Annotated in this window: 135 protein-coding genes and 8 pseudogenes; 55 read left to right on the forward strand and 88 right to left on the reverse strand. The window is 67.9% G+C overall.

Annotation, left to right across the window (positions count from 1 at the left end; genetic code table 11):
• The 6 genes and pseudogenes from BLR05_RS11465 to BLR05_RS11490 all read right to left on the reverse strand — a co-directional run.
• A pseudogene (locus BLR05_RS11465) lies at nt 1-522 on the reverse strand (peptidoglycan-binding protein); the annotation flags it as partial.
• A 177-nt stretch (nt 523-699) separates the two neighbouring features.
• Entirely contained in the window at nt 700-1,962 is a 1,263-nt protein-coding gene (locus BLR05_RS11470) for a Zn-dependent hydrolase (RefSeq protein ID WP_092834617.1), read from the reverse strand.
• 19 nt (nt 1,963-1,981) lie between these two features.
• Nucleotides 1,982-3,445 (reverse strand): dihydropyrimidinase, encoded by a 1,464-nt coding sequence (gene hydA / locus BLR05_RS11475; RefSeq protein WP_092834618.1) that lies wholly within the window; start codon nt 3,443-3,445, stop codon nt 1,982-1,984.
• Nucleotides 3,446-3,480: 35 nt separating this feature from the next.
• Nucleotides 3,481-4,983 (reverse strand): NCS1 family nucleobase:cation symporter-1, encoded by a 1,503-nt coding sequence (locus BLR05_RS11480; protein WP_092834730.1) that lies wholly within the window; start codon nt 4,981-4,983, stop codon nt 3,481-3,483.
• Between the two features lie 17 nt (nt 4,984-5,000).
• Nucleotides 5,001-6,353 (reverse strand): NAD-dependent dihydropyrimidine dehydrogenase subunit PreA, encoded by a 1,353-nt coding sequence (gene preA, locus BLR05_RS11485; RefSeq protein ID WP_092834619.1) that lies wholly within the window; start codon nt 6,351-6,353, stop codon nt 5,001-5,003.
• A gap of 48 nt (nt 6,354-6,401) precedes the next feature.
• On the reverse strand, nt 6,402-7,757 hold the full coding sequence (locus BLR05_RS11490) for an NAD(P)-dependent oxidoreductase (RefSeq protein WP_092834620.1): 1,356 nt from the start codon (nt 7,755-7,757) through the stop codon (nt 6,402-6,404).
• 345 nt (nt 7,758-8,102) lie between these two features.
• Here BLR05_RS11490 and BLR05_RS11495 point away from each other — a divergent pair, with 345 nt between their 5' ends.
• The 3 genes from BLR05_RS11495 (at nt 8,103) to BLR05_RS11505 (ending at nt 12,770) form a co-directional block, all read left to right on the forward strand.
• Nucleotides 8,103-8,783 carry a TetR/AcrR family transcriptional regulator gene (locus BLR05_RS11495; RefSeq protein ID WP_092834621.1) on the forward strand — a complete coding sequence of 227 codons (681 nt, stop codon included), beginning with the start codon at nt 8,103-8,105 and terminating at the stop codon, nt 8,781-8,783.
• 130 nt (nt 8,784-8,913) lie between these two features.
• Nucleotides 8,914-10,917: a tetratricopeptide repeat protein gene (locus BLR05_RS11500; RefSeq protein ID WP_092834622.1), complete on the forward strand. Its 2,004-nt coding sequence runs from the start codon at nt 8,914-8,916 to the stop codon at nt 10,915-10,917.
• 29 nt (nt 10,918-10,946) lie between these two features.
• Nucleotides 10,947-12,770 (forward strand): glycosyltransferase, encoded by a 1,824-nt coding sequence (locus tag BLR05_RS11505; protein ID WP_092834623.1) that lies wholly within the window; start codon nt 10,947-10,949, stop codon nt 12,768-12,770.
• A gap of 13 nt (nt 12,771-12,783) precedes the next feature.
• Here BLR05_RS11505 and BLR05_RS11510 read toward each other — a convergent pair whose 3' ends face one another.
• The 17 genes from BLR05_RS11510 to BLR05_RS11590 form a co-directional block, all read right to left on the reverse strand.
• Nucleotides 12,784-13,875 carry a glycosyltransferase gene (locus tag BLR05_RS11510; RefSeq protein WP_092834624.1) on the reverse strand — a complete coding sequence of 364 codons (1,092 nt, stop codon included), beginning with the start codon at nt 13,873-13,875 and terminating at the stop codon, nt 12,784-12,786.
• Nucleotides 13,866-15,041: an oligosaccharide flippase family protein gene (locus BLR05_RS11515; RefSeq protein ID WP_092834625.1), complete on the reverse strand. Its 1,176-nt coding sequence runs from the start codon at nt 15,039-15,041 to the stop codon at nt 13,866-13,868. Before BLR05_RS11515 ends, BLR05_RS11510 begins: the two co-directional genes overlap by 10 nt.
• Nucleotides 15,042-18,404: a hypothetical protein gene (locus BLR05_RS11520; RefSeq protein WP_143015900.1), complete on the reverse strand. Its 3,363-nt coding sequence runs from the start codon at nt 18,402-18,404 to the stop codon at nt 15,042-15,044.
• Nucleotides 18,401-19,948: a DUF2079 domain-containing protein gene (locus BLR05_RS11525; protein ID WP_143015901.1), complete on the reverse strand. Its 1,548-nt coding sequence runs from the start codon at nt 19,946-19,948 to the stop codon at nt 18,401-18,403. Before BLR05_RS11525 ends, BLR05_RS11520 begins: the two co-directional genes overlap by 4 nt.
• Nucleotides 19,949-19,956: 8 nt before the next feature.
• Nucleotides 19,957-21,144 carry a DegT/DnrJ/EryC1/StrS family aminotransferase gene (locus BLR05_RS11530; protein WP_092834628.1) on the reverse strand — a complete coding sequence of 396 codons (1,188 nt, stop codon included), beginning with the start codon at nt 21,142-21,144 and terminating at the stop codon, nt 19,957-19,959.
• 58 nt (nt 21,145-21,202) lie between these two features.
• On the reverse strand, nt 21,203-22,120 hold the full coding sequence (locus tag BLR05_RS11535; RefSeq protein WP_092834629.1) for a GDP-L-fucose synthase family protein: 918 nt from the start codon (nt 22,118-22,120) through the stop codon (nt 21,203-21,205).
• Nucleotides 22,121-22,141: 21 nt separating this feature from the next.
• Complete coding sequence (gene gmd, locus BLR05_RS11540; RefSeq protein ID WP_092834630.1) at nt 22,142-23,221, reverse strand: GDP-mannose 4,6-dehydratase; 1,080 nt, start codon at nt 23,219-23,221, stop codon at nt 22,142-22,144.
• A 31-nt stretch (nt 23,222-23,252) separates the two neighbouring features.
• Entirely contained in the window at nt 23,253-24,032 is a 780-nt protein-coding gene (locus tag BLR05_RS11545) for a hypothetical protein (RefSeq protein WP_092834631.1), read from the reverse strand.
• Nucleotides 24,025-25,329: an oligosaccharide flippase family protein gene (locus tag BLR05_RS11550; RefSeq protein ID WP_092834632.1), complete on the reverse strand. Its 1,305-nt coding sequence runs from the start codon at nt 25,327-25,329 to the stop codon at nt 24,025-24,027. The genes BLR05_RS11545 and BLR05_RS11550 overlap by 8 nt, the downstream gene beginning before the upstream one ends.
• Nucleotides 25,329-26,465: a UDP-N-acetylglucosamine 2-epimerase gene (locus BLR05_RS11555; protein WP_167361246.1), complete on the reverse strand. Its 1,137-nt coding sequence runs from the start codon at nt 26,463-26,465 to the stop codon at nt 25,329-25,331. Before BLR05_RS11555 ends, BLR05_RS11550 begins: the two co-directional genes overlap by 1 nt.
• A gap of 10 nt (nt 26,466-26,475) precedes the next feature.
• Nucleotides 26,476-27,606: a dTDP-4-amino-4,6-dideoxygalactose transaminase gene (gene rffA / locus BLR05_RS11560; RefSeq protein WP_092834634.1), complete on the reverse strand. Its 1,131-nt coding sequence runs from the start codon at nt 27,604-27,606 to the stop codon at nt 26,476-26,478.
• Complete coding sequence (locus BLR05_RS11565; protein WP_092834635.1) at nt 27,607-28,329, reverse strand: GNAT family N-acetyltransferase; 723 nt, start codon at nt 28,327-28,329, stop codon at nt 27,607-27,609. It lies immediately after the preceding gene.
• A gap of 4 nt (nt 28,330-28,333) precedes the next feature.
• Nucleotides 28,334-29,398, reverse strand: coding sequence for a glycosyltransferase family 2 protein (locus tag BLR05_RS11570; RefSeq protein ID WP_092834636.1), 1,065 nt, complete (start codon nt 29,396-29,398; stop codon nt 28,334-28,336).
• Complete coding sequence (locus BLR05_RS11575; protein WP_208606008.1) at nt 29,391-31,223, reverse strand: hypothetical protein; 1,833 nt, start codon at nt 31,221-31,223, stop codon at nt 29,391-29,393. Before BLR05_RS11575 ends, BLR05_RS11570 begins: the two co-directional genes overlap by 8 nt.
• Nucleotides 31,207-32,172, reverse strand: a complete 966-nt coding sequence (locus BLR05_RS11580; protein ID WP_208606009.1) for a glycosyltransferase family 2 protein — start codon at nt 32,170-32,172, stop codon at nt 31,207-31,209. The genes BLR05_RS11575 and BLR05_RS11580 overlap by 17 nt, the downstream gene beginning before the upstream one ends.
• 84 nt (nt 32,173-32,256) lie before the next feature.
• The gene (locus BLR05_RS11585; RefSeq protein ID WP_092834638.1) at nt 32,257-33,705 is read right to left on the reverse strand and encodes a mannose-1-phosphate guanylyltransferase/mannose-6-phosphate isomerase; all 1,449 of its coding nucleotides are present in this window, start codon (nt 33,703-33,705) and stop codon (nt 32,257-32,259) included.
• Complete coding sequence (locus tag BLR05_RS11590; RefSeq protein ID WP_092834639.1) at nt 33,698-34,072, reverse strand: DUF2304 domain-containing protein; 375 nt, start codon at nt 34,070-34,072, stop codon at nt 33,698-33,700. The genes BLR05_RS11585 and BLR05_RS11590 overlap by 8 nt, the downstream gene beginning before the upstream one ends.
• A 326-nt stretch (nt 34,073-34,398) precedes the next feature.
• Here BLR05_RS11590 and BLR05_RS11595 point away from each other — a divergent pair, with 326 nt between their 5' ends.
• The 3 genes from BLR05_RS11595 to BLR05_RS11605 all read left to right on the forward strand — a co-directional run bounded on the left by BLR05_RS11595 (nt 34,399) and on the right by BLR05_RS11605 (nt 41,374).
• Nucleotides 34,399-36,168 (forward strand): glycosyltransferase family protein, encoded by a 1,770-nt coding sequence (locus BLR05_RS11595; RefSeq protein ID WP_225979121.1) that lies wholly within the window; start codon nt 34,399-34,401, stop codon nt 36,166-36,168.
• Between the two features lie 19 nt (nt 36,169-36,187).
• The gene (locus tag BLR05_RS11600) at nt 36,188-37,966 is read left to right on the forward strand and encodes a carbamoyltransferase family protein (protein WP_092834640.1); all 1,779 of its coding nucleotides are present in this window, start codon (nt 36,188-36,190) and stop codon (nt 37,964-37,966) included.
• 348 nt (nt 37,967-38,314) lie between these two features.
• Entirely contained in the window at nt 38,315-41,374 is a 3,060-nt protein-coding gene (locus BLR05_RS11605) for a hypothetical protein (RefSeq protein ID WP_143015902.1), read from the forward strand.
• 200 nt (nt 41,375-41,574) lie between these two features.
• On the opposite strand, the pseudogene fusA reads toward BLR05_RS11605, so the two are convergent.
• Nucleotides 41,575-43,619, reverse strand: a pseudogene (gene fusA / locus BLR05_RS11610) (elongation factor G).
• 592 nt (nt 43,620-44,211) lie between these two features.
• On the opposite strand from fusA, the gene BLR05_RS11615 reads away from it, so the two are divergent.
• Together BLR05_RS11615 and groL are read left to right on the forward strand one after the other, a co-directional pair.
• Nucleotides 44,212-44,502 (forward strand): co-chaperone GroES, encoded by a 291-nt coding sequence (locus tag BLR05_RS11615; protein ID WP_013593381.1) that lies wholly within the window; start codon nt 44,212-44,214, stop codon nt 44,500-44,502.
• A gap of 58 nt (nt 44,503-44,560) precedes the next feature.
• Nucleotides 44,561-46,198 (forward strand): chaperonin GroEL, encoded by a 1,638-nt coding sequence (gene groL, locus BLR05_RS11620; protein ID WP_092834642.1) that lies wholly within the window; start codon nt 44,561-44,563, stop codon nt 46,196-46,198.
• Nucleotides 46,199-46,300: 102 nt separating this feature from the next.
• On the opposite strand, the gene xylB is transcribed toward groL, so the two are convergent.
• The 13 genes from xylB to tal form a co-directional block, all read right to left on the reverse strand.
• A complete protein-coding gene (gene xylB / locus BLR05_RS11625) occupies nt 46,301-47,758 on the reverse strand; it encodes a xylulokinase (protein ID WP_092834643.1) in 1,458 nt (485 codons plus the stop codon).
• Between the two features lie 26 nt (nt 47,759-47,784).
• Nucleotides 47,785-48,738 (reverse strand): AraC family transcriptional regulator, encoded by a 954-nt coding sequence (locus BLR05_RS11630; RefSeq protein ID WP_092834732.1) that lies wholly within the window; start codon nt 48,736-48,738, stop codon nt 47,785-47,787.
• Nucleotides 48,735-49,730, reverse strand: coding sequence for a carbohydrate kinase family protein (locus BLR05_RS11635; protein ID WP_092834644.1), 996 nt, complete (start codon nt 49,728-49,730; stop codon nt 48,735-48,737). The genes BLR05_RS11630 and BLR05_RS11635 overlap by 4 nt, the downstream gene beginning before the upstream one ends.
• A 19-nt stretch (nt 49,731-49,749) precedes the next feature.
• Nucleotides 49,750-50,436 carry a transaldolase family protein gene (locus tag BLR05_RS11640; protein WP_092834645.1) on the reverse strand — a complete coding sequence of 229 codons (687 nt, stop codon included), beginning with the start codon at nt 50,434-50,436 and terminating at the stop codon, nt 49,750-49,752.
• Between the two features lie 9 nt (nt 50,437-50,445).
• Complete coding sequence (locus tag BLR05_RS11645; protein WP_092834646.1) at nt 50,446-51,240, reverse strand: L-iditol 2-dehydrogenase; 795 nt, start codon at nt 51,238-51,240, stop codon at nt 50,446-50,448.
• 6 nt (nt 51,241-51,246) lie between these two features.
• A complete protein-coding gene (gene dalD / locus BLR05_RS11650) occupies nt 51,247-52,641 on the reverse strand; it encodes a D-arabinitol 4-dehydrogenase (RefSeq protein WP_092834647.1) in 1,395 nt (464 codons plus the stop codon).
• Between the two features lie 99 nt (nt 52,642-52,740).
• On the reverse strand, nt 52,741-53,784 hold the full coding sequence (locus tag BLR05_RS11655) for an ABC transporter ATP-binding protein (RefSeq protein WP_092834648.1): 1,044 nt from the start codon (nt 53,782-53,784) through the stop codon (nt 52,741-52,743).
• Between the two features lie 45 nt (nt 53,785-53,829).
• On the reverse strand, nt 53,830-54,666 hold the full coding sequence (locus BLR05_RS11660) for a carbohydrate ABC transporter permease (protein ID WP_092834649.1): 837 nt from the start codon (nt 54,664-54,666) through the stop codon (nt 53,830-53,832).
• 17 nt (nt 54,667-54,683) lie between these two features.
• A complete protein-coding gene (locus BLR05_RS11665) occupies nt 54,684-55,541 on the reverse strand; it encodes a carbohydrate ABC transporter permease (RefSeq protein ID WP_092834733.1) in 858 nt (285 codons plus the stop codon).
• Nucleotides 55,542-55,610: 69 nt separating this feature from the next.
• Nucleotides 55,611-56,921, reverse strand: a complete 1,311-nt coding sequence (locus BLR05_RS11670) for an ABC transporter substrate-binding protein (RefSeq protein WP_092834650.1) — start codon at nt 56,919-56,921, stop codon at nt 55,611-55,613.
• A gap of 268 nt (nt 56,922-57,189) precedes the next feature.
• A complete protein-coding gene (locus tag BLR05_RS11675) occupies nt 57,190-59,100 on the reverse strand; it encodes a methyl-accepting chemotaxis protein (protein WP_092834651.1) in 1,911 nt (636 codons plus the stop codon).
• A 223-nt stretch (nt 59,101-59,323) separates the two neighbouring features.
• A complete protein-coding gene (pgi, locus tag BLR05_RS11680) occupies nt 59,324-60,910 on the reverse strand; it encodes a glucose-6-phosphate isomerase (RefSeq protein WP_092834652.1) in 1,587 nt (528 codons plus the stop codon).
• A gap of 14 nt (nt 60,911-60,924) precedes the next feature.
• Nucleotides 60,925-61,872, reverse strand: a complete 948-nt coding sequence (tal, locus tag BLR05_RS11685; RefSeq protein WP_092834653.1) for a transaldolase — start codon at nt 61,870-61,872, stop codon at nt 60,925-60,927.
• A gap of 196 nt (nt 61,873-62,068) precedes the next feature.
• Here tal and zwf point away from each other — a divergent pair, with 196 nt between their 5' ends.
• The 3 genes from zwf to BLR05_RS11700 all read left to right on the forward strand — a co-directional run bounded on the left by zwf (nt 62,069) and on the right by BLR05_RS11700 (nt 65,404).
• A complete protein-coding gene (gene zwf / locus BLR05_RS11690; RefSeq protein ID WP_092834654.1) occupies nt 62,069-63,535 on the forward strand; it encodes a glucose-6-phosphate dehydrogenase in 1,467 nt (488 codons plus the stop codon).
• A 324-nt stretch (nt 63,536-63,859) separates the two neighbouring features.
• Nucleotides 63,860-64,705 (forward strand): MurR/RpiR family transcriptional regulator, encoded by an 846-nt coding sequence (locus tag BLR05_RS11695; protein WP_092834655.1) that lies wholly within the window; start codon nt 63,860-63,862, stop codon nt 64,703-64,705.
• 30 nt (nt 64,706-64,735) lie between these two features.
• Nucleotides 64,736-65,404 (forward strand): DUF2268 domain-containing putative Zn-dependent protease, encoded by a 669-nt coding sequence (locus BLR05_RS11700; RefSeq protein WP_092834656.1) that lies wholly within the window; start codon nt 64,736-64,738, stop codon nt 65,402-65,404.
• A gap of 50 nt (nt 65,405-65,454) precedes the next feature.
• Here the strand turns inward: BLR05_RS11700 and BLR05_RS11705 are convergent.
• From BLR05_RS11705 to BLR05_RS11715, 3 pseudogenes are all read right to left on the reverse strand, one after another.
• Nucleotides 65,455-65,892, reverse strand: a pseudogene (locus BLR05_RS11705) (beta-ketoacyl-[acyl-carrier-protein] synthase II); the annotation flags it as partial.
• Between the two features lie 17 nt (nt 65,893-65,909).
• Nucleotides 65,910-66,023, reverse strand: a pseudogene (locus BLR05_RS27605) (IS3 family transposase); the annotation flags it as partial.
• Nucleotides 66,023-66,303, reverse strand: a pseudogene (locus BLR05_RS11715) (transposase); the annotation flags it as partial. The pseudogenes BLR05_RS27605 and BLR05_RS11715, both read right to left, overlap by 1 nt.
• 71 nt (nt 66,304-66,374) lie before the next feature.
• Between BLR05_RS11715 and BLR05_RS11720 the strand changes: the two are divergent.
• A pseudogene (locus tag BLR05_RS11720) lies at nt 66,375-66,962 on the forward strand (IS630 family transposase); the annotation flags it as partial.
• Between the two features lie 278 nt (nt 66,963-67,240).
• Here BLR05_RS11720 and BLR05_RS25850 read toward each other — a convergent pair.
• Entirely contained in the window at nt 67,241-67,567 is a 327-nt protein-coding gene (locus tag BLR05_RS25850; RefSeq protein ID WP_143015903.1) for a hypothetical protein, read from the reverse strand.
• 2 nt (nt 67,568-67,569) lie between these two features.
• Nucleotides 67,570-68,352 (reverse strand): lipid II-degrading bacteriocin, encoded by a 783-nt coding sequence (locus BLR05_RS25855; RefSeq protein WP_107204697.1) that lies wholly within the window; start codon nt 68,350-68,352, stop codon nt 67,570-67,572.
• An 825-nt stretch (nt 68,353-69,177) separates the two neighbouring features.
• Between BLR05_RS25855 and BLR05_RS11725 the strand changes: the two genes are divergently transcribed.
• Complete coding sequence (locus BLR05_RS11725) at nt 69,178-70,803, forward strand: methyl-accepting chemotaxis protein (RefSeq protein WP_279616007.1); 1,626 nt, start codon at nt 69,178-69,180, stop codon at nt 70,801-70,803.
• A gap of 230 nt (nt 70,804-71,033) precedes the next feature.
• The gene (locus BLR05_RS11730) at nt 71,034-71,480 is read left to right on the forward strand and encodes a DoxX family protein (RefSeq protein ID WP_192883925.1); all 447 of its coding nucleotides are present in this window, start codon (nt 71,034-71,036) and stop codon (nt 71,478-71,480) included.
• A 40-nt stretch (nt 71,481-71,520) separates the two neighbouring features.
• On the opposite strand, the gene BLR05_RS11735 is transcribed toward BLR05_RS11730, so the two are convergent.
• From BLR05_RS11735 to BLR05_RS11770, 8 genes are all read right to left on the reverse strand, one after another.
• Nucleotides 71,521-72,591 carry an ABC transporter ATP-binding protein gene (locus BLR05_RS11735; protein WP_092834661.1) on the reverse strand — a complete coding sequence of 357 codons (1,071 nt, stop codon included), beginning with the start codon at nt 72,589-72,591 and terminating at the stop codon, nt 71,521-71,523.
• Nucleotides 72,588-73,586: an ABC transporter ATP-binding protein gene (locus tag BLR05_RS11740; RefSeq protein ID WP_092834662.1), complete on the reverse strand. Its 999-nt coding sequence runs from the start codon at nt 73,584-73,586 to the stop codon at nt 72,588-72,590. Before BLR05_RS11740 ends, BLR05_RS11735 begins: the two co-directional genes overlap by 4 nt.
• A gap of 178 nt (nt 73,587-73,764) precedes the next feature.
• On the reverse strand, nt 73,765-74,676 hold the full coding sequence (locus BLR05_RS11745) for an ABC transporter permease (protein ID WP_092834663.1): 912 nt from the start codon (nt 74,674-74,676) through the stop codon (nt 73,765-73,767).
• 64 nt (nt 74,677-74,740) lie between these two features.
• A complete protein-coding gene (locus tag BLR05_RS11750) occupies nt 74,741-76,321 on the reverse strand; it encodes an ABC transporter substrate-binding protein (protein ID WP_092834734.1) in 1,581 nt (526 codons plus the stop codon).
• Between the two features lie 10 nt (nt 76,322-76,331).
• Complete coding sequence (locus BLR05_RS11755) at nt 76,332-77,579, reverse strand: M20 aminoacylase family protein (RefSeq protein WP_092834664.1); 1,248 nt, start codon at nt 77,577-77,579, stop codon at nt 76,332-76,334.
• 1 nt (nt 77,580) lies between these two features.
• Nucleotides 77,581-78,561: an ABC transporter permease gene (locus BLR05_RS11760; protein WP_092834665.1), complete on the reverse strand. Its 981-nt coding sequence runs from the start codon at nt 78,559-78,561 to the stop codon at nt 77,581-77,583.
• Between the two features lie 259 nt (nt 78,562-78,820).
• Complete coding sequence (locus tag BLR05_RS11765; protein ID WP_092834666.1) at nt 78,821-79,945, reverse strand: porin; 1,125 nt, start codon at nt 79,943-79,945, stop codon at nt 78,821-78,823.
• A 194-nt stretch (nt 79,946-80,139) separates the two neighbouring features.
• On the reverse strand, nt 80,140-81,213 hold the full coding sequence (locus BLR05_RS11770; RefSeq protein WP_092834667.1) for a porin: 1,074 nt from the start codon (nt 81,211-81,213) through the stop codon (nt 80,140-80,142).
• Nucleotides 81,214-81,507: 294 nt separating this feature from the next.
• On the opposite strand from BLR05_RS11770, the gene coq7 reads away from it, so the two are divergent.
• Entirely contained in the window at nt 81,508-82,125 is a 618-nt protein-coding gene (gene coq7 / locus BLR05_RS11775) for a 2-polyprenyl-3-methyl-6-methoxy-1,4-benzoquinone monooxygenase (protein ID WP_092834668.1), read from the forward strand.
• Nucleotides 82,126-82,140: 15 nt separating this feature from the next.
• Here the strand turns inward: coq7 and BLR05_RS11780 are convergent, their stop codons facing one another.
• Nucleotides 82,141-82,590 carry an OsmC family protein gene (locus BLR05_RS11780; RefSeq protein WP_092834735.1) on the reverse strand — a complete coding sequence of 150 codons (450 nt, stop codon included), beginning with the start codon at nt 82,588-82,590 and terminating at the stop codon, nt 82,141-82,143.
• Nucleotides 82,591-82,868: 278 nt separating this feature from the next.
• On the opposite strand from BLR05_RS11780, the gene ilvA reads away from it, so the two are divergent.
• From ilvA to BLR05_RS11795, 3 genes are read left to right on the forward strand one after another with little or no spacing between them, the layout of a single operon-like run.
• Nucleotides 82,869-84,455 (forward strand): threonine ammonia-lyase, biosynthetic, encoded by a 1,587-nt coding sequence (gene ilvA, locus BLR05_RS11785; protein ID WP_092834669.1) that lies wholly within the window; start codon nt 82,869-82,871, stop codon nt 84,453-84,455.
• Between the two features lie 38 nt (nt 84,456-84,493).
• Nucleotides 84,494-85,309, forward strand: coding sequence for an adenosylcobinamide-GDP ribazoletransferase (locus BLR05_RS11790; RefSeq protein WP_092834670.1), 816 nt, complete (start codon nt 84,494-84,496; stop codon nt 85,307-85,309).
• The gene (locus tag BLR05_RS11795) at nt 85,306-85,890 is read left to right on the forward strand and encodes a histidine phosphatase family protein (RefSeq protein WP_092834736.1); all 585 of its coding nucleotides are present in this window, start codon (nt 85,306-85,308) and stop codon (nt 85,888-85,890) included. The genes BLR05_RS11790 and BLR05_RS11795 overlap by 4 nt, the downstream gene beginning before the upstream one ends.
• 25 nt (nt 85,891-85,915) lie before the next feature.
• Here BLR05_RS11795 and BLR05_RS11800 read toward each other — a convergent pair whose 3' ends face one another.
• Nucleotides 85,916-86,392 carry a general secretion pathway protein C gene (locus BLR05_RS11800; protein ID WP_092834671.1) on the reverse strand — a complete coding sequence of 159 codons (477 nt, stop codon included), beginning with the start codon at nt 86,390-86,392 and terminating at the stop codon, nt 85,916-85,918.
• A 23-nt stretch (nt 86,393-86,415) separates the two neighbouring features.
• Between BLR05_RS11800 and gspG the strand changes: the two genes are divergently transcribed.
• The 10 genes from gspG to BLR05_RS11850 all read left to right on the forward strand — a co-directional run bounded on the left by gspG (nt 86,416) and on the right by BLR05_RS11850 (nt 96,302).
• Nucleotides 86,416-86,904, forward strand: coding sequence for a type II secretion system major pseudopilin GspG (gene gspG / locus BLR05_RS11805; protein WP_092834672.1), 489 nt, complete (start codon nt 86,416-86,418; stop codon nt 86,902-86,904).
• A gap of 28 nt (nt 86,905-86,932) precedes the next feature.
• Entirely contained in the window at nt 86,933-87,379 is a 447-nt protein-coding gene (locus tag BLR05_RS11810; protein ID WP_192883864.1) for a pilus assembly FimT family protein, read from the forward strand.
• Entirely contained in the window at nt 87,376-87,771 is a 396-nt protein-coding gene (gene gspI / locus BLR05_RS11815; protein WP_092834674.1) for a type II secretion system minor pseudopilin GspI, read from the forward strand. Before BLR05_RS11810 ends, gspI begins: the two co-directional genes overlap by 4 nt.
• A 173-nt stretch (nt 87,772-87,944) precedes the next feature.
• Nucleotides 87,945-88,634, forward strand: a complete 690-nt coding sequence (locus tag BLR05_RS11820; protein WP_092834675.1) for a PulJ/GspJ family protein — start codon at nt 87,945-87,947, stop codon at nt 88,632-88,634.
• A 20-nt stretch (nt 88,635-88,654) separates the two neighbouring features.
• On the forward strand, nt 88,655-89,674 hold the full coding sequence (gene gspK, locus BLR05_RS11825; RefSeq protein WP_092834737.1) for a type II secretion system minor pseudopilin GspK: 1,020 nt from the start codon (nt 88,655-88,657) through the stop codon (nt 89,672-89,674).
• A gap of 63 nt (nt 89,675-89,737) precedes the next feature.
• Nucleotides 89,738-90,988 carry a type II secretion system protein GspL gene (gene gspL, locus BLR05_RS11830; RefSeq protein ID WP_092834676.1) on the forward strand — a complete coding sequence of 417 codons (1,251 nt, stop codon included), beginning with the start codon at nt 89,738-89,740 and terminating at the stop codon, nt 90,986-90,988.
• Nucleotides 90,985-91,629 (forward strand): type II secretion system protein M, encoded by a 645-nt coding sequence (locus BLR05_RS11835; RefSeq protein ID WP_092834677.1) that lies wholly within the window; start codon nt 90,985-90,987, stop codon nt 91,627-91,629. Before gspL ends, BLR05_RS11835 begins: the two co-directional genes overlap by 4 nt.
• A 99-nt stretch (nt 91,630-91,728) precedes the next feature.
• Nucleotides 91,729-92,472, forward strand: coding sequence for a type II secretion system protein N (gene gspN / locus BLR05_RS11840; protein WP_208606011.1), 744 nt, complete (start codon nt 91,729-91,731; stop codon nt 92,470-92,472).
• A gap of 5 nt (nt 92,473-92,477) precedes the next feature.
• Nucleotides 92,478-94,904, forward strand: coding sequence for a type II secretion system secretin GspD (gspD, locus tag BLR05_RS11845; protein WP_092834678.1), 2,427 nt, complete (start codon nt 92,478-92,480; stop codon nt 94,902-94,904).
• Nucleotides 94,905-94,940: 36 nt separating this feature from the next.
• On the forward strand, nt 94,941-96,302 hold the full coding sequence (locus tag BLR05_RS11850) for a GspE/PulE family protein (protein ID WP_092834679.1): 1,362 nt from the start codon (nt 94,941-94,943) through the stop codon (nt 96,300-96,302).
• 24 nt (nt 96,303-96,326) lie between these two features.
• Here the strand turns inward: BLR05_RS11850 and arsC are convergent, their stop codons facing one another.
• Together arsC and BLR05_RS11860 are read right to left on the reverse strand one after the other, a co-directional pair.
• A complete protein-coding gene (gene arsC, locus BLR05_RS11855; protein WP_092834680.1) occupies nt 96,327-96,707 on the reverse strand; it encodes an arsenate reductase (glutaredoxin) in 381 nt (126 codons plus the stop codon).
• A gap of 40 nt (nt 96,708-96,747) precedes the next feature.
• Complete coding sequence (locus BLR05_RS11860) at nt 96,748-98,379, reverse strand: ABC transporter permease (protein ID WP_092834681.1); 1,632 nt, start codon at nt 98,377-98,379, stop codon at nt 96,748-96,750.
• Nucleotides 98,380-98,505: 126 nt separating this feature from the next.
• On the opposite strand from BLR05_RS11860, the pseudogene BLR05_RS11865 reads away from it, so the two are divergent.
• Nucleotides 98,506-99,571, forward strand: a pseudogene (locus tag BLR05_RS11865) (ABC transporter ATP-binding protein).
• A gap of 37 nt (nt 99,572-99,608) precedes the next feature.
• Here the strand turns inward: BLR05_RS11865 and BLR05_RS11870 are convergent.
• Both BLR05_RS11870 and BLR05_RS11875 read right to left on the reverse strand, forming a co-directional pair.
• Entirely contained in the window at nt 99,609-100,532 is a 924-nt protein-coding gene (locus BLR05_RS11870) for a LysO family transporter (protein WP_092834682.1), read from the reverse strand.
• 3 nt (nt 100,533-100,535) lie between these two features.
• Nucleotides 100,536-101,300, reverse strand: a complete 765-nt coding sequence (locus BLR05_RS11875; protein WP_092834683.1) for a 2OG-Fe dioxygenase family protein — start codon at nt 101,298-101,300, stop codon at nt 100,536-100,538.
• Nucleotides 101,301-101,569: 269 nt separating this feature from the next.
• Between BLR05_RS11875 and BLR05_RS11880 the strand changes: the two genes are divergently transcribed.
• A complete protein-coding gene (locus BLR05_RS11880) occupies nt 101,570-102,022 on the forward strand; it encodes an Lrp/AsnC family transcriptional regulator (protein WP_092834684.1) in 453 nt (150 codons plus the stop codon).
• A gap of 24 nt (nt 102,023-102,046) precedes the next feature.
• On the opposite strand, the gene BLR05_RS11885 is transcribed toward BLR05_RS11880, so the two are convergent.
• From BLR05_RS11885 to BLR05_RS11910, 6 genes are read right to left on the reverse strand one after another with little or no spacing between them, the layout of a single operon-like run.
• Nucleotides 102,047-102,784: a lysophospholipid acyltransferase family protein gene (locus BLR05_RS11885; protein WP_092834685.1), complete on the reverse strand. Its 738-nt coding sequence runs from the start codon at nt 102,782-102,784 to the stop codon at nt 102,047-102,049.
• Nucleotides 102,784-104,079: a dihydroorotase gene (locus BLR05_RS11890; protein WP_092834686.1), complete on the reverse strand. Its 1,296-nt coding sequence runs from the start codon at nt 104,077-104,079 to the stop codon at nt 102,784-102,786. The genes BLR05_RS11885 and BLR05_RS11890 overlap by 1 nt, the downstream gene beginning before the upstream one ends.
• 3 nt (nt 104,080-104,082) lie before the next feature.
• Nucleotides 104,083-105,045 (reverse strand): aspartate carbamoyltransferase catalytic subunit, encoded by a 963-nt coding sequence (locus tag BLR05_RS11895; protein WP_092834739.1) that lies wholly within the window; start codon nt 105,043-105,045, stop codon nt 104,083-104,085.
• Between the two features lie 4 nt (nt 105,046-105,049).
• Nucleotides 105,050-105,574 (reverse strand): bifunctional pyr operon transcriptional regulator/uracil phosphoribosyltransferase PyrR, encoded by a 525-nt coding sequence (gene pyrR, locus BLR05_RS11900; protein ID WP_092834687.1) that lies wholly within the window; start codon nt 105,572-105,574, stop codon nt 105,050-105,052.
• Nucleotides 105,571-106,023 carry a Holliday junction resolvase RuvX gene (gene ruvX, locus BLR05_RS11905; RefSeq protein WP_092834688.1) on the reverse strand — a complete coding sequence of 151 codons (453 nt, stop codon included), beginning with the start codon at nt 106,021-106,023 and terminating at the stop codon, nt 105,571-105,573. The genes pyrR and ruvX overlap by 4 nt, the downstream gene beginning before the upstream one ends.
• Nucleotides 106,020-106,667 carry a YqgE/AlgH family protein gene (locus BLR05_RS11910; RefSeq protein ID WP_092834689.1) on the reverse strand — a complete coding sequence of 216 codons (648 nt, stop codon included), beginning with the start codon at nt 106,665-106,667 and terminating at the stop codon, nt 106,020-106,022. The genes ruvX and BLR05_RS11910 overlap by 4 nt, the downstream gene beginning before the upstream one ends.
• A 21-nt stretch (nt 106,668-106,688) precedes the next feature.
• On the opposite strand from BLR05_RS11910, the gene BLR05_RS11915 reads away from it, so the two are divergent.
• Nucleotides 106,689-108,170 carry a cryptochrome/photolyase family protein gene (locus BLR05_RS11915; protein ID WP_092834690.1) on the forward strand — a complete coding sequence of 494 codons (1,482 nt, stop codon included), beginning with the start codon at nt 106,689-106,691 and terminating at the stop codon, nt 108,168-108,170.
• 14 nt (nt 108,171-108,184) lie between these two features.
• Here BLR05_RS11915 and BLR05_RS11920 read toward each other — a convergent pair whose 3' ends face one another.
• The 6 genes from BLR05_RS11920 to BLR05_RS11945 are packed head-to-tail and all read right to left on the reverse strand — an operon-like array spanning nt 108,185 to nt 118,547.
• Nucleotides 108,185-114,682, reverse strand: a complete 6,498-nt coding sequence (locus BLR05_RS11920) for a FimL-related protein (RefSeq protein ID WP_092834691.1) — start codon at nt 114,680-114,682, stop codon at nt 108,185-108,187.
• 60 nt (nt 114,683-114,742) lie between these two features.
• Nucleotides 114,743-116,980, reverse strand: a complete 2,238-nt coding sequence (locus BLR05_RS11925) for a methyl-accepting chemotaxis protein (RefSeq protein WP_092834692.1) — start codon at nt 116,978-116,980, stop codon at nt 114,743-114,745.
• Between the two features lie 30 nt (nt 116,981-117,010).
• A complete protein-coding gene (locus tag BLR05_RS11930; protein ID WP_092834693.1) occupies nt 117,011-117,538 on the reverse strand; it encodes a chemotaxis protein CheW in 528 nt (175 codons plus the stop codon).
• Between the two features lie 16 nt (nt 117,539-117,554).
• On the reverse strand, nt 117,555-117,920 hold the full coding sequence (locus BLR05_RS11935) for a response regulator (RefSeq protein ID WP_011794058.1): 366 nt from the start codon (nt 117,918-117,920) through the stop codon (nt 117,555-117,557).
• Entirely contained in the window at nt 117,920-118,330 is a 411-nt protein-coding gene (locus BLR05_RS11940) for a response regulator (protein ID WP_011794057.1), read from the reverse strand. The genes BLR05_RS11935 and BLR05_RS11940 overlap by 1 nt, the downstream gene beginning before the upstream one ends.
• A 43-nt stretch (nt 118,331-118,373) precedes the next feature.
• A complete protein-coding gene (locus BLR05_RS11945; protein WP_011794056.1) occupies nt 118,374-118,547 on the reverse strand; it encodes a rubredoxin in 174 nt (57 codons plus the stop codon).
• A gap of 94 nt (nt 118,548-118,641) precedes the next feature.
• Between BLR05_RS11945 and thiD the strand changes: the two genes are divergently transcribed.
• The 3 genes from thiD (at nt 118,642) to BLR05_RS11960 (ending at nt 122,083) form a co-directional block, all read left to right on the forward strand.
• Complete coding sequence (gene thiD, locus BLR05_RS11950; RefSeq protein WP_092834694.1) at nt 118,642-119,598, forward strand: bifunctional hydroxymethylpyrimidine kinase/phosphomethylpyrimidine kinase; 957 nt, start codon at nt 118,642-118,644, stop codon at nt 119,596-119,598.
• Nucleotides 119,582-120,895 (forward strand): glutamate-1-semialdehyde 2,1-aminomutase, encoded by a 1,314-nt coding sequence (gene hemL, locus BLR05_RS11955; protein WP_092834695.1) that lies wholly within the window; start codon nt 119,582-119,584, stop codon nt 120,893-120,895. Before thiD ends, hemL begins: the two co-directional genes overlap by 17 nt.
• 165 nt (nt 120,896-121,060) lie before the next feature.
• A complete protein-coding gene (locus BLR05_RS11960) occupies nt 121,061-122,083 on the forward strand; it encodes a pectate lyase (protein ID WP_092834696.1) in 1,023 nt (340 codons plus the stop codon).
• A gap of 33 nt (nt 122,084-122,116) precedes the next feature.
• Here BLR05_RS11960 and purH read toward each other — a convergent pair whose 3' ends face one another.
• The 4 genes from purH to BLR05_RS11980 all read right to left on the reverse strand — a co-directional run bounded on the left by purH (nt 122,117) and on the right by BLR05_RS11980 (nt 126,429).
• A complete protein-coding gene (gene purH, locus BLR05_RS11965; RefSeq protein WP_092834697.1) occupies nt 122,117-123,718 on the reverse strand; it encodes a bifunctional phosphoribosylaminoimidazolecarboxamide formyltransferase/IMP cyclohydrolase in 1,602 nt (533 codons plus the stop codon).
• Between the two features lie 29 nt (nt 123,719-123,747).
• Nucleotides 123,748-123,981: a Fis family transcriptional regulator gene (locus BLR05_RS11970; protein ID WP_011794051.1), complete on the reverse strand. Its 234-nt coding sequence runs from the start codon at nt 123,979-123,981 to the stop codon at nt 123,748-123,750.
• Entirely contained in the window at nt 123,978-125,039 is a 1,062-nt protein-coding gene (gene dusB / locus BLR05_RS11975) for a tRNA dihydrouridine synthase DusB (RefSeq protein WP_092834698.1), read from the reverse strand. The genes BLR05_RS11970 and dusB overlap by 4 nt, the downstream gene beginning before the upstream one ends.
• 115 nt (nt 125,040-125,154) lie before the next feature.
• Nucleotides 125,155-126,429: a GGDEF domain-containing protein gene (locus BLR05_RS11980; protein WP_092834699.1), complete on the reverse strand. Its 1,275-nt coding sequence runs from the start codon at nt 126,427-126,429 to the stop codon at nt 125,155-125,157.
• Between the two features lie 280 nt (nt 126,430-126,709).
• On the opposite strand from BLR05_RS11980, the gene BLR05_RS11985 reads away from it, so the two are divergent.
• Nucleotides 126,710-127,192: a YqaA family protein gene (locus BLR05_RS11985; RefSeq protein ID WP_092834700.1), complete on the forward strand. Its 483-nt coding sequence runs from the start codon at nt 126,710-126,712 to the stop codon at nt 127,190-127,192.
• Between the two features lie 30 nt (nt 127,193-127,222).
• Here BLR05_RS11985 and rarD read toward each other — a convergent pair whose 3' ends face one another.
• From rarD to BLR05_RS12015, 6 genes are all read right to left on the reverse strand, one after another.
• Nucleotides 127,223-128,101: an EamA family transporter RarD gene (rarD, locus tag BLR05_RS11990; RefSeq protein ID WP_092834701.1), complete on the reverse strand. Its 879-nt coding sequence runs from the start codon at nt 128,099-128,101 to the stop codon at nt 127,223-127,225.
• A gap of 9 nt (nt 128,102-128,110) precedes the next feature.
• Nucleotides 128,111-128,725 carry an HPP family protein gene (locus BLR05_RS11995; RefSeq protein WP_225978933.1) on the reverse strand — a complete coding sequence of 205 codons (615 nt, stop codon included), beginning with the start codon at nt 128,723-128,725 and terminating at the stop codon, nt 128,111-128,113.
• A gap of 194 nt (nt 128,726-128,919) precedes the next feature.
• Nucleotides 128,920-129,513, reverse strand: coding sequence for a DUF4276 family protein (locus BLR05_RS12000; protein ID WP_092834702.1), 594 nt, complete (start codon nt 129,511-129,513; stop codon nt 128,920-128,922).
• The gene (locus tag BLR05_RS12005) at nt 129,510-130,715 is read right to left on the reverse strand and encodes an AAA family ATPase (protein ID WP_092834703.1); all 1,206 of its coding nucleotides are present in this window, start codon (nt 130,713-130,715) and stop codon (nt 129,510-129,512) included. Before BLR05_RS12005 ends, BLR05_RS12000 begins: the two co-directional genes overlap by 4 nt.
• A 19-nt stretch (nt 130,716-130,734) precedes the next feature.
• On the reverse strand, nt 130,735-131,829 hold the full coding sequence (ychF, locus tag BLR05_RS12010; protein WP_092834704.1) for a redox-regulated ATPase YchF: 1,095 nt from the start codon (nt 131,827-131,829) through the stop codon (nt 130,735-130,737).
• 82 nt (nt 131,830-131,911) lie between these two features.
• Nucleotides 131,912-132,781, reverse strand: a complete 870-nt coding sequence (locus BLR05_RS12015; RefSeq protein WP_092834705.1) for an MOSC domain-containing protein — start codon at nt 132,779-132,781, stop codon at nt 131,912-131,914.
• A 91-nt stretch (nt 132,782-132,872) separates the two neighbouring features.
• Here BLR05_RS12015 and BLR05_RS12020 point away from each other — a divergent pair, with 91 nt between their 5' ends.
• The 4 genes from BLR05_RS12020 (at nt 132,873) to BLR05_RS12035 (ending at nt 137,517) form a co-directional block, all read left to right on the forward strand.
• Nucleotides 132,873-134,024 carry an FAD-dependent monooxygenase gene (locus tag BLR05_RS12020; RefSeq protein WP_092834706.1) on the forward strand — a complete coding sequence of 384 codons (1,152 nt, stop codon included), beginning with the start codon at nt 132,873-132,875 and terminating at the stop codon, nt 134,022-134,024.
• 77 nt (nt 134,025-134,101) lie between these two features.
• The gene (locus tag BLR05_RS12025) at nt 134,102-134,842 is read left to right on the forward strand and encodes a DsbC family protein (protein ID WP_092834707.1); all 741 of its coding nucleotides are present in this window, start codon (nt 134,102-134,104) and stop codon (nt 134,840-134,842) included.
• A 28-nt stretch (nt 134,843-134,870) separates the two neighbouring features.
• Nucleotides 134,871-136,664 carry a M61 family metallopeptidase gene (locus tag BLR05_RS12030; RefSeq protein WP_092834708.1) on the forward strand — a complete coding sequence of 598 codons (1,794 nt, stop codon included), beginning with the start codon at nt 134,871-134,873 and terminating at the stop codon, nt 136,662-136,664.
• Nucleotides 136,665-136,737: 73 nt separating this feature from the next.
• On the forward strand, nt 136,738-137,517 hold the full coding sequence (locus BLR05_RS12035) for an enoyl-CoA hydratase (protein ID WP_092834709.1): 780 nt from the start codon (nt 136,738-136,740) through the stop codon (nt 137,515-137,517).
• A gap of 100 nt (nt 137,518-137,617) precedes the next feature.
• Here the strand turns inward: BLR05_RS12035 and BLR05_RS12040 are convergent, their stop codons facing one another.
• On the reverse strand, nt 137,618-138,739 hold the full coding sequence (locus BLR05_RS12040) for a sigma-54 interaction domain-containing protein (protein WP_092834710.1): 1,122 nt from the start codon (nt 138,737-138,739) through the stop codon (nt 137,618-137,620).
• 5 nt (nt 138,740-138,744) lie between these two features.
• Entirely contained in the window at nt 138,745-140,001 is a 1,257-nt protein-coding gene (locus BLR05_RS12045) for an acyl-CoA dehydrogenase family protein (protein ID WP_092834711.1), read from the reverse strand.
• A 424-nt stretch (nt 140,002-140,425) separates the two neighbouring features.
• Here BLR05_RS12045 and BLR05_RS12050 point away from each other — a divergent pair, with 424 nt between their 5' ends.
• The 10 genes from BLR05_RS12050 (at nt 140,426) to BLR05_RS12095 (ending at nt 151,302) form a co-directional block, all read left to right on the forward strand.
• Entirely contained in the window at nt 140,426-141,610 is a 1,185-nt protein-coding gene (locus tag BLR05_RS12050; RefSeq protein WP_092834712.1) for an acyl-CoA dehydrogenase family protein, read from the forward strand.
• A gap of 221 nt (nt 141,611-141,831) precedes the next feature.
• Complete coding sequence (gene msuE / locus BLR05_RS12055) at nt 141,832-142,416, forward strand: FMN reductase (protein ID WP_092834713.1); 585 nt, start codon at nt 141,832-141,834, stop codon at nt 142,414-142,416.
• 75 nt (nt 142,417-142,491) lie between these two features.
• A complete protein-coding gene (sfnG, locus tag BLR05_RS12060) occupies nt 142,492-143,622 on the forward strand; it encodes a dimethylsulfone monooxygenase SfnG (protein WP_092834714.1) in 1,131 nt (376 codons plus the stop codon).
• Nucleotides 143,623-143,664: 42 nt separating this feature from the next.
• Nucleotides 143,665-144,474: an ABC transporter ATP-binding protein gene (locus tag BLR05_RS12065; RefSeq protein WP_092834715.1), complete on the forward strand. Its 810-nt coding sequence runs from the start codon at nt 143,665-143,667 to the stop codon at nt 144,472-144,474.
• Nucleotides 144,474-145,367 carry a branched-chain amino acid ABC transporter permease gene (locus tag BLR05_RS12070; RefSeq protein WP_092834716.1) on the forward strand — a complete coding sequence of 298 codons (894 nt, stop codon included), beginning with the start codon at nt 144,474-144,476 and terminating at the stop codon, nt 145,365-145,367. The genes BLR05_RS12065 and BLR05_RS12070 overlap by 1 nt, the downstream gene beginning before the upstream one ends.
• Complete coding sequence (locus tag BLR05_RS12075; protein WP_092834740.1) at nt 145,364-146,482, forward strand: branched-chain amino acid ABC transporter permease; 1,119 nt, start codon at nt 145,364-145,366, stop codon at nt 146,480-146,482. The genes BLR05_RS12070 and BLR05_RS12075 overlap by 4 nt, the downstream gene beginning before the upstream one ends.
• 54 nt (nt 146,483-146,536) lie before the next feature.
• On the forward strand, nt 146,537-147,856 hold the full coding sequence (locus BLR05_RS12080) for an ABC transporter substrate-binding protein (protein ID WP_092834717.1): 1,320 nt from the start codon (nt 146,537-146,539) through the stop codon (nt 147,854-147,856).
• A 40-nt stretch (nt 147,857-147,896) separates the two neighbouring features.
• Nucleotides 147,897-149,186, forward strand: a complete 1,290-nt coding sequence (locus BLR05_RS12085) for an SfnB family sulfur acquisition oxidoreductase (RefSeq protein ID WP_092834718.1) — start codon at nt 147,897-147,899, stop codon at nt 149,184-149,186.
• A 5-nt stretch (nt 149,187-149,191) separates the two neighbouring features.
• On the forward strand, nt 149,192-149,980 hold the full coding sequence (locus BLR05_RS12090; RefSeq protein ID WP_192883858.1) for an ABC transporter ATP-binding protein: 789 nt from the start codon (nt 149,192-149,194) through the stop codon (nt 149,978-149,980).
• A 110-nt stretch (nt 149,981-150,090) separates the two neighbouring features.
• On the forward strand, nt 150,091-151,302 hold the full coding sequence (locus tag BLR05_RS12095) for a DUF2252 domain-containing protein (RefSeq protein ID WP_092834719.1): 1,212 nt from the start codon (nt 150,091-150,093) through the stop codon (nt 151,300-151,302).
• 19 nt (nt 151,303-151,321) lie between these two features.
• Here BLR05_RS12095 and BLR05_RS12100 read toward each other — a convergent pair whose 3' ends face one another.
• The 5 genes from BLR05_RS12100 to BLR05_RS12120 form a co-directional block, all read right to left on the reverse strand.
• Complete coding sequence (locus BLR05_RS12100; protein WP_225979113.1) at nt 151,322-152,722, reverse strand: efflux transporter outer membrane subunit; 1,401 nt, start codon at nt 152,720-152,722, stop codon at nt 151,322-151,324.
• Between the two features lie 45 nt (nt 152,723-152,767).
• Entirely contained in the window at nt 152,768-155,950 is a 3,183-nt protein-coding gene (locus BLR05_RS12105) for an efflux RND transporter permease subunit (RefSeq protein WP_092834721.1), read from the reverse strand.
• 69 nt (nt 155,951-156,019) lie between these two features.
• Complete coding sequence (locus tag BLR05_RS12110; protein WP_092834722.1) at nt 156,020-157,261, reverse strand: efflux RND transporter periplasmic adaptor subunit; 1,242 nt, start codon at nt 157,259-157,261, stop codon at nt 156,020-156,022.
• 110 nt (nt 157,262-157,371) lie between these two features.
• Nucleotides 157,372-158,805, reverse strand: a complete 1,434-nt coding sequence (locus BLR05_RS12115; RefSeq protein ID WP_092834723.1) for a sensor histidine kinase — start codon at nt 158,803-158,805, stop codon at nt 157,372-157,374.
• Nucleotides 158,802-159,473: a response regulator transcription factor gene (locus tag BLR05_RS12120; protein WP_092834724.1), complete on the reverse strand. Its 672-nt coding sequence runs from the start codon at nt 159,471-159,473 to the stop codon at nt 158,802-158,804. Before BLR05_RS12120 ends, BLR05_RS12115 begins: the two co-directional genes overlap by 4 nt.
• 308 nt (nt 159,474-159,781) lie before the next feature.
• Here BLR05_RS12120 and BLR05_RS12125 point away from each other — a divergent pair, with 308 nt between their 5' ends.
• From BLR05_RS12125 to BLR05_RS25860, 6 genes are all read left to right on the forward strand, one after another.
• Nucleotides 159,782-160,297: a sigma-70 family RNA polymerase sigma factor gene (locus BLR05_RS12125; protein ID WP_092834725.1), complete on the forward strand. Its 516-nt coding sequence runs from the start codon at nt 159,782-159,784 to the stop codon at nt 160,295-160,297.
• Nucleotides 160,294-161,328, forward strand: coding sequence for a FecR family protein (locus BLR05_RS12130; RefSeq protein ID WP_092834726.1), 1,035 nt, complete (start codon nt 160,294-160,296; stop codon nt 161,326-161,328). Before BLR05_RS12125 ends, BLR05_RS12130 begins: the two co-directional genes overlap by 4 nt.
• 87 nt (nt 161,329-161,415) lie before the next feature.
• Nucleotides 161,416-163,926 carry a TonB-dependent receptor gene (locus tag BLR05_RS12135; RefSeq protein WP_092834727.1) on the forward strand — a complete coding sequence of 837 codons (2,511 nt, stop codon included), beginning with the start codon at nt 161,416-161,418 and terminating at the stop codon, nt 163,924-163,926.
• Nucleotides 163,926-164,225 carry a hypothetical protein gene (locus tag BLR05_RS12140; protein WP_092834728.1) on the forward strand — a complete coding sequence of 100 codons (300 nt, stop codon included), beginning with the start codon at nt 163,926-163,928 and terminating at the stop codon, nt 164,223-164,225. Before BLR05_RS12135 ends, BLR05_RS12140 begins: the two co-directional genes overlap by 1 nt.
• Nucleotides 164,222-165,763 carry a PepSY-associated TM helix domain-containing protein gene (locus BLR05_RS12145; RefSeq protein ID WP_092834729.1) on the forward strand — a complete coding sequence of 514 codons (1,542 nt, stop codon included), beginning with the start codon at nt 164,222-164,224 and terminating at the stop codon, nt 165,761-165,763. The genes BLR05_RS12140 and BLR05_RS12145 overlap by 4 nt, the downstream gene beginning before the upstream one ends.
• Nucleotides 165,760-166,440, forward strand: a complete 681-nt coding sequence (locus tag BLR05_RS25860; protein ID WP_167361249.1) for a DUF3325 domain-containing protein — start codon at nt 165,760-165,762, stop codon at nt 166,438-166,440. Before BLR05_RS12145 ends, BLR05_RS25860 begins: the two co-directional genes overlap by 4 nt.
• A 283-nt stretch (nt 166,441-166,723) precedes the next feature.
• Here BLR05_RS25860 and BLR05_RS25865 read toward each other — a convergent pair whose 3' ends face one another.
• From BLR05_RS25865 to BLR05_RS12150, 3 genes and pseudogenes are all read right to left on the reverse strand, one after another.
• A complete protein-coding gene (locus tag BLR05_RS25865; protein WP_143015905.1) occupies nt 166,724-167,626 on the reverse strand; it encodes a hypothetical protein in 903 nt (300 codons plus the stop codon).
• A 3-nt stretch (nt 167,627-167,629) separates the two neighbouring features.
• Nucleotides 167,630-168,343 carry a hypothetical protein gene (locus BLR05_RS25870; protein WP_143015906.1) on the reverse strand — a complete coding sequence of 238 codons (714 nt, stop codon included), beginning with the start codon at nt 168,341-168,343 and terminating at the stop codon, nt 167,630-167,632.
• 108 nt (nt 168,344-168,451) lie between these two features.
• Nucleotides 168,452-168,888 (reverse strand): annotated as a pseudogene (locus BLR05_RS12150) (transposase); the annotation flags it as partial.

A 168,888-nucleotide genomic window follows, 5' to 3' on the forward strand; every position in this document is an offset into this window, starting at 1 on the left:
GAGCGCGCCCAGCGCACCGCCGATGCCGCCCGAGTCGCTGTTGGAGAAGACGATCTCCGGCGACAGGCCGTAGTCCGACGCCACCATCTGCCCCTGGCCGAAACTGCTGCCGCCGCGCATCTCCCCCGATTGCATCAGTGCCCGCTCACGGTTCATCGCGCCCATGCCGGTCACGCTGCGCTCCACCACCACGAAGCAGTTGGACTGCTGGATCAGCAGCCGCAGCAGGTTGGACGTGGGCGGCAGGCGGTATTCATTGCGCAGGATGGTGTACCAGCCCGCATCCTGGTTTTCCACCAGCGACACCGTACCCAGCGGCGAGGCGCAATGCTCCAGCTGCGTGTTGGCATTGGCCGAGGATTCACCGGCGGCCGCGCCCGTGGCTACCGTCTTGGATTCCGCGCTGCCCATGCGCATGCCCGTGGTTTCGCAGCCCGCCAGCAGGGCGGCGGACAGGGTCGCGGCCAGCAGGGTGCCAGCGCGCAGGAAAGAGAAGGACGACGGAGTCGAGGACCGATTCATGATGGACAAGGAAAAAGGAAATGGCAAAGGGTCGGACGTTATGCGAGCACCCCGCCTCCGCCAACCCGACCACGGCGGGATATATGCAACAAATTGCATATTTCGCGACCAACATCCAAACCAACCGGGCCGGGTTCGAAGCCGGCCCAGCCAGCGCACCGGCCCCCGATCACCGATCTAGGTACCGGCCCGCTCCAGCATCGCGTGCAGCAGCACGTTGCAGCCGGCGGTGATGTGCTCGGGCTGGGCATCCTCGATCTCGTTGTGGCTGATGCCGTCCTTGCAGGGAATGAAGACCATGCCCGCCGGCGCCAGGCGCGCCATGTACACGGCATCGTGGCCTGCGCCGGACACCGCGGGCATGTGGGAATAGCCCAGTTGCTCCGCCGCGCGGCCCACGGCTTCCACGCACTCGGCATGGAAAGGCTGGGCGGGGTAATTGGAAACCAGATCGATCTGGATGGGCAGCCCCGTTTCCTGCGAGAGCCGGGCAGCCACCGCGCGGATGTCCTGGTCCATGCTGTCGCACTCGGCGTCGGTGGCGTTGCGCAGGTCGATGCTGAACTTCACCTGCCCCGGGATCACGTTGCGGCTGTTGGGGTGCACATGCACCATGCCCACCGTGCCGCGGCCATGCGGCGGATGGCGGTGCGCGCAGGCCACCACCTCCTGCATCAATCGCGTGGCCACCTGAAGGGCATCCTTGCGCAGGGCCATGGGCGTCGGGCCGGCATGCGCCTCCATGCCCGTCACGGTGCAGTCGTACCAGCGAATGCCCAGCACACCCGTCACCACGCCGATGGTCTTGCCGTGGTCTTCCAGCACCGGGCCCTGCTCGATGTGGGTCTCGAAATACGCGCCGATGGGATGGTCGCCGGGCTCCTGGTCACCGATGTAGCCGATGCGTTCCAGCTCGCCCTTCACGGTCTTGCCTTCGGTATCGGTGGCGGCATAGGCATGCTCCAGCGTGAAGGCCCTGGCGAACACGCCCGAGCCCATCATCACGGGCACGAAGCGGCTGCCTTCCTCGTTGGTCCAGAACGCCACCTCGATGGGCGCCTCGGTCTCGATGCCATGATCGTTGAGCGTGCGCACCACCTCGATGCCGGCGAGCACGCCGTAGTTGCCGTCGAACTTGCCGCCCGTGGGCTGGGTGTCGATGTGGCTGCCGGTCATGATGGGCGGCAGGCTGTCGTCGCGGCCCGGGCGGCGCATGAAGACGTTGCCGATCCTGTCGATCGTGACGGACATGCCCGCCTCGCGCGCCCAGCGCGTGACGAGGTCGCGGCCCTGCTTGTCCAGGTCGGTGAGCGTGAGCCGGCACACACCGCCCTTGGGCGTGGCGCCGATCTTCGCCAGCTCCATGAGCGAATCCCAGAGTCGCTCGCCGTTCACGCGCAGCTGGCGGATGTCGGTCTTCTCGGTGGTCGCCGTGTCCATGGGTTGTCCTTGTCCGTTCTCAGGCGCGCGCGACGGCGCTGGGGGCCAGGTCCTGCGCACGCTTGTGCACGGCCTGGAAGTTGGCACCGAAGGCCGGGCGGTGTACGTAGCGGCCTGCGCCCTGCTCGGCGCGCAGATCGCCCTGCGCGAACACCACGCGGCCCTGGCTGACAGTATGGCTGGGGATGCCGCGCACGGTGCGGCCTTCGAAGATGTTGAAGTCGCCCTTGCTGTGCTGTGTCCTGGCCGAGAAGGTCTTGGTGCCCTCCGGGTCCCACAGCACCAGGTCGGCGTCCGCGCCCGGGCCCACGAAGCCCTTGCGCGGATAGACGTTGAACAGCTTCGCGGCATTGGCGGAGGTGATCGCCACGAACTCGCTGGGTGTGAGGCGGCCGGTGTTCACGCCGCCATCCCAGATCGCGGCCATGCGCTCCTCCACGCCGCCCGTGCCGTTGGGGATCTTGGCGAAATTGTCGCGCCCCATGGCCTTCTGCGCGGCGCAGAAAGTGCAGTGGTCGGTGGCCGTGGTGTGCAACTGGCCCGACTGCAGGCCGCGCCACAGCGCCTCCTGGTGGCCGCCCGAGCGCGGCCGGAACGGCGGGCTCATGACGTGGGCCGCGGCAGTGGCGAAGTCCGGATCGCGATACACGCTGTCGTCCACCAGCAGATGGCCCGCCAGCACCTCGCCGAACACGCGCTGGCCGCGCGCGCGGGCCCGGGCGATCGCCTCTGCCGCTTCGGCGCAGCTCACGTGCACCACATAGATCGGCACGCCCAGCACATCGGCGATGGCGATGGCGCGGTTGGCGGCCTCGGCCTCCACCATGGGCGGGCGGGCCAGCGGATGGCCTTCGGGGCCGGTGATGCCCATCCTGGCCACCTCCTGCTGCAGCAGGTAAACCAGCTCGCCGTTCTCGGCATGCACGGTGGGCATGGCACCCAGCTCCAGCGCGCGCTTGAAGCTGTTCACCAGCGTTTCGTCGTCGCACATGATGGCGTTCTTGTAGGCCATGAAGTGCTTGAAGCTGTTCACGCCCTCCTCGCGCACCAGGGTGCCCATGTCCGCATGCACCTGCTCGCTCCACCAGGTCACGGCGACGTGGAAGGAATAGTCGGCGGCGGACTTCTCGGCCCAGCCGCGCCACTTGCGATAGGCATCCATCAGCGGCTCCTTCGGATCGGGGATCACGAAGTCGATGATGGTGGTCGTGCCGCCGGCCAGCCCCGCGGCCGTGCCGGTGTAGAAATCGTCCATGGTCACCGTGCCCATGAAGGGCAGCTGCATGTGCGTGTGCGGGTCGATGCCGCCCGGCAGCACATACTGGCCGCCGGCATCCAGGGTCTGGGTGCCTGCCGGGGCCTGGCCGGCAGCATCGCCGCCCACCGCCGCGATGCGGCCGTCCACGCAGAGCACGTCGGCGCGCTCCTCGCGGTCGGCATTCACCACGGTGCCGCCGCGGATCAGAAGGGGTGCACTGCTCATCGTCTCTCTCCTTGCAAAATGGGTTGTGGCTGCGCTCAGGCGCGGCGCAGCGGCGCCGCGGCCGACGCGGCGGCGGCATGGCCGGACATGCCGATGCGGTACACCACTCCGGCAATGGCCAGGCCGATGAACCACGCATAGTCGTAGATGTGCCGGAACACCGCGCCTACGTTCGGGAAGCCCGTGGGGAAGGCGGCGTGCAGGAAGCCAGGGATGTTGGGCGCCACGCCGAGCGCGAATGCCGCCACCGCCACCCGGTTCCAGCCCCGGGTATAGGCATAGGGGCCGGTGTCGGCGTAGAGCGCCGGCACGTCCAGCCGCGTGCGCCGCACGAGGTAGTAGTCCACCATCAGGATGCCCGCCACCGGCCCGAGCAGCGCGGAATAGCCGATGAGCCAGGTGAAGATGTAGCCCTGGGTGGATTCGAGAATCTTCCACGGCATCATCGCAATGGCGATGCCCACGGTGATGTAGCCGCCCACGCGGTAGCTGATGCGCGCCGGGTTCAGCGCCGAGAAGTCATAGGCCGGACCGACCAGGTTGGCGGCCAGGTTCACGCTCACGGTGTCGATCAGCAGGATGATGAGTGCGATCAGCACCGCCGCGCCGGTCATGCGGCTGGCCATGTCCACCGGGTCCCACAGCGCCTTGCCGTAGATCACCACCGTGGCGGACGTGACGAAGACCGCCAGCGCCGCCAGCAGGCCCATGGGCACCGGCAGGCCGATGGCCTGGCCCATCACCTGGTCGCGCTGCGATTTCGCGAAGCGCGTGAAGTCGGGGATGTTGAGCGCCAGGGTAGCCCAGAAGCCCACCATCGCCGTGAGAGACGGCCAGAACACGGCATGGAACTGCCCGGCCTTCGGCCCGCCCGGCGCGAACTGCGAAGGCTGGTGCAGGATCGGGCCGAAGCCGCCGGCCTTCTCATAGGCCCACCAGAGCAGCACGAAGCAGATCACGATCTTGATGGGCGCCGTCCAGGTCTCCAGCTGGCGGATCGATTCGATGCCGTGCACCACGAAGTAGAACTGGATCGCCCAGAAAACCAGGAAGCACACCAGCTGGCCGAGGTTGATCCCCAGACCCGCGATCTTCTCGCCTTCCAGCGGATGGCCGATGAGCACACCGGCCAGCGTGTAGATCATCATGCCGCCGAACCAGGTCTGGATGCCGTACCAGCCGCAGGCCACCAGGGCCCGCAGCAGCGCGGGCAGCTTGGCGCCGCGCGTGCCGAACGAAGCCCGCGCCAGCACGGCGTAAGGAATGCCGTATTTCGCGCCCGCATGCCCGATGAGCAGCATGGGCACCAGCACGATCAGGTTGCCGAGGAACACCGTGCCCACCGCCTGACTCCACGACATGCCGCCTTCGATCAGGCTCGCTGCCAGGGTGTAGGCGGGAATGCACATCACCATCCCGATCCACAGGGCAGCGAAGTGGTGCCAGCGCCAGGTGCGCTGGTGCGGCTGCGTGGGCGCGAGGTCGTCGTTCCAGAGGTCCTGCACGGCCCCGGAGGCGGCAGAGGATGATGGCGTCATGGCGGCCTCCCCTGCGGTCATGCAGTGACCGCCGCGCCGGCGGGCGCCTGCTCCGCCGTGGCCAGGGGGGCCACGCAGTTCGGATTGTTCGGGTGCGTGGTCCAGTTGGCGTATTCGCCGGTCACCGTGCGCCCCGTGCGCGCGTCCACTTCGCCGGGTGCGAGACTGCGCAGGGTGATGCACTCGGGCACCGGGCAGATCGAGACGCACAGGTTGCAGCCCACGCACTCGGATTCGTCCACCTCGAACCTGCGCACTCCACCCTCCTGGGTGAAGGTGATCGCCTGGTGCGAGGTGTCTTCGCACACCACGTGGCAGCGGCCGCACTGGATGCACGCATCCTGGTTGATCACGGCCTTGTCCACGTGGTTGAGGTCCAGCTCCTTCCAGTCCTTCACCGTGGGCACGGCGCCTCCGCGGAAGTCCTCGATCGTGCGGTAGCCGTGCGCATCCATGAAGTTGGAGAGCCCGTCGCACATGTCCTGCACGATCTTGAAGCCATACACCATCGCGGCCGTGCACACCTGCACGGTGCCGCAGCCGAGGGCGATGAACTCCGCCGCGTCGCGCCAGGTGCTCACGCCGCCGATGCCGCTGATGGGCAGGCCCGCCGTCTGCGCATCGCGCGCGATCTCGGCCACCATGTTGAGCGCGATGGGCTTGACGGCCGGCCCGCAGTAGCCGCCGTGCGAACCCTGCCCGCCGGTGTTCGGGCTCATCGCCATGCGCTCCAGGTCCACGCCCATGATGGAGTTGATGGTGTTGATGAGCGACACCGCATCCGCGCCGCCGGCCCGGGCCGCGCGGGCCGGCTGCCGCACGTCGGTGATGTTGGGCGTGAGCTTCACGATCACCGGCAGGTGCGTGTAGTGCTTGCACCATTGCGTGACCATCTGGATGTACTCGGGCACCTGCCCCACGGCCGCGCCCATGCCGCGCTCGCTCATGCCGTGCGGGCAGCCGAAGTTCAGCTCGATGCCGTCCGCGCCCGTGTCCTCCACCATCGGCAGGATGCGCTTCCAGCTCTCCTCCACGCAGGGCACCATGATCGAGACGATCATCGCGCGGTCCGGCCAGGCGCGCTTCACTCGCCGGATTTCCTCCAGGTTCACGGCCAGGGGCCGGTCGGTGATCAGCTCGATGTTGTTGAGGCCGATCACGCGCCGGTCCTGCGACATGAGGGTGGAATAGCGCGGTCCGTTCACGTTGACGACGTGCGGGTCCTCGCCCAGGGTCTTCCAGACCACGCCACCCCAGCCCGCCTCGAAGGCGCGGGTGACGTTCACTTCCTTGTCCGTCGGGGGCGCGGAGGCCAGCCAGAAGGGGTTCGGGCTGCGGATGCCGAGGAAATTGCTGCGGATGTCTGCCATGTGCTTCTCCGTTGTCTTTCTCTGGGGTCGTGGGGTCGGCGGCGGCTTTCAGCCGGCCAGCAGCGCTTCGTGGATGGACACCGCGGCCACCTTGCCGTGCTCCACGGCCTCCACGGTGAGATCGCGCCCGCCGGCGCGGCAGTCACCGCCCGCCCAGACGCGCGGCACGCTGGTGCGGCCATCGGCATCGGTGGCGATGCGGCCCTGGCTCAGCGCCACCCCGGCGCCCGCATATTCGGAGAGATAGCTTTGCCCGATGGCCTTGAGCACCATGTCCGCTTCGAGGGTGAACACTTCGCCGGTTTCCACCAGGCGCCCGCCCTGCACCGCCGTGGCCGCGAACCGCATGCCGCGCACCGCGCCGCCTTCGCAGAGCAGCTCCTTCGGCGCGGCCCAGTACCGCACGGTGACGCCATGGGTCTGCGCCCACTGCTGCTCCACGAGCGAGGCGGACATGCTCTCCTGACCGCGGCGATAGACCATGGTCACCTCCTCCGCGCCGAGCTTGGCGGCCTGCACGGCCGCATCCACCGCCGTCATGCCGCCGCCCACCACCACCACGCGGCGGCCCACGGGCAGCGTGGACAGGTCCTGCGCCTGCCGCAGGTCGGCAATGAAGTCCACGGCGTTGCGCAGGCCTTCCGCCTGCGGCTCGGCGATGCCCAGCGCGTTCACGCCCGCCAGCCCGAGACCCAGGAACACCGCGTCATAGGCCTGCAGCAGCCCCGCGAGGGTGATGTCGCGCCCCAGCACCTGCCCGCAGCGCGGCTCGATCCCGCCGATCGAGAGCAGCCACTCGATCTCCTTCTGCGCGAAGCCTCCCGTGGTCTTGTAGCTCGCGAGGCCGTATTCGTTGAGCCCACCGAGCTTGGGGCGTGCGTCGAACAGCACCACATCGTGGCCCCGCCGCGCCAGTCCGTGCGCGCAGGCCAGGCCCGCAGGGCCGGCGCCCACCACGGCCGCTCGCCGGCCCGTCGGTGCAGCCCGCGTGAAGAGCGGCGCGCCCGGCTGCGAGAAATGCGCGTCCGTGGCGTAGCGTTGCAATGCACCGATCTCCACCGGTTTGTCCTCGTTCACGTTGCGCACGCAGGCCTGCTCGCACAGCACTTCCGTGGGGCAGACACGGGCGCACATGCCGCCCAGCGGGTTGGCCTCCAGGATCGCCCGCGCAGCGCCGCGCTCGTTGCCCTGCGCGATGCGGTGGATGAAGGACGGCACATCGATGCCCGTCGGGCAGGCCGTGGCGCAGGGTGCCTCGTAGCAGTAGTAGCAGCGCTCGGCCTCGATCAATGCCTGGGCGCGGGTGAGCGGCGGGTGGGCATCGCCGAAATTCCTGGCGTACTGGGCCAGCTCGAGGCGTGCACCATGCACGCCGCAGCCGGTGACGGCGGTCGTCGTTTCCATCGGAGGCTCCTGTGGTGTATGAATCCCTGAGAACCGGGATCAGGAAGGCAGGGAGAAGGCATCCGCGTGCGCGGGCAGCGCGCGGGGTTCCAGGGCACCCGGACGGAATCCGGGCCGCGGTGCCGGTGCGGCGGCGCGCCCGGCGCACCGGGTCGGCAGGAAAGGCGAAGGGGTCATCGTGGTCCTCGCTCGTGGTGGCGGATGCATGGCCCGCCGTTGTGGTTTGCAATTTACCAACCGGTAAAAACTTACCTATTGGTAAAATCCCGGACAGCAAACGCCGTGCCAGAAGCGCCGCCGGGGAACACCATTTCCGGCCCTCCGCTTCGGCCCACAATGGTGCATATGAGCTCCCGCCTGCCGCCGTCCCGCCCAGCCCCCGTGCGTCCACGCACCACCAGCGCTCCGTCCGCCGCGCGCCTGCGCAAGGAGCAGGCCATCCTGGCGGAGGCGGAAAGCCAGTTCGCCCAGTTCGGCTTCGAAGGAGCATCGCTGGAGGGCATCGCGGCCTCGGCCGGCATCAGCCGGCACAACCTGCTCTACTATTTCCCGAACAAGGAAGCCCTCTACCGCCGGGTGCTGGACGACGTGCTCACCCAGTGGCTGGACGGCATGGAGGAGATGTCGCACGGCGAAGACCCCTCCGAAGCCCTGCGCCGCTACATCGGCGCCAAGCTCCGGTCGTCGCTGGAGCGCCCGAATGCCGCCAAGGTGTTCGCCAAGGAGGTCATCGCCGGCGCGCCGCGGTACGGCGACGTCATCGCCGAACGCGTGGGCCCGGTCCTGCGCAACGACGTGCGCACCTTCGAGCGCTGGGCACGCGAAGGCCGCATCGCCCGCGTGAACTTCACGCACCTGATGTTCATCATCTGGTCGGTCACCCAGGCTTACGCCGACCAGCAGGCGCAGTTCGCCCTGCTGCTGGACAAGCCGGCCCTTACCGAGCGGGACTATGCACATGCCGAGGCGCTGATCTGCCACATGGTGCTCGCGGGCCTGGCGCCGGACAGCGCGCCGCCGGCCTGACGCGCCCGCAGGGCGGAGCGCCCCACGGCAGCGCTCCCGGCCCCATCGCTTAGACTTCCGCGTCCCGCGGGCACGCAGTGCGCCCGCCCGCCCTGCGCCGCCCGCCCACCGCCGTCACGCACCCACCGCCATGGCCACCAAACCATCCGTCTCGCTCATCGTCTTCGGTATCGCCGTCGTGGCAGCCGTCCTGGCCATCTACCTGCCCGGCTGGGACCACGCGCTGCTGTTCGACGATCTGGCCCTGACCGACGGCACCATCTTCGGCAGCTATGGAAACCTGCTCGCCTTCAAGCAGCGCCTGCTGTCCTACGGCAGCTTCGTCTGGGTGGACGGCCTGGCCGGCGCCGGATGGTGGAAGCAGCGCCTGGTGAACATCGTCCTGCACCTGGGCACCGTGGCGGCGCTCCATGCCCTCGTGCGAGACCTGCTCACGCACACGCGATTCCCCGAGGAATTCGAGGCACAACCCCATTTCGCCGCATCGCGGATCGCCGCCGTGCGCGTGGGTGTCGCGCTCTTCGCCGTCAACCCCATGGCGGTCTATGCGGTGGCCTACCTCGTGCAGCGCTCCATCGTCATGGCCACGTTCTTCGCGGTGCTGGCATGCTGGTGCTTCGTGCGCGGCCTCTCGGGCCGCGGAGCTGCCTGGTATGCAGGCGCCGTGGTGGCCTATGCGGCTGCGGTGCTGTCGAAGGAGCATGCGGTGATGGTGGCCGCCATGGCGGTGCCGCTGTACGTCCACGTCAGGCGCCCGGCCTGGCGCACCGTCGCAGGCATCGCAGGCATCTCGGCGTTGCTGGTCGCCGTGGCCGCTGCCGTCCTGTTCGGCGTATACGGAGAATTCATCGGCAAGGTGTTCGACCAGCGTTCCATCGACCTCACGCGGCAGCTGGAACTGCTCGGCCCGGGCATCACCCAGCGCATGTACCCGCTCAGCATCCTGAACGAGGCCGCCCTGTTCTTCGCCTACGGTTTCCTGTGGTTCGTGCCGAACGTGATGTGGATGTCCGTGGATTTGCGCCCACCCTTCCCTCTCTCTTTCATCGCGTTCCCGCAGGTACTGGGCCTGCTGGGCTACGCGGCGCTGTGGGTGGCAGCGGCATGGGCCGTACTGCGCCGCCGCGGTGTGCTCAGCCTTGCAGGCGTCGCGCTGCTCTTCCCGCTGCTGCTCTACGTGACCGAATTCGCCACCGTCTGGGTGCAGGACCCCTTCGTTCTCTACCGCAGCTATCTCTGGGCCGTCGGCGTGCCCATCCTGATCGCCATCGCGCTCACCGGCTTCAAGCCGCGCGCCATCTACATGCTGGGCGCCATGGTCGGACTGGTATTCGCCCTGCTGGCTTTCGAGCGCTCGGCCTCGCTGCGCGACGACTACACCGCCTGGAGCGATGCAGCAGAGAAAATCGACCTGCAGGCGCCCGCCAATGCAGTCGGCCGGTGGCGCCCGTTCCTCAACCTTGGCGCTTACCATCTGGACCGTGGATCCGTGGCGGAAGCCCAGAAGGCCTTTGCCACGGCAGAGGCGCTGGGCGCGCTGCGCGGCGCTGCCCGATTCAACATGGGCGTGGCCCTGCAGCAGCAGAAGAAGCACACTGAAGCCATCTCAGCCTTCGACGATGCGGAGAAGCAGGGCTTCAAGGATCTGCAGCTCTACTACCACCGCGGCGAATCGGAATTCGCCCTCGGACGGTATGCAGAGGCCTATGCACAGTTCGACCAGGGTCTGCGCACCGAGCTCCCGGGCCTCAGTTCCGCCGAAATGGACCGCATCCGCCAGCTCATGCATCTTCGCCGTGCGGAGAGCGCGATCGGCGCGAACCGGTTCAACGACGCGATCAAGGACTTCAATGCCCTGCTTACAGCCAGCCCTTCCAACCCCCGCCTGCTGCTGGGCCTGGGCATGGCGCATGTCGGCAGGGGCGATATGCGGGAGGCCGTCGCGCTGTTCGACCAGTTGATCGCACGCGCGCCCAATGCCGCGGCCTATTACGGGCGCGCCATGGCCTACCGCGGCGCCCGCCAATATGCGGCCAGCCTGAAGGACCTCGACCAGGCCATCCGGCTCGACCCGCGCAACCCGCAATACGCGCAGATCAGGGCCGAGGTGGCTGCTGCCGCCGCCAAGCCATAGGCCGCAGACAGGCACGACGACGACTCCCCGTGGCCCTGCGCGTTTTGCATGTAGGAAAGTTCTATCCGCCCTACCGCGGCGGCATGGAGGTGTTCCTTTTCGACCTGATCGCCGCCCAGCACGCCCAGGGTATCGAGGCGCACGCGCTCGTCCATGGCGCGCCCCAGCCCGACGATCCGTACTGGCTGGAACGGGTACCGGTGCAGTTCCAACTGGTGTATGCACCGTTCGCTCTCGGCTTCCGCGCGGCGCTGGCACGGGCGATACGCCGATGGCGACCCGATGTGCTGCACCTGCACATGCCCAACAACTCCGCGCTGTGGGCCCTCACGCTGCCCGGCGCACGTCGCATTCCCTGGGTGGTCCACTGGCACTCCGATGTCGTGGTGTCGGAAATCAAGCTTTCTGTCGCACTGGCTTACGCCCTGTACCGCCCCTTCGAGCATGCGCTGCTGGACGGTGCGGAACGCATCATCGCGACGTCTCCGCCCTATCTGGAGGCCAGCAAGGCCCTGCAGTACTGGAGAAGCAAGTGCGTGACGGTCCCGCTGGGCATCGACCTCGGCAGCCTGCCCACCGCCACGTCCAGCAACGCATGGTCTCCGGGAACGGCCTTGAAATTGCTGTCCATCGGGCGCCTCACCTACTACAAGGGCTTCGAGACCCTCATCCAGGCCGTTGCAGCGCTGCCGGGCGTGGAGTTGCTGATTGTCGGCGACGGCGAGCTGCGGGACAGCCTGCAGGCGCGTATCCAGGCGGCGCAGTCGCGTCCGGGCAGAGGGAACATCCGGCTGCTGGGCGATGTGGACGACGCACGCAAGCACGCGCTGCTCGCCACCTGCGACATTTTCTGCCTCGCATCCAGGGAACGCACGGAAGCATTCGGCATCGTGCTCCTGGAAGCGATGTTCCATGCGAAGCCGTGCATCGTCACCGACCTGCCCGGCTCCGGAATGCCCTGGCTCGTCTCCCACGCCAGGGCGGGCCTGCGCGTTCCCATCGAGGACGTGGACGGATGGAGGAACGCCATCACGCGCCTTCGCCACGATGTCCCGCTGCGCCAGCGTCTGGGCGCCGCGGGCAGGCAGGCCCTGCTCCGATCCTTCACCATCCACAGCGGCGCCCTCGCGATCGAGCGGGAGTACCGGCATGTCACGTCCAAGCGCCGGCCGGCAGCAGGCACCCGGGGCCCGCTCGTGGTCATTCCGGCATGCAACGATGCGGACTCCATCGCGTCACTGGTGCGCGCCGTGCGCGAAGCCGGGCTGGGCATTCCCCTGGTGATCGACAACCGGAGCGCAGATGGCACCTGCCTTTTCGCGCAAGAGGCCGGCGCCAGGGTGCTGCGCCCCCTGATCCCGATGAGCCGCTGGGGCGCCATCCAGACCGGAATGCGCCTCGCCCTGGCCGAGGGCCATCGCGGCATCCTCACGATCGCCGCCAGCCAGCGGCCGGCACCCCGGCTGTGGCAGGAGCTTCTCGAGCAGACCCCGCACGCGGATGCCGCGGTATTGCGTGCTCCAGAAAACGACGCGCCATGGTGGCGACGTGTCCTGCAGGCCTCGCCCGTCCTTGCACACCCCGCGTACTACAGCCGCGCCGCGATGGAGTCCTTCACCTCCACGGAGGCCGCACTGCTGGATGATGCGGAACTCGGACTGCTGTGGCTCACGCGGCACGCGGGAATGCGCATCGTGCGCATCGGCCCCGCAGTGCATGCGCCGGAGCCGGTTGCAACCGCGGAAGCAACGCACCATCCGTGGTGGAGCGGAATCCGCCGTCTCGCTACCACCGCACTCTTCCGGTTCGCCACGGCACGCCCCAGGCCCCTGCTGCGTCGCACGGAGTCCTGAGGCCGGCGACCTCTCACCCTGACACCAGTTCCCGCATGCGCCGCAGGAAGCGGTCCTTGCTGAATTCCCTGGCGCGGCTCTCGCACGCGGGCCGCATGGCTTCCGCCACGTCACCCGACAGCGCCGACACCGCTTCGACGATCTGCTCCACGGAAGGCTCCGCAGACAGAAGCCAACCGGTTTCCCCATGCACGATGGTCTCGAGCAACCCGCCCTCGGCCACACCGATCACGGGCTTGCCTGCCGCCATGCTCTCCACGGGCGACATGCCGAAATCCTCGTCGCGGGGAATGTAGATCGAGGCCCGGGCCCCGCCCATCATTTCCGCGAGCGCATCGTCCCCGAGCCACGAAGTGAACCGTATGTTGGGGGCCTGGGCCGCTTTCGCGCGCAGGGCCTCGAACTGCGAACCGCCGGACACCACGACCAGTTGCTGAGACGGCATGCGCAGAAAGGCATCCACGATCCGGTCCACCCGCTTGAAGTCTTCCAGCCGCGCAAGCGAGAGGAAGTAATCCCCCCGATGCCGCCAGCGGAACCGCTCCACATCGATGGGCGGGTGCACCACCGTGGCGTCCACACCGAGATACTGGCGCAGCCGGCCGCGCACGTTCTCCGAATTCGCGATCACCATGTCCATCTCGGCCACCGACGACTCGTAGCGCCGCTTCAGGTAGGCCGCGAGCACTGCAAGCGCCGGCCTCAGCGGCGGTGCGAATTTCTGCTGGTAATAGGCGCGCAGGTCATACACGAAGCGCGGCGGCGTATGGCAATAGTAGAGATTGCGCTGCCCCCTGCGATGCCGGACCGCCACCGGGGCGAGCACTCCGCTGAAGATCGCCCAGTCGTATTGGTCCAGGAACTGTGCCTGTCGGCCCGAGAATGCACGCAACACCTTGAGCGTGCGCCAGCCGGGCACGGGTGTGGTGGCCTCCAGGTCATGGCAGGCGATGTCCGCCAGTTCGCTGGCGGGAAAGACGTCCTGCTGCCGGTACCCGAAGCACAGTTCGGCCCCTTCCAGGCCCCGCACCAGATCCAGCGTGAGGCGCTCGGCACCGCCCTTCGCATGCAGAAAGTCATAGAGCACCACGCCCTTCACAGCCATGAACGCACCCCTCTGTACAAAAGCACCATCAAGACGGCTTCGGTCGCGATGCTGGCCCACGCCGCACCCAATGCACCGAAACGCGGAAGCAGCCAGAAATTCAACCCCACATTGACGGCCGCTGCGATGCAGACGGTAGCCGCATACCAGCGCTCCCGCCCCAGGGCCACCGCCGCTTGCGTCAGTACATAGTTGGGTGCCAGGAAGAGGAAAGCGACCAGCAGCCAGGACAGCAGCGGCGCTGCGGCAGCATAGGAATCCCCGTATGCCAGCACGAGCAAAGGCTCGGCGAACCAGTGCACCACCGCCGATCCGGCGGCAGCCAGCAGCAGCACGCCGCCGAGGGCGCGGCGCAGCAATGCCCGGGCCGCATCCTGGTCCTGCCACCGCAGGCGCAGCTCCCGGAAGAAGACTGTGGCAGCGGGCGCCAGCAGCAGCACGCCCCCCTCGAAGAGCCGGTAAGCGGCGGCATACCGGCCGATGTCCGCAGGCGCGACGCCCAGCTGCTCCATCAGGACGATGTCGATGCGGAAATAGACGGTGGTCGCCAGATCGATCAGCATGAAGGCTGCCGCCGTCCGATAGACGCGTCCCGGAGGATTCCAGTGCGGAAAGACGGTGAAGCGCACCGCGGCAAGTGCCAGTGCCAGACCGCAGGCCCAGCCCACGAAAACCGCCGTACTGTCCGGCCTCCACAGCATCACGCAGCCGAGGATGAGCATCGCCGTGATGCTGCGCACGCCTGCCTGCCACAAGGCGTCCCTGGCATATTCCCCCACCCCCCGCCACCGCGCGGACAGGATGTTGGCCACCGCAAGCAAAGCCATCGCCACGATGGCCCAGGCCATCGCGACCCGCCGGTCCGCGCCCAGCACTGCGGCCAGGCACACCGCCACCAAGCTCACCAACAGGATGTGCCCGAGGGCATAGCGCGTCAGCCTGTCCGCCTCCAGATCCATGCTGCGGTGGGCAGACTCACGTTGCAGAAGGGTCTTGAAACCACCGTCCTGGAGAATGGCGATCAGGGAGGCCAGGGTCAGCACATAGTTGTACTCCCCGAACCGTTCCGGTCCGAGCAGGCGGCCCAGCGCGAACACCAGGACCATGGAAACCGCCGCCACCCACAGGCTGGCGGCGGTCTGGTTGATCCATCCACGCAGCCACATCTACGGCGATCTCCGCCGCCAGTGGGCGGACGCCTGCAGCGCCACACCAATGCACAGCTGGTAGAAGCAGAGCGTCACCACATGGGCCGCCATCTGGCTCATGCCGAGCATCAGCAGCACCATCGAGGCCGCGAGCGCCAGCAGGGAACCGATGAGAAAGGGGCCTCCGCGCTCACCGTAGATCCACCGCCCAAGGCGGGGCTGGCGCCGGACCAGGGTATCCCGTGCACTGACTGCAGCGAACCACCACGCAGCGATCATCCAGAGCCCGCCCAGCGTGATGAACACGTTCTCGCCCCAGCCTACCGTGCTCATGAAGCCGAACCCATAGCACGCAACCCCGAGCAGCAGCATCAGGCCCAGCCACAGGCCCGCTCCCCGACGCATCCATCCCAGCGACCGGTGCAGCACGGATGCGACAGGCCACAGGCATCCCACCAGAACCGCCAGCGAAGAAAGCGGCGAAGAAGGCGCCGGATACGCGCCCAGGGCCCAGGCCAGCCATGCGAACCACATGCAGGGCCAGAGATAGATGGCGAAGAATCGGCCCCAGGCCGGCAGCCCGCGCCACAGGTGCAGGGCAGACGTCATCCACAGCGCGACGCCCGCACCCAGCAGCCAGGGCGCCCCTTCGTCGCCCCTCCCGGCCCACAAGAACCACGGCAACGCGGCCACCATGCTGGCCAGATGAAACACCCGGCGATGGCGGCCGACACCCACCGCTACGCGCTCACCCAGCCCCCATGCGGTCTCGGCCGCGAGGCGCCCCCGTACGAACCAGGCCCGCAAACGGGCCTGGCCATTGCGCCAGTGCGGAGAAAGCCACCGCCACGCGAGCCAGGCCCCGGCGCCGGCGGCGAATGCCAGCACCAGCTTCTTGAGCTTTCCCATTCCGGGAGGGGGTGCTGGCGGCCTCAGCATGTCGCGCCACTCCACCACAGCCTCGGATTTTGCGTCCTGGTCGCTCACCAGCGTGACATGCCTCAATTCGAAGAGGCCGTCATCCTGCAACAGCACCGGGGTCATCTCCTGTTTTTGTCCCACCTCCAGAACCCCATAGTCGAGCCACACCGCGCGACGCCCCTGCACCAGGGCATCCTGAAGCGAACCGGGCAGCGACTCGGGCATGCGGAGTGATCCTTCCACGAGGAGTCCAGCGCCTCGGGACAGCGAGTCCACCACGGAGGGACGCGCACCCACGCCAGCCTCGGCCATGAAGCTCAACTGCACGGGCCTGTCCATGTAGAGTGCGGCTGTCCAGCGAATCTCCGTCACGCGTTCGTTCTCGCCGAACCGCTCCCGCAGCTCCGCGGACATCCCCTCGCGGACATGACCGTCGCGTGGACAGAGCCGCCGCTCCAGCCGATGCCCATCGCTGCCGAGGATTTCCGCCTGCAGCCAGCAACTGTCCATCTCGGCGCCCCGGACGTCGTATTCCAAACGCAATTCGAGCAGGTCCCTGGCAGGCAGCCCGACGGGCGTGGACCAGCGCAGCGTCGTGGCGCCTGCCGCTTCCGGACGCGCCCGCAGGATGCCCATCAGGCGCACGCCGTCACTGCGCCACGCATCACCCGGATCGGTCGCGTCGGCCCGAGGGACCAAGGGCACCACGCCCCAGCCGAACCGGGGCGCCGTGGCGGCTTGGGTGGCGTCCAGGCGGTAAGGGCGGAACACCGAGATGTCCTTGACCGTCCAGGGCGCAGCCACTTCCACGGCATCGAAACGCAGGGACAGGCTTCGCACCCTCACGCCTTCAGGGATCCTGCGATCCAGCAGCACGGGCTGGCCAGGCATCGCCCTGAAGCGATAGTCGCGGCCGTCGCCCGTTACGGCGCGCACCTCCACCTCCGGCTGGCGGCGGCCCGGGGTATGGATGCCCACGTAAAGGCGCTGCCCGGGCCGCACCCGGAAATCGACCTGCCAGTCCATATCCACCATGGCGCCCGAAGGCAACAACATGCCTTCAGCCACGCCGCGCTCCTGGACCGCGCCGCCGCTGGACGCCACGCGCAGTCCCCAGCCCGGAAACTCCACTTCCCCCCCCTGCCCGCGCGGCAATCTGGCATGCACCCGCGCCTCGGCCAGCGGCAACTGGGCCGCGAAATCCAGCCACTCCACGCCATTGCGGTCCTCAGGCCGGACCAGGAAGGGGCCTCCCAGGGACCGGACGCGGGAGGCGGCTTCGTCCAGGAACGCAGGTGTGCTGGAGCGCCGCAGCTTTACCAGATGGGCCGATACCAGGTCGGTCTTGCAGCCGGTGTCCCCGGAGACCTGCCATTCGGCAGACCGCAACGGCATGCGGGCCACCCAGCGACCGGTGACGTCTTTGAGATCCAGCTTGGTGCGCCAGACGGTGGCCGTCAACGGAGCAGTTGTCATGGGAACCTGCAATACGCGCTCTCCATCCAGGGCCCTGCCCGTCCCTGCCAGGCTGTAGATCGTCAGCCGGCGCAAAGGCTGGTCGGCCACCGTCCGCTCCTTCGCCCCGCGGTAGAACACCAGCAGTTCCGCAAGCGACACGGTCTGCCCGCGCTGCCGATACTCCGCCAGGACGCGGTCCAGGCGGATGCGCAAGCGGGTCTGCTGGCCGTCGTCCTGCACCTCGCTGGTGAAATCCCCGGACGTCAGCAGACGGCTGGGGCGGTGGTGATTGCCCACGCTGATGAACAGATTCACGCCATTGAGCCTGGCTCCGGAGGGAAAATCCATCTCGATGATCTGCGCCCGGTCCAGGGACACCTGCAAGCGCCGCTGAAGCACCGTGGCATCCCCGTCCTGGGCATATCGCCATTTGCCATCGTCGCGGCTGCCCCACTGGCGAGCAAGCAGGTAGAACATGTCCTTGGCGACCCAGGGCATGCGCGCGGGCTGCTCGGAAAAGAGCACGCTGCGGCCTTCCTCCATGCCGATGATGGTGGTGCTGCTCGAACGCCCCTCGCGCAATCCCTCGTCGGTCTGCAGCGTCAGTTGTGCAGAACACTGCCCGAGCGCGGCATGGTCGATCCAGAGCTCGTCATAGGCGGAAAGATCCGTGCCGGCAGAGGCATTCAGCCGGATGCCGTGTTCCGACGCCGCGGCACGGCTGGGTGCCGTTTCAGGCTCCAGCGGCGCGCTCGATTCCAGCTCCATTGCGGGAACCTGCTTCAATCCCAGCTGGGCCTTCACCTGGAATGCCCCAGGCAACAGTGGATCGCCCACAGACAGCGGCTGCAATACCTTGCCCAGATAGCCGGGAACGGGCGCAGGACCGAAAGCGACATCAGTCGCCGCATCGGCAGCATGTACCGCCATCGGAATGCACAGCGCGGCTGCCAGCAAGGCAGACCAGCGGGATTGCGCAAGGCGGGAGCACCACCGCTTCATGGGTTGTTCCTCCGCCGGAGAATGGAGAAGCCGTCATCCTCGTAAACGACGCTGTAGAGCCTTCTGGTCTCCTCCACCGCGTTTCGGTAGCGCGTGGCGGCAGCCTCATCGGAACACCGTGCATGCAGCCAGAGGCAGCCCTGGTCGAGCAGGAACCAGGGGCGGCGCTCGTCCAGCACCACATAGTCGGCATGGCGCGCACGCGGCGGTGCTCCGGCAATGCCCCCCGAAGTCCACGCAGGCACGGCCTTGGCGGAGAACACGCCATCGGGAAACGCGAAATACGCCTCGCGCAGGGGCAGGTGGCCCCAGTTCACCGTGTTCTGGGTCGCAACGCTCACGCTCTCGTCCCTGGGAACCCACCGCTCCAGAGCCACCTGGATACGCCGGGTACGCTCATCCGGCCAATAGGCCCGCCAGCTGTAGCTCCAGACCTTGTCGCTCCAGAAAAGGCGCCCCAGCGGAGACGGTGCGAGCAGGACATGGCCGGCCAGGAGCGCGGCGCCCAGCGCGAGGGCAGCCGCTTGCCGAGGCACCCCGACGCGCCCGCATAGCCGCCAGAACGCAGGCATTCCATGGGCGAACGCGACGATCGCAGGAGCAATGAGCCCAGCGGTGTAGTGGTTGCCATAGCTGTAGTAGTTTTCGGACCGTGCCAGCATCGCGATCAGCAAGGGAGGAAGGACGGGAATGAGCCACGCGGGGCTCAGCAGGGGAACGAAGGCCAGCATGCCGAAACAGACGAACAGATAAAGCAGTTTCCCAGGCGTCGCCAGCGCCTCGGTGACCGGCAGCCACGGGTGCCACAGCAGATTACGCAACATGCCTCCGATGCCGTGGCCCAGCCAGGTGAACGCATCCGCATCCAGCCCTCCGCTCGTTCCGGTGAACCGCGGAATGAGCCACTGGGTGGCCACATAGAACCATGCCACCCCGGCGCAGGCCAGCACCAGACCGGCCGCAGCCCAGCGGCGTGGCAGGGCGTCCGCCCCGCGCAGCCTCCAGGCCTGCCACAGCAGGAACAGGCCACAGGCCGTGGTCTGCAATGCGAAAGGCTCCTTCACGCCGGCCAGCAGCAGTGCGCAGGCCATGGCCCAGGCCATGCTCCGACGCTCGAACGCCACGTAAAAGCCCGCCAGCAACGGTACGGCAAGATGGTCGAAGTGGAAGTCGAACAGGGCGTTGGCCCAGAGCGGGTAGTACAGCAGCAGCGCCACCGCGGGCCAGGCACCGTACTGGCGCCAGACCAGCCAGGCCGGAGCGGTCAGCGCCAGGCCCTGCAGCGCCAGCAGGCCGAGCGGACCGGTCCACCGGTACAGATAGGCATACGCGCCCATGAAGGGCTGGGCATGGCCGAAGAACGCATGCCCCGCACCGCCCTCCTGCCCGACGTAGGCATGGAAGACATTCTCGAACAGCCCCAGGTCGAACCAGTTGCTGGACAGCGCCTGGTACTTGAGCAGCGACATGCCGACCAGCGTCGCCGCCAGGCCCCAAAGGAGTGCCCCGACCCGCCGGTCCGTCACCTCGGCCGACCCCGACACGGCACGCCTCAGCGCACCAGCGTGCGCAGTGCGTCACGCAGCAGCTGGAACTCCGCATCCAGCGCGTAGTGGTGGTTGCCAATGAACAGCCCCTGCTGGTCGATCCAGTCGGCATTGACCAGCCGGCCGTGGATCTCATGGTCGAACCACGACATCACCTCATTCTTGGCGAAGTTGCCCGCGACGATGGGGCGGCAGTCGATGCTGTGCGATTGCAATGCCGCCACCAGTTGCTCGCGCCCGAACGGCGCATCTTCCGCAAGCACCATGCTGAAGCCGAACCAACTGCTGTCCCCGATCTCCTGCTGCGTCCCCAGCATCGGGAACTCCGCCATCAGGGCCTGGAACTTGCGCGCGTTCTCGCGGCGGACCTGCACCATGCCGGGCAGCTTGCGCAGTTGTGCGGAGCCCAGCGCACCGCTCATCTCCAGCGGCCGGACGTTGTAGCCGGGCAGCACGAAACGGAAGGACTCCTGGAAGGGATCATCCGACTTCTCGCCGCAGACATGGTTGAACTTCGGAAGATTGCGCGTCCAGCCATGGGCTCGCAAGCAGATGAGCAGGTGGTGCAACTCCTCGTCGTCCGTCACCACCAGTCCGCCCTCCATCGTGGAGATGTGGTGGCTGAAGAACGAGCTGAACGTGCCCATCAGGCCATGTGTGCCCGCCTGGCGCCCCTGGAACACGGCGCCCATCGACTCGCAGTTGTCCTCGATCAGGTCGATGTCCCGCCCCTCCAGCATCTCGGCGATCCGGTCGAAGGCATTGGGATTGCCGAGCAGGTTCACGGCCATCACCAGACGCGTGGCGGGCGTGATGGCGGCTTCCAGCTGCTCCAGGTCGTAGTTCAGCGTCTTCCTGTCGATATCCACGAACTTGAGCCTGAGCCCGTATTGGTAGAGCGGATAGTAGGTCGTGCTCCACGACACGGCCGGAACGATGACCTCGTCACCCCGGGACAGCCGCCGTCCCTGCTTGCGGTAGAACAGCGCCGCCACCATGATCAGATTGGCCGCGGATCCGGAGCTCACCATCACGGCATGCCGGCTGCCGACGTACTCAGCGAACTCCCGCTCGAAGGCCGCCACGCGGGGGCCCATCGTGAACATGCCGGACGCGATCACATCCTGCAGGGAGGCGTATTCCTCTTCGTCCCAGGTCGTGCTCGCCAGGGGATAGGTTTTTGCTGCTGTCATTGCTTGGTACTCGTCTGCTTGTGCCGCACCCGGGCACAGGACCCGGGGCAACGCTGTTCTAGGAAAGGCCGAGATGGTAGTCGTAGGCCTTGCGCATTCCCTCTTGCAGGGATGTGGACGCATGCCAGCCCCACTGCCCGGCCAGGGAGGTATCGACGAGCTTGCGCTTCATGCCCACGGGCTTGGTCAGATCGTGCCGGAAGCCGCCCGCATAGCCCACCACCTCCGCGCCCACGCGGTAATAGTCGTTGATGGTGAGATCGTCTCCCAGCCCCACGTTCATCACCGGGGGCAGGCTGTCGAAGCGACGGAGCGCCTCCACCATGCAGTCCGCCAGGTCGCCCGCGTACATGAATTCCCGGCGCGCATTGCCGTCGCCCCATATTTCCACTTCCGGTGCCCCCTCGGACTTGGCCTGGTGGATCTTCTGGAGGATGGCAGGCACCAGGTGGGACACCTCGGGCGAGAACTTGTCGTGGCGGCCGTAGAGGTTGCAGGGAATCAGCGTCTTGTAGGCAAGGCCGCCCGGCTCCCGGCTGACGTAGTCGCACAACCGGGCGACCATGATCTTCGCCAGCGCGTAACCCTCGTTGGTGGGCTCGAGCTCGCCGGTCAGCACCATGTCCTCGCGCAGCGGCGTATCCCATCCGCGGGGGAACATGCAGGAGCTCCCGAGATTGAGCAGCCGCGGCACCCCGGCAGCCCGGGCTGCCATCACGATATTGCGCCCCATGTCCAGGTTGCCCAGCAGGAAGCGCACCGGATCGGCCATGTTGGCCTGGATGCCTCCAACGATGCCCGCCGCATGCACGACGGCGTCCGGCCGGTGCTCGGCGACGAAGCGCTCGACACTTACGTAGTCCAGCAGGTCCAGCGCATCACGCCCGGGCGCGATGACTTCGAACTCGTGGATGGCGGGATGCTCCAGGAAATTGCGACCCACCATGCCGGTGGATCCGGTCAGAAGAATACGCATGGCGATATCTGGCCGGCCGCCTCAAGCCCTGCGGCCGCGCAGGAAACCCTGGTCCCGGCACAGCTGGTCGCGCTCGGCCATCTTGAGATCCGCCTGGGCCATCTCGCGCACCAGGTCTCCGAACGAAGTGCGTGGCACCCAGCCCAGCGCATCGCGGGCCTTGGACGGATCGCCCAGCAGCGTCTCCACCTCGGTGGGCCGGAAATACCGCGGATCCACGCTCACGCGCAGCCGGCCGGCCTCGTCGTAGCCCTTTTCATCGATGCCTTCGCCCTGCCAGGACAAAGACATGCCCATTTCCTTCGCAGCGGCATCCACGAAATCGCGCACGCTGTACTGGATGCCGCTGGCGATCACGAAATCCTCCGGACGGTCCTGCTGCAGCATCAGCCACTGGGCTTCCACGTAGTCCCGGGCATGGCCCCAGTCGCGCTTGGCGTCGAGGTTGCCCAGGAAGAGCTGGTCCTGCATCCCGAGCTTGATGCGGGCCAGAGCCCGGGTAATCTTGCGTGTGACGAACGTTTCGCCCCGGATGGGCGACTCGTGGTTGAAAAGGATGCCATTGCAGGCATAGATGCCATACGCTTCCCGGTAATTCACCGTGATCCAGTAAGCGTAGAGCTTCGCTGCGGCGTAGGGAGAGCGCGGATAGAACGGCGTGCTCTCGCGTTGGGGAATTTCCTGCACCAGGCCGTACAGCTCGGAGGTGGATGCCTGGTAGAAGCGGCAGGTCTTCTCCAGCCCCAGGATGCGGATGGCCTCGAGGATCCGCAGCGGGCCGAGTGCATCGGAATTCGCCGTGTATTCGGGCTCCTCGAAAGACACCGCCACGTGGCTCTGCGCCGCGAGGTTGTAGATCTCGTCGGGCTGGATCTTCTGGATGATGCGCACCAGCGACAGCGAATCCGTCATGTCGCCGTAATGCAGGATGAACCTCGGATCGGGTGTGTGCGGGTCCTGGAAGAGGTGGTCGATCCGCTCCGTGTTGATGAGCGAGGTCCTGCGCTTGATCCCGTGGACCGTATATCCCTTGTCGAGCAGCAGCTCCGCCAGGTAGGCCCCGTCCTGGCCGGTGATTCCGGTGATGAGTGCAGTTTTCATTGGCAATCCATTGGTTTTCTAGAAATACGATTCAGTAGCAGATCAGGGCCCGGCGCAGTTTCTGCATCCATCCCAGGCGCTTCTGCCAGGGCACACGGATCATCCAGCCGAAATACGCCATCTGGAGGGAAGCCAGTGCGCCACGCTTGCCGGCAAGTGCCGGACGCCGAGAAACCTCCAGCGCCACCCCCTCTCTCTGCGCCCAGCGCAGCGAGTCGGCGATCCAGTGCCCCTTTTCCACGAGGTTCACGAACTCGAAAAGGGGCTGCTTCATTCCATAGAAGCCGTCGCTGTAGGAGGTCCGGTAAGAACCCATGATTTCGAAATTCCAGGGATTCTCGCCGTCCAGCAGCAATCGGAGCAGATATTCGCGGTCCCAGAATGCCGCGACGGTGGCGCGGTAGGGTGCGCCGCGCCGCAACACGCCGAACAATGGATCGTCCGCGTCGGCATCCGTCCTGATGTGGTTCCAGTATTTCAGGTGCATGGCATCGTGGCGCTCCACGAAATCCAGGCAGTTCTGGAACAGCGCCGGGTCGACCGGCGTGGCCATCATCAGGTCTTCGAGCAGCACCATGACCTTGCGGGCAGGCACCTGCTGCAGGATGGCGCGGAAGCTGGAAGACCAGTCATGGTCCTTGCCGGAAAGCACGGGAATCACCCCCTCTTCCCGGCAGGCAACTTCGTTGCTCCCGAAATACACGGGATGGCCGGTCGCGGAAGGAAACTGGCGCCGCAATTGCGACATGAAGGGCGCCCACAGATCGCTGTATTTGTCGCACGACAGGACCACTATGGCGAAATCATGCATCCGATGAACCCTTGAACATTGAGACCACGGCCCGACCGATCCCGGAGCGGCCTGCAGCCACCCAGAACCCCGCCGCCAGCACCAGGATCGCCACGCCGGTCACGAGCATCACCCACACCAGGTGGATGGGATCGTTCCTGAAATGCCACGCCGCGCAGGCGAGAAAAGGCGCAGCGGAAAACACCAGGTAGGCAAAGAGCAGCCGCCCCTGGGCGAGCAGGTAATGCTCCAAGACCATGATCAGCGCCACCGGCACCATCGCCCATCCATACCAGCGCAGAATGCCCGATGCGCTCCGATAGGCTTCGCCGAAAAGCAGCACAGTGACCTGCTCCGCGAACAGCCAGTAGAAGACGGCCCCGGCTACCGTCATGAACAACGTCATTCCGATCGCCTTCACCAGCAGGTGGCCCGTCGCGTTCTTCAGGGCCGTCCCGGCCGCAGCCATGGGCAGCAGAGGCACCACCACCGCGGAAGGCAGATACATCACGGCCTTGCCCAGGGTGGCCGCGGCCGCATAGTACCCGGCTCTTTCCGCATCGAAGAAGGCCTTCGCCAGCAGCACGTCCACCTGGAACAGGAAATTGAAGGACAGGGTTGCCAGCAGCACGGGGAACAACTCCCCGAGCCCCACCCGGTCCACGGGATTGGACAGGCTCAGGGGCACGTCGAGCCTCCGCCAGCAATAGGCGATGCTGTAGGCGGCGAGGAATCCGCTGGCCAGCGCAAGGCCCAGTGTCGCACCCTGCACGCCCCAGCCGATCGCCACCAGGGCTGCGCTGCCGATCAGCTTGGCGAGCGGCCCCAGCACATTCAGCAGCGCGATGAACCCGAAATGGTGGCGCGCCTGGGCCAGCGCGTTGGCCACGGGCAGCAGCAGCATCAGGAACAGGTTCAGCCCGACAAAGACCACGGGCAGCAGGCTCGGAGAGCGAAGCGTTTTCTGCAGGGGCAGCGCCATCAATGCGAAGGCGCCGATGCCACACAGTCCCAGTCCGAGCAGCCACAACTGGTTCCTCCAGAAGATCGCGCGCACCTCACCGCCCCCATGGAGCGCCAGATGCCGGGAGAAAAACCGGGCCATGGCGATGTTCATCGTGGAGACCGGCACACTGAGAATGGGGACCAGCGCCATCAGCGCACCGAGCAGGCCATACTCCTGCGGCCCCAGCATTCGCCCCATGGCAACGGAATAGGCATACCCGAGAACCCCGCCCAGGATGGACGTGATGAAGAGATAACCGGAAGAACTCAGCAGCTTCCGCCCGAGAGGCGCCTGCTCCGGCGAATCGGCCATCAGTTTGTCTTCCCGAACCCAGCGCCCGCACCGGCTCCCTGGAATGACAGTCGATTGACGATCACCTCGCTCGCGCTGACCAGCACCGGCGTGGGTACGCGCTTGTGGGTTGCGGGATTCTCGAGGAACCGATCGATGGTGGATTCATCGAGCTTGCTGAGGACAGCGTTCTCCCCCAGGCCTTCGGTCCTCTCGGTCACGTTTCTCAGTATGAGGCACGGCTTTCCGAGGTAATAGCACTCCTCCTGGTTCGAGCCGCCATCGGTCACCACATATTCCGCGCCGCCCAGCACCTTCATGAAGTCCATGTAGGGCATGCGCTTGGCGAGCCGGATGCGGGGCTGCGCCTTCAACCGGTCGAGAAGCCCCAGGCGTACCAAAGCCACCTCGGTGAGGTGATGCAGGATGAAGACGCAGGGAGTTTTCTGCGATTGCCGGATGGCCTTCTCGACAAGGCTCCTGACCAGGCGCTCGTTGAACAGGTTCTCCTGCCGATGCAGCACGAAGACGAAGTACGGCCCTTCCAGCCCCTGGACGGGATTATCCTGGGAGCCGCCGCCGGACGACTGAGCGATCGCCAGTGCATCGCGCAGCGTGTTGTCGCCCGTGTCGATCTTCTCTCCACCCAGCCGGCCGAGGTTGCGCAGCGACCACTCGTTGGGGCAGAAATGGATGTCCGCCAGCCGCGACGTGATCACCCGGTCGATCTCTTCCGGAAAAGGATGGAGATAGTTGAAGGAGCGCAGGCCGGCCTCCACGTGAGCGACGTCCGTCCTGAGCACCTTCGCGAGCAATGCGCCCATGACCGTCGATACCGTGTCTCCATGCACAACGACGACGTTCGCTCCGGGCAATTGCCGCATATGGCGCCGAAGTCGCCCCACCGACCGAAGGAGCGTGCGGAAGAACCACATCAGCAGCGAAACCGCGCTCTTGCGGATCTCACCCTCGAAAAGGACGAGATCCGGCGCCTGCTTGCCGACGAGCGCCAGCAGCTCGCTGTGCCGTATGTCGTTCTGGCCCGAAGCCACCAGCTGGAACGGAATGCCGCGCCGCCAGCACACCTGCATGACGGGCATCATCTTGATCAGCTCAGCCGTGGTTCCGATGAAGAAATAGATGTTCTTGTAATGCACGTGCGGGGCTTCAAAGATAGAAATCGCGGATCGCGGAAGTGATCCGGGCCACCTGCGCATCTTCCAGTTCGTAGAACAGAGGAAGCCTCAGCAGGGCATCGGTGTAGCGATCGCAATTCGGCAGCGGCCGTCCATCGTGCAGGCCTGCGTAGTAGGGACTGCTGTGCAGGCTCTGGTAGTGGAAGACGGCGTGGATGCCGGCCGACTTCAGGTGCTCGATCAGCCGTGAGCGCTCTTCCAGGCTGCCGCACACGACGTAGAACATGTGGGCATTGTTGGTGGCATACCCGGGCACGAAAGGCAACGACAGGATGCCCCGCTCCGCCAGGCCCTGCAACTGGTCATGGTACTGGGCCCAGATCGCGAGACGGCGGTCCTGGATCGTGCGCAATTGCTCGAGCTGCGCAAAAAGGAATGCAGCAGTGACGTCCGACGGAAGAAACGACGAACCGATGTCCACCCACCCGTATTTATCCACTTCGCCCCGCCAGAAGGCCGAGCGGTTGGTACCCTTTTCCCACACGATCTCCGCGCGCAACTCCAGCTCGGGATTGTTCACGCACAGCATGCCGCCTTCGCCCGAGATGATGTTCTTCGTTTCGTGGAAGGAAAACGCCCCCAGGTCCCCGATCCCCCCCAGCGGCCGCCCCTTGTAGTACGAATCGATGGCCTGAGCGGCATCTTCCACGATCACCAGATCGTGCCTGCGGGCGAGTTCCAGCAACGGGTCCATGTCGCAGGCGGCCCCCGCATAGTGGACGGGAACGATCGCCTTGGTCCGGGGGGTGATCAGCGCCTCGACGGTCGCGCAGTCCATGTTGGGCTCCCGCGAGCCGCTGTCGGCGAAGACGACACGCGCCCCCCGGAGGACGAACGCATTGGCCGTGGACACGAAGGTGAACGACGGCATGATGACTTCGTCGCCCGGCTCGATGTCGCTGAGCAGCGCGGACATCTCCAGGGCGTCGGTGCAGGACGATGTCAGCAGGGTGCTGCGGAAGCCGAACCGCTCCCTCATGAATGCGTGACACTGGCGCGTGAATCCGCCATTGCCGGATATCTTGCCGGACGCGACTGCCTGCTGGATGTAATCCAGTTCACGCCCGGTCATGAACGGCTTGTTGAAGGGGATCGATTCCATTTACTGCGCCTTGATCCAGCAGTGGAACGTGTGCACTGCCTTGTAGATATAGAACCCGTGTCCTGCCACGCCCCGCAATGCACCGGCATTGCGCAGATGGGTGGAATATTCCATCTGTGCGCAGCCGTTTGCGGCTGTCCATGAGAGAGACGCCCGAAGCAAGGCCCCGAAGATTCCGCGCTTCTGGAAACCAGGATCCACTGCGAAAAGCATTCCATCGCAACGCGCGTCATCCAGGCGACGCAAGGCCGCGAATCCGCAGATGCGGGAAGCCTCGTCCTCGTACACGAGGACGCTGTCGGCGACCCCAGGCTCCTCGACGGCCCTGCGGGCCCAGTCCGGATAGATCTGGTCGGCAGCATGCCCGTCCAGCCGGGCATCGGAATGATAATGTCCCACGTACCCGCGGAACGCCGCGCATGCAACACCTTCGACGGCTGCAGCATCCGCAGCAACGGCCTGCCGCACGGGCCCGGGCGGATCGTCCAGGTTGCCTGCATCGACAGACCGGCGAAGATAGACCAGGGTGTCCATCAATCGGAAGCCCCGCTCTTCCATGGCATGCAATGCGCGGACCGCATCGGCGGAGCACCTCGCGATGAGGAGTTCGAGCTTTTCCGCCTCGGCCGCCTCCAGCGCCGCGCCCACCTCCTGAACATCGGAGATACTGGTTTTCCCGATCCTTCTGGAAAACCGGTGGCTGTCGAGCGGGGAGAACAGCATGGCCTCACTTCCTCCCGATGACGGATTTTTCATCGTAGCTCCTCATGGCAGGAATATGGCCAGCGACTTTCAGGGCCATGTAGAAGCATATCTTCCAGGCCGTGTAGAGCGTCAGCAACGGATGGGAGAGATAGAGGACCTGGCGGCGGGTGATGGCCAGCCATATACCGTCGGCCAGCGGCAGCACGACGGAAAACGCATAAGGCAGGAACAGGTACTTGCGCAGCGCAAGGCCACGCGGCTGGAATGACTGCCGCCCCGTGAAGCCGGCGGCACCCACGCCGTCCGTGTGGAAGATGTTGTTCTTGATCCTCCAGCGTATCTTGGCCAGGAACTTGGACCAGGTGTCGCCGGAATAGTGGCGCAGCGGATTGTTCCTGGCGACGGCGAAGGACTCGCCCCTGCCATTCAGCAGGAAGAACAGGTGGCAAAGATCCTGCGGCCGCTCGATCAGGCGATGGGCTTTGACGTATTCGATGTCCGTCACCACGCCCGCAGCCAGGTTCTCGATGAAAAGGTCCCTGTTGGCCTCTCCTGCCACAAATACGCAGGCATGCTCGGTCTCCGCGACCATGCGGGCTTTCCTGCGGACCGCCGGCAGGTGAAACCCCATTCCCCTCGACTGCCGGTACATGAAGAACGAGAAGGGTTCCCCGAACTCGTTGATGTACTCGTTGACGAGGGGATATCCGGGCGGATTGATATATCCCGAGCTGTCGATGGTCCGCACCTGAGGAAACTCCCGAAAGGTCGCCACGATATGCTCGAACGCCTCCGGGTTGACGATTTCCTCGTCATGGTCCAGGTACACCAGATACTTGCCCCGGGCCGCCTGGAATCCCAGGAACTTCGCATGCACGGGTTCCGTCAGCGGATTGTCGATGACCCTGCACCCGAGGTTCTGCGCCAATTCCCTGGTCGCGTCCGTCGATCCGCCATCCACGGCCAGGATCTCGATGCGATCGCCGGGATAGGTCTGCTTGCGCAGCGCCCCGATCACCATGGGCAGGAGCCTGGTGGAATTGAACGTGGCGATGACCACCGTAATAAGCGGCAGGTTGTCAGTCATGGTGCAGATCCGGTTCGGCAGTATTCACGGCGGCTTCAGCCTTTCCAGGCAGCACTCGGGCATGAACACCCTTGATGGCATATACGCTGATGTCCAGGGACCGGCAGAGCAGCGAGCTGCCGCACTCCCGTTCAGGCACGCGGTGCGCGCCCAGGAACTGCAGCCGGGGATCCGCGGCCAGCCCTTCGTTGATGGCGGCGGCATCCTCCAGGATGCGGTTGTATATGACGATCCGGTTGATGCCGTTCGCTGCCAGGTTTCCCACGGTTTCAGGATCCCCGATATTTCCAAAAATGGGACGGGCTTCAGAATCCCGGGAAAACAGGCGAAGGTCCTTACCCCCTGCGATGGGCTTGCCGTGCACCACCTGCCCCAGCGCCTCGAAGAGCGGAGCCGTTCCCCAGTTGAGGTTCGAATACACCATGGGGTAGCTTGCCACCGCGCTCGCATCCTCATCCAACTCCAGCGACTTGTAGACGCTGGCCACCTGGCTGAAGTCGGTCTTCTGCGTGACGGTGGGCGACCCGGGGAACACCTCCCAGACATAGAACACGCAGAAAAGAGCCACCACGGCCGGGGAATGCCATGAAGGCTTCCAGCGCCATCCCGCGCACAGGATCGCGAGCAGCAAGCCTGCAAAGAAGGAAGCCAGCTGGACGATGCGGGACACGCCGCGGAACATGTCGAAGAAGAAGAAATACGCGTGATTGATGAAGCGCAGCGCGGGAAAGTCCGACGAGAGCACTACGGCCAGCAGGAAGCACAGCAGGAACGGCGCCCAGTACCGGTGCCTCCAGCTGTGCCTGGACAGGCAGGCGATGATCAGCACGGACACCAGGGAATATCCGAGGAAGGCTCCCACGTCCACCGGCGCGGAGAACGGATAGAGCTTGGAAGCCACTCCCGGCACGAGAGGCACGCCCTGCTGGAAGACGGCGCTCTCGAGCCCGCCTGCGGGACGGACGAGATTGGACTGCACCGGGTTCGTCACGAGGAACCACTGCTGCTGTAAGAACTGGATATTCAGTCCGAACAGGCAGACTCCACTGAGCAGGCAGTAAAGCGCCAGGCGGGATGCGATCTGCCGCAGCGGCCAGGGCTGCATCAGCAGGATGAGGGGCGTGAACAGCCAGCCGTAGAACGCCCAGTAGGGATTGATGCGGAACTGGACGGCGTTCAGCACGCAAGACACCAGGAGGTACTTCAGGGCACCGCCTTCCAGGTATTTCAGGAAGAACAGGTACACCAGCGGCAGCAACCAGAAATGGTTGTTCGACATCGATCCCCGCGACAGCATGAGGAAGTACCCCGAGAACGCGAAGACGACGGCGCCGGCGAAGGCCGCGGCATGCCTGCGGGTCACATGCCAGCACAGCAGGTACATGGCATAGGCTGACAGCGGATAGGCAAGGAGCGCCGATACGTTGATGGCGCGGATCAGGTCGCGCCAGGAACCACCCGAGGCCTGCACGATCCATGCGCGGATGTCGTCCAGCAGGTTGTCGAACGGAAAGGGCGACAGGTCGTAGCCGAACGGATAGCTCAGGTCGTGCGCGATGCCGATGCTCGAGAAGACATGCCCCGTATGCACCTTCAGCCAGATGAACCACAGCGTCCCGTCGGTGTCCACATCGGGCATCGAATACACGGCAGAAGGGTCCACCAGAACCCAGCGATGGGCGAACAGCGCAGCGGTGAAGGCGGTGAACAGCACCAGAACCGCCACATGCCATCGCCAGCCCATGGTGTCCGGGACTGGTGCCGGAGCCATGCGGGCCGCAGGCAGGACGCCTCCAGCCACGTAGCTGTCAGCCCTGGCGCTCATCAGCAGACCCGCTCTCGAAATTCAGCCGTTCCCGGATGATGTAGACAGGCCGGTGGATCGCCTCGGTATGGATGGCGCCGATGTAGAGGGACATCAACCCCATCGCCATGAGGACGAGGCCGATGAAGAAAGTGTTCGCCACCACCACGATGGCCAGCGGCGTATAGGCATGCTGCTCCGACAGGAAATAGGACGTCAGCATCCAGGCCAGCAATCCCCCGCTGAGCAGCGTGATGAAGGCGCCGATGTACCCGATCAGCCGCAGGGGAAACAGCGAAAACGACGTGATGCTGGATACTGCCATCTTCATCAGGCGCATGTACGAATAGCCAGGCACGCCAGCCTCGCGCGCGCCGGCATGGAATTCGACGTACACCTTGCGGAACCCCATCCAGTCCATGATTCCCCGGAACATCGGCTGACGGTCCGTGACGGTCCGGAATGCATCCACCACCTTGCGGTCGAACAGCCGGAAGTCGGTGGTTTGCGACACCATGTCCAGCCCGGATATCTTGGACATCAGCCAGTAGTAGCCATGCGAGCCGATCCGGCGCAACAGCGGCTGCTTGTCGATGCCGGTCCGGATCGTGGCGACGATGTCCGCCCCGCTACTCCGCCAGGTTTCCACCAGCGTGGGAATCAATTCGGGAGGGTGCTGCAGATCGGCGTCCATGCAGATCACCGCATCTGCGTCCGTGGAATGCACCCCGGCAGTGAGCGCCACTTCCTTGCCGAAATTTCGGGAGAAATCGATCACCTTGATGTTGTCGTGGGCCGCGGCCATTTCCCGAAGGACATCCATGGAACGATCGGAGCTGCCGTCGTTCACGAAGATGAATTCCACGGAAATGCCGGGAATCTTCTCCACCGCACTCGCCGTTCTTCTGTGGAGATTGGCGATGTTCTTTTCCTCGCAGAACACCGGCACCACGATCGCTATCTTTTTCATCATTGCTCCAAACCCCTTCACCCGTTTCCTGCAGGCAACTCGCCGACGCACGCGATGGCCGGGAGTCGTCCCGGAAAGAAAGCCTCAGCGGCCGTATGTGTCGTGGAGGCGGACGATGTCGTCCTCTCCCAGGTAGCTGCCCGATTGCACCTCGATGATCTCGAGAGGCACCTTGCCCGGGTTGGCGAGGCGATGCACATGGCCCAGCGGAATGTAGGTGGATTCGTTCTCGCCGAGCAGGAACGTCTCTTCGCCCTTGGTGACTTCCGCCGTCCCTTTCACCACCACCCAATGCTCCGCGCGATGGTGGTGCTTCTGCAGGCTCAGGCTGGCTCCCGGATTGACGACGATGCGCTTGACCTGGAAACGATCGCCGCTGTCGATGGCGTCGTACCAGCCCCAGGGCCGGTGCATCTTGCGATGGTTGTGCGCAAGGGCATGCCCATTCTTGCGCAGCAGGGCGACGATCTGCTTGACGTCCTGGGTGCGCCGCTTGTCGGCCACCAGAACCGCATCGGGTGTCTCGATGACCATGATGTTTTCCAGGCCCACGCCCGCCACCAGCCGGCTGCTGGACAGCAGCAGCGCACCACTGCAGTCGTGCGCGACCACATCCCCCACCCGGGCGTTGCCCGCGCCATCGCGCGACAGCGTTTCCCACACGGCATCCCATGCGCCCAGGTCCGACCATCCTGCGCTCATCGGCACCACGCAGGCGGGGATTCCAAGACCGGGCATGGAGGGAAGGCGCTCCATCACGGCATAGTCGATGGAGTCCGAAGGACAGGCATCGAACGCCTCGCCGTCGGGCCGCACGAAATCCATGTCCCGCACGGCCTGCGCCATCGCGGATTCGCAAGCCACGGCAATGTCGGGCCTGCAATGCCGCATCGCCTCGAGCCAGACACTGGCGCGCACCATGAACAGGCCGCTGTTCCACAGATGGCGCCCTCCTTCCATGTAGCGCAACGCCCGCGCAGCATCGGGTTTTTCGGCAAAGCTCTGCACCCGGTCGATGCCGGGTGCATGCGCTGCACCCCGCTCGATGTAGCCATACCCTGTCTCGGGACGACTGGGCACGATGCCGAAAGTGACCATGGCCCCGGCACATGCATGAGGGAAAGCGCAGGCCACGGCAGCCTGGAATGCGGGAAGGTCAGCGATGGCATGGTCCGCGGGCATGGCGAGCATGACCGGGTCGCCTCCGTCAGCCAGCGCTTGCAGGGCCGCCAGCGTGAGGGCGGGCGCGGTATTGCGTCCTGAGGATTCAAGAAGGATCCGGGCCTGCCCCATGCCTGAGGCCATCAGTTGGCTGGCGGCCAGGAAGCGGTGCTCCCGGTTGCACACCACGATGGGAGATGGGTCCACAGGACAGCGGGCCGGAAGCCCCGCAAGCCGCAAAGCGGTTTCCTGGAGCATCGTTCGCTCTCCGCCGAGCGAGAGGAATTGCTTGGGATAGGTTTCCCGGGACAGGGGCCACAGGCGCGTACCGGATCCGCCACACAGGATGACGGCAAGCAGTTTGTCATTCATAAAACGAAGAGTCGGATGCGGGCCCGCGACGCAGGCTCTCGTTGTCGGCTTCCAGCAGGGCAAGGCGCTGATTCAGCCGGCGCACATCCCTTTCGATCCGGGTATTCACCATGTCGGCATGCAATGCCTTCACCAGAAGGACCATGCAGGCAAGAAGCAGGAGAAGCGCCGGCGGATAGCTGATGCCCACTACCAGCGCAAGGCGGTCGATGAGTCCGGGCCAGGCCCCGAGCAGCGCTGCCGCGCAGGCGACGACGACCCAGAAAAGGCCGTGCATCAGATAGAGATGGTCTCTACGAATCAGGTAGAGAATCAGCGCTGCCAATCCGATGCCCAGCAGAGCGGTAGTTACTTGCAGTGAGGCCATCGGTTTCCATTGTTTCTTCGTGCGCGCATTCCCGGACTGGCGAGCAGGGGCCAGCGAGGAAGCGGACGGCGAGACATCCGTAACACTGCAACCGTTCTCCCGCCGCTCCTTTGGAGGCAGCGATTGTAGTCGTGCAGCACGACAGCCGAGCCACGCACTCCCTCCTTGCAGTAAACCGTGTCGGGGCATGCCGCAAACACAGGATGTTACATTGCATGCCTTGCGCCGGGCATGCCCGGGAGGGGGGTGGGGACGTCGGATTTCCGCCATGCATTTCAACACCGGCGACGCCCTGGATTCGTCTGCCACCTGAAGCACCGTCATGGGTGCACATCGATCAAGACATGGCGCCACTGGAAAATTACGGCGGGGAAGCTTCCGCATTGCGGAGGCACGGGTCCGCGCTGGTTCTTTTCACCTGCCTGACCCTCCTGCTTTTCTCGCACCGCTGGTGGAGCGTCGACCCCTTTTCGGTGTATTCGATGCCCGATGTGGACACGGACGGAACGCTGTGGTTCATCTGGCTGAAGGCCCATTCAGGCCATCTCTTCACCAGTGTCGAGCTGACACCCCTGCTCACCTACCCCTTCGGCTTCGACCTGAGCCCGTTCCCGTTCGACAACCTGATCGATGACCTGCGCTCCGCGGCTGTGCGCTGGTCGGGTGGTGGGTGGCGCTCGGCAGTATTCGTCATCAACGCTTCTGCGCTGCTCGCATACCCGCTGGCCGCGATGACCATGTATCTGCTCTGCTGGCACCTCACACAGCGGCACCTGTCGGCCCTGGCCGGAGCGGTGGTTTTTGGGTTTTCCGGCTACTTCATCATGCTGTCGCGGGGTTCCATGGCCAACAACCATTTCTGGCTGTTGCCCCTGGTATATCTTTTCTTCATCCGATACTGCGAGAGCCGCCGCTGGCACGAACTGCTGATCTCGTGCATCCTTACTGCAATACAGTTTCGTATCAATCCGTACTGGTCGTTCTACGGATGGCTTTTCACACCGGTATTCCTTGCATTCGCGCCGTTTCCCTGGAAGGCAAAATTCCTGGACATGCTCAGGTATTCCGCGCTCAGCGGCCTGTGCCTTTTCCTGCTGAATATCCAGTTCATACAGCAGCAGTGGTACCTGATCACCAATCCGGCCATGGCAGGACTGGTGCGCCCGCCAGGTGAAGTACTGTCCGCGATATTCGAGCAAGGCGCGGAATTCATGCCGGGCATTGCTCCGGCAATCTACCCCTTTTCCGCCCCGATGGACGTCGGGGCATTTCTCGGGTACTCACTGCTCCTGCTGCTCACCCTGGCTTGCTGCAGAAAGGCGGCCTGGAACCACCCGCTCTTCAAACCGGGCCTGCTGTGCTTCGCCGCTGCCGTCGTCCTCTCGAGCTACGTCCCCGCGCTCACCGCCGTGAATTTCCTGTATTTCGCCATCTTCGACATGTTCCGGGGGGTCTCCAGGGTAGTGCAGCTCGCCGCTTTCTTCGGCGGAATCATCGCGGCCATCTATCTGTCCACGTTCCGGAAGCACTCCGCGCGTCTCTGGCTGGGTGTCGCCGCCGTGCTGGCCTGGTACCTGGCCGAGGTTTACCCCGGATCGCCCACGTTGCGCCAGAAAACCGACTTCGCGCAGGTGGCCGCCGTCTATGACAGCCTGGCCAGGGACGATGGGGCGACCGCCGTGGCCAGCTATCCCATGACCTACTACAACCAGAGCTGGGGAACGGCCCCGCTCTTCGAGGTCATCGGACAGGTGGTCCATGAAAAACCCCTGGCCGGCGCCAAGGACCTGCGCCTTTTCGAGAGCGACCCCGAGGCACGCCCCCTGTTCGGAGACATATCCGATCCCCGGACCGTCGAAACGCTGGCCCGGCATGGCATCAACCGCATCGTCCTGTACAACCGGCTGATCGGTGGAGCGGAAACAGTCCACCAATTGCTGTCCTCAAACCCCAGGGTCTCCTTCATGGGCCGCCACTCCATCGATGAACACGATTGCGGCATCTCCCTCATCTGCAAATCGCTCGACATCAGCATCTACCGAATCAATGGCGTTGTCGCACCCGCAAGCATTCCCTTGCCGGTCGGACGCCATTGAAGCATCTGCTTATTGAAAAATGAACAGCAACGCACTCATCCTCGGCATTTCACCCCAGCACACGTCGTCCGTCAGCGTGACAGACATGGAAGGGAAAATCCTTTTCGCGGCATCGGAAGAGCGCTTCAACCGGATCAAATGCTACAACTCGATCCCGCTGGACGCGCTCACTCATGTGGCGTGCCATTTCGATGTCTCGCGCATCGAAGGGGTGGCGATCGCAGGCGGCCACCGCTTCCGCAAGATCGATTTCCTGCCTTCCGACCAGCAGGAAAGAAGCCTTCGCAACCCGTTGCTGCTTCCCCGCTTTCTTTCCAAGAAGGACGGGCGCAGCGAATGGCACGGCGTCCTCAAGGGATTGGGAATAGCGGCAGCCCCGAACTGGTACGACCATCACGAATGCCACGCGGCAAGTGCGTACTACGCGTGCGGCATGGATGACGCGCTGGTGGTCACCATTGATGGCGGCGGCGATGGCCTGTCGCTCACCATATCCCATGGACGCCAGGGCACCCTGCGCCGCCTGAAGGAATTCAAGGAAGACGCTTCCCTCGGATTCTTCTACGGCGCCGTCACCAGCGGCCTGGGCTTCCGCATCTTCCGCCACGAAGGCAAGCTCACCGGCCTTGCCGCTTATGGCGACCAGTCCCGGCTGTATTCCGAATTGAGCGATCTCTTCCAGATCAGCACGGAGGGCGGGGACGTGAAAATCCGTTCGGCCCTGGTGGAAGCGATGTTCAAGCCGGATTTCCCCGCAGAGCACCTGTTCCTGGCCAGGAACTATGCCAGCTTCCTGAGCGGCAAGGTCACGCTGCAGCAGTTCAGGGATGCCCTCAACAACTATCGGCCGGGCACCGCATTCCGGAAGCATTTCGGAGGCCGGCAGTACACGCAGGAGGACATGGCCGCGGCAGCGCAGGCCGTGCTCGAGGACAGCGTGCTGAAGCTCGTGCGCCACTATCTCCAGCAGACCGGCTGTACGAATCTGGTGCTGGCGGGCGGGGTGGTGGCCAACGTCAAGCTGAACCAGCGCCTGTTCAACATCGAAGGTGTGCAGAACATCTTCGTGGCTCCCTACATGGGCGATGAAGGTCTGTGCGTCGGTGCGGCCTACCTTCACCTGAAGCAGCACTCTCCGGCCTTCGCGGGCAGGACTCTCGACACCATGTACCTCGGCCCGTCCTATGGAACGGAGCGGGTGGAGCAGGCACTGCAAAAGGCAGGGGTTCAGGGAATGGAGCGCATCGACGATCCCTCGGTCCGGGCCCGCCGCATCGCGGAGCTGATCGCGCAGGACCGGGTGGTGGGATTCTTCAGCGGCGCCATGGAATTCGGGCCGCGCTCCCTGGGCGCCCGAAGCGTTCTGGCGTCCGCCAAGCAATACGAGATCAATGACACGCTCAACAAGCGCATGAAGCGCTCCGAATTCATGCCTTTCGCCCCGGTACTGCCCCATGAGCGGGCTCGGGATGTCCTGGCAGGCAAGTTGGCCGGCTCGGAATTCGCCGCGGAGTTCATGACCATCACGTATGACGTCCATGAAAAGTACCGGCAGCTCGCCCCGGCCGTGGTGCATGTCGACGGAACGGCGCGCCCCCAGTTGATCAAAAAGGAAAAGCATCCGGTCTATCACGACGTGCTGATCCACTACGAGAAGCTGACCGGCGTTCCGATCCTGGTGAACACCAGCTTCAACATGCACGAGGAGCCGATCGTGAACACGCCAGAGGATGCCATCCGGGCCTTCCGGCAAGGCTGCGTGGACACCCTTGCCATCGAGAACTTCGTCGTCTCCTGAATGGCGGCACCGCATACCCGCATGAAGAACTCCCTCAGGGCCCACGGGCAGCGGGCAGCCGCAGTACTCCGGGCAGCCTGCGCCCTCCTCGGCCTCGCGGCGGGCATGGCGTGGGCCGCCTCCGGCGAAACAACGCCTCCGCGGCGGGAAATCACGTTCGGAGAACCCCTGGTGTCCAGTTACTGGGGGCAGAAAATCCTGCGGCTCGCTCCTGCAGAGCCCCTGCCGCAAGGCAGCTACCGCGTCAGGGCGGAGATCGTTCCCAGGATGTCCGATGCGGGGAAGGCGGAGAACGGAATTCCACTCGTACCCGCCGGCGCAGCCCGGCCGGTCCAAAGCGGCGTGACCATGGAATTCGTGGCGCCCAGCGGCACCCAACTGCAGGATTTCACCGAGTTGCTGGCGGAAACCGAGGACCTGCGTGGTTGCCGGGCGGACTGGTCCGTGGAGCTCCAGTCCGCGCAGCCGGGAGAGCCACGGCGCATCATCCGGCTCGGAGATGACGGTCTGCATGCGGCAGACGCAACGGTCATCATGGCAGAGCAGCCGGATCGCCTGGAATGGGTCCGGAAGGACTTCGGCTATCTCGTCAGGCGGGAGCTCGGACTGGCGCCCGATCAGCGCTGGCGCTACGCCCAGGATGGAGGGTTCACCGTCATCCAGCGGCGCCTGGACATTCCGCTGCGGGACGCCCACACCATCGAGCTGGAGTTCCCGGGCGGCACCGTGCTGAGCGGCGTGAACCTTTCAATCTCCAGAGGCCCCGGGCGAAAGGCCCATCAGTTGCTGTCGGGTGGCGAGTTCGCCAGCCGCACCGAAGACGACGGAGCGCGCACGCGCGTATCTCTGCACCTGGGCAGCGCGCTCGCCGACGGGGCACGATGGGGCGATGCGCCCCATCTCTCGGAAATCCTCATCTCCTATCAGGGCAACGAAGCGGACGTGGCACGGAACAAGCCCCTGCGCAGCATGCGTGTCCTGGGGGAGTACACGCGCGACAGCGCCACTTCCCCATCCACGCGGATCGACCACCTGACAGACGCAGCTTCGGGCAAGCGCCTGCAACGGCGGTACTTCCCCACGGACCATATCGACAGGACGCCAGGGAATGCGGAGCAGTTCTCGGGAGTCCTCCTGCACGTACCGCAGGGCTGCGAAAACGGCATCTTCCGCGCCAGCCTGATCAGGGCGGAGAGCGCGCGACCCGAGCCCCTGTTCCTGGCGGGCGTTCGCAGGCAACTGGAAAAAATGGGTGGGCCATTCCTGCAGCCGGACGCCTCCTCGCGGGAGTGGCTGCAGCACGTTCAATGGCTGCCATTCGCAGAAGCGCAGACCGAAATGCGGCGCCTCCACGGACCGGACGCCGCAGCCGAGCTCCCGGGCTGGGGAGTGCGCCTGCAATGGAGCGGTGCCCATCCCCGCCTGACCATCGCCAGGGAAGGACTCGTTGCCTCCGGACTCCGCACGGCCCGTATGGATTGGGCCCTCCACACCATTGCCCGGCCGGATCTGCGCATCTATGCAGACATGCCATCGGGAGCCCTGCAGTTCGACTCGCTCGAGGCGGAGCTGCAGCTGGAGTCCGGGGCTGTATCCCGGTTCCAGCTCACACCGAACCGGGCTCAGGCGCTGCCGGCAGACATCCCGGCAGGCACCCGTATCCGCGGCCTGTCCATCACCTTCCAGCCATCCGGCCCACCACAGGACTGGACGCTGGCGAGCCTGGGCATCTTCCGCCCCTACCTGGTCCTGCTGGGCGACCTGGCGGGCCAGCCGCGACCCGGCTGGGCCGTACGGCCTCTGACCCTCGCTCCGGATGAGGGAATGCTCCCCGGAGGAACCTATCGGTGGACGGCCCATCCGTCCGGCCTCCGGGCAGGCGACCTGCTGCAAGCCCGCATCACGCACACCTTCGGTACCTTGCCGCAGGAAGCGTGCTGGCTGACCGTGGAAGCCGCAGGCGAACGCGGTGGCCAGGCACGCACCACCCTTTGTCCTTCCGCGGCACAGTGGCAGACCGGCCTTTCGGCACTGCTTCACAGCGGCAGCCTCGCGCCGGACGAGCCACTGAGCGCACTGGCCTGGTCAGCCCGTCTTTCCGCCCCGCCACAGGCCGACGGCCTGCAGGTTCTGCTGGGCACTGCTGCACGGCCCTCGGTGCTGGATACGCTCTCGCATGGACTTGCACTGCAACTGGAGCGCGGCGCTCCGCCTCTGCGGCCGGTCGGCGGTGCGCCGGTCGCAGTTCCCGTCCTGCCGGCCCCGACATGGCTGGACTATGGAATCTGGAAGTCCATGGCAGACCGCCCCCCGGCAGACAACCCCTGGCAGGATGAAGACCTTTTCGAGTTGCGCCGCATTACCTGGGTGGCAGATCCGTCGCTATGGCCGGCGCTGGAGGATCTCCGCAAGACCCGGCTCCGCCAATCGGTGGCAGCCTTTCCCAAGCCCGAGGCGGGGCTGCGCCTGCAAAGCGCCTTGCTGGCCCTGTTCATCATGGCAGTCGTGCTGGCCACGGCGCGCAGCCAGTGGCTGCGGTACCTGGTGGTGCGGTGGTGCCAGCCGTTGCGCACCTGGGCGGATGGCATGCGGGGCCGGATCCACACGTCCGCCATGCCACAGTCCTTTCCACCCGCGAAAGCCATGTTCACGGCAGCAGCCACAGGGCTTGCACTGCTCTGGATGTGGATGGGAGGTCGCAAGGACGCGGAAGCCCCGTGGTTCCTCGCTGCGGGCCTGCTCGCGACCCTGACGGCGTGCGTGCGGCTATGGCCCGCATCACCGGACTCTCGACTGCCCAGGCCTGCATTGCGCCCGGTCGTCTCATTGCTCTGGTTCGCGCTTCTGGCGTGGCTGCTGGGACATCTGGGGCCTCCGAAACAGCTTCTCGTCCATGCGAGCCTGGTGCTGGCCTGCGTGCTCTGGACCGGCGTTCCCGCATCCGCCGCGCCCGCGGTGAGCCTGCGGACCATCGCATGCCATCCAGGCTTCCTGCTGATGCTCTCCAGCCTGGGGCTGTATGCCCTTGGTCTGTCGTCACCCGCCTTCGTGCGGAGGGAAAACATCTGGATCACCATGGGCGCTATTGTTCTGGTGGCTGCCTGGTGGCAGGCGGCACGGGGTCTTCTCCCCATCCTGGAGGCCCGCGCTCCGCGCTGGGCGTGCGCGCTGCGGAGCGTGCCCGGAGGGGGGCTGTTTGCGGGTGCCGTGGCTGCGCTCGCCCTTTCCTGCACAGCGCTGTGGCTCGGCCAGAGCGTATTGGCCGCCCACCTGAGCACGCTGTTTTTCTATTTCTGGTGCGTGGGGGCGGCCGCTACAGCGATCGGTGCCTGGGCTGTACGCGACAGGCCGGACAACGGCACGGCTTCGGCGACGGACTCCAGAGGCCTCGAAAACCGGGGCTCGTGACGCGGACACGGTGAATTACCCGCCAAGCACCGGGCATGCGGGCACTGGGCGGATGGCCGCCGATCACGGCATCCGCACCGGCCATCAGGGCAGCCGTGGCCCATCCTTTGCCAGATGCCCCGGCGGCGATTCGCCAAGAAAAAAGGGGCGCGGACACCGTCCGCGCCCCTGCCGGGGTATCGCCCCTGGCGTGCGCCAGGTCACCGCGTCAACGCGGCCATCTCCCTCTCCGGCACCACTCCATAGTGGTCCAGCTGCATCGAATACTGCCCGCGCCCCGACGACAGTGCGCGCAGGCTGCCGATGTAGCCGAACATCTCCTTCAGCGGCACCTGTGCCTCGATGGTGGCGGCACTGCCCCGCTGCCCCTGGCCGCGGACGACGCCGCGACGGCGGTTCAGGTCGCCAATGCCGTCACCCAGGTACTCGGCCGGGATGATGACTTCGACGGCCATCACCGGCTCCAGCACCAGGGGCCCTGCCTTGGCGAAGGCCTCGCGGAACGCCGCCACGGCCGCCAGTTCGAACGCCAGCGTGGACGAATCGCGCTCGTGGTGGCTGCCATCCACCAGCGTGGCGACGAAGTCCACGGCGGGAAAACCAGCCACCACGCCGGAGCGGGCAGCCCGGCGGATGCCGGCCTCCACAGCGGGGATGAACTCGCGCGGAACGGCGCCACCGACGACGCGGCTCTCGAAGCGGATGCCCTCGCCCCTGGGCAGGGGGTCGAGCTGCAGCGTCACCTCGGCGAACTGGCCGGGGCCGCCCGACTGCTTCTTGTGCACATGGTTCACCTCCACACGGCGGGCAATGGTTTCGCGGTAGGCCACCTGGGGGCGCCCGACCGACACGTTGACACCATGGCGCGCGCGCAGCTTCTCGATCGAGACTTCGAGCTGCAGTTCGCCCATGCCGGACAGGATGGTCTGGCCGGAATCGGCGTCCTGCTGCAGGCGCAGGCTCGGATCTTCGCGCAGCAGGACCAGCAGGGCCTTCGACAGACCCTGCTGGTCGGCGCTCGCCTTGGGCTCGATGGCGACGTGGATCACCGGCTCGGGCACGCTGATCTGTTCCAGCACCACGGGATGGGCCGGATCGCTCAGGGTGTGCCCTGTGAACGTGTCCTTGAGGCCGACGACGGCGGCGATGTCACCCGCCACCAGTTCGTCCCGCTCGATGTGCTTGTCGGCATGCACTTCATACAGGCGCGCCACGCGCTCGGTCTTGCCGGTGCTGGTATTGAGCACTACATCGCCCTGGCCCAGCCGGCCGCTGTAAACCCGCACGAACACCTTGGCGCCGTGGTCGTCGGCAGAGACCTTGAACGCCAGGGCCGAGAACGGATTCGCCGCCGATGCCGGCCTGCCGTCGGCATGGCCTGCGTGCGCGACGTCTTCCGGCGAAGGCAGGTAATCCACCACGGCATCGAGCAAAGGCTCCACGCCGCGGTTCTTGAAAGCCGAGCCCGCCAGCGCGGGAACGAAGGCCCCCGACAGCACACCCCGGCGCAAGAGCGCGCGCAGCATTTCCACGGCGATGGCCTCACCGTTCACGTAGGCCTCCAGGGCAGCCTCATCCTGCTCCACTGCGGCTTCGACCAGGCGGGCGCGTGCATGCGCAGCCTGCTCGGCCAGGTCTGCGGGCACGTCGGCTTCGCGGTAGGCGGCGCTGGCATCGTCCCTGTCCCAGATGCGGGCGCGCAGGCTGAGCAGGTCACCACACCGCGGAAGTCGCCTTCCGCGCCGATGGGCATCTGCAGCGGCAGGACGCGCACGCCCAGTCGCTCACCCATCATGGCGACCACGCGGCCGAAATCGGCCCCCACGCGGTCGAGCTTGTTGATGAAGGCGATGCGCGGCACACGGTACCTGTCGGCCAGGCGCCAGTTGGTCTCGGTCTGCGGCTCCACCCCGGCCACGCCGTCGAACACGACGACCGCACCGTCGAGCACGCGCAGCGAACGGTTCACCTCGATGTTGAAGTCGATGTGGCCGGGCGTGTCGATCAGGTTGAGCTGCGTGCCTTTCCAATGCACGGTGACGGCCGCACTGTGGATGGTGATGCCGCGCTTTTGCTCCTGCGGGTCGAAGTCCATATGCGCCGTGCCGTCGTGCACTTCGCCGATGCGATGGCTTTCGCCGGTATAGAACAGGATGCGTTCGGTGGTGGTCGTCTTCCCTGCATCGACGTGGGCGATGACACCGATGTTGCGCAGACGGGCGGTATGGTTGCGGGAATTTCTCATGGCGGATCTTTCTTTGCGGCTGCACTCGGCTCTGCGAGCAGCTGCCGCCTGGTTGGCTATTCGCCAGCCCAGGCGGGAAGATCCGCCTAGGGGCTAGCTTGGAATCGGGGGTGTGCTGTCGCCGAAGCCCGGGCGCACGGAACTCAAGCTCCGGCGGTCGGGAATCGTGGCGATCAACTTGTCGTAGGTACGCATGGGGGTCGGTGGGCAAGCCTGGAAAAACAAAAAACCCCGGAGGTGCGGGCCTGCCGGGGTCTGTGGTGACCGGAAGGCGCGCAGCCCTCCGATACGCGATCAGGGGGCGCAACTAGGTGGCGAACGATGCCTTGATCACGTTGGTCAGAATGTTCATGGGGACGAATTATCCTCTCCGGCCAGCCAGGGGGCAAGCCCCGTCCGACCTGCGCGCCGATCACCTGCCATGCCCTCCGCACCCGGCCTCTTGAAACGCCAACAAATGCCCGTATCATTAGCACTCGAAGCGGACGAGTGCTAACAACCGTGTGGGATACGGCCGCTGAAGATCCCGACGCCCGCCCTTCGCGGGCGTCCTGTCGATGTCGCAATCCTTATTGAACCAGGAGAGATGCAAATGAACCTTCGCCCCCTGCACGATCGCGTGATCGTCAAGCGCATTGAAAGCGAAACCACGACCGCCTCCGGCATCGTGATCCCCGACAACGCTGCCGAGAAGCCCGATCAAGGCGAAGTCCTGGCCGTGGGCCCTGGCAAGAAGAACGACAAGGGCGAACTCAGCGTGCTGAGCGTCAAGGTCGGCGACCGCGTCCTGTTCGGCAAGTACTCGGGCCAGACCGTCAAGGTCAACGGCGACGAACTGCTGGTCATGAAGGAAGACGACCTGTTCGCAGTCGTCGAGAAGTGATCGCTTCGCGGATCACATCTTCTTCCAACTTCCTGTTGACTGAATCCGGAGAAACAAAATGGCAGCAAAAGACGTAGTTTTCGGCGGCGAAGCCCGCGCTCGCATGGTCGAAGGCGTGAACATCCTCGCCAACGCCGTCAAGGTGACCCTGGGCCCCAAGGGCCGCAACGTAGTGCTCGAGCGCTCCTTCGGCGCCCCCACCGTGACCAAGGACGGTGTGTCCGTGGCCAAGGAAATCGAACTGAAGGACAAGCTGCAGAACATGGGCGCCCAGCTCGTGAAGGAAGTGGCTTCCAAGACCAGCGACAACGCCGGTGACGGCACGACCACCGCCACGGTGCTGGCCCAGGCCATCGTCCGCGAAGGCTCCAAGTACGTGGCCGCCGGCCTGAACCCGATGGACCTCAAGCGCGGCATCGACAAGGCCGTGACGGCCCTGGTCGCCGAGCTGAAGAAGGTCTCCAAGGCCACGACGACCTCCAAGGAAATCGCCCAGGTGGGTTCGATCTCCGCCAACTCCGACGAATCCATCGGCAAGATCATCGCCGACGCCATGGACAAGGTCGGCAAGGAAGGCGTGATCACCGTGGAAGACGGCAAGAGCCTGGACAACGAACTGGACGTCGTGGAAGGCATGCAGTTCGACCGCGGCTACCTGTCGCCCTACTTCATCAACAACCCCGAAAAGCAGGCCGCCCTGCTGGACAACCCCTTCGTGCTGCTGTTCGACAAGAAGATCAGCAACATCCGTGACCTGCTGCCCACGCTGGAGCAGGTCGCCAAGGCCGGCCGTCCGCTGCTGATCATCGCCGAGGAAGTCGAGGGCGAAGCCCTGGCGACCCTGGTGGTGAATACCATCCGCGGCATCCTGAAGGTCGTGGCCGTGAAGGCACCTGGCTTCGGCGACCGCCGCAAGGCCATGCTGGAAGACATCGCCATCCTGACGGGCGGCAAGGTGATCGCCGAGGAAGTGGGCCTGACACTCGAGAAGGTGACCCTGGCCGATCTGGGCCAGGCGAAGCGCATCGAAGTGGGCAAGGAAAACACCACCATCATCGATGGCGCCGGTGCCGCTGCCGACATCGAAGCCCGTGTGAAGCAGATCCGCATCCAGATCGAGGAAGCCACGAGCGACTACGACCGCGAGAAGCTGCAGGAGCGCGTGGCCAAGCTGGCCGGCGGCGTGGCCGTGATCAAGGTCGGCGCAGCCACCGAAGTCGAGATGAAGGAAAAGAAGGCACGCGTGGAAGACGCGCTGCACGCGACCCGCGCTGCCGTGGAAGAAGGCATCGTGGCCGGCGGCGGCGTGGCGCTGCTGCGCGCCAAGCAGGCCGTGGGCGAGATCAAGGGCGACAACGCCGACCAGGACGCCGGTATCAAGCTGATCCTGAAGGCGATCGAAGCGCCCCTGCGCGAGATCGTGGCCAACGCTGGTGGCGAGCCGTCCGTGGTGGTCAATGCCGTGCTGCACGGCAAGGGCAACTACGGCTTCAACGCCGCCAACGACACGTACGGCGACATGCTCGAAATGGGTATCCTGGACCCGACGAAGGTGACCCGCACGGCCCTGCAGAACGCCGCTTCCGTGGCTTCGCTGCTGCTGACGACCGAAGCCATGGTGGCCGAGGCTCCGAAGGACGAAGCGGCTGCTCCCGCGATGCCCGACATGGGCGGCATGGGCGGCATGGGCATGTAATGCCCGGCTGAGCCTCGCTCACCCGACGAAAGGGCCGCGCAAGCGGCCCTTTTTTCATGTGCAGGCGTTATGGCACCGGCACGGCACGGCGCCGCGGATTTGTCAGAACTGATCGCGCAGCGACCGGTAGAGGGCCTGGAAGCGCGCATGGCGCGCCGCATGCCCGGCGGCATCGGCCGCGGCGGGATCGAAGCGCTGGCGGGGCTGCGGCAGTGCGCAGACCTCGGCCACGCGGCCGCCGTCGGCCAGCCAGGCCAGCCGTGCGGCGCCCAGGGCACCACCGGTTTCGCTGCCTTCGTAGAGCGTGAGCGGCACCTGCAGGATGTCGGCCAGCAACTGTCCCCACCAGGCACTGCGCGCGCCGCCGCCGACCAGCGCCATCTCGCGCAGCGGCATGCCTTCAGGCAGGCGCAGCGTGTTCAGGCCGTCTCGCAGGCCGAAACCCACTCCTTCGACGACCGCATAGGCGATCTCGGCGGGGCCATGCGCATGGGTCAGTCCGAACAGCACACCTTGCGCCCCGGCATGGTTGTGCGGCGAGCGCTCACCCGAGAGATAAGGCAGGAACAGCGGGCAGCGGTCGCGCTGCGCCACGGTGGCCGCGGCCTGGAGCAGAGCGGCCTCGCCGGCGAAGCCAAAGGCCTTGGCCGACCACTGCACGGCGCTCGCGGCCGACAGCATCACCGACATCTGGTGCCAGCGGCCGGGCAGCGCGTGGCAGAACGCGTGCATGGCCTGCGCGGGATTGGGCAGGAAGCGGTCGGTGGAGACGAACACCACGCCCGAAGTGCCCAGCGAGACGAATCCCTGCCCCGGCTCGACCAACCCCATGCCGACGGCGCTGGCCGCGTTGTCCCCTGCCCCGCCGGCGATCACGACGTTGCCGCCCAGGCCCCAGCGCGCGGCCAGCTCGGGCAGGAGCCGTGCCGACGGGTCGCTGCCTTCGACCAGGCTAGGCATGTGGGCGCGAGTGAGTCCGGTCGCCGCCAGCAGTTCATCGGACCAGTCGCGTGCGCCCACGTCGAGCCACAGCGTGCCGGCCGCGTCCGACATCTCGCCCACCGCCTCGCCACTGAGCTGCAGGCGCAGCCAGTCCTTGGGCAGCAGCACGCGGGCCGTGCGGGCGAAGACCTCGGGCTCGTGCTCGCGCACCCAGAGGAGCTTGGGCGCAGTGAAGCCCGGCATGGCGAGGTTGCCACTGATGGCGCCCAGGTGCGGCACGGCGCGGGTGAGCGCTTCGCACTGCGCGGTGCTGCGGCCGTCGTTCCACAGGATGGCCGGACGCAGCACCTTGCCGGCCGCGTCCAGCAGAATGGCGCCGTGCATCTGGCCCGACAGGCCCAGGGCGCGCACCGACGCCAGTTCCGCCGGGTGGGCGCTGCGCAGCGCCTGCATGACGGCCTCCAGCGCATCCCACCACTGCTGCGGCGATTGCTCAGACCACAGCGGCTGCGGCCGCTGCACGGTGAGCGGTGCGCGTGCCACGCCCACGATATGGTGGTCCGGGGCCAGCAGCAGCGCCTTGAGTTCGGAGGTTCCGAGATCGATGCCCAGGTACACGAAAGGCTCCCTTGTGCGGGTTTGTGTCAGTTCTGCAGCGCGCCGCCGAAGCGGGTGTCGGCCTGCCGGCGGAATTCCGTGGGCGTCATGCCCTTGATCTCCAGGAAGCGCCGGTTGAAATTGGCCACGTTGTTGAAGCCGACCTGGTGGCAGATGTCGGTCACGTAGTGGTCGGTCTGCATCAGCAGGTGACACGCGCTGTTGATGCGCACGCGGTTCACGAAGTCGGTGAAGCTGTTGCCGGTGGCACGCCGGAAGAAGCGGCTGAAGCGGCTTTCGCTCATGCCCAGCTCGGTCGCCACTTCCTGCATGGAGATGGGCTCCGCGATGTTGCGCGTGATGCGGTCCACGATGCCATTGATCTGGTCCACCTGGGCATCGCCGTCGGCTCCGTGCTGACCCTGCATCTGCACGCTCGACAGCAGGCGGTAGTCGGTGCATTCGGCCAGGTCGGCAAGGAATTCGCAGAACCGGCCCAGCCGTCGCAGGCCGCGCGCGGCCTTGACGGTGTCCCAGTGCGCCAGCGCCTTCTGCGACATGCCGAAGAACTCGATGCCGTGGCGCGCACGCTCCAGGAGGGGTATGACCTCGCGCAGTTCCGGAATGCCGGCGGCCGCGCGTTCGATGGGCTCGTGGCAGAACTGGATCACCCGGTCGCGGCCGGGCGCCCCGCCCTCGGCGACGTCCAGCGAGATCCAGTTGTGCGGCAGGCGCGGACCGCACAGCACGAGATGGCCGGGATGGAACGGCCCGATCCAGTCGCCGATGAAGGCCTTGCCCGAGGTCTCGGTGATCAGGTGCAGTTCATAGTCTTCGTGGAAGTGCCAGCGCACCAGCGGGCTCGGAAACCCGTGCGCCAGGCAGCGCACCAGGCCGGCCTCCTCGGACGTCTCGTAGCCCAGCGAGGGGGAGCGCGCGATGTCGCGCTCCAGCACCGGCTGGCGTTGCCGTGGAGCGGAGCGCTTGTGGGGTGTCGTCATGGCGTGCATCGGCTCGAGGCCTCCTCCGGGAGGACTTCAGGGACATTGTCCGCGCAGGCGAGCAGGCCCTGGACAGCGGCGAGCGACGGAGGATCGGCACCTTCCCGCATGCAGTTGAGCGCCGCGGCGGTAGCCGCGAAACGCATGGCAGTGCGCCAGCCGTCGCCGTCCAGCGCAGCCAGTTGCGCGGGCCGTCCGACGCCCTGCGACAGCAGCGCTGCCGACAGTCCTGCGGTGAAGGTGTCGCCCGCGCCGATGGTGTCCGCCACCTGTACATGGGGCGCGGCCACGGCCAGTGGGGCATGGCCCGTGCGCCAGAGCGTGGCACCGGCCGCTCCCTGGGTGACGACCACGGCGTGGGCGCCGGCGGCCAGGTAATCCGCCGCCAATGCGCCCGGCGGCTGGCCAGGCGCGAGCAGTTCCGCATCCTCGTCGCTGAGCTTGACCACATCGGAGAGGCCCGCCCACTGCACCACCTGCGCGCGGTAGTGCGCCATGTCAGCGATCAGGCTGGGCCGCACGTTGGGGTCGAGCAACACCACGCGGCGGCCGGCCGAGGCGCGCACCATGTCCAGGATGCGTGCGGAGGCAGGCTGCTGCAGCATGGCGATGGACCCGAAATGCAGGAAAGCGCATTCGGGCGGCAGTTCGGGCAGCGGATCGGGAGCCCAGGTGGCATCGGCACTGCCCGCGGCGTAGAAGGCATAGCGGTTGGTCTGCGGCGTGCGCTCGACGAAGGCCAGCGTGGAAGGGGCGGCGCTGCGCGGCACGAAGCGCGTGTCCACACCATTGCGCTGCAGGTAGTCCAGGATGCGCTCGCCGAAGAGATCGGTGGACAGCTGCGTGAGCAAGCCGGTGGACTGGCCGAGCCGGGCGCAGGCGATGGCCGCATTGAGCGGAGAGCCGCCCACATGGCCCGCGAAGCCCAGCGCGCCGTCGGCCCGGGAGGAGGTGAAGTCGATCAGGGCCTCGCCCATGAAGGCTGCGCGCATGCGGGAATCTCCTGGTGGTTCAGCAGGCCGCCGCGTCGGCCAGGAAGCCGCGCTCGGCCTCCAGCGTGGCGGGTTGGTCCATCAGTTCGGCGAAGAGCTGAGGCGGGATGGTGATGGCGCCCACGCCCAGCTCCAGCAGCGACAGATAGGCATCGCGCGAGCGCACGCTGGCCACCAGCAGGCGGGTACGCGTGCGTGGTGCGGCCGGAGCCGGGGTCTGCGCCACCAGTGCCTGCATCTGCGCGATGCGCGCCAGGCCGTCCACGCCGGAATCATTGAGACGGCCCAGGTAGGGGGCCGCATAGGCCGCGCCCAGCTGCGCCGCGAAGTGCGCCTGCTCCAGCGCATAGACGGCCGTCCAGGTGACGGGCACGCCCTGTGCGATGAGGTGGGCGCCGGCCTGCAGGCCCTGGCGCGTGGCGGGGATCTTCACCACCAGCTGGCCTTCGTCGAAGTGCCGCAGCATGCCGAGCGCGTCTTCGAGCATGCCGTCCGCCTCCGCGGAATAGACCTGCGCCTGCACCTGGCGGGCGCCCCGCTCGATGCAGCGTGCCAGCAGCCCCGCCACGTCGGCCCGGGCCACGCCGGCACGGCGCAGCAGCGTGGGGTTGGTGGTCACGCCGTGGATGACCGGGTGCGGCAGGCAGGCTTCGATCTGCGCGATGTCGGCGCTGTCGATGTAGAGATGGAAGTCGGTGGCGTTCATCGCTTGCCTTCAGCCCATGACGTTGCCGCCATCGACGTTGAGCGTCTGGGCGGTGATGTAGCGGGCCTCGTCGCTGGCGAGGAACACGGCGGCGCCGGCCACGTCGCGCGGGTCGCCCATGCGGCCCAGCGGCACGGCCAGGCCCACTTGGCGCTTCTTTTCGCCGATGGGCAGCCCTTCGGCGCGGGCGAAGAGGCTGTCCACGTGCGCCCACATGGGCGTGTCGATCACGCCGGGCGAGATGCCGTTGACGCGGATGCCGTGCGGTGCCATGGCGAGTGCCGCGCTCTGCGTATAGCTGATGACCGCCGCCTTGGTGGCGCAATAGTGCGACACCAGCGCCTCGCCGCGCCGGCCGGCCTGCGAGGCCATGTTGATGACGGACGCGCCCTGCGTGCCGGCCTCCACCATGTGGCGCAGCACGGCCTGCATCACGAAGAACATGCCCTTCACGTTGACCGCGAACAGCCGGTCGAACGAGGCCTCGTCGCTGTCCAGCAGGGGCGCCAGGTCGAACACCGCGGCGTTGTTGAACAGCGTGTGGACCGGGCCGAAGGCGGCGACGGCATCGGCCAGCAGGCACGCGATGGCGCCAGGCTCGGTGATGTCGGCTGCGATGTAGGCGACACGCCCCGGGTGGCGCTGCTGCAGCGCGGCCACTTCCGCGGGCACGGTGGCACCGCGATCGACGACGCTGCATTGCGCGCCTTCGGCCAGGCAGGCCTCTGCCACGGCCAGGCCAATGCCACCGCCGGCTCCGGTCAGCAGCACGTGGCGGTCTTGCAGGCGGGGGATGGTCGTCATGGGGGTTCAGCTCCTGGATTGAATGAATCGCGCGACGCGCTCGCTGGCGCGCCGCATCGCGTCGATGAGGCGCGGATCGCCTGCGGTGTCGCCCCACAGGCCGGCGTCGGCGCACATCGCCGCGACGGGGTCGGCCGCATCGCAGATGGCATGCGCCACGGCCTCGTCCATGCCCTGGTCCTGGTAGACGTAGGGCAGGCGGCCCTGGTGCCAGCGCTGCAGGAAGGCGAGGAACAGTGCGGGCAGCATGGCCACGCTGTCGATAGGCTGGCCGGCGGCCAGGCGCTCGCGCACGGTGGGCGCGATGAAGCCGGGAATCTTGGAGAAGCCGTCCATGGCCACGCGCTGGTTGGTGTCGCGGATGGCAGGGTTGCCGAAGCGATCGAGCACCAGGTCGCGGTAGGCGGGCAGATCGACCGGGCTGGGCTGGTCCGGGCGGTCCAGGCAGGGAATTGCGTCGTCGGTAACGTAGTCGCAGGCCATCTGCCGGATGGCGGCGTCGTGCGTGCCTTCGTGGATGAAGTCCAGCCCCGCCAGCGTAGCCGCCCAGGCGATGCAACTGTGCGTGGCGTTCAGCAGGCGGATTTTGGCTTCCTCGTAGGGCTGTACATCCTCGACCATCTCCACGCCCACGCGCTCCCAACCGGGCCGTCCGGCCACGAAGCGGTCTTCGATCACCCACTGGATGAAGCGCTCCGCGGTGATGGCGGCGGCGTCATCACGGCCGGTGGCGGCCCGCACGCGGGCGCGCAGTTCGGCCGGCGCACGCGGCGTGATGCGGTCCACCATGGCGTTGGGACAGGCGGTATGGTCCTGCACCCAGGCCAGCAGGCCGGCATCGCCCGCCCGCTCGATGAATTCGAGCAGGCCGGCGCGGAAGCGGTCGCCGTTGTGGCGCAGGTTGTCGCAGTTGAGCAGCGTGAGCGGGCCCGCGCCGGACGCGCGGCGCGCGCGCAGGATGGCGGTGACGGCCCCGTAGATCGTGCCGTTCTCGCCGCTCACCTCGCCGCGGCGGGCACGGTCGATGTCGGCCGCGAGTTCGGCGAAGCCCATGTCCAGCCGGCCCTGGGCATCGAGATAGTAGCCCGCCTCGGTCACGGTGAAGGAAACGATGCGGGTGGAAGGCGCGGCGCCGCGCGCGACCACGGCCGCGAGCGTGGGGCTCCAGGGCAGCACCTCGCGGATGGCAGCGATCTCCTCGTAGAAAGTTTCTCCTGAGGACGACACCGTCTCCAGCGTGTAGCGACCGCCCTGCGCCTGCAGCGCGGCGATGACTTCGGGCGTATCGGGCCGGATGTTGGCGCCCGAGAGCGACCAGCGCGCATCGCCTGCATCGATGAGGCGCTGCAGGTAGACGGCCTGGTGCGCCCGGTGGAACGAGCCCAGGCCCAGGTGAAGCATGGTGAACTCCGTGGGAGCCGGAGAAAGGTGCGCAGGGGTCACGGCGATGGTCCGCTGAAGGAAATGGAGATGGGACGAACGGGAACGGAGAAAAGGCACTCAGGCGCGCAGCGCGTGGCCTTCGCGGTCGAAGCAGTGCAGTACGGCCGGGTCCAGCTCCACGGCCACGCCGTCGCCCGGCTGCAGCGATGTGCGCTCGTTCTGGCGCGCCACCAGCGGCACGCCGGCCACATCGACGTGGATCAGCGTGTCTGCGCCCAGGGCCTCGATCAGCTCGACGCGGCCCGGCACGCCCGCCCCTTCGGCCGGGCCATCGATGCGATGTACGCGCAGCCCCTCGGGCCGCACGCCCAGGAAGCCGTCGGCGGGCAGCACGCCGCCCGTGGCCGCCGCGAAGGGCGCGATGGCGCGGGCCGCCACCATGTTCATCGACGGCATGCCGATGAACTGCGCGACGAAGCGGTTGGCCGGCCGGTCGTACAGTTCCAGCGGCGTGCCGACCTGCTCGATGAGTCCGTCCTTGAAGACGACGACGCGGTCGGCCAGGGTCATGGCCTCGACCTGGTCGTGCGTCACGTAGATGGTGGTGGCGCCCAGGGCACGGTGCAGCTTGTGGATCTCCACGCGGGTATTGCCGCGCAGGGCCGCATCGAGATTGGAGAGCGGCTCGTCGAAGAGGAACACCTTGGGCTCGCGCACGATGGCGCGGCCGATGGCCACGCGCTGGCGCTGGCCTCCGGACAGCTCCCGGGGCGTGCGGCCGAGGTACTGCGTGAGGTGGAGCGTGCCGGCCGCATGCTCCACCTTGGCCCGTATCTCGTCCCTGGCCACGCCCGCGAGCTTGAGCGCGAACGACATGTTGTCGTACACGCTCATGTGAGGATACAGCGCGTAGCTCTGGAACACCATGGCCAGGTCGCGCTTGCCCGAGGGCGTGTGCGTGATGTCGCGCCCATCCAGCATCAGGCTGCCGCTGGTGACGGGCTCGAGGCCGGCGATCAGCCGCAGCAGCGTGGACTTGCCGCAGCCCGACGGCCCCACGAAGACGATGAATTCGCCCTTCCGGATCTGCAGGTCCACGCCCTTGATGATTTCGGCATCGCCGAAGCGCTTGCGGATGCCCTGGAGTTCGAGGTAGGCCATGGGGGGTGTCTGCCTTTCTTGTGTCTTTTTTCTCTGCCCGTGCACTTACTTGACGGCACCGAAGGTCAGCCCCTGCACCAGTTGCTTCTGGCTGAACCAGCCGAACACCACGATGGGCGCGATGGCCAGGAGCGAGGCGGCCGAGAGCTTGGCCCAGAAGAGTCCTTCGGGGCTGGAGTAGGACGCGATGAGCGTGGCCAGCGTGCCGGCCTTGGCGGAGGTGAGGTTGAGCGCCCAGAAGGCCTCGTTCCAGCTCAGCACCAGGCACAGCAGGCCGGTGGATGCCATGCCGCCCACCGAGAGCGGCAGCACGACGTGGCGGAACTCGGCCCACAGGCCCGCGCCGTCCATGCGCGCAGCCTCCAGGATCTCGTGCGGAATGTCCTTGTAGGCGCTGTAGAGCATCCACACCATGATCGGCAGGTTCGACAGCGTGAACACGATGGTGAGCGCCGTGAGCGAATCCAGCATGCCGGCGGTCTGCGCGATCACGTAGATGGGCACGAGCGCACCCACGGCCGGCATCATCTTGGTGGAGAGCATCCACATCAGGATGTCGCGCGTCTTGCGCGTGCGGAAGAAGGCCATCGAATAGGCCGCCGGCGCCGCGATCAACAGGCCCAGCACGGTCGATCCCAGGCTGGTGATGAGCGAGTTGCGCGCATACAGCAAATAGTCGCTGCGCCGCTGCACCTCGATGAAGTTCTCCAGCGTGGGGGCGAAGACGAAGAGCGGCGGCACGTGGATGGCCTGCAGTTCGGTCTTGAAGGCCGTGAGGAACAGCCAGGCGATGGGAAAGAACAGCAGCAGCGCGGCGCTCCAGGCGGCAAGGGTGCGGATGGCGAGCGCGAACCGGCCGCCGGCGGAAGAATGGGCATGCATGGTGGTTCAGCGCCTTTTCAGTCCAGGTCCCTGCCGACGATGCGGATCAGGAAGACGGCCACGATGTTGGCCAGCACCACGGCGAACAGCGCGCCCGCGGAGGCCACGCCCACGTCGAAGTTCATGAGCGCCTGCTTGAAGATCAGGTAGGTCATGTTGGTGCTGGCGTTGCCCGGGCCGCCGCTGGTGGTGATCGCGATTTCCGCGAACACGCTCAGCAGGAAGATCATCTCGATCATGATGACCACCGCCATGGGACGGCCCAGGTGCGGGATGACCAGATAGAAGAAGCGCTGCGGCGCAGTGGCGCCGTCCATGCGCGCGGCCTCCATCTGCTCGCGGTCCAGCGACTGCAGCGAGGTGATGAAGATCAGGCAGGCGAAGGGCAGCCACTGCCAGGCCACCATGACGATCACCGACAGCAGCGGGTAGTCGGTCATCCAGTCGATGGGCGTGGCGCCGAAGAACCGCCACAGGTCGGCCAGGATGCCGTAGATCGGGTTCATCATCATGTGCTTCCACAGCAGCGCGTTGACTGCGGGCATGACGAAGAACGGCGAGATCAGCAGCACCCGGACGATGCCGCGCCCCGGGAAGGGCTCGTTCACCAGGAGAGCCAGCAGCACGCCCAGCACCACGGTGATGGCGATCACGCTGCCGATGAGCAGCAGCGTGTTCCACACCGCAGGCCAGAAGTCGGGATCGGTGATGAAGTACTGGAAATTGTCCAGGCCCGCGAAAGGATGCTCGCCCGGCTGCATCAGGTTGTAGCTGACGGCCGAGAAATACACCGTCATGGCGAGCGGCACGATCATCCACGCCAGCAGCGTGAGCACTGCGGGCGCCATCAGGGCGCGGGGCAGGAGTCTTTTCATGGCAGCGTGTCCGTTGCGGTGGGCTGGCGCGCGGCCGCGCGGCATGCCGCGGGCCGCCGGGGCAGAGGCTTACTTGTAGTAGCCGGCCTTCTTCATCTCGCGCTCGGCGATGGTCTGCGAGGTCTTGAGCGCCTGCTCCACCGTCGCCTTGCCCGAGAGCGCCGCGCTCATCTGCTGGCCCACCGCGATGCCGATGGCCTGGAACTCGGGGATCGCCACGTACTGCACGCCGGTGTAGGGCGACTTGGGCAGGGTGCTGTCGGAAAGGTTGGCCGAGTCGATGGCCTTCTTCTCGGCGGCGGCGAATCTGGCGACCTTCTGGAACTCCGGATTCGCGTAGGTGGACTTGCGCGTGCCCGTGGGCACCGCGGCCCAGCCAGCCTCTTTGGCCACCAGCGCGATGTAGTCCTTGGACGTGGCCCAGCGGATGAACTTCTGCGCCGCGTCATCCTTGGAGGAGCTGGCCGGGATGGCCAGGTTCCACGACCACAGCCAGTTCGCGCCCTTGGGCGTGACGGCAGTGGGCGCCTGCGCGAAGGCCACCTTGTCGGCCACCTTCGATTGCTTCGGGTCGCTGACGAACGAGGCCGCGATGGTGGCGTCCACCCAGGCCGCGCACTTGCCTTCGCTGAACAGCGCCAGGTTCTCGTTGAAGCTGTTGGCCGAGGCGCCCGGGGGACCGTTCTTCTTCATCAGATCGACGTAGAAGCCGATGGCGTCCTTCCAGGGCCGGGAGTCGATCTGCGGCTTCCAGGCCATGTCGAACCACTGGCCGCCGTAGGTGTTGACCAGCGTGGAGAGGAAAGCCATGTTGTCGCCCCAGCCCGGCTTGCCGCGCAGGCACATGCCGTACACGCCCGCCTTGGGGTCGTTGGCCTTGTCGGCGAAGGCCTTCACCTCGGCCCACGTGGGCTGGTCGGAGAACTTCACGCCCAGTTTGTCGGCCAGGTCCTTGCGGTACATGAGCATGGAGCTCTCGCCGTAGAACGGCGCCGCATAGAGCTTGCCGCCCTGCGACAGGCCGTCGCGGATGGCGGGCAGCAGGTCGTCCACGTCGTAGGCCGCATCGGTGGCGATCGGCTTGAGCCAGCCCTTCTTCGACCAGATCGGCGCCTCGTAGAGGCCGATGGTCATCACGTCGAACTGCCCGCCCTTGGTGGCGATGTCCGTGGTCACGCGCTGGCGCAGCGTGCCCTCTTCCAGCGTGACCCACTTGAGCTTGATGTCGGGGTAGGCCTTTTCGAAGAAAGGGGTGAGCTTCTGCATCTCGATCATGTGGCCGTTGTTGACGGTCGCGATCACGAGTTCGGTGGCGGCCTGGGACATGCCGGCTGCGCCGGCCACTGCCAGGGCGAGGCCCGCTTTCAGAAAACGCTTCATGTTGTCTCCTTGGGTGAGCGACGCCTGCCTTCATGTCGAACAGGTCGCCGTGGAGTGGAATTCTGGCCAGGGCCCGCCCTCCATGCTGGTACTCGCTTCACCCGGATTGGTACTTTTTTGCGCAGACTGACTGGGATATTCCCTAATCCATGCAATACAGCATGGAAAGTGGCCTGCGAGGGCCCAAAGCAGACAGCCCGCATGAAGCGGGCTGTGGTGCTGGAGGCCAGGGGGAAAAGGGATGGAACGGCGCCAGGCCGCCGGCGCGTCAGACCTTGAACGCGCCCACCACCTGGATCAGCAGGCTGGTCTGCTCCTGCATCGACCGCGCGGCGGCCGACACCTCTTCCACCAGCGCGGCGTTTTGCTGCGTGGTGGTGTCCAGCTGCGCGATCGCCTGGTTCGCCCGGTCGATGCCTTTGCTCTGCTCCACGCTGGCTGCCATGATCTCGCCCATGATCGCGGCCACGTTGGTGTTGGTGGCGATGATCTCCTGCATGGTCGTGCCGGCCTGCACCACGAGCGCGCTGCCGGACTCCACCTTGGCGACCGAGTCGGCGATCAGGTGCTTGATGTCCTTGGCTGCCTCCGCACTGCGCTGCGCCAGGCTGCGTACTTCGCTGGCCACCACGGCGAAGCCCCGGCCCTGCTCGCCCGCGCGGGCGGCCTCCACCGCGGCGTTCAGCGCCAGGATGTTGGTCTGGAACGCGATGCCGTCGATCACGCCGATGATGTCCACCACTTTCTTCGACGAGGCGCTGATCGAGTCCATGGTCTCGACCACGTTGCCGATCACCTCGCCGCCGCGCGTCGCCACCTGGAAGGCGTCCGTTGCCAGCCGGTTGGCCTGGTTGGCACTGTCGGCGTTCTGCTTGACGGTGCCGGTGATCTGGTCCATCGAACCAGCCGTCTCCTGCAGGAACGCGGCCTGCTCTTCGGTGCGCACGGACAGGTCCTGGTTGCCACTGGAGATCTCGCTCGACGCCGCCGCGATCGACGAGGCACCATTCACCACCTGGCCCACCACGCCCTGCAGCCGCGCGATGAAGGCATTGAAACTCTGCGCGACTTCGCTGAATTCGCTGCCGCCCGTTTCGGGCAGCCGGCGCGTCAGGTCGGCTTCGCCGGCGGACAGTGCGTCGATGTTGGTCTTCAGAACGCTCAGGCGCCGCATGAAGAGGCGGATGCCCAGCACCATCAGCGCCAGCAGCACGATCGCCATGGGCACCTGCACGGCCGCCAGCTTGGTCAGGATGCGCTGGCTGTTCACCGCCAGCAGCGAGGCCGGAATGCTGGTGGCGATCAGCCACGGGCTGCCGGGGATCGGCTTCAGGAACAGCATCTGCGCGCCGCCGTCGCCCTGGTAAGCCTGCTCCACCATGGCGCCGCCCTGCGCCTGGGGCAGCAGGCGCAGGATCTCTGCCGCCATGGGCGAGGTGGACGCGATCTCTGACAGGTTCTTCAGCACGATATTGCCCTGGATGCGGCTGCTGTTGCTGACGATCTTGCCGTCAGCTTCCACGATCAGGATCTGGCCCTGGACCTTGGCTTCCATGTCGGCCACCAGCCGGTTGAAGAAGCCCAGCGTCACATCGATGGTGGACACGCCCCACAGCGTGTCGCCCTTGTAGATAGGCATGGCGCAATTGGTGCGCGGCTGCGGGCTGGCGGCGTCCTGGTAGGCCTTGGCCCACTTGCACTGACCCTTGGGAGCCGTCTTGCCGTTCTCGTACCACGGCTGCTCCCAGTACTTCAGCGACTCGGGCGAGTTCCAGTGGGTGTTCACGACCAGCTTGTTGCTGCTGTCGCGCGCAAAGAAGGTGCTGAACTTGTCGCGACCCTGTTCTCGCTGGTTGGGCAGCGGCCAGATGCCGCCGCCGAACACGTTCGGGTCGCCGTACTGGTCCACCAGCCCGGGCTGCAGCACGTCGATCTGGTCGCTGGGCAACAGCGCCACCGTCTGGGTGATGCTGCGCGACTGGGCTTCCACCTGCCGCAGCTGCTCGCTGATGCGCACCGAAATCTGGTCGACGCTGGCAGCGGCGACCTTGCCTTCCAGCGCTGACAGGTCGGGCGTCACCGACAACTGAATCACGGCAAACGTGCCGAGCAGCAGCAGAAAGAAGAACCCGCAAATGAGGACAGTGAACCGTCGCTGGGTGGAAGCTGTGCGAAACATAGGCGCGCTTGGTGAGTTACCAGCCAAGACTAAATGTTTCAAAGGTGAAAAACCGGAACGCCCCCGATTTTTACTGTCCAGCACATGTAAAGACGGGATTTCTGTCTACTACCCGCCACGCCAGCGGGTCCGGCATTCCCCCCAGGCGTTGCAGCTGCCCAGGTCGCAGCGGGGGAGCGAACGGCTGCGCTCGGCCGTTGCCCTCCCCGTCCGCACCGTGCGGCTATCGCAGTCGCGCCAGCAACCCGGCCGTCGAGCCGTCCAGCCCTTCGCCGCCGCCCGAGGCCAGGCGGGGCTCCAGCTCCTTCGCCAGCACCTTGCCCAACTCCACGCCCCACTGGTCGAAGCTGTTGATGCCCCACAGCGCGCCGCTCACGAAGACGCGGTGCTCATAGAGCGCGATCAGCGCACCCAGCGATGGGGGATCGAGCCGGTCCAGCACCAGGAAGGTGCTCGGCCGGTTGCCCGTGAAGCGGCGATGGCCGTCGTCGCTGGCCTTGCCCTGCATCAGCGCCTTGGCCTGCGCCAGGGCATTGGCCACGAGGCGGGGATGCTGCTCCGGCAGGTCGCGGCCCGGTTCGCGCAGCACGATGAACTCCACCGGCAGGATGTCCGGCCCCTGGTGGATCATCTGGAAGAAGGCGTGCTGGCCGTTGGTTCCGGGCTCGCCCCATACCACGGGCGACGTGGCAAAGGGCAGCGTCTCCCCTTCGGCATCCACACCCTTGCCGTTGCTCTCCATCTCCAGCTGCTGCAGGTAGGCCGGCAGCCGGCGCAGCGCATGGCTGTAGGGCGCCACGCTGCGCGTCGCGAAGCCGTGGAAGTTGCGGTACCAGACATCCAGCAGGCCGAGCCGCACCGGCAGGTTGCGCTCCAGCGGCGCAGTGCGGAAGTGCTCGTCCATCGCGTGCGCGCCCGCCAGCAGGCCGCGGAAGCCGTCGGCCCCTGCGGCGATCGCGATGGGCAGCCCGATGGCGGACCAGAGCGAATAGCGCCCGCCCACCCAGTCCCAGAAACCGAACGTGGTCTGGATGCCGAAGGCGGCCGCGGCCTCCACGTTCGTGGTCAGCGCGGCGAAGTGGCGCTGCAGTCCCTCTTCGCTGCCGCCCCGGGCCAGGAACCAGGCCCGCGCGGCATGCGCGTTGGTCATCGTCTCGGCGGTGGTGAAGGTCTTGGAGGCGACCAGGAACAGAGTGCTTTCCGGGCGCAGGGTGCGCAGCACGCCGCCCAGCTCCGCGCCATCCACGTTGGAGACGAAATGCAGGCGCTTGCCCGGATGGCACAGGTCGTCCAGCGCCTTGGTCACCATCGAGGGACCCAGGTCGGAGCCGCCAATGCCGATGTTCACGATGTCGGTGATGGCATCGTCCGAGCGCACGCGCTCGGCGAAGTCCAGCATGGCCTGCAGGGTGGCATGCACGTCGCGCCGGCCGGAGGCCACCGCACCGGAGGCGTCCTGGCCCGCAGGCGGCACGGACGGAGCCGGCTCGCGCAGCAGCCAGTGCATCACCGCGCGCTGCTCCGTGTGGTTGATCGCCTCGCCTGCGAACATCGCGTCGCGCCGGCCTTCCAGGCCACATTCGCGGGCCAGTTGCAGCAGCAGGGCTTCGGCGTCTGCGCCGATGCGGTTCTTGGACAGGTCGGCAAAGACGTGCGGCGCTTCCTGGCTGAAGCGCCCGAAGCGCTGCGGGTCCGCCGCGAAGGCGTCGCGGACGTCGAAATCCCGGCCCGCGGCATCGTAGTGGGCCTGCAGCGCGGCCCAGGCGGCGGTGCGATCGCAGCGCACGCGTGCGGCAGCTTGGAGGGTCATCTCGGCGTCCCTCCTCATGCGGCGATGACCATCTGCTCTAGCTTGGCGGCGTCTGCGGCGAAGGCGCGGATGCCCTCGGCCAGCTTCTCGGTCGCCATGGCGTCGGCATTGAGCGCATAGCGGAAGCCGGGCTCGTCGTACTGCACCGGTTGCAGTTCCAGCCCACGGGCGGCGTCCGGGTCGAGAGCACGGGTGAGCGGCGCATCCGACGCGGCCAGCTGTGCGAGCAGCTCCGGGGCGATGGTCAGCAGATCGCAGCCCGCCAGCGCGGTGATCTGCCCCACGTTGCGGAAGCTGGCGCCCATGACCTCGGTGCGGATGCCGAAATGCTTGTAGTACTGGTAGATCTGGCGTACCGACTGCACGCCGGGGTCGTTGGCACCGGACATCGCCGCCTCGTCCCACTGCGCACCGGCCTGCTTCTTGTACCAGTCGTAGATGCGGCCGACGAAGGGCGAGATGAGCTGCACCTTGGCCGCGCCGCAGGCCACGGCCTGCACGGGCGAGAACAACAGCGTGAGGTTGGTGTGGATGCCGCGCTGCTCCAGGATGCGGGCTGCCTCGATACCCTCCCAGGTGGAGGCGATCTTGATCAGCACGCGGGCGGTGTCCACCCCCTCGGCCCGGTAGAGATCGATGATGCGCTCGCCGCGCGTCACCGTGGCCATCGTGTCGAACGAGAGGCGGGCGTCCACTTCGGTGGAGACGCGCCCGGGAATCAGCGACAGGATCTCGCAGCCGAAGCGCACGATCAGCCGGTCCATGATCTCGTCGAGCGGCCGTCCGCGCCAGCGCTCGACGGATTCCTGGAGCAAGGGGGCGTACTCGGCCTTCTGCACCGCCTTGAGGATCAGCGAGGGATTGGTGGTCGCATCCTGGGGCCGGTAGGCGCCGAGCTGTCGGAAATCGCCCGTGTCGGCCACCACCGTGGTGACCTGCTTGAGGGCGTCGAGTTGGTTCATGCAATCCTCCGGGTTGGGTGGGGCGGGTGCGATGTCCCCGCTGCGCCGTCCGCGAGTGTAGGCCCGTTGTAACCGGGGTTCCTGTCAGCCGCCACCTCAAGATGAAACTCGGTAACATCGCGCCATGGACCGCAGCGTGTCACGCAGTCCGGTTCCTCACCCACCAACCCCCTCAGACATCGGGAGCGCAGCAGCAATGAGTTTCGATCTGGTCCTGTTCGGCGGCACGGGCGATCTGGCATGGCGCAAGCTGTTGCCCGCCCTCTTCCAGGCGTTCCGGCATGGATCGCTGCCGGCGGAAGGCCGCATCATCGGCGTGGCGCGGGACGACCTGAGCGACGGGGCCTACCGCGAGCTCATCGCCAGCCGGTTCGCTGCGGTGGAGGGTGACAAGCGCCCCAATGCCGAGGAGTTCGAGCGCTTCGCAGCCCTGCTCCACTATCAGCGCATGGACCTTTCCAAGCCCGCCGACTACGCGGCGCTCGGAGCGCGCCTCGGCGAGCGGCAGGCCGATACCGTGGTGATGTACCTCGCGACCGCCCCGGGCCTGTTCACCACGGCCTGCGAGCAGCTCGGCGCCGCAGGCCTCGCCACGCCGCACACGCGGGTGGTGCTGGAAAAGCCCCTGGGCCACGACCTCGCCTCCAACCGCGCCATCAACGCCGCCGTGCGCAGCGTGTTCGACGAGGAGCAGATCTTCCGCATCGACCACTACCTCGGCAAGCCGTCGGTACAGAACCTGCTGGCGCTGCGCTTCGGCAACGCCCTGTTCGAGCCGCTCTGGCGCCGCGAGACCGTGGCCAGCATCGAGATCACCATGGCCGAGAAGCTCGGGGTGGAAAAGCGCGGCGCCTTCTACGACGGCACCGGCGCGCTGCGCGACATGGTGCAGAACCACGCGCTGCAGCTGCTCTGCGCCATCGGCATGGAGCCGCCCATCAACGCCCATGCCGACGCCATCCGCGACGAGAAGCTCAAGGTGCTGCGCTCGCTCGTGCCCTGGACGCCCGCCACGCTGTCGCGGGACGTGGTGCGCGGCCAATACACCGCCGGCTCGCTCGGCGGCCAGCGCGTACGTGGCTACGCCGAGGAAGACGGCGTGCCCGCGGACAGCCGCACGGAAACCTTCGTGGCGCTGCGCACCGAAATCGCCAACTGGCGCTGGGCGGGCGTGCCGTTCTACGTCCGTACGGGCAAGCGGCTGGCCTCGCACGAGGCCCACATCGCCATCAACTTCCGGCCCACGCCGCATGCGATCTACCGCACGCCGATGGGCAGCGCCAACCGCCTCGTGATCCACCTGCAGCCGCGCGACGGCGTGGCGCTGCATCTGTTCGCCGCAGGGCAGGAAAAGCGCGGCATGCGCATCTCCGAGGTGCAGGCCCTGGCGCCCGTCCACCTGGACCTGGATTTCGAACAGCGCTTCGGCACCGAGCGGGTGGGCGCCTACGAACGCCTGCTGCTCGATGTGATCGCGGGCAGGCTGAACCTTTTCGTGCGCGCCGACGAGCAGGAAGCGGCGTGGCGCTGGGTCGAGCCCATCATGCAATCCTGGCGGGACTCGGAAGACGGTCCCCGTCCCTACGCCGCGGGCAGCTGGGGGCCCAGTGCCGCCAGCGCCATGGTGGCGCGCGAAGGGCATAGCTGGATGGAGGAGTCTTGAAGCACCCCCCTGAGCGGCTGCGCCGCTTCCCCCCGCTCTCGCCGTGCGTCGCACGGCGGGCGGGGGGACGACGCCAGCGGCCCGGCGAAGCCGGTTCCGCGGCGTCTGCTGGTGTGGCCTGCTCCGCGGCCCTTCGACGGGTGAGGCCGTGCGAAGTTGATAGGCCCCATGTACTGGCACGCATCGTGAAAATCCGGTGCTGTGAATGGTATTCGGACGTCCGGCGCCAGCAGACGGACGAGACAGGTTCCACGGCCACCGAAATGGTGCAGATGCTGAGGTCGCGTGCCTCGGCTCCCACTGCTTTGGAACTGGGCTACTGACATGCTCGAACGCATCACCGCCTCGCTGCCTTCGCTGGCTCCCGCTGAACAGCGGGTGGGCCAGCTGGTGCTGCAGGACGCGCGTGCGTTTGCGCGGCTGCCGGTGCGGGAGCTGGCGGCGCGGGCAGGGGTGAGCAAGCCCACCGTGGTGCGCTTTTGCCGCAGCATGGGGTACGACGGGCTGGCCGACTTCAAGCTCAAGCTCGCGGGCAGCGTGAGCGAGGGCGTGCCGTTCATCCACCGCAGCGTGGACGCGGACGACAAGACCGGCGATGTGCTCGTGAAGGTCGTGGACAACGCCGTCGCCGCGTTCCTGCAGTACCGCAACGCGGCGAGCACCAAGGCGATCGAGCAGGCCGCGCAGGCCATCGCCGCCACCTGGCAGACGGGCCGGCGCATCGAGTTCTACGGCGCGGGCAATTCGGGCATCGTGGCCCAGGACGCGCAGCACAAGTTCTTCCGGCTGGGCGTGACCAGCCTCTCGACCAGCGACGGCCACATGCAGGTCATGAGCGCCACCCTGCTGGGGCCTGGCGACTGCGTGGTGATCGTCTCCAACTCCGGCCGCACACGCGACCTCATGGACGCGGCAGACATCGCCCGCAGGAACGGCGCCACCGCGATCGCCATCACTGCCAGCGGATCTCCCCTCGCCAGCGCCTGCCACATCCACCTGGCGGCCGACCATCCGGAGGGCTACGACCGCTACAGCCCGATGGTTTCGCGCCTGCTGCACCTGCTCATCATCGACGTGCTCGCCACCTGCGTGGCGCTGCGCATCGGCGAGCCGCTGCAACCCCGCCTGCAGCAGATGAAGGACAACCTCCGGGCCAAACGCTATACGTGAAGCGCTCTCGCGCACTTCCGGAACCACGCGATGCCATCAGCCCCTGTCGTTGCGATCCACCTGCTGAACGCAGGCAATGAACTGGGCATCCACGTGGACACCCTGCGGGCGGCACTGGAGCCCGTAACGGCAGCCGCGCTGCCGCGGCTGCCACTGCAGGGAGTGGATGTGCTGGTCTATCACGATCCCGCTTCCACCATTCCGGAGCTGGGGGCAGGCGGGTACACGCCTTGTGCGCACCGCGTGTTCCTGCCCATCGACGTGCATCGCCACGAAGCCGATCCCGCGGCGTTCGGCCACGCCCTGCGCAGCCTGCTGGCCCACGAGCTGCACCACTGCGCGCGCTGGGCCGGCCCCGGCTACGGCAACACCCTGGGCGAAGCCCTGGTCAGCGAAGGGCTGGCGTGCCTGTTCGAATCGGAATTCGGAAGCAGTGGTCCACCGTTCTATGCGCATTCGCTGTCGAAGGCACGGCTCGAGACGATCGCCCCACTCGCCCGGGCACAACGCGACCGGACGGACTACGGACATGCGCAGTGGTTCTACGGAACCCGACCGGACACACTTCCGCGCCATGCGGGCTATGCGCTCGGATATGCCATGGCGGTGCGGCACTCACGCCGGACCGGCCTTTCGGCCTCGGAACTGGTCCATGTCCCGGCTTCGGCGTTCTTCGCAGATCTGGATGGCGGGGAATGAGCAGCTGCCTCGCCCATGCCCGCCAGCGCCGCGGCGCGAACGCCCCCGCATCAGGAAGCGCCGGGCGCCCAGCGTCCGAGCACCAGCGAGGCGTTCACGCCGCCGAAGCCGAATCCGTTGACCAGGGCGTGCTGCAGCGGCATCGGGCGTGCGCTTCCAGCCTCCAGGTCGAGGCCCACGGCGAGCGCATCGGGTTGCACGAGATTGCGCGTCGCGGGCACCACCTGGTCGCGCAGCGCCAGCGCCGCGAAAATGGCGGCCACCGCCCCGGCAGCGCCCAGCAGGTGACCCGTGGCGGCCTTGGTCGAGCTGGTCGCGACCGCTCCTCCGGTCCCGAACAGGCTGCGGACCGCGGCCAGTTCCCCGCGATCGCCCACGTAGGTGGAGGTGGCGTGGGCGTTCAGGTACTGCACCTGTTCCGGCGCCAGCCCCGCCTGTGCCAGGGCCATGGCGCGCCGCGCTCCGTCGCCGTCCTCCGGCCCGGAGGTGAATCGCCCCGGCTTTTCTAGACACCTCTGAGCCGTTGGGAATGTCGTTGCTCGAACTCTACCGGCGATAGCCCAGCTGCTGATGAATGACGGCGCTGGGAGTTGTAGAACATCTCGATGTAGTTGAAGACACCCGGATTGCTTGGCAAAGTACGCGGCGGCCTTTTTTAGGATGTCGCGCTCCTCGGTCACTCGCTTGAGTTCGGCCTTCAGCCGCCGCAGCTCTTCTGCTTGGGAAGTCTGCAACTGTCGTTCGGACGCAGGCACTGCATAAGCCTTTATCCACTTGTACAGACTGTGCTGGCTTACGCCGATCCGGGCAGACACGTCGGCCACCCGGTGACCTCGCTCCGTGATCTGCTTGACCGCTTCAATCTTGAATTCTTCGGGGTATGGCTGCTTGCTCGTCATGGCACCTCCTATTGGGCCTCAGGTTTGAGGCTCGAAGGTGTCTAGTACAGCCGGGGCGATTCAATCTGCATCCACCCGAGCGGGCGTTGGTCCTGTGCGTGGACGAGAAACCCTCCATTGCAGCGCACAGCGACACCGCGCCAGCCGTGCCCATGCGCCCGGGGCAACCGGAGCTCCACACGCACGACTACATCCGCCACGGAACAACCGACCTCTTCGCGGCGCTCGATGTCAAGGCCGGCACGGTCATCGCAGAAGTTCACCGGCGCCATCGCAGTGTGGAGTTCCGCCACTTCTTGCAGACCGTAGAGCGAGCGACGCCCGCGCAGTTGGATCTGCACCTTGTGCTCGATAACGCAAGCACGCACAAGAGTCCCATCATCCAGCGCCGGCTGCTCAGGCACCCGCGCGTGCACCTGCACTTCACGCCCACCTCGGCCTCCTGGATCAATCTGGTCGAGTGCTGGTTTTCCATCCTCACGGCCCGCCAGATCAGGCGCGGGCGCTTGCGCTCCACCCGAGCGCTGGAGAACGCAATCCGGGCATACGTCGCTATGAACAATGCCGCACCCAAACCATTCGTCTGGATCAAAACAGCCGACGAGATTCTGCAATCCGTCGCTGAATTCTGCCTGCGGACTTCTGACTCACACCACTAGGTGAAAACATACCTGAATTTGCTGTGCTTCGCCTTCAGGAGGGTTCTGCCTCGGAACTACGAGAGAGGTCCACCGCCCATCTTCATGCCACTATGTGGAAAAAGACTGACGACAGGAAAAACTATATATCGGTCAGCACCGTAGATGTTTTTACTTCGAGGCAGATTTTTGAGGCTGAACAGCGGCAGCGAATAGAAGATCTACTGGCATCGATGACTGGACAGCCCCAAAGTATGGCCGATTGAACAGGGGCTAGAGATGCCCATAAGCTGGACGTTTTACTCTGGACGCATCAATGCAGTTAGCTCTACACTGCCATCACAGTAATACATGGCAAACAAGTGTTGTTTTGCGTGTGGCTCAGTCGTAACTATCTGGGCATGCCAAAAAGGCAGATTGTCGGCCTGATTAAAGTTAAGCTTTTCTATTTTGAAGGTGCGACCAGGATGTTTTTCGCTTAGCTTGGAAAATATTTTTTTTTCGATATCTGAAATATTCGCCTTGGTGCAGTCTGCCCTAGGAGCTTCGTCAGCTCTACTGCAACTAGCGCCGAGTAGAGCAAGTGCCAAAACTGTGAAAAATCGTCCGCGCGTGATATTCTGCATAGTTATCTGCCCGTCAGGTTGGTCGGAAGCTTTCCGTTAATAATTACTGTAAAATCTTGGCCGCCGATCGAGTTGAACACGTCGACCACGGCATCTGCCCACCACGGTCTTCCAGGACGTCTGTCCATGTTAAAGATGTCGTCATACGCGCCCGTACTTCCTGTAAAAGTGAATGATCCGTCTTCCATTCGAGTAAAGGATCCTGTCGTCCGAAGACTTATCCCCCCTACCACGAGCGCTGATACAGCGTTACCGTCACCGTATGTGCTGTATCCATAAGGGCCCGAGTCGTAATCGTACGTGCCTGGATTAGGGTGCGCTGCTGCAAAACTTTCAAATGAATTTTCAGTGCCGGCGCCAATTCGAGACGCTGTAACATTTATTGCAAGACTCTCAATGTCGATGGAGACGGGGGAACCATTGCCCCAAAGCCAGTGACCGGTGACTTTTGGAATGCTCCATATTGTTCCGTCAAGCGGATAAGGGGATGGAGTATATGGAGTGTTGGGTGGAACAACTTGATATGCTTCAATGGGATTTTTAGGCCACCCAGCAGCGCTATAGTCGTAAATTGCGCAAGCATGAAGCAGCATATTAACGACATCTGTCGGGCTGGCATGCGACATTTTCCGGTCCATGTCCCAAAAGGCATCTTCTGAAAACATGTACGATAGTGCGAATGCAAATTCCTGGCCTGGAAGGCCAATAGTATTAAAGCACGCATTCCAGTTAGTGAACTCTCCCTCGTAAGCGCCTGTGACCGTAATTTCTCCGAGTGTTGTCATAAATATAAGGATATCATCCGTCTATGGACTTAGAAAGTGGTTCGGTTGCGCATCCGCCGAAGCAACACTTTCCCTTAGAAATCCATTCATTAGAAATTTGATTGGTGAATGGACGGTAGGACTATGACCGGAATTTTGTTTGGCGCAGGTGATTTTTTGTAATATGTCGCAACTATTGATGCTTATGTCTTTGGGATGGTGAGGATTGATAATTTAATCCTATCCGATCACAGGCCTCGATGAAATTCACTAGGAACCATCTCGGTAGGCATGATGGCCGACGTGCCGTGCCGCCTTCTCTGTTCAGCATTGAGAAATTGGTCGCAGATGAATTCTGAGCAGGGGTTTTGGCTCTGTTAGATAGAGCACAGATTCCACGCCTCTAGCCAACAACCTCGTGCGCTTCCGGCTGGATGTAGCGATCCTTCACAAGGGGAAACTTGCTCTGCTTCTCTATCACGTTCATCCCTGGTTCGCGGTAGAGCAAGGCTTCACGCGCTGCTGCACGAAGTCCTGGGATGGCCCAGCGATAAGGACCGGTTCGAGATTGTGAGCATCTATCGACATAGCTTCGGATGCTGCTTCACCTGTACACCTCGAATTGATTGCACTCATCAGATCCGCTGCACATCGGTGCATGGCTCTGCAACTGCACACGATCCAATTGTCCAGCTGGGGCGCGTACTGCTCGCGTGTGATTGGCATGGCGGCGGCAATGTGCACCCAGCTGCGGTATGCACTGCCTAAGTCCCATAGCTCTGGATCCTCAGCCGAACGGCTACTCCAGCTCTTCTGTGTGTCGAAATTCCGTATGATTACTATTTATTGTTTTCATTCCTAAATATCGTTTTAGATCACACCCTCCTGCTATGCCTGGGGCTGTTCGGCATCGTCCAGATCCGGAGCATCAACTACCACGCCAACGAACTCGGCACCAACTGGCTGCCCAGCGTCCGGGTGCTCGGTGACGTGCGCGCCGTGTTGAACAACGGCCGGCGGGCCGCGCTGCGCAGCATCCTGGAGGCCACGCCGGAAGGGCGACAGCGCCAGCTCGCGCTGCAGAAATCGACCATGGACGAGCAATTGCCGAAGGTGGTCTCCAGCTACGAGCAGATCATTTCCTCCACGGAAGAGCGCAGGCTCTACGACATCTTCCGCGCACAGCTGGACAACTACCGCATCCTCGAACGCCGCTTCGTGGCGCTGCTGGACGAGGGCGGAGCTTCGACAGCCGCGGTCAATGCCCTGGCGACCGGAGACTCCGCCAAGCTGTTCGCCGACATGACCGAAACGCTGGCGCAACTGGTGAAGCTGAACGAGGATGGCGGCACGGCCGCTGCCGCCGCCGCGAGCGCCGGATACGACCGCGCCATCCTGGTCTTCAGCATCCTCATCGCCTTTTCGCTCTTCTGCGGCCTGACACTGGCCGTCGTGGTGACGCGCTCCATCACCCAGCCACTGGCCACCGGGGTTTCCGTCGCGTCGGCCGTGGCCCGGGGCGATCTCACGTCCTCGTTCCACATCCAGGGCAGGGACGAACCCGCAGCGCTTCTGCAGGCCCTGCAGCACATGAACGGCCAGCTCGTGTCCATGGTCGGCCAGGTGCGCGACAGCAGCGAAAGCATCGCCACCGGCGCGGCCGAAATCGCGATGGGCAATGCGGACCTGAGCCAGCGCACCGAACAGCAGGCCGGCAGCCTGGAGGAAACCGCGGCCTCGATGGAAGAACTGAGCAGCACCGTGAAGACCAATTCCGACACCGCCCGGGAAGCCAACCAGCTCGCGGCCCGTGCGACACAGGCGGCGGAACAGGGCGGCACCATCGTAGGGAGCGTGGTGGAGACCATGCAGGCCATCGCGGCCTCGTCGAACAAGATCGCGGACATCACTGGCGTGATCGACTCCATCGCCTTCCAGACCAACATCCTGGCGCTGAACGCGGCCGTGGAAGCGGCGCGGGCCGGCGAGCTGGGTCGCGGCTTCGCCGTTGTGGCGAGCGAAGTGCGCACGCTGGCACAGCGCTCCGCCCAGGCCGCCAAGGAGATCAAGGAGCTCATCACGGACAGCGTGGCGAAGGTGGGCAACGGCAGCCAGCGGGCCGGCGAAGCGGGCCGCAGCATGGACGACATCGTCGCGCAGGTCCGCCAGGTCGGCACCCTGATCAGCGAGATCGCCAACGCCTCGGCCGAGCAGAGCAGCGGCATCGGCCAGATAGGGGAAGCGGTGAACCATCTGGACCAGGTGACGCAGCAGAACGCCGCACTGGTGGAGCAAAGCGCCGCTGCAGCCGCCAGCCTGCGGTCGCAATCCGAACAGCTCAACACGCTGGTGGCAGTGTTCAAGCTCCAGGCCCAGGCAACCCCTGCGGCACCAGAGTGGCGTTCCCAGGGTCCGGCCAGGGTGGCGTCGGCCCTCCTGCACGCATACCACCCGGCACTGGCCGCCGCCTGACCGGCCGGCACTGCGGCAGGGGCCGGGCAGCCAGAGGGTCACCACGCTGTCGTTCACGGCAGGGCCAGTGGCGCGGCGGCCTCCGACACGCTCCGGGAGACATCGCGGGCACAGTGTGCGCAAACGCACCGACACGCCACGGCGGCGGCGTGCACACTGCGGGCATCGATCACTCACCCGCTACCGCCAGGAGCACTGCCATGACCCCCTCGACCGCATCCACCCGAACCATGAACCCCGTACGCCCCGGTTCGGCGGCCACCCAGGCCGCTGCACCGGCCCTGGACGACGCGGGCAAGCTTGTGCTGCGCCTGGCGCTGGGCGTGCTGATCCTGCTGCACGGCCTCTTCAAGCTGCAGAACGGCGCCGGATTCATCACGGGCATGCTGGAAAAGGCCGGCCTGCCGGGCGCACTGGGCTATCTCGTGTACGTCGGCGAAATCCTGGCGCCCCTGCTGGTCATCGCCGGCATCGCCACCCGCGCGGGCGCTGCCATCATCTTCGTCAACATGGTGGTGGCGATCGGCCTCGTCCACATGGGCCAGCTGTTCACGATGACGCAGCAGGGCGGCTGGGCTCTGGAGCTACAGGGCATGTACCTGTTCGGCGCCCTCGCCGTGATGCTGCTCGGGGCCGGCCGGTACGGCCTGGGCGGCGTGCACGGCCGCTTCAACTGACCGCCCGCCCCCGCTCAGGGGCATTTTGCTCGCGTGGCCCTCAGGCGGCCTGCGCAGCCGCCACCCGAGGAATCCGCCCCTCTTCGATGCCGTGGCAGGCCGCGCGCACGCCGCCGTCGTCGATGAGCTGCGGCCGCTCGGTGCGGCAGCGGTCGTTGGCATGGGGACAGCGCGGGTTGAAGGCGCAGCCGGGGGGTGGATTGAGCGGATTCGGCACTTCGCCCTGCACGGGCGTGCGCGCGCGGCCCGTGTCGTGCATTTTCGGGATGGCGTCCAGCAGCATGCGGGTATAGGGATGGCGCGGCGCGGCGAAGAGCTCGCGCTTGTCGGCCAGCTCCACCAGGCGCCCCAGGTACATCACCCCCACCTGGTCGCTCACGTGGCGCACCACGGCGAGGTTGTGGCTGATGAACAGGTACGTCAGGTGCCGCTCACGCTGCAGGTCCTTCATGATGTTGAGCACCTGCGCCTGCACGGACACGTCCAGCGCCGACGTGGGCTCGTCGCACACCAGGAACTCCGGTTCGGTCGCCAGCGCCCGTGCGATCGAGATGCGCTGCCGCTGCCCACCCGAGAACTGGTGCGGGTACTTGGCCATGTCCAGCGGCGACAGCCCCACGGACTGCAGCAGTTCGCCCACGCGCTGCCGCAGCCGGGCCTTGGCGGTGATCAGGCCATGCTCGCGCAGAGGCTCACCAATGATGTCCTCCACGATCCAGCGCGGGTTCAGGCTCGCGTACGGGTCCTGGAAGATCATCTGGATGCGCTGGCGCATGGCGCGGGCATCCCGTCCCTTGAATGCCGCATGGGCGTCCTGCCCGTCGAAGGTGAGTCCACCGCGGGTCGGCTCGTACAGTCCCACGAGCAGCCGTGCCACCGTGCTCTTGCCGCAACCGGACTCGCCCACCAGCGCAAGGGTCTTGCCCTTCTCGATGGTGAGGCTCACGCCGTCCACCGCATGCAGCAGCGTGCGTGGCTTGCGCTCCAGCACGCGGTTGAGCCACGGTGCGGAGACGTCGAAGGTCTTGGCGAGGTCGTGCGCCTGCACCAGCGGCGCGGTGGCGGTGACGGTGGTGGCGTTCTTCGGGGGGGTGTGCACGGTTTCGCTCATGACACGGCTTCCTGGATGGCGGCGGAGGCGTTCGGCACGGCGGCATGCAGCCAGCACGCGGCGCGCGTCGGCCCGGCGGGCAGCAGCTCCGGCCGCTCCGTGCGGCAGCGGTCGAAGGCATGCGGGCAGCGCGGGTTGAAGGCGCAGCCCGGTGGAATGGCATTGAGCCGCGGCATCGCACCGTCGATCTGGTTGAGGCGCTCGCGGTCCTGCTCCATGTCGGGGATCGACGCCATCAGCCCCGCCGTGTAAGGGTGCGCGGGGTGGTTGATCACTTCATGCACCGGGCCGATCTCCGCCACGCGGCCCGCGTAGAGCACGGCCACGCGGTCGCAGGTCTCGGCGATCACGCCCATGTCGTGCGTGATGAGCATCACGGCCGCACCGCGCGATTTGCAGATGTTCTTCAGCAACTGGATGATCTGCGCCTGGATCGACACGTCCAGCGCGGTGGTGGGCTCGTCGGCCACGATGAGCTGGGACTCGGCCGCCAGCGCCAGCGCGATCACCACCCGCTGGCGCATGCCGCCCGAGAACTGGTGGGGATAGTGGTCCACCCGTTGCTCCGCCGCGGGAATGCCCGTGTCCTTGAGCAGCTGGATCGCCCTGCGCCGCGCTTCCGCGGCATTCACCGGCAGGTGCGCCTGGATCGTCTCGGCCAGTTGCCGGCCGACGGTGTAGAGCGGGTTCAGCGAAGTGAGCGGATCCTGGAAGATGGCGCCGATGCGCCGCCCACGCACGTGGCGCATCTTCTGCGGCGGCAGGTCGTCGATGCGTTCGCCCTGCAGCAGGATCCGCCCGCCCGCGACGCGCCCCGGCGGCTCCAGCAGCCCGATGATGGCCGCACCGGTCAGCGACTTGCCCGCCCCCGACTCGCCCACCACGCCCAGGATCTCGCCCGGCGCGATCGAAAAGGAAATGTCGTCCAGCGCCCGCAGCGTGCCGCGGCGTCCTGGAAATTCGACGACGAGGTTCTCGACTTCAAGAAGGGACATGGCAGGCCATCCATCCGTTATCCGTTGCATTCGGCACGGCGCGTGCCATCGGCGCGGCCCAGGCCAGGGCCGCCGCGCAAGGGCCGCCCCGCCGCGCTGGCGGCGTCCACCTTCCCGTCGCGCAGCGACGAGAGAAGGGGGAAGCGGCGCAGCCGCTCAGGGGGTTGTGCTCCATTTTTTAGCGCAGGCGAGGGTTCAGCGCATCGCGCAGCCAGTCGCCCAGCAGGTTCACGGACAGCGCGATCAGCACCAGCATCACGCCCGGGAACACCGTGATCCACCACTCGCCCGAGAACAGATAGTCGTTGCCGATGCGGATCAGCGTGCCGAGCGAGGGCGACGTGGGCGGAGCCCCGACGCCCAGGAAGGACAGAGTTGCCTCGGTGATGATGGCCGTGGCCACCTGGATCGTGGCCAGCACCATGACGGGTCCGAGCACGTTGGGCAGCACGTGGCGGCGCATGATCCGCGAGGACGACACCCCCGTCACCCGGGCAGCCTGCACGTACTCCTTGTTGCGCTCCACCAGGGTGGAGCCGCGCACCGTGCGCGCGTACTGCACCCACCCCGTGAGGGAGATGGAAATGATCAGCACGCCGAAAGCCAGCGACTCGTGCGCATTGGGGAACACCGCGCGGCCCACCCCGGCGATCAGCAGCGCCACCAGGATCGCCGGAAAGGACAGCATCACGTCGCACAGGCGCATGAGCACCGCATCGATCCAGCCGCCCTTGAAGCCCGCCAGCAGCCCGAGCGCCACCCCCACCACCACCGACAGCGCGACCGATGCCAGGCCGACGACGAGCGAAATGCGCGCGCCGTAGATCAGCGCCGAGAGGATGTCGCGTCCCTGGTCGTCCGTGCCGAACGGATATTTCCAGGAACCTCCGTCGCTCCACGCCGGCGGCAGCCGGGCGTCGCTCAGTTCGAGCGTCGTGAGGTCGAACGGGTTGTGCGGCGCCACCCAGCCAGCGAACAGCGAGCAGAACACGCAGACCACCGCGATCGCCGCGGCGCCGATGGCGACGGGGGAAGTGCGGAAGCTGTAGCCGACATCGCTGTCGAGCCATCGTGAGAGCGTTTTTTTCATCGTGGGATTCGGGAAAGGCGTGGAGCGGAGCGGCATCTCCACGCGGACGGAACGGATCAACGCGTCACTTCGCGAGGCTCATCCACTTGAACGGCATGAAGTTGTCGGCCATCTGCACCAGCGCCACCTTGCGCGACACGCCCCAGGCCAGGGCCTGCTGGTGCAGCGGTATGTGGCCCACGTCAGCCGCATGGATCTCGAAGGCTTCGCGGATCATCGCGTCGCGCCGGGCCTTGTCGGTCTCCGACTGCACCTGCTGCGTGAGCTGGTCCACCCTGGGGTTGCAGTAGCCGCCCAGGTTGAACTGCCCGGCGCCCTTGTCGTCCACGCAGGCCATCAGCGCATTCATCGCGTTGTGCGCGTCGTAGGTGGCAGGCATCCAGCCCAGCATGTAGAAACTGGTATCCCGCCGCAGCACCTTGGGGAAGTAGGTGCCCTTGGTCTCCGCCTGCAGGTTCACTTTCACGCCGATGCGCGCCAGGTTGGCGGCCACGGCCTGGCAGATGCGCGCATCGTTCACGTAGCGGTCGTTCGGGCAGTTCATGCCCACCTCGAAGCCGTTCGGATAGCCGGCCTCGGCGAGCAGCCTGCGCGCTGCGTCGGCATCGTAGGGCAGCCGCTTGATGTCGGGCTGGAAGCCGTTGACGCCCGGGCCGACCAACAGCGCCGAAGGATTAGATGCGCCGCGCATCACCGTCTTGCGGATGCCGTCGATGTCGATGGCCTGGTAGAAGGCCTGGCGCACGCGCTTGTCCTTGAACGGGTTTTTGCCCTTCACGCTGGAATACAGCAATTCGTCGCGCTTCTGGTCCATGCCCAGGAAGATGGTGCGCAGCTCGGGCCCGGTCACGGCGCGCGTGAGCGGGCTCGTGTTCACGCGCTCGATGTCCTGCACCGGCACGGGCTCCATCACGTCCACCTGGCCCGAAAGCAGCGCCGCGACGCGCGTGGCGTCGTTGCCGATGGGCGTGAACACCACCTCGGCCACGTTGCCCTCGATCGCCCCCCAGTACTGCGGGTTGCGCGTGAACACCGTGCGCACGCCGGGCTGGCGCTCGCGCAGGCGGAACGGCCCCGTGCCGTTGGCCCGGAACGACGCCGCGTTCTCCACGCCCTTGCGCCGGTCCACCGGCTCGACGGCATGGTTCGCCTCGCACCACTTGCGGGACATCATGTACACGAGCGCGAGCACGTCGGGCAGGATCGGGTACGGGGACCTGGTCTCGATCTCGACCGTGTAGTCGTCCACCTTGCGCACTTCCTTGAAGTCGTTGGTGTACGTCTTCATGTCCGAGCTCCCGGCCTGCGTGCGCGCCAGCGAGAACAGCACGTCGTCGGCGGTGAACGGGCTTCCGTCGTGGAAGCGGACGCCCCGCCGCAGCTCGAACCGCCACACTGTGGGCGAAGTCTGCGTCCACCGCGTCGCCAGTGCCGGCGCCAGGCTCAGGTCCTTGTTGCGGCCCACGAGCGGCTCATAGACATTGCCGGTCACGCTGAGCTGCAGGCTCTCGTTCAGGGAATGCGGATCCATCGACAGCGCGTCGCCCTGGTTGGCGACCCGGATGGTCTGCGCTCCCGCCATGCAGGCCGCCGCGACCAGGGATGCGCCGATGGCGGCGCGCAATGCCGTGCGTGGGAAATTCATCGTCATACCCTCAGACCGCTGCCAGCGGCATCGCCTGCTCGACCAGGCCCGCATGCAGCGCGGCGCCCAGGGGCAGGATCTCGTCGTTGAAGTCGTACCGGCCGTTGTGCAGCGCGCTGTGGCCGGGCCCGGTGCCCTGCCCGATGCGCAGGTAGGCGCCCGGCTTGCTCTGCAGCATGAAGGAGAAATCCTCCGCCCCCATGCTGGGCTCGAGGTCGCGCACCACGTTCTCGGCGCCGACCAGCGACACCGCCACGTCCCCCGCGAACTGCGCGTCGCTCTCGGTATTGATGGTCGCGGGATAGATGCGCTCGTAGCGCACGGTGGCCGTGGCGCCGAAGCCCAGCGCCACCGCGCCGCACAGGTCCTTGAGGCGCTGCTCGATCATTTCCTGCACCGCGGGCGAGAACGTGCGCACCGTGCCCACCAGCGTGGCCGTGCCGGGCAGCACGCTGAACGCGCCCAGGTCGCCCGCCTGCATCGCGCACAGGCTGATCACCGCGCTGTCGAGCGGCCGCACGTTGCGCGAGACGATGCCCTGCACCGCGGTGATGATGTGGGCGGCCACCAGCACCACGTCCACCGTCTGGTAGGGGTGGGCGCCATGGCCTCCACGGCCCGTGATCTCGATGGTGATGCGGTCGGCCGAGGCCATCATCGCCCCGGAATTGAGGCCGATGGTGCCCGGCCGCATGGCCGGCCAGTTGTGCATGGCATAGACCGACTGCACGGGAAAGCGGTCGAACAGGCCGTCCTCGATCATCACGCGCGCACCGCCGAAGCCCTCCTCGCCGGGCTGGAAGATGAGCACGGCCGTGCCGTCGAAATGGCGCGTGGCGGCAAGGTAGCGCGCGGCCCCCACCAGCATGGCCGTATGGCCGTCATGGCCGCAGCCATGCATGAGCCCGGGCTTGCAGGACTTCCAGGTGAACTCGTTCTGCTCCGACATGGGCAGGGCGTCCATGTCGGCCCGCAGGCCGATCATGCTGCCGCTGGAACGGCTGCGGCCATGGATCACCGCCACGATGCCGGTGCGGCCGATGCCGTCGTGGATCTCGTCCACCCCGCAGACCTTGAGCGCCTCTTTCACGCGCGAGCCCGTGTACACCTCCTCGAAACCCAGTTCGGGATGGGCATGCAGGTCGCGGCGGAACGTGGTCAGCTCGGGATGGAACTGCGCGATGTGGGCGAAGGCGCGTCCGCCGGCCCGCAGGCGGGGGGATGCGGACGGTGCCGGCTTGGCTGCTGTGACCGCCATGTCAGTGCCCTCCTGCCTTGCCCACCCGCAGTCGCGGATCGACCGCGAAATACAGCAGGTCCACGACCAGGTTGATCACCACGAAGATCAGGGCGATCAGGCAGAGGTAGGCGGCCATCACGGGAATGTCCGCGAACGTCACCGCCTGGATGAAGAGCAGGCCCATGCCGGGCCACTGGAACACCGTCTCGGTGATGATGGCGAAGGCGATGAGGCCGCCGAGCTGCAGCCCGGTGATCGTCATCACCGGCACCAGCGTGTTCTTCAGGGCATGTCCAAAATGGATGGCCCGGTCGGACAGCCCGCGGGCGCGGGCGAACTTGATGTAGTCGGTGCGCAGTACCTCCAACATTTCGGCGCGCACGAGGCGCATGATGAGCGTGAGCTGGAAGATGGCCAGCGTCACCGCCGGCAGCGTGATGTGGTGCCAGCCCTTGGCGTTGAGCAGGCCCGTGCTCCACCAGCCGACCTGCGTCACCGGCCCGCGCCCGAAGCTCGGGAACCAGCCCAGGTGGACGGCGAACACGAGAATCAGCAGGATGCCGATCAGGAAGGTGGGCAGCGACACCCCCAGCAGCGACAGCGTCATGAACAGCTGGCTCGTGAACGTGCCGCGGCGCAGCGCCGCATAGACCCCCATGGGCACGCCGACCACCAGGGCCAGAACGGCGGCGACCAGCGCCAGCTCCAGCGTGGCCGGGAACCGCTCGGCGATGAGGCTGGACACCTTGGCGCCCTGCCGGAGGCTCAGTCCGAACTCGCCCTGCGCCGCATTCACGAGGAAGTGCCAGAACTGCACGATGAAGGGCTGGTCCAGCCCGAGTGCCGCCCGCATCTCCCGGATCTGGTCCGGCGTGGCGTCCTGCCCGAGCAGGAAGGTGACGGGATCGCCCACATACTGGAACAGCATGAAGGAGATGAAGGCCACCGCGACCATGACGATCACGGCCTGGATGAGGCGTCTCAGAATGAAGGCAAGCATCGTAGGAGCGGCAGATAAGCAGGCATGCTAGCAGGGCGCACGGCCACCGCATGCAATACCCGCGCCATCGCGGACGTTTGTCGGTTCACACCCGGCACCGGCCCGGAAACGGGCATGGGCCGGGCCGGATGGACGCATGCCCTCCGGCCAGTGAATGGCCGGAGGGCATGCAGACTTGCGCGACCACCGTACGGCAGGATTCTCACTGCGGGCAGCGTGCCCGCGGCATCGCACCGCGGGCACGCTGCCCCGGGGTGAATCAGAAACGATGCCTCAGGCCGATGGTGTAGCCGGTGCGCGACTTGGCGCCGTTGGCCTGGCCGGCGTAGTTGTTCAGGCTGACCTGGTCACCCTTGAGCTTGGTGTGGTCCACTTCGATGTAGGCGTCGGTCCGCTTGGAGAATGCGTAGTCGAGGGCCATGGTGAAGAAGTCGGCCTTCGCCTTGGCGAGGTCGGTGTTGCCCTTCTGCTCCGCACGGAAGTAGTGCGCGCCCAGGTTGATCTGCGGCGTGATCTGGTAGCCGGCCCCGATCTTGTAGATCGTGCGCTTGTTGGCTGCCAGGAAGGCCGGGCCGCCGAAGCCGCCGTTGATGCCACCCTGCCACATCGCGGAGAGCACGGCGCGGTCCACGGCGGTGAGCCCGCCGTCCACCTTGTTCTGCCCGTAGCCGCCGTTGAAGTACCAGTTGCCCATGCGGTAGGAGCCGCCCACCGTCCAGGCGTCGATCTTCTTGCCGGACGCGAATTCATAGTTCTGGTAGCCCAGGCCGGCCGCCAGGCCGCCCGACGCATAGCGGATGTAGCCGCCTGCCGTCTTGCCGCCGGTGGCGCTTCTCTCGTCGAAGGAGTATTGAAGCCCGCCACGCCATGGACCGACCTCGGCCATGTACTTGATCATGTTGTCGGCACGCGCGCCCAGCGCGAAACCGATCTCAGGCTTGTAGACGTCCATGTACGGCGAGTACGGGTAGGACGCATACGTGCTGGTCACCAGGTCGAAGAGGATGTTGTACTGCCGGCCCAGAGTCACACGGCCAAAGCCGCCCTGCAGGCCCACCCAGGATTGCTGGAAGTACGGAGTGGCAGGCGTACCCGTGTCGGCGCCGAAACGGTTTTCCAGGTTCACCAGGGCCTTCAGCCCTGCTCCCAGGTCTTCAGTCACGTTGATGCCCCAGCGGCTCTGGGACATGCCGCCCCCGACCATCTGGTCCAGCGAACCGCCCGGGCTGCCGGCGGGGCCCTCGTTGTTGGTGTGGCGATATGCCATGTCCACGATGCCGTACAGCTGGACGCTGCTGGTGCCTGCCTGCTGTGCGAAGGTGAAGGGAGCCGCTACTGCCAGGGTGGTCATGGCCACCGTTTTTTTCACAAACGAAATACGCATGTGTTGTCTCTTTCTGCGGAAGGGTGAGGGAACTTTCATTCTAGAAATCAATGACTTGCATCGGAACATGCGTTCGCGGCATACCCACAGTCGTTTTCCCTTAGTTCCTGTTACCGATGTGACAAAAAAAAACCGCTGCCCGAAAGCAGCGGTTTTCTGACTTGCTGAGTCAAGCTGGCTAAGCCAGCCATCCATCAGAAAGCGTGACGGATACCGACTTGCACGCCGGTCTGGTTGTTGCCGATGCCAGGGCCGGCAACGGTCAGGCCCTTGGTGGCCAGGCCGAGGTTGGAGTTGTCCTTGTTCTTCAGGTAAGCCAAGGTGCCGTACAGAGCGGTGCGCTTGGACAGGTTGTGGACATAGCCCAGGGACAGCTGGTGAGCCTTGGAGTCGATGGCCTTCTGGTCGTACAGGGCGTATTGCAGCTTGAATTCGCCGGCGCCGACGGGCATGGAAGCACCCAGGGCGTAGTTGTTGAACTTGGCGTCGCCGGAGAAGTTGTCGCCTTCGTACTTCGATTGTTGGGCGATGGCGATCAGCTTGGCAACGTTCAGGTCGTAGGAAGCGCCCACGGTCAGGATGTTGTGCTTGCCAGCGGTGGAGATGCCAGCCAGCGTGAAGCCGGTATTGCGCTGGTCATAGGACACGGTCACGCTCAGGGGGCCGTTGTCGTAAGCAGCGTAGCCACCGAAGTAACGGCCGGCCTTGCCCACGGTTTGCTCGTCGAAGCCATAGCCCACGCCGCCGGTGAAGCCACCGAAGTTAGGGGTGTAGTAGCTGACCATGTTGCTCGAACGGATGTTGTTCGTGTCAGCGGTCACGCCGGTTGCGCCGTTCAGGCCGAGCCACTCGTTCCAGCCTTGGAACTGGCCGATGCCGGCCTGGCCGAACAGGTCATAGCTGCTGGCCTTGTTGTACGAAGGGGTCAGTTCGCGGCCCAGGCGTACTTCACCGAAGTTGCCAGCCAGGCTCAGGGTGGAACGGCGTTGGAAGTTGAAGCCGTTGACGTTGCCGTTGTCGCCGAAGATCTCGCCTTCGAGCCAGAAGCCAGCCTTCAGGCCACCGCCCAGGTCTTCCGTACCACGGAAGCCCAGACGGCTCGTGGCGTTGCCGCTGGAGGTCAGGCCGTACACGTTCTGACCAGCGGCGTTGGCGTTGTTGATGTAGGCAACACCCGTATCGACGATACCGAACATCGTGACGGAAGATTGAGCCATTGCAGCGCCGGAAGCAGCCAGCACGGCCAGGGCAATCAGGGATTTTTTCATTGCGAGTTACTCCAAGGTTAAACGAGGGCGCCGGTTCGGGGGGCTGGTACGCACGACAGGCGCAGTCCGCCAACCCCGGGCCAACCTCCTGGTGGGGAAGTTGCCCTTATTGCAACAGAGGCCGTTCCGTTTCGCAAAGGAATTCCCGCACAATCGCCCCGAAAGGCCTATTTCGTTGCAGCATCACAACACACAAAAAGGTTCCCCAGAATTGGAATAGGACGCGATGCAACCGGGCCCTTCCGCTACGTTTTTTGCAGCAATCCAATCCTTCTACCATCGAGATTCATCGCCATGGACAAGCTCTTGATAGCCGCCGACAACGCCTTGCGCACGCTCTTCGCACGCCCCCGCGCCGCGCAGCCGTCGCCGGCCACGGGCCTGCCGGAAGGCGACCTGTCGCCCGCCCAGCGGCGCGAGGCCGGGGCGCTCATGCGGGTGAACCACGTGGGCGAAGTGTGCGCGCAGGCACTCTACATGGGACAGGCCGCCGTCACGCGCGACCCGGCGCTGCGTTCACAGTTGCTGGAGGCGGCCCGCGAGGAGACCGACCATCTGGCCTGGACGGCGGAGCGCCTCGACGCGCTGGGCAGCCGGCCCAGCCTGCTGAATCCGCTGTGGTTCGCGGGCGCATTCGCGATCGGCTGGACCGCGGCCCAGGTCAGCGACGCCGCGAGCCTGGGGTTCGTGGTGGAGACGGAGAACCAGGTGGCGCGCCACCTGCAGGGGCACCTGGACCGCATGCCGGCGCAGGACGCGCCCTCCCTGGCGGTGATCGAGCGCATGCAGGCCGACGAGCAGCGGCATGCGGACGACGCCCGCGCCGCCGGCGCAACGGACCTGCCCGCACCGGCCCGGATCCTCATGGCCGCCGCGGCCCGGGTGATGACGGCCACGGCGCACCATATATAGAGGACAGGGCCGGCCTCAGGCCTCCACGATGTCGAAGCCGGTGGTGATCTCCGCCGTCTTGCCGAGCATGATGCTCGCGGAGCAGTATTTCTCGTGGCTCATGGCGATGGCCCGCCCGACCGCGGCGGGCGGCAGGGACTTGCCCGTGACGGTGAACTGCATGTGGATGCGGGTGAACACCTTCGGGTCCGTTTCCGCGCGCTCGGAGCTGAGCTGCACGCTGCAGCCACGGACGTCGTGGCGGCCCCGCCGCAGGATGAGCACCACGTCGTAGGCCGTGCAGCCGCCAGTGCCGGCGAGGACCGTCTCCATCGGCCGGGGAGCCAGGTTCTGCCCGCCGTTGGCGGGATTGGCGGCATCGGGCGCACCGTCCATGGCCAGGATGTGGCCGCTTCCGGTTTCCGCGATGAAACCCATGCCCGAGCGTGTGCCCGAGGCACCGGTCCAGGTGACTGTGCATTCCATGTTGTTTTTTCCCATCAAATTGGCAGCCTGACAACTTTTATGGCCGCACTGCCGCAATTTTGCTGCATCGCAGCATTCCTTGCGCTACACTTGCACCATGCGTTGCCCGAAAGGGTTGGCGAATCCGAAGGATTCACCCGACGCGCCTATTGTCTCCTCCATCTCCTCAAAGGATGGATTCGGCCCCGGATCTCACGATCCGGGGCCGTTTTTTTTGCCCTGGCGGGCCGGCCGGGGCGAAGGCCTATGATGTCGGCCCTGCCGCAGCCCGCCCATCCATGACGAAGACCTCTTCCTCCCCTGCCCTGACGCCCGCCGACTACCTCAAGAAGATCCTCACGGCGCGGGTGTACGACGTGGCCGTCGAGTCGGCGCTCGAGCCTGCCCGGGCGCTGGGCCGCCGGCTGCACAACACGGTGCTGCTCAAGCGCGAGGACCAGCAGCCGGTGTTCAGCTTCAAGCTGCGGGGGGCTTACAACAAGATGGCACACCTGTCCGCAGAGCAGCTGCAGCGGGGTGTGATCTGCGCCTCGGCCGGCAACCATGCGCAGGGCGTGGCCATGAGCGCCAAGCGCCTGGGCACGCGTGCGGTGGTGGTGATGCCGACGACGACGCCGCAGCTCAAGGTGGACGCCGTGAAGACGCTCGGCGGCGAAGTGGTGCTGCACGGGGACAGCTACTCCGATGCCTACGAGCATGCCGCACGGCTGCAGCAGGAGCAGGGCCTGACCTTCGTGCATCCCTTCGACGATCCGGACGTGATCGCCGGCCAGGGCACCATCGCCATGGAAATCCTGCGCCAGTTGCAGAGCCTGGGCAGCAACCGCCTGGACGCGGTGTTCGTGGCGATCGGCGGCGGCGGCCTCGTGAGCGGGGTGGCCAACTACATCAAGGCAGTGCGGCCGGATATCCGCATCGTCGGGGTGCAGATGAACGATTCCGACGCGATGGTGCGCTCGGTCGCAGCCGGCAGCCGGGTCGCGCTCCCGGACGTGGGACTGTTCTCGGACGGCACGGCCGTGAAGCTGGTGGGCGAGGAAACCTTCCGCGTCGCGAGCGGGCTGGTGGACGAATTCATCACGGTGGACACCGACGCCGTCTGCGCGGCGATCAAGGACATCTTCGTGGACACGCGCAGCATCGTGGAGCCCGCCGGGGCGCTGGCGGTGGCGGCCATCAAGCAGTACGTGGCCCAGCGCAAGACCCGCGGAGAGACATATGCCGCCATCCTGTGCGGCGCCAACATGAATTTCGACCGCCTGCGTTTCGTGGCGGAGCGCGCCGAGGTGGGCGAAGAGCGCGAGGCGCTGCTGGCGGTGACGATTCCCGAGGAGCGCGGGAGCTTCCGGCGCTTCTGCGAAGTGGTCGGCCAGTTGCCCGGCGGCCCTCGCAACGTGACGGAGTTCAACTACCGCATCAGCGATGCGGCGCAGGCCCACGTCTTCGTCGGGCTGGCCACGCATGGCAAGGACGAGTCGGAGAAGATCGCACGCAACTTCCAGCGCCACGGGTTCGAGGCGCTGGACCTCACGCACGACGAACTGGCCAAGGAACACCTGCGGCACCTCGTGGGCGGCCGCTCCGGGCTCGCCCAGGACGAGCGGCTGCTGCGCATCATCTTCCCGGAGCGCCCGGGCGCGCTCTTCAAGTTCCTGAGCATGATGCAGCCCAGCTGGAACATCAGCCTCTTCCATTACCGCAACCAGGGCGCCGACTACGGCCGCATTCTCGTGGGCATGCAGGTGCCGGCGGGCGACGCGCAGGCCTTCGACGCCTTCCTGCAGACGCTGGGCTATCCCTACGTGGAAGAAACGCAGAACCCCGCCTACCGGCTGTTCCTGCAGGCGCCCGCGGGCCGGGGCTGACGCCTTCCACCCACGACAGGCACCCGCCGCCCGCTTCCATGCAGGCCCTTCGCCACTTCCTGCTGGCCGTGCAGTTCTTCACGCGCATTCCTGTGACGGGGCGGTGCGCCGACTGGGTGGGCTTCAGCCCGGCCATGCTGCGGGCGAGCGCCGCGCATTTTCCGGGCGTGGGCTGGATCGTGGCAGCCATGGCGGCCCTGGTGTACGGCACGTTCCATCTGCTGTTCGGACCCCAGCCCTATGCCGCATTGGCCTGCGCAGCGCTCAGCACCGCGGCCACCGTCGTGCTCACCGGAGGCTTCCACGAGGATGGCCTGGCGGATGTGGCGGACGGCCTGGGCGGCAGCGCGGACCGGGGCCGGGCCCTGGAAATCATGAAGGATTCGCGCATCGGCGCATTCGGGGCCATGGCCCTGTGCCTGGCATTGGCCAGCAAGCTGGCGCTGCTGGCGATGCTGGGGCACCGCGGACTGGCCGTGGCACTGGCGGCCCTGGCGGGCGCGCATGTGGTGTCCCGTTTCTGGCCGCTGTTGCTGGTGCGCACACTGCCGCACGTGGGCAATGAGGCCACCTCCAAGAGCAAGCCGCTGGCGGACCGGATCACGCTCGGCGCACTGCTGGCAGCCGGCTTGTGGGCCACGCCCGCGCTCGTGCTGGCGGCCTGGCTGCTGGGCCCGGCCCCGGCCCTGGCGGCGCTGGGCGCCAGCGGCCTGGCCGCCTGGACGCTGCGTGCCTGGTTCGCCCGGCGACTGCAGGGCTTCACGGGGGACTGCCTGGGGGCCGTGCAGCAGGTGGCCGAGATCGCGTTCTACCTGGGATGCGCCGCGGCGGCCGGCACCGCCGCCACCGCATGAGTGCCCGGTCCGTTCGGCTCTGGCTGGTACGGCATGCCGCGCCGTGCGTGGAGGGAGGCCTCTGCTATGGCTCGCTGGATGTGGCGGCGGACGCGCAGGCCACCGCCGACGCCGCCAGCCGCCTGGCCACCGCCCTGCCCGCCATGGCACTGCCCGTCTGGCATTCGCCGCTCACGCGCTGCGCGGAGCTGGCCCGTTCGCTGCAGACCCTGCGCTGCGACCTCTCTCCGCAGCCTGACGCGCGGCTGGTGGAAATGGATTTCGGGACCTGGGAGGGACGCTCCTGGGACGGGATCGGCCGCGCGGCCGTCGATGCGTGGATGGCCGACTTCCCGGGCCACGCGCCAGGCAATGGTGAAAGCCTGGAGCGGATGCTGGACCGCGTGCGGCCCGCACTGCGGGAGGCACGAGAGACGGGAGCGGCCGACGTCGTGTGGATCACGCATGCCGGCGTCGCGCGCTGCGTGCATTGGCTGCTGGAGCATCCGTTCCGCGCACCGCGCGCCGATGAATGGCCGCTGGAGGCACCCGGCTATGGCACCTGGAAATGCTGCGAGATCGGCGGCACGGATCCCGCGTGAGCCTGCGGCAAGAGGCGGCGAAAGCCTAGGGCGCGACGGTTGTTACACCCGTTGCCTCGCCTCCTTTTTCAGGCACTTCGAGGGTGACCGTGGCCTCGCCACCCCGGGATGGACCGAGGCGCACCTGCCTGCGGCCCAGGGACTGCACCACCAGGCCTTCGGCCACGGTGGCCCCGAGACGGAACGGACGCGCGGGCTGGTTGTCTATGGCGATGAGGGCCGCACCGCCGCCGCTGGCCGTGCCGGCGAGCACACCCTGCAGGGCGAAGCGGCTGGGCTCGCGCGCAGCGGGCGCTCTGGGTGCGGCGGGGCCCGCGCCCAGCAACCGCGCGAGCGCCTGCGCATCCGGCGCCGCCGGCGCGGGTGCCGCCACGGGGGCCGCGATGGGGGCCGGCCGGACTGCCAGCCGGAGTCCCCAGAAAACCATGCTGGCGCCTGCGAGCACCCACAGGGCGAGCGTGCCGAGCCGGACGCCCCAGGGGCCGGATGTGTTTGTCACCATGTCACGATTATCATTGACCGGATATGTCCCCCACTTTTCAGAAGACCGTGATCTCCCGCAACGCAGGCGCCATCGCACGGCGCGCCAGGAACGCCCGCAGCCGGATCGCACGCGGCTTCACGCTGATCGAGCTGATGGTCGTGCTGGTGATCATCGGGGTGCTGGCCGCCCTGATCGTGCCCAATGTGATCGACCGTGCAGACGATGCGCGGGTGACCGCGGCGCGCACCGACATCACCAACATCGTCCAGGCGCTGAAGCTCTACCGCCTGGACAACCAGCGCTACCCCACCGCCGATCAGGGCCTGCAGGCCCTGATCGCCCGGCCCGCGAACGGTCCGGTCCCGGGGAACTGGCGCCCCTATCTCGAGAAGCTGCCCAACGACCCCTGGGGCCGGCCCTACCAGTACCTCAATCCCGGCATCAAGGGCGAGGTGGACGTGATGTCCTTCGGCGCCGACGGGCAGTCGGGCGGCGAGGGCAAGAATGCCGACATCGGCAGTTGGCAGTAAGCACCAGCACCGCGGCCCGTACCGTGGCATGGCCCCTGCCCCGGGCGGCGGGCGGTGCGGCACACGGGGCTTCACGCTGCTGGAGTTGCTGGTGGTGATCTCGCTGATCGCCATCGCCACGGCCGGCGTGGGCTTCGCCCTGCGGGACGATGGCCAGACGGCCCTGCAGCGCGAAGGCGAGCGCCTCGCCGCACTGCTGGAGGCGGGCCGCGCCCAGTCCCGGGCTTCCGGCGCGCCGGTGCGCTGGCGTGCCGCGGGCGGAAGCTTCCGGTTCGAAGGCCTGCCCGGCAACCCGGCGCCGGGCGCATGGCTCGATCCCTCGACCTACGTCGCCGGCCCCGCGCTGCTGCAGTTGGGCCCCGAGCCGCTGATCGCACCGCAGCAGGTGGTGCTCGCAAGCCAGTCCCATCCCGGGCGCTCGGTGCGCGTGGCAACCGACGGCCTGCGTCCCTTCACGGCGGAGACGGTGCAATGACCCGGCGGGCGGCCCCCGCGCGCCGGTGCCGTGGCCAGGCATCGGCCGCGGGCTTCACGCTGGTCGAAGTGCTCGTGGCCCTGGCCATCGTGGCGATCGCGCTGACGGCCGGCACGCAGGCCACCTCGGCGCTGGCCCGCAATGCTGCACGGCAGGCCGACGTGATGCTCGCGCACATCTGCGCGGAGAACGAACTCGTGAAGGTGCGGCTCGCGCGCCAGATGCCCTCCATCGGGGACAGCACCGTGCCCTGCGAGCAGGCCGGTCTGCGCTATGACGTGGCGGTGGCCGTGCGGCCGACGCCCAACCCGCAGTTCCGCAGGGTCGATGCGCAGGTTTTCGATGCCGCGGGGCCGGTGCTGCGGCTGTCCACGATCGTGGGGAGGTACTGATGCCCCCCCTGAGTCGCCTTCGGCGCCTTCCCCCCGAGGGGGACGCCGCCAGTGGCCGGGCAAAGCCCGATCCACGGCGTCCGCTGGCATGGCCTGCTCCGCGGCCTTCGGACAAGGAAAGCCGTGCAGATGGCGTACGCGGTCGGCATGGCTTTGCCCTCGGGATCTTGAGGATGCGCGCTCCGCGCCGTGCCTCCGGCTTCACGCTGGTGGAGCTGCTGGTCGCGATCGCGATCATGTCGCTGCTGGCGATCATGAGCTGGCGCGGACTGGATGGCATGGCGCGGGCGCAGGAGCAGACGCGGGCGCGCGGGGACGAGTTGCTGGTGGTGGAGGCCACGCTGGCGCAGTGGGCCGCGGACCTGGATGCGCTGCAGGCCATGGACCAGACCACGCCCATCGACTGGGACGGGCAGGTGCTGCGCCTGACGCGCCGGGGCAGCGCCACGCCGGACGAGGGGGCTTTCGTGGTCGCCTGGGCGCGGCGCACGGTGAACGGTACGGACCAGTGGTTGCGCTGGCAGTCGTCCCCGCTGCACACGCTGGGGGAATGGAACACGGCATGGCAGCGCGCGGCGCTGTGGGCGCGCTCGGGCGGTGCGGGCAGCGCCGGGGCCGAGCGCGGGGAGACCGTGCTGATGCCGCTGCAGGACTGGCGCCTTTTCTACTACCGCGACGGGGCCTGGTACAACGGGCTGTCCAGCAGCGCGACGGCCCCCACCCCGCAGACCATGGGACCGACGGCCCCGACGAACATTCCCGACGGGGTGCGCCTGCAGATCGTACTGCCGCCGGGGGGCGCGCTCGCAGGCACGATCACCCGGGACTGGGTCAATCCCACCAATGGCGGAGGCAAGTCGTGATGCGGCGCGGTGGCGGCAGGATGAGCGCCGTGCGCCAGCGCGGGGCGGCGCTGCTGGCGGCGATGCTCACCGTGGCGCTGGTGGCCACCTTCGCCGCAGCGGCGATGTGGCAGCAGTGGCGTGCCGTCGAGGTGGAATCCGCGGAGCGGGCGCGCGTGCAGTCGGCCTGGCTGCTGGTCGGCGCGCTCGACTGGTCGCGGCTGATCCTGCGCGAAGACCTGTTCGCGCGCGGCGGGGACGGCACGGACCACCTCGCGGAGCCCTGGGCCGTTCCGCTGGAAGAGGCGCGGCTGTCCACCTTCCTCGCGGCGGGGCCCGAGGGCGCTGCGGCCGAGCCGGATGCCAGCACGGACACCGCCAACGCCTTCCTGTCGGGGCAGATCACGGACCTGCAGTCGCGGCTCAATGTCTTCAACCTGATCGAGGGCGGGACCGTGTCCGCGCCCGTCCTGCGCCAGTTCAGCCGCCTTTTCGGGGCCCTGGGGCTGCCGCAGCAGGAACTGCAGCGACTCGCGGAAGGGCTGCGCAAGGCGATGGCGCAGAGCAATGCCGCGGGAGCCGGCAACCCCGGCACGGGCGCCGCGGCAGCGCCGGCCGACCTCGCATCCGTTCCGCTCATGCCCCGCAGCTTCACGCAGCTCACGTGGCTGGGCCTGTCGGCGTCCACGGTCGCCGCGCTGGAGCCGTATGCGACCCTGCTGCCCCGGCGCACGCCGGTCAACCTCAATACCGCGAGCGCACAGGTGCTGCAGGCGAGCATCGACGGACTGGACATGGCGGGCGCGCAGCGGCTGGTGCAGGCTCGGGAGTCGCAGCATTTCAAGACCTCAGCGGACGCCACCCGGCAGCTGGGCGGCAATCTGCAGATCCCGTCCGAGACCCACTCGACCATGTCCTCGTACTACGAAGTGCGGGGACGCCTGCGCCTGGGCGACACCGTCGTGGAGGAGCGCTCGCTGGTGTACAAGGCCGGCTCCACGGCGCGCACGCTGTGGCGCGAACGCGGCGCATTCGTCAGGAGCCCCGCCAACGCACGGTGACCTGCGCAGCCCCCCCGACCTGCCGTCATGCAGCGCCCCTAAAATGGCCCGCGAATTCCACCCATGAGCACCCTCGTCCTTTTCCTGCCCCCGGGCAGCGCCCCCGGGCCGGCCACCGAATACGGCTACACGCTGACCACGGACGGCCACGCCGCCACCCGCCACGACAGTGCCCGCGCGTCCCTGCTTCCCGACCCGGGCCGGGCGGGCGAAGTGGTCGCCGTGGTGCCGATCCAGGCCCTGTCATGGCAGCGCGTCACGCTGCCCCAGGGCGCGCAGGCGCCGCGGCTGCGCGCGGTGCTCGAAGGGCTGCTGGAAGAGCGGCTTCTGGACGATCCCGCGCAACTGCATTTCGCGCTGGAACCGGGCGCGCGGCCGGGCGTGCCGGCCTGGGTGGCCGTGTGCGACCGGAACTGGCTGCGCGCGTCCCTGCAGGCCCTGGAGGCCGCGGGCCGGCCGGTGCAGCGGGTGGTGCCCGAGTTCGCGCCGGGCACCGGAGAACCGCCAGCGTATCACGTGATCGGCACGCCCGAGGAGGCGCTGCTGGTGGCCACCGGGCAGGGCCCGGAGGCCGTGCCGGCCGTGCTGCCGCTGTCGCCCGCCACCCTGCAGCTCGCGGGCGTGTCGCGCCCCGCCGATGCGGCCGGCGCGGACGGCAGCGAGACGCCCCCCCCCCTGCAGGCAGAGCCCGCAGTGGCACGGCTCGCGGAACAGATGACCGGCCACCCCGCGGTACTGCATACGGCCAGCCAGCGCGCGCTGGCGGCGGCGCGCGGCACCTGGGACCTGGCGCAGTTCGAGTTCGCCAGCAACCGCCGCACGCGCACGCTGCGCAAGACGGCAACGGCTTTCGGCGCCTTCGCGCGGGCGCCGCAATGGCGGGCCGCGCGCTGGGCGCTGGGCGTGTGCATGGCAGCGCAGGTGGTCGGGCTGAACGCCTGGGCCTGGCAGGAGCGCCAGGCGCTCGCCGGCAAGCAGGCCGGGGTGCGCAGTGCGCTGACCCAGACCTTTCCGCAGGTGCAGGTGGTGGTCGATGCCCCGGTCCAGATGGAACGCGAAGTGGCACGGCTGCGCCAGCAGGCGGGCGGGGTCTCGGCGCGCGACCTGGAGCCGATGCTCGCGTCCGCGGGTGGCGCGCTGCCCGCGGGGCGCCTGCCCACCGCGATCGACTACGCCTCCGGGGAACTGCGGCTGCGGGGCATCGAGCTGCAACCCGAGGAAATGGCCACCCTCAATGAACGCCTGGCAGCCGCCGGCTACCAGGCCAGCCTGCAGGACGGGGCTGTGCTGCTGCGCGAAGGAACACACCCATGAAGCCGGCACGCACTCCCTCCTCCGCCGCGCCTTCCGCATCCCGCGCCGAAGTGCTGGGCACACGCTGGAAGGCCCTGGCTCCGCGCGAGCAGTCGCTGGTGCTCGCCGCCGGCACGGTCGTGGCGGTGGCACTGCTCTGGTGGGTGGCGCTCGCGCCGGCTCTTCGCACGCTGCGCGAGGCGCCCGCGCAGCACGCCGCGCTGGACGCCCAGTTGCAGCGCATGCAGGCGCTGCAGTCGGAAGCCCTGCAATTGCAGGCCGCGCCTGCCGCGCCGGCCAGTGACGCATCGCAGGCGCTGCGCACCGCACTGACGCAGCGGCTGGGTACGCAGGCGCAGATCAACATCCTGGGCGACCGCGCGACGGTCACGCTGAAAGCCGCCCCCGCGGACGGCGTGGCAGAGTGGCTGTCGCAGGCCCGCAGCAATGCGCGCGCCGTCCCCGTCGAGGCACGGCTGGCGCGCAGTACGGCGACGCAGCAGCCCACGGGACCGGCGGTGCTCGGCCCGACCTCGCCGCAGCGCGCGGCGGTCCTGGCCGCGCCGGCCTCCGCCGGCAAACCTGGTGCTGGTGCTGCAGCGGCGGACGACGCCATGCCGCGCTGGGATGGCACGCTGGTGCTGGCCCTTCCTGCACGGTAGTCCGTGCCGTCCCGATACCTTTCGACCACCGTGTCCCGCACCACCCGATCCGTCCGTACCGGCGTGCCGCGCCCTCCCCGGTCCCCCCGCCTCTGGGCCATGGCCGGCTGCCTGCTGGGTGCCCTCCCCACCCTGCTGCTTTTCGCGCCGGCCGCGTGGCTGGCCTCGGGCGTGGAGCGTGCGAGCGGCGGGCGGGTCCTGCTCGCCCAGGCGCGCGGCACGGTCTGGACCGGCTCGGCGCAACTGGTGCTGACGGGCGGCCAGGGCAGTGCCGACCGCGCGGCGCTGCCCGGGCTGCTGCACTGGACGCTGCGGCCCGCCTGGACCGGGTTGCGCGCGCAGGTACAGGCGGACTGCTGCACAGCCTCTCCGATCGCGGCCCGCGTCGCGCTGCGCTGGGGCGGCGTGCACGTGGCCGTGGCCGACGGGCAGAGCCAGTGGCCGGCGGCCGTGCTGTCGGGACTGGGCACCCCCTTCAATACCCTGCAGCCCCAGGGCCGCCTGGCGCTGCGCACGCAGGGCCTGGCGATGGACAGCGCCGCGGGGCGCGTCGTGATCGCAGGCCAGGCGCAGCTGGATGCGCTGGGCATGTCATCGCGCCTGTCCACGCTGCGCCCGATGGGCAGCTACCGGCTCACGCTGCAGGGTGGCGAGGTGACCACGCTGTCGCTCGCGACGCTGGACGGCGCGCTGCGCCTCACCGGCAGCGGCCGCTGGATCGGCCAGCGTCTGCGCTTCGAGGGCGAGGCCACGGCCGCGCCGGAACGCGAAGCCGTGCTCTCGAACCTTCTCAACATCATCGGACGGCGCACGGGCGCCCGTTCCCTCATCACCGTGGGTTGACCCCTATGACTTCCTTGAATTCGCAGCGCCTGCGGTTTGCCCTCCACGCCATCGCCGCCGGCGCGATGCTCGCTGCCGCCGGCGGCCCGCTGAACGCCCAGACCGCCACCGGCGCGGCGCCATCCAGCGTGCGCCCCGGGGAACCCGTGACGCTGAACTTCGCGGGTGCCGACATCGAGGCCGTGGCCCGTACCATGGCCACGATCACCGGGCGCAATGTGGTGGTGGACCCGCGCGTGAAGGGCCAGCTCACCCTGGTCACGGAACGGGCGGTCCCGCCGGCCGCAGCCTTCCAGCAGTTCCTCGCCGCCCTGCGCCTGCAGGGCTTCACGGTGGTGGAATCCGCGGGGCTCTACAAGGTCGTTCCCGAAGCGGACGCCAAGCTGCAGTCGGGATCGGTGACGGTCACCCAGGGCGGCTCGGGCAGCGCACCGGGCGGCGGGCAGATCGTCACGCAGATCTTCAAGCTCAATTTCGAGAACGCGGCCAACCTGGTGCCGGTGCTGCGCCCGCTCATCAGCCCCAACAACACGATCAACGTGAACCCGGGCAACAACTCGCTGGTGGTCACCGACTATGCCGACAACCTGCAGCGCATCGCGCGCATCGTGGCGGCAATGGACGTGTCCAACGCCAGCGATGTGGAAGTGATCCCGCTGCGCAACGCGGTGGCGAGCGAACTCGCGCCGCTGGTGTCGCGCCTGGTGGAGGGCACGGGCAGCACGCCCGGCATGGCGGGCACCGCGACGGGCACGGCCGGCGCCATCCCGGGGCAGAGCGATACGGCCTACCGCACCACGCTGCTGCCCGAGCCGCGCAGCAATTCGCTGATCGTGCGCGCCGCCAATCCCGCCCGACTGGCGCTGGTGCGCACGCTGGTGGACAAGCTCGACCAGGCGCCGGTCGTCGGGAGTGCGGCAGCGTCGGGCAACATCCACGTGGTGTATCTGAAGAATGCGGACGCCACCAAGCTCGCGACCACGCTGCGCGCGGCGCTGGCGGCCTCCATGGGCAGCAGCGCCGGCGGTGCCGTGTCCTCTTCCGGCCCGTCCTCCTCCGGCGGCGGTTCGGGCACCGGCTCCACCGGGCTCTCGGGCTCGGGGCTCATGCAGACCGGCAGCAGCGGCGGGATGGGCGGAGGCACGGGCGGCAGCTCGAGCGCCGGGGGCCTGGGCAGCAACGCGGGCGGCCTGAACAACGCGAACAGCAACCAGCCCTCCACGGGCGGGCAGATCCAGGCCGACCCGTCCACCAACTCGCTCATCATCTCTGCGCCCGAGCCGCAGTTCCGGCAGCTGCGGGCGGTGATCGACCAGCTCGACGGCCGGCGCGCGCAGGTGCTGGTGGAGAGCCTGATCGTCGAAGTGTCCGCCAACAAGGTGGCAGAATTCGGCATCCAGTGGCAGGGGGTGATGGGCAACTACGGCAACGGCACCATCGGCGTCATCGGCACCAATTCCTCGGCATCCACCACCGGCGGAAACGCCAACATCCTCAGCCTCGCACTGGCTGCTGCCACCGGGAGTGCCACGAGTATCGCCAGCAGTGCGTCCGGGCTGGGGAAAGGGCTCAACGTCGCCATTGCACCGCGCATCAATGGCAACTATTACCTTGGAGCACTTGCGAATTTTCTCGAGAACACGGGGGACGCCAACGTCTTGTCCACCCCCAATTTGATGACGCTGGACAACGAGGAAGCCCAGATCATCATCGGCAACAACGTGCCGTTCGTGACCGGCTCGTACGCCAACACCACGGGCAGCAGCACCGTGAACCCGTTCACGACGGTGGAGCGCAAGGACGTGGGGTTGATGCTGCGTGTGCGTCCGCAGATCAACGAAAACGGAACGGTCAAGCTATCTCTATACCAGGAAGTGTCGCAGGTGAATGACGGCACGGCCAACGCAGTCAATGGCCCGACAACGAGCAAGCGCTCGATCGAATCCACGGTGCTGGTGAACGACGGCAACGTGATTGTCCTGGGCGGATTGCTGGAAGACCGTTATTCCATGGGCCAGGACAAGGTGCCGCTGATGGGCGATTTGCCTGTCGTGGGCGGCCTGTTCCGCAACGAGAACCGCAGGCGCCAGAAAACCAACCTGATGGTCTTCCTGCGTCCGGTGGTGATCCGGGACACGGCCACCAGCGATGCCCTGATGATGGACCGCTACGAGGCCATCCGCGCACTGCAACAGAACACCCAGCCGACACCGAGCACGGTCATGCGCGCGGTATCCGGGGCCCCGGTGCTGCCGCCGCTCGCGCCTTCGCCCGCACCGGCATCCGCGGCCACGCCGCAGGGTGAGGCGCCTGCCGTGCGCAGCGCCCCACCCGCACCGCTGATACCCCTCGTGCCACCAGCCCCAGCGCCCGCGCAGCCCCCCGCACGCGCACCGGCGCCCGCCGACGCCGGGGCCTACAACCCGCAGTAACCGGCCCCTCTCCGTTCACCGACTCCCCGCCACGCCATGCGCCACCCGCTTCCCTACGCCTTCGCGCGCAGCTCGCAACTGCTGCTGGAGGACGACGGCCACACCTGCGTGCTCTGGCACGGCCCCGCACCGGATGCCGGGGCACTGTCCGAGGTCATGCGCAAGCATGCCGTGCGGGAGCTGATGCCGCTGGACGCGCATGCCATCGCGCAGCGCATCAGCGCGGCCTATTCGCAGGGGGAGTCCAGCGCGGCCACGGTGGTGAGCGAGGTCGAGTCCGACGCCGACCTCTCGCGCATGATGCAGGAGCTGCCGGCCGTGGAGGACCTGCTGGAATCGGCCGGCGACGCACCCATCATCCGCATGCTCAACGCCCTGCTCACGCAGGCCGCGCGTGACGGCGCGAGCGACATCCACATCGAGCCCTACGAGCGCCACTCGAGCGTGCGCTTCCGCGTGGACGGCACTCTGCGCGAGGTGGTGCAGCCCAACCGCGCGCTGCATGCGGCACTGATCTCCCGCCTGAAGATCATGGCGGACCTGGACATCTCCGAGAAGCGCCTGCCGCAGGACGGCCGCATCAGCCTGCGCCTGGGCACGCGGGCGATCGACGTGCGCGTGTCCACCCTGCCGAGCGCCCATGGCGAACGGGCGGTGCTGCGCCTGCTGGACAAAAGCGAGAGCAAGCTGAGCCTGGAGGCCGTGGGCATGCAGGGCGACACGCTGCGCCGCTTCGACGGGCTGATCCACCAGCCGCACGGCATCGTGCTCGTGACCGGGCCCACGGGCTCGGGCAAGACGACCACGCTGTATGCGGCGCTGGGCCGGCTCGACGCCGCCAGCAGCAACATCATGACAGTGGAGGACCCGATCGAGTACGAGCTGCCGGGCGTGGGCCAGACCCAGGTCAACAGCAAGATCGACCTCACCTTCGCCAAGGCGCTGCGCGCCATCCTGCGCCAGGATCCGGACGTGATCATGATCGGCGAGATCCGCGACTTCGAGACCGCGCAGATCGCTATCCAGGCCTCGCTGACAGGCCACCTCGTGCTGGCCACGCTGCACACCAACGACGCGGCCAGCGCCGTCACCCGCCTGACCGACATGGGCGTGGAACCCTTCCTGCTTTCCAGTTCCCTGCTGGGCGTGCTGGCGCAGCGGCTCGTGCGCAAGCTCGACCCCACCGAGCCCAGCGGCTACCGGGGGCGCACGGGCGTGTTCGAGCTGCTGGTGGTGGACGACACGCTGCGCTCGCAGATCCACGGCCAGGCGGCGGAAGCCGACCTGCGCGCCACCGCGATCGCGGGCGGCATGACGCTCATGCGCGAGGACGGCGAGCGGCTGGTGCGTGCCGGCATCACGAGCCCCGAGGAAGTGCTGCGCGTCACGCGCGAATAGCGCTTCTTCCGGCGCGCCCGCCGCTCAGCCGGCGGCCGGCAGCAGCTCCAGCACCGTCTCCGGTGGCCGGCACAGGCGCGCGCCGCGCGGCGTGACCACGATGGGTCGGTTCATCAGTTCCGGATGGCGGGCCACGTGCGCGATCAGCGCGTCTTCGGCGATGCCCTTGTCGTCCAGGCCCAGTGCCTGCCAGGCGGGCTCCTTGATGCGCAGCAGCGCGCGCACGGGGCCGCCCACTTGCGAAAACAGCGCATGCAGCGCGGCCGCGTCCAGCGGTTCGGCGAGGTAGTCCACGATGCGCGGCTCGATGCCGTGTTCGCGCAGCAGGGCGAGCGCACCCCGCGAATTGCTGCAGCGGGCGTTGTGGTAGATCGTGACGTCGGGATGGGGCGTTGCGGCGTTCATGCCGCGAGTCTAGACCGGGCCGCGGCGGCCCTCCGGGATGTCAGCGCGGGCCGGATGCGCGGAGCGTGCGGCTCAGCAGGATGACCGGCACCAGGCCCACGGCCACCAGCGCGAGCGATGGCAGCGCCGCCTCGCCCAGGCGTTCGTCGCGCGCGAGCTGGTAGGCGACCACGGCCAGCGTGTCGCTGTTGAACGGCCGCAGCACCATGGTGGCAGGCAGTTCCTTCATCACGTCCACGAACACCAGCAGGGCCGCCGCGGCGGTGGAGCGGCGCAGCAGCGGCCAGTGCACGCGCGCGAGCAAGCCCATGCCGCCCGCGCCGAGCATGCGCGCGGAATCGTCGAGGCTGGCCGGGATGCGCGCATAGCCGCTCTGCACCGACTGCAGCGCTACCGCGCAGAAGCGCACGAGGTAGGCCCAGACGATGCCCACCGCCGTGGCAGTGACCAGTGCCGGCACGCGCCACTCCGGCACCGCGGCCTGCAGCCAGCCTACGGGCAGCAGCAGGCCGACGACGATCACCGCGCCGGGCACGGCATAGCCCACGCTCGCGAGCTGTACCACGCCGCGCGTCAGGTGCCCCGCGCGGCGCCGCACCGCGAACGCAAGCGCGAGCGCCACGCCCACGGCCAGCATGGCCGTGATGGCGCCCAGCCGCACGCTGTGGCCCGCCCACTCCACGAAGCGGTCCCACGGCAGCACGGACCAGTCCGCAGCCAGCGGCCGGAGCATGAAGGCGACGGGCGCGAAGAAGCCCATGGCCACGGGCAGCCCGCACACCAGCCACGCCGCCGTGCAGCGCCAGCCCGCGAGCCGCTGGGGCTGTGCCTCGGCAGAGCCCGCGCGGCCCACGCCGCTGGTGGCAAAGCGCATGCGCCGCTGCGCACGCTGCTCCAGCTGCAGCAGCACGACCACCAGCACCAGCAGCAGGGTGGCGAGCTGTGCTGCGGCGAGGCGGTTGTCCATCGACAGCCAGGCCTTGTAGATGCCCGTGGTGAAGGTCTGGATGCCGAAGTAGCTCGCGACGCCGAAATCCGCCAGGGTTTCCATCAGCACCAGCGCCACGCCGGCCGCGACGGCGGGACGGGCCAGCGGCAGCGCCACCATGCGCACGCGGCGCGCGAGGGGCGCGCCCAGCAGGCGTGCAGCCTCCATGAGGTGCGCAGCGCGCTCGCCCAGCGCGGTGCGCGCGAGCAGGTAGACGTAGGGATAGAGCGAGAAGATGAACACCCACACCGCGCCGCCCAGGCTGCGCACCTCGGGCAGCAGCCGGCCTTCGAGGCCGTAGGTGGCACGCAGCCAGACCTGCAGCGGGCCGCTGAACTGCAGGAAGTCGGTGTATGCATACGCAGTCACGTAGGCGGGCATGGCCAGCGGCAGCAGCAGCAGCCACTCGAGCGTGCGACGGCCGCGGAAGTCGAACAGGGTCACCGCCGCCGCGGTGGCGGTGCCCACCAGGGCCGCGCCCGCCCCCACGGCAAGCGCGAGCCAGACCGTGGTGGCGAAGTAGTCCGGCAGCACCGTGGCCGCCATCTCGCGCAGGATGGCGAGGGACTCGGCGCCGCCATGCCCCCATGGCAGCCAGGACGCGAACACGGCCAGCACCGGCAGGGTGAGGAAGAAGGCGAGCAGCAGCAGCGGCGCGGCGCGCAGGGCGGAGAGGAAACGCAAGGCGGTGCGGAAGAAAAAAAGCCGAAAGGAAAAGGCCGTTCCGGGCCCGCCCGCCCGGAACGGCCGGGTGGCACCACCCTGGATGCAAATGCGAATTCTACGCATTGCCCCTTCTAGAATCCCTGCATGTTCCTCGAAGTCAATCAACTGGACGTGCGCTACCCCGGCCGCGCGCAGGCGGCCGTGCGCGGCGCCACCCTGGGCCTGGCCGCCGGCGAGATCGGCGTGCTGATCGGACCTTCCGGCTGCGGCAAGACCACGCTGTTGCGGGCCGTGGCCGGGCTGGAGCCCGTGGCGGCCGGCGAGATCCGCCTGGAGCGCGAGAGCGTGGGCACGGCCGGCCGCAGCGTGCCCCCCCGAGCGCCGCCGCATCGGCATGGTGTTCCAGGACTACGCCCTGTTCCCCCACCTGTCCGTGGGGCGGAACGTGGCATTCGGCATCCATCGCCTGCCGAAGGCGGAGCAGGCGGCCCGGGTCGAGGAGGTGCTGCGTCTCGTGGGGCTCGAAGGCAGCGCGGCGCGCTACCCGCAGGAACTCTCCGGCGGCCAGCAGCAGCGCGTGGCACTGGCGCGCGCGCTGGCGCCCCGGCCCCGGCTCATGCTGATGGACGAGCCGTTCTCGAACCTCGACGTGGACCTGCGCGAGCGGCTCGCGCACGAGGTGCGCGGCATCCTCAAGGCGGCGGGCGCCACGGCGCTCTTCGTCACGCACGACCAACTGGAGGCGTTCGCCATCGGCGACCGCATCGGCGTGATGGAAAGCGGTACGCTGCACCAGTGGGACGACGCCTATGCGCTCTACCACCGGCCGGCCACCCGCTTCGTCGCCGATTTCATCGGGCACGGCGTGTTCGCGCCCGCGACGCTGGAGCAGCGCGGCGACACGGTGGTGGCGCGCACGCCCCTGGGCGACCTGGAGGACCTGGCCGAATGCCCCCTGCCCTCCAGCTATCCGGGCGGCGCCTGCGACGTGCTGCTGCGCGCGGACGACGTGGTGCACGACGACGGTGCACCGGTACAGGCGCGCATCGTGCGCAAGTCGTTCAGGGGATCGGAATTCCTCTACACGCTGCAACTGGAGAGCGGGCTCACCGTAATGGCCCACGTGCCGAGCCACCACAACCATGCCGTGGGAGAGTGGATCGGCATCCGCCCGCAGATGGACCACGTGGTGGCGTTTCCCCGCGCGTGAGAAGGCGCGGGCCGCGCCCGCCCCTGCGCCCGCCTCTTCACGACAGGAAGAAGGCGATGAACACCGGCGCGAGGATGGTGAGGACGAAGCCGCTGACCAGGGCCATCGGAACGGCGTCCGGATGGCAGGCCTGCTTCACGATCGGCAGCGTGGAGTCCAGTGCCGTGGCTCCGGCACTGCCGATGCCCACCGCGGGGTGGTAGCGGCCCAGCATGTAGAGGGCGATGATCGCCAGCAGTTCACGGAACAAATCGATCATGAGGGCCATGGTCCCGTAGGTCTGGCCCAGGTGGCTGCCCACCATGACGCCGGACAGTGTGAACCAGCCGAACCCGCTGGACAATGCCATGGAGGTCCTCATGGTTTCGCCGGTGAGCAGGGAGGCCGCGGCCGCGCCTGCGAAGGAGCCGGCCACCACCAGCCCGGGCACCATCAGCACCCGCCATGAGAACCACCGGGCACTGAGCTTTACCCGGGCCAGGTCGATTCCCACGAGGGCGATCAGGGCCATCAGGATGGCGGAACTGGAGGGCAGCGGGAACGCGCCCTCCAGGAAGGTCGCATTGCCAAGGAAGAACAGGCTGCCGAGCACCACCATGGAGAGCGCGAGGCAGCATTCCTTCAGGGGAGGCCAGATCGCCTGGAGATGCTTTCCGCCGCTGCGCCCTTCCCCCGCCTCTCCGGCCCCTGCGCCACGGACCCTCGTTGCAAAGATCAGCGCGCAGGGCAGCAGCGTGGTCAGCACGGCGAACACCGCCGCGGACCGGATCACCTGCCCGACCGACCGCGCGGAAAGGATCACCTCGCCGAACTCGGCACCGATCAGGAAAAGCAGCAGCCATACGAGCGGCAATATGCACCGGACCAGCATGGAGCCGATTTTCCCGGGCAGGAAACGGCCCGCGGCGAAACCGGCGGCCAGCGCCAGCACGATGGGAAGCAGGGACTGAAGGACATCCATGGTTTACAGGCTCTGCCTCATTCTGGAAAAGTCGATCAGAATAACACAGCGCTCTCCATCGCCCAAAAGCCGCTCATCCCGGCGGATGGGCGTCACATAATGGGAAACGCGGGGATCGTGCACTACGAAACTTTCGAGAAAATGGGACAACTCGAAGCTCGCGAGAATCTGCCTTTCCGCGACCTTTTCCAGCGGCAGGCCCCGGGCGTCCACGGTGCCGATGTAATTGACACCGCCGGCCGTGCTTTGCGTCCTGCGCGCCAGGTGCGCGAATGTGAACGGTTCCCCATCCTGGTGGAAGCAGTCCGGGGAACTGATGCCGAGGTCCGATGCCGCCCCCGAGCATATTTTCACGAAATGGACGCCGAAATAGATGGGCGACCTGCGGTCGGTCTCGGACCAGAAGGTGTGGGAGAAATCGTCCCTGACGAGATCGCAGAGGAAATCCGTCGATTTCATCAGCTCTCCGAGGGCATGGAAGTACCGGATGTCGGGATGTTCGGGGTTGTTGCCCCCCTGGTCATAGCCGGATCGCGGCGTGCCGGTGTCGTCGTGCACGGGCGGGATCCAGTGGATGTCCACCTCTTTGGTCCAGGGCAGGATGACGCCGTTCGCGTAGCGCCGGAACCGTTTCACTTCGGCAGGGGCATAGCAGTCATGCTCCAGCTGCTCGAATTCGCGGTAGAGGATTTTCAGTTCACCGGAATCGCAATCGATCTGCGGGACGAAATGGCAATAACCCAGTTCTTTCAGTTGATTCTTGATCATCGGATGCACGTGATTTGAATTCCTTCGGCAATTCGGATACCGCCGGAGAACCGACGGGATGCGGAGCATGCCATTCATTTTTCGCAATGCCACATTCCGGATGGGCATGGAATGCTTTGAATCGCTTTTATCGCTTATATTCCTCCCGCCTTCTGGAACGGGAGGGATTTTACGGAGGCTGACCATGCAGGGGAATGGAAAAGAAAAGCCCCGATCACGTGAATCCCTAAATAAATTAGAAATTTTTATTCTTTGCCTAATTTTTTAAAATGGACCATATCGATCGGAATCTGCTGGTGGCGCTGCACCAGAATGCCAAGACCACGGTCAAGGCACTGAGTGCGCGGGTGGGGCTGTCGCAGCCCAGTTGTGCGGAACGGATCAAGCGGCTGGTGGAACGCGGCGTGATAGAGAAATTCTCGATCCAGCTGTCGCCGAAGGCCATCGGGTTTCCCATCTCCGCCATCGTGCGGGTGCGTCCTTTTCCCGGGGAGGTCGCGCGGGTCGAGCAGGTGATCCGCGGCATCGCGGAAATCGTCCAGTGCGACAAGGTCACGGGAGAGGACGCGTTCTTCTGCCGCCTGCACCTGCGCAGCGTCGAGGAACTGGACGAGTGCCTGGGCAGAATCGCTCCCTACGCCACCACGAGCACGTCCATCGTGCGCTCCATGCCGGTGGCCAATCGCCTGCCGCCCCTCGGCGGGCCGCCCCCCGGCCCCTGACCGCGGCCATGGGCCCCGACAGCGTCAGCTCCGCCGCAGGGCATCGACGGCCTGCCGGAGATCTTCCGCCCACACGCGCCGGTCACGGCCCGCTGCATGCTCGGGCGGCCCATAGTGCACGGTGGCCGCCAGGCCGTCGGCGCACAGCACGCGCCAGAGCGAAGCCACCAGCGTGTCGTCGCCCACGTAGAGGGCGGCCGCGCTGGGCCGGCCCGTGGCACGGTCGATGAACCGCAGGCCCACGGGCTGCACCGGCGCGTCGGCGAGCACCGCCGCCTGCAGCAGGTTGGCATGGAAGGGCAGCAGTTCCGCTCCGTCGCCCGTCGTGCCCTCCGGGAACACGCCCAGCACCTCGCGGCGCGCCAGCGCATCCTGCATGAGGCGCACGATGCGCATGGCGTCGCGGCGCGTGCTGCGCTCGATATAAAGCGTGCCCGCGGCCGTGGCGAGCCGTCCGATGACGGGCCAGCGCTCCACGTCCGATTTCGAGATGAAGCGGCAGTGCCGCGCGGCGTGCATGACGGTGATGTCGAGCCAGGAGAGATGGTTCGCCACCAGCAGCACCGGCCCCGCGGCAGGCGGGGTGCCCCGTATCTCCAGTTCGATGCCGATGTGCGCGAGCAGCGCGCGTGACCAGGCCTGCACGCGCGCGTGCTGCTCGTCCGGGCCCATGCGGGGGAACCGCAGCAGCACCGTGGCCAGCCCCGCCAGGATGTGCATCAGGAGCCGCAGCAGGCGCGCCGCCGCGCGCAGCGAGCGCATCAGCCGCGCTCGAACGCGACGATGCCGCCCACCAGCGTCCAGCGCACGCGGCCCGGCAGCTCGTAGCCGGAGAACGGCGTGTGCCGCCCCTGGCTGCACAGCGCCCCGGGTTCCACGGTCCAGGCGGCCTGGGGGTCGAACACGCAGAGATCGGCCACGCCGCCCTCCACGAGCCGTCCGGCGCTGGCGGCGAAGGTGCCGAGCGCGGAGCCCAGCACGCGCGAGGGCTCGGAAGTCACCGTGGCGAACGCCCGGTCCAGCGGCACGCCATGGTCGCGGGACCACTTGAGCGCGATGCTCGCCAGCAGCTCCAGCCCCGTGGCGCCGGGCTCGGCTTCGGCGAAGGGCAGCGTCTTGGCATCCTCGTCCACCGGCGTGTGGTCGGAGACGAGCGCATCGATGGTGCCGTCGGCCAGCGCGGCCAGCAGGGCGTCGCGGTCGCGCTGCTGGCGCAGCGGCGGCGACAGGCGGGCGCGGCTGTCGAAATAGCCGATGTCGGTGTCGGTGAGCAGCAGCGAATTGATGCTCACGTCGCAGGTCACCTGCAGGCCCTCGGCCTTGGCCTGCCGCACGAGCTGAACGCCCGCCGCGCTGGAGAGGCGGCAGAGGTGTACGCGCGCGCCGATGGGCTTGAGCAGTTCGAAGATGGTGTGCAGCGCGATGGTCTCGGCGGCCACGGGCACGCCCGACAGGCCCAGCCGCGTGGCGAGCGGCCCGCTGGCGGCCACGCCCTTGCCCAGGTGCAGCTCCTGCGGCCGCAGCCAGACGGTGTAGCCGTAGGTGGCGGCGTACTGCAGCGCGCGCTGCAGCACCTGGGTGCTGGCGAGCGCCACGTCGGCCTGGCCGAAGCCCACGCAGCCGGATTCGGTGAGTTCCGCCATTTCGGTCAGCACGTCACCGGCCAGGCCGCGCGTGAGCGCGCCCAGCGGGAAGAGGCGTGCCCGGTGCAGCTTCTCGGCGCGGAACTTGAGCATCTCCACCAGGCCGGGCTCGTCGAGCACCGGATCGGTGTCGGGCGGGCACACGAGGCTGGTCACGCCGCCGGCCACGGCCGCGGCCATCTCGGATTCCAGCATGCCCTCGTGCTCGTGCCCGGGCTCGCGCAGGCGGGCGGCGAGGTCCACCAGCCCCGGCAGCACGACACAGCCCGTGGCGTCGATCGTGCGCGCCGGGTGGAAGTCCTGCGGCGCGCGGCCCATCGCGATCACGCGCCCTGCAGCGATGGCCACATCGACGTTCTTGTCGAACCCGCTGGCCGGATCGATCACCCGGCCGTTCTGGATCAGTATCTTCATCGTTTAAGCCTCATTCCCCGCGACGATGGACATCACTGCCATGCGCACGGCGATGCCAAAGGTGACCTGGGGCAGGATCACGGCCTGCGGCCCATCGACCACGGCGGAGTCGATCTCCACCCCGCGGTTGATCGGTCCGGGGTGCATGACGATGGCATCGGGCTTGGCCAGCCGCAGCTTCCCGGGCGTGAGGCCGAAGCTCTTGAAGTATTCCTGGCTGGAGGGCAGCAGTGCGCCGCTCATGCGCTCGTTCTGCAGGCGCAGCATGATGACCACGTCGGCATCCTTGATGCCTTCTTCCAGCGTGTGGCACACGCGCACGCCCATGTGGGAAAGGTCGCCGGGCACCAGGGTGCGCGGGCCCACCACGCGCACCTCGGGGCAGCCCAGGGTGGTCAGGCCGTGGATGTCCGAGCGGGCCACGCGCGAATGCAGCACGTCGCCCACGATCGCCACCGTGAGGTTGGAGAAATCCTTCTTGTAGTGGCGGATGGTGTACATGTCGAGCAGCCCCTGCGTGGGGTGCGCGTGCCGGCCGTCGCCCGCATTGATGACATGGACGTGGGGCGCCACGTGCTGCGCGATCAGGTAGGGCGCGCCCGATTCGCTGTGCCGCACCACGAACAGGTCCGCCGCCATGGCCGACAGGTTGGCGATGGTGTCCAGCAGCGACTCGCCCTTGCTGGCGGACGAGCGCGCGATGTCGAGGTTGAGCACGTCGGCCGACAGGCGCTTGGCGGCGATCTCGAAGGTCGTGCGGGTGCGCGTGCTGTTCTCGAAGAACAGGTTGAACACGCTCTTGCCGCGCAGCAGCGGCACCTTCTTGACCTCGCGGTCGTTCACCGACACGAAGTTCGCCGCCGTATCGAGGATGTGCGTGACGATGCTGCGCGGCAGGCCTTCGATGGACAGCAGGTGGATCAACTCGCCGTTGCGGTTGAGCTGGGGGTTGCGCTTGGAAAGCACGGCGTCAGGCCTCATGGACGTGGAAGTGGAAGGCGCCGCCGTCCGCGCGGGCCAGCGCCAGGGACTGGGTGCCGGGCAGCGCCACGCGCGCCGCGGCGAACTCGGCCTGCACGGGCAGTTCCCGGCCACCGCGGTCCACCAGCACGGCAAGCCGCACGCGTGCCGGGCGCCCGTAGTCGAACAGTTCGTTGAGCACCGCGCGGATGGTGCGGCCCGTGTAGAGCACGTCGTCCAGCAGCAGAATGTCGGCGCCGTTCACCTCGAAGCCCAGGCGGGTCTGGGCGCTGGCCGCCATGCCGCGCTGGAAGAAATCGTCGCGGTGCAGCGCCGACGACAGCACGCCGGCCTCGCCCGGCAGGCCCAGGTCCTGCTGCAGGCGCTCGGCCAGCCAGGCCCCGCCGGACGCGATGCCCGCCAGCTGCGTCTGCGGCGTGCGCAGCGCACGCACGCCGGACAGCAGTTCGCGGTAGAGCGCCTCGGCGTCGAGGGTGAGGGCCCCGGCCGGGGCGGAAGTTGGCGTCGGAGTCATGGAAGTTGCCTCAAGAACTGCTCCAGGATGATGCAGGCCGATGCGGCATCGGCATCTTTCGCGCCGCCCGCGCGGGCCTCGGTGGTGCTGTAGCGCTCGTCCACCTCGAACACCGGCAGGCCGAAGCGGCCGCGCAGTTGCCGCGCGAATTTCAGAGCGCGCGCGGTGTTCTCGTGCGCGGCCCCGTCGGGGTGGTATGGCACGCCGACGACGAGCGCATCGGGCTGCCACTCGCGCAATCGTTCGGCCACGGCGGCGAAGCGTGCATCGGCACCCTCGGCGCGGATCGTGGCCTGCGGGCTGGCGGTGCGCAGCAGGCGAGAGCCCACCGCGACCCCGGTGCGCCTGGCACCGAAATCGAAGGCCAGGAAGGACTGGAGATGCGCCGGAACGGCGAGGGGTGCGGCGGCTGGGGCGGCAGGCAAGGGGTCCGGCATGGGACCGCTCATGCGTGGCCCGCCTCGGGCGAGAGCATCCAGGACTGCAGCCCGAGCAGGGCGAGGGCGCGGTCGTAGCGCTGGCCCACGGGCGTATCGAAGATCACGGACAGGTCCGCCCCCACGGTGAGCCAGCTGTTCTCGGCCAGTTCCGACTCGAGCTGGCCTTCGCCCCACGAGGAATAGCCGAGAGTGACCAGCACGCGCCGGGGGCCGGCGCCGGTGGACAGGGCCTCGAGCACGTCCTTGCTCGTGGTCATCTCCAGCCCGCCGGGAATGGACATGGTGGAGGCGTAGGCGGACTCTTCCGCGCCTTCGCCGTCGCCCTTGGCCCCGCCTTCGCCCGCGGAGGGCTTGCCGCCCCCGGAAGAAGGGCCCATGGCCTCGTGCAGCACAAAGCCGCGCTCCGTCTGGACCGGGCCGCCGCGGAATACCGGTTCGAGCGACAGGTCTTCGCGCCGCAGCGACAGGTCCACCTTGTCGAACAGGCCCTTGAGGCTGAGGTCGGACGGTTTGTTGATGATGAGCCCGAGCGCGCCGCGCTCGCTGTGTTCGCACAGGTACACGACGCTGCGGGCAAACGACTCGTCTTCCAGTCCCGGCATGGCGATCAGGAAGTGGTGCGTCAGGTTCATGGGCGCAGAATCGGCAGGCATCCCGCAATTTTAACGACGATCATGGTGTCCACTTTTTCCTCAGGCCTGGTCTGGTTCCGCCGGGACCTGCGCAGCGACGACCACGCGGCGCTCTACCACGCGCTGCGCCGGTGCAGCCAGGTGCATTGCGTCTTCGTTTTCGACACGGCCATCCTGGATCCGCTGCCGCGGGCGGACCGGCGCGTGGAGTTCATCCGCGAATCGCTGGTGCAGCTCGACGCCTCCCTGCGCGCCCTCTCGGGCCACCGCCACGGCGGGCTGATCGTGCGCCACGGCGTGGCCGCGGAGGAGGTGCCCGCGCTGGCCGTGCACCTGGGCGTGCAGGCAGTGTTCGCGAACCACGACGACGAACCAGCCGCCCTGGAGCGCGACGACCGTGTCCGCCATGGGCTGGGCGCGGGCGGTGTGCAACTGCTCACTTACAAGGACCACGCCGTCTTCGAGCGCGCAGAGGTGCTGACCCGGGGCGGCACGCCCTACACGGTGTTCACGCCCTACAAGAATGCCTGGCTGCGCAAGGTGGACGCGTTCTACCTGAGCGCCTATCCCGTGGAGCGCCATGCGGGACGGCTCGCGCCCCGCCCGGAAGAGGAACGCGGCGGCGTGCCCGCGCTGGCCGACATCGGCTTCGAGCCCGCGGGACTCGACCGCCTGCCCCTGCCGCCGGGCATGGAGGGCGCGCGCACGCTGCTGGACGATTTTCTCCAGCGGATCGACCAGTACGGCGAGGCTCGCGACTTTCCGGCCGTGAAGGGGCCGAGCTACCTCAGCGTGCACCTGCGCTTCGGCACGCTGTCGCCGCGGCGGGCAGCGCGCGCCGCACACGAACGCATGCGCCAGGGCAGCACCGGCGCTGCCACGTGGCTCAGCGAGCTGATCTGGCGCGATTTCTACTTCCAGGTGCTGGCCCACCATCCGCAGGTGGCCGGTGGCGCCAGCTTCAAGCCGGCCTACGACGCCATCGCCTGGGAGGACGGCCCGGGAGCGCAGGAGCGTTTCGCCGCATGGTGCGAGGGCCGCACCGGCTACCCGCTGGTGGACGCCGCCATGGCCCAGATCAACCAGACGGGCTACATGCACAACCGGCTGCGCATGGTCGTGGCCAGTTTCCTGGTGAAGGACCTGGGCGTGGACTGGCGCCTGGGGGAACGCTACTTCGCGGAAAAGCTCAACGATTTCGACCTGTCCGCCAACAACGGCGGATGGCAGTGGGCCAGTTCCAGCGGCTGCGATGCGCAACCGTATTTCCGCATCTTCAACCCGGTGAACCAGAGCCGGAAGTTCGACCCCAAGGGCCGCTTCATCCGCCTCTACCTGCCCCAGCTGGCGGGGCTGCCCGACCGCGGTCTGCACGCCCCGTGGGAGGCCGGTCCGCTGGAGCTGGAGGCCGCCGGCGTGCGACTGGGCGACAACTATCCCCATCCCATCGTGGACCACGACGAGGCGCGCCAGCGGACGCTGGCGCGCTATGCGGTGGTGAAATCGGAGGCGGCGCCGGCCTGAGCGGCCGGCCCGCGTCAGCCGGTGGTGGCCTCCGCCAGCACGGCTTCCTCGCCCTGCCCGGCCGCGACAGCGGCTGCCGCACGGGCGTAGTGGTGCACCAGGCTCAGCAGTTCCTCGTCGGAATACGGCTTGCCCAGGTAGTGGTTGACCCCCAGCTCCGCGGCATGCTCGCGGTGCTTCTGCGCGATGCGCGAGGTGATCATGATGATCGGCAGCTCGTGCAGCTCACGGTCGGCGCGGATGTTGCGCGCGAGGTCGAAACCGTCCATGCGCGGCATCTCGATGTCCGAGAGCACCACGGCCGGCCGCTCCTCCTGCAGCCGCTCCAGGGCCTGCAAGCCGTCGGCGGCGAGCGCCACGCGGTAGCCCTCGCGCTTGAGCAGGCGCTGCGTGACGCGGCGCACGGTAATGGAATCATCCACCACCAGCACCAGCGGCACCAGGGAGGCCTGCGCGATCGGCGAATCGCTGCCGCCCACGGCGCCGGCAGCCGCCGCCGGCACGGAGCCAGGCTCCACGGATGCAGCCAGGGGCGCGGCCATCTGGGCCCGCACCTGCTCGCCGTACACGGTGGCGAGCGCCACGGGGTTGTAGATCAGCACGACGGCCCCGGAGGCCAGCACCGACATGCCGGCCAGGCCGGGCAGGCGCGAGAGCTGCGGGCCGAGGTTCTTGACCACCACTTCCTGGTTGCCCAGCACTTCGTCCACGTGCATCGCGATGCGCTGCGAGGCGCTGCGCAGGATCACGACCGGCCGGGTGCGGCCGGACGTTTCCAGGCTGCTGGCCGAGGACTGCAGCAGCGCGCCAGTCCAGAAGAAGGGCAGCGCCTCGACGCCATCCTCGAAGCTGCCGGTGCGGTAGGCCTCGTCCAGTTCGCCTGCGCCGGTGCGGCGCACGATCTCCACGAGGTTGGCCGGAACGCCCAGCGTGAGCGCACCCGCGCGCAGCATCACCACCTGCGTCACGGCCGTCGTGAGCGGCAGCACCATGCGGAACGAGGTGCCCTGGCCGGCCTCGGTGGTGGTCTCCACGCGCCCGCCCAGGGCGTTCACCTCGGAGCGCACCACGTCCATGCCGATGCCGCGCCCGGACAGGCCGGTGACTTCGGTGGCGGTGGAGAAGCCGGGCATGAAGATCAGCTGGGCGGCTTCCGCGGGGCCGACCACGGCATCCGGGGCGATCAGGCCCTGGCTGGCCGCCTTCGCGCGGATGCGCTCCAGGTCGAGGCCGGCGCCGTCGTCGCGGAACTCCACGGACACGTCGTTGCCGTCCTGTTTCAAGGCGACGGTGATGGAGCCGGTCGCGGGTTTGCCCGCGGCCGTGCGCGCCTCCGGCGGTTCGATGCCGTGCGCCACGCAGTTGCGCAGCAGGTGCTCGAACGCGGGCGTCATGCGGTCGAGCACGCCGCGGTCCATCTCGATGGAGCCGCCCGCGATGTCGAGCTTGATCTGCTTGCCCGTCTCCTTGGAGGCCTGGCGCACGACGGCGTAGAGGCGCTCGGAAATGCCCTCGAACTCCACCATGCGGGTGCGCAGCAGGTCACGCTGCAGTTCGCGCGCCTGCCGTCCCTGGGCGATCAGGTCGTCTTCCGCGCCTTCCATGGTGCGCTGCAGGTTGCGCTGCACGGTGGCCACGTCGTTCACCGACTCGGCCATCATGCGGGTCAGTTCCTGCACGCGGGTGAAGCGGTCGAATTCCAGCGGGTCGAAGTCGGCCGAGGAATCCTTCGACAGCGCCAGCCGCGACTGCATCTGCGTCTCGGCCTGCACCTCGATGTCGCGCAGCTGCTGGCGCAGGCGCTCCAGGTTGCCCGTGAGATCGGCCAGCGAATCCTTCATCTGCGCCATGCGGGCATCCAGGCGGGAGCGGGCGATCATTACCTCGCCGGCCTGGTTGACCAGGCGGTCCAGCAGTTGGGCGCGCACGCGCACCGACTGGCTCGACACCGGCCGGGCCGCCGTGAGCTGGGATGCGCCCGGCAGGGCCACGGCGCGGCGCGGCGCGGCGGCCGGAGCGGCTTCTGCCCCCATGCCGGCGGCAGCGGCAGCCAGACCTTCCGCGGCCAGCGGCTCCACCGCCACGGGCTGGGCCAGCCCCTGGGCACCGATGGTGCGCAGGGCATCGAAGCTCGCCTGCAGGCCGTCGAAGGACACCAGCAGCGGCTCGATCGCCTCGGCGCTCGGCGCTTCCGAATCCACCTGCTCCACGGCCGATTCCAGCCGATGGGCCATCTCGCCCAGCCGCATCGCGCCGGCCAGGCGGGAGCTGCCCTTGAGCGTGTGCAGCGCGCGCAGCGCCTCGTTGCGGGCGCCCAGGTTCTCCGGCCGGGCCGCCCACTGGCGCAGCGCGGCGCCCAGGGCAGGCAGCAACTCGATCGCTTCTTCCTCGAAGATCGGGAACAGGTCGGGATCGATCACGTCCAGCGCGTCGATGTCGTCGTCGATGTCCGTGGCCACGGGTTCCGGGGCGCGGATGCCGGCCTGGGCCGCATCCTGCGCGTGCAGGGGCACCGACAGCGCGGGCGCCACATGGCCGCGGATGGCGGGCACTTCCGGGGCGGCCTCCACTTCGGGCCCGGGGCCCGTCCCGGCGCGGACTTCGGCTTCCGCGTCCGCAGGGCTGCCCTGCCGGGCATCCGCCGCTTCGCCGGCAGGAACCTCCCAGGGCGCCGGCACGATCTCGGACTCGAGTATCTCGCGCAGGTCCGCCAGGATCTGGGGATGGGGCTCCTTCAGAAACCCGGCGGCGAACTGGTGCAGCAGGCGGCGGATGTCTTCCGACGCCGCCATAAAGACGTGCGCCTGCTCCGACGTGCCCTGCGGCTGCAGCTGCACGTGCTGCAGGGCATGCTCCAGCGCGCGCGCCATGTCCGACAGCGCCTGGAAGCCCACGGTGGCGGAGCTGCCGGCCAGCGAGTGGGCGAGCGCCACGGCCGTGTCCGGCAGCGGCTCGTGCAGTTCCAGCGACCACTCCTGCAGGCAGGTCACGAGGCGGCGCGACCACTCGTCCGCTTCGTTGAGATAGACGTTGTAGAGGGGGATGCCGATGCGCAGGGTCTCGATGACCTTGACGGCCTCCTCCGGCGACTCGGCGCCGAGCGCCTGGTCCGCCCCGGTCTCCGCCAGGGATTCCTGATCGGGCTCGTGCCCGGGCTCGGGTTCCGGTTCGGCAGCCACCGCATCATCGGCTTCGGCTGAAGGTACGGCTTCCGGCAGCGGCGCGGCATCCGCCGTGGCGGGCTCCTGCGCGGGCTCCGTCGGCAGGTCGGAGGCATCGGCTGCGGCTTCTTCCAGCGCGGGAAGACCCGCATCCGGGCCGCCGATCGCTTCGGCCGCCGGCAGGTCCGTTTCTTCGGCGGCGGCAGCTCCGTCCACGAGGGCGTGCCCCGGCGCAACGGCAGGTTCGTCCTCCAGCGACAGATCGGGCCAGGCATCTGCCGGCAGGTCCGCCAGCGGCTCCGAGGCATCGGATGGCACGTCGGCGTCGGGGAGAAGCTCCGCCTCCGCCAGCAGATCGGCCAGGGGCGGCATGCCCGCCGCCTGCAGAGCCGCATCGGGCGAGGAAGCGTCGGGAATGTCCGGCAGCGGCATATCGTCCTGCGCGGAAGGCAGGGCCGCTTCAGCCGGCTGGCCGGCGGCGCCCTCGGCCAGCGCCTCGGAGAATGCCGAGAAATCGATGTCTTCGGCCAGGTCTGCAGAGGGCACTTCCGCCGGGGCATCCTCGGGGAGCGCGTCCATGCCCGCATCGGGCACCGGCGGCAGGGTTTCCGCGAAATCCAGCGGCGCCTCCAGCGGCACTTCGTCCGCCGCGGCCACCCCGGAGGGGAAGTCCAGATCCAGGTCCAGATCGAACGCAGGGGCCGCATCGGCCACGGCTTCGGGCTCCGCCGCAGCATGCCCTGCCGCGTCCTGGCCCTCGGGATCCAGGGACAGGGCGGGTTCCACCGCGTCGGGTTCCACCTCGGCGGCTTCCACCGCAGGAATGCCGGCAGGCGCTGCCTCTTTCGCCGGCACGTCGGCGGCCACGGCCTCCGCGGCCGCACCCAGCCCAGCCCCAGCCGCCACGGCGGCACCGGCCAGCGGCAGGTATTCACCGCGCTCGCGCATGGCCTGAGCGGACTCCGCGAAGCTGCGGGGCGCCCAGCCCCCGGCCCGGCCCGCGGCGATGTCGTCCGCCCAGCGGCCGAAGGCGCGCAGTGCCTCTTCCGACAACTGCAGCATCGGCGGCTGGATGGGCTTTTGTTCCGCCAGCCAGGCGTTGAGCACCTGCTCCATCGACCAGGCGGCCTCGCCGAATTCGTCCAGGCCCACCATCCGCGAGCTGCCCTTGAGCGTGTGGAAGGCACGCCGCAGCGTCGTCTGGCCGCTCAGGTCGGCGCGCTCTGCGCGCAGCCTTTCGACCGCCTCCAGGCCATTGGCCACCACTTCGCGGGCTTCCTCGAGGAAGATGTCCAGCAGTTCGCCTTCGTCGTCGTCCTCGTCCAGGGCAGCCGGAGCCACGGCGGCGGGCACGGGCGCCACGGGCTCCGCACGGGGCGCCTCGGGTGCGGCAGGCCCGGCGGCGGCGAGGGCGTCCGCAGGGGCGGGCAGTTCCGCGGGCACGGCTTCCAGTTCGTCTTCGATCGGCGGCTGTACCCGGTCCGGAATCGGGGGCAGCGGGGCGGGCAGCGGCGAGCGCGCCTCGATGTGGGCTCCCTGCTCTTCGGGCAGGTCGCCGGCGCGGGTGCGCGTGCGTCCCATCAGGATGCGGAGTTCGCCCGCTTCCTCGTCATAGATGAACAGCTTGCGCGCCATGGTGCGCTGGTAGCTGAGCATGTCGATGAGGAAGCCCAGCGCGCCCAGGTTGCTGCCGAGTTTCTCGAAGACCGCCTGGCGCTCTTCCTCCGGCACGTCGCCCCGCAGCAGCCGCTCGACGGTGTCGCGCATGTGGACCACGGCCAGCGAGGCCTGGTCCAGGCCCAGCACGGACAGTACGCCGCGCATCTGCGCGAGGCGGCTGGGCACGCTGCCGAGCACCGGCAGGTCGCCGGGGCTGCGGAAATACTGGTCCAGCGACTTCTCGACCTCGCCCAGGGTCGCGCGCAGTTCGTCCACCACGCTGCCCATGGTCTGGTGGTCGCTCACGCGGCGGTAGAGCTCCTCCATCCAGGGCTCCAGCGGCGCGGATTCGCCGCCCGCGGCCACGCTGTCCAGCCGCTCCGCGAGCCGGGTGGCGCGGTCGGCCATGTGGTCCTGGGCGTTTTCCAGCTCCTCGAAGGAGGCCTGGAGGTACAGCACGGCCGTGGCGACCTCCATGGCCAGCGCAGGCAGCGGCGGCTCGCCCGAGCGGACCGTGGAATCCACCGCGCGCGACAGCGCACGGGACAGCGGCTCGCTGCCGGGCTGCAGCTTGGCCAGGGAATCGCAGACCAGGCTGAACTGGTCGGCCGCGGGCTTGAGCTTGTTGCGGTCGCCGCCGGCCAGGGCAGACCAGGTCTCGGTGGCCGCGGCGATGCGCTTGCGCGCCTGGGCCAGCAGCGCCGGATCGTAGAGCCCGAAACGCGGGGTGGAATAGTCCACCGGCCGGAAGCGCTCGAGGCCGAAGGCCTGGCGCACGGCATGCAGCACGGAACGGTCGGCGGGCGGCGCCTCTTCGTCGGCCGCGGGCCGGGCCTGTGCGCAGAAGAAGAGCAGGTCCTGCACCAGGCGGTCGGCGACCGTGGGCTCGCCCCGGGCCAGCGTGGCGTACTGCATGAGCACGCGCGAGGCCACGCGCTTGACGTACACGTCCGGCACGATGCGCCCCTGCACCAGGGCCTCGAAGAAGCCGGCGCAGATCTTCCAGAAGGCGCGCGCCTGGCGGTCGGACTGCCCGGACACGAAGCCCAGGCAGATGTCCTGCATCTCGCGCGCGGCGGCCAGGTCGCCGGAGCGCACGATGCGCAGCACGGCGGCGTCCAGCCGGCTGCGCGCCTCGACGCCGTATTCCAGGGGTGCGGCATCGACGACGAAGTCGGGTTCGCGGAACCGCCGCTCCACAGGCCACAGGTCCGCGGGATGCACCCGCTCGGCGCCGGTCAGGGCCTGTGCGTCGCGGTATTGTGGGAACAGGGCCACCGGCGACACCTGCTTGCCGGCCAGCACGCTTTCCAGGTATTCCACCAGCGCGAAGCTCGCGCGCTCGATCACGGCGGCGGCGTCGTTGCTGCACAGCTCCGGCCGCTGCACGAATTTCTGCACGGCCGCTTCCATGGAACGCAGCACGAGGGCCGGGGGCCCCATGCCCACCATCTCCAGCGCGCCGCTGGCCTGGTGCAGCTGCTGGCGCGCGATGCGCAGGGCTCCGGCGTCCAGCGAGGCGAGATCGGATTCGCGAGCGGCCTCGGCATCGCGCACGAAACGGCGCATGGCCTTGACGGCGCCATCGAGCGATTTGCGCAACTCGTCCAGCACCCAGGCCAGCGGCCCGAGATCCTGCTCTCCCTGGCTCCAATCCGCGGCCGTTGCGTTTGCGGCGTCAATAGGTGACATGAATTCGTCCCCGGCTCCGCGAGCCGTTTCGTTGATGCTAGCTGGCTGCAGGCCGGCCCGTCAGGCGATCTTGAAACGCGCGACCGACTGGCGGAGCTCCTCGGCCATGTGCGAGAGTTCGCGCACCTGCTGCGCCGTGGTGCGCGTGCCTTCGCCGGTCTGCTCGGTCACCGCGAAGATGTGCTGGATGTTGTCGGCCACGCCGTTGGCCAGCTCGGCCTCGCGGGAGGCAGAGGAGGAAATCTGCTCGATCAGCTCGGCGAGGCGCCGCGACACGCGGTCGATCTCGGTCAGGGCCGTGCCGGCGGAGTCGGACAGGCGCGCGCCTTCCACCACGCCCTGCGTGGAGCGCTCCATGGCGGCCACCGCGTCCTGCGTGTCGGTCTGAATGGCCTTCACCAGCGCCGAGATCTGGCGCGTGGCGTCGGCGGAGCGCTCGGCCAGGCGCTGCACTTCTTCCGCCACGACGGAGAAGCCGCGGCCCGCTTCGCCGGCCGACGCGGCCTGGATGGCGGCGTTCAGGGCCAGCACGTTCGTCTGCTCGGTAATGTCGGAAATCAGTTCGGTGATTTCACCGATCTCCTGCGACGATTCGCCCAGCCGCTTGATCCGCTTGGACGTGTCCTGGATCTGGTCGCGGATGGAGTTCATGCCGCCGATGGCGTTCTGCACGGCCTGCAGGCCGGAATCCGCCGCCTGCAGCGACTGGCGCGCCACTGCGGCAGATTCCTGCGCCTGCGCGGACACCTCATTGATTCGGGTCGCCATGTCGAGCACCGAGCGGCCGGTTTCGCGGATCTCGCGCAGCTGCTCGGTGGAGGCGGCCAGCAGTTCGGTGGAGGTGCTGTCCACCTGCGCCGTCGTCTGCGCCACGCGGGTGGCCGTGTTCTGCACGCTGCCCACCAGCTGGCGGAGTTCTTCCACCGTGTAGTTGACCGAGTCGGCGATGGCGCCCGTGATGTCTTCCGTCACGGTGGCCTCCTGCGTCAGGTCGCCCTCGGCGACGGACTGCAGTTCGTTCATGAGCCGCAGAATGGCGGCCTGGTTGGCGTCGTTGACGCGCTTGGCCTCCTGCTCCTGGCGGCGGGCGTCGCGCTGCTGCATTTCGGCAGAGGCCTGGCGGGTGCGGCTGTCCATCAGCTGGACGCGGGAGATGCCCACGCCGCACAGCAGCACGAACAGGCCGGCGGCCACGAGGGCGGCCAGTTGCCCGGCTCCCAGGCCCGTCTGTTCGGAGAGCTTGGTCTGCAGGCCTTCCAGCTGGCGGCGCAGCGGTTCGCTGTCGGCGATGATGGCGGACTGCGCCTCGCGGGCGGACACCAGGCCCTGCAGGTTGCCGAGGATGGCGCCGGCCTGGGTGCGGGTCTGGTCGTACACCTTGATCAGGTTCTCGAGCTGCTCGCGCGTCTGCGGATCGCGCGTGGCGGACAGGCGCAGCTCGCTGCTGCCGTCGAGCATGCCCTGGGCGATCTCGCGGAAGGAGTTCAGGTCCTTGCCCAGCAGGAACACGGCCTCGGGGCTCACGCCCTCGGTGGTCTGGAATTCGTTGGCGGACTTGCCGATGCGCTGGGTCAGCATCACGAGCTGGCCCGCGGCGGAGATGTCCGTGGAGGGGGCGTTCTGCTGCAGCTTGAGCGAGGAGATCGTCTCGGCGATTTCCAGCAGGTCGGACGATTGCCGGTTGATGGTGCGCAGCGCGTCGCCCACCTGCGTGAGGATCTTCTGCTGGCCCATCACGACGCCGGCATTGCGCTCCGCGCGCTCCATCAGCGGGGTGATCGTTTCCAGGTCGGGCTTGAACGGCTCGCCCAGGGCCTGCACGCGCAGGTCGTCGTCGCCGGACGACAGCGCGCGCACGTTGCGCACCAGCACGCCCGAGCTGTCCACCACGTCGGGGAAGGCCTGCGGGCTGCCGACCAGCGCCTGCGAGACCGACTTCGCCAGCCGCTGCGACTGCATCAGGGCCTGGCCGGTGGCGGCGAGCTGCTGGGCGGAACGGTCCGCCTGCTTCAGCACCCAGCCGGCGATCAGCGCCAGCACCACCACACCCACGGCCAGCAATGCGAGCAGCCGGCGCTGGTGCTCCGCCGCCGTCGCGCGGCCGAGCAGGGGCAGCGAGATCAGGTCCTCGTCGGCGACCTCGCCCTCCAGCGACGGCGGAAGGGCCGAGGGCTCCCCCTGCACGCTCTGCATGCCGTCCGACTGGTAGGAGGCGGCCGCGAGCGAGTCCTGGCCGGCAGAGGCATCTCCCGCGGTCTTGCGAGCGAAGAGTTTTGCAAACGGATTCACGACGGACATGATGGTTCGGCCTTCAGAGAGGGGGTGCGCTCAAGCGCTGATGCTGAGGAATGCGGGGTGTTGGGAGAGCGCCTGCAGGTTCAGTTCCTGCCACGGGGTCCCCTCGGCATCCAGGTAGGTGGTGCCGAAGTACGGGGGTGCGTCGGCACCCGGGGGCGAGGAGTCCACGAAGGCGTCGGTGCCGCGCAGGCCCGAGAGGCGGTCGACCAGCAGCGCCGCGTTCACCTCCAGCGCGGCGTTCAGGACGAGCAGGCTGGCCTCGCCGAGCGCCTGCTCGGTGCGGGCGGCGGACTGTCCCAGCAGGCCCGCGAGATCCACCACGCCGATCAGCGATCCGCGCAGGTTGGCGACCCCCAGGAACCAGCCCTGGGTGTAGGGAACGGGCTGCACGCCCGTCCAGGGGAAGATCTCTCCGGACTGGCCCAGGGGAAGCAGGAAACGGCGGCCGGCCGACTCCACGGCCAGCCAGGAGGACACGGACGAGCCCTCGACCCGGGCGGCCTGCAATCGGGCCGCCAGCCGGGTCTGGAGTTCTCGGAGCGCTTCGCGATTGGCCATGGACGGACGGCCGGGATCAGTTCAGCGCGTCGATCTTGGCCTGCAGCTCCGCGGGATCCACCGGCTTGGTGATGTACCCGCGCGCACCCTGGCGCATGCCCCACACCCGGTCGGTCTCCTGATTCTTGCTCGTACACATGATGATGGGCACGTCGGCATACTGCGGGTCGCGGCTGATGGCGCGGGTCAGCTGGAAGCCGTTCTGACCGGGCATGACCACGTCCATCAGGATGAGGTCGGGCTTTTCCTCGGCCAGGCGGCGGAAGGCTTCGTCGGCGTTCTCGGCGGTGCGCACCTGCATGCCCTTCTTCTGCAGCAGGTCGGTCAGGAACATCAGCTCGGTCTTCGAGTCGTCAACAACCAGAACTTTCTGGATGGGCATTACATCGCTCCTTGTTGGGCATTACCGAACTGCTGAACGGCTTTCAGCAGCTGGTCTTTGGTAAATGGTTTGGTGAGATATTCCTGGCAGCCCACCATGCGGCCGCGCGCCTTGTCGAATACCCCGTCTTTTGACGAGAGCATGACGACGGGCGTGTCGGCGAAACGCGCATTGCGCTTGATGATGGCGCAGGTCTGGTAGCCGTCGAGTTTCGGCATCAGGATGTCGCAGAAAATCAACTGGGGTTGATAATCATTGACCTTCGCCAGGGCGTCGAAGCCGTCGTCCGCCAGAAGAACCTCGTGGCCTCCCTGCTTCAGGAAGATCTCGGCACTACGGCGGATGGTGTTGCTGTCGTCCACGACGAGCACCTTGAAGGTTGCGCCACTGGTCTGGGTCAATTTCGTCACCGCTGATGATGGTAAAAAACGACGCTTTTTGCCGGAGGCACGCTCAGATCTGGACCATTTCGAAGTCTTCCTTGCGTGCTCCGCATTCAGGACATGTCCAATTCATGGGCACATCCTCCCAGCGGGTCTGGGGCGCTATTCCGTGCTCGGGCGAACCTGCGGCTTCGTCATATATCCAGCCGCAAATCAGGCACATCCAGGTTTTAGGGTCCGTCACAGCTTAAGGGGCCTTCACATAGAATGCAACGATTGTATCTAGACATCACCGCGGGACGCAGCTTCCGTGCCAACCGTTACGCTGGTGCGGCGCAATGACCACAGATTCCCCCTCCAAGCTCCCCTCTCCTCCCTCCCCCGGCACCGACGACGACGACGGCGCCCCGATCTGCGTGATGGCCTTCAACGCCAGCGACCCCAGCGGCGCGGGGGGCCTGACGGGCGACATCGCCACCATCGCCTCCGTGGGCGGGCACGCGGTGGCCGTCGTGACCGGCGCATATGTACGCGACACCGCGCAGGTGTTCGACCACTACGCACTGGACGACGAGGCCGTGGCCGAGCAGGCCCGCAGCGTGCTCGAGGACCTGACGGTGCAGGCGATCAAGGTCGGCTTCGCCGGAAGCCCCGAGAACCTCAGCGCCATCGCCTCCATCGCGTCCGACTACGACGACGTGCCGGTGATTGCCTACATGCCCAACCTGTCGTGGTGGCGCGACGACCTCATCGACCAGTACCTCGACGCATTCCAGGAACTGCTGCTGCCCCAGACATCCGTGCTGGTGGGCAACTACAGCACGCTCTCGCGCTGGCTGCTGCCGGACTGGTCCAGCGACCGCAAGCCCTCCGCGCGCGACCTCGCCATGGCCGCCTCCGAACTCGGGGTGCCCTACCTGCTCGTCACCGGTATTCCCGCGCCCGAGCAGCATGTCGAGAACGTGCTCACCTCCGCGCAGACCGTGCTCGGCACGACGCGCTTCGAGCTGTTCGACGCCACCTTCACCGGCGCCGGCGACACGCTGTCGGCCGCGCTCGCCGCGCTCGTGGCCAGCGGCAACGACCTCGCCGAAGCGGCCAGCGAAGCGCTCACCTACCTCGACCGCTGCCTGGACGCCGGTTTCCGGCCGGGCATGGGCCACATCCTGCCCGACCGGATGTTCTGGGCCCAGCCGGACGACGATGACGACGGCGAAGACCCCGACGACGACCCCGGGACCGATCCCACGTCCACCGACGGCTTCGTGATGCCTCCCCATGACACCCAGCACTGACCTCAACCTTCCCCTCTTCGAGCGCGCCAAGGCGCTCATCCCCGGCGGCGTCAATTCGCCCGTGCGCGCCTTCCGCGCGGTGGGCGGCACGCCCCGCTTCGTGCAGCGTGCCCAGGGCGCCTACTTCTGGGACGCCAACGGCCAGCGCTTCATCGACTACATCGGCTCCTGGGGCCCCATGATCCTGGGCCACGGCCATCCGGCCGTGCTGGAAGCGGTGCAGAAGGCCGCGCTGGACGGCTTCAGCTTCGGCGCTCCCACCGAACGCGAGGTCGAGCTGGCCGAGGAAATCCTGCGCCACGTGCCCTCCATGGAGATGATCCGCCTGGTCAGTTCGGGCACCGAGGCCGGCATGAGCGCCATCCGGCTCGCGCGCGGCGCCACCGGCCGCAGCAGGATCATCAAGTTCAACGGCTGCTACCACGGCCATGCCGACGCGCTGCTGGTCAAGGCCGGCTCCGGTCTGGCCACCTTCGGCCACGCCACCAGTGCCGGGGTGCCGGCCGAGGTGGTACAGCACACGCTGGTGCTGGAGTACAACGACATCGCCCAGCTCGAAGAGGCTTTCGCGCTGCACGGCAGCGAGATCGCCGGGCTCATGATCGAGCCGATCGCCGGCAACATGAATTTCGTGCGCGCCAGCGTGCCCTTCATGCGCCGCTGCCGCGAGCTCTGCACGCAGCACGGCGCGCTGCTGGTGTTCGACGAGGTGATGACGGGCTTCCGCGTGGCGCTGGGCAGCGCGCAGAGCGTGTACGCCCGCGACATTCCGGGCTTCAAGCCGGACATCACCGTGCTCGGCAAGGTGATCGGCGGCGGCATGCCGCTCGCGGCCTTCGGTGGACCACGCGCGATCATGGAGCAACTGGCTCCGCTCGGGCCGGTGTACCAGGCCGGTACGCTGTCGGGCAACCCGGTGGCCACCGCCTGCGGCCTCGCCACGCTGCGCGAGATCGCCAGCCCCGGCTTCTACGAGGCGCTGGGCGAGCGCACCCGGGCCCTGACCGGCGGGCTGACCGATGCCGCGCGCGCCGAAGGGGTGCCCTTCTGCGCGGACAGCGAAGGCGGCATGTTCGGCTTCTTCCTGCTGCCGGAGCTGCCCCGGAACTATCCGACGGTGATGACCACGGACGGCGCGCGGTTCAACGCGCTCTTCCACGGGCTGCTGGACCGCGGCGTGTACATCGCGCCTGCGCTCTACGAGGCCGGCTTCGTGAGCGACGCCCACAGCGCGCAGGACATCGACGACACCGTCGCCGCTGCGCGCGAGGTGTTCCGCCTGATCTCCGCAGGCTGACACGGGCCGCGGCCGAGGCCCATTTCGGTGGCGCTTCGGTTGCGCAGCCGCCGCTTCGCGCGGCGGCACGGGTGTGCCGGTTTGGAGTGCAGAGTGGATGCAACGCCATGCATCGGGCATGGCGGGCCAGGCGCCCCGGCGCCGCACCTTTTACCGCGAGCCTCCATGAACCCCATCGCCCTCCCCTCGTCCACCCTGGCCACACGGCATGCCGCGGCATCGGAGCAGGCCACCTCCGCGACCTGGCACCGCGGCAACCCGGCGCTGCAGCAATACATCGCCACCCTGCTCGAAGGCCTTCTGAAACGCATGCTCGGGGAAGCCCGTCCCTCGCCCCGCGACGGCGGTAGCGCCGCAGGCCATCCTGCCGCGGCGGCACAGCCGGCCTCGCATACCGCGCAACGGCCCGTGGCGCACACCGATGCCAACCGCGCCGGCACGGAGCGCGGCACGGGCACCCCGGCCGCCACGACCCATGCCGCGAAGCCGCCCGCGAACATGCAGGTCGGCGCACCGACGGGTACCGTGGAGGTGGACAAACCCATCGTCGTGAAGGCCGGCCAGACCTTCGACGGCCAGGGCCGGCTCTTCAGCGCCGGCCCCGGGCTCAACGGCGGCGGCACGGCAGAGACGCACTTGCCGATCTTCATCCTGGAGCCCGGCGCGTCCGTGAAGAACCTGCAGTTCAAGGGCGGCGACGGCATCCACCTGTTGGGCGACGCCAAACTCGACAACGTGCACGGTCTGCAGACGGACGACGACTTCATCACCGTGGACGGCACGGAGAACCGAGCCGTGGATGCGCAGCGCGCCGGCGATTCGGCCAAGAGCATTTCCCCGGGTCCGGCGCGCGTGGAGATCACGAACTCGTCGTTCCAGAACAGCCACGACAAGGCGATCCAGATCAACGGCGACGTGGACCTGAAGCTGCGCGGCATCTATGCGGACCAGATCGGGCAGCTGGCCGTCACGCGTGGCGGCTACCCGATCACCGCGCATGTGGACATCGCCGACTCCACCGCGCAGAACCTGAAGTCCTTCCTCTTCCGCTTCGACTCCCGGCAGTCCACCCTGCACATCGCCAACACCGACGTGGACGGAGGCCGCACGCCGGTGAACGTGATGGAGGGCAACCCCGCCAACGTGCAGGGCACGCACAGCGTGCGCCAGTCGATCCAGACGGTCTGACATCTGCGCGGCCAGGCGCCGCGGTGGCTTGCCTCAGTGGCGGAAGTGGCGCACGCCGCTGAACACCATGGCGACGCCGCGCTCATCGGCCGCGTCGATCACTTCCTGGTCGCGCATGGAGCCGCCGGGCTGGATCACGCAGGTCGCGCCAGCATCCACCACCACGTCCAGGCCGTCGCGGAACGGGAAGAAGGCGTCACTCGCCACCACGGTGCCTTGCAGCGACAGCCTGGCGTGCTCGGCCTTGATGCTGGCGATGCGCGCGGAGTCGAGGCGGCTCATCTGGCCGGCGCCCACGCCCATGGTCATGCCGCCCTTGCAGAAGACGATGGCGTTGCTCTTGACATACTTGGCGACCTTCCAGGCGAAGAGCAGGTCTTCCATCTCTTCCAGCGTGGGCTGCTTCTTGGTGACGACCTTCAGGTCCATCAGCGACAGCTCGTGGTTGTCGGCCGTCTGCAGCAGCATGCCGGAGCCGATGCGCTTGGCGTCCATGGCGTTGCGGCCGCGGCTCCAGGCCGTCGTGCCCCTGTGCTCCGGCAGCGCGATCTTCAGCAGGCGCACGTTGGTCTTGGGCTTGAAGATTTCCAGCGCCTCGGGCGTGAATTCGGGCGCCATCAGCACTTCGACGAACTGCTTCACGACCAGTTGCGCAGCGGCCCCGTCCACCGGGCGGTTGAAGGCGATGATGCCGCCGAAGGCGCTGGTGGGATCGGTCTGGAAGGCCTTGCCGTAGGCGTCGGCGGCATCCAGGCCCACGGCCACGCCGCAGGGGTTGGCATGCTTGACGATCACGCAGGCGGCGGCGTCGAAGCTCTTCACGCATTCCCACGCGGCATCGGCATCGGCGATGTTGTTGTAGCTGAGTTCCTTGCCCTGCAGCTGCTCGCCCGTGACGATGGAGCCGGGCGCGGGGTACAGGTCGCGGTAGAGGGCCGCCTGCTGGTGGCTGTTCTCGCCGTAGCGCAGGTCCTGCACCTTGACGAACTGGCCGTTGCTCTGGCCAGGGAAGGGGTTGCGCGCGGGCACGTAGGCCTCGGACAGCTTCTCGGCCTCGAAGGTGACGGACGAGAGATAGTCGCTGATGGCGCCGTCGTACTGGGCGATGCGGTTGAACGCGGCCACCGAAAGCGCGAAGCGCAGTTGGTCGGACAGCTTGCCCGCGGCCTTCAGTTCACCCAGCACGGCGTCGTACTGGTCGGCCGAGGTGACCACGCCCACGTCCTTCCAGTTCTTGGCGGCGCTGCGCACCATGGCCGGGCCGCCGATGTCGATGTTCTCGATGGCGTCGGCCAGCGTGCAGCCGGCCTTGGCCACGGTGGCCTCGAAGGGGTAGAGGTTCACCACCAGCAGGTCGATGGTGTCGATGCCGTGCTCCTTCAGCGCGGCCATGTGCTCCGGCAGCTCGCGGCGCGCGAGCAGGCCGCCGTGCACCTTGGGATGCAGCGTCTTCACGCGGCCGTCGAGCATCTCGGGGAACTGCGTCACCTCGGCCACTTCCGTGACGGGCAGGCCCTGCTCGGCCAGCAGCTTGGCGGTGCCGCCGGTGGACAGCAGGCGGATGCCCAGGGCATGCAGCGCCCGGGCGAATTCGACGATGCCGGTCTTGTCGGAGACGGAGAGAAGTGCGTTCATGGTGGTGGGGAGGTTGTGGATTCGGTCGGTCAGAGCAGCTTGTGCTCCACGAGCTTCTTGCGCAGGGTGTTGCGGTTCAGCCCCAGCCATTCGGCGGCGCGGGACTGGTTGTTGTCGGCGTGGTTCATCACCACCTCCAGCAGCGGCTTCTCGACCAGGCGCACGAGCATGTCGTACATGCCGTCGGGGGTCTCGCCCCCGAGGTCGCGGAAATACCCCTGCAGGCTCTCGCGCACGCAGTCTTCGATGTTCTTGTTGCTCATGCGGGCAGTCCTTGTGGTTCCTGCGTATCGTCGGTATCCGTGCCGGTTCCCTCGGGCGGCGCCGCGGGGAGGCGGTCCATGTGCCGGCCCAGTTCCTCGAAGAACAGCGCGACGGCCTCCCACTGGGCGGCGCAGTCGTCGATGGTGTTGATGTGCTGCCGGAACGCCTCGCCGCCGGGCAGCGCGCGCACGTACCAGGCGATGTGCTTGCGTGCGCTGCGCACGCCCGTGGCCTCGCCGTAGAGGGCGTAGTGGTCGTGCAGGTGGTCCAGCAGCAGGCGCCGCACCTCGGCCACCAGCGGCGGCGCCAGGTGCTCGCCCGTGGCGAGGTAGTGGCCGATCTCGCGGAAGATCCACGGCCGGCCCTGGGCCGCGCGGCCGATCATGATCGCGTCGGCGCCCGTGGCGGCGAGCACCGCCTTCGCCTTTTCGGGCGAGTCGATGTCGCCATTGGCCACCACCGGCACGCGCACCGCGGCCTTCACGGCGGCGATGGTGTCGTACTCGGCATGGCCCTTGTAGCCCTGCTCGCGCGTGCGGCCGTGCACCGTCAACATCTGGATGCCCACGTCTTCGAAGGCGCGCGCGAGCTGCACCGCGTTCCTGTGCTGCTGGCACCAGCCGGTGCGCATCTTGAGCGTGACCGGCACGTTGCGCGGCGCGCACGCCTCGACCACGGCCTGCGCAATCTCCACGGCCAGCGCCTCGTTCTGCATCAGGGCCGAGCCCGCCCACTTGTTGCAGACCTTCTTGGCGGGGCAGCCCATGTTGATGTCGATGATCTCCGCGCCGCGGTCGATGTTGTAGAGCGCGGCCTCGGACATCATGGTCGCATCGGTGCCGGCGATCTGCACGGCGATCGGGCCGGGCTCGCCTTCGTGGTTGGCCCGGCGAGAAGTCTTCAGGCTGTTCCACAGGTCCTTGCGCGAGGTGACCATCTCGCTCACGGCGTAGCCCGCGCCCAGGGCCTTGCAGAGCTGGCGGAACGGCCGGTCCGTCACCCCCGCCATGGGGGCGACGAAGAGGCGGTTCGCCAGGGGGATGTGGCCGATCTGCATGGCGCGTGGGAGTGCTGAAAAAACAGGCGGAAGAAAAAAGAGGCGGGATTGTACCTGCTTAAATTTTCAGCAAATGAAAAGCAGGGGACGCGATCCCGGGCATTGCCCGGCGCGCTCAGAAATAGCCGTGCGCCGGCACCTTCAGCTCGCCGCCCTCGGTGGGGGCGAAGGCCCCCACGGGCTCCTGCACCACCACCTGGTTGCGTCCGCCCTGCTTGGCGAGGTACATGGCGGTGTCGGCGCGCGAGAAGAACTCCAGAACGGATTCGCCCAGCACGTACTGCGTGACGCCGACCGAGACCGTGACGCGCCCGCGCAGCGGCTCCTTCCAGTCGTGCGACTCCACCTGCGAGCGGATGCGCTCGCAGGTATTGAGCGCCGGCAGCAGGGGCGTGGCGGGGAAGATCAGCAGGAACTCCTCCCCACCGTAGCGGCCGAAGAAATCGTCGCCGCGCACGATCTGCTGGGCCAGCTGCGAGAAGGTGCGCAGCACCTCGTCGCCGCACAGGTGGCCCATTTCATCGTTGATGCGCTTGAAATGGTCCAGGTCCACCACGGCCAGGCACAGCGGGATGCCGCTCTCGTCGGCCAGTTGCTTCTGCTCTTCCAGCGCCGCGAGGATCGAGCGCCGGTTCAGGCAGCCGAGCGCATCCAGGCGCGCGCTCTCCGCGATGGACTTCATCTCGCTGCTGGTCTTCTGCAGCAGCCGGTGCAGCAGCCGCACGCGCCCCATCAGCAGGACATAGGCCGGCAGGGCCAGCGCGAGCGCCACGAAATGCAGGGCCTCCAGGCGCAGCAGCACGCCGTTTTCGCGCTCGGCATAGTGCAGTCCCATCACCAGGGCATAGCCGGCCAGGATGCCGCCGCACAGCAGCAGGGCCGTGCGGCGCGACAGCGTGAGCAGTCCGTACGACATGGCGACGAACAGGAACGGCGCCAGTGCGATCTGCGTGACGGGCTCCAGGTAGAAGACGAGCAGCAGGGTGGCCGCGGACGCCACCACGATCGGCAGGCGCAGTTGCCGGTCGCGCACCCGCCCCGGCTCCGGCGCCTCGCCCGGGTGGCCGAAGCGCATGTAGGCCGTGCCCAGCGCGATGCCGCAGGCGATCAGCGCCGCCACCATCAGCACCAGCGGCCCGGACACCATGCCCAGCGCATAGAACGCCAGCGTGCATACCAGGTACAGCCCGCACAGGAACACGGGCACCATCCGGCGGTAGGGCCGGCCCAGCCGGCGCTCGAGCATGCGCGCGGCCTGCAGGTCCGAGCCGCGGAACTGCGCGGATTCGTCGAATTCGGAAAAGGCCTCGCTCGGAGAGAACGCCTCCGTATTGGAAAAACGCTCAGGACCGCGCGTTTGCAGCGACCCCCACAATTTGGCAAGACCCATAGCGACGGATGCCCTCTCCATGCGGCCAGGGAACTGCCTGGCACGCTTGAACTGCTTGAAAGATGTTACGGCCGGCGCACATCGTCTTACTGAATGTTACAGGGTGATCGGCCGTGCAGGTAGAGCAGGTGCGCTCCATGTGGGGGCGCAGCTTATCAAATCTTCCAAACGGCCCGCCTGTGCGGCAGGGCGGCTATGCCCGCAGGGCGGTCCGCCACAGCGCGACGGCGTGCCGGGCTACAGCGCCGGCACGCCACCGACCCCTAAACTCGCGCCAGCTATGGAACTCTGGATGCAACACCTCATGGACCTGCTGGCGCTGCCCCAGTACGGTCTCAGCACGGTCTTCGTGGTGTCGTTCATCTCCGCGACGCTGCTGCCCCTGGGCTCGGAGCCGGCGGTGTTCGGACTCATCCAGCTCAACCCGCAGCTGTTCTGGCCCACCATCCTCGTGGCGACCGCGGGCAACACCCTGGGCGGCGCCGTCAGCTGGTGGATGGGCCTGGGCGCACACAAGGCGTTGGACAAGGCCCGCGGCGAGCACACCAACGTGCGCGCCCTTGCCTGGCTGAAGCGCTTCGGCCCCAAGGCCTGCCTGCTGAGCTGGCTGCCCGTGGTGGGCGACCCGCTCTGCGCCGTGGCGGGCTGGCTGAAACTGCCGTTCTGGCCCTGCGTGGCCTGCATGGCCGTGGGCAAGTTCATGCGCTACCTGGCCATGACCGGCGGCCTGCTCTATCTCTGGCCCAAGGTCATGGTGCACTGAGGTGCGGCAGCCCGTGGCAGACCGGAACCTTCAGGACGCCGACGCCCGCCGGCGCAGCAAGGTGCCTTCCAGGGTGTAGAGCACCAGCGCCGCCCAGATCAGCACGAAGCCCGCCAGCCGGGCCGGCTGCACCTCCTCGCCGAACAGCCACACGCCCAGCGCGAACTGCAGGCTGGGCGAGATGTACTGCAGCACGCCCATCGTCGCCAGTGGAATGCGGCGCGCCCCTGCCGCGAACAGCAGCAGCGGGATGGCGGTGATCGGGCCGGCAGCGACCAGCCAGCCCAGCGTGGCCGCATCGGCATGCAACCAGGCGGCCTGCTTTGTCCAGCCCAGCCAGGCGAGGCCGCCCACGGCCAGCGGCGCGAGCAGCGCCGTCTCCAGGGCCAGGCCCTCCATGGCGCCCAGCACCGCCGTCTTGCGCAGCAGGCCGTAGAAGCCGAAGGTGAGGGCCAGCACCAGCGCGATCCAGGGCAGGCGGCCGGCCTGCACGGTGAGCCACAGCACGCCGGCCGCGGCCACGGCCAGCGCCACCCACTGCCCGGGGCGCGGGCGCTCGTGCAGGAAGGCATAGCCCATGGCCACGTTCACCAGCGGCAGGATGAAGTAGCCCAGGCTCGCATCCACCACGTGCTGGTTGTGCACCGCCCAGACATAGATCAGCCAGTTGGCCGACAGCAGCAGCGCCGAGAGCAGGAAGGCCGCGACCACCCGGGGCTGGCTGCGCAGCGCGGCCACCCAGGCGAGCTGTCGCCGCGCCGCGAGCAACACGGCCAGCAGCACCATCGACCAGAGCGTGCGGTGCAGCACCACCTCCAGCGCAGGCACCGAGGCCACCTGGTGGAAGTACACGGGGAAGATGCCCCACGCCACATAGGCGAGCGTGGCGTAGAGGATGCCGGTCTGCATGGGTCGATGCTAGCGCACGGCCCGGTGCAGAGCGCGCACCAGGTCAGACTGGGTGATGATGCCGACAAGCCGCCGCTCCCCGTCGATCACGGGGATGTGGTGGTGGCCGTCTTCCGTGAACAGCGGCACCAGTTCCAGCGCCGGGCGCTGCTCGCTCACCACGCGCACCTGCCGGGTCATGATCTGGCCCACCACCTCCGGCTTGGTGGAGCGCACCGCGCCCACGCGGCGAACCAGCGCGCGCAGTTGCTCGCCGATGCCCTGGTGCACGTGGCCGCATGCCACGCCATGCCCGCCGCCACCAGCAGTAGGGAAATTGGTCATCACGGGAAAGAACGCGAACTGCGGCGATGCGCCGTGCGCCATCACCACGAACAGCGCCGCCGCCCCGCCGGGTGGATGCAGGCAGCGCAGCCGCACCATGAGCGCGATCGCCAGCGCCACGGCCAATGCGCCCGCCAGGGCCGGGTCAGGCACCAGCGCTGCGCAGGCCACGCCCACCAGGGCGGAGAGCGCATTGCCGCCCACCACCGGCCAGGGCTGGGCCAACGGGCTCGCGGGCACCCCGAAGACCAGCACCGCGCTTGCGCCGATCGGCGCGACCAGCCAGGGCAATGCTCCCACTGGCCTCCCAGCCAGCGGCTGAGCAGGCCGGCCAGCAGCACGCCGAGCAGCGCGCCCAGGGCCATCCGCAGGCGCTCGCAGCCGTCCACCCGCATGGGTGCAGGCCAGAGGGCGCGGGCCGCACGGCGCAGGCGCGCGGTCAGGTGGCAGGGCATGGAGTGACGGGTTTTTTCAAAACCCATCCGCAATGTTGTTTACTGGCGCATCTGTATGTGGGTTTGCCATTCCTTGCACAGCTTGCGGAAAGAGCGACTGTTGTCCTGGGCTTGCTGCAGATCGATACGTGCGGCAAACGCGGGCTGGTCCAGTATCTCCCGGTAGACCCCACCTTTCATGTGCCGTCGCATCCAGCCTTTGGCGTCGCGCGGGATTTCCGCCTCAACCAGCTCATCGACTTCCACAGCGAAACCACGGGCACCTTGCAGCGAAGACGCCGCCGCGATGAACCATGCTTCAAATTCGCGGTTGGCGAGAACGACGGAAATTCGGCGATGGGGGACGTACTTCTGTGCCCGGGCAAGCAACTGTTGGCCAAGTTGCGCCGGACAATCGTCGTCAGCATCCAGAACGACCAGAATCCAGCCCTGCTCACCGCTTTTCGCAGCGGCCAGAAGCAACTGCTTGCGAAACTCATCCTCGCGCTGAATAAACCGATCACGCCGTACCCGGATGGGGGGAAGAGGCTGCACTGCAACAGCGGGCTCCAGATCTCCGGCAAGCCGCCTCAAAAGGATGGGCAAGGCTATGACCTCGCTATCGCCTTCGACGATAGAGGCGATGGAAATCATGCCTTCGTCTCGCCGAAAAGATCGATTTGCTCCGCTCTCTGTCGGTCGATGACAGCACGGTCTGGCGCCAATTGGTTCATACGAAGCAATTCACCTGGAGAGAAAAGATGATCCTTCAGCATGCTTCGAGCCGCTTCATCCAGTGGAGCGATTTTTGTCTCACCACCCTCGGATATCACGGCAAGGATCGCATTGGCGTCTATCCCTTGATGGTCAAGCAGGTCGGGGCTGTGGCTGGTCACGAGAACCTGCGTAGTTTGCGCTGCATGGGTAAGAACTTCACGCAGCGCCGCACTGGCTGCGGGATGAAGTGCCGTCTCGGGCTCTTCGATTCCGATCAACGTTGGCGAGTAATCAACATTGCTCTGCAGCAATGCAGTGAGAACACCCAATGCACGCAGCGTTCCATCGGACATGTTCTGAGCCAGAAATTTCCAGGGATGAGGCGAGCCCGCCATATCCTGGCGAAACTCCAAAGTCTCCATGGGTCCGATCGACTTGCGCTCCATGCCGTGCACCATGGGCACGACGGACTGCAGGTATTCCCGGATCATCTCCACCCGGTCGGGAGCTATTCGCTCCAGATGCCCGATGACGCTGGCGATGTTTTCACCCACAGGCTTGAGCAGGCGCCCATCCTGCGGCTTCTGCATTTCCCGCATGAGCTTGGGATTGAGGTTGTAGAAGCCCATGCAGGTCAAGGCATCAAATACCGGCCGGAATACCGTGAAACCCGATGCGGCCACCAGCGCGAGTCGATCCGCCGTCACGGCAGGGAAAGTGGTTTCACTGCTGTCGCGCAGACGTCCTTTATCAGTGCGAAAGAACGGGCCTTTGCCGATCCCACCGATAACACACTCTTCATGCTGCACTTCATAGCCACCACTGGCCATCGCACCGATATTGAATGCATACCACCCGCTGCGGCTGTCTGGCAGCACGAACTCAAGCCGGATGCCGAAATGCGTGGGATGCCCGCTGGAACGGCGTCGCACCTCGTTCAAACCTCCGCGCTCGTTGATGGCATTGTCAAGTGAGCCAGCCAACGCATCGCGGACGAAGTGCAGCGCATCTAGAAAATTGCTTTTACCCGCACCGTTCTGTCCGACGAGGTACGTCAGGGGCTGCAAGCACACATCACAGTTGCCAATGCTCTTGTAGTTCCGGAGAACGACACGCTGAATGAAAACGGTCTGTGGCATTGCTGCTCCGAGGACTGCATTAAACGTTGAACAGGAAATTCATCACGTCCCCATCCTTGACGACGTATTCCTTGCCTTCCGCCCGCATCTTGCCCGCGTCCTTGGCGCCCTGCTCGCCCTTGAAGGCGATGAAGTCGTCGAAGGCGATGGTCTGGGCGCGGATGAAGCCGCGCTCGAAGTCGCCGTGGATCACGCCGGCGGCCTGGGGCGCGGTGGCGCCCACGGGCACGGTCCAGGCGCGCACTTCCTTCACGCCGGCGGTGAAGTAGGTCTGCAGGCCCAGCAGCTTGAAGCCGGCGCGGATCAGGCGGTTCAGGCCGGGCTCGTCCTGGCCCATTTCGGCCAGGAACAGGTCGCGGTCCTCGTCGCTCATCTCGCTCATCTCGGATTCGATCTTGGCGCAGATGGCCACCACGGGGGCGTTCTGCGCGGCGGCGTATTCCTTGAGGCGGTCGAGCAGCGGGTTGTTCTCGAAGCCGTCCTCGGCCACGTTGCCCACGAACATCGCCGGCTTGGCGGTGATGAGGCAGAACTGCTTGAGCAGAGGCGCGTCTTCCTTGCTGACGGGCACCGTGCGCGCGGGCTTGCCTTCGTCGAGCGCGGCCTGGATGGGATTGAGCAGCGAGACCAGCTTGGCGGCTTCCTTGTCGTTGCCGCTCTTGGCGGCCTTGCTGTAGCGGTTCAGGGCCTTTTCCACCGTGGCCAGGTCGGCCAGGCACAGCTCGGTCTGGATGACCTCGATGTCGGCGATCGGGTCCACGCGGCCGGCCACGTGGATCACGTTCGGGTCCTCGAAGCAGCGCACCACGTTGACGATGGCGTCGGTCTCGCGGATGTGGGCCAGGAACTGGTTGCCCAGGCCTTCGCCCTTGGAGGCTCCCGCCACCAGGCCGGCGATGTCCACGAACTCGACGATGGCCGGCACGATGCGCTCGGGGGTGATGATGCCGGCCAGCTGCTGCAGGCGGGGATCGGGCACTTCCACCACGCCGGTGTTGGGCTCGATGGTGCAGAAGGGGTAGTTCTCGGCCGCGATGCCGGCCTTGGTCAGGGCGTTGAAGAGGGTGGACTTGCCGACGTTGGGCAGGCCCACGATGCCGCATTTCAGGCTCATGGCAGGGCTTTCAGGGTTCTGGGGAAAACCGGCGATTTTACCGGGCGGCCATGTCCCTGCCGGCCCGCCCGGCCCGGAGGGGTCAGTCGAAGCGCCAGTCGGCCGCGATGCGCTGGCCCACGCGCAGCACGCGGCCGGCCCCTTCGAGCACGATGGCGTTCATGCCGAAGGTGATGGCGCCGTTCACGCGGCGGTCCTGCCGGTAGGCGCGCAGGGTGTCGCCCACGTCCGGGGTGCTCTCGGCCGTGGCCGGGTCAATGTCGGGGATCGGGCAGCGCGTGCAGGGCTTGACCGGCCGCAGGCAGGCGGGGCCGCCATTCGCGTCGATGTGCAGGCCGTCGATGCGGTCCTCGTCGTGCGCCTCCACGCCGTCGATGACGATGTTGGCCCTGAACCGCTCCATCGCGGCGGCCGGCGCGCCCGCCGTCTTCAGCCGCACGTTGAGCTCCTGCAGCGAGGCCTCGCTGGCCAGCAGCACGGGGTAGGCGTCGGCGAACTGGTTGGGCGCCTCCACCCCGTCCGTCCAGCGCAGGCTGGAGAGCCGGCGGTGGGCCGGGTCGAATCGCGCCAGGCGGCAGGAGAGGCCCAGGCATTCCGAGAACCACCGCGCGGCCTCCTCGCCCGCGTCCCGGGCGGGCACGGCATCGTCCCAGACGCGCACCTGCGCCACCGGCCCGGCGGACTGCAGGGGCACGCGCAGCACCGGCATGCCGGGCGCGTGCAGCGCCATCGCCTGCGCGTCCAGCTGCGGCCGCACCAGGGCCATGCGCGGCACGGTGCGCTGGGTGAGAAATTCGCCCGCCGCATCGACCACCATCCAGGTCCGGTCCCACTCCAGCCCGGTGGGCGTGAGCAGGGCCTCGGGCACGGCGATGGCCGCGCAGGACTTGACGGGGTGGATGAACAGGCGGGAGAGGGTGCCGCCCAGGTCGCGGTCGGTGCGGAAGGTCACGCGGAGGTCTCCGGGTAGCGCGGTGGGGAAAGGGGAAGCGGCGATTGTGCCTTCGCACGGCCGGGCACGGGCCGGCTCCTACAATGGCCGCATGGCGCAAACCTTCGATGTCTGTATTCGCGGCGCTGGCGTGGTGGGCCGCGCGCTGTCCCTGCTTCTCGCGCGTGAGCGCCTGCGCGTGGCCCTGGTCCCGGGGCCGGCCCCTGCGGCCAAAGGCACCGACGTGCGGGCCTACGCGCTCAACACCGCCTCGCGCGCGCTCCTGGAATCCGTGCGCAGCTGGCCCGGCGCGGAACACGCCACGCCGGTGCTGCGCATGGACGTGCACGGCGACATGGGCGGCGAGGTCACCTTCGACGCCGGTCGCCATCCCGCCACCGAGGCGCTGGCCTGGATCGTCGATGTGCCCGCGCTGGAATCCCGCCTGGCCGACGCCGTGCGCTTCCAGCCGCAGGTGGAGGTGGTCGATGCCCCCGTGCAGGCCGCGCTCACCGTGGTCTGCGAAGGCCGCGCGAGCCGCACGCGCGAGGAATTCGGCGTGCACTACGCCGAGGTGCCCTACGGCCAGCATGCGGTGGCCACGCGGCTGCGCTGCGAGCGACCCCACAGCCAGGTGGCGCGCCAGTGGTTCCTGCCCGACGGCATCCTGGCCTTCCTGCCCCTCGGAGGACCGGAAGGGAACTCCGTGGCCGTGGTGTGGTCCGTACGGCAGGACGAGGCGCAACGCCTCCTGGCCATGGAACCCTCCGATTTCGAACAACGCATCCGCTCCGCCAGCCTGGACACGCTGGGCGCCCTTACGCTGGACGCTCCCCGGGACGCGTGGCCGCTGCAGCAGGCCCGTGCCGACCGCTGGTGCGGCCCGATGCCGGCCTTCGCGCCCGGTACGTCCGCGAAGGCGCCGGCCCGCAGCTGGGCGCTCGCGGGCGATGCCGCGCACACCGTGCATCCGCTGGCCGGCCAGGGGCTGAACCTGGGCCTGGCCGATGCCCAGGCCCTGGCCCGCGTGCTGCGCGAGCGCGATTACTGGCGCGGCGTGGCGGACCAGCGCCTGCTGCGCCGCTACGAGCGCGAGCGCAAGGCCGCGCTGCTGCCGATGGGCTGGGCCATGGACAGCCTGCAGCAACTCTTCTCGCGCCACGAGGGGCCCGTACCCTGGCTGCGCAACTGGGGCATGCGCGGGTTCGAGCGCAGCGGCCCCCTGAAGGACTGGGTGACGCGCCAGGCCATGGGCCTGGGCTGACGGCACGCTTCCATCCCGGGATGCGAAGGCCGCCGTGCCGCCCATCCCCAGAGATTCACGCATCACGAAGGAACACCATGAAACTGATCCCCGCCCTGCTCGCCGGCGCCGCCGCGCTCACCCTCGGCTTCGGCGCCCACGCCCAGGAATCGGCGATCCGCAAGACCCTGGGCAGCCGCATCCCGCAGCTGCAGAACATCGACGAGGTGCGTGCCACGCCCATGCAGGGCCTGTACGAGGTGCGCATCGGCACCGATGTGTTCTACACCGACGCCAAGGGCAACTACCTCATCCAGGGCGAACTGATCGACACCAAGGCGCGCCGCAACCTCACCGAGGACCGCATCAACAAGCTCACGGCGGTGGATTTCGCCTCCCTGCCGCTCCAGGACGCGTTCACCATCGTGCGCGGCAACGGCCAGCGCAAGCTCGCGGTGTTCGAGGATCCGAACTGCGGCTACTGCAAGCGCTTCGAGAAGGACCTGCAGAACGTGGACAACGTGACGGTCTATCTCTTCCTCTACCCCATCCTGAGCCCCGATTCGGCCGAGAAGTCGCGCAACATCTGGTGCTCCAAGGACCGGGCGGCCGCATGGCAGGACCACATGGTGCGCGACAAGACCACGCCGGCCGCGAGCTGCGACACGGCCGCCGTGCAGCGCAACCTGGCCTTCGGCAAGAAGCACAAGATCACCGGCACGCCCACGCTGATCTTCACCGACGGCTCGCGCGTGCCGGGCGCCATCGACGCGCGCGAGGTGGAAAAGCGCCTCGCCGACGCGGGATCGGGCTCCGGCGCCGCCCCCGCCGCGAACTGAACTTTCCCCGCCCCTCCACGGATCCCGCATGGCCGCCCACCGATCCCACGCCCCCGCCGTCCACTACCGCGTGGAAGCCGCGCAGCTGCACGCGCGCATCTACCACGTCACCCTCACGGTGGAGAGCCCCGCCGCGCAGCAGGAGCTGTCGCTGCCCGTGTGGATCCCCGGCAGCTACCTGGTGCGCGAGTTCGCGAAGAACCTGCAGAACCTGCGCGCCCGCCAGGACGGGCAGGAGGTGCCGCTCGCGCAGCGCGGCAAGAGCCTCTGGCAGGCCGCCTGCCGCGAGGGCACACCGCTGGTGCTGACCTACGAGGTCGGCGCCTACGACAGCTCTGTGCGCACGGCATGGCTGGACGCCTCGCGCGGCTTCTTCAACGGCACGAGCCTGTGCCTGCGCGTGCATGGCCAGGAGGATGCACGCCACGACCTGGAGATCGTCGCCACGCCGGAGGTGTCGCACTGGTCGGTGGCCACGGGCCTCGCGGTGGAGAAGACCACGCGCGCGGGCTTCGGCACCTACCGCGCGGCCTCGTACGACGAGCTGGTGGACTGCCCGGTGGAAATGGGGCCTTTCTGGAGCGCCCGCTTCACTGCCTGCGGCGTGCCGCACCGCCTGGTCGTGGCCGGCGCGGCGCCGTCGTTCGACGGCGAGCGCCTGTTGGCCGACGCCCGCCGCATCTGCGAGGCGGGCATCCGCTTCTGGCACGGGGCCGGCAAGCCACCCTATGCGCAGTACCTGTTCATGCTGAACGTGGTGGACGACGGCTACGGCGGGCTGGAGCACCGCAACTCGACGGCCCTGGTCTGCAGCCGCCGCGACCTGCCCCGCCAGGGCGAGGCCAGGACGCCCGAGGGCTACACCACGCTGCTCGGGCTCATCAGCCACGAGCATTTCCACACCTGGAACGTCAAGCGCCTGCGCCCGGCCGAGCTGGCGCGCTACGACTACACCCAGGAGAACTACACCCGCCTGCTGTGGTTCTTCGAGGGCTTCACCAGCTACTACGACGACCTGCTGCTGCGCCGCGCCGGGCTGATCGACGACGCCACCTACCTGCGCCTGCTGGCCAAGAACATCAACCAGGTGCTGCAGACGCCGGGGCGCCGGGTGCAGAGCGTGGCCGAGGCCAGCTTCGACGCCTGGGTGAAGTACTACCGCCAGGACGAGAACACGCCGAACGCCACGGTGAGCTACTACACCAAGGGCGCGCTCGTCGGCCTGTGCCTGGACCTGGCGCTGCGCCGCGAGGGCCGCACCACGCTCGACGACGTGATGCGGGCACTCTGGGACCGCTGCGACGCCGGCCCCATGTCGGAAGACGACCTGCTGGCGGTGCTCGAAGCCCTCTCGGGCCGCTCCTTCGCGCGTGAGATCGCCGAGTGGGTGCACGGCACCGCCGACCTGCCCCTGGCCGAGATGCTGGCCGCGCACGGCGTGGCGCTGCGCGCGGAAGCGGCGCAGCCCGCGCAGCGGCTGGGCCTGCGGGTGTCCGAGGGCCAGGGCCTGCAGGTGAAGGTGGTGCTGCGCGGCGGCCTGGCCGAGGAAGCCGGTTTTTCCGCGGGCGACGAATGGCTGGCCGTGGAGGCGCATGGAGAGACCTGGCGCGTGCAGCGGCTGGACGACGTCGCGCTCTACGCCGGCCGCGAGAAGCGCGTCACGGCGCTGGTGTCCCGCGACCGCCGCGTGCTGCGGCTGCCGCTGGCGCTGGAGCGCGAGGGCGGCGCGCCGGACGACACCGTCGCACTGTCGCTGGCGGACGCGCCCCTGGCGCGTCGCTGGCTGGACGGCCAGCCGGACACGGGCATGGCCGCCGGGTAGCCTGCGGGACGGGCGCGGAATGCGGCCCTTGGGTATAGTCGTCCGCACCACAACGACACCCAGGAGATACCCCTTGGCCTACGAAGTCATCGAGGTCCGCACCGAGGCGGACAAGGTCGGCGTCATCACGCTGAACCGCCCCAAGCAGCTCAACGCGCTCAACGACCAGCTCATGGACGAACTGGGCGACGCGCTGGCCGCCTTCGATGCCGACGAGCGCATCGGCTGCGTCATCCTCACCGGCAGCGAGAAGGCCTTCGCGGCGGGCGCGGACATCGGCGCCATGGCCAGGTACGGCTTCGCCGATGCCTACAAGGGCGACTACATCACGCGCAACTGGGAGCGCATCCGCTCCATCCGCAAGCCCGTGATCGCGGCCGTGAGCGGCTTCGCGCTGGGCGGCGGCTGCGAGCTCGCGATGATGTGCGACTTCATCATCGCCGCCGACAACGCGAAGTTCGGCCAGCCCGAGATCAAGCTCGGCGTCATTCCCGGCGCGGGCGGCACCCAGCGCCTGCCGCGCGCCGTGGGCAAGTCCAAGGCCATGGACATGGCCCTCACCGCCCGCATGATGGACGCCCAGGAGGCCGAGCGCGCCGGCCTGGTGAGCCGTGTCGTGCCCTACGACAAGCTCATGGACGAAGCCCTGGGCGCAGCCCTGGTGATCGCCGGCTTCTCGCAGGTGGCCGTCATGGCGGCCAAGGAAACCGTCAACCGCGCCTTCGAGGGCTCGCTCTCCGACGGCCTCATGTACGAGCGCCGCCTGTTCCACGCGCTGTTCTCAACGCAGGACCAGAAGGAAGGCATGGCCGCCTTCCTGGAAAAACGCCCTGCGGTGTTCACGCACCGCTGAGCGTGATGCCCGGCGTCGGCAGAGCCTCCCGTGTCCGATGGCCGCGGAGCAGGCCAAGCCAGCAGACGCCGCGGAAGCGGCGCAGCCGCTCAGGGGGGTGTCACCTCACTGCACTGATGTCCCCATGCCGGATCAGCCGCGCGCGCAACACGTTGCGGCTGATGCCCAGCAGGCGTGCGGCCTGCACCTGGTTGCGGTGGCAGAACTCGAAGGCGGCGCGCACCACGGTTTCCTCGATGCGCTCGTACAGCTGGTCGCCCTGCTGCTGGAACAGGCCCGACAGCGCCGTTTCCAGCGCCTGCAGCGGCGTCGCTTCCGCCTGCGCTTCGCCCGCGGGGCGGCGCTGCAGGCCCAGCGACGACAGCTGCAGGTCCTCCGCCAGGAGCACGCCGCGGCGGCAGATCAACAGGCCGTGGTGGATCACGTTCTCCAGTTCGCGGATGTTGCCGGGCCAGTCGTGGGCGAGCAGCTTGCGCTCGGCCCCCCCGTCGAGCCGCACCGCGCCGTAGCCCAGGCGGCGCCGGTATTCGTCGATGAAATGGCGCGCGAGCGGCAGGATGTCGCCCGGCCGCTCGCGCAGCGTGGGCAGTGCCAGGCTCACCACGTGCAGCCGGTAGAACAGGTCCTCGCGGAAATTCCCTGCGGCCACCGCATCCTGCAGGCGCACGTTGGTGGCCGCCACCACGCGCACGTCCACCGGCAGGCTCCTGCGCGAGCCCAGCCGCACCACCTCGCGCTCCTGCAGCACCCGCAACAGCTTGACCTGGATGGACAGCGGCAGGTCGCCCACCTCGTCGAGGAACAGCGTGCCGCCGTTGGCGGCCTCGAACCATCCGGCCTTGGCGGTGAAGGCGCCGGTGAAGGCCCCCTTCTCGTGGCCGAACAGCTCGCTTTCCACCAGCGTCTCGGACAGCGCACCGCAATTCACGGCCACGAACGGCCCTTCGCACCGCGCGCTCAGCGCATGCACGTGGCGCGCGATCAGCTCCTTGCCCGTGCCCGTCTCGCCCAGGATGAGCACGTTGGCATCGCTGGGCGCGACGAGGCGGATGCGCTCGAGCAGGGCCAGCGAGCGCGGGTCCTCGAACACCTGCGCCGTGGCGCGGATCGACGTGGGCATGGCCCGGGCACCGGGCAGCGTGAGCAGCGGCGCTGCCTCCCGGTGCCGGGCCGGTGCGTCGCCGTCTTCGGGAAAGGCGGTATGGAAGTGCAGGGAGGACATGGCGTTCAGGAGTAGAAGCTGGGATCGGGATGGCGCTGCTGCAGGGCCCACTCCCCGAGTTCGCGCAGCTTGTAGGCCAGCGGGTCGTGCAGTGTGTGGGTGCGCAGGTTGCGCCAGTGGCGGTCCAGGCGCAGCCCGCCGTGCGTGGCGCGTGCGCCGGCCACGTCGAACATGCGGGTGCAGAGGTCCAGGCCGGTGCGCGTGGCGGCCACCTTGGCGGTCGCCACGGCCACGGCCACGTCGCCGCGCTCGGCGGCCGTGAGTTCCGCCCCCCGCTCCCAGGCAGCGTCGAAACGGCCGGCGGCGCGGTCCAGCAGCACGCGCACGCTCTCCAGGCCGACCCAGAAATCGCCGTAGTGGCCCAGCACGTAGGGATCGTCCATCGCTCGCGCCACGCCCGAACTGCGCCAGGGCCGCGCCTCGTGGAGCGTGTAGTGGCGCGCGTCCTGGAAGGCGCCCTCGGCGATCCCCAGATAGATGCTGGCGAGCACGAGTTGCGCCAGCAGCGGCCGCAGGCAGGCGAAGGGCGTCGCCAGCGGCCCCGGGTCGGCCAGGATCTCGTGCGGCTCCACCCGCACGCGCTCGAAGGTGACGCTGCCGCTGTCCGTCTGGCGCTGGCCTATGCTGTTCCAGTCCGGCGCCACGGCGATGCCCGTGCGCCCCGTGGGCAGCGCCGCCACGATCAGTTCGCCGGACTCCGCATCGCGCGCGGAGGCGATGAGCATCTCGGAATCGAGCGCACCCGAGCAGAAGCTCTTGCGGCCCGAGAACTCGCTCCAGCCGCCCTGGAGCGTGCGCTGCGTGCGGTCGTCCAGCGGGTTCAGGGCATTGCCCCAGAACCACCGCAGGCGCGCCGTCTGCGTGAACCAGGGCTCCCACTGGCGCGGCTGGGAAAAGAGGCGTGCGGTGGCCAGCATCAGGTGGTGGAAGCCCAGCAGATGGGCCAGCGACGAATCGGCGCGCGCCAGGATGCGGATCACCTCCAGCGTCTCGCGCCAGCCGGCTCCGCCGCCGCCCTGGGCGGCCGGAATGCTCATTGCCAGCAGGCCGCTGTCGCGCAGCGCGTCGCGCTCCGCCTTGGGGGTGCCTCCGCGCTCGTCGCGCTCGGCGGCCGTCCGGGCGAACTGCTCCGCCAGCCGCTGCGCGACCGCCTCGGGCGCCGGGGGGGCGATGGGCCGGTCCGGCCCATCGCCCGCCACCGCGGTGGCCGCGTCCCCGCCGTCGGCGGCGGGATCGTGCGCTGGCATCGTCGCAAGGCTCATGTCGGGCTCTCTCCTCGATAAGGGTTCCGCCGCGGCACAGGAAGAGGCTGCGGCGCGGGCAAGGACGGAACTGCTGCCTGAACAGCAATTCTGGGAATCCGCATGCCCCGCGGCAAATAAGGATTCCACGCATCGATAGACGTTTTGCGGCTGCAGCAGCAACTGTGCCCTGGCAGACACTGCTGCAGCAGCCCGGCGCCGCAGCTGCTGATTCCGCAGCAGGCCCCCACGCCGTTTCCCATGGCGGCCCATGGCACAGACCCTGCGATACCGGCTGTTCCTTTCCACCACGCACCCACTCCTCCATGCACGCAACACCTTCTGCCGCGCCCGGCGGCCCTCCTCCGTACTGCCCCCGGCACCGCGGCACCGTGCGAATCCGGTCGCCGCACCTCTCCTCCTCAGATGCGCAAGGAGTGCGACCATGAAGCACTTCGCCGCCGAAGCGCACCGGGACTGGCACGGTGCCCGCGACCGGATGGTCGAATCCCTTGCAGCCACGGCCATCGCGCGCGACCAGGCCGGCGGCGTGCCCCTGCACGAGCGCCGGCTGCTGCGCGAAAGCGGCCTGCTGGCCCTGTCCGTTCCCGCACCCCTGGGCGGGCTGGGGGCCTCCTGGAGCGAGGTGCTGGGCGTGGTGCGCCATTTCGCGCGCGTGGACAGCGCGGTCGCCCACGTGTTCGGCTTCCACCACCTGCTGCTGGCCACGGCGCAGCTCTTCGGCCGGCCGGCGCAGTGGCAGCCCTGGCTCGAGGCCACCGTGGCGCGGCAATGGTTCTGGGGCAATGCGCTCAACCCGCTGGACCGGGGCACCGCGGCCACGCAGCAGCCGGACGGCTCGTGGTCGTTCCACGGCCGCAAGAGTTTCTGCTCGGGCGCGGGCGATTCCGACAGGCTGCTCGCGTCCGCCTTCGATGCCTCGGGCAGGCTGCTGATCGCCGTGGTGCCGACCGACCGCCAGGGCATCGGGGTGCAGGGCGACTGGGACAACATCGGCCAGCGCCAGACGGACAGCGGCAGCGTGGTCTTCGACCAGGTGCGCGTGCAGGCGCATGAGCTGCTCACCGATCCGGGCCCCCTGTCCTCCCCGTTCGCGGCGCTGCGTCCGCTGCTGGCGCAGCTGGTGCTGGCGCATGTGTACCTGGGGCTGGGCGAAGGCGCGCTGGCCGAAGCACGCGGCTTCACGCTGCAGCATGCGCGCCCATGGCATGCATCCGGCGTGGAACAGGCGGGCGAAGACCCGTACCTGCTGGGCCATTACGGCGATTTCTGGCTGGCCCTGGAAGGGGCACGCCTGCTGGCGGACCGCGCGGCCGCGCTGTTCGACGCGGCATGGTCCGAAGGGCTCGCGCTGTCGCCCGGGGCCCGCGGCGACGTGGCCGTGGCCGTGGCGGCCGCCAAGGTGGCGGCGGGCCGCGCAGCGCTCGACGTGGCGCACCGGCTCTTCGAGGTGACCGGCCCGCGCGCCACCACGGCCGCACTGCGCCTGGACCGCTTCTGGCGCAACCTGCGGGTGCACACGCTGCACGACCCGGTGGACTACAAGCGCCGCGAACTGGGCCGGTGGGCGCTGCACGGGCAGCGGCCCGAGCCCTCCTTCTATTCCTGATCCGCTGCTGCGGGAAACGCATATGCATGCACGTTTCCCGGCGGGCTGCTGATCCTGCAGCAACGCGACAGCAGCGTGCTGTGCAGCACACACCCGTTGCGTGACAGCGAATGCGCAAACCATTGATTCCAAAGGAAAAAATCTCTGGCACGCAAGCTGCTGAAGGCAGGACGGACACCGCGCCGCGGTGCCGCCCCCTTCACCGCAACGAATGGATCACCATGGCCCGCACACTGAATCTCGTCGCCGTCTCCGGCAGTCTCCAGCGCCCGTCGCGCACCCTCGCGCTCGTCGAGCACCTCGTCGAAAGGATCGGTGACGCCGTTCCCATCCGCGTGCGCACCATCGAACTCGGCACGGTCGGCCCGCGCCTGGCGGGCGCCCTCTACCGCAACCAGCTGCCGCCGGAGGTGGAGGCCGACATCGCCGCCGTCGAACAGGCAGACGTGCTCGTGGTGGGCAGCCCGGTGTACCGGGCCACGTACTCGGGCCTGTTCAAGCATTTCTTCGATTTCGTGCACCACGAGGCCCTGGTGGACGTGCCCGTGCTGCTGGCCGCCACGGGTGGCAGCGAGCGCCACGCGCTGGTGATCGACCACCAGCTGCGCCCGCTCTTCAGCTTCTTCCAGGCCCGCACCCTGCCCCTGGGCGTGTACGGCACCGACAAGGATTTCACCGACTACCGCATCACCGACCCGGCCCTGCTGGCCCGCGCCGGCCTGGCGGTGGAACGCGCCCTGCCGCTGCTGCGAGCGGGGCGGGAAGCCTCCGCACCGGCGCGCCCCGCACTGGCTGCCGTGGCCTGAGGACCGGACCGCACCGCCCACCCGCATCCCACTTTGCACGCCCCTGCCCTCCATCCCATCCAAGGAGCCTTCACCATGAGCACATCCCGCAACGAACCCGTCAAATTCGCCTACTGGGTGCCGAACGTCAGCGGCGGCCTGGTCGTGAGCACCATCGAGCAGCGCACCGACTGGAGCCTGGAATACAACCAGCGGCTGGCGGTGGCGGCGGAGAAAGCCGGCTTCGAATACGCCCTGAGCCAGATCCGCTTCACGGCGGGCTACGGGGCGGAGCACCAGCACGAGTCCGTGTCGTTCAGCCAGGCCCTGCTGCACGCCACCACGCGGCTGAAGGTGCTGGCCGCCATCCTGCCCGGCCCGTGGAACCCCGCCGTGGTGGCCAAGCAGATCGCCACCATCGACCACATCTCGGGTGGCCGCATCGGCATCAACGTGGTGAGCGGGTGGTTCAAGGGCGAGTTCCAGGCCATCGGCGAGCCCTGGCTGGAGCACGACGAGCGCTACCGCCGCTCCAACGAATTCATCCGTGCGCTCAAGGGCATCTGGACGCAGGACCACTTCACCTTCAAGGGCGACTTCTACCGCTTCAACGACTACACGCTCAGCCCCAAGCCGCTGCAGAAGCCCCATCCGGAGATCTTCCAGGGCGGCAGCTCGCGCGCCGCGCGCGACAACGCGGCCAGCGTGTCCGACTGGTACTTCACCAACGGCAACACGCCCGAGGGCCTCAAGGCCCAGATCGACGACATCCAGGCCAAGGCCCGGGCCAACGGCCACACGGTGCGCATCGGCGTGAACGCCTTCGTGATCGCCCGCGATACCGAGGAGGAGGCGCAGGCCGTCCTGCAGGACATCATCCGCCATGCCCACGTGGAAGCGGTGCATGCCTTCGGGGACGCCGTGAAGCAGGCCGGCCGTGCCTCGCCGGAGGGGGAAGGCAACTGGGCAACATCCACCTTCGAGGACCTCGTGCAATACAACGACGGCTTCCGCACCAACCTGATCGGCACGCCGCAGCAGATCGCCGAGCGCATCGTCGCGCTCAAGGCCATCGGCGTGGACCTGGTGCTGACCGGCTTCCTGCACTTCATCGAAGAGGTGGAGTACTTCGGGCGCAAGGTGCTGCCGCTGGTGCGTGATCTGGAGGCCCGCCAGGCCGCCACGCTGCCGCGGACGCAGCCCGCCCTGGAGGCCGCGGAGGCCTGACGCCCCGGCACATTCCCTCCCCCCAGCACGTCGCCCACCGCCATGGCCATGTCCCCGCCCACCCCGGCTACCGTGCTGCAACTGCGGCACGTCGCCCTCTCCTTCGGCGGCGTGCAGGCGCTGTCGGACATCGACCTCGACATCGCCCCCGCCGAGATCCGTGCCGTCATCGGCCCCAACGGGGCCGGAAAGAGCTCGCTGGTCAACGTGGTGTGCGGCCTGTACCGTCCGGACGGCGGCCGCGTGCGGCTGGGCGCGGAGGAGTTCGCGCACGTGCCCACGCAGCGCCTGGCGCGGCTGGGCGTGGCGCGCACCTTCCAGAACCTCGCGCTGTTCCGGGGCCTCTCGGTAAGGGACAACGTGGCGCTGGGCTGTACCGATCCGCAGGGGAACTGGCTCGCGCAGTGGACCGGCGCGCCCCGCGCCCGCGCCGCCCGCCGCAGCACGGCCGCGCAGGCGGACGCGGTGCTGGATTTCCTGGACCTCCAATCCGTGCGCGACCGGCCCGCTGCCACCCTGCCCTACGGGCTGCAAAAGCGCGTCGAGCTGGCCCGCGCGCTGGCCGCCGCGCCGCGCCTGCTGCTGCTGGACGAACCCATGGCCGGCATGACGCTTTCGGAAAAGCGCGACATGGCCGGACTGGTGCGCGCGGCGCGCGACCGGTTCGGCACCGCCATCCTGCTCATCGAGCACGACATCGGCGTGGTGCTGGGCCTCTCCGACCGGGTGGCGGTGCTGGACCACGGCCGCAAGATCGCCGACGGCACGCCCGCGGAGGTGCGGAGCGACCCAGCCGTGATCGATGCCTACCTGGGCGTGGAGCACGCCGGCACCGAAGCGGAGGGCACGTGATGGATGCGGATTTCACCTTCTTCGCCGAAGTGCTCGTGGGCGGCCTGCTCTCGGGCGTGATGTATGCGCTCGTGGCCATCGGCTTCGTGCTCATCTACAAGACCTCCGGCGTGCTGAACTTCGCGCAGGGCGCGCAACTGCTGCTCGCGGCGCTCACTTTCGTGAGCCTCGTCGAGCGCGGCGTGCCGTTCGCGCTGGCGCTCGCGGCCACCCTGGCACTCATGGTGCTGCTCGGGCTGGCCATCGAGCGCACCGTGCTGCGGCCGCTGGCCGGCCGCTCCCCGATGGCGCTGTTCGTGGCGACGCTGGGCCTGTCCTACGTGATCGAGGGCGTGGCGCAGCTCGCGTGGGGCACGCAGGTCCACGCGCTGGACCTGGGCATCGAAGACACGCCGCTCGACGTCGCCGGCATGCTGGTCTCGCGCTTCGACCTCGTGGCCGCCGCGTGCGCGGGCACCCTGGTGGTCCTGCTGTCGGCCTTCTTCCGCTTCACCCGCACGGGCCTCGCCTTCCGCGCCGTGGCGGACGACACCTTCGCCGCGCTCGCCGTGGGCCTGCGCCTGCCCCGGGTGTGGTCCGCCGTGTGGGCCGCGGCCGGCGTGATCGCGCTGGCCGCCGGGCTGCTGTGGGGGGCGCGCCTGGGAGTGCAGTTCTCGCTGTCGCTCGTGGTGCTCAAGGCCCTGCCCGTGCTGGTGCTGGGCGGCTTCGATTCGGTCGCAGGCGCCATCGTGGGCGGGCTGCTGGTGGGCGCGTTCGAGAAGCTGGCCGAGGTGTACCTGGGCCCGATCGTCGGCAGCGGCATCGAAGGCTGGTTCGCCTACGCCGTCGCCCTCATCTTCCTGCTGGTGCGCCCGCGGGGGCTGTTCGGCCAGCGCCTCGTGGAAAGGGCCTGACCATGAGCGCCATCCTGCCTCCTGCCGCTGCAGCCCATCAGGCTCCGGCCGCAGCCTCCACGGCGGACGCACGGACGGTCCCCGCCGGCCGCGTGGCGCCGCGCTGTCTGCCCGCCGCCGCGCTGCTGGCGCTGGCCTACGGGCTCGTGCCCGCGCTGGCCACTCCGTACTGGTTCGATGCCATCCTGCTGCCCTTCCTGGTGCTGTCGCTCGCCGGGGTGGGCCTGAACCTGCTCACGGGATATGCCGGCCAGCTCTCGCTGGGCACGGCGGCCTTCATGGCGGTGGGGGCGTTCGCTGCGCTGAACCTGCAGTTGCGGGTGCCCGGCATGCCGCTGCCCGCCGGCATGCTGCTGGGTGGCCTGTGCGCCACGGCGGTGGGGCTCGTCTTCGGCCTGCCCAGCCTGCGGCTGCGGGGCTTCTACCTCGCCGTCGCCACACTGGCAGCGCAGTTCTTCGTGCAGTGGGCACTCACCCGCTTCGGCTGGTTCACTCTCGATAGCCGCTCCGGCGTGGTGGACGCGCCCGAGTTGCGCGTGGGGCCCTGGGTCTTCGATACACCCGCCGCGCGCTACCTGTTCGCGCTCACCGTGGTGGTGCTGCTCACGGCGGCCGCATGGCGGCTGGTGTCCACGCGCACCGGCCAGCACTTCATCGCCGTGCGCGACAACGAACTGGCCGCCCGCGTGATCGGCATCCCGGTGCTGCGCACCAAGCTGCTGGCCTTCGCCTTCTCGTCCTTCATCGTCGGCGTGGCCGGGGTGCTCTGGGCCTTCGTGTACCTGCGCACCGTGGAGCCCGCGGGCTTCAACCTCGACCGCTCCTTCCAGATCCTCTTCATCGTCATCCTGGGCGGGCTCGGCACCCTCCGCGGTGCCTTCCTCGGCGCAGCGCTGATGGTCGCATTGCCCCTGCTGCTCTCGCGCCTGGGCGGCTGGGCGCTCGGCGGGATGTTCGATTCCGGTGTGCTGGAGATGGTCCAGCGCATCGTGCTGGGCGTGCTGATCATCGGCTTTCTCATCGCAGAGCCCGAAGGCCTGGCGGCACTCTGCACCCGCCTGCGGCAGGCCTGCACGCGCCGCATCGCCGCGCTCTTCCCGCCTTCCCCGCGCTGACCGCCTCCCGCCCCTTTCCATCGCTTCACCACCTTCCTCCAGGAGTTGTCTTCCATGCGCCTTCTTTCGCACCTGCGCGCCGCTGCCCTCGCGCTGGCCGCCACCGCCACCCTCGCCGTACAGCCCGCCCGGGCCGACGAGCAGTTCTTCCCGCTGCAGAGCTACCGCGTCGGCCCGTACGCCGCCGGGGGTACGGGCTTCTTCGGCGGATTCATCGACTATCTGAACCTGGTGAACCTGCGCGACGGGGGCGTGGGCGGCGTGAAGCTGACCTGGGCGGAAGGAGAGACGCAGTACGAGGTGGAGCGCGGCGTGGAGGTGTACGAGCGCTTCAAGACCCGCCCCGGCATCGCCGCCTGGAACCCGCTCTCGGTGGGCATCGCCTACGCCATGCTGGACCGCGTCACCGCCGACAAGGTGCCGCTCGTCACCATCAACCATGGCCGCACCGACACCACCGACGGCCGCGTGTTCAAGTACGCCTTTCCGCTGCTGCTCAACCCCTACAGCGAGACCTCGGGCATCGTGAACTACATCGCGGGCAAGGAAGGCGGCGCGGAAAAGCTCAAGGGCAGGAAGATCGTGGTGCTCTACCACGGCTCGCCCTACGGCAAGGAGACGATTCCCATCTACGAACTGCTGGCGAAGCAGTACGGCTTCACCCTGCAGCAGATCGAGGTGCCGCACCCCGGCAACGAGCAGCAGTCGCAGTGGCTGGCCATCCGCCGCGCCAAGCCCGACTACGTGGTGCTGCGCGGCTGGGGCGTGATGAACCCCGTAGCGCTCCGCACGGCGCAGAAGACGGGCTTCCCCGCCACGCGCATCATCGGCAACGTCTGGTCCAACTCCGAGGAAGACGTGCTGCCCGCGGGCGACGCCGCCAGGGGCTACACCGCCATCACCACGGTGGCGGCGGGCGACCAGTACCCCGTGCTGCAGGAGATCCGCAAGACCGTGTACGCCGCGGGCAAGGGCAACCTCGAGGACCAGCGCCGCATCGGCAGCGTCTACCACAACCTCGGGGTGCTCAACGGCATCCTCAACGTCGAGGCCGTGCGCATCGCGCAGGCGAAATTCGGCCGGCGCACCCTCACCGGCGACGAAGTGCGCTGGGGCTTCGAGAACCTGCGCATCGACGAGGCGCGCGCCGCGGCGCTCGGCGCCAAGGGCCTCTTCCACTCCATCCACGTGACCTGGGACAACCACGAAGGCGATGGCCGCGTGGCCTTCCAGCAATGGGACGGCAAGCAGTGGAAGGTGGTCTCCGACTGGATCGCGCCGGACTGGAAGCTGCTGCGGCCGCTGATCGAGGCGTCCTCCGAAGCCTATGCCCGCGACCGGAAGATCCCTCTGCGCCGCAGCATCGACGACTGATTTCGCCCTCGCCCAACCCACGCCACCAGGAGGAACCACCATGTCCGCCGTGCTCCAGAGCCCCGCCACCGAACAGCCCGTCCGCCCGCATGCCCTGCAGGCGGCCCTGCAGCCCGGCCAGCCCGTGCCGGGGCTGCCGCGCCCCAAGGCCCCGGCCCACGTGATCCGCGATGACGCCGAGGCCATCGCCATCGCCCACGGCCTGGCCGGGCGCTTCCGCGAGGGCGCCGCGCTGCGCGACCGCGACCGGCTCTGGCCGGTGGAGGAGATCGATGCCTATTCCCAGAGCGGGCTCTGGGCCATCAACGTGCCCCGCGCCCATGGCGGCGCGGAGGTGTCCTACGCCACGCTGGCGGAGGTCATCGCGATCATCTCCGCGGCCGATCCTTCCATCGGCCAGATCACCCAGAACCACCTGGGCATCGTGGCCGCCATCCGCACCGTGTCGGACGAGGCGCAGCAGCGCCTGCTGTTCGGCGAGATCCTCGCGGGCGCGCGCTTCGGCAACGCCTTCTCCGAATCGGGCTCGCGCCGCGCCGCGGACTTCGAGACCCGCTTCGTGGAGGACGGCGACCACGCCGTGGTGAGCGGGCGCAAGTTCTATTCCAGCGGCGCGCTGCTGGCGCACTACGTGCCCATCGTGGCCAACGATCCGCAGGGCCGCGCCTGGTATGCCATCGCCGAGCGCGACGCCCCCGGCCTGTCGGTCATCGACGACTGGAGCAGCTTCGGGCAGCGCACCACGCTGAGCGGCACCGTGCTCATCGACCGGGTGCGCGTGCCCCGCACCCACCTCGTGCCGGCCTGGAAGGGCTACGACCGGCCCTCCGCGGACGGCGCGATCTTCCAGATCATCCAGGCCGCGGTGGACGTGGGCATCGCCCGCAACGCGATCGAGGACACCCAGGACTTCGTGCGCACCAAGACCCGCCCCTGGGTGGACAGCCAGCGCGACACCGCCGCCGAAGATCCCTACACCATCCACGCGGTCGGCGACCTGCAGATCCGCCTGCACGCGAGCGAGGCGCTGCTGGAGCGCGCGGGCCGCGCCATCGACCGCGCGCTGGCCACGCCCGATGCGGACACCGTGGCCGCCGCGCAGATCGCGGTGGCCGAGGCCAAGGTGCTCTCCACCGAGATCGCCCTGCGGGCCGCCAACAAGCTCTTCGAGCTCGCCGGTACGCGCTCCACCCTGGGCCAGTACCACCTGGACCGCCACTGGCGCAACGCGCGCACCCACACGCTGCACGACCCGGTGCGGTGGAAGTACGCCATCGTGGGCAACTACCACCTGAACGGCGTGAAGCCCCCCTTCCACGCCTGGAGCTGAACGCCATGGCCGCACAGGACGACGGCGCACCCCTGCTGCGCCTGCAGGACGTGCACGTGCACTACCGGGGCGCCATCGCCGCGCTGCAGGGCGTGAGCCTGGACGTGCGGGCCGGCGAGATCCACGCCCTGCTGGGCGCCAACGGCGCCGGCAAATCCACGGTGCTGCGCGCCGTCTCCCGGCTGCTGCCGGCCCTGCGCGGCCAGGTCGCGCGCGGAAGCATCGCCTTCGCGGGCGCCGACGTGCTGAGCGCCACACCGGATGTGCTGGTGCGCAGCGGCCTCGTGCCCGTGCTGGAGGGCCGGCACTGCTTCCCGTCGCTCACGGTCGAGGAAAACCTCGTCGCCGGCGGTCTGGGCGGCGGCGCGCCGCGCTCGCGGCTCGCGCAGGACCTGGAACGCGTCTATGCCGCCTTTCCGCGCCTGCAGGCCCTGCGCCGCACGCCCGCCGGGCTCGCCTCCGGCGGCGAGCAGCAGATGGCCGCCATCGGCCGTGCGCTGATGGCCCGGCCCCGCCTGCTGGTGCTGGACGAACCCAGCATGGGGCTCGCGCCCCGCACCGTGGAGGACATCTTCCGCGAACTGGCGCGCCTCAACCGCGAAGAGGGCCTGACGCTGCTCATCGCCGAGCAGAACTCCACCGTGGCGCTGCGCCACGCCCACCGCGCCACCGTGCTCGAGACCGGCCGCAGCGCCCTGTGCGGCAGCGCCGCGGACCTGCGCGGGCGCGCCGACATCCGGGCGCTGTACTTCGGTGAAGGCGTGCCGGCGCAGGAGTGGGCGCAGGCAGCCTGAGGCCGCAGCGGCGCAGCGGGAACGCGAAATGGGCACGAGGAGGGCTGCCAGGGCCCGCAAGGCCGCCAGGGGGCGCACAATGGGGGTTCCCTACAGCCGAGTTCCCCTCCATGGACGCCGTACAGGAAATCCTCCACTACAACGCGGGCCGCGACCCGGAACGACTGGCGCTCAAGTACGCGCGCATGCGCAGCGACCCCTTCGTCTTCCTGCGCGGCACCTGCCACCTGTTCTACGCCCGCCTGCCGCGGGGCGGCATCTTCAAGTCGGCACCTCCGGTCTGGTGCTGCGGCGACCTGCACCTGGAGAACTTCGGCAGCTACAAGGGCCAGCACCGGATCGCGTATTTCGACCTGAACGACTTCGACGAAGCCGCGCTCGCCCCCGCCACCTGGGACCTCGTGCGGCTGCTGGCCAGCCTGCGGGTGGGCGCCGGCAGCCTGCAGCTCGAACCGCTCGCGGTGGAAGCGCTCTGCACGGCCTTCCTGTCCGCCTATGTGCATGCCCTGGGCGACGGCAAGGCCTACTGGGTGGAGCCGCAGACCGCGCAGGGGCTGGTCCGCACCCTGCTGGACGGACTGCGGGACCGCCAGCGCGCCACCTTCCTCGATGGCCGCACGGTGAAAAAAGGCCGCAAGCGCACGCTGCGCACCGATGGCCGCAAGGCCCTTCCCGCCTCCGATGCGCAGCGCGCCGAGGTGCTGGGCTTCATGGAGGATTTCGCCAGGGCGCAGCCGCACGACCCGCATTTCCCGCACTTCTTCCGCGTGCTCGACGTGGCCCGCCGCATCGCCGGCACCGGCAGCCTGGGCGTGGACCGCTACGCCATCCTCGTGGAAGGCAAGGGCTCGCCCGACGGCAACTACCTGCTGGACCTCAAGCAGGCCCTGCCTTCCTCGCTGGTCCCGCACTTGAAGACGAAGCAGCCCCGCTGGGGTACGCAGGCCGAGCGGGTGGTGGCCGTGCAGCAGCGCGTGCAGGCCGTCTCCATGGCGTTCCTGCAACCGGTGGAGATGGGTGGGCAGCCCTATGTGCTGCGCGGCCTGCAGCCCCTGGAGGACCGCGTGACGATCGCCGGTGCCAGCCAGAAGCTCGCCGACATCCGCGGCGTCGTAGCCACCATGGGCCGGCTGGTCGCCTGGGGCCAGTTGCGCAGCGCCGGTCGCCAGGGCTCGGCCATAGCGGACGAGCTGATCGGCTACGCGCGCCGCGGCAAGTGGCAGGCCAAGCTGCAGGCCGCCGCTGCGGAAATGGCCGAGAAAACCCTGCGCGATGCGGCCGACTACAACGCCGCCTACGACGACGGGGTGTTCCGGCTCTGACGGGGCGCGGGCGCCGGCTTCACGGCTGAACGCCGCCGCCCACCGCCTGGTACAGCGCCACGCTGTCACCCAGCAGCGTGCCGTAGGCAGCGGCCCGCGCGGCCTGCGCCTGCCGCCACGCCTGCTCGGCGGCCAGCAGCGACGGCCGCGAGGCATAGCCCTGCGCGAGCTGCGAGCGCGTGAGTTCATAGCCGGACCGTGTGGCCTCCACGCTGGCATCGGCCACCTGCAGGGCCCGCTGGTCGATCGACAGCGCATACAGCGTGTCCGCGACGTTCTGGAATGCGGTCAGCACCGCGCCGCGGTACTGCGCCGCCGCCGCATCGAACTGCGCCTCGGCCGCGCGCTGGCGCGCGGCGAGCGTCCCGCCGTCGAAGACCGGCATGAGCAGCCCGGCACCCAGTGACCAGACGGCATTGCCCGCGGAGAACATGCGGCCGAAATCCGTGGCGCCGCCCCCCAGCGCCGCCGTCAGCGACAGCTGCGGAAAGCGCGCCGCCTCCGCCACGCCGATCGATGCGCTGGCCGCATGCAGCGCGCTCTCGGCCGCGCGCACATCGGGCCGCTGAGCCACCAGCTGCGACGGCACGGCCTGTGGCAGCAGCGGCGGAGCCAGATCCGCCAGCCGTGGCATGGGCAGCACGGCGTCGGGGGTACGGCCCGCCAGCACCGCCACGAGGTTGCGGGTCTGCTCCAGCTGCTTCTGCAGCGGCGGCAGCGACTGCTGCGCCTGGCTCAGCAGGTTCTCCTGCGTGGCCACGTCCAGGCCGCTGGCATAACCGGCGCGCTGCAGGTTGCGCATCACGCGCAGTTGCTCCTGCATCGCGGCCACGGCTTTGTCGGTCAGCTCCACCTGCTCGGCCAGCATGGCCCCCTGCAGCACGGCACCGACCAGGTTGCTCGCCAACGTCAGGCGCGCGCCCTCCAGTTGCCAACGCTGCTGCTCGGCCGAGGCCTGCAGCGATTCGACCTGGCGCCGGTTGCCGCCAAACAGGTCGGGCGTGTAGGCCACGCTGAGCTGCGCGGTGTGGTAGTTGAACACCGTGTCGCCCGAATTCAGCGGCGACGATTGGGTTTTCCCCGTGTTCTGCCTCGTGTTGTTCTGGCTTGCCTGTACCTGCGGATAGAACAGCCCGCGCTGGGCAGCCACGTTCTCCTGCGCCGCACGCAAGGTGGCGCGCGCGGCATCCACCGTCGGGCTGTGCGCCAGCGCCTCGGCCACCAGGGCATCGAGCGGCGCGCTGCCGAACACCTTCCACCAGTCCGGCGCCACCGGCCCGGGCTGCAGCGGCAGGGCCAGCGCGTCGCGGGTCAACGACGCCGGAGCCGGCGTGGCCGGAGCGGTGTAGTCGGGCCCTACCGCACACCCGGCCAGGGCCAGCGACACGCAAGCCGCGCAGAGCGTCCGTTCAAACCTCATGGCCATACCCGCTCCTCCACACAAAGCCGCTCAGGGGGACGCACTTCATCTCTTGCCTCCCAGGCCTGGGCGGCCGCTTGACAATTTGATGCGCCGCAGCACCACCAGGCGCAGCGCCGGCACGACCAGCAGCAGGAACAGCGGCCCGATCAGCATGCCGCCCACCACCACGGTGGCCAGCGGCCGCTGCACCTCGCTGCCGATGCTGTGCGACAGGGCGGCCGGGAACAGCCCGATGCAGGCCGAGAGTGCCGTCATCAGCAGCGGCCGCATGCGGCTCTCGTACGCTTCGGTGATCGCGTCCAGGGCATTGCGGCCCGCTGCGCGCAGTTCCTTGAAGCAGGTCAGGATCAGGATGCCGTCCATCACCGACACGCCCAGCAGCGAGATGAAGCCGATGATGGCCGACACGCTCAGCACCTGCCCCGAGATCCAGAGCGCCAGCACCCCGCCCAGCACGGTGAAGGGCACCGCCGCCAGCGTGAGCAGGCTGTACGCGAAATTGCTGAAGAGCGCATAGAGCAGCACCACGATCAGCGCCACGGCCAGCGGAATGGCGACCATCATGCGCGCCTTGGCCTGCTGCAGTTCCTCGAATTCGCCGGCATAGGTGATGCGGTAGCCCTCGGGCAGTTGCACCTGCTCGGCCACCTTGCGCTGCACCTCCGACACCGTGCTGCCCAGGTCCCGCCCGCGCGCGCTGAACTTGATCGGGATGTAGCGCTCGTTGCTCTCGTGGTAGATGTAGGTCGCGCCCGTATCCACCGAGATCGTGGCCACATCGGTCAGCGGAATGAAGGCCGTGCCGCCGCCGCTCGTGGTGTAGCCGATGCGCAGCGCCCGCACCGCGTCGATGCTGCCGCGCTGCTCCTTCGGGAAGCGCACCGTCAGGCCGAACTGCCGGTCGCCCTCCAGCACCGTGGTGGCATTGGTGCCGGCCAGCGCGGCCTGGATGGTGGCGTTCACGTCGCCCGTGTTCAGGCCGTAGCGGGCGGCGCGGGCACGGTCGATGTGGATGTTCATGTTCGGCTGGCCCAGCGTGTGGAAGGTGCCCAGGTCGGCCACGCCATCGACCTGCCGCATCACGCCCATCACCTCGTCGGCCAGCCGTTCCAGCGTGAGCAGGTCGGGCCCGATGATCTTGACCGAGTTGGCGCCCTTCACGCCCGACAGGCCCTCTTCCACGTTGTCCTGGATGTACTGCGAGAAATTGAAACCCACGCCGGGGAAGGCGCTTTCGAACTTCGCCTGCAGCTCGGCCACCAGACGCACCTTGGTCATGCCGGGCCGCCACTCGCCGAAGGGCTTCAGCGGCGCGAACAGCTCCACGTTGTTGAAGCCCGAGGCATCGCTGCCGTCGTCCGGCCGGCCGTGCTGCGAGACCACGGTGACGACTTCCGGATAGGCCTTGATCAGCGCCCGCATGCGGTTGACCTGCTCGGTGCCGGCCTCCAGTGAAATCGTCGGCGGCATGGAGGCGCGGATCCACAGGTTGCCCTCCTCCAATGCCGGCAGGAACTCGCTGCCCAGCCGCGTCGCCAGCAGGCCGCCCGCCAGCAGCGCCACGCAGCCGATCGCCACCGTGGTGCGTGCATGGGCCAGCACCCAGTGCAGCGCGGGCCGGTAGGCGCGGTGGATGGCGCGCACGATGAGCGTTTCCTTCTCCTCGATCTTGCGCGGCAGCAGGTAGCTCGCCAGCACCGGCGTGATGGTGAAGGTGGCCAGCAGCGCGCCCGCCAGGGCGTAGCCGTAGGTGCGCGCCATGGGCCCGAAGATCTGCCCCTCCACGCCCTGCATGGTGAAGAGCGGCGTGAACGCGGCGATGGTGATGCAGGTGGAGAACAGCACCGAGCTGTCCACCTGCCGGGCGCTCAGGTAGATGGTGCGCAGCCGCGCCGTCCAGCCCGTGGCGGGGGTGAGCGCCGCCCCGTCGGGCTCGCGCGCCAGCGCACGCAGCGCCGTCGCGCGGTCGCCGCGGTTGCGCTGGAAGTTGCGGAACACGTTCTCCACCAGGATCACCGCCGAGTCCACGATGATCCCGAAATCCACCGCCCCCAGCGACAGCAGGTTGGCCGATTCATGGGTCAGCACCAGGATCATGATGCTGAAGAACAGGGCGAACGGAATGTTCACGCTCACGATCACCGCGCTGCGCAGGTCGCCCAGGAAGATCCACTGGATGAGGAACACCAGCAGGCAGCCGAACACCAGGTTGTGCAGCACCGTGTGCGTGGTCACGTTCACCAGCGCCGAGCGGTCGTAGTACGGCGCCAGGTGCACGCCGGGCGGCAGGCTGTGGTCGCCGTTGATCTTCTCCACCGCCTGCTGCACGCGCTCCATCACGTCCTTGGTGTGCAGCGTGCGGTTCATGATCACCACGCCGGTCACCACGTCGTTCTGGTCGTCGCGCCCGGCCTCGCCCAGGCGCGGCACCGTGCCTTCGGAAATGCGCGCCACGTCCTTCACCTGGATCGGCAGCCCGTTCTGCTGGGTGATGACCACGTTGCCGATGTCGGCCAGGTTCTCCACCGCGCCCAGGCCGCGGATGTTGACCGACTGGTCGCCCACGCTGATGGCGCGCCCGCCCACATTGAGGTTGGCATTGCCGATCGCGGAGATGAGCTGCTGCAGCGTCACGCCGCGCGACTCCAGCAGCTTCGGGTCCGGCTCCACGTGGTATTCCTTCGTGGTGCCGCCCCAGGTCACCACCTGCGCCACGCCGGGCACCGTGAGCAGCCGGCGCTGGATCACCCAGTCCTGCAGCGTGCGCAGCTGCGTCAGGCCCATGCCCGGCGGCCCCTTGACCTGGTAGCGCAGGATCTCGCCCACCAGGCTCGACGCCTGGATCTGCGGCTGCACGCTGTTCGGCAGGCTGACATTGGCCTGCAGGTTGTTGGCCACCTGCGTGAGCGCGAAGTAGTAGTCGGTGCCGTACTTGAAGGTCACCCGCACGAACGACAGGCCGTAGAACGAGGTCGAGCGGATGTTGTCCACGCCCGGCGTGGTGGCCAGGCCCACTTCCATCGGCCGGGTGTAGTAGCGCTCCATTTCCTCGGCCGACTGGCCGGGCGCCTGCGCCGTGATCTCCAGGATCACAGGCGCCGGGTTGGGGTAGGCCTCCACGTTGAGGTGGAGGAAGGCGAGGATGCCGGCGGCCATGAAGGCCAGCAGGCCCAGCAGCACGATGGGCCGGCGCGAGAGCACGAAGGCCAGAAGGGGTCGAAACACGGGACGGACTCCTGCGGAGGATCGGCGGGCGGGAAACGCGGCGGGCGGCCGGCGGCCAGGGTGAGTGGGCTACTCGGCCGCGCCGGCCTCGTACAGGTTGCTCAGCAGCAGCGCATTGCGGCGCGCGATCCTGTCGCCCGGCTGCAGGCCGGCCGTGATCTGCACCTGGTCCCCATCGCTGCGGCCCACGGTGACGGCGCGGCGTGCCAGCCGCGTGCCCAGCGGGTCCCTGGCGCCCTCGGCCACCCACACCACGTTGTCGCCCGAGGTCTCGCGCACCACGGCCGTCGCGGGCACCGCGGCGGCCTCCTGCGGGGCCGCGAGCGTGATGCGGAAGTCCGCCAGCATCTGCGGGCGCAGCGCGCGACCGGGGTCGGCCACGTCCGCACGCACCACGAAGCGGTGCGTGCTGGCATCCACCGTGTCGCCCACGTAGCTGATGCGGCCGGTGAAGGCGCGGCCCGGCCAGGCCTGCACATGCACGCTCACCGGCTGGCCCACCTGGTAACGCGAGAAATCCGACTCGGGCACGCTGGCCACCATCCAGAGCGTGCGCACGTCCGACACCGTGACCGGTGCGGGCGACGCGCCGGGCTGGGTCAGCAGCCCCGGCTGGGCGGACCGCGCGACGACCCGGCCGTCGATCGGGCTCCTGACCGGCATCTCGACATCGATGGCGTGGTCGCGCTCGATGCGCTGGATGTCGGCCTCGGCCAGGCCGAACAGCTGCAGCGTCTTGCGTGCGGCGCGGTACGCCGCATCGGCCGCCTGCTGGTCCGACAGGTTCTGCTGGTATTCCTTCTGCGCGATGCTGTTGTCGCCCACCAGCGCCTGCGCCCGTTGCAGGGTCTCGGTGGCCGAGCGCAGCGTGCCGGCGGTGGACACCAGCGTCGATGCGGCCTGCGCGATGTCGGGCACGTTCACGGTGTAGAGCGTCTGCCCCGCACGCACGGTGTCGCCGGCCTGGACCAGCACCCGCGCGATGCGGCCCGCATAGGCGGTGGAGACGGGCACCGTGCGGTCCTGGTTGAAGTCGATGTTGCCGATGGCCTGCTGCACGTCCTCGAAGGCGCGCCGCTCCGCCGGCCCCAGGTCCAGCGTGGCCGCCTGGCTGGAGGAAACGCGCACCACGCCGTCGGCGACCTTGCCGGCCCGCGACAGTTCGGGCAGCGACGGCGCGGGCGCATCGGCGGCAGCCGATTCCCTGGAGGACAGCAGCACCAGCACCGCCGTGGCGGCCGCAGCCGTCAGCAGGATCGCGCCGCCACACCAGGCCAGGCGCTTGTGCAGTTTCGGGAACGTGGACTTCATGGATCGCTTCCGGAAAGCGAGGCCTCACCGCGAGGCCTGCGGGCGGAGCGATTCTTCGGGGGAAACCCTTATCGTTGGCTTAATGCCCGCAGGCATCCGGCGTGCTGCGCTCAGGTGGCGCGCAGCAACAGCCGCACCCGGGTGCCTCCGCCGGGCGGTACCTCGGGCACGGGCAGGTCGCCTCCCATGCGGCGCAGGGCCTTGAGGGCGATGGGCAGGCCCAGGCCGGAGCCTTCCGAGCCGGATTCGCCTCCGCGCCAGAACGGGGCCAGCATGGCCTCGCGGTGCGCCTGCGGCAGCGGCGGCCCGTCGTCGTCCACCTGCAGGCACCATCCGCCGCCGGGCAGCCCGGGCTCGGGCGCCAGGTCCACCCGGATGCGCCGGCCGCCATAGCGGATGGCGTTGTCCAGCACATTCGCCAGCGCCTCTTCCAGCAGCAGCGGCAGCGCCAGGGCCTGCGCGCGGTGCCCGTCCTCCCGCAGGCCGTCGCCGGCCTCGATCGACTTGCCCGCTTCGGCCGCTGCCGCCGCGTAGCGCTCCATGGCACGCAGCGCCAGCGGCGCCAGGGCCACGGGCTCCACCGCCGCGCCGGCATCCACCCCGCCGTGGGCCAGGGACAGCAGCTGGCGCACCAGCCGCGTGGCGCGGTCGGCGGCCGAATGCAGCTCGAACAGCACCTCCGCGTCGGGCGGCTGCCCCGGGTCGGCCTGGTACACGCGGCGCAGGTCCTCCACCAGCAGATGGATGCCGGCCACGGGCGTGCGCAGCTGGTGCGCGGCGTCCGAGATGAAGCGGCGCTCCGAACCGACCGACTCCCCCAGGCGCCGCAGCAGGTCGTTGGTGTGCTGCACCATGCTGCGGAGTTCGTCGGGCACGTCCTCCAGCGGCAGGGGGGAGAGGTCGTCGATGCCGCGCCGCCCCATCGCATCGCTCACGGCGCGGGCCGGCTGCAGGCCGCGGCGCACGCCGAACAGCACCAGCGGCACGATCACGAAACCCAGCACCGCGACCGGCACGAAGATCGACTGCGCCAGCTCGCGGGTCAGCATCTGCCGCTTGGCCACCGACTCGCCCACGATCACCCACACCCCCGGCGAGCCGGCATGGCGCGCATGCACCGCCACCTGCCGCAGCCGCCCCCAGGGCGTGTCGTGCTCGAAGAAGAACGATCCGTCGGCATCGCCCTCCCGGTCGCCCCGCTGCGGCGGCAGGGCGAGCTCGGCATTGCCGGCCAGCACGGCCCCGCCGTCGGTGCGCAGCGTGAAGTGCGACGGCGCGAAAGAGTCATAGACCATGGACGACGCCGTGCGCGCATCGATGGCCAGCACGGGCCCCTCCGGGTTCCACTGGATCTGCGATGCCAGCGCCACGGCGTCGTCGCGCAGCACGCGGTCCAGCACCAGCTGGGTCGCCCGTCCGGTCAGCCAGAACGCCGCCAGCGACGCCACCGCGGCCGAGGCGATCCAGGTCCACAGCAGCGGCGCGACCAGCTTGCGCCGCAGGCTGTTGGCGCCGCGCAGCGGCCACGGCAGCGGCCGCGTCACGGCTCGGCCTCCATGGCATAGCCCACGCCGCGCACCGTGACGATGGCCACGCCGCTGCCCGCGAGCTTGCGGCGCAGCTTCAGGATGTAGATCTCCACCGCGTTCGCGCTGAAATCCGTCTCCCAGGTGGACATGGCGGAAACGATCCGGCTCTTGGCCACCGCCTTGCCGGGCGATGCCATCAGCAGCTCCACCAGCGCCGCCTCGCGCGGGCTCAGCGGCAGCCGCTCCTCGCGCAGGCGCAATTCCCGGCTCTCGGTATCGAAGCTCAGGTCGCCGATGCGCAGCACGTTGGTCATGAGCCCCTTGCTGCGCCGCCGCGTGATCGCCCGCAGGCGGGCCACCAGCTCCTGCGCCTCGAACGGCTTGGCCAGGAAGTCGTCCGCTCCTTCGTTCAGGCCGCGCACGCGCTGGTCCAGCTCGTCGCGGGCCGTGAGGATCAGCACCGCCAGGTCGCGCCGCTGCTCCCGCCAGCGGCGCAGCACCTCGAAGCCGTCGCGCCGCGGCAGGCCCAGGTCCAGCACGGCCGCTTCGTAGTCGGCCGTGGCCACCGCCGTCAGGGCCAGCTCGCCATCGCTGGCGACATCCACCTGCCAGCCTTCGGACTGCAGCATCCGGCGAATGCCCAGCCGCAGCGCGGGATCGTCTTCGACGACGAGGATGCGCATGTCAGCGGCGCCCCCGGCGGCACGGCCGGCCGCGGCGGGCGGAGAGCGGAAGAATCGGGAGGTGGATCACGGGCGCACCGGGCCGGTCGTTTCGGACATGGCCGGGATTATTGGCCGCAGCCCCGCGCACTGCACGGCCATCCGGCGAAAAAAGCCCCGCGACCCGGGGCGTGCCATCGTCTCCGGCAGATGCGCCATTGCCGGGAGCATGCATCGCAGATGCGTCCTGACAGCCCGCCGCGACTCAGTTAGACTGAGAACCGTTCTCACTTGCTCGGCACCCTGCCGAGGTTATGAAGGGTCGGGGTATGGCAGCCGTGGAAACGGCGCTGCAGCAGCATGTCAGTGCGCTGTATTGCGAACATCATGGATGGTTGTTGGCGTGGCTGCGCCGCAAGCTCGGTTGCGGGCACCAGGCAGCCGATGTGGCCCATGACACGTTTCTGCGCATCCTGGGCTCGCCCGCAGTGCTGCCGACGCTGCGCGAACCCCGCGCCTACCTGGTCACCACCGCCAGGCGCCTGCTGATCGACGAGGCGCGGCGCCGCGTGATCGAGCAGGCCTACCTGGACGCGCTGGCCGTGGTGGCCGCCACCGATGGCGGGCCTTCGACCGAGCAGGTGGTGGAGACGATACAGGCGCTGGTACGCATCGAGGCCGCGTTGCAGCACCTGTCGGCCAGGGCGCAGCAGGCTTTTCTGCTGCATTACCTGGAAGGGCTGCCGCACGCGGATGTGGCGGCCGCGCTGGGCGTGTCCACCCGCATGGTGCAGAAGTACCTGGTCCAGGCGCTGGTGTGCTGCCACCAGGCGGTGGACGGGTGAGCACCTTGCCGCACGAGAGTACCGCCATTGCCGAACAGGCTGCCGAATGGATGGTGCGCCTGGGCAGCGACGACGCGGAAGAACGCGCCCGGGCCCAGGCCGGCTTCGCGGCCTGGAAGGCGCAGGATCGCCGCCACGCGCAGGCGGCAGCGCGCATGGAAGCCTTCATCGACCAGGTGCAGGCGGTACGCGGGCAGGCTACCGGGGGCGGCCAGGCCGCGCACGCGGCGATGCGCGCGGCATCGCAACTGCGCCGCCGCCAGCGCACCGCACGGTGGGGCAGTGCGCTGGCGCTGGCCGCGGTACTGATCCTGCCCGCGTGGTGGCTGCTGCGCGACCACCCCGCCAGCCCCTGGGCGCAGGAGCTCGCCGACCTGCGCAGCACCGAAGGACAGTGGCGCCACCAGGTGCTCGATGATGGCTCGCAACTCACGCTGAGCGGTGCGGGCGCGGTGCGCTGGCGCCTCGATGCGCATCAGCGCGTGGTGGAACTGCTGCGCGGCAGCGTTCTGGTGCAGGTGGCACACGACGCGTCGCGGCCCTTCTACGTGCAGACGCCGCTGGGCCGGGTGCGTGCGCTGGGCACCCGTTTCACCGTGACCTACGACGCGGCCGGCGTACGGGTGGAAATGCTCGAATCGCGAGTGGCGGTCCAGACGCCGCAACAGTGGCAGTCCGGCAGCCACGAGGCCGTGGAAGTCAGCGCGGGCCAGCGCGTGACCTTGGGCGATGCCGGCGTGGGCCGCGTCGAGCCGCTGGACCCGCAAGGCGTGGAGCAGGGCTGGCGCCGCCATCAACTGGTGGTGGATGACCGGCCGCTGTCCGAGGTACTGGACGAACTGGCCCGCCACCACACGGGCAGCCTGCACTTCGACCGGGCGGCACTGTCCACGGTGCGCATGACGGGCGTGCTGCCGCTGGATGACCCCGGGCAGGCGTTGCAATTGCTGCAGCAGACCTTCCCGCAGTTGCGGGTACGGTCGCTCGCCTCGCGCTGGGTATGGGTGGGCCTGGCGCCGGCGCCGCCCTGAGCAGCACATTTTTTTGCGTGAAGAGGTTCCGGTTTTGCGTTCTGGCCCGTCAAGGGCTGTGAACCCAATGAACAAAGGATCTCCAACATGCGCGACTCAATGCGTTCCGGCCCGCGCGGCGGCCTTCCGCCCCTGGCACTGTCGCTGACCCTGGCACTGGCGGCACTGTCTCCTGCGGTGCACGCCCAGCCCGACGCCTCCGCCGTGGTTCAGGCCTATGACATCCCGCCCGGCGCGCTGGGCCCGGCGCTCAACCGCTTCGCGCAAGAGGCGGGCGTGTCGCTGGCGGTGGATGCCGGCCGGGTGGCCGGAGCCACCACCGCCGGCCTGCAAGGCCGCTACAGCGTGGAAGAAGGCTTTGCGCAACTGCTCAAGGGCAGCGGTTATGCCATCCGGAAGACCGGTGCCGGCTATGGGCTCGCACCTGCACTGCCAGCCACGGTACCCCCGGCCGGTGAGCGGGATCGAACGGGCGCCCGGGCGGCCCCCGCAGAGGCCGTGGCCGCCGACGCGGCCGCCCCCGCCGGCGGCGCGGCGGAGGACGCCCCGGCAGTCCGCACGCCGGCGGGCCGCGGCACGCTGGAAACGGTGACCGTGTCGGCCTCGCGCTCCAACATGGAGGCCGAGAAGGCGCCGCAGACGGTGCAGGTCATCACGCGCGCGCAGATCGAGCAGCAGCTGGCACTGTCCACCAATTCATCGGACGTGCTGAGCAACCTGATCCCCTCGTACACGCCCAGCCGCGGCAAGATGAACGGCAGCGGCGAGACGCTGCGGGGCCGCACGCCGCTGATCCTGGTGGACGGCGTGCCGCAGTCCAACCCCATCCGGCCCACCGGGCGCGAGGCGCATACCATCGACTTCGCCATGGTCGACCGGGTGGAAGTGGTCCAGGGCGCCAACGCCATCAATGGCCTGGGCGCCACGGGCGGCACCATCAACCTCATCACCAAGCGACCCGAGAACGGCGCGCTCAACCAGCACGTGGACGTGCAGGCCACCATGCCCGCCGGGCACGGCGGCAGCGACAGCCTGTCCACCAGGATGGCCTACAGCGCCAACGGCCGGCAGGACAGGCTGGACTACCTGTTCTCCATCGCCGCCGAGGACCAGGGCCTGTGGCGCGACGCGCAGGGCCGCGGCATCGGCGCGGACAACACCCAGGGTGACCTGATGGACGCGCGCAGCTACGACGTGCTGGGCAAGCTTGGCTACTGGCTGGACGACGACCAGCGGCTGCAACTGTCGATCAACCGCTACCGCATCAAGTCGCAGGCTGACTACATCGGCGTGGCGGGCGATCGCACGCGCGGCATTCCCACCACCTCCACCCGAGGCACGCCAGCGGGTGCGCCGCCTTTCAACGAAGTCCAGACCTCGGCCATCACCTACAACCACTACAACCTGGCGGGCATGGAGCTGTCGGCCCTGGCGTTCAGCCAGGAGTTCGAGGCGCTGTTCGGCGGTGACCGCTCGGCCACCTTCCAGGACCCGCTGATCGCGCCGCGCGGCACGCTGGTGGACCAGTCGCGCGCCAAATCGTCCAAGCTGGGCACCAAGGTCACGCTGACCCGCGCCGACCTGCTGGACGACCGGCTCAAGCTCACCGGCGGCTTCGACACGCTGGTGGACAAGGGCAAGCAGGACCTGTTCGGTACCGGCCGAACCTACGTGCCCGATTCGGAATACCGCAACCTGTCGCTCTTCCTGCAGGGGGAGTACAGGCTGCTCGACCAGGTCACGCTGCACGGCGGCGTGCGCAGGGAATACGCGGATCTGAAGATCGACAGCTACCGCACGCTGGCGGCCTACAACCGCGTGGCCGTGCAGGGCGGCACGCTCGACTTCGGTGAGACGCTCTACAACGCCGGCATCGTCTTCGAACCTGCCAAGGACTGGAACGTCTATGCCAGCTATTCCGAAGGCTTCGGCATGCCGGACGTGGGCCGCGTGCTGCGGTCCATCAACACGCCGGGCCAGAACGTGGACGACATGAAGAGCCTGAGCCCCATCGTCACCCAGAGCGTGGAGCTGGGCACGCGCGTGAAACGCGGTGACTGGGAGGCCGAGGCCAGCTGGTTCCGGTCGTCCTCCGACTACGGCACGCGGGTGCTGCGGGTGAACGAGGCCTTCATGCTCGCACGCGAGAAAAACCGCATCGACGGGCTCGAGGCCAGCCTGGGCTGGCAGGTCCACCGCGCCCACAAGGCCAGGCTGGCCTATTCGCGCACCAAAGGCCGCTACGACAGCAACGACGATGGCCGCCTGGACGCGCGGCTCGACGGCCTGAACATCGCGCCCGACCGGCTGGTGGCCAGTTGGACGGCGCAGTGGAATGAACAGCTCTCATCCTTCGTGCAGGTGCAGCGCGCCTTCAGCCGCACCTTCGACAATCCGGCCATGAATTTCGGCGGCTACACGCTGGTGGACGCCAGCGTGCAGTACAGGCTGCCCAAGGGCCGGCTGCGGCTGGCCGTGGCCAACCTGTTCAACCGCGACTACATCACCTACTACTCGCAAAGCGCGCTGGTGGAGCCGCTGCGGTACTTCGCGGGCCGCGGCCGCACGCTGACGCTGGGCTATTCGGTGGACTTCTGATGGCTTACAGCGCAGCGACGGTGGCGTGCACCGCGGCACGCGCAGTGGTGGCCGTGGCTGGCGGCTATGGCGTGGTGCATCTGGCGACAACGGCCACTGCCAGCGCGCTGGCCCGCGGCGGCCTGGCGCCGTCCGATGCCGTCGTGGCGGCCGCCATGCTGGGCTTTCCGGCCTACCTGGGCGTGTTGCTCTGGGCGCTGGCGTGCCCCCGGCTGCTGCGCCTGGCCGGCGTGCTGGGCCTGGCCGCCGCGGGCTGCGCTGCGGCGGGCTGGTGGCTGCAGCCGGGCATGCCCGCATGAGCGCGGCGCCCGCCCCCACCGCCCGCTGGCGCACGCGCATGGCGGGTGTGCACACCTGGTGCGGCATCGTGCTAGGAGTGCTGCTGCTGGTCGTCTTCTGGATGGGCACGCTCAGCGTATTCGACCGGGAACTGGACCGCTGGATGATGCCCGCCACCCGGCTGCCGGCGCCGCATCGACCGCCACCGCTGGACGCGCTGCAGCCCGCCGTCCAGGCGCTGGTGCCGGCCGGCGCCCGCCAATGGCGTATCGACTGGGCCACGCCGCGCACGCCCGTGCTGCGCCTGTCCTGGCAGGGCCCGGACGGCGTGCGTGGCCAGCGCTACCTGGATGCGGCCACGCTGGCGGTGCTGCCGGCGCCGGGCACCTGGGGTGCCAGCGGCTTCATTTTCCCGTTCCACTATGGCCTGCATTGGGACTGGAAGGACCTGGGCAAATGGCTGGTGGGCCTGGCCGGCATGGGCATGCTGGTGCTGCTGGTGGGCGGCTTGGTGATCCACCGCCGCCTGCTGGCGGACTTCTTCACGTTCCGGCCGCGCAGCCGGCTGCCGCGCAGCAGCCTGGACCTGCACAACCTCACGGGCGTGATGGGCCTGCCCTTCCATGTGGCGATCACGATGTCGGGGCTGGTGATCTTCTGGTCGCTGTACTTTCCGCAGGCGCACGTGGGTGTGTACGGCGACGGCCCCCAGGCCCGCGCCGCCGTGCAGGCCGACGGCTATGGCCGCTACCAGCGCCCGCGCGCAGGGCCGGCGACAGCACCCATGGCATCGCTGGACGCCATGGCCGACGCGGCACGCCGCACCTGGGGCGCGGGCGCGGAGCCGTACTTCCTGCGCGTGTGGAACCCAGGCGACCGGCACGCCACGGTGGAGCTGCGCCGCTCCTATGCGCGCGAGGTGCCGATGAACCTGGACCAGCTTTTCTTCGACGCCGCCACCGGCCATCCCCTGCACCGCTTCGAGGCGGCGCCGGCCATGGGCGTGCAGCGCTTCATCTCGGGCCTGCATTTCATCCAGTTCGAGCATCCGCTGCTGCGCTGGCTGTACTTCGGGCTGGGACTTTCGGGCTGCGTGCTCATCGCGAGCGGCCTGGTGCACTGGCTGGCAGCACGGCGCGCGCGCACGCCGCCGGGCCTGCGCTGGCGCCTGGTCGAGTCGCTCTGCATCGCCGGCACGACCGGCACCGTGGTGGCCACGCTGGCCTTCCTGGCTGCCAATCGCCTGCTCCCCGATACAGCGCATGCCATGGGCTTGGCCCGTGCGGAGCTGGAGGCGGCCGCGTTCTACGGCACCTGGCTGGCCTGCCTGGCGCTTGCGCTGGTGCGTGGTCCCAAGGCCTGGCGCGATCAGGCCATGGCCATCTCCGGCCTCGCGTTGGTGTGCGTGGTGCTGAATGCGCTGACGACGCGGGCCTACGGCACGGCATGGTCGCGCACGCCGGCAGCCGTGGTCGGGGTGGACATCATGTTGCTGCTGCTGGCCACCGTGGCAGCATGGTCTGCGCAGCGCATTGCACGCGGAAGTGCCGCCGCATGAGCGGGGGCGCGCTGACAGCCTGCGCAGCGGCCTGCCTGGGCGCCGCGTGGTGGCTGCTGTACCTGGCGACCCGGCGGGTGCAGGACACCTTGCCCACACCCATATCCAGCAGATCGGTTGCGGGCCTGCGAATCGTTTCGGCGGGGCTGGGGACGCTGGCATGGCTCGCATGCGCTGCTGCCGACGGCATCGCCATGGGAACCTTGCTCTGGGCCGCTTTGTGGAGCGCCAGCGGCTTCGGCCTCATGGCCTTGCTGACCGGGGCGCCTCGATGGATGGGGCGCCTGGTACTTGCAAGCCATGCAACCATTCGCTCCCGAAGCGGCAATGGCCTGACCGTTTCCCTTGCAATCCCCACGTACCAATCTTCCGGCGCAAGGGCCGGCGGCCATCCCGATGCCGCACCTGCCAATGAAAAAGCCTTCCAAATCGTCGACTTGAAAGGCTTTTCGTATCTGGTGGCGCTTCAGGGAAAGGAGGCCCCCAACCCAAGCGGCACCTATCAGTCGGGCTCCAGGAGCACAGCGTTCGCAGCGGACAAGAGTTGCTTTAGCCGCCCATTGTGCCAGAGGTTGTGCCACCTAACTCAACGCGGAACGTCGAGTGTCCGGCTCGAGAAAAAAGTGGTCTTCCAAAGCGCTGGCATTGCGGGTCAGACAGCGCCGTCCACAGGGTGATACAATCAGGCCGTTGCATACAGTGCAACCGACACGCATGCGCGAAACCTAGGCTCACTTGCTGAGCACGGGGGAAGCGCCCCGCGGTAACGCGGGCGAGGTAGCTGAAAGTGGGATCTTCGTGCCCCCCTTTTTCAGTTTGGTGAGAGGAGTTAGATCGTCGGCTTGGCTTCATGAGGCTTCCGACGTTGGCCGGCTCACCATCATGTGCGGGAGAAGTTTTCTCCAGTCGAGGCATCAAAGTTACCTGCAATATGGCCAGCATCGCTGGCCATTTTGCTTTTTAGACCCGGACGAAATCGTTCGGCGCGATGTTCAAGTGTGGATCGCCTGCCATTTCCGCAGGTGGTAGGTGGCATGTGCAGAACCGCCCGTGTAGCTTCTTTGGGGAGTCCTTCTGAACGTCGTAGTGGAATGCGGAATGAAATGGAGCCCCCAAGCGCCTGAACGCAGACAGCAGGCACGACTCAGACGGGTGGTCACCAGGCATATTGGGTATACCGTGCAGTGCTTTGCCCGGAGCACGGAATTCAACGCCACGTTCATCGCAGTAGCACTGCTTACTCGACTTCTCGATCTGGTGCTTAGGATGCCATTGTTCAAAGTCCTTCACCGCCTCGCCCAGCATTCGCAAAGACTCTTCATCCTCTGTCAGTTGAGCCAGTGACTGTTCCAGCCGCTTTAGCCACTCTTCGAAACTGCCGGAACGAAAATTGCCTAAAGGGAGTAACAAAGGCGTTCGATTGGCTTTATCGACAACTTGTTTGTGAAGAGTCGTGATCGCGCGGCGCGCCCTTACCGTTGCCGACAGAAGGAGATTGAAAAGACGATTCAGTGACGCGCGCTTCGCGTCGGAAGTGCTGCCTTCCATTTCCCACTCAACACCCACCGTCAGGGTCGATGGAAAAAAGGCCTGCTCGAACCGGGTGGCGTCAGTGCCTGGTGCACGCACGTAGATCACCGCATACCCCGTGGTTGCCATGCAGGATTGCTTATCGAGATCCGTTGCCAGACGACTGTAGAAGCGCCGGAGAATGTTGCGTGTAGTCAGTTCTAATGACCTGCCCGGCTGCAAGGCGAACCCCTCGAAGGTCGTATTCTCGCCGGCGAGTACCGTTTGTCGGGCCGCTACCGCGTCGTAAGCCTCGCCCGCGGGAATCCCTGCGTAAGCAAAGACGAACTGCATGATTCAAGGCGACGCACGCAGGAGCTTATGAACGATATCAAGTGGGAGTGTGACCCTGCGTAGATCTCCGTCGTCTAGAGTTGAGAGGATGGCATCTAGGAGAGATTTGCTGTGGCTGGGAGGCTCGCTCTTGCGCGGTGCTAGCTTTTCATACCCAACTTCGTTCTCCTGCATCCACTTTGCAATCCGCGCATGGATTTCCTCTAAGAACGATTCACTGCCCGGGTCAACCGCGGGCACATCAACAGTAAGGGAGCCAGCAGGAGGGGGCTGTTCGATAGGCTCTTGATCACTGAATTTCGGTTCCGGCTCCAGCCAAATCAGCCTACGATGACCAGGTTCCAATGGCTTGGTAAAAGCGCCCCAGACCGCCGGGTGATATCGCAGTCGCTGCTCGGCGGGCTTTGGCGCAGTGACTCGGAACAGCTTCTCGTCGGATGGATCCAGATCCAGTCCGGCTGGGAAGGCCCAAGAGTCCAGAGGGCGGAGCGGAGATGGGATGACGCTCACATCGGTCGACATGTGACTCTTCAGGAAGTACTTCAACTTCTGAGTGCCCATCACTGCGCGAAGCTCGGGCTTTTCCTTGAAGATCGCCCAACCCAAGTTTTGGAGGAGCATGCCCGCTCTCTCACGATCAAAATGCTCGTCGACTTTCTTCTTTACAAAGGCGCGGAAGTCGTCGAGTGTGGCGGAGGAAGGCGCTGCGTCATCCATGTTGTCTCGCCTTAAAAGATGCTTAAAAATCACTCAGGTCAAGAATTGTGCCAGAGGGCGGACGAACTCAGCAGCACCTAAGCGAGATGATTGTCGCGTTAGAGCGTGTTATGAACTACCCGCCGCAGCCAGCACCCACGCGGCGGCGGGCAACATGAGCACCGCAAACACCAGGAAATGCAACCCGCCGAGCACTTCGGGTAGCCGCTCGTAGTCCCGAGAGAGCCTGCGAAACCTCGCCAGCCAGCCGAAGCTTCTCTCCACCACCCAGCGGCGCGGCAGCAGCACAAAGCCCTTCTTGGCCTCGGGCAGCTTCACGATCTGCAGGTCAATTCCATTGTCCTGCGCCGCCTTGGATGCGGTGTCGCCCGTCTAGCCCTGGTCGGCCCAAGCCAGTTGTACCGTGTGGCCCGTGGCCTGCTGTACGTCCTCGCACGGGCGCTGCACCTGCGCACGCTCCTGTTCGTCTGCCGGCGTGACATGCACCGCCAGCAGGTGGCCCAGCGTGTCCACGGCCATATGTACCTTGCTGCCGCGTTTGCGTT

The sequence above is a fragment of the Paracidovorax cattleyae genome, assembly GCF_900104515.1.
In the GTDB taxonomy this organism is placed as follows: Bacteria; Pseudomonadota; Gammaproteobacteria; order Burkholderiales; family Burkholderiaceae_C; genus Paracidovorax; species Paracidovorax cattleyae.

Coding starts and splice junctions, on each gene's coding strand:
- BLR05_RS11470 (WP_092834617.1), bottom strand. CDS start 1,962: ATGGACACGGCGACCACCGAGAAGACCGACATCCGCCAGCTGCGCGTG.
- hydA (WP_092834618.1), bottom strand. CDS start 3,445: ATGAGCAGTGCACCCCTTCTGATCCGCGGCGGCACCGTGGTGAATGCC.
- BLR05_RS11480 (WP_092834730.1), bottom strand. CDS start 4,983: ATGACGCCATCATCCTCTGCCGCCTCCGGGGCCGTGCAGGACCTCTGG.
- preA (WP_092834619.1), bottom strand. CDS start 6,353: ATGGCAGACATCCGCAGCAATTTCCTCGGCATCCGCAGCCCGAACCCC.
- BLR05_RS11490 (WP_092834620.1), bottom strand. CDS start 7,757: ATGGAAACGACGACCGCCGTCACCGGCTGCGGCGTGCATGGTGCACGC.
- BLR05_RS11495 (WP_092834621.1), top strand. CDS start 8,103: ATGAGCTCCCGCCTGCCGCCGTCCCGCCCAGCCCCCGTGCGTCCACGC.
- BLR05_RS11500 (WP_092834622.1), top strand. CDS start 8,914: ATGGCCACCAAACCATCCGTCTCGCTCATCGTCTTCGGTATCGCCGTC.
- BLR05_RS11510 (WP_092834624.1), bottom strand. CDS start 13,875: ATGGCTGTGAAGGGCGTGGTGCTCTATGACTTTCTGCATGCGAAGGGC.
- BLR05_RS11515 (WP_092834625.1), bottom strand. CDS start 15,041: ATGTGGCTGCGTGGATGGATCAACCAGACCGCCGCCAGCCTGTGGGTG.
- BLR05_RS11520 (WP_143015900.1), bottom strand. CDS start 18,404: ATGAAGCGGTGGTGCTCCCGCCTTGCGCAATCCCGCTGGTCTGCCTTG.
- BLR05_RS11530 (WP_092834628.1), bottom strand. CDS start 21,144: ATGACAGCAGCAAAAACCTATCCCCTGGCGAGCACGACCTGGGACGAA.
- BLR05_RS11535 (WP_092834629.1), bottom strand. CDS start 22,120: ATGCGTATTCTTCTGACCGGATCCACCGGCATGGTGGGTCGCAATTTC.
- gmd (WP_092834630.1), bottom strand. CDS start 23,221: ATGAAAACTGCACTCATCACCGGAATCACCGGCCAGGACGGGGCCTAC.
- BLR05_RS11545 (WP_092834631.1), bottom strand. CDS start 24,032: ATGCATGATTTCGCCATAGTGGTCCTGTCGTGCGACAAATACAGCGAT.
- BLR05_RS11550 (WP_092834632.1), bottom strand. CDS start 25,329: ATGGCCGATTCGCCGGAGCAGGCGCCTCTCGGGCGGAAGCTGCTGAGT.
- rffA (WP_092834634.1), bottom strand. CDS start 27,606: ATGGAATCGATCCCCTTCAACAAGCCGTTCATGACCGGGCGTGAACTG.
- BLR05_RS11565 (WP_092834635.1), bottom strand. CDS start 28,329: ATGCTGTTCTCCCCGCTCGACAGCCACCGGTTTTCCAGAAGGATCGGG.
- BLR05_RS11570 (WP_092834636.1), bottom strand. CDS start 29,398: ATGACTGACAACCTGCCGCTTATTACGGTGGTCATCGCCACGTTCAAT.
- BLR05_RS11575 (WP_208606008.1), bottom strand. CDS start 31,223: ATGAGCGCCAGGGCTGACAGCTACGTGGCTGGAGGCGTCCTGCCTGCG.
- BLR05_RS11580 (WP_208606009.1), bottom strand. CDS start 32,172: ATGAAAAAGATAGCGATCGTGGTGCCGGTGTTCTGCGAGGAAAAGAAC.
- BLR05_RS11585 (WP_092834638.1), bottom strand. CDS start 33,705: ATGAATGACAAACTGCTTGCCGTCATCCTGTGTGGCGGATCCGGTACG.
- BLR05_RS11590 (WP_092834639.1), bottom strand. CDS start 34,072: ATGGCCTCACTGCAAGTAACTACCGCTCTGCTGGGCATCGGATTGGCA.
- BLR05_RS11600 (WP_092834640.1), top strand. CDS start 36,188: ATGAACAGCAACGCACTCATCCTCGGCATTTCACCCCAGCACACGTCG.
- BLR05_RS11605 (WP_143015902.1), top strand. CDS start 38,315: ATGGAATTCGTGGCGCCCAGCGGCACCCAACTGCAGGATTTCACCGAG.
- BLR05_RS11615 (WP_013593381.1), top strand. CDS start 44,212: ATGAACCTTCGCCCCCTGCACGATCGCGTGATCGTCAAGCGCATTGAA.
- groL (WP_092834642.1), top strand. CDS start 44,561: ATGGCAGCAAAAGACGTAGTTTTCGGCGGCGAAGCCCGCGCTCGCATG.
- BLR05_RS11630 (WP_092834732.1), bottom strand. CDS start 48,738: ATGACGACACCCCACAAGCGCTCCGCTCCACGGCAACGCCAGCCGGTG.
- BLR05_RS11635 (WP_092834644.1), bottom strand. CDS start 49,730: ATGCGCGCAGCCTTCATGGGCGAGGCCCTGATCGACTTCACCTCCTCC.
- BLR05_RS11640 (WP_092834645.1), bottom strand. CDS start 50,436: ATGAACGCCACCGACTTCCATCTCTACATCGACAGCGCCGACATCGCG.
- BLR05_RS11645 (WP_092834646.1), bottom strand. CDS start 51,240: ATGACGACCATCCCCCGCCTGCAAGACCGCCACGTGCTGCTGACCGGA.
- dalD (WP_092834647.1), bottom strand. CDS start 52,641: ATGCTTCACCTGGGCCTGGGCTCGTTCCACCGGGCGCACCAGGCCGTC.
- BLR05_RS11655 (WP_092834648.1), bottom strand. CDS start 53,784: ATGGCCTACCTCGAACTCCAGGGCATCCGCAAGCGCTTCGGCGATGCC.
- BLR05_RS11660 (WP_092834649.1), bottom strand. CDS start 54,666: ATGCATGCCCATTCTTCCGCCGGCGGCCGGTTCGCGCTCGCCATCCGC.
- BLR05_RS11665 (WP_092834733.1), bottom strand. CDS start 55,541: ATGAAAAGACTCCTGCCCCGCGCCCTGATGGCGCCCGCAGTGCTCACG.
- BLR05_RS11670 (WP_092834650.1), bottom strand. CDS start 56,921: ATGAAGCGTTTTCTGAAAGCGGGCCTCGCCCTGGCAGTGGCCGGCGCA.
- BLR05_RS11675 (WP_092834651.1), bottom strand. CDS start 59,100: ATGTTTCGCACAGCTTCCACCCAGCGACGGTTCACTGTCCTCATTTGC.
- pgi (WP_092834652.1), bottom strand. CDS start 60,910: ATGACCCTCCAAGCTGCCGCACGCGTGCGCTGCGATCGCACCGCCGCC.
- tal (WP_092834653.1), bottom strand. CDS start 61,872: ATGAACCAACTCGACGCCCTCAAGCAGGTCACCACGGTGGTGGCCGAC.
- zwf (WP_092834654.1), top strand. CDS start 62,069: ATGAGTTTCGATCTGGTCCTGTTCGGCGGCACGGGCGATCTGGCATGG.
- BLR05_RS11695 (WP_092834655.1), top strand. CDS start 63,860: ATGCTCGAACGCATCACCGCCTCGCTGCCTTCGCTGGCTCCCGCTGAA.
- BLR05_RS11700 (WP_092834656.1), top strand. CDS start 64,736: ATGCCATCAGCCCCTGTCGTTGCGATCCACCTGCTGAACGCAGGCAAT.
- BLR05_RS25850 (WP_143015903.1), bottom strand. CDS start 67,567: ATGCAGAATATCACGCGCGGACGATTTTTCACAGTTTTGGCACTTGCT.
- BLR05_RS25855 (WP_107204697.1), bottom strand. CDS start 68,352: ATGACAACACTCGGAGAAATTACGGTCACAGGCGCTTACGAGGGAGAG.
- BLR05_RS11730 (WP_192883925.1), top strand. CDS start 71,034: ATGAACCCCGTACGCCCCGGTTCGGCGGCCACCCAGGCCGCTGCACCG.
- BLR05_RS11735 (WP_092834661.1), bottom strand. CDS start 72,591: ATGAGCGAAACCGTGCACACCCCCCCGAAGAACGCCACCACCGTCACC.
- BLR05_RS11740 (WP_092834662.1), bottom strand. CDS start 73,586: ATGTCCCTTCTTGAAGTCGAGAACCTCGTCGTCGAATTTCCAGGACGC.
- BLR05_RS11745 (WP_092834663.1), bottom strand. CDS start 74,676: ATGAAAAAAACGCTCTCACGATGGCTCGACAGCGATGTCGGCTACAGC.
- BLR05_RS11750 (WP_092834734.1), bottom strand. CDS start 76,321: ATGAATTTCCCACGCACGGCATTGCGCGCCGCCATCGGCGCATCCCTG.
- BLR05_RS11755 (WP_092834664.1), bottom strand. CDS start 77,579: ATGGCGGTCACAGCAGCCAAGCCGGCACCGTCCGCATCCCCCCGCCTG.
- BLR05_RS11760 (WP_092834665.1), bottom strand. CDS start 78,561: ATGCTTGCCTTCATTCTGAGACGCCTCATCCAGGCCGTGATCGTCATG.
- BLR05_RS11765 (WP_092834666.1), bottom strand. CDS start 79,945: ATGCGTATTTCGTTTGTGAAAAAAACGGTGGCCATGACCACCCTGGCA.
- BLR05_RS11770 (WP_092834667.1), bottom strand. CDS start 81,213: ATGAAAAAATCCCTGATTGCCCTGGCCGTGCTGGCTGCTTCCGGCGCT.
- coq7 (WP_092834668.1), top strand. CDS start 81,508: ATGGACAAGCTCTTGATAGCCGCCGACAACGCCTTGCGCACGCTCTTC.
- BLR05_RS11780 (WP_092834735.1), bottom strand. CDS start 82,590: ATGGAATGCACAGTCACCTGGACCGGTGCCTCGGGCACACGCTCGGGC.
- ilvA (WP_092834669.1), top strand. CDS start 82,869: ATGACGAAGACCTCTTCCTCCCCTGCCCTGACGCCCGCCGACTACCTC.
- BLR05_RS11790 (WP_092834670.1), top strand. CDS start 84,494: ATGCAGGCCCTTCGCCACTTCCTGCTGGCCGTGCAGTTCTTCACGCGC.
- BLR05_RS11795 (WP_092834736.1), top strand. CDS start 85,306: ATGAGTGCCCGGTCCGTTCGGCTCTGGCTGGTACGGCATGCCGCGCCG.
- BLR05_RS11800 (WP_092834671.1), bottom strand. CDS start 86,392: ATGGTGACAAACACATCCGGCCCCTGGGGCGTCCGGCTCGGCACGCTC.
- gspG (WP_092834672.1), top strand. CDS start 86,416: ATGTCCCCCACTTTTCAGAAGACCGTGATCTCCCGCAACGCAGGCGCC.
- BLR05_RS11810 (WP_192883864.1), top strand. CDS start 86,933: ATGGCCCCTGCCCCGGGCGGCGGGCGGTGCGGCACACGGGGCTTCACG.
- gspI (WP_092834674.1), top strand. CDS start 87,376: ATGACCCGGCGGGCGGCCCCCGCGCGCCGGTGCCGTGGCCAGGCATCG.
- BLR05_RS11820 (WP_092834675.1), top strand. CDS start 87,945: ATGCGCGCTCCGCGCCGTGCCTCCGGCTTCACGCTGGTGGAGCTGCTG.
- gspK (WP_092834737.1), top strand. CDS start 88,655: ATGAGCGCCGTGCGCCAGCGCGGGGCGGCGCTGCTGGCGGCGATGCTC.
- gspL (WP_092834676.1), top strand. CDS start 89,738: ATGAGCACCCTCGTCCTTTTCCTGCCCCCGGGCAGCGCCCCCGGGCCG.
- BLR05_RS11835 (WP_092834677.1), top strand. CDS start 90,985: ATGAAGCCGGCACGCACTCCCTCCTCCGCCGCGCCTTCCGCATCCCGC.
- gspN (WP_208606011.1), top strand. CDS start 91,729: ATGGCCGGCTGCCTGCTGGGTGCCCTCCCCACCCTGCTGCTTTTCGCG.
- gspD (WP_092834678.1), top strand. CDS start 92,478: ATGACTTCCTTGAATTCGCAGCGCCTGCGGTTTGCCCTCCACGCCATC.
- BLR05_RS11850 (WP_092834679.1), top strand. CDS start 94,941: ATGCGCCACCCGCTTCCCTACGCCTTCGCGCGCAGCTCGCAACTGCTG.
- arsC (WP_092834680.1), bottom strand. CDS start 96,707: ATGAACGCCGCAACGCCCCATCCCGACGTCACGATCTACCACAACGCC.
- BLR05_RS11870 (WP_092834682.1), bottom strand. CDS start 100,532: ATGGATGTCCTTCAGTCCCTGCTTCCCATCGTGCTGGCGCTGGCCGCC.
- BLR05_RS11875 (WP_092834683.1), bottom strand. CDS start 101,300: ATGATCAAGAATCAACTGAAAGAACTGGGTTATTGCCATTTCGTCCCG.
- BLR05_RS11880 (WP_092834684.1), top strand. CDS start 101,570: ATGGACCATATCGATCGGAATCTGCTGGTGGCGCTGCACCAGAATGCC.
- BLR05_RS11885 (WP_092834685.1), bottom strand. CDS start 102,784: ATGCGCTCGCTGCGCGCGGCGGCGCGCCTGCTGCGGCTCCTGATGCAC.
- BLR05_RS11890 (WP_092834686.1), bottom strand. CDS start 104,079: ATGAAGATACTGATCCAGAACGGCCGGGTGATCGATCCGGCCAGCGGG.
- pyrR (WP_092834687.1), bottom strand. CDS start 105,574: ATGACTCCGACGCCAACTTCCGCCCCGGCCGGGGCCCTCACCCTCGAC.
- ruvX (WP_092834688.1), bottom strand. CDS start 106,023: ATGAGCGGTCCCATGCCGGACCCCTTGCCTGCCGCCCCAGCCGCCGCA.
- BLR05_RS11910 (WP_092834689.1), bottom strand. CDS start 106,667: ATGCCTGCCGATTCTGCGCCCATGAACCTGACGCACCACTTCCTGATC.
- BLR05_RS11915 (WP_092834690.1), top strand. CDS start 106,689: ATGGTGTCCACTTTTTCCTCAGGCCTGGTCTGGTTCCGCCGGGACCTG.
- BLR05_RS11920 (WP_092834691.1), bottom strand. CDS start 114,682: ATGTCACCTATTGACGCCGCAAACGCAACGGCCGCGGATTGGAGCCAG.
- BLR05_RS11925 (WP_092834692.1), bottom strand. CDS start 116,980: ATGTCCGTCGTGAATCCGTTTGCAAAACTCTTCGCTCGCAAGACCGCG.
- BLR05_RS11930 (WP_092834693.1), bottom strand. CDS start 117,538: ATGGCCAATCGCGAAGCGCTCCGAGAACTCCAGACCCGGCTGGCGGCC.
- BLR05_RS11935 (WP_011794058.1), bottom strand. CDS start 117,920: ATGCCCATCCAGAAAGTTCTGGTTGTTGACGACTCGAAGACCGAGCTG.
- thiD (WP_092834694.1), top strand. CDS start 118,642: ATGACCACAGATTCCCCCTCCAAGCTCCCCTCTCCTCCCTCCCCCGGC.
- hemL (WP_092834695.1), top strand. CDS start 119,582: ATGACACCCAGCACTGACCTCAACCTTCCCCTCTTCGAGCGCGCCAAG.
- BLR05_RS11960 (WP_092834696.1), top strand. CDS start 121,061: ATGAACCCCATCGCCCTCCCCTCGTCCACCCTGGCCACACGGCATGCC.
- purH (WP_092834697.1), bottom strand. CDS start 123,718: ATGAACGCACTTCTCTCCGTCTCCGACAAGACCGGCATCGTCGAATTC.
- BLR05_RS11970 (WP_011794051.1), bottom strand. CDS start 123,981: ATGAGCAACAAGAACATCGAAGACTGCGTGCGCGAGAGCCTGCAGGGG.
- dusB (WP_092834698.1), bottom strand. CDS start 125,039: ATGCAGATCGGCCACATCCCCCTGGCGAACCGCCTCTTCGTCGCCCCC.
- BLR05_RS11980 (WP_092834699.1), bottom strand. CDS start 126,429: ATGGGTCTTGCCAAATTGTGGGGGTCGCTGCAAACGCGCGGTCCTGAG.
- BLR05_RS11985 (WP_092834700.1), top strand. CDS start 126,710: ATGGAACTCTGGATGCAACACCTCATGGACCTGCTGGCGCTGCCCCAG.
- rarD (WP_092834701.1), bottom strand. CDS start 128,101: ATGCAGACCGGCATCCTCTACGCCACGCTCGCCTATGTGGCGTGGGGC.
- BLR05_RS12000 (WP_092834702.1), bottom strand. CDS start 129,513: ATGATTTCCATCGCCTCTATCGTCGAAGGCGATAGCGAGGTCATAGCC.
- BLR05_RS12005 (WP_092834703.1), bottom strand. CDS start 130,715: ATGCCACAGACCGTTTTCATTCAGCGTGTCGTTCTCCGGAACTACAAG.
- ychF (WP_092834704.1), bottom strand. CDS start 131,829: ATGAGCCTGAAATGCGGCATCGTGGGCCTGCCCAACGTCGGCAAGTCC.
- BLR05_RS12020 (WP_092834706.1), top strand. CDS start 132,873: ATGGCGCAAACCTTCGATGTCTGTATTCGCGGCGCTGGCGTGGTGGGC.
- BLR05_RS12025 (WP_092834707.1), top strand. CDS start 134,102: ATGAAACTGATCCCCGCCCTGCTCGCCGGCGCCGCCGCGCTCACCCTC.
- BLR05_RS12030 (WP_092834708.1), top strand. CDS start 134,871: ATGGCCGCCCACCGATCCCACGCCCCCGCCGTCCACTACCGCGTGGAA.
- BLR05_RS12040 (WP_092834710.1), bottom strand. CDS start 138,739: ATGTCCTCCCTGCACTTCCATACCGCCTTTCCCGAAGACGGCGACGCA.
- BLR05_RS12045 (WP_092834711.1), bottom strand. CDS start 140,001: ATGAGCCTTGCGACGATGCCAGCGCACGATCCCGCCGCCGACGGCGGG.
- BLR05_RS12050 (WP_092834712.1), top strand. CDS start 140,426: ATGAAGCACTTCGCCGCCGAAGCGCACCGGGACTGGCACGGTGCCCGC.
- msuE (WP_092834713.1), top strand. CDS start 141,832: ATGGCCCGCACACTGAATCTCGTCGCCGTCTCCGGCAGTCTCCAGCGC.
- sfnG (WP_092834714.1), top strand. CDS start 142,492: ATGAGCACATCCCGCAACGAACCCGTCAAATTCGCCTACTGGGTGCCG.
- BLR05_RS12065 (WP_092834715.1), top strand. CDS start 143,665: ATGGCCATGTCCCCGCCCACCCCGGCTACCGTGCTGCAACTGCGGCAC.
- BLR05_RS12070 (WP_092834716.1), top strand. CDS start 144,474: ATGGATGCGGATTTCACCTTCTTCGCCGAAGTGCTCGTGGGCGGCCTG.
- BLR05_RS12080 (WP_092834717.1), top strand. CDS start 146,537: ATGCGCCTTCTTTCGCACCTGCGCGCCGCTGCCCTCGCGCTGGCCGCC.
- BLR05_RS12085 (WP_092834718.1), top strand. CDS start 147,897: ATGTCCGCCGTGCTCCAGAGCCCCGCCACCGAACAGCCCGTCCGCCCG.
- BLR05_RS12090 (WP_192883858.1), top strand. CDS start 149,192: ATGGCCGCACAGGACGACGGCGCACCCCTGCTGCGCCTGCAGGACGTG.
- BLR05_RS12095 (WP_092834719.1), top strand. CDS start 150,091: ATGGACGCCGTACAGGAAATCCTCCACTACAACGCGGGCCGCGACCCG.
- BLR05_RS12100 (WP_225979113.1), bottom strand. CDS start 152,722: ATGAGGTTTGAACGGACGCTCTGCGCGGCTTGCGTGTCGCTGGCCCTG.
- BLR05_RS12110 (WP_092834722.1), bottom strand. CDS start 157,261: ATGAAGTCCACGTTCCCGAAACTGCACAAGCGCCTGGCCTGGTGTGGC.
- BLR05_RS12120 (WP_092834724.1), bottom strand. CDS start 159,473: ATGCGCATCCTCGTCGTCGAAGACGATCCCGCGCTGCGGCTGGGCATT.
- BLR05_RS12125 (WP_092834725.1), top strand. CDS start 159,782: ATGGCAGCCGTGGAAACGGCGCTGCAGCAGCATGTCAGTGCGCTGTAT.
- BLR05_RS12135 (WP_092834727.1), top strand. CDS start 161,416: ATGCGCGACTCAATGCGTTCCGGCCCGCGCGGCGGCCTTCCGCCCCTG.
- BLR05_RS12140 (WP_092834728.1), top strand. CDS start 163,926: ATGGCTTACAGCGCAGCGACGGTGGCGTGCACCGCGGCACGCGCAGTG.
- BLR05_RS12145 (WP_092834729.1), top strand. CDS start 164,222: ATGAGCGCGGCGCCCGCCCCCACCGCCCGCTGGCGCACGCGCATGGCG.
- BLR05_RS25860 (WP_167361249.1), top strand. CDS start 165,760: ATGAGCGGGGGCGCGCTGACAGCCTGCGCAGCGGCCTGCCTGGGCGCC.
- BLR05_RS25865 (WP_143015905.1), bottom strand. CDS start 167,626: ATGCAGTTCGTCTTTGCTTACGCAGGGATTCCCGCGGGCGAGGCTTAC.
- BLR05_RS25870 (WP_143015906.1), bottom strand. CDS start 168,343: ATGGATGACGCAGCGCCTTCCTCCGCCACACTCGACGACTTCCGCGCC.